The following is a 230,686-nucleotide window of genomic DNA, read 5'->3' on the forward strand; positions in this document are numbered from 1 at the left end:
CAACCCATCGTTCCGTCTGGATATCGGCTTCTCCGGCGGCATTGCCGATGAGGATACAGGACTTGTCCGGTTCAGCACTCGAGATTATGATACGTTATCGGGACGCTGGACGGCGCGCGACCAGATCTTCTACGAGAGCGGCCAGGCGAACATGTACGCCTACGTCAACAACAATCCTATTATTGTGCGCGATCCCTGCGGCCAGGCGTGTATCGGCGGCTCTCTCTACGAGGGCATCGGCGGAGGCGTCAAGCTCTGCTTCAGCGATGAAGGCGCAGCGATCTGCGGTGAGATTGGCGTGGGTGTAGGCGGCGGCATTGACATCAGTCCGTTCGAGGACCTGCCTTCCACACATGCGGCCTTCGAGATCGGCGTCAAGGTGAAGGCTGGCGCCGCTGCCCTCTCTGGCGGCTATGAGTGGAAGCAGGAGCAGGGCGCGCCATGCGTCCAAGGGGCGCCGAAGCTGTCGCTCGGCTTCGGCCCGCTGGAATACGACGCGATGACCTTTACGGAATCCAAGGCATCCGGCACGCCGGGGGATAGGGGCAAGAAGGTGAACGATCTGATCGGCAAGCAGTTCGAGGAGCATAACAACGACGGCTGGAATATGAAGAACGGCATCGAAGCGTCGGCGAAGCTGAAGGGCTGCAAGGCTAGAAAGTGGTAAGTGTCAAGCGTTAAGCGTCAAGGAGGAGAACCGCCCGGCCAACCGGGCGGTTTTTTCCGTTGTTGCGCCCAATAACGATCTGACGTGTGGCTATCGGGTTTTGGGAGAGCTGGTGCGGCTCTATAACGACACGTGGGATTGCTATTGCACCTCAATTGCAGCTAATTCGAGCAATAACGATCTGACGTGTGGTTATCGGGGGGCGGGAGGGCTGGTGCGGCTCTATAACGACACGTGGGATTGCTATTGCATCTCCATTGCAGCTCATTCGCGCAATAACGATCTGACGTGTGGCTATCGGGTGCTGGGAGGGTTGTTGCGGCTCTATAACGACACGTGGGATTGCTATTGCATCTCCATTGCAGCTCATTCGCGCAATAATGATCTGACGTGTGGCTATCGGGGGGCGGGAGGTGTCAGTTATTGTAGTCTACACTCATTAGAGATAAAGTGAGAAGAAGATAGAATAGACGAGACAAAGGAGGCGCCGCCATGAAGGACAACAATTATTACGGCACGTTTATTGAAGTGAGTGAGGACTGCCCCGTAGCGGAGGCCGAAATTCCGAAAGCGAGAGGCGATGCGAAGACCGTGCCGGTTCTGCAGTACGAGATGATCGCGAACCATCCTTACCGGTACACGCAGGAAGACGTGTTATTCGAGGTTTACGCCATTCGCAGCGGCATTGCCGAAGAGCAAAAGCCAGCTTCACGCGCGGCGTTTTTTTCCAAGGGACAGCCCTGTCTGCGCACATCATCGCTGGGCAAACGATATGGCTGGGGCTTGCATCATAATGCCTAAGGCAAAGTTGCTTTGTTCGCCGTTGAATCCGATGAATACAAGGCGTTCGCCAAGGACGAGAGCTTGAAGCGGGTCAAAGCGATGCGATCCAGCCGGGCGTAATTGGTATGATGCTCCGTTGAAGAGCGGCGGCTGTCCGCTTGCGGTCCAAAGCTTCGTTATAGAGCGGCGCCGGTAGTGTCATGCTGTTCTTGCTCCCTCTTCATATGCTTTAATGAGAGGAGTAAGGATTGGAGAGCATGTAGACAAGAATGACGGAAGTGAGACGCTATGAAAAGAATAACCATAGGCTTGTTCGCTCATGTCGATGCGGGCAAAACGACCCTTGCAGAACAGCTTTTGTACCATACCGAAAGTATTCGGACGAGGGGGCGGGTCGATCATAAGGACGCGTTCCTGGACAGCCATGACATCGAACGGGCCAGAGGCATAACCGTGTTCGCCGATCAGGCGATGATGGACTATGAAGGCGCCCGGTATTATTTGATCGATACGCCTGGTCATGTCGATTTTTCCCCGGAGATGGAACGGGCCGTCCAGGTCATTGATTACGCCATCATAATTGTAAGCGCGGTGGAAGGCGTTCAGGGCCATACCGAAACCGTCTGGCAGCTGCTGCGCAAGCAACAGGTGCCGACGTTCTTCTTCGTGAACAAGACCGACCGGGTTGGAGCGGACGCGGAGGGGGTTCTGCAGGACATACGGCGCCAGTTGACCGGTGATGTATGCTCCATGACGGAGTGCTTCGCCGGCGGCCTCATAGGGGAGGAGCTGCGCGAGTTTATGGCAGAGCGGGACGAGAAGCTGCTGGATGCCTATCTTGCAGGGCGGAGCGACTCGGATTTCTGGCTGGAAGCGCTGCGGAGAATGGTGAGCGACAGCCGTCTCTACTTATGTGCGCACGGCTCGGCGCTGCAGGACACGGGTGTGGCGTCATTTTTGGAGCAGCTGCATCTGGTATCCACTGCCCGCTTTGACGAGAACGGCTCGTTCGGAGGCCGCGTGTACAAAATCAAGCATGACGCGAGCGGCGTGAGACACACGTATATCAAAGCTTTAAGCGGCCGGCTGAAGGTGCGGGAGCAGCTCCAATATGACAGCGGCGGGATTCAATACGACGAGAAGCTGACCAGAATTTGGCTCGTCAATGGCGCCAGATCCCAGCAGGTGGAGCAGGTAACGGCAGGCGATTTGTTCGCGGTTGTGGGCTTGTCTGCGGCGGAAGCCGGACAAGGATTAGGTCTGGTCACGGACAGGCTTGCCTACGAAACGGAGCCGACACTGCAGTCGAAGGTACAGTTCGACACATCGCTGCATGTGCAGCAGGTGCTGGGGGCGTTCCGTATTCTGAATGCGGAGGATCCCTCTCTGAATGTCGTCTGGGAGGAGCAGCTGCAGGAGATACATATTCGGGTCATGGGCGTCATTCAGCTGGAGGTGCTGGAGCAGCTCGTGAAGGAGAGATTCCAGTTCCATATCTCCTTCAGCCAGCCGGAAATCTTGTACAAGGAAAGCATTCGCTCGGCGGTAACGGGTTATGGGCACTTCGAGCCGCTCCGGCACTATGCCGAGGTCCATCTCTTGCTGGAGCCGGGAGAGCGGGGCAGCGGGTTGCAATTCGAGAGCAGCTGCCATCCGGAGGTGCTTGGCTACAGCTATCAGAATCTGATCCGGACCCATCTCTACGAACGGGAGCATCACGGACTGCTGACAGGCAAGCCGATTACGGATGTGAAAATAACGCTGCTGCGAGGCGCCGCGCACAACGAGCATACGCATGGGGGAGATTTCCGCGAGGCGTCATTCCGCGCGCTGCGGCAAGGCTTGGAGAAGGCCGATAATCTGCTGCTGGAGCCTTATTACCATGTCAAAATCAAGGTAGGCATCGACGACATGGGTCGGGTGCTGTCGGATATACAGCGCGCCTCCGGCACGTTCGAGCCGCCGCAGACAATGGAAGGCAGCCATGCCATCATCACGGGAAGGGTGCCCGTGTCGACCTTCATGGATTACAGCACCGAGCTTGCCTCCTTCACGCATGGCCGAGGCAGCATCCGCTGCACCTTCAGCGGCTACGACCTTTGCCACAATGCGGAGGAGGTCATCGAGCGAATCGGCTATCGCAAGGAAGCCGACCCCCTCTACACCTCCTCCTCCATCTTCTGTGCCAAAGGCGCGGGCTACTCGGTGCCATGGGATGAGGCGGAGGCCAAGATGCACCTGCTGTAATCATGAGCACGTCAAACAGCCCGCTAGCTGACTAGCGGGCTGTTCGACGTGCTATGGCGCTCCTGTCTGTAGACAGCTTGTGCTGTACTACTCTTGAATGGAGATATGTTCGGCGTCGACGCTTACTGCCTCCGCCCGGAGGACGGTCTTGAAGAAGGAGACGGGTACATAGGTTACGCCGCCGGACAATACCGGAGCTGTGCCGAGCCGGAAAGGAGCCATCTTGGCGTACAGATATTCGTCTTCACCAATTTGCAGCGAGATGACGGGACCTACGCGAACCGTTCTTGTCTCGGCTTCCCACGTCAGCTCATAACCGAGAGCTTCGGCTGCTGCGCGGAGCGGCACCATAACCGTCCCGTTCTCGTGCAAGTAAGCGCTTGGCGCTGTGATGGCTTGACCATTAATCAGCAGCAGCTTCTCCTCCACGTTGCCGAGATCGGTAATGATCACGTCCTCCTCGGCGCTCACTCCTTGCTCGGGTTCATCCTTAACAGGAAGAACAGTCACTTGCTCCGGCGTCGTCTGAGCCGGAATGCTGCGCGTGACAGGTCCATAGACGACAACAAGATCACGGCCTGCAAGCTCGCCTTCATAAGCCGTTCCGTCCGTCTGAAGGATAGTTGTTTCCTCGGATAAGTTCAGCTTCAGCGATCCGTCAGCGCTGACCAGATTCTCGTCAAAAGAATCGACCTTCACGTTCCGTTTGTCGTCCGCAAGCGCAATGGCGACTGCTGTATACTGAGGCGGATAGATCATAATGACGGGCAGACTCGCGTCGTAGAAGGCGATAATACTGGAGCCGACGGCCAGCTCATCCAGCAAGTAGGTCTGCTCCGACATGATCAGATTCGTGATGCTGCCATCCTCTGCTTCCAGCGTTACCATCTCCATATCCTCATTCAGGCCATAAGGCTCGATGGCTTTAATGATGCCCGTTACGGACATATAATGTGAAGCCTGCTCCTGCTCTGTTTGCTCTTGCTCGACATTTGCCATGATCGGCTTAATGGACACCGGGTCGGTGCCTCCTCCGTTCGCGAAGACAGCGGCGCCGGTAGATATGGACAGTACGGCCACGGATAAGGTGCTTAGCAAGGTTTTTCCCATTTTGTTTGTCATCGTAATCTCTCCCTAGTCTGAATATGAGTTAGTAGCCTTCCTTCCTATTCTGACGAGGGAAGCTCACAAAAGGTTGCTGGGGAGATTAGAGTATGACGACAAAGGTTCGCCATTAGATCGTTCAGGCCGTCTTGCCTTACCGGAATACTAGAATTCCTCCACGCAAAAAACCCCCTAAGGGATGAGAGCCTTGTCCAAGGACAAGCTTCATTCCCTTAAGGGGATGGATTTACAGATGTGACTGTTCTGTGATATGCTTAAAAAATCTATATGTCGATATATTAGCTAAAGGCGAAGTTAGAACATTTTATTTACACTTTAATCTTACCATGAGATCTCGTGAGATGTCAAATTTAAATTTTTAACCCCAAAAGGAGTGTGCGCAGTCGATGATCGACGCTAACGAATGGAAGCGGGAGCAGGAGAGGCTGGAGCTGGTAACGGAGCTATTGAGGAAGCGGATAGCGGACTTGGAGCCGGAGGTTGCGGGTCTGAGGGAGCAAGTGACAGACATCCGCAAGCAGTTCTGGGAGGAGGTCACCGTTAACACGAGCACCAACGAGGATTTCGAGGAAACCTTCTACAGCATTAAACAGCAGGAGGCGCTGTTGTCGGAGCGGGAGCGAGGCCATCGGCTGCGAGTGCGGCAATATAACAATATGAATCGCCTGCTGCCATCGCCATACTTCGGGAGAATGGATGTGGAGGAGGAGGGCGCCGAAGGCAGGGAAGCCGTCTATATCGGTGTAGCGTCCTTTGTTGATGAGGAGGGTTTAAGCTTCCTCGTGTATGACTGGAGAACGCCGATTGCCAGTCTTTATTATGATCAATCGCCGGGAGCCGTCTCCTATCAGACGCCTGGAGGGACCATTCACGGCGTGATGCACTTGAAGCGACAATACCTGATACGCAACGGCCAACTTCGGCATGTATTCGATACTAGCGTCACGATTGGCGACGAGCTGCTTCAGCAGGCGCTTGGCCAGGGCGCCGACGCACAGATGAAGAGCATCGTGGCGACGATTCAGAAGGAGCAGAATGCCATTATTCGCGACGATCGTAGCCGCATGCTCATCGTTCAGGGAGCGGCAGGAAGCGGGAAGACGTCTGCTGCGCTGCAGCGGGTGGCGTACCTGCTGTATAAATACCGAGAGCGGCTGACAGCCGATCAGATTGTATTGTTTTCGCCGAATCCGATGTTCAACAGCTACGTGTCGACGGTGCTTCCTGAGCTTGGCGAGGAGAATATGCAGCAGACGACGATGCAGGAATATATGGCTAAGGGGCTGGGTCCCTCCCTGCGTCTAGAGGGACCGTTCGAGCAGCTTGAATATGTGCTGTCTGCGCAGGAGACGCCCCCGTATGCCGCCAGGCTGCAGGGCATTAAGTACAAGTCGTCGGAAGCGTTCCTCGAGGCGCTTCAAGGCTACGCGAACTGGCTTTGCCGGGAGGGTATGACCTTCAATGAGCTGCGGTTCAGGGATCGTGTGCTTATCTCGGCAGCGCGAATGTCCGCGCAGTTCTACAGCTACGACAGTTCGGTTAAGCTGGGCAATCGCGTCGCCATGCTGCGAGAGTGGCTGCTGGGTGAGCTGGCAGTGCTGGAGCGCCAGGAGCGGGGGGCCGACTGGGTGCAGGAGGAGCTGAGTTATCTCGATAACGAGCATTACAACGAAGCGTACCGTACATTGCTGAACAAGCATGAGCAATCGGAAGCCTTGTTCGACGATATCACGAAGCAGTATGTTGATGCATACGAGAGGCTCGAGGGTCCTAAGATCGGCGTGGAGAACGTCTACGATTTCGCTGATCAGGAGGAGGAGCTGCTGCGCCGGAGGATCGTGAAGGAGCAGTTCGGCCCGCTGAGACGGGATGTCAGACGGTATAAGTTTGTAGATAGTCTTGCATTGTACGGCCAGCTGTTCCAAGACGCGGATGCCTATCGAGTCATGACCGGCATGACAGACGTGCCGGAGCATTGGGAGGCGATTGGCCTGCAGACGCGTGAGAAGTTGGCTCGGCATGAGCTGTTCTATGAGGATGCCGCTCCGTTTCTCTTTGTCAGGGAGCTTGCGGAGGGCGTGAGAACCCATACTGAGGTGCGGCATGTGTTCGTCGATGAAGGCCAGGACTACTCGCCCTTCCAATATGCCTTCCTTCAACGGCTGTTCCCGCGCGCCCGTATGACAGTGCTTGGCGACTTTGGCCAAGCGATCTTCGCTCAAGCGACCCAGTTGCATCAGCATGACTCGCCGCTTGTCCGTCTCTACGGTGAAGAGGAGACGTCCTTCATTAGGCTCGTTCGCAGTTACCGCTCCACACGGGAAATTGTGGCGTTTACAGGAGCGATGCTGCCTGGAGGCGAAGACATTATACCGTTCGACAGGAGCGGAGGGAAGCCCCGCCTGTGTAAGCTCGAAGGAGCTGAAGAACGGGTGATGCGTGTCCGTGAGGATCTTGCGTTGCTGCAGGACGAAGGGTTTGTTTCCATTGCAGTGATTGCGAAGACGGCGGCGGAGAGCCGGGAAGCCTGTGAGGCGTTAATGGCCTGTGGCGTCCAAGGCGCACGCCTGATTACAGAGAAGACGCTCACGTTCACAAAGGGCATCGCGGTTATTCCCGCTTATCTGGCCAAGGGCGTCGAGTTCGACGCCGTGCTGATCTGGGACGCATCCTCCCGCAGCTATAACCGAGAGAGTGAGCGTAAGCTGTTCTATACAGCTTGTACGCGCGCCATGCACCGGCTTCTGCTCTACGGGACGGGAGTATGGACGCCCTTCGTGCAGGAGCTGGATCGCTCGCTGTATGACGAATGGGAATGGAGCTCTGGAGCTTGAAGCGGGATATGTCCTGATGCTATATACAGATAAACAAATTGTTCTTGACAGAGGGCGGGGAATGCCCTAATATATTCGATAGTTTGAATATCCGAGAGATGATCGGTATGGGCCCCAGCAGGCGGTTTCGTATGAGCAGCTGAATAATTGCGATTGTTCAGGTGAACATACAGAGGAGAGCGCGGGGATCAGATTGAAGCAAATCGGTATACGGCTTCCCTTGTCATGGGGGTGTGGCTGTATGCCGTTTTTTACCACAATAGAATTTATAAGTTTTCGAGCATTCGAAAACGGAAATTCTATTTGGCGATAAATCCTACATCTAAACACGGTCGCTCATCTCTGAAAGGCCTCGATAGAGGATTTCTCATTGGGGGTGAAGGAAGTGTCGAAGGGCCGGATGGAGTCGGATATCAGCAAGGCGCTGACCCAGTGGGAGAAGGATTATCTGGGACGCGGATCGGTTACCGTCAAGACAGACATCCTGCGGGATATGGTGATTGTCATGCTGAGAGGGGTCCTGTCCCCTGCGGAATATAAGCTCGCCGAGACGCGAGAGGGCCTGCTGACGGTGAAGAAGATGCGGTCTGAGCTGGTGGAATCGGGTGTCTCAGAGCTGGCAGGCATTATCACTCACTTGACGGGGCTTGAGGTGCTGTCGTTCCATACAGACTTAAGCGCCAAAACGGGCGAGCGCATGATGGTATTCAGGCTGTCGGAGGACGTGGAGAGAAGTCTGTCCTCGTAACGCAGTTCATATCGGGAGATGAACCAAACAACCGGAAGGCTCCGGTTCGTTGGACATAAACCGGCTGCTTCATGCAGAGCGACAAATAATCAGAACCGCTGATTATTGGATCGCGCTGCTGAAGTCAGCCGGTTTTTTTTGAGCCATTTTAGTGAGGAGAGTGTCAACGTGAAAGAGATTATTATGCAAAATATGTTGTCGCCGGTTGTCCTATTCTTCGCTCTGGGCCTGCTTGCGGCGCTTGTGAAGTCTGATCTGAAGATTCCGCCGGCGATAGGAGAAATCCTGAGCGTCTATCTGCTCATCGCGATAGGGCTTAAGGGCGGCATTGAGCTGTCCCATTATTCGCCGCTCCTGCTGGTGAAGCCGATGCTGGGCGTCTTGTTCCTGGGCACCATCATACCTATAGCGGCTCTGGTCGTCCTTCGGTGGCTGAAGCTGGACTTCCCGAATGCGATCGGCCTGGCTGCCGCTTACGGCTCCGTAAGCATTGTCACCTATGGCGCCGCGCTGTCATTCCTGGATCACTCGGGAGTCGCTTATGAGAGCTACATGAATGTGCTGATTGTGCTGATGGAGAGTCCGGCAATTATCCTCGCTCTCTTCCTGATGAAGTGGAGAGAGAAGAGCAGGGCAGTGGCTATGGCCACTCCTGCGGGAGCGATAGGCATAACGGCGGGATCATCTGGTCTCTTGAACGGATTGTTCGACAAAGAGGTGCTTCGGGAAAGCGTGTTTGGCAAAAGTGTGCTGCTCCTGCTGGGCAGTCTTCTCATCGGCTGGGCCAGCGGCGAAGCTGCGGTGCCGATCGTCAAGCCGCTGTTCATCGATATGTACAAGGGCGTGCTGATGATCTTCCTGCTGCAGATGGGGATCATCGCGGGACAGCGTCTGCCGGAGGTGAGGAAGCACGGCATGAAGCTCATCCTGTTCGGACTGCTGATGCCGCTGTTCTGCGGCGTGCTGGGCGTGCTCGTGGGCCATCAGGTCGGTCTGTCGCTGGGCGGCAGCGCCTTGATGGGCGTGATGGCGGGCAGCGCCTCCTACATTGCGGCCCCCGCGGCGCTCAAGACCTCTGTGCCGGAGGCGAACCCATCCATCTACCTGGGGCTGTCGCTCGGCATTACGTTCCCGATGAATCTTCTCATCGGCATTCCCTTCTACTACACGGTAGCGAGCTGGGTGCAGTAAGCGGTGATGCAGCAAACGTTGGGTTTATCGTGGGGTGGAAATTTATAAACTCAACGTCTGCAGCTTGAAATCGGCCAATAATGAAGAGAATATAGATTATTTTAATAGATATTTATAAAAGGCTGGAAATTCTCGAATGACAGAATAGATGTCACGAACCTCAAAAATAGTCGCATGGGCTGCATATACTTCCTTCATATTTAATTTTCTGAAGGCCAATTTCGTTCTTGATATATGAAAATACTGCGTAATAACCATAGCGGAATCCAGATCATTTTCATTCATAATTTTCCTGGTGTTCTGGGCGGTCATATAGGAGTTGTATCCATTACTATCCTCTATGATAAACGCCGCTGGTACTCCTGCATCAACTAAGTACGATTTCATAACCTTTGCCTCATCGTAACCTTCCTTACCCATTCCACCACTAACGATGATGAAAGGGAAGTAGCCCTCTTTATAGAGTTCTACGGATTTATCTAGTCTGGCTTTTAGACGATCGGAGGGCTGCCCATTAGTTTCTACTTTGTTTCCTAATACCACCGCTACGTCTACGGGTTCTATTTCATCATTTAATCCGTCGATGACTACAAAAACAGTGTGGATGATAAACCATGTAAAAAGAAAGCTTCCTGCCAATAGAATAAATCGCTTAATGATAGCTGAGTCCATATCCTCACCTCATTTTTTCCTAGTTCACTCTTCATTTAATAACACCGAGATTCAGTCAAAAAAAGATTACAAAAAGCATTCCAACACAGCTACAGCAGTGGATTGCCGGTTTGCCCAGCTATATCAAGTATTGACTTACTTCTAGACGTCATGAATAAGAAATTGTTGCAAATGAGAAATCCTCTATCGAGGCCTTTCAGAGATGAGCGACCGCGTTTAGATGTGGGATTTATCGCCAAATAGAATTTCCGTTTTTCGAATACTCAAAAACTTATAAATTCTATTGTGGTAAACAATACCCCTCATTGTGTAGTGAGGGGTATATAAATTTGAGCTTTACGGGGTGTAGAACAAGCCGGGCTTCCTGGGCATAGCCCCGGGAACCCGGCTTCTTCCGTCATGCAGCTTATTGCTCAGTCGTCGTATATCCGATGCTTCGCAGCAGGCGCGCCAGCATCGCAACGGCTTGCGCACGAGTGGCATGCTGGGCAGGCGCCAGCTGGCCGTTCGCCATGCCCTGCATGATGCCCCCTTCAATCGCGGCAGCTATGGCTTCTGCCGCCCATTCGCTGACAGAATCCTTGTCGGCGTACGGGGACAGAACATTTGCTGCCGGCGAATTTGTGCCAGCGGTTGCGGCTGCAGGCAGTATAGGCAGCAGCTCGGCTTGGCTGGACACCCACTGAAGAGCTCTGGCCAGCATAACTGCCATCTGCTCTCTCGTTATATGCTCCTCCGGGCGGAAGGTGCCATCTGCATAGCCGGTGACTAGACCGTGCTTTGCAGCTGCAGCCACCGCATTCGTGAACCATGCCTCCTTGGGCACATCCGGGAAGGCGCTGTCGCCCCCGGTGAGGCCAAGGCTGCGAGTCAGCATGGCTGCGAATTCCGCTCGGGTAACCTCCCTCTCCGGAGCAAATTGGCCAGCGGCAACTCCGTTCACGAGCAGCCTGGAGGCGAGTACCTCCGCATCGCTGCGCGCCCAGTGTCCGGCCATGTCGGCGAAGGATGCCTCTGCCTGAATCACCGTGTACCAGCTATTGCCAGTACGCAGCATATGAGCCGTCGTCCCCTCCTCATCCTGAACGAACAGGGTCGGCACGCCGACGAAGCTGCCTGTCGTCTCGTCATAGACAACGCCTGTTGCATGCGGTGAGGTCGCAGCCGAATGAGGCAGCCGGATGCTGCGAGCGGCGTAGCCATTCAACGCTGCGATAGGGTGCGCGTCCCCGCCGCTCCCCATAGCCAGCTCGAAGTCGATGGCCGGAGCAATCGTCCGAATGCCGGCCTGGGCTGCCCTTTCCTCCATGCGGAGGGCCTGCTCCTCGGTGGCTTGCGTCATCCGGAGAGTCAAGTAAGGCGCGGGAGCAGTCTGGTCGGCCTGCTGCTCTCCCAGCTCCGCGATGATTTCGGCATGAAGCGGCAGCTCGTAGCTGCCCAGCGCCGTCTGGAATTGCAGCACGATTGGCGGAACAGCCCTATCGACGCGAGACTGAACGATGTCCAGCAAGGTGTTCAGCGGCAGATCTAGCTCGGCCTGTTCCGCGCTGCCGTCAAGCGTCAGAGCGAGCAGGCTTCGGTCGTCCGACAGCTTCTTGGCTGCCTCTTGAAGGACGGCCCCGCTCAGCATGGCGCGCGTCAGCGTACGCCCATCGGAGGTTGTAGTCTTGTCGCCCGACAGCTTCATCTCCACACCAGCTGCCGTCACGCTGGAGGCTGGCGGAGGAAGAATGACAGGATAGACCGGCTCCGGCTCCGTCGAAGGAAGCGGCTTGCCATAGAGCTTGATGTTATCCAGGTAATACGTGTTCGCCGAGTTGTTGTTGGCGGTGAAGGTCTGGATCAGCGCGATATTCTCGGTCCGATTGAACAGACCGATTCCTTCGAGTGCCAGCTCGCCGTCGACATACACATCCGCCTTGCCGGTCTCCAGATTGGCGACCACCGCGATATGGTACCAGGTGCCGGCGCTGTAATTGGCCAGGAACGGCGTATAGCCGCTGGATGTGCGGAACGCCAGGTTGCCGCCGTTCGTCTCGATTGCGACGGCCGCGTAGCTATTGCTCGTGGAGCCTGCTCCATCATCGGAGCTTAGTCGCATCACTTTAATGGAATTGGCCTTGGCCTCGTGCATGAAGTCAAAGGAAACAGCCGCGATGTAAGACTGGCTCTCGAACGCGCGATCCGCCTGCACGACGTCGGAGCGGTCGTCGAACAGCCGCAGGCTCTTGTTGCCATTGCCTGGAACGTCAGCCACCTGCAGGGTGCCGCCGGCCTCGCGAACCGTATAGCCTGCCGGCTTTGCGCCCGTCTCTTCGCCGTCGAACGTATCCTCGGCGAGCAGGCGGAGCTCCTCGATTTGGATCAGGTCGACCAGCCTTGCGCTGAGGGCTGCCGTTGGCCCGCTCTGTCCAGCGCCGTTCGCCGCGATAACCCGGTACTCGTATGTGACGCCTGCCTCAGCAGAGGTGTCCTCATACGTGGACTCGAAGACTCGGCTCGCGATGACGCTGAACGAGCCCGTTCCCGCGGTCCGACGCTGCACGCTGTAATAATCGGCGCCGCTGCCGTTCCAATCCAAAATAATTTTGGTGCTGGCGCTGGTCGCCGCGAAGTCGGAAGGCGTCTCCGGCGCAACGAGCTGGAACGGGGTTGCGCTGACGGCTGCCGACAGCGGGCCCGCGCCATGCGCGTTCGCAGCCTCCACCTTGTAATAGTAGGCGGTTCTGTTCGCCAGGCCGGTATCCGTATAACGAGTGTGGCTTGTCGCCGTCGCGATGGCCTGGTACGTGCCGTCTGCCGCATCGCTGCGATAGAGCGTGTAGCTGGAAGCGGCTGCGACGCTGCCCCACCGGAGCGTAACGACGCCGTCGCCTGGCACAGCCAGCAGGCCAGATACGACGGTCGGCGCCGTATCCGGCTCGCTTCCATCGAAGCTGCCGGTATAGTTGCTTGTGCGGAGCCAGTTGACCGCTTCCCCGTACAGCTCTCCCGCTCCTGCTCCTGCCGAAGCGGAGCCGATCAGCGTATCCTCCAGAGCCGTCAGCTCATCCTTGGCGTAGAGATACGGAAGATTGCCCGAATCGGTATTCCAGCTGAACGCGACGGGTGTAGCCGGAACGGGAGCGAGCGGGCTGTCTGGCGAGTCGCTGTCGCCCGTATAGCTTTGGCCGTCCAGGTTGTATTGCACGTTGACGGCTTTTATTTTGCCCGTGAAGCTGGCTTGCAGATCCTCCTTCTGGTTATTGCGCAGCGGGTAGAGGACATTGCGGATGATGCTGTTCTCCAGGAGCAGCGCGCCGCCCTCGGTCGAGATGGAGCCGTTGCTCGTGACGCCGAAGTGATAGCCTGCGTCGGCTATGCTTGCTGCGATCTCCGGCGTGATCAGCGCGCTTGCGGAGCGCGAGCGGCTGTTGTCCACCACAATATTATAGACATGCGCATTCCCGCCTCTCAGCCTGGGAATCCGATCCATCATATCCTTGTAGTAGTTATGATGGAGCGTGAGCTCCAGCTGGGGGTTGTCGGACGCGAATTCGGACGAGCCGATTAGATGGCCCTTCTTCTGCCCGGCAGACACGGCGATAATATCCGCTTTGGTCAGTCCGGCGGACAGCAGGTGCGCGTACATAGGGTATTTGTCGGGCAGGCGATCGAGCGCCTCGATCTGCTCGGATACCCAGCTGCCCGCCGCCCCGCCATCGTCACCCAGGAAGCGGCTCCATGAGATCGTGATGCCGTTGCTGCCTCCCTTGGCGTCGACGATGCCGTCATAAGCCTTGCCGAACGTGCAATGATCGATCCATACCTTGCTTGTTCCATTCTCCAGCGATATATAATCCCAGTCGTTGCGATCGAAGTCGCCCCGGGTCGCCTCATCCCATTCCCACAGCTCGTCGAATGACAGGTTGCGGATGATGATATTGGAGCTCGCCCGGAATACAAGCGAAGCGTGCCGGAGCTCGGAGCCGTTGCGGGAGAAGAGGGTCAGGCCGTTCGCCCCGTCTACCGTTATTTTGCACACGCCGGTACGAAGCAGCACGGGATGCAGCAGCGGGTCGTTATGCTTGCTGAACGGCGCCGTGCGAGCCGCTTCCGGAATTTCCAGCCAGCCGAGATCCAGATCGTTCATAATCTCAATGACCTTCGCGCCGGAGCCCGGCTTCAGCGCCTCATGCAAATCCTGGGCGGTATAGACCTTGCGATAAGCGGGGTCATTCTCCGCCAGCAGCCCGCCGCCCGTATTGTAAGCGGAGAAGCCGCCCATCTCGTACAGGCCGGGAACGACCAGCCCTGATGGCGTCGCGGACACCTCTCCCGAGTAGGGGCTTGATCCGTTCGCGTTAACGGCTCTTACGACCCAATAATACGTCGTATCGTTCGTGAGACCGGACACAGTGGCGGTGAGGCCTGAGACCTCATCACCCATCAGCGTGTAGGGACCGCCGCTTGTCGTGCCTCCAAGCACTTGATAGGACGCCGCTCCGGCAGCGGCTTGCCAGGTCAGCTCCACCGCCTCGTGACGGGGGATGGCTGTCAGTCCATCGGGTGCGGACGGCGGATTCTCATCCACAGGCACCGTCTCCGAATCGAAGACAAGCGCGCCGTCGACCTCCAGCTTAATCTGATCGAATACGGCTGAGGCCGACGATACGGCAAAGCCGACATAGAGGGTAGACAGATTCAGGTGGGTGTAGTGATTGTTTTTGTTGTCATTGTAATTGGTGCGGGATTGGTACGTGCTGCCACCGTCCAGGGAGTACGTGAATTGCAGATCGTCCCCGGTGCGCGCCATTCGGACCGAAATAGGCCCCGTCGAGGCGCCAAGATTATCACTGCCTCCGCCGGTTCCGTCCAGTCGGCGATAGTCGCGGACACGGACATTGCCGCTGTTCAAGTCCAGCCCAGTCGCCACCATCTTGGAATCAGGCTCCAGGCCTCCCTTGGCCATCAGAAGAGCCCATGCGTTGGCGGGGTTAGGGCTGAAGCTGCTCAGGCGCGCGGTGAACACAAAATCCTTGTCGCCAGAGACGGGAAGATAAGCGAAGGCGACATGATCCCCAGCGGAATCGATCTTGCCGCCAGAGGCTTGCATCGTCAATGCCCTGTTCTGGAACGCCGCCGAGACGGCGCCTGGATTCACCTCATCGGAAGCATACAGCTTGCTCGCGCTCCAGCCCTCCGGAAGACCGGTGGCGGCTATGGCTTCCGTCGCCGCTGAGGCTGAGCCTGCTCCCCCGAGCATTCCGGCAAGCAACTGCAGGGCTACGGCCGAGGCCAGCAAGGAAGAGAGCCATTTTTTTCTAATCATCTGAATTGTTGCACCTCCGAACGATGTATTGATGTAAGCGCTTCCTGTACATGGACAGTATAGGCTTGGAGCGGAAGGTGCCTCAATAATCATTGCGCGTGGAATTGGGAAAAAGGGCCAGGCGGGCGACATAATCATTTTGCGAGGGAATGCTCATTAGAACGGATTTGAACGCTAAGGCAAGGGATGCGGGGGATCAGAGAGCCGTATATGGCGCAAGAGGCCTCATCACAGCAAGATATGGAAAGCCGCGTGAGGCCGATCCTGTTACATTGTCTGTAGGAGCAGGCGGGAGGGGGATCAGGTGAGAAGCGTCTCAGCATCCAGAGGAAGCTTCTGAATAGGGGCGTAGATATGATAGGCGGCGTCCAGCTGGTACGGACTATCGAACTGTTGAATGAGCTCGATGGGACAGTGCTCCCTCTCGAGCCTGGTTATTCTTAGAAAGCGGGCATAGTCCGTAATGAACACGTCTCCAATGTCGAGCAAGTCGCCCCTATATTGAAATCTGGCGCAGAAGAGCGGAGGGACCTGAACGGTAAAATAATTCGGCATACTGAGCTCAAGAGCATGCGGGATGCCGCAAAGCACCTTGAATCTGGTGGAGCCGGGCTGGCAATTGGAATAGATGACATAGCAGCCGCCTGTTAACGGCTCGCCCTCGGGAAGGGCATCCAGCAGTCTTCGGGCATGCGCCCGAATGACGAACTTGTAGTCATCCGTCGCCAGATCCACCTCGAAGGCAAGGCCGCTGACGCTGAGAGGGGCGAGCTCCGTTAAGGTGAAATGCGATACGACGTCGCCATGGATATGCTTGACCGCTCTCTGCACAACAGAAGGCAGGGGTGCCGCAGCGAGGGTGGAGTCCGCTCCTCTCAGCGAGCTGGGAGCCATGCCGTATTGGCGTCTGAAGGCTCGCGTGAACGAGGAAGGTGTGCCGAAGCCCAGGCGACAGGCAATGTCGGTTAGCGAAAGGCGGCCGTCCTGAATCAGCGACAGTGAGGCGTTCAGCCTTCTCGCCAGCACGTATTGCTTCAACGAGCAGCCCATCATGGCCGAGAAGAGGCGGTGAAAATAAAATTTGGACATATGGCTGGAATCGGCCACGGCATCCAGTGATAAGGGCTGCTCCAGGTTGTCCTCGATGTAGCGCAGCGCGCGTTCAATCACTTCATGATGCTCCATTGGGGGACTCCTTTGCTTATTAGTTGAAAAGTCAGGAATAAGGAGGAATAAGGTATGGATCGAGATCGGATGAATGGCATCCTATTAGGCTTGCTGTATATCGTCGCCGCCGCCGCTTCGATTATTGCGGTTGTTCTCTACGAACCGCTGCTATCGGAGCAATGGTATAGGACGGCGATCCAGGAAGGGGACACCAAGGTATTAATCGGCATAGGCCACGAGATGCTGCTCGTGCTGTCGGCGGTGGGAACGGCGGTGATGCTGTTTCCTTACGTTCGCCGCTGGAATGAGCATTTGGCGCTTGGCTATCTCTGTTTTCGCTTGCTGGAAGCGGTGTTTATTGCCATTGGAGTGGTCAGTCTATTCGGCTTGCTGCAGCTTAGCTTCTATTATGAAGCAAATGGGCCGGGAGTTGAAGAGCAGCTGCGCGCGGCGGGGGTCCTGCTGCAAGGCTTTCACCAATGGACAGCGATGCTGGGACCCAATTTCATGCTTGGCGTCAATACGCTGCTGTATAGCTACTTGCTTCTCCGAACGGGCCTAGTGCCGAGGCCGCTGGCGATATTCGGCATGCTTACTGCCGTGATGGTCTTCGTGGCTGGCATGCTGGAGATGTTCGGCGTAATGGAGCCGATGTCGGCAGCCAAGGGGCTGATCGCCCTCCCAGTAGGCGTATATGAGCTGAGCTTGGCGGTATGGCTGATCGTCAGAGGTTTTGCGAGGAAATGAATGCACGTTCAGATGGTTTCAAGTATAATGACAGGCAAACAGCTATAAGAGAGAGGATGTCAGGATATGTCAGTTGGTATATTAGCGCATTTGTTAGGAAAACAGCCCTATAAGGAGCTTGCGGCCAAGGTGGCCGAGCACGGCTTCCCCTATGTGCAGCTGGCGCTTGCCAAAGCGTTCACCGATATCGATTCCAGCCTAGGCAAGCTAAGCCCCGGCTTGGCGCAAGAGATTGGAGGCGCCTTCGCAGAGCGAGGCGTGCGTATCGCCGTTCTTGGCTGCTATGCGAGCCTGGTGGAGCTGGATGACGAGTCCTTCCGCTACAATGTAGACCGGTTCAAGGAGCATCTGCGGAACGCCCGCCACTTCGGGGCGCCGATCGTAGCGACGGAGGTCGGCAATATCCTCGGTCCGGACAGCCGTCCCCAGCATCTGGAACGATTGAACCTGGCGCTGGAGGAGCTGGTGGAGGAGGCCGAGCGCTGGGGCGTAACGATCGGGCTGGAGGCGGCGCAAGGGCATCTGATTGACTCGTCCGAGACGCTTGCGGAGACCATTGAGCGATTCCCGTCCTCCTGCGTCGGCGTTGTGCTGGACCCTTGCAATCTCATGAACCGCCAGCGGTTCGAGGTACAGGACGATACGATCCGGGAAGCGTTCCGGCTGCTCGGTCCACGGATCGTCAGCGCGCATGTGAAGGACCTGCAGCGCGCAGAGGACGGCTCGCTGAAGGGGACAGCAGCGGGGCTCGGCGAGCTGAACTACCCGCTGTTCTTCCAGCTGCTGGAGCAGCACAAGCCGCATGGCTTCGCAACGCTGGAGGATGTTACCGTCCCTCAGATGGCGGAGGCGGCGCGGTTCGTCCGGGAGGGGCGGGCTAACGCTCATTGACCGGTTACGCCAGTATTCGGGGCGGCAAGCCTAACTCGTCATGGGACAGCCCGGCGCCCCTTCATGGCCGAACGATCAAGGAAACACCGGTTTTTGCGCCAACGGGCCAAACCTGTCACGTCTGTGGGAGCAAGTAAGCAGAAGTGAAGGATTTGAGCGTACGAGGATGGACATGTTCATCTTGTCAAACGTCACATAACCGAGATTGGAATGCGGCACAAAACATAAAGGCTATGGCCCTGTAATGAATAATGTAAGAACTGTAGGAACCACAGGGGCCGCTTGGTGTACGATATTTCGAAAAAATATTACTACGACTTTGCTCCATGAGGAGCAACAACCCAAGAATGCTCCATCGCTTAGGTGGCGGGAGTGTTCAACATTCATCCCTGACTGTCAAACCAACGCCGTCATCCGCGCATATGCTGATAGCATATAGGGGAGAGGCGATGGTTTTTTCATTTTTTGAAGGGAAGGAATAAATTTTGTTCATGGCCCTGATTTTTATTTTTTATCGTGTTGTGTACGTTTTCTGAATTTTATCGCATTATGGGGCTGTCAGTGAAATTTACCGGTTTTTAAAAAGGGTCCAACTATCTTATAATAGTAGATATCTCAATCTATAAATAAGGACGGTTACAATGAGTCATAAGACGGAAACAGACGTAATCTTGATCGGCGCCGGTATTATGAGCGCGACCTTGGGTGCTCTGCTGAAGGAGCTGGCGCCGAACTGGAAGATCAAAGTGTTCGAGAAGCTGTCCAAGGCTGGCGAGGAAAGCTCGAACGAATGGAATAACGCGGGAACGGGACATGCTGCGTTATGCGAGCTGAACTATACAAGCCAGAAGCCGGATGGCTCGATTGACATCAGCAAGGCCATCAAGGTGAATGAAGAGTATCAGGTGTCCAAGCAGTTCTGGTCTTATCTGGTGGAGAGCAAGCTGATTCGCAATCCGCAGGAATTTATTATGCCATTGCCCCATATGAGCTTCGTGCACGGAGCGAGCAATGTGGCCTACCTCAAGAAGCGCTATGAAGCGATGTCGGCCAATCCGTTGTTCGATGGTATGGAGTTCTCCGACGACCCTGCAACCTTGAAGAAGTGGATTCCGCTTATGATGAACGAGCGTACGTCGAACGAGCCTATCGCGGCGACGAAGATCGACACGGGCACGGATGTGAACTTCGGCGCGCTTACGCGTATGCTGTTCGATCACTTGAAGGGCAAGAATGTCGAGATTCACTACAAGCACAGCGTGGACAATATGAGACGCGCAGGCGACGGCTCCTGGGACCTGAAGGTTCGGAATGTCGACAGCGGCATCGTGGAGCGCCACAAAGCCAAGTTCGTATTCATCGGCAGCGGCGGCGGCAGCCTGCATCTGCTGCAGAAGTCCGGCATTCCCGAAGGCAGAGGGATCGGCGGCTTCCCGGTCAGCGGACTGTTCATGGTGTGCACCAATCCGGAGGTCGCGGCTCAGCATCATGCCAAGGTGTACGGCAAGGCGCCGGTTGGAGCGCCGCCTATGTCCGTGCCGCATCTGGACACTCGGTATATCGATAACAAGAAGTCGCTGCTCTTCGGGCCGTTCGCAGGCTTCACGCCGAAGTTCCTGAAGACGGGCTCCATGTTCGATCTGATTACATCCGTGAAGCCTTATAACGTGGTGACGATGCTGTCGGCCGGCGTCAAGGAGCTGGGTCTGACCAAATATCTGATCGAGCAATTGATGCTGTCCAAGGAGAAGCGTATGGAAGCGCTGCGCGAATTTATCCCCAACGCCAAGAGCGAGGACTGGGATTTGGTCGTTGCAGGCCAGCGCGTGCAGGTGATCAAGGATACGCCTAACGGCAGAGGCACGCTCCAGTTCGGCACTGAGGTCATTAGCGCCGCCGACGGCTCCATTGCCGCGCTGCTTGGCGCGTCTCCGGGCGCCTCTACAGCGGTGTCCGTCATGCTGGAGGTCATCTCCCGCTGCTTCCCGCAGCATATCAAGGAATGGGAGCCGAAGCTGAAGCAGATGATCCCGTCATACGGCAAGAAGCTGCTGCAGAATCCGGAGCTGATTCAAGAGATTCATACGTCGACGGCCCGCACGCTTGGTTTGACAGGCGAGCTGCAGACGTCGAAATAGCAGGCGACGAAGGCGCGAAGGCCGTTCCGCGATGAGGCGGAACGGCCTTCGTGCGCGCTTGGCCGCACGTAAAAACGAGGGAACTCCCCGAGGTGAGGAACAGCGACACCTCGTGTCGCTGTTGCCCCTGCTGGTACAACATTTACTGCAAGACAGGTCTGCTCAACTGATCAACAAGGGCTGATCCAACTTATTTCCTTTAACCGGGATGTACGAGGAGTGAGGGATAGAACATGCATGCTGATCCTCTGAAATCGCAAGCCATGATAAAGGTTGCTTCATCGGTAAAAGCTAGCTTAGAGCTTGTGGTTATATTCGCCATGGCCGCTGTGTTTATTGTGCTGCAGCTTACGCATTGGGAGCCTCTAACGGCGGTGCTCGGCATCCTGGTGTTTGGCGCGATTGCTCTGTTCCTGCGTCATCTTCGAGGCATGACCCTGTGGCTGACTGTGGGGTTCATGTCCGTCGGCGTGCTGCTGCTCCTGGTTCAGAAGGCATCGGCGAGCTATTGGTTCCAAGCAGCAGGCGTCAATGTTACGCTTGTCACCTTGTTTGTATTCGCGCCGCTGTTCGGCATCCCGGTTCGGCTGCCCGCATATATAGCCGCGCTGAAGCGCTTCTACGAAACCAAGCTGCGCAGCCGATATATGTTATTCAGCGGCACCCAGCTGCTGACGCAAACGATGGCCGTATTCCTCAATGTTGGCTCGATTCCTGTTGTCTATCATATGGTGTTCGCCAAGACGCATCCCGGAATGGCTATGCCGCTGGCCAATGCGCTGAATCGCGGCTTTGCGGGAGCCATCCTGTGGTCGCCCTATTTCGCGGCAATGGCGGTTGTGCTCTCTTCCTTATCGGTAGAGTGGACGGCTATTCTGCTCCCTATGCTGGGGCTTGTGGCCATCAGTATGCTGGTTAGCATCGTGGTGGAATACAAGGCGTTGCGGAATGCTGGCGGCGATGAGCTGCTGGAGGAAGAGCAAGCGAAGGAGCAAACGAAGGAGAATGGGAAGGGGAAGCTGACCGATATGGGAAGGACTGAGCCTGCCGTGAGCGACGGCTCGTCTTCTTTTCCCGTGGGACTGGGTCTGTATCTTGTCTTGGCGATTGTCGCCATCCTATTGCTGGAGCAGTGGGTGGAGCTTCCCATGGTGCTCATCACATGCTTTGCCGCAGTCGTGTACCCGCTAATCTGGTGCCTGGGCAAAAGGGAGACGGCAACCTATCGGCAGGGTCTGAGCCATCATACCTCTGTGACGCTTCCTGCGCTCAAGAAGGAGATGACCTTGTTTCTCGCGGCGGGCTTCTTCAGTGGAGCCATCGGCATGATCGGATTCGGGGACTACGTTCCCGTCCTTCTGGAGAGTATCCCGCTGCCGGTATCCTTGTCTTACTCCATCCTGACCATTGTGTTGATCATGCTTACCTCCATGATGGGTCTGCATCCCATCGTGCTCGTCACCATTCTGGCGACAGGCATCGATCCCGCGGCTGTACAGATGAGCCCGAACGAAGCTGCGGTGCTGCTCCTCGGCAGCTGGTGCCTGTCCAATGGCATTTCGCCGTCCTCGGCCGTGAACAACCTGCTGGCGAGCTTGTTTCAGAAGTCGGTGTACGAGATAGCGAGGCCGAACTATAGGTTTGCCGTCTGGATGGGAGCTGCGCTGCTCCTGTATTTGGCCGTGATAACCGTCTAGAAGCCTGGCGTTATGTATGGTACGATGGAAGCCTATATGCAAAGAGGAAGTGAACCCTACTTATGATACTGATAACGATTCCAACGCCGGAAGTGACGATACACAAGCAGGAAAATCCGCAGCTTAGCCATATCTACGGCTTTACGGATTTCCATCTGATTACGCGCGAGCGCGGCGGCATCTTCATGTTCTACAATGACAAGGATGAGTTGCTGTTCGTGGGGAAAGCCCGCAAGCTGCGCCAGCGGATCAAAAAGCACTTTGAAGATACCGTCTCCCCTATGAAGAATCATCGGGACGAGGTGGCGAAGATCGAGGTGTGCCTCGTCGACGACCCTATGGAGCGGGAAATCTACGAAACGTATATCGCGAACAAGGGGAGAGCCAAGTACAATCCGGACAAGGTGTCCCAAGGCTAACGGCGGCCCATTTGACAAAAAGAGTTGTAGTAACTAAAATGGTTACAACGGTGGTGATGGCACATGAAGCAGATCAGCACACGTTTCTCGATTGCGGTGCATACCCTATGCCTTATTGCGGTTAGTCCGCAGGATTGCACGGGGGATTTCATCGCGGGCAGCGTGAATACGAACCCCGTTGTGATCCGCCGCATCATGGGCATGCTGAAAAAGGCGGGGCTGGTGGATGTGCGGGCCGGAGTCGGCGGCGCTTCCTTGCGGAAGGACCCGCACCGGATTACGCTTCTCGATATCTATCGAGCGGTGAACGTGGCGGAGGAGAACCAGTTGTTCCGTATTCACGAGGCGCCTAATATCCAGTGCTCCATCGGTCGCAGCATCGAGCAAGTGCTGCAGGCCGAGGTGAGCGAGGCTCAGGCGGCTATGGAGCGGAGGCTGGAGCAGACAACGCTTGCCGAGCTGATCGTGAAGTTTGAATAAAGCTCTGTTCGCATGCCGACCTGCTCCGTCAGGGGCGGGGAGGCGGCTGCTCGCAGAGCTTCTATTTCAATACCAGCGCGCAACGGATGCTGCCCCACTGCAGGACGACTCTGCCCATTACGCTAGTGACATGTGCCGCTGCCGATTATCACGGAAAGACTGCACGAGGGGATTTTTTTATGCGCGAGTTGTAACCAATATGGTTATAACTAGTGCGAATACAACATTTTTTGGAGGTATAACAATGAAAAAGCTATTAGTAACAGGCGCAACAGGCAAGCTGGGCTCTAAAGTGGTGGAGGCGCTGCTGAGAAGTGTGCCGGCGGGCAGTCTGGCCGTTAGCGTGCGGAATCCGGAGTCGGCGGCTAAGCTTCGCGCTTTGGGCGTAGACGTCCGCCATGGAGACTTCGACGAACCGGCAACGCTGGATGCCGCATTCGCGGGTATCGATCGGATGCTGATTATCTCCACGGATGGAGATACAGATACTCGAATTCGCCAGCATACGAACGCGGTCGAAGCGGCTGCTCGGGCGGGCGTCGGCTTTATCGCGTATACAAGTGTGGCGAATGCGGCAGACAGCAAGCTGTTCCTGGCGAAGCCGCATCAAGCAACGGAAGTGGCCATTCGCGCAACAGGCATTCCGTATTCCTTCCTGCGCAACAACTGGTACTTCGAGAATGAGCTATCCAGCATTCAAGGCGTGCAGGCGGGCGCTCCATGGGTGACCTCCGCCGGCACGGGCAAGGTGGGCTCGGCGCTTCGACAGGAATATGCGGAAGCGGCGGCAGTTGTTCTCGCAGGGGAGGGGCATGACCATACTACGTATGAGCTGTCTGGCAAGCTGCTCTCGCAGGAAGAGCTTGCAGCGGCAGTCAGCGTCGTATTAGGCAGGGAGGTGCCGGTCGTTCATGTGGACGATGACGCTTATGCGGACATCATGAAGAACGCCGGCGTGCCTGACTTCGTCATCCCGATTCTTGTCGGTATCCAGCAAGGCATCCGCGAAGGAAGCCTGGAGGTGGAGAGCGGCGACTTCGAGAAGCTGCTGGGACGTCCATTGGCGCCGATCCATGAGGCGCTGCGCCAGCTGGTGTAGGCGACCGTATGAGCTGTTGACACGAGAAGCAGCCCCATTCGTTCCGTTGCGGAGCCGAACGGGGTTGTTTTCTTTTGTGCAAATAATCATCCCATGCTGCATGCGCAAACATGTTATGCTAGAGTCATTCGGATACACCGAATCATGTTCAACTAGAATCTTGCAGAGGAATGATGTTGAGAATGGCAGGTTGCAAGGGATGTTGGACGGGCTCGCATACTTATGAAGTACGGATAGAGGGAAGTGTGAATGTAGAAGTCATGGGAGCTGTTGCCGGATTTCTTCGGTCAAGAGACGCGATGGTGGAGCTGGACAATGATCGGCTCTATTTCAAGGAGGAGAGCCTGGCAGACTTCTATGATTTCTGCCGGGATCATATGGATGTCGAGAGGATGGCGGTCAGGACGTCCGAGCAGGCGGAATGGAAGCCATTCGGCCTAGTTCCGGATATGCTGGGCGCAGAATGGGTGGATCGGCTGATCACGGAAAATCGCATTGAGCCATGGGCGCAGCCGATTATAGACCGGAACGGGGAGCTGTTCGCTCACGAGATGCTGGCGCGGTTCGTCCGGCCGGAGGGGGGCTTGCAGTCCCCATTCGAGGTGTTCGGTGCGGCCAAGCTGCGGGACAGGGTGTACGCGCTGGATCGCATGTGCCGGATGGCGGCTATTCGGAGCGCCGTGCATTTGCCGAAGAAGGTATTTATTAATTTTGTGCCTACTTCCATCTACTCGCCGGCGCATTGCCTGCAGTCCACAGTAGCTTTGGCGCAGGAGCTCGGCTTCCATTCCTCGAAGTTCGTCTTCGAGGTGGTGGAGAGCGAGGAGGTAGGGGATATCGCCCATCTCAAGTCCATACTGGAGTACTACAAGGCGGGCGGCTTTCAATATGCGCTGGACGATGTGGGCGAAGGCTTCAGCACCGCTCAGATGCTGCGCGATATTACGCCTCACTATATGAAGCTCGACAAGTCCTATGTTCAGGGCGTAGCGGGCGACCCGGACAAGCAGGAAATGGCGGCTCAGATGCTGACCATGGCTCTTGAGCTCGGCTCGGTGCCGCTTGCGGAAGGGATCGAGGCGGAGGAGGATTACGAATGGCTGAGAGAGCAAGGCTTCGAGCTGTTCCAGGGCTATTGGTTCGCCAGGCCTGCACCTATCGCGAGAGCGGTAAGACAATAAATGATGCGCAGCTCGGATGCGCAAGGCGTAACGGACATCAAACGCGCGTAGAGCTCGAAGTTGTCGCTTTTCAGCATGTAACGGTGTACGCTGGTCACTTATAAAATAACAATCGGTTTGCGGCGGAGTTGCGATAGCCGGTCGGCGTCAAGCCGGTCATCCCCTTGAACGTCCGCATGAAATGCTGGCTGTCGTGGAAGCCGAGCTGCAGCGCGATCTCGTTGATGGTCAGATTCGTGTCCGTCAGCAGGTAGGAGGCGGCTTCGAGCTTCTGCTGCATCAGGAATGGCTTGAGCGGCACACCTGCAATCTGGCTGAACAAATGGGACAAATATTTGGCGTTATAGCCGAAGTGGTCCGCTATTTGCGTAACCTGCAGCCGCTCGAACCGGTGCCACTTGATATAATCCACAACGTCGTTGTACAACTGCTTCTGCTTCAGCCGCTGCCCGGAGCCGGGGCTGTCTTGCTTCATTTGATTGTGAAGCTCACAGAGAATGCTAGTCGCCATATAATGGCCCAGTGTCGGGTCTTGATAGCTGCGAATGGCATCCTGCAGCTGCTTCATCATAACAATGAGCTTATCCCCGCCCCTCAGCGAGCCCTTGCCTGGAATCCGCAGGATGCTGGCAGGCTCCTCGCTATCGCCCGTATCGAATGGCGCTGCAGGCTGCTCCGACTCCATAACGTGTAGCCAATAAAAGCTGCAATCCGACGGCTGATACCCGTATTGACGGGTTCTTGGAGGCATTAGCAAATATTCGCCCTCACGCAAGGCGTGCTGCTCATGCTCGTCGGCGATATACAGCACGCCCCGGGTCGGGAGGAACAGCTCGTAGTCCATCAGGATCCGGTTCATATGCATCCAATCCGCTGATGGAGCCGTGAATTTACCTGTCATGACCAGTTGCAGTGGTCTTTCGACGTTCAAGAGAAACGTTGTCATCGCTGGATACCCCCCATCTAACCTTTTCACCCCATATCCATGCTATAACCATAACAAGCCGCACGAGAGCTGGCAATAGGGCTGGCGATGAAGACCAGCTTCTCTAGCCTGCCGCATGCATGCTGAGAACAGACTTTTTTACACCAATTCGAACGTTTCGCCACTTACGCAGCCTTGACCCTTGATAGTACGCTGAGGAAGAACAAACCAAGGCGAGAGGCGGATGTAACTTGAGAATGGGAGAAACGACGCGCAAGCAGCTGCAGCATTTTGGACTGGATCAGGTCAGACTGACTGAAGCTTACCATACGAACGCGGCCCAGAAGGAGCTTCAATATCTGTACAGTTATGAGCTGGACCGGCTGCTGGCTGGATTTCGGGAGACCAAGGGGCTTGAGCCGAAAGCTCCAAAGTACCCCGGCTGGGAGGACACTGAAATACGCGGGCATACGCTGGGCCATTACATGACGGCTTGTGCGCAGGCGTATGCCGCCTCCAAGGACCCGGTGATGCTGGACCGGCTTCAGTATTTGGTTGCTGAGCTGTCGCAGTGCCAGCTTGACAGCGGCTATCTGTCGGCTTATCCCGAGGTGCTGATCGACAACGTTGAGAACAGGCAGCCGGCATGGGTACCCTGGTATACGATGCACAAAATCATAGCGGGCCTCATCTCCATCTACCACGCGACAGGGTCGAAGGAGGCATTCGACGTGGTCTCCCGACTGGGAGACTGGGTCGCTTCCCGAACCTCGCGCTGGACCAAGGAGCTGCAGGCGACGGTGCTGGCGGTGGAGTACGGCGGCATGAACGACTGCCTCTACGATTTGTACCAGATAACCGGCCATAAGAGGCATCTTGACGCGGCCCATCAATTCGATGAGCTGCCGCTGTTCGAGGCCATCCACGCCGGTCACGATATTCTGAGGGGCAAGCATGCCAACACAGCCATTCCGAAATTTATCGGCGCCTTGAATCGTTATCTGACGCTGGGCGAGCGCGAGCGCTTCTACCTGGAGACAGCCGAGCGCTTCTGGGAGATGGTCGTGAACCATCACAGCTACATGACGGGCGGCAACAGCGAGTCCGAGCACTTCGGAGAACCGGATCTGCTGGACGCCAAGCGAACGGATATCACTTGCGAGACGTGCAACAGCTACAATATGCTGAAGCTGACCCGCGAGCTGTTCAAGCTGACGCGGGATCGCCGGTACGCGGATTTTTATGAGAGGACGTATATGAACGCCATCCTGTCCTCCCAGCATCCCGAGACGGGCATGACGATGTATTTCCAGCCGATGGCTACGGGTTATTTTAAAATATACAGCTCTCCGTTCCAGCATTTCTGGTGCTGTACAGGTACGGGCATGGAGAGCTTCACGAAGCTGAATGACAGCATCTACTTCCATGATTGGGATGCTCTGTACGTGACCCAATATATAGGCTCGATTCTGGATTGGTCCGAGCGGGGGCTCATGCTGGCAATGACGGCCGATCTGCCGGCGAATGAGCAGGTGGAGCTGCGGGTGAACGTCGCGAACGGCGAGCGCCGGGAGCTGGCCCTGCATCTGCGTGTGCCGTATTGGTCGGCTGGCGCTATGGGCGTGCGGGTTAACGGGGAGTCTGCGCTTGCTGACAATCGGGATGGCTATCTGGTGATTCGACGGACATGGGCGGACGGAGATATCGTCGAGCTGACGCTGCCGATGAACGTGATGGCTTCGCGTCTCCCCGACAATCCGCAGGCGGTTGGCTTCCAGTATGGTCCCGCCGTGCTCAGCGCGGCGCTCGGCTCTGAGGATATGACGCAGGCCCAGACAGGCATTATGGTTCGTGTGCCTACGAAGCGGATGCGGATGAAGGATTACCTCATTCCGCGGGGCATGAGTCCCGAGGAGTGGATCAGGGGCGTGGAGAAGCATCTGGTCAAGCAAGGCTCTGAGCTTGTATTTCAACTGCGGCAGACGGATGAGGACGATCGCCTGCTCTTCACGCCGCATTACCGGCAGCACACCGAACGATACGGCATCTACTGGCATGTCATTGCGGAGGACTCGGAGGAGCTGGAGCGGCATAAGCGGCAGGCTCGCATGGAGGAGCTCATTCGCGAGGCGACAATCGACAGCGTGCAGGTGGGCAATGATCAATACGAGCTGCAGCATGAGATTCAAGGCGAGAACACATTCGGCGGCGCTTGGGATGGACAGAATGGCCGGGCGGCCCATCCCGGAGGCTGGTTCAGCTATAAGCTGAGGGTGCTCCCGGGGGAGCAGAACAGCCTGCAATTCCTGTTCTTCGCCGTGCATCATGATCGCGTGCTGAACATCTACGCGGACGGTGAGCTGCTTGCCAGCTACAAGTCCGATCCGCAATGCAAGCGGGAATTCCTCCCCGTCACGCTCGACATTCCGGCCTCGATCACGAAGGACAAGGAGTGGCTGACGTTTACCTTCGTCCCGGAGGAGCGAATCAACGGGATCTACGGCATTCTCCGAACGATGAAGCCGATTGAGGCGAATTAAACAATGGACGCAATGCCAGGCTGGCGCTCGCTAGCTGGGCATTGCGTTTTTTTGGTGGAGAAGGCTGGATAGGTGCGGCGGGGTGTCGCTATTGCGCGGATTGAGGTCACGCGGCGGTCGATAGGCACACGAGAGATCGTTATTGCGCCGAATGAGGGGTTAGAAGGAGCAACAGCCACACGAGATATCGCTATTGCGCCGAAAACAGGGGCCCGTATGTCGCAGGCCCCCGGAGCCGCGCTATGCTGGCTTCAACCGGCTATGAAACTATCCGAAATGTTGCAATCGTGGCATGTTCAACCTAGCGGCCGGAACTTAGAATGAGGGTACAGCAATCCGAGCATGGCTGCTCAGCAGCTATGTGGAAACGCTTACTCTATTCTTTCGGTGGAGCAGGCTTACGGGTGACAATAGAGGAAGGTGGGGGACCGTATGAGGAAGAAATCCAGAATGCTGTCGGCGCTGCTTGCGATCACGCTGCTGATAAGCTCGTTGTCGGCGGGTGCAGGCAGAAGCTATGCCGACGACTTGCAGCCGGAGCCGGAGCTGCTAACGGACGGCGGGTTTGAGGGGGACCTGTGGGCCGACGGCAATTGGACAGTGACAGCAGGAGATTGGAATAGCGTCGATCTGCAGCATTTCGCTTATGCGAACGATTCGTATATCACGAAGCACCAAGGCGATTATGCCTTTAAGTATTGGATCAAAAACACGGCGACGCAGAATCAGACGTTCACCGTGAAGCAGACCCTTGCGGCATTGCCGGCAGGGAGCTATGAGCTGACGGTTGCCTCCATGGGCGGGAGCGGCGCGGAGGGCGGAGCGGTGAAGCTGTTCGCGGGAACCGAGACCATGAATACCGGCGTTGTCACAGCCGGCTACAACAATTGGGGCACGGTGAGCCTGAGGTTTATCGTCTCGCAGCCAATGGCGAATGTGGAGCTTGGCGTGACGGTGACGGCGGCCGCGAATGCTTACGGCTTCCTGGACAGCATGAGCTTGAAGCAGCTCAGCACAGATACAAGCCAGCCGGTTGAAGCCGACATCTTCGTCGAGAAGGTAGAGGGGCTGGCCGACGATTTCATCAAAGGTGTCGATATCTCCAGCATCCTTGCTTTGGAGAACAGCGGCGTGAAGTTCTATAACGAGGCTGGCTTGGAGCAGGATATATTTGCAACACTCAGCGAGTCTGGGGTCAACTACGTCCGCGTGCGCGTATGGAATGATCCATTCGATACGCACACACCGCGCAGGGGCTACGGCGGAGGCAACAATGACTTGGCCAGCGCGCTGGAGATCGGCGAGCGGGCCACGGCGAACGGCATGAAGCTGCTGGTGGACTTCCATTATTCGGACTTCTGGGCGGATCCCGGCAAGCAGCAGTCGCCCAAGGCTTGGAAGGATATGAATCTGGATGCGAAGAAGGCAGCGTTGTATGCCTTCACTTACGACAGTCTGGATGCCATGCTGGACAAGGGTATCGACATCGGCATGGTACAGGTGGGCAATGAAACGAATGGCGGCGTAGCCGGCGAGATAGGTTGGACCTCTATGAGCGCCTTGTTCAGCGAAGGCAGCCGAGCCGTCAGGGACATAGCGCAGGCGTATTCACAAGAAATCCTCGTTGCGCTGCACTTCACCAACCCGGAAACCTCAGGACGTTATGCGAGCTACGCGCAGACCTTGTTCGCCAACAACGTAGATTATGACGTCTTCGCGACCTCCTATTATCCGTTCTGGCACGGCACGCTCGGCAACCTGACAGCCGTTCTGAAGCATGTGGCTGACACCTACGGCAAGAAGGTTATGGTAGCGGAGACCTCCTACACGTATACAGCGGAGGATGGCGACGGACACGGCAATACTGCGCCCAAAAGCTCCGGTCAGACATTGGACTATCCCGTTACGGTGCAAGGGCAGGCCCGCGCGCTTCGTGACGTCATGGACGCGGTGGCGGACATTGGTCCCGCCGGGCTTGGCGTATTCTATTGGGAGCCAGCCTGGCTGCCGGTAGGACCAGCGAATGAGCTGGAGCAGAATAAGCAGAAATGGGAGCAGTTCGGCTCAGGCTGGGCTTCCAGCTACGCGGCGGAATATGATGCTCATGATGCAGGTGTATGGTACGGGGGCAGCGCGGTGGACAATCAGGCGTTGTTCGATTTTGCAGGCCATCCGCTTCCCTCGCTCAAGGTGTTCGAATATGTGAATACGGGGGCCGTGGCTGAGCTCAAGGTGGACGCCATCAACGATATTTCGCTGAGCGTGACGCAAGGCGATACCATTGCCCTTCCCGCCACCGTAGCGGTGACGTACAACGATGGTACGACAGGCACGGCGGCTGTTACATGGGATACAGGCGATCTGGAACAAGCGCAAAGCGGCGGAGTCGGCCGCTATGTCATCGACGGCACTGTGGATGGCGGAACGGTCAAGGCGGTTGTGCAAATTACGAAACAAAACCTGGTTCTCAATCCAAGCTTCGAGAACAGCGACCGGTCGATGTGGAGCATTACGCATTTGAACGGCGCCTCGGCTCATACCGACTATCAGAACAAGGTGTCCGATGCGAAGACAGGAAGCTACACGCTGCACTTCTATTCCGCCACGGGAGTAGATTTCACGGTGGAGCAGACGATCACCGGTCTTGAGCGGGGCTACTACAGCCTGTCCATGTTCCTGCAGGGCGGCGACGCTTCGAATCCGGAGATGTATCTGTATGCGAAGACGAGCGGCGGCAGTGAACGACAGGCGGAGACCGGCGTGAACGGCTGGGTCAGCTGGCAGAACCCGCAGCTGACGGATATTCTCGTGACGGACGGCACGCTTACCATTGGGGCCAGAATCAAAGCCGACGGCGGCGCTTGGGGCACGCTGGACGATTTCTACCTGTATAAGGACAGAGACTATGTCGCTGTGCCTCCTACGGTCCCAGTGCTTCCCGTGCCGCCTGCAGGCTCGTCCTCCGACGGACTGCAGGTGATAGTGGGCGGCAAGCCGCAGGGCGGGCTGGCCAAGGTAGTGCAGACGACCGAAGGAGGACGCAGTGTGCTGACGGCTTCACTGGATGGGGCTAAGCTTGCCGCTCTGCTGGAGCAGTCGACTGGCAAGCCTGCCATTGTCATTCCGGTCACGACGGCGGCGGATAAGGTGGCGGTCGGCCTGAGCGGCGATACGCTCAAGAGGCTGGAGGCCAAGCCATCCATTCTGGAGATCCAGACAGTGAACGGCTACTACAAGCTGCCTTCCTCCTACCTTTCGTTGGATCGCTTGTCCCAGGAGCTTGGCGGTCAGGTGGCGCCGTCCGATATTCAGCTCCAGATCAGCATTGCGAAGGGCGATGAGAACGCCATCGCCCGTACAGAGCTGGCGGCGGACAATGGCGGCTTCTCTATCGTCGTGCCGCCTGTCGAATTTGAGGTGACGGCGATGTATAACAATCAGGTAATCTCAATCGACAGATTCCCAGCTTATGTGGAGCGCGCCATTCCGATACCGGATGGTGTAGACCCAAGCAGCGTTGCGACGGCCATTGTTGTAGAATCGGACGGAGCCATACGTCAAGTTCCGACCCGCATAGCTTTTCAGGATGGCCAATATTTTGCGGTCATTAACAGCTTGACCAACAGCTTGTATGCGCTTGTCTCGAACGAAACGGCGTTCGGGGATATGGAGGGGCATTGGGCGCAGGACGATGTGGAGGCCATGGCGTCCAGGCTGATCTTGAGGGGTGTAAGCGCGGAGCGCTTCGAGCCTGAGCAATCCATCACTCGGGCGGCCTTCGCGGCCATCATCGTCCGCGCGTTGGGTCTTGGCGATAACGGCTCGACCCTCGCCTTCAGCGATGTAGAGGCGAATGCTTGGTACAACGGCGCGGTTGCCATGGCGGCGGAATACGGTCTGATTCAGGGCTATGAGGACGGTTTGTTCCGTCCATCCGCCACCATTATCCGAGAAGAAGCGATGCTGATTCTGTTCCGCGCGATGGGAATCGCGGGACTCCATGTGGAAGCAGCGGACGATATGCTCTCGCCATTCGAGGACGCTTCCGAGATCAGCGATTGGGCGCGGGAGGCGGTTGCGGCGGCGGTTGCCGGAGGACTGGCGCAGGGCAGCAACGGCCAGCTGAAGCCGCAAAGCGAGATTACGCGCGCAGAGACGGCGTCAATCGTTCGGCGCTTGCTGGCTATGGCGAATTGGATAGACGGCTAATCGTCGATATGAAGAAGGCTGACTCACCGGCAATCAAGCTGCCGGAGAAGTCAGCCTTTGCTGCATATTGTATCTTATAGGTAATGTGCGTTTTTTTTATAGGTTTGAGCTCTACCCAGATGGACGGGATGTCGATATAATGTTAGGAAAGCTAACATGAATATGGAGTTCAAAGCCGGAAGGGTGGTTACATGAATATTTGGGGGAAAATAGTATCTCCGGCGGCATACCTGATGTCGCGCCTTAGGTACGGCCACAAGTTTGTTCTTATAAGCGTACTCATTCTGATCCCATTCTTGCTGCTGCTGTGGCTGTGGGTGACTGCACTGCAGCAAGAGATTGACAGGGCACGGTCGGAGAGTCAAGGGGTGGCGTACATGGAAGCTCTGCTTCCCTTCATGCTGGAAATTCAGCAGCACCGCGGCCTGGCTAACGGCTATCTGAACGGAGACGCTGCCGGGGAAGCCGCAATGACCGAGCTTGAGGCGCGTATGGATAAGACGGCCAGGCATGCGGCCGAGATGGATGCCGCGTATGGCGGCGCTTGGCAGACTGGCGAGCGCTGGGCGGCTATGGCGAGCGCTTGGGAGGCGTTGCGAATCGAGACGCGCTCCTTAACCGCAGCTGAAAGCTTCGCGAGGCACTCAGAACTGATCGCGGCGCTCATCGATCACATGGTCTTTGTCTCTGATCAGTCTGGACTGACGCTGGACACCGAGCTGGACTCCTATTACATGATGGATCTGAGCGTCCATCATATTCCAGCATTAATCGAGCTGGTGGGACAGACCAGAGGGAAGCTTAACGGACTGCTGGCGGGAAATCAGTGGACGGAGAATGACAGAATGGCCCTGATGCTGGCGCGCAGCGAGATGGAGCGCGGCTTGGCTGGGATCGAGAAGGCGCTGTCCGTTACGTTCCAGTACAACGGCTCGCTGGAGGAGCGGGTCGGTGAGCCGGGCCAGGCTGCAGTGGCGTCCGTGCGCGGTTATTTGGACAGCGTGAACAGGCATTTTATTGAAGGTGATATGTCGGGCGTTGAGGCGAAGGCGTTTTTTGCAGAGGGCACCCGGACGATTGCAGACGCGGACGCCTTGTTCGATACGGCTCTGTCTGAGCTGAACAGGCTGCTGGGCGAACGTATGGAGGAGCTGACGCAAAGCCGGAATATGATGATTGCGGCGTTCGTTGCCGCGCTGCTGCTTGTCACGCTGTTCTATCTGGGCTTCTATTACAATACGATTTCAGCCATTCGCACCCTGCAGGCGCAATCCGCTCGCATGGCGGGAGGAGACTTGACGGTGCAGGTGGAACTGAACACGAAGGACGAGCTGCGTCTGGTTGGCGATGCCTTCAATCAGATGTCGGACGCCTTGAGCAGGCTGCTGCTGAACAATCAGCATATTTCGGAGCAGGTGGCGGAGTCCTCGCGGCAGCTGTCCCATGTAGCGGCGGATTCTGCGGTCATCATGCAGGATATCGCCCAGTCCGTCGGCGGAATCGCGGAAGTGGCGGAGGGCCAGCTCAAGACCTCTGACGACAACACGCATGCGTTGACGGAAATGGCAGAGGCGGTCAATCGTATTGCCTCAACCGCGTCGGAGGTCGCCGATTTCTCGAACAACGCCAGGGCAGGGGCGGACAGCGGAGCGGACAAGCTGCGGGAAGCCGTGGATCAGATGGAGAAAATCCGCCAAGCGGCTCAAGTCTCCCGTTCCTCGCTCTTGACGCTGGGGGAGCGCTCGCAGCGAATTGGAGAGATCAGCTCCGTCATTATGGAGATATCGGCGCAGACGCAGTTGCTGTCGCTTAACGCCAATATTGAGGCGGCCAGGGCGGGGGAATTCGGCCGAGGGTTTATGGTGGTGGCGGGCGAGGTCGCGAAGCTGGCGGAGCAGACCCGTCAGGCGGTGCAGACCATCGCAGTTGTTGTGGATGAGATTCGTACGCTTGTGGCGGAATCGAACCAGTCGGTTGCATCGACGTCGGCCGAGGCGGAGCAAGGCTTGACGACGATTGCAGCCGCGAATGAAGCGATCGGCTCAATCCGCGCGGTTATGAACGAAATGTCGAGTCAAATGCAGGAAGTATCGGCTGCGGCCGAACAGCTGTCCGCGGGAACGCAGCAGGTGACAGCGGCTTTCACCGATACAAGTGAGCAGACCAGAAGGACGACGAGGGAAACCGTCACGATGGCGGCCGCCTCGGAGGAGCAGCTGGCGTCGATACAGGAGGTGCAGGCTTCCGCGGAAACGCTAAGCAGCCTGGCCCAGAGGCTGCAGCAGGAGCTGGGGAAATTCAAGCTGGCGGACAATGCCGGAGGCGAAGGCGGCAGTATGGCATAAGATGTTTGTATGGATAAATGGGTCCAGAAGCCGGGAGCGATTAGACATGCTCTCGGCTTTTTCCTGTGCACTGCGAATTGGAGCTTTCGACATCATGAGGATGGTATTGGAGCTATTTGGATAGAATGCTAAGAGATATTGTCGAATGGAGGCGAAGCGTTGAGCTCATTATTTCGATCCATCCAGAAGATAATGGCCGGCGGCGGCTCTCCTAAGAGAGCGCAGCCATCCACGCCGCCCGCTAGGCAGGAGCTTCATGCCCGGCTAGCCGACAGCCTCCCCGTCATTCGAGAGCTGATCGGCAACAGCCCCGATATTATTATTCGCGTCATTTCGCTGCATCGTGGGAACGAGCGGGTGGAGGCCGCGCTGGTCTATACAGAAGGGCTGGCGAACATTACCGATATGCTGGAATCGCTGCTCGCGTCGGGCAAGGAGACGGAAGCGGAACCGGCAATGGAGGGAGAAGTCCCGGGGCAGGGGGCATATCTGCAGAAGCTGAAGCAGACCATTCTGACCGTTGGCGATATTAAGGACGTATCGGATTACGAAACGTTGATGCACGCTGTATTGTCCGGCGATACGGCGCTGCTCGTGGACGGCTGCGAAGAAGGCGTGCTCGCCAGCACAAGGGACTGGGAGGATCGAGGCGTCAACGAGCCTTCCAGCCAGCAGCTGATTCGCGGCCCGCGCGACGGCTTCTCCGAGACGCTGCGCACGAATACGGTGCTGCTTCGGCGGAAGATCAAGGATCCCAATCTGTGGATGGAGATGAAGCAGATTGGTCGCGTGACCAAAACCGACGTCGTGATGGTCTACATGAAGGGCATCGCAACCGACAAGGTGATCGATGAGGTGCGTTCCCGGCTGGATCGGATCGACATCGACGCCATTCTGGAGAGCGGCTATATCGAAGAGCTCATTCAGGATGAGACGTATACGCCGTTCCCTACAGTCTACAACACGGAACGACCGGATGAGGTGGCGGCGGGATTAATCGAAGGGCGCGTAGCTATTATCGTGGATGGCACGCCGTTCGTCCTGCTGGTGCCCGCCCTGTTCACCCACTTCCTGCAGTCCTCGGAGGATTATTATCAGCGCGCCGATATCGGCACCATCATTCGCTTGCTTCGGTATATCGCCCTGTTCATCTCGCTGCTGGCGCCAGCCGCGTATATTGCGGTCACCACCTTTCACCAGGAGATGATTCCGACCCCGCTGCTCATCAGGGTAGTGGCGCAGCGGGAGGGCATTCCGTTCCCGGCATTGGTCGAAGCTCTCCTCATGGAGGTTACCTTCGAAATATTGCGAGAGGCGGGCATTCGCATGCCGAGGGCAATCGGACAAGCCGTATCTATTGTTGGAGCGCTTGTCATTGGACAGTCAGCCGTTGAGGCGGGGCTTGTCGGTCCGGCAATGGTCATTATCGTGTCAATGACAGCCATATCTAATTTTGTTATCCCCTCCTTCAATATGGGCATCTCCATTCGGATGATTCGGTTCGTGCTGATGCTGCTGGCGGCGACGTTCGGATTATTCGGCATTATGGTGGGATTGATTGCTATGGTGCTGCACTTGTGCAGCCTGCGCTCGTTCGGGGTGCCTTACATGGCGCCATTCGCGCCGTTCATTATGGAGGATCAGAAGGATAACATTTGGCGGCTTCCTCACTGGATGCTGACGACTCGACCGAGATTAATTAGCCAGACGAACACTACGAGGCAGCAACGCAACAGGGAGAATAACCCTAATAACTAGCGGGAAGGCCGGGCAGGTGAACAAGATACGATACGTCAAGCTGTGTATAGCTCTTATGGCGATGCTTCTGCTGCTGACCAGCTGCTGGAACAGAAGAGAGCTGAACGATATGTCGATAGCGTCCGCACTCGGCTTCGATAAGAAGGGCGATGGCTATGAGGTGGCGGTTCAAATTATTAATGCAGGTGAAATTGCCAGCGGGAAGGGCGGGGGCGGGCAGCGCATGCCGGTTGTGACCCAGCAGCTGATCGGGGGGCACACGATCTTCGAATCGGTGCGGGCGATGACGACGATGACGCCTCGCAAAATTTACGCCTCACACATCCGTGTCCTTGTGATTGGCGAGCAGCTTGCCAAGGAAGGCATTGCCGATGTGCTGGATTTCCTGTCGCGGGATCATGAGTTTCGAACGGATTTCTATATTCTTGTTGCAAAAGGTGCTACAGCCGCCGATGTGCTGCAGGTGTTGACGCCGCTGGAGAAAATTCCGTCCAACAAGCTGTTCGAAGCGCTGGAAACCTCGGAGCAGAATTGGGGCGTGACATCAACCGTTGATCTGCACGAGCTGATCTTCGACATTGTAAGCAAAGGCAAGGAGCCCGCTCTGACCAGCATTCAGATCGTTGGCAACGCCGGAACGGCTAAGACCAAAAAAAACCTCGAGACGCTGACGCCTGCCGCGTTCCAGCGCTTTAACGGGCTGGCCGTCTTCCGGCAGGATAAGCTGGTGGGCTACTTAAGCACCAAGGAGAGCAAGGGCTACAGCTACGTCCTGGGCCATGTCAAAAATACAGTTGTACGAGCGTCTTGCCCTGACGGCGGCGACATTGCGATCGAGCTCAACCGCATCAAGCCCAAGGTGAGGGGCAGTGTGTCTGGGGGACAGCCTGCTGTTGAGGTTGCGGTGAAGCTTGAGGGCAATGTGGGGGAGGTTGTGTGCGGCATCGATCTGGAGAAGACGGACTCCATCGCTTGGCTGGAGGAAGCGGTGAACGAGGAGGTTCGGGGTACGATTGAAGCGTCCGTCAAGAAGGCCAAGGCCTTCCGATCGGATATATTCGGCTTCGGCAACGCGGTTCACCGGGCCGACTCTCGAGCGTGGAGGGAGCTGCAGAAGGATTGGGAGGATGAATTCCCCGATCTGAAGGTGGACGTCACCGTTGAGACGGAGCTTCGGCGAACGGGTACCGTCGTACAGTCCTTTATCAAGGAGCTGAAGGATTAACATGTGGACGATAGTTGTCATCATCGTTGGCTTGCTGATTGCCGCCCAGGAGCTGCCGGATCTGCTTCGCAATAAGCGGAGGGTGGATATAGGGTTGTTTTCCACGCTGCTCCTGATCGGCATCGCGCTTGGGGTCATGGAAAGTCTGGAGCTGGATATTCCGAACCCGCTCGACGCATTGACGGTCATATTCGGTCCAGTGAGCGAGCTTATGAAGAGTATATTCATCTAGTACTGCAGAGGAGGCGGGGGCCCATGCTGGAAAAAGGCAAAATCAGTCTCATCCAAATGACCATACTTGTGATGCTGTTCAGCCTGGGAAGCGCGATTCTGATTGTGCCTACCGCGCTCGCTTCCGTCGCCAAGCAGGACGGCTGGATATCGGCTATTATAGGAGCGGGACTGGGCTCCCTGGTTGTATGGCTCTATATCGCCATCGGCAAGCGGCATCCCGACAAGACGCTGATCGAATGCTGCGAGGAGGTGCTCGGCGTGTGGGCCGGCAAGCTGGTGGGACTGCTGTATGTTCAGTTTTTTTTCCTGCTGGCTACACTCGTCCTGCGCAACATTGGCGACTTTATTACGACGATTGTCATGCCGGATACGCCAATTCAAGCCATCCATATCCTGTTTCTTCTTATTATCATGATGGGAGCGAGACTGGGGCTTGAGGTGATCGGGCGCACCGCGGAGATTTTTTTGCCATGGATATGTGGCCTTATCCTGGTCCTGATGGTGTTCATTGTCCCGCAGATGGAGTCGTATCGCCTGGCGCCACTGTTCGAGAACGGGTTCAATAGGATTATCTACGGAAGCTTCTCCATACTGAGCATTCCGTATCTGGAGCTTGTGGTCTTCCTGATGATCCTTCCATACGTCAATCATAGGCATAAGGCGGGGAGCGCCTTGCTGGCGGGCAGCCTGCTTGGTGGAGGCATACTGATTCTAATTAGCGCCCTTAGCATCACGGTGCTGGGCTGGGAGTTTACCGCGAGGCATGCCTTCCCCAGCTACACCTTGGCCAAAAAAATTCAGCTTGGAGAGTTTCTGCAGCGGATTGAGGTCATGATGGCGATTATTTGGTTTATGACGATTTTTTTCAAGCTGACCGTGTGCTTCTACGCCTCCGCCTTGTCCATCGCCCAGGTGTTCAGGACAGCCAGCTACCGTCCGCTCGTGCTGCCGCTTGGCATGATTATGGTCATCTTATCGCTTGTTGTGTACCCCAATATCGTATATTTCAGAGAGTTCGCCTCGAAGATCTGGACATCCTACGCGATGGTGTTCGGCTTAGTGCTGCCGCTTGTGCTGCTTCTGGCGTCGCTGGCAGCCTCGCGCAGGCGTAACAAGGGCAGCGCCCAGGAGCAGGGGGCGGGATCGAATCAAGAGCAGGCGGAGGCCGGGAGCTGAGAGAGCTCCCGGTTTTTTGCAAGTTGCTGTAAGGGCGAAGGCTTTGCTCCAAAGGATAACGACGAGTCATTAGGACGAGGTAGATGGGGTTATTCTTGCTAGTAAGCCGTGCTACTAAGGTATACCATGCTCCCCCCTCCAAAGGTGAGTCCAAAATCACACTGATGACGGACGTCCCGGACTTCCGGGCGATATATAATTGCATTAACGAAGCAAGCGCACAGCACATTCGCAACGATAACCACCTGCTGAGCTCAGCATGAGAGAGCAGTACAAGCAGACCCCAATACAACCATTCAAAGGAGATCGAGAGAACATGAAGAAGGTAAAAGTGAAGGTAGCAGCAGGCGTAGTAGCAGTAGGTATGGTAGCATCCATGGGTACAGTATTCGCGGCGACAGACGCGGGCTCGCAGCTTCAGGGCTGGTATCTGAACGCATCCAATACGGTGAAGGAGATCATCTCCGGCGATTTCGCAAGCTACCAGGCTGAGAAGCAGGCTGATCACAAGAAGGCAGTGGAAGGCATCACCAAAAATGCTCGTGAGGACGTTAGAGACGCGGGCCGCGCGGAGCTGGCAAGCACCAATGAGTCCATTAACGCTCAGGTTGAGAAATACGTGGGTCAAATCAACAGCAAGCAAGCTGCCATTACTGGCGCTATGCCGGGTGAATACAACCGTTTCGTAAGTGAAACCAACGGGACAACGAACGGTGAAGTGGCCAAGACGGGCGCAGCGAACGAGACGTCGATCAACAACGCCATCCGTAACCACAACAACTGGTACCAAGGCCAGCTGACTACAGGCGTTAACGAAAATACGGCAACTCAGAAAGCCGTTCTGGAGCAAGAAATCGCAAGCACACAGGCTGAGCTGAAGGCTCTGCTGGCAGGCGAGCAGACAGAAGCAACAAACGAAGTGAAGGCTCACCTGGATTCCAAGCTGGCAGCTCTGCAGGCACAGCTGCAAACTCTGGCTAACAAGGGCGTAGCGCAAGCGGAGAAGGACATTAAACAAAAAGGCGACGAGCTGCTGAAGGCGAGCCTGAGCGAGCTGGACAGCATCGTTGACGGCATTGACGGTCTGGTTGTTGCCCCTAACTAATCGCTCCAAACCTATAACGATATATACCATAGTAGAGGTCCTCTTGCGGGACCTCTCTTATCGGTTTTAACAAGAGGATGGTGACAACGGAGAATGACAGAGCAAGCATCATCAACGGTCGTCAGGAAAAAAAGCGAGCTATGGGGATGGATTCGATTCCTGCTTGTGCTGGCCCTTGTCTATCTGATCGTCAATAACCTGACTGGGCTTATGCGCGTCTCGGGACAATCGATGGAGCCTACGCTTCAACACGGCGATATTCTGCTGATCAACAAAGCGTCGTTGTTCGTCGACAAGCCGAAGTACGGGGATGTTGTAGTGGTCGAGGAGGAGAGTCTTGGCTACAAGATTGTGAAGCGGGTCATTGCGGTCGAAGGGGATACGGTGGCTATTGTCGATGGCGTTACATTCGTGAACGGCGAGCAGCTGGTGGAGCTTTACACCTATGGCAAGTCCGAGGATATGGAGGAGCTGACTGTAGGAGCGGGTCAGTTGTTCGTTGTGGGTGACAATCGCACGTTAGGCGAGAGCCTCGACAGCCGCAGCCCTTCTCTCGGCCCTATCGCAATTGGCGACGTGAAGGGTTATGTGGCGGCTTCCCTGTGGCCCATGCATGGCATCGCCAAGCCTCTGGATTTGAATTAAATGATCGATGTGCAATCAGCAAGTGGCCCCGTCTTGTATGCCATACAAGACGGGGCCACTTGCTGTTCTCGTTCCTGGCGCTGCAAAAGGGTATAATAAACAAAAGGGCGCAAAAACTAACCAAGCTAACCGTCATGGATGATCATGGGAGTGGGAGGGAATAAGATGATAGATGAGAATATAAAGCTTGAGGCAGGGTGGAGGCTGGAGAGCAGCTATGGAAAGCTGCCTTCCCTGTTCTATTCCAAGCTGGGTCCGTCTCCAGTATCGGAGCCGGAGCTGGTGATCTTGAACGACAAGCTGGCGAGCGCTATGGGGCTGAACCCGGATGCGCTGCGCGGGCAGGAGGCGGTGGATGTCTTCGCGGGCAACCGCGTGCCGGGAGGAGCCGAGCCGCTGGCGCAAGCGTACGCGGGGCATCAATTCGGACACTTCACTATGCTGGGCGATGGCCGGGCGCTGCTGCTCGGCGAGCAGCTAACGCCGGATGGAGGGCGTCTCGACGTGCAGCTGAAGGGCTCCGGCAGAACGCCATATTCCCGAGGCGGAGACGGACGAGCGGCGCTTGGACCGATGCTGCGGGAATACATCATTAGCGAGGCGATGCACGGTCTCGGCATCCCCACCACGCGCAGCCTTGCTGTGGCCTCCACTGGCGAGCCCGTATACCGCGAGGATATGCTGCAAGGCGCTGTGCTGACGCGAGTGGCGGCCAGCCATCTGCGCGTTGGCACGTTCCAATATGCCGCTGGCGCAGGCACGGCTGAGGAGCTGCGATTGCTGGCGGAGTATGCCATCGAACGGCATTACGGAGGGCCCGGTCCTGGCCCGGAGGAGAACCGTTACGTCTATCTGCTTCGGGAAGTGCTGAAGCGCCAGGCGGCGCTCATCGCGAGGTGGCAGCTAGTGGGCTTCATCCATGGCGTCATGAACACGGATAATATGACGATCAGCGGCGAGACGATCGATTATGGTCCGTGCGCCTTCATGGATACGTATGACCCTGCGACGGTATTCAGCTCCATTGATGCGAACGGCCGATACGCGTATCGCAATCAGCCTCGTATCGGCGTATGGAATCTGGCGCGGCTCGCAGAGTCGCTGCTGCCGTTGCTTCACGAGGACGACGAGCAGGCGGTGAAGCTGGCGGAAGCGGTGCTGTCGGAGTTCAATGGCCACTTCCAGAGCCATTATCTCTCCGGTATGCGGGCCAAGCTCGGCCTCTTCGGCGAAGAACCGGAGGACGAAGCGCTGATTCAGGAGCTGCTGAAGCTGATGGAGGAGCATTGCGCGGATTATACGAATACGTTCCGAGCGTTGACGCTTGGCCAGCCCGCTGCGACGGGGATGGGAGAAGTACCGGCGTTCGGGCAGTGGCTGGAGAAGTGGCAGGGCAGGCTTAGCCGGCAGAAGGAGACGGAAGCCGCCTCCCGGGAGCTGATGAGGAGAAGCAATCCGGCCGTTATTCCGCGCAATCACCGCGTAGAGGAAGCGCTGGCGGCTGCGGCGGAACGCAGCGATTACGCCGTGATGGAGAGGCTGCTGAGCGTGCTTGCCGATCCCTACGCCTACTCTCCGGAGCAGGAGGCCTATGCCGAGCCCCCTGCAGCGAGCGACAGCCCGTATCAGACTTATTGCGGAACCTAGGACAAGAAGGTCCGATAACCCTTGCGAGCACTTAGAGGCTCACAAGGGTTTTTGGCTTTCTATGGCTCAGCTTAGATGCAGATAGAAGGTGGTCAGCTTGCCGGGCTCGCTCCTGGCATACAGCTTGCCGCCATGCTGCTCGACAATCGATTTGGCGATAGCCAGCCCCAGACCATGGCCGCCTTGTCCCCTGGAGCGCGATGGATCCGTCCGATAGAATCGGTCGAATATTCGGTGCAGATGCTCTGGCGCGATGCCATCTCCCGTATTGGCTACCGTGAGCACCACATCATGCTGCTGCTTCTTCAGAGCGATCTCAATCGACCCGTGAGGCTCCGTGTACTTGATGGCGTTGTCCAGCAGAATCATAATGACCTGCATCATCTGCTCGCTGCTGCCGTGCGCAGTCAGGCCGGGCTCGATGTCGTAGCTCAGGCGCAGCTCCTTCTCGTAGATGACGGCTTCCATCGTGAGCATGATCGTCTCGACAGCGTCGCTGAGGTCGAATTCGGCATACAGGACGGCGGACCGTGTATGCTCCATCTCGGTCAGATAGAGCAGATCTCCCGTGAGCTTAGCCATCCGGTTCGTCTCCTGCTTGATGACATGCAGCCACTTGGCTTGATTCGCAATCGTGTCCTCACGGTTCGCGAGCAGCACATCCGCGTTTGTCTGAATAATGGCGAGCGGCGTCTTCAGCTCATGCGAGGCGTCCGCTATGAACTGCTTCTGCTTCTCGAACGCCTCCTTGACCGGCGCGATATAACGGCTGGCGAAATAGCGGCTGATCAAATAAATCACGACAAGCATCGCCAGAGCAACAGCTCCGAATGTATAGATCAGGTTCGTCAGGATGCCTTGCTGGGCGGTGACGTCCACGAAGACGAGCAGGCTGCCCGCCGAGGTGGTCAACGCGGAGAATGCCCAGTCGTTGCCGTCCAGCTTGAGCTGGCCGGTGGACTTGCCCGCGTCCAGCGCCTTCTCCAGCGCTTCCAGGTAGAAGGCCTCCTCCATATTGAAGTGGGAATCGGTGCCGGTCAAGCGGCCCGAGCTGTCCGTCTTCAGCATGAAGGAGACGGAGCGCTCCGGCCTCCAGCCGTCTGCGCCCATATCGAGCGGCGGCTCTCCTGGCTCTGCCATCGGCTGGCCATCGTTCGGTCCGAAGCGTCTTGGTCCGTCGCCGCTTTGCTGCTTCCAATAAAAATCCTGAATTTGACGAAGCTCCATATGGATGTCGCGCTGGACGTCACGATAGGTAATGGCATAGATGGCCGCGAACGCCCCCAGCATCATGACGGTAATTGTGATCAGGTTCAGCAGCAGAAACCGGTGTTTCAATCGTTGGAACATGCTACTCCGTCACCTCCAGCACGTACCCCACGCCTCGTATTGTCGCAATTCTGACCGCAGATTGCAGGAAGGTCAGCTTTTTCCGCAGGAACGAGATGTACACCTCCACATTGTTATACTCCGCATTGGAATCGAAGCCCCATAGCTTCTCGATCATTTGCTCCTTGGACGTTACGGCGAGCTTGCGCGTGACAAGCAGCTCCAGCAGCTCGCATTCCTTCAGGTTCAGCTTCAGCTCCTTGCCCTTCACGGTCAGCTTGAGCTGCGTCGTGTTCAGCTCGATATCGCCGAACGATACGGCGTCCTCCGGCACAACCTCTCCCTTGCGCCTCAGCGCGGCCCGAATGCGGGCCAGCAGCTCCTCAACCTGGAAGGGCTTGGCGACATAGTCGTCCGCGCCGTAATCGAGTCCGGTTACCTTGTCCATCGTATCGCCCTTGGCCGTCAGCAGAATGACCGGCGTCGCGATCGCGTCGCCTCGCAGCTTGCGCAGGACGGCGAAGCCGTCCATCTCCGGCATCATGACGTCGAGCAGCAGCAGATCGTAGATGCCGCTGAGTGCGTAATCGTAAGCGGAGCGGCCGTCATGCACGACATCGACGGAGTAATGCTGCTTTTTCAACAATTGGGATAAGGCCTCGGCCAAATGTATTTCATCTTCCGCGATTAGGATTCGCATAAGGGATTCATCCTTTACTTTTTTGTAGCGTGCTCTGAGCTGGTCATGACTTCATTATAGCAATCGAACCTTTAACCAACCTTAACTTCATGAGCCGGGGAGGCGGCCATTTTGTTTTGAGAAATTGTAAATCCATTTAAGTGCGTGTTCAAAAAGTCCAGTTTTCAGCACCGAGAAGATCGGATGAAGCTAGGAAGTGAGGAGCGGAGCGTAGTGGAGCTACGTGAGCACCGGAAGTTCCGGCTGAATTCGATATTCGATGCCGAGTATGCTTCCTGATTGGCTTCGTGATCAAAAGTGGGCTTTTTGAACAACCTCTTTAAGATTCATTAAAGGTTGGGGGTCTAAGATACAGACATGGCAAGAGACGCGGCCACAGCGAACTACGGAAAGGGATGATGGAGAGATGGCAATTGAGGTGTTCAACCGGTACGAAAACAAATATTTGCTGGACCACGACGCTTACCTTCGATTCTACAGCGACCTGCTTGATTATATGGAGCTTGACGAGTACAACAAGCAGCATGAATTTTATACGATCAGCAACCTTTATTTCGATACGCCGAATGATTCGTTAATCCGTACAAGCCTGTCGAAGCCCAAGTACAAGGAGAAGCTGCGGCTGAGATCCTACGGCGTGCCGGGCGCTGATGCCAAGGTGTACCTGGAGATGAAGAAGAAGGTGTTCGGCCTGGTCAACAAACGGAGGACGGGTCTGAAGCTGCACGAGGCCTATGCGTTTGTAGGAAGCGGCGTTGAGCCGGCATTCCAGCCGTATATGAACAAGCAGGTGATGGAGGAGATCAAATATTTCCTCAGCCGCTACAAGCTTGAGCCGAAGGTATATCTCGCTTACGAGCGCAAGGCATTGTTCAGCAAGGAGAGCCGGGACCTGCGCATCACCTTCGATACGAACATCCGCCATCGCCGCCACGATCTGGGGCTGGAGCTTGGGGATCATGGCGAGCTGCTGGACCCCTCCAACAAGTGGCTGCTGGAAGTGAAGGCAGAGAACACTGTCCCGCTGTGGCTCTCGAGGCTGCTGTCGGAGCATGGCTTGTTTCGCACCAGCTTCTCCAAGTACGGCAATGAATTTAAGAAGACGGTCAGGCACGCCGGGATGTCCATACCATTTGCAGAAAGAGAGCGTGTAAGCTATGTTTGATTTCCAATCCCTATTCAATCCTTCGACCGCCGAGACGACCATGACGCTGAGCAGCGCGATTATGACCATCCTGATCGCTATTGCGCTGGGAGGCATTATTAGCTTCACTTATATGAAGACAAACCCGGCGGGCTATTCGCAAAATTTCACCTTAACCATGGTCATTCTGCCCACCATCGTCGCTATTATTATTCTCCTGATCGGCAGCAATATCGCCAGGGCGTTCAGCCTTGCGGGCGCCTTCTCCATCATCCGATTCCGAAGCGCGCCAGGCGATCCCAAGGATATCGCGTATGTGCTGTTCACGATGGCGGCCGGCTTGGCTTGCGGCGTCGGCGCCTTCGGCTATGCCGTGCTGTTCACCATTATTCTGTGTGCTCTGATGTTCATCCTGAGCAAAATGAATTTCGGCGCAAGAAAGTCTACGCAGAAGCTGCTGAAGGTGACAATTCCGGAAAGCCTGGGCTACGAGGAAGCGTTCGCAGAGGTGTTCGCGATCTTCGGCGTGGCGTACGAGCTCAAAAAAATTCGCACAACGGAGCTTGGCAGCTTGTACGAGCTGGTCTACACCGTTACGCTGGATCACAACACGAATCAGAAGGAGTTTCTTGACGCGATTCGATGCCGCAACGGCAACCTGGACCTGAGCCTGACCATGGTTCCTACCGCAGCGGCTGATTATTAGGACGAGCAGGGAGAGGCGTTCCCAGTAGAGGGGGCGTGCCTGGGGAAATGGTGAGAGGGACTGATGGGCCATCGTCAGTCTCTTCTCTCGTTATAACTTCAACTAGCTGATCTCTCGTGGGAATAACGATAACCGCCTCTGTGTTAAGGTAGTCCAATTGAACGATTATTCTCCAAAGCTCAATTGTCTCTTACATTCAGTTCTTTTTTAATAAAAGCTTCTACCTCGCTTAAATAAGGGGATTTATAGACGAGTCCATCCTTATTCATTAGGACATACATCGGGTATGTCGATATATCCAATATTTTTAATGTTTTACTCAGTTGTTTGTTGTAAGGGTGTCCATTCATTTCTGTGACATTATCCAGAATTACTTGGTTAGAATGTACGAAGGATTGTATTTCTTTCATCTCGGCACTAGGTGTATCGCCATTATGGTAAAACAAATGAAGCTTATAATTACTGTGTTGAGGTTTCAAATCCTCAATGGCCTCTTCGTACTTTGAACCATTGCATCCACTAAGAACAAAGATTACTAAAGAGCCCATAAACAAAAGCTTGAACAATCGTCCTGTTAGCTCCATATATCCACCTCCGTATATATAAATAAACGAGCATAAAGTTAAGATGTTTCGCTTTTCTGCCCGTTAGATTAATCTCCTTGCCCATTAACGCTTAGAAATGAGTCGCAGTACGACGAGCTGGCGCATCAGAGAGGAATAGTCAAATCGGCAGAAATCGAAGTTTATCATTTAGGACGTTTACGAGAACTAAAATATCCGCCTGCAATAATAATCACTGCAACAACAATAACCCACCAAACTAACCCCATGTAAACACCGCCTTTAAAAGAAATGTAACACAAGTCGAGATAGAGGTTAATGCGCAGTACGACGAGTTGTTGAAGGGCGAAGCGGCTCAATTGCTGCAACAGCGACATGCCGTGTCGTTGTTGCCTCAACTAGCTACTCTTTCGTGACCATAACGATCTGTCGTGTCGTTGTTGAAGGCAAAAGTGCCTCAGTTGCTGCAACAGCGACATGCCGTGTCGTTATAGCTCCAACTAGCTGCTCTTTCGTGGCCGTAACGATCTGTCGTGTCGCTGTTGAAGGCCAAAGTGTCTCCATTGCAGCAACAACGACATGTCGTATCGTTGTAGCTCTAACTAGCTACTCTTTCGTGACCATAACGATCTGTCGTGTCGCTGTTGAAGGCCAAAGTGGCTCTATTGCTGCAACAACGACATGTCGTATCGTTATAGCTCTAACTAGCTACTCTTTCGTGGGAATAACGATCTGTCGTGTCGCTGTTGAAGGCCGAAGTGGCTCCATTGCTGCAACAACGACATGTCGTGTCGTTATAGCTCTAACTAGCCACTCTTTCGTGGGAATAACGATCTGTCGTGTCGCTGTTGAATCTTATTGCGACAGAGCGAAGCAAGTATCTTATAAATCTGAAAAACCGTCTCTGTCTTAGGGCGAGTTAATTGAGTTATCGTTCTCCGTTACCTTATCGAAACTTCAAAAAGTCTGATGTACCTTAAACGCAACGTTAGCCATTTCTTTAAGTTTTTCTATGTCTAATCCTTCAATATCATAATCCTCAATGACATGCTCGAAGTAAGACCAATCGTCACTCTGTTCAATTAACTTGATTTCTTTTATTAGTTCTGAAAACGTGTCAAAACCTTCAATATCAATGTATAGTCTTGCTAGCTTTTCAAATCCAACTTCATCTGCAATTTGACCTGTTGTAGAAAAACTAACAATGTAGTGTTCAAAATAATTTTCAGGATACTTATTATTCTCCACTAATAACTCACCTCGGAAGTTTCGAGTTTCAGTTTGTAGAATTAAAGATCAGTTATATGAACTAACAAAAGCAGCTGAGCTGGCTGCCGTTAGGTCGTGGTACTATCATGCTCCGATAGTTGAACGTCATTGTCCCTCAGTTATCAACACAATCTCCTTTGCTGTAAGAATGAAAGGACCACTCTTACTCTGTTCATATTTTTTCCTGATGTCTACTGGTTTTTCTAAAATAACGCTAACGGTCGAACTAAGTGATATGTCATCTGCATGCAATGAGTTACCGTTGACTTCTCGAAAAATCGTCTCTTCAGTGTACTGAACATTACAAAGGTATCCGATAGCATTCAAATTACCTTTTATCCCTTTGGTCGCAGCGTCAGAGCAACCGATAAGAAAACCTTTATCTTGTATGGTATTGACTTCTCCTACAAATGAACGAACAGGGTTCCCGCAACTCACCAATATTATAGTGAGAAATATCAGTACCGCTAATAACCGTGCCATATCTCACCTCCATATAAGTGAAACGAAAATAATGCACGTATGGTTGCTGAAAGCTGCCCGTCAGCGCAACGCTAATACAGATGTTTCGCTTTTCTGCCCGTTAGATTAATCTCCTTGCCCATTAACGCTTAGAAATGAGTCGCAGTACGACGAGCTGGCGCATCAGAGAGGAATAGTCAAATCGGCAGAAATCGAAGTTTATCATTTAGGACGTTTACGAGAACTAAAATATCCGCCTGCAATAATAATCACTGCAACAACAATAACCCACCAAACTAACCCCATGTAAACACCGCCTTTGAAAGAAATTTAATACAAGTCGAGATAGAGGTTAATGCGCAGTGCGACGAGTTGTTGAAGGCAAAAGCGGTTCAGTGCTGCAACAGCGACATGCCGTATCGTTGTAGAATCATATTGCGACAGAGAGGAGCAGGTGTCTTATGAATTTTCACCAATAAGAAAACCGCCTATGAAGGCGGTCAATTGAGCTATAGTACTCGTTAGCTTAATAATTTATCTCTAATTCCAACAACATCATTAACAATAAAAGTTGGCTTAGATTGAATTATTTCGTCTAATGACCCATATCCATATGTTACTCCAATGGAACTAATACCTGTATTATCTGCTCCAACTATGTCATGTTTTCTATCGCCAATCATAATAAACTCTTCTCTTTCATGGTCATTGTACCTGTCCAAAATATACTGAATAATATCTGTCTTGGCAGTCATTGTTCCATCAAGATTACTACCTACAACAAGTTCAAAATATTGATCAATGCTAAAATATTGCAATATTTTTTCGGCGAAAACAGTAGGTTTAGATGTTGCTACTACCAACTTCTTTTGATGCTCTTTTAGTTGTATCAGAAGCTCGGCAATCCCAGGATATATTTCATTTTCAAACATTCCTTTTTCTTTAAATCTTTCCCTGTAATACTCAATCCTGAATCCGTGACAGCTTAGGTCCCCTACCTCCTAGGCAGTCCGTATTTTGGAAAACAGGCGTAGAAGATTGTGTATCTTACAACATTCCCATCTTCGGATTCAAACAAGAAGCGCTTTTCACAGGAAGCAAGGCATGCGAAATAAACCTCCTTTTTTACAGGGGGGAGGCGACTGGTGGCTGTGCTTGCGTTTCATTCACAATAATCAGGCAAATGCCTGGTAGATTCGACGAACGGTTTGGAACCATGGACTGTAACGGCCGAAATTGAAGGACGTTTGTCGGGCATGGCGGCTGACTCTAGCTGCGATGTAGATGATGTTCTGAATGACAGTTCGGATACGACGGCGCCCGACGCCTCCACGAATCGGTGCATCATCTTGACGTAAGCTTTCTTGTCCCATGATGCGAAGCAGGTTATAGGCGAATACGCCAGCGTGCAGGACTAGCTCATTCGTATCGAACTTGCCTGCCGGCAATCGCTCCAAATCTAGATCGGTCTTAAGCTCACTATGAAATTGCTCGCTTGTGCCATGATCGCGATAAAGCTCAATGACACGCCATGGCGAGCAAGTCAGAGATGTCCAGTAAACGTTCACTTCCACATCTGGAAACATGAGCACCTGCCCATCCCGATCGATCGTACGCACGATGACTTGGAACACTTGACGCAGGTTACAATCGAAGTCTTTCTGTGGAAATGTAATCGCGCCGATGTAGGTGGTCTTCCCAGGGCGTTGCTCACAAGATATCCCTTTGTCTTCGGCTACTCGCAGCCAGCTTTCTTTGGAAGCGCCGCGAAGATTGACTTTAATGATGTAGTCAACCTCTTTCTCCGCGTGGCAAACTTGCAAGTTTTCAAGACTATCGTGAGCAGAATCCATACGGACGAGTAGACGATCACTTGTAATGCGACGAGCGTAATGAATCGTTTCCCGAAGGAAATCAGCACCATCTTTCTGGCTGTGTGTACTACCTTCACGCAATTGAAGATTTACGCCATACCCTTCTCGGCCCAAATAGGCAAAGATGGGGGCATATCCAAATGTTCCTTTGTACGTGAGGGAGACACCTTCTTTTTTCGTGCCGGAGTTATCGAACGGCGAAACGTCAATGTCCAGCGGTATGACCGTATGCTCGCCTGCGTCAAGTCCAGTTACCGGGGCATTGAGGTTTCGGATGAGGTCGGCAGATTCCTGCAACAGAATGTCATTCCAATTGGCATCTATTGTTTGTGCAGCGGCATCCAGTCGCTGACGGAGCGTAGGGCTTGAAGGCACTTTGCGAATACCTAGGCATGTTTGAAACACCGTATCTTTGCGAAAAGGCTCGATGTGGTCGAAATCGCTTTTACCTTGGCAGAGCAGACCAAGATAGCTTTTCATGACTTCGCCGTTCCCGTGGATCGGATTCTCCATTCCTTTAACGGCTGAGCGATTAAGACGCTGAGACAACTGTGTATGGGAAAGCAGCGCACCGACCGCAGCCAAGCCTGCATGCGTTGTTAAGAGGATTTCCTTAGATTGGGTGAATTGGATCTTCATATTCAGCACCTCGTTGGTGAAAGTAGATAATAAGCGATTATCTTTAATTTTCGACTTCAGAGATGCATTTTCCTTTAAATATCTCGGTTTTTATAAACTTTGTATCACGGATTCAGGTCAATTGCAGACTTTGTTTGCTCCTCATCGAAAGAATATACAGTCGAAAATGTTTCTTGAAGCGGAGGACCAATAAAGGGTTCAAGCTCATCTAGCTCAGATACCAATATCCCCATTTTCTCCAGGGCATATTGTACGCATTTGGTAATACCAATTTTCGGGTCGGTCAATGTACCATCTAGGTCAAACAGAATTACTTTGTATTTATTCATAGTTACCCCTCTAATTTTCATTTTATACATTAATTCGACAGTCCATAATGAAGCTCCTCTATCGTGTTAAACTGCCAGTTAGTTTAAATTCCTTCTCCATTAACGCTTAGAAATGAGTCGCAGTACGACGAGAAAGTGCATAAGAATCTTATTGCGACAGAGAGAGACAAGCAGGTATCTAATAAATCTGAAAAACCGCCTCTGTGGCAGGGCGGTCACTTGAGCTATCGTTCTCCGATAGCTTAAATCATCTCTCTCGGGATCGTACTCCTCCTCAACAAGTGGAATAAATGATGACACTAAAGTATTCGATTCACGTGTTAACGTGCCGCGAGCAAACTTCCATATGACGAACTTGTTGCTATCATCAGTATATAAGGGCTGCGGAGGAGTCACACAACATTATCATTGCCTTAGGGAACTATAGTTCAGTTCCCAGTTAGTTTAATCTGATTTACGAAAGCGCGTAAAATCAAGCACTATTGACAGCATCATATGGGAACCATAATCATTGATGGAGAGGAGAAATCAACGACAGTGCTGGATGGTAAACGAACGATGAATGGGTCGTAGCATTGAAGCTTGAATCGGTCAAAAAATGCTATTAGTTAAAAGAAAAGACAGCGGATATTGATCCGCTGCCGACATAACTATATTCAGGGATTGTTCTCCGTTATTTGAATCAGAGAAAGTGTTCAAAGTCTCTGATTAACTACACGAAGCATCTCATCCATCTTCCCTGCGTGGAATGATTCATGAACAATGACAAACCCTGCACACTCGCCGTAGGTTGCGAAACCGAAGAACGGAGGATCCAGACGGACGTCGAACTGCTCGGTCGGAATGGCACGGAAGCGTTCTTGTTGAATCTTCAACAGCATAATAAGTTCTATCCAAGTAGGAGGCGTGTCAATCCAATCGCTTGGCTTCGATCCCGAATCGAACCACCCAGTGAATGAAGAAGGAAGCGATCCTGAAGGAAAAGGCACTTGAAACAACATTCGCTCCGCCACTGTGAGGATATGTCCAAGCTGCCAACGGATCGTGTTACTGAACTCCTGTAATTGAACATCAACAAGTTCTATGGGGCACGATTCAGCGACATCGAGGGACCAGCTCCGCGCCATGTCCAGTTGAAATCTTATTGGATGATTCATGAAATACCTCCTAAACTCCAATTATTTCACTTACAGCATTAATAGTAACAATTGTTTCCTATTGTAATTTCTCTTAAATTGCTCAGATTTGAGTTATCTGGGCCCTTTAGCTTAAAAGGCTGCGAAACATTCATTTGGAGCCTCAGCATTGTCTTAAAGTGGCTAATATCTCCCGTCAACGCTAATACAGATCAACCTATTCGTCCTTCACCTCAATAGTGATGGGGTTTTTACGGTCAGCGCTTAACAGGCTCACAAGCCATATGGAGGACTCGGCGTTATAGGCTGTATTTGTGACAATCGCAAACTGCTCCTCGGGCAGCTCGAATGTAGCGATCGCTTTGCGAATGGCCTCGTCTTCGTCTAGAGCGGCTCCTTTTGGCTTTTGGTGCAAATAAATGTCCATATGCTCCGCGTATGAATCCCGCAGCTGGTCAAATTGTACTTTCACCTTCATTCCAGCTTGGAGTGGCTGCGGCGGGTCATCGATGGTAAACCACACGGCGGCGTAGTAATCGGACAGGCCGCGATTTGAGCCCAACTCCTCTGGTTCCGAAGAGACAACCAGTATTCGATCTCCGTCCATTTTAGTCAAATAACCAATGAACCCTTCAGCCAGCGGCTCATCGTTCATTAAGGTAATCTCCTCAGCGATAAGCGGTTGACGCTCTTTGTCATTGACATAGTCTCTAAAACGAAGGGGCTCGTTGATGACAATCTGGACAGTGGAGTCCATCCACAGCTGCTTTACAGTTAAAGGGTCGCCGTTCTTATCCTGGATGATGGTATCATCTGTAAGCTCAACTCTGCAGATGTGCCCTACATCCTCGGCCGCGTGGGCGCCACGATTGACTTCCTCGGAGCAGCCTACAAGCAAGCCTTGATCTGTTAATCCCTCGATCCTGCCTTCAAACGTATCGGACTTCTTCTGGCACCCTGTTAGCATCATAACGGCGAAGAGCAGCAGCCCCATACATACGAGCTTCTTCATTGTACACCTCCATTATTTGGCGATAAATCCTACATCTAAACGCGGTCGCTCATCTTTGAATGGCCTCGATAGAGGATTGCTCACAATTCCTATATTATTACTAACGTCTGTTGCCTGATCGATGTTTCAACTGCTCCCCTACAACAGGAAGAATGGTATAATAGCGACAATGGAACTTGTACCTGCGGAGGAGCTGGCTGCGTATGAAGTCGAAAAAGGGATTGGACATGCTGGAGCGGGTGCGCGCCATCTGCGCGACGCTGCCAGAGGTGGAAGAGATCGTCGACGGGTTTGGCCAAGACGTGATGAAGGTTAGGGGAAAGACGTTCATTATGATGAGTGAAGGCAATAGCTTTGCTGGACTGCACATCAAGTCGGACAAGGAACAGCAGTATGTGCTGCTGCAGCAGGGCGGCTATGTGAAGACGCCCTATATCGGCCAGCATGGCTGGGTATCGCTCGATAACGACGCAGAACCGGACTGGGATGAAATAACGGATTTAGTCCGAACCGCCTATTTGCTCGCTGCGCCGAAGCGTTTGGTGAAGCAGATACTGGCGAGCGAGCAGGCAGGAGCAGGGGGATGAGCTGGCAGCCAGAAAGCTGATGCGTAATATGCATCCTTTCCCCTGCAAATGAAGTACGATAAGAACAGATATGGCTTAGGCGGAGGAGGTATGTGGCGGATATGAGCCTATTGTTGCGATTTAAGGAGATCATGTCGAGCAGCGTCCGGTCCATGCTGGAGAGGTCCGGCGATGCGGAGGAGGAGCTTGCGAATTATTTGCGCGGGCTGCGGGCCGATCTGAACCAGGTGAAGGCGGAGACGGCGAAGACGCTGGCGGACGAGAGCCGCGCCAAGCGGGCGCTTGACGCATGTACAGCGGAGGCTCGGAAGCTGCAGAGGTACGTGGTCAAGACGGCAGAGGCAGGCCGGATGGAGGAGTCGCTGTCCTTCCAGGCCATGCTGGAGCGGGAGACCGAACGGGAGGCTGGCCTGCGCCAGGCGTGGGAGAAGGCGGCGGAGGCCGCTTCGAGCTTGAAGGCGATGGAGAACAAGCTGGCCTCCGATCTAGCGGAGCTGGAAGCGAGGGCGGCGGTCGCGCGAGGCAAGCTTGCTGCAGCGGAGGCCAGCGGGAAGCTGGCGGAGGACGCCGCTTCGGCGGGTCATGGCGACTCTGTGCTGGAGAGGCTGGAGGAGAAGGCGGAGCGCGCATATGACGAAGCCGAAGCGCTGGTGGAGCTTCGAGGGCGCCGGGGCCCGAATATCGACGAGCTGTTCGAGTCGCGGGAGCGCCCCCATGGGGGAGCAAATTCGTCTCAGGGCAAAGCGGATGATGAACAATAACGACAGGCGGGTGAGCGCATGACGGTTATAGCCTTTCAATGTCCGAGCTGCGGCGGTTCCATGGGCTTCGACAGCGAGAGCGGCATGCTGGCTTGTCAAAGCTGCGGCAGGCGAGAAGAGATTGATCCCTTCAAGGATACACAGAAGCAGTCCGTGTTCACCGAAGGCGAGGCGGAGCAATATCATTGCAGCAATTGCGGAGCTGATATTATAACGGAGCCGGAGACGACGGCCACGAGCTGCGCCTTCTGCGGGTCTAACGTCGTGTTGGGGGACCGGCTGGCTGGCAAGCTGGCGCCGGTTCAGGTCATTCCGTTCGCAATCAGCAAGGAAGAAGCGCAGAGGGCGTTCAAGAAGTGGTGCAGGAACGGACTGATGACGCCTGGCGGATTTATGACAGCCAACCGAATCCAAAGCATACAGGGGATATATGTCCCGTTCTGGCTCTATGACCTGCATCATGATATTGAGGTCCGGGCTAATGCCACCCGGGTGAGAATGTACAGCGACGGGGATTACCAGTATACGGAGACGCAGCATTTTGACGTGTATCGCGGTATTGTGCTGGATTATCTCAAGGTGCCTGCGGACGCGTCGGAGAAGATGAATGACGAGCTGATGGATAAGCTGGAGCCGTATCCGTATGAGAAGCTGACGCCGTTCGCAACCCCTTATCTGGCAGGCTATCTGGCTGAAAAATACACCTATACCAACCGAGAGCTGCTGCCTCGGGCACAGGAGAAGATTGCGTCTTATGTCGAATCCTATATCCACTCCACGATGGACGGCTACCAGTCGGTGATGTACCGCAGCAAGGATGTGCTGGCTTCCGTGAAGCGGGCGGACTATACGCTGCTGCCGGTCTGGATGGTCAAATACGACTACAAGGGCAAAACCTATACATTCGCAATGAACGGCCAGACGGGGAAGGTGGTCGGCAAGCCGCCCCTCAGCCGAGGCAAGATGGCGTTATGGTTCGGAGGCGTGTTCCTCGCTGTGCTTCTGGGGATGAAGAGCATTTCGCTGTCGATGGGAGGTGGATTCTGGTGAGCTTGGCTAGCGGCAAACATAAGGCGGGGAGGGGTCGTCGCAGGGGGCTGGCTCTGGGCGTTATCGTTACGTTGCTTCTGTCGTTGCTATGGACAGGGACAGAGCAGGGCATCTCCTCCCTTCATGCAGCCGAGTCTGACTCCAGGTCCAAGCAGCTTGTCTTCGATCAAGCGGATTTGCTGGATGCGGAGCAGGAGAGCAGGCTGGAGGAGCAGGCGTCTCGATACGGCGCGGAACGGCAGACGGATATGGTCATCTATACGACCCTCAACGAGGCGGGGGCCGATGTGATGAAGCTAACGCAGGATTTCTACGACGAGCAAGGCTTTGGTTATGACAAGAGGCATGGCAATGCGGTTGTTGTGACGGTGGATATGTATCATCGAGAAGTGTATTTGGCGGGCTTCTACAAGGGGCAGGAATACCTCGACGACAACAGGCTCGACCGAATTCGGAGCCGGATGACGCCGAAGCTGACCGCCGGCGATTATGAAGGCGCATTTCTGGTCTATATCCAGACGGCGCACAGGTATATGGGCTACGAGCCGGGTGTGAATCCGGACAATATTGTGTTCAATGTCTGGTTCCAGGCTGCCGTGGCCGCTGTAATAGCGTGGCTCGTGGTCTGGCGATTGACGGCCAGCGCTGGGGGCAAGGTAACCGTTCACCGTCGCACGTACGAGAATGCGTCCACCTCGGGCGTGACCGGGAGGCAGGACATGTATGTGCGAACAACGGTGACGAAGCAGCGTATTCCACGCTCCAACGGCGGTGCGGGCGGCGGTGGACGCGGCGGAGGCGGAGGCATGACGTCAGGCGGCCATTCGCATAGCGGAAGCAGAGGATCATTTTGACAGGGGAGGCTGAGGGTTGATGGTATTCTTCAGGAATCAGTTCGCGAACGTAGTGGAGTGGGAGGAATTCCGCGACGATATGATCTTCTGGAAATGGGGCAATCGGGAGATCAAGAAGGGCAGCAAGCTGATCATCCGTCCCGGGCAAGATGCCATATTCGTCCATAACGGCAGAATCGAGGGGATTTTCCAGGACGAGGGCGAATACGCGGTGGATTCCGATATCGTACCGTTCCTGTCGACGCTGAAGGGGTTCAAGTTCGGCTTCAACAGCGGCATGCGCGTAGAGGTCGTGTTCGTCAATACGAAGGAGTTCACCGTGCGGTGGGGGACACAAAATCCGGTGCTCCTGCCAGCCCCGCAGCTGCCTGGCGGCCTGCCGATTCGCGCCAATGGCACGTTCGTCTTCAAGGTCAAGGACTATGTAGCATTCATCGACAAAATTGCGGGCGTCAGGGAGAGCTATCTGGTTGAGGATGTGAAGCTTCGGATTACATCGGTGCTGGATCAGCTGCTTATGAAGTGGATCAGTACGGAAGGCAAGGATATGTTCAATCTGCAAGCAAGCGCAGCGGATATCGCCCGAGGCATCCAGGAGGATCTGGACATGGAGCTGCTGGACAGCGGCATTACGATTACAGGCTTCCAGGTCATGAGCTTCAACTACCCGCCCGAAATTCAGCAGATGATTAACAAAACCGCATCCCATGGCATGATCGGAGATATGCAGCGATTCCGTGAAGCGTCCTTAATCGAAGGGATGGCCTCCGGCAATATGAAGGGCGGCGGAATGGCGGGGGATGCGGCAGGCATGATGATGGGGATGACCTTCGCCAAGGATATGATGGACCAGATGAGCCGCGACAAGCAAGCTGGAGCGGGAGCTAGCGGCGGAGGAGCAAGTGCAGGCGGCGGTGGAGCAGGGGCTGGTGGTGCAGGACCAAGTGCAAGCGCTGGGTCTGGTGGTTCAGGAGCGGGAACAGAGGCGGCGCCAGCGGGCCAGGGCTCCGGCGGTTCATCGTCCGGCGGCGGACGGCCCAACTTCTGTCCGAATTGCGGCGCCAAAAACGAAGGAAGCAAGTTCTGTCCGAATTGCGGCCATAAGCTAGGTGGATAGTAGGTTAGTTGGAGTAGCAAGGATGAAGAAGGCCGAGTGCGCGTCTCTGTAGCATGGACGGGCAATCGGCTTATTGGTGTTCAACTCGCCTAGCGCCGCCTAAGGCGGGGTAACAGCGACACGAGGAGTCGTTATAGCGCCGAAGAGGCGGTTAGCTTGTGCAACAGCGACACGAGGTGTCGTTATAGCACCGAAAGAGCGGTTAGCTTGTGCAACAGCGACACGAGGAGTCGTTATAGCGCCGAAGAGGCGGTTAGCTTGTGCAACAACGACACGAGGTGTCGTTAAAGCACCGAAAGAGCGGTTAGTTTGTGCAACAGCGACACGAGGAGTCGTTATAGCGCCGAAAGAGCGGTTAGTTTGTGCAACAGCGACACGAGGAGTCGTTATAGCACCGAAAGAGCGGTTAGCTTGTGCAACAGCGACACGAGGTGTCGTTATAGCACCGAAAGAGGCGGTTAGCTTGTGCAACAACGACACGAGGAGTCGCTTATGACTCTGCTGCACATATGCATGCCCGTCATTTCTCCTCGCCGTATTCAGGTACTATTGAAGATCCGGTTACAGGCACTGCCTCAGGTGTCATGGGAGCGTATTATGCCAGGTTTATTCAGCCATCACCACCTCAACTGAACTTGGTCATTGAGCAAGGGCAGGAGCTGGGGAGGGACGGCCGAGTGTACGTGAGAGTAACAAATGGGGACGAAATAGATGTGACAGGAACCGCTGTCTATGTAAAAGAGCTTGAAGTATCCATATAATTTGCACACTGACACACTGTTGTCAGCAGGCGGCATGTAGACTGGAGTCAATTATAAGGATGGGGGCTAGCGACACGATGGCGGAGAAGAGCAAGCTGGATTTGGCTAAAATGGACAAGGCGTATTATTCGGCGCCCGGCAAGCCGCAGGTAGTGGAGTTCCCGGAGCTGTCTTATCTCGCCGTTGAAGGGCAGGGCTCTCCGGACGGACAGGCATTCGCCAGCGCGACGGAAGCGCTGTATAAGGTGGCATACACCTTGAAGTTCCAGAGCAAGGGAGAAGGAGCCGACTTCACGGTGGCGAAGCTGGAGGGACAATGGTGGGTGGATTCGGAGGCGTATGGCCTGGATGTGCCCCGTGAAGAATGGCGGTGGAAGCTGCTTATTCGTCTGCCTGAGTTTGTGAGCGAAGCTGCAGTGGGACAAGCCAAGCTGAAGGCTGCTGAGAAGAAGAATGCCGCTGCGGGTATTCCCGGCGTCGAATTTCTGAGGCTGAGGGAAGGCTTATGTGTGCAGATGCTGCATACAGGCCCCTTCTCCAATGAGCCGGAGACGCTGGAGGTTATGCATGGCTTTATGGCAGAAGCCGGATATGTGCCAAGCGGGCGGCATCATGAAATTTATCTGTCCGACTTCCGCAGAACGGAGCCTTCCAGACTGAGGACGATTCTGCGTCAGCCCGTCCAGAGATTAGGAGAGAGCTAGCGGCTCCGGTCGATTGTGTTCCGCTAGTCCCCATGTTAAGGTAGACGAGAGTCCTTAACGAAATGCGGAGGTGGAGAAAGGGATGAAAGCGTTATTTATCGGAGGTACGGGCACGATTAGCTCGGCCATTACGAAGCAGCTGGCGGAGAATGGCTGTGAGCTGTACCTGCTGAATCGAGGCAGTCGGAATGAGGCTTTGCCGCCGAACGTCAAGATTATTCAAGCGGATATTGGAGACGAGGAGCAAGTGGCTGGTTTGCTTGAGGGGCTGACGTTCGACGTTGTCGCGGACTTTATCGCATTTGTGCCGTCTCAGCTGGAGAGGGATTACCGGCTGTTCAAGGACAAGACCAAGCAGTTCATGTTCATCAGCTCGGCGTCCGCCTACCAGACGCCTCTGTCGGACTACCGCATTACAGAAGGCACACCGCTGTCCAATCCATGCTGGGAATACTCCCGCAACAAAATCGCATGCGAAGAATATCTCATCCAGATGTATCGCGATCACGGCTTCCCTATTACGATTGTAAGGCCAAGCCACACCTATAGCGAACGCTCCATTCCGCTTGGCGTGCACGGCAACAGGGGCTCGTGGCAGGTTGCGAAGCGGATGCTGGAGAATAAGCCGGTTATTATTCACGGCGATGGCACCTCGCTCTGGACGATGACGCATAACAGCGACTTCGCCAAAGGCTTTATCGGCCTGATGGGCAATCTGCATGCCATTGGCGAAGCTGTACATATCACATCGGACGAGTCGCTGACGTGGAATCAAATTTATGAGGCGATCGCTTCGGCGCTGGGCGTCAAGCTGAACGCTGTCCATGTGGCGTCGTCCTTCCTGGACGCTTGCAGTCCCTATGATTTCAAGGGAGGCCTGCTCGGCGACAAAGCGAATACCGTCGTATTCGACAATTCGAAGCTGAAGCGGCTGGTCCCGGAGTTCGTGGCCACAACGCGATTCGATCAAGGCATCAAGCAGACCATCCAGCATGTGCTCGCCCATCCCGAGCTTCAGCAGGAGGACCCTGAATTCGACGCCTGGTGCGACAAGGTCATTGCAGCGATGGAGGCGGCCTCGGCAGCCATTCGAGGTTGACCAGGCATCACGACAGCAAAGACACCTTCGTCCCTAACGGAGGTGTCTTTGCTGTCAGGCCTTTGTGGTTTGTGGCAGGCTTATCTTCCTTAACCCGAACGAACCGCTCCGCTCTTCCATTAGTTGGCGTCTTGGTGCTGGCTGTCGGCTAGCGGGAGCAGCAGCGAGAAGGACGTACCTTCCTCTGTGCTGCTGTTAAAAACGAGATCGCCTTGCTGCGCCTTCGCCAGAAGCTTGCTGAATGCGAGCCCGAGCCCCAGGCCTCGTAGAGCAAGCTTCTTTTTCTCCCCACGGAAGAAGCGCTCGAAGATATGGCTTTGCTCTTGTACGGGAATGCCGCAGCCATTGTCGTTCACGACAATTTCGGCAGCTTCTGCGTGAACGCGCAGGGCGATATCGAGCTGCAGTGCCCGATCGGGATGCTTGGCCTGCAGGCTATTATTCAGCAGGTTGACCATAATCTGCTGAATGCGAAGCGAATCGCCTGCAATATACACCTGCTGTTCGGGAAGGCATAGCGAAGGCTCCTGAAGAAGCTCTCCCTGGAGCAGTCTCCACTGGTAGACGATCTCACCGATAAGCATGGACGCGTCCAGCCGATCTCGTTCCAGATGCACAATGCCTGCGGCTAATGCGTTATAGTCAAGCAGATCGGCGACCATTCGCTCCAGTCGGACGGACTCCTGCAATGCGATGTCGAGAAACTCGTCCGCTTCCTCCCCCTGTACAACCTTCTCTCTAACTGCAAAAATAAGGCCCTTCACCGACGTGACCGGCGTCTTCAGCTCATGCGTCAGCCCTGCTAGCATAAAGCTTCGGGAGTGCTCCAGCTGCTCCAGCCGACCCGCCATCTCCTTGAAGGAACGAATGAGCTCGCCGAGCTCGCGCTCCTTGGTCTGGGCATCGAGCGAGATGCCATAATGCCCTTGGCTAATTTCCCTAGCGGCAGAAGCGACCATCCGGATCGGCCGGGACAGCTTCTTGGAGAGCAGATAAATGGTTAGCCAGCCTAACGCCGTCAGGCATAGGAGCGCCAGCCCGAACGCCCACCATACGTCAGTCAGTCTCGTTAACGGCTTTGTCGGCTGCAGGATGGTAACCTGGCCAATCTTCTCTTCTTGATGCGTAATTGGCGCGGTAATGGCCTTCATGCCGGGCTCCCGGGCCTTGTCGAGGCTATCATTGAGCTTATAAGGGAGCTCCTCCTGCGTCACAGGGTCTGACGCGTACAGCAGCTTGCCAGACAAATCGGTTACAATTAAGCAGATCCCGGACCCCAGCTGAAAATAATGCGCTCTTTTCTCCAGAAGCTTGGTGAGATCGGGTGGTATGACAACATCGCCGGTCGGTCCGTCCAGGCGGTCGGCAATGTCCTGGGCGAGCACTTCGACGGTCTGCAGCCGGCTGTCCATCGTCTGCTGCTTGGTCCACCACACCGCTGCGACGGCGAACACAAGAAGTCCGATGCACAGAATAATAAAATATCGAGCTGTCCAATAGGACAGCATAGACGTTTGCTTCAAGCTTCGATCCACAGCTGATACCCCGTTCCCCTCAATGTTCGCAGCTCTCCTTCTTCCACCGGCCAATGGGACAACGCTTGCCGGATTCGCTTGATGGACAGATCGACCGCGCGGTCGCTTCCATCATAATCCGCTCCCCACACGTGCTCAAGCAGCTGGTCGCGTGTGAAGATGCGTTTAGGATGCTCTGCCAGGAAGAGCAGCAGAGCCAAGTCACGTGGCATAAGCGAGACCTGTACACCGTTCAGCGTGACGCTCTGTGCCTGGAAGTCGATGCCGAGCCGCCCGAACCGCCGCTGCCTGCTCCCGTCCGTCCACTGGGAGGGCCGTCGCAGAACGGCTTGCGCGCGCGCGACAACCTCCTCCGGCACGAATGGCTTCGGCATGTAATCATCCGCCCCTTGGTTAAGTCCGTTCAGCCTGTCCTCGATATCGCTTCGCGCCGTTAGCATAATGACCGGACAGCTGCTTGTTTCCCTAATACGCCGCAGCACCTCCCAGCCGTCGACATACGGCAGCATGACATCGAGCAGAACGAGCGCTGGCATCTCCTTCTCAAACAAGCCGAGCGCCTGCCGCCCGTCCGCGGCAATCGCGACACCGAAGCCCGCTTTGCGCAAATAAGCGGACAGTACGCGCGCAATTGCGGCCTCATCCTCCACGACGAGTATCGTTTTCATGCGGCAGACGCTCCCTCCCGGGTTCATATTGCTCCCATTGTAGCAACCTTGCAAGGCGGCTTGCAATGCTTGTCCAGGTTTATTTGCGCAGACTACCCGCCGACATCTGCCCGACACATAGGACGAGTATACTGGGGGCGGCGGATGCTTACGAAGCAGTTTTGCTCCATTGCATTTCGCAAAACTTTAGGAGGGCAATCATGAACAAAAAAGTGATGATAATATCGGCCGCGATCGCGGTCGTTGTGCTCGGCGGGGCAGGCGCTTATGCAGTTATGAATAATTATTTGGGCAATAATGTGGAGGTTGAGTCGGTAATGGCGACGCCTCAAGCGTCCGCTCCGGCGAACGAGCCGGGGGCGACGGAGGGCACCGCTAGCTCGGGGAATGCGGGGGCCGGAACGGTAGTCGGAGCGGATAAGCTAAACGGCGCATGGAATATCGCATCTGGCTCCAAGGTTTACTGGTCGGTCACGACGTCGAAGGCAACGGTCAACTTTGTCAACGAAGCGGTTACGGGCTCGTGGAACGTGGATCTAAACGACACGTCGGCCATGACCGGAGAGGGCGTGCTCGACATGACCGCACTGGATTCCGGCAACGGGCAGCGGGACGGCCATGTCAAAGGCGCGGATTTCCTGGCGGTGGACCAGTTCCCTCAAGCGACGTTCTCGGTCAAGTCGATCAGCGGCGCTCCGGCGGAGTGGACGGAAGGAATCGCGGTGCCGGTGACGATCGAAGGCACGATGACGGTGAAGGGTATCGACAAGGACGTCGCGTTCGACTCGACCGCGATGTACCAAGACGGCCAGCTGCTTCTATCCGGGACGACCGTGGTCACGTTCGCCGATTTCGGCATGACAAGCCCTCATACGATCGTTCTCGAAACAGAGAATGAGCTGTCCGTGCAGCTGGAGCTTATGCTCGCGAAAGCATAATCACCATATAATGAAGAGGGCTGCCTGCAATCATGTTAAGACGATCGCGGCAGCCTTCTTCTTGCGCCTCTTCCCTTAAGCGGCTGTCCGTCTGAACGCGCGCACGGCGAATAGATAGGCGATGACCCATATCCCCAGGCACCATGCGAGAGCGATCCAGATATCATGGCCTACCGGTTGGCCGGACAGGAGCGCGCGGATGGATTCGACGATTGAGGTGACCGGCTGATTTTCGGCGAAGGCGCGTACGACGGCGGGCATGGTGTCGGTCGGCACGAAGGCCGAGCTGATGAACGGCAGGAAGATAAGAGGGTAAGAGAACGCGCTGGCGCCTTCCACCGATTTGGCGGTCAGGCCGGCGATCGCGGCGACCCAGGTCAATGCAAGCGTGAAGAGGACGAGGATGCCGGCAACGGCAAGCCAGGACAGGATCCCCGCCGACGAGCGGAAGCCCATCAAGAGCGCAACGAGAATGATGACGACGACCGAAAGGGCATTGGATACGACCGAGGTCAACACATGTCCCCACAATACGGAAGAACGTGCGATCGGCATGGAGTGGAACCGCTCGATGATGCCCCGCTGCTTATCGAGGAAGAGGCGATAAGCCGTGTAGGAGATGCCGCTGGCGATCGCCATCAGCAGGATGCCGGGCAGCAGGTAGTTCACATAGTTTTCCGTACCGCTCTGGATCGCGCCGCCAAGCACGTAGACGAAGAGCAGTATCATCGCGATCGGCGTGATACACACCGTAAGAATCGTGTCCAGGCTTCGCATAATATGCTTCATGGAACGTCCAAGCATGACGCCGATGTCACTGAAAAAGTGTTCGTTCATGATTAAGTCAGCTCCTTTTTACCAATGATTTCGAGAAAGATTTCCTCAAGCGAAGGTTGTTTCTCGACATATTCGGTTTTTGCGGGCGGGAACAGCTTCTTCAGCTCCGCGAGCGTGCCGTCCGCAATGATTGTACCTTTGTGCAAAATGGCGATTCGATTGGCGAGCTGCTCGGCTTCCTCCAGATATTGAGTGGTCAGGAATACCGTCGTGCCGCCGTCCGCCAGCTTCTTGACGATCCTCCAAGCCTCCATGCGCGCCTCGGGATCGAGGCCCGTGGTCGGCTCGTCGAGGAAGATGATCTCCGGCTGTCCGATCAAGCTCATCGCGATGTCGAGCCTGCGGCGCATGCCGCCCGAGTACGTGGACACCTTGCGATTGCCGGCTTCGGTCAGGCTGAAGCGTTCCAGCAGCTCGTCGGCGACCTGGCGCGGACTCGCCAGATGGCGCAGCTTGGCGATCATGATCAGATTTTCCCGACCGGTCAATATTTCGTCCACGGCGGCAAATTGTCCGGTCAGGCTGATCGCTTTCCGCACATGATCGGGGTCGGACGCGACTTCGTAGCCGTTCACGACGGCGGTGCCGCCGTCCTGCTTTAGCAGCGTGGTCAGAATTCGGACAATCGTCGTCTTGCCGGCGCCGTTGGAGCCGAGCAGGGCGAAGATTTCTCCCCGCTTTACTTTGAAGTTGACGCCCTTCAGCACTTCCGCGTCCTTGTAGGACTTGCGCAAATCGTTTACTTCGATTGTATGCATCATCCTTTGAATCCCCCTCTACTTGAATTTGTCCGTGTACTTTTTCATTTCCTTGGCAACCTCTTGGTACGCCTGTTCTTGGAAGATGTCGGCGTACGTTTTTGAATCTTTAATGATATCGTCGCCGAAAGACGCAACGTCGGCGCCGGTCACTTCGAGCACGCCCTTGCCCGAGGCCGAGCCTTGTTCGAACAGGTCGACGATTCCGGACAGCAATCCCGTTCCTTCGGTAAGCTCGACCGGGCCGACCTTGAAGAGATACTTTTGAATTTCCTTATAAACGATTTGGTAATCGCGCGGGAGCGCTTTGACTCGGGCCACATGCGCCCGCCATTCTCTTTTGCCTTCGATGAGATCCCGGATTGTCATTTTGATTTCCTCCTATTTGCCTAATTTTTTGGCAATACTATGGTTCAGCTGGTCGCGCCATTTGTCGCGGTACGTTTTGGCGCCTTCTTCGCCGGCGAGAGCCGCGCAGAAGCCTTGGATATCGTCGCCGAGCACCTCTTGGGCGCTCTGGCCGTCGGCGGCCGTCTCCTCTAGCAGTCCCAGCACGCCGTCGAGAATCGGCATGAGATTGCGGCCGGTGAAATCCGAGTGCGGCCATAGATGGCCTTGGATGGATTTCCAGGCGGCTTGATATTCCGCGGGCAGCTTGCCGGCGCGCGCTTCGAAAGCTTTACATTCTCTTTTCATGTCGTTGCCGGTCATTTTATCCCAAACGTTCATTCGGCTCTCTCCTTCAGCTCATTCATTTTTGACGTTACGAAATGCCATTTCTCCCAAAACCTCTGCAGCTCCGCGCGTCCCGCGTCGTTAAGGGCGAAGAACTTGCGCGGCGGCCCCATGTCGGACGGCTTTTTGGTGACCTCCACCAGCTTGTTTTTTTCGAGCCGGATCAGAATGGTGTACACCGTTCCCTCCACGACATCCGAGAAGCCAAGCGCGTTCAGGCGCCGCGTGATCTCATAGCCGTACGTTTCTTGGCGGCTTATAATTTCGAGCACGCAGCCTTCGAGCACGCCTTTGAGCATTTCCGTTAAGTTTTCCATCGCCATCATCCTTCGCTATTCTGTATGACTGGTATCAAGTGTTACTTACTACCTCTACAAAGTAACACGTAGTAGTGGGTGGAGTCAATAGCGTTTGAGTTTTTTTTATTAAAAAAGGCAGCAGTCCATCCATAGGACGGGCTGCTGCCTGGTTGTTGGGGAGAAGCTAAGGTTAAGGCGACGCCGGCGCGTCTTCGGTCAAAGCGCCTGGCGCAGCCTGCTTCTTCGCCCCCGAAAACAGGGGCTGAATGCGGTAGCGGAAGAAGTAATACACAATGCCAATCGCAATCCATGTCATGCCGAGCCACAACGCCTGGCCGTCGAGCAGTGACAGCAGCCAGCCGATAAAGCAAGCGCCGATGAGCGGGCAGACGAGATAGAGGATGGTCTCCTTGAAGGAGCGCCGTTTCTCCTTGATATACAGCTTGAGGATAACGGACAAATTGACGAAGGTGAAGGCGGTTAATGCGCCGAAGCTGACGCATTTGACCGCGAAGTCGAGGCTGATGACCAGAGCCAGCATGGAGAATGCCGCGACAATTATAATATTGACAGCAGGCGTGCGGAATTTCGGATGAAGTGCGCCGAATACCTTCTTCGGCAACACGGCGTCCCGGCCGAACACATAGAGCAGCCTGGAGACGGTGGTGAACGAGGACAGGCCCTGCGTGAAGACCGCGAACACAACCACGGTCATGAACAGCGCGGATAGACCGGAGCCGCCGACAAGGCGAACGACCTCCATGCCTGCCGTATCGACGTTGTCGAACGCCATATTCGGATGCGCCAGCTGTGTCAGATAGGATGGTGTCAAGTAGAGCAGGCTAGCGAGCGTAATAATGATGAGAATGGCGCGCGGTATGGTGCGGCCGGAGTCAATCGTTTCCTCCGACATCGTCGTGACGGAGTCGAAGCCCAGGAAGCAGAAGCAGATCACGGACGCTCCCGCCAGAACAGCCGCGATGGGCACTTCGGTTTGGAAGAGCGGCTGAAGCGGGCTGGAGACGGCGGCTTCGGCACCAATTAGATTCCTGACCAGGAAGAAGCAGAACACGGCGATGAAGGCCATCTGAATCCAAACGAACCACTTGCTGAGCATCGCAGACACGCTGACGCCAATAATATTGATGACAGCCAGCACGGCGTTAAGCGAGACGACCCAGACCCACAGCGGAACAGACGGGAATTGCGCGTGAAGGAACAGTCCGAACGTCAGGCAGGCAATCAGCGGCGAGAACAGATAGTCCAGCAGAATGGCCCAGCCGACGAGATAGCCGAGATAAGGGTGCATGCTTTTGCCCACATAGGTATACGCCGAGCCTGAGGTCGGGAATGTCCGGGCCATGCTGCCATAGCTTAAAGCGGTGAAAAAAATCGCAATAAAAGCAAGGAAATATGCCTGTGTCAGCATTCCTCCCGCACTTTCGTAGGCCACGCCATACACGGTAAAATAAATCATCGGCGTCATCCAGGCCAGCCCCAAATATACGATATGCCGGGTCGACAAGGTTCTCTTTAATGTGGTTTCTGCAGTTGCGCTGCTCATTCCCATCATCCTCCATTCTTTCATCTCAAAAAAAAATAAAGCCCGGGAGGATATCGTGGATATCTCTCCCGGGCTTTTGTCCCTCCGTGGACACGGCCCTCAGGCCGTGCGTCTTCTCTCGGACCAGCCCGGCGCCTTACGCCGCGGAACCCTAGAAGACATCGTGTATTCGGTTTCGATGTAATGTAATATAACATGACATTTTGGATTTGAAAAGGGGTATGTCAGGAAAAATAACAAAAGTATTGACTATCCTTTGTTGTGGATGTTATCTTTAATCACATAAGAAACGAAGCTCGCCAGCGAGTTGGATAACTGAATACTTTAGTTGGCTAGGGTTCCGTCGGCTTATGCCGGGACTGGTCCGAGAGCCAACCGTTCCGGCAAGGCTGCGGAGCGACACGGAAGGATAAAAGCCTGGGAGATATCAACAAGACGTCATGTCTTGGGATATCTCCCTTTTTGTTTCCCCACAAACGCAGGATGAAGGAGCGATCGCTAATGGAAAAGGTTACATGGAGCATGACTCTCGCCCCGGGAGGCAAGTGGTCTGGTGTTGTAGGACGCGGCAGCAGCATGCGGTTGACAGCGCTGGAGGCAGGGGGGAATGTATCGATGCTGATCTTCAGCGCCGATGATTGCGCGGAGCGCTACAATATGCCCGACACGCTGAAGGCGCAGCACACCTCGCATCTGACCCGCGGCCATACGCTGATGAGCGATAACGGGAGGGTGCTCGCGGCGATCGTGGAGGACAGCCTTGGCTGGCATGATCCGCTCTCCGGCTTCACAACCAGGGAGGGTACGGATGCCAAGTATGGCATAACCCGTTATCAGGAGCTGCGGAATGAGTGGCTGCGCAGCGGGGAGGAGAATTTGACCGTCGAGCTGTTTCGCTCGGGTCTGAGACCGCGGGACCTGGGACCGGTTGTGAATCTGTTCTCGAAGGTGAGCTGCGACGAGAGCGGCGCGATGACATTCCATTCCGGTCATTGCAAGCGCGGGGCGGCCATTACGCTTCGCGCGGAGATGGATATCCTGCTGCTACTGTCCAATACACCGAACCCGCTTGATCCCAATAAGGACTATCCGTCGGTGCCGGTGCTGGTAGAGGTGGGGCAGACCGCAGGAGAGGTCGGCGAGGACGACTATTGCGTGCAATTCCGGCCTGAGAACCGACGTGCTTATGAGAATACATGGAGCTATTACGCGCTGCGCCGCAGCAGCCGATAGGAGGAGATTGCGAATGACGACTTTTAACCGAGTGGAGAGCGAGAGACTGGCGGAGACGGCCATCTACGATGCCATTATTCCGGCAGGTGACGGCTGGATGCATGAGCTGAAGCCGGGTCAGGTGCTGCGGATCGTCGATCTGGAGGGCAATCAGGCGGCGGATACGCTGTTCTATGACGCGGATAATCCGGAGGATCACTACAGCGCGACCCGCACGATAACGGGCCAAGGCAATATTTATTTGACGGCGGGAACAGTGCTTCGGGCAGAATCGGGCAAAAAACTGCTTACAATTTTAGCGGACACCTGCGGCAGGCATGATACGCTTGGCGGGTCCTGCTCGGCGCAGAGCAACACGGTTCGTTACGCTCATGAGAAGCTTCATATGCATAACTGCCGCGACACGTTCATGCTGGAGCTGGCGAAGCATCCTGAGGGAGAGCGCTATACGAAGCGGGATCTCGCCCCGAACATTAACTTTTTTATGAATGTGCCGGTTACGCCGGAGGGCGGACTGACATTCGCGGATGGCGTCTCCTCGCCAGGCGCATATGTCGAGCTTCGCTCGGAGTGCCGGACGATGGCTCTGATCAGCAACTGTCCGCAGCTTAACAATCCTTGCAACGCCTATAATCCGACCCCGGTGCGGGTCCTCATCTGGAATAACTAGAGATCGGGAGAGTGATAGCTTATGTTCGACAAAATATTAATCGCCAACCGAGGCGCTATTGCGGTTCGCATCGAGCGGACGCTTCGCCATATGGGCATCCAGTCTGTAGCCGTCTACACGAAGGCCGATCAAGACAGTCTCCATGTAGATCACGCCGATGAGGCGGTACTGATCGGGGACGGTCCCGCCAAGGAAAGCTACTTGGACGCGGAGCTTATTCTTCAGACAGCGCTCGATACGGGCGCGCAAGCCATTCATCCCGGCTATGGCTTCCTTAGTGAGAATGCCGCTTTCGCCAGGGCTTGCCGTGAGCGCGGCATCGTGTTTATTGGTCCGACGCCGGAGCAGATGGAGACGTTCGGACTGAAGCATTCCGCGCGGGAGGCGGCGGAGCGCGCTGGCGTGCCAATGCTGCCGGGCACGGGGCTGATCGAGCAGGCGGGCGAGGCCGCGGCGGAAGCCAGGCGTATCGGCTATCCCGTCATTCTGAAGAGCACGGCTGGCGGCGGCGGCATCGGCATGCGGGTGTGCGAGGACGAAGCGGCGCTGCTGGCGGCGTTCGAGGGGGTTCGGCATCTTGCGGAAACGAACTTCCGCAATGGCGGGTTATTTCTGGAGAAGTATATTGCGAAGGCTCGTCACGTCGAGGTGCAAATATTCGGCAACCGGTTCGGTGAGGTGGTTGCGTTAGGTGAACGGGACTGCTCCATTCAGCGCCGCAATCAGAAGGTTATTGAGGAGACGCCGGCGCCGAACCTGCCGCAGGAGGTGCGCGCCAGCATGCTGGAGTCCGCCCGCAGGCTGGCGGCCGAGACGGGCTACCGCAGCGCGGGTACGGTGGAATATTTGTACGACCCGTCAACCTGTGAATATTATTTCCTTGAGGTGAATACTCGGCTGCAGGTGGAGCATGGGGTTACGGAAGAGGTGCTCGGGGTCGATCTGGTGGAATGGATGGTGCGCGAGGCGGCGGATGAGCTGACGGGGCTGGACGCGCTTGTGCCGGTGCCGCAAGGACATAGCATTCAGGCGCGCATCTATGCCGAGGACTGCCTGCAGGACTTCCGTCCCAGCGCAGGGCAGTTGGATCAGGCGGTGTTCTCGCGGGAAGCCCGCAACGAGACGTGGGTGAAGGATGGATTGACGGTCACCACGCTATATGATCCCATGCTGGCGAAGGTTATTGTGCGCGGCGCGAATCGTGAGGAAGCCCTCCGCAAGCTGGCTTCGGCTTTGGCGGAGACGCGCTTCTACGGCTTAACAACGAACCTGCAGTACGTGGAGGAGCTGCTGGCGCACGAGGATTGTGTCTCGGGTCAAGTCTATACGCGCATGCTGGGGAGCTTCCAGCCGGAGGAGCGGGCCATTGAGGTGCTGGACGGCGGCGTGCAGACAACGGTGCAGGACTATCCCGGACGCGCCGGCTACTGGGATGTTGGCGTGCCGCCATGCGGGCCGATGGATACACTGTCGTTCCGCATTGGCAATAAGCTGCTGGGCAATCCCGATGACGCGCCGGGTCTGGAGCTGACCCTGCGCGGCGGCTCGTATCGTCTGCGCTGCGATATGACGTTATGTGTGACCGGCGCCGACATGGAGCCTGCGCTGGATGGAGAGTCTATCCCCATGTATAAGCCGGTAGCGGCTAAGCGCGGTCAAGTGCTGGAGTTCGGGGAAGCGAAGGTCGGCATGCGGGCTTATGTGCTGGTAGCGGGCGGACTGGATATGCCGCATATTCTGGGCAGCTCCTCGACGTTTACGCTGGGCGGCTTCGGCGGGCATGGCGGACGCGCCATCCGGACGGGCGATGTGCTGAGAGTGCGCAAGGCGCAAGCTGCTATTGAAGGGGCTGGCGCAGTGGATAGCGTGAGTGCAGAGCTGGACGTGACGCTGCGTCCCGCTATGACGCAGACATGGACCATTGGCGTTGTGCCGGGACCGCATTGCACGGAGGAGTTCCTGCTGCCGGGCTATCTGGATCAGCTGACAGAGACGGAATGGGAGGTGCACTTCAACAGCTCCCGGACGGGCGTTCGGCTGATTGGGCCTGCACCGCTATGGGCTAGAGAGGACGGCGGCGAGGCCGGGCTGCACCCGTCCAATCTGCACGATAACGCCTATGCCATCGGCACGCTGGATTTGACGGGCGATATGCCCATTCTGCTAGGACCGGACGGCCCGAGCTTGGGCGGCTTTGTCTGTCCGGCTACAACCGCCACGGCAGAGCTGTGGAAGCTTGGCCAGCTGCATCCCGGCGACAAGCTTCGCTTCCGTCTTCTGACGCTGGAGCAGGCCGACTCGCTAAGATCGGAGCTGGAGGACTGCCTGGACGCGATTGGACAGGGAGAGCGCAAGGGGCTGTCGCGATCGCCGCTGCCTGCATCGACCGCTGCGGAATTCTCTACAGATTATCCCGTGCTGGTCAGGGAGACGGAGGGGCGAGCGTTCCCCATGACCATCCGCTGCTGCGGGGATCAATATGTGCTGGTGGAGTACGGCCCCATGGAGCTGGATCTGAAGCTGCGCTTCCAAGCGCATGCCCTGATGCAGGCCATTCGGGATGACGGCAGTCTGCCGGTGCTGGATCTGACGCCGGGCATTCGCTCGCTGCAAATTCATATTGACCCGTCGCGGATGACGGTTCGCGATGCTTGCCTCCGTATTGCGGAGATTGATCGCGGTCTGCCGCCGCTGGAATCCATTCAGGTGCCGTCCCGTATTGTGAAGCTCCCGCTGTCCTGGGACGATCCCGCCACGCAGGAGGCGATTGACCGCTATCAGCAGAACGTCCGGCCGGATGCGCCTTGGTGTCCAAGCAATATTGAATTTATTCGACGCGTCAACGGGCTGGACAGCATGGATGACGTGAAGCGGATTGTGTTCGACGCCAACTACTTGGTGCTTGGTCTTGGGGACGTCTATCTCGGCGCGCCTGTCGCGACGCCGACCGACCCGCGCCACCGTCTGGTCACGACCAAATATAATCCGGCCCGCACCTGGACGCCGGAGAACGCGGTCGGTATTGGCGGAGCCTATATGTGCGTATACGGCATGGAAGGCCCCGGCGGCTACCAGTTTGTCGGACGCACCGTGCAGATGTGGAACAAGCTGCGGCCGACGGCCAGCTTTAAGCCGGGGCAGCCTTGGCTGCTTCGCTTCTTCGACCAGATTCGATTCTATCCGGTATCCCCCGAGGAGCTGCTGGTCATGCGGGAGGACTTCCTTCGCGGCCGGTTCGAAGCCGATATTGAGGAGACGACGTTCGATCTTGGTGAATATTTGCGCTTCCTCGAATCCATTGAAGACAGTGCGGCGGCATTCCGGGAGACGCAGCAGGCGGCCTTCCAGGCGGAGCGCGACAGCTGGAAGAAGCTTGGGCTTGCGGAATATGTGTCCGAGCAGGATACAGCCCCTCCAGCAGAGGAGGAGGCGCTGCCTGCAGACGCCATTGCTGTAAGAAGCAATATGCCGGGCAGTGTATGGAAGGTGGTCGCTTCTGCCGGACAGGCGGTGCGCAAGGGCGATACCCTGCTCATTCAAGAGAGCATGAAGATGGAATTTGCGCAGCAAGCGCCTTGTGACGGCGTAGTCGGCTCCATCTTTGTTGGTCCTGGCGAAGCTGTGCAGTCGGGACAATTGATTGTGAGTATTTTGAAGCAGACGGGATAGGGGGAGTAGCTATGCCAGCCGAAAAACAGCCAGCGGTGCTGACGGTAGAAGGATTGCGGGAGCTGTACCGAAGTGGGGGGACGACGCCAAGGGAGGTTGTGCTTGCCATTATACAACGGGCGGAAGCCGACGCCGGCATGAACATATGGATTACGCCGCCGGAGCTTGGTCGCGTGGAGCCCTATCTGCGGAATCTGGAGCATCTGCGTATGGACGACGCTCCGCTATGGGGCATTCCATTCGCCATTAAGGATAATATCGACTGGTCGGCTGCGCCGACGACGGCGGCTTGTCCCGCATTTGCTTATGAGCCGTCCCAGGACGCGGAGGTCGTCAAGCGGCTTGTCGCGGCAGGCGCCATCCCAATCGGCAAGACGAACATGGATCAGTTCGCAACGGGGCTGGTCGGCACCAGAAGTCCTTACGGCGAGACGCATAACGCGCTTCGTCCGGAGTTGATCAGCGGCGGCTCCAGCAGCGGCTCCGCTGTCGCTGTTGCGCGGGGGCATGCAGCGTTCGCACTCGGCACGGATACAGCGGGCTCGGGCCGTGTGCCCGCGCTGCTGAACCGTCTCGTCGGCTATAAGCCGAGCCTCGGCTCATGGCCGGTTCGCGGCGTGGTGCCCGCATGCGAAAGTCTCGACTGCGTGACGGTGTTCGCCTCGACGCTGGAGGACGCCTTGACGGTTGACCGCATTGCGCGTGGGTTCTGCGAGGAGGATGCGTGGTCGCGTGAGCTGCCCGCCTGTGCACAGGAGCTGCCGGAGCGCGTCTTGATTCCGCGTCTGGAGGAGCTCTCATGGCATGGTCCATTCGCGGATGCTTACCGGACCGCATGGGAGAGGGCGGTTCAGCGCTTGTGCTCCATGGGCCTTGCTGTAGAGACGATAGAGGTCTCTCTGTATACAGAGGCTGCTCTTCTTCTATATGAGGGACCTTATGCGGCGGAACGCTGGGCAGGCTTGGGTGAATTTGTCGAGTCGCACCCAGGGGAGACGTTCGAGGTCACCGAGCGCATTCTGCGTTCCGGTGCCCATGAGCGCCATACGGCTGCTTCGTTGTTCAGCGCCATTCACCGGCTGCAGCGTATGAAGCGGGCTGCCCATCGCCAGCTGAAGGGCGCGGTGCTGGCCATGCCGACAGCAGGCGGGACGTGGACGCGCGAGCAAGTGCTGGCCGATCCCATTGGAACCAACAGTGCCATGGGACGTTATACGAACCATTGCAACCTGCTGAATCTGTGCGGAGCAGCTGTGCCATCGGAGGATGCGGGAGATCGGCTGCCCTTCGGCATTACGCTGTTCTCTACCGCCGAGCAGGAAGCGCTGGTCCGGGGTGTCGCTCTTAGGTTTGTTAACGGCGCGGAGACAGGGACAATGCGGTCTGATGAGCTGGAAGCGATGAAGGAAGGGGTATGAACGCTAATGGATAAGGAAAAAGAAATGGAAAAGATCCGAATCGCGGTATGCGGTCTGCATATGAGGGGCTTTCCGCTGGAGGTCCAAATGCTGGCCCATGGGGCTGTCTTCCTCCGCGAAGCCGCCACCGCTGCGCGTTACCGCATGCTGAAGCTGCCGACCACTCCGGCCAAGCCGGGGCTTGTTAAGGGGCAGACTGGCGGCGGCTCCATAACGCTGGAGGTGTGGGAGATGCCGCTCGATCGGCTCGGCGCCTTCGTCGCCGGTATCCCGGCTCCGCTCGGCATCGGCAAGGTCGAGCTGGAGGACGGCGCCGAGGTTGTCGGCTTCATCTGCGAAGGCTACGCGGCCGAGCTGCCGGGCGCGCTGGACGTAACAGCAAGCGGCGGCTGGCGCGCCGTTGTGCAGTGACGTCGGCGCAGGGCCGAGGCGCTTACTGGTGGTCATTTCCGTGCGGAAATGACCTCGGCCGCCGCCGTGACGCGCTTCATTGCTCCCGACCGCCGTCCCCCGCATAACCCATCCCGCCCGCCCGATTAGACGTTTCTGGCACGTCTATTTGCTTCGAAACCACCGGTCTCCGCTCATTTAGTTGTTTCTGGCACGTCTATTTGCTCCAAACCACCGTTCCCCGCACATTTAGTTGTTTCTGGCACGTCTATTTGCTCCAAACCACCGTTCCCCGCACATTTAGACGTTTCTGACACGTCTATTTGCTCCAAACCACCCATCCCCTTCACAAATAAATGCCTCTAGCACGCAGGAGAGCGGATTCAACGTAATAGCTCCCAACAATCAGTTAAATGGAAGGTTGCAGGTTGTGTTGGGAATACCATCTGTTGCATGATGGAGTTGCACATACTTGCTCAGGATGGTTTCTGATTTGATCGTTTGTAGGACGAACCTATACAGTCGATAAGTCAATACAGGGAGTACCCTCTGAACGCCGGGCAGATGCAGCTTGCAAAGGAGAAGGAAACCAATGAATTTCAGAAAACTATCGTTTAAACAAAGAATCTGGTTTTCGTTTACAATCTTAACGACCTGTTCCATTGCCTTGACCGGCCTCGTTTCCTATTCGCTTGCTTCCTATGTCGTACAGAAGAACGCCATTGAGCTCCATCAGGACAATCTGGTCCGTTCTACCCAAAGCATTGATGAGAAGATCAGATTTTTTTTGACATCTGTTCTCACCATCATGATTCATGAGTCGTTCCAGAAAGCCATGAACGATGTGAGCAACAATGATGCGAGTCGCTTCTATTCCCATGCTGGGGCATTAGACACCGTATTTACACAAGCGAGGTTGAATGAACCGATGATTACGGACATTATGGTAGCCACCCCCATCGGTGATTTTCATCCCTTTACTTCCGCGCGCTCCAATGTCTCCTTCTACAAGACAGAACTGTATGAGAGAGTCAGTCAGGCTCAAGGCCCCTCCGTGTGGATTGAAGCGCATGAGGATGAGCTGTTCGAGGGGAACAAGAGGGTAGTGACCTATGTAATTGAAGTGTTGTCTAACAGCCAGGTCCCGGATTCCTATCTAGTGGTGAATGTGAGAGAAGGCAGCTTTTACGGCATGTTCGAACAGCAGTTTCGTCAGTTTAAGGGAGAGACCTTCCTGCTGAATGAAGCCAATATGTCTGTGCTTGGCGACAGAACCCCCTCATACGGAAGCAGTGAAGATCAGATGGTCACCTCGCAATCCTTAAAGACGGTGCCTGCATGGAAGCTTGTAAGGGTGCAGTCCAAGAAGGTCCTCCTTCAGGAAGTGCAGTGGATTAAATGGACGACGCTGCTGCTCATTACGGTTTGTGTGCTGCTGGCATTTTTATTATCCAATCTGCTTACCTCCTACTTGCTTAAGCCGCTAATCATGCTTCGAAACGTTATGAAGCAGGTAGGGCATAACAATCTATCCGTAAGATTTAAAGGCTATCATGATGATGAAATCTCTCAAGTGGGTCAACGCTTCAATACGATGCTGGATCAGATTCAGCAATTATTCACCGAGGTGAGAGAGGCAGAGCGGGAGAAGCGAAACTCAGAAATTAAAGCGCTTTCTGCTCAAATCGACCCTCATTTTCTATACAACACATTGAATGTGATGTACTGGAAGGCGAGGAGGGCTCGGATCGACGATGTGAAACAGATGATAACCTCATTATCCAGGCTGTTTCGATTGGGCTTAAACAACGGAGAGGAGATCACCACGCTCTCCAAGGAGTTGACCCATGTGACCGAATATATAACATTGCAAAGTTTTTGCTACGACGGGAAGTTCCGGCATGAGATAGTGATTGACGAGGAGGTTGATCCGGAGATTCCTATGCTTCGAGTGCTGTTACAGCCGGTCGTCGAGAATGCGATTCTACATGGTTTCTCTGACATCACGCAGGGCGGAGAGCTGGAAATCCATATAAAGACGACGGAAGAGGATCGAATCCAAATTTGCATTCAAGACAACGGGAAGGGCTTCGACCCCGAGGAGCAGTCAAGCGGATACGCGCTGCATAATATCAGTCAACGATTACGCCTATATTATGGGGGGGAGGCTTCTCTGATCATTCAAAGCAAGCCTGGAAGCGGAACAACTGTGACTTACGAGCTCCCTCGATCGATGGGAAGTGAGTAGAAATTGCCCCCGTAGACCGCAGGAATGGATCACACGGTAAGCCTTTTCATTCCTCTACAATGAAGGAGAACCATTTCATTTAATCCAAAGGGGAGTTGTATGCTGTGGTAAACAAAACATTTCTTCGTTTGCTCTGTGTAACGCTTATCATCGTCCTAGCCGCATGTTCTTCGAACAACAGCAGCAATACGGAAAGTCCAAAGACTGCACAGAAATCAGAGAATGGGCAAAAAGCAGAACCGCAAGAAAAGACCGTCATTAAATATTGGACGGATGATCGCCACGACGCAGAATATATCAAGCAAATCATTAGTGATTTCAACGCAACAAATGAAGACGGCATTGAGGTTGAACTGAATGTGTTGTCCGACAACTTCAAGCAAGCTGTCGATATTGCATATTCCACAGCGCAAGCGCCGGATGTATTGCGAATCAAGACAGGCGTAATAAGCGAGTTTGTAAAGAAAGGATATCTGGAGCCGATTGATTCCTATGTGACGCCGGAGATGCTGTCGCAGTATAAGCCTGTTGACGGGGCCAGCACATTTGACGGTAAGCTGTACAGCCTGCCGCACATCGGAACGACACAGCGTTTAATTTACAACAAAGACCTGTTCGCGAAGGCAGGAATCGAAGCGCCGCCTGAATCTCTTGCACAACTGGTGGAAGCTGCCAAAAAAATTACAGAGGTAGGGAAGGCTGAAGGGGCTTACGGTCTGGCCATGGACTTCAAGAATCCGTCGTCAGCCTTCAGTAGAGCGGGCAACCCGATCCTCTCGCTAAGCGGGTATGGGCATAAGGGATATGACATGAAAACAGGAGCATTCGATTTCACTGGGTATGGTGAGTTAGCCGAAGCGTTCCGTCAGATGAAGGTGGATGGAAGTTTGCTTCCCGGTTTCGAAGCGCTTGCTATTGACCCGCTGCGCGCGCAGTTCGCTCAAGGGAAGATCGGCATGTACCTGTCTTATTCTGTTGAGCCGGGCGTGTACAACACTCAATTCCCAACGGAAGTGAACTGGGGAGTTGCAATCGCGCCGACGCTTACCGGGGAGCGCAACGGAGCATCCGCCGTGGTGGGAACAGGAACGTTCCTAGGGTTGAGCAGCGAAAGCGAACATAAGGATGCGGCTTGGAAGTTTATTTCCCATATGTACAGCAAGGAAGTATTGCAGCCTTATCACGAGCAAGGTCTCGGAATCATCATTATTCCACATATTACGGACGGGGCAAAGAAGCCTGAAGCCAAAGGAATCGACGGATTCTTAATCACGGAGTTTGACGGTGTATGGCCGGAGATTCCTGCCGTTACACCAGACGGCTTGAACTATGCGGACGCTTTGTTCCGGTACATTATCGAAGGCGGGGACAAAGCGGCAATCATTGCCGATGTGAACGCAAGATACAACGCGGCGTTGGAGAAAGTGAAGGCAAGCGGTGAGGTATTCCCTGTAGATCCAAGCTTTGACCCAAAGAGCTTGCGCAGTAAGTAATAGGTGGCGAACGAGGGCCCGACAAGCCCTCGTTCTAATTCTAAGATGATAGAGAGATGGTGGATTACATGAGAGTCGCGAAACAATGGGGAGAAACCTGGTTATATTTGTTACCCAGTGTTGTGTTAACTCTGGCTCTTGGCATTTATCCCATTCTGTGGGCGATTCGTTACATGTTTTATGATTATCAAGGATACGGTACGCCTATCTTTATTGGACTTGAAAACTTTGTTCGGCTAGGGCAAGATCATCTGTTTTGGGAATCGGTGCAAAATACCTTCATTTATGCCGGCGGCAAGCTGATTTTCACCATTCCCATTTCGTTGGTTCTGGCGGTCATTTTAAATAGAGCGTTCTTAGGAAGAAATTTGCTCAAAGCGATTTATTTCATGCCGACGATCGTGAGTACCGCGGTCATCGCAATTGTGTTCTATGTCATCTTTAATTCCTACAATGGAATGCTGAACCAGCTATTGATGAGTCTCGGGATCATCTCGGAGCCCATTGGCTGGCTGGGTCCCAAATACGCGATGCTGACAACGATTATTGTGGCCATATGGGGAGCTGTCGGGAATTATATGCTGCTGTTTATCGCCGGACTTCAAAGCGTTCCGCAGGATGTGTATGAAAGTGCATCAATCGACGGAGCGAATGCGGTACAGAAGTTCTGGTTTATCACGATTCCGCTGCTGGGCCGCGTGATGCAGATGATCGTTATGCTAGCCATTATAACATCGCTCAAAGGGTACGAAAGCATTATGGTCTTAACAGAGGGCGGGCCGATCGGCAAAACAGAGGTTATGTTCTTGTATGTTTACAAGCTGCTGTTTCCGTTCGCCGGGGGCTCAGATGCAACGGTTCAGCAATTTGGGTACGGCAGCGCAGCCGCTTTCGTCACGGCCTTAATCGTAGGCGTGATTACGATCCTCTATTTTTATTTTTCGAAGCGAACGAGTCATGACTAACAGGGGGGATTAGCAGTGAGAGCGATATCTAGCCATCTTTCAGCAGTCATCAAGTGGTCATTCCTCCTGGTATTAGCCATTGTGACACTCTATCCGGTGCTTATGACGTTCCTGGGGTCCTTCAAATCCAATCTGGAATTAACGGCAGGATCGACCATCTTGCCAAGTGACTGGAGATTCGAAAACTATGTGACCGCATGGAAGCAGGCTAACTTTGCAAAGTTTACATGGAACAGCTTATATATCAGCAGTATGACAACGATTCTGACTTTAATTGTTTCATCAATGGCTGCTTATGTAGTGGATCGAAGAAATTTTATCGGGAAAAGGTTTGTTGTTGCGCTGCAAGCCTCCACCATGTTTATATCTGTCGGTGCCATTGTCATGCGTCCCCAGTTCGACCTCATGATTGCCCTAGGCTTGAATGACTCGCTTTGGGGGTTGATCATTGTATTAACCAGCTCGCATGCCGGCGCGTTCTTCATCCTGCTCGGCTTCTTGAAAGCCGTGCCGAGAGACTTGGATGAAGCGGCTTATATTGACGGAAGCGGGTTCCTCTCCGTATATTGGCGGATCGTATTACCTTTGTTAAAGCCGGGTTTGGGCGTAATTGCATTATTCGCTTTCCGCGGGGCGTGGAATGAGTACGTGCTTCCTCTCGTATTTACGATGAACTCGCCGAATCTTCAACCATTGACTGTAGGATTGGCGCAGCTTCGGTACGGGTATTCCGCCGCGGAACAAACCCACTTGATGATGGCCGGAGCTTGCTTGTCGATTCTTCCGATCTTGGTTGTATACATTTTTGCCAACAAATCGTTTATGCAAGTGACGGCAGGCTCTGTTAAGGGGTAGTAAGGCGGGGGGAGTGAACATTATGGCCGAAGACAAGCTCAAGAAGTCCTATAAGGTTTTCATTATCGATGACGTACCTACAGTGCTTGATGGGCTAACGGAAGAAATTCCTTGGAAAAGCATGGGGATGGAAGTCGTCGGCACTGCGATGACAGGCACAGAAGGCTTGGATAGTATTCTCGAGCTGTCTCCGGACTTGGTCATATCGGATATACGCCTCCCTCATATGGACGGCTTGGACCTGACGGAGCGAGTCATGAAGGCGCTGCCTGCTTGCAAGGTGATTTTGATGAGTGGATATAGCGATTTCGAATACGCGCAGAGGGCCATTCGCCTCGGCGCGTTCGATTATATTACCAAGCCCTTCACAGAAGACGAGATGATTGCGGTCGTGGAGAAAGCGAAGGAAGCAATCGAGGCAGAGCTAAGGGATGCAGAGCGTGTGCAAAGGATGGAACGACAGCTGGAGCAGCTCAAGCCGGTCATGATCCATGAGTATCTCTCCTTGTTGTTACAGTATAAAACCAGCTATCATCACGCGGAACGCAGGTGGGAATACCTGGATCTGCCGATAGACCCCTGCAATCTTCAAGTATTTCTCTTCGAGATTGACCAATTCTCGGAAAAGAGTATTGAAACCTCCGTCCAAGAGGTGGAGCTGCTGCAATTCTCCTTGCAGAATATTGTTGAGGAAACCATTGTAGAGTTCACAAAGGGGAAGGTCGTCCGAATCTCTCCGGGTCGATTCGCCGCGGTGGTGAATCTGACATCGACGATTACAGTGACCAAGCTGGCCGAGCTGTGCAGAGAGAATATCGGGACATACACCAAGTTTACAGTCTCGGTCGGCGTCGGCTTACCCGTTCCCGATGTCACTTCCTTGCGTCAATCGTACGTACAGGCGCTGCAGGCCTTATCCTATCACTTCTACACGGAAGGCAACGGGGTGTTCGATTATGGGGACATTCCAAAGCGCCAGCAGCAGCCGGGTCTGCCCCTTGGCGAAGTGGATAGCTGGCTGATGTCGATTCGATCCGGCAACAAAGAGAAATCAAGAGAATACTTGCAGCATATTCAAAGATTGTTAACAGACGTGGAAGGGCTGCCGGAACCTTCTTATATGTTGAGTGTTTATGATGAGCTATTCTCATCGGTGATCCGAGTGCTGCTGGAGAAGCTGCCGAAGGAGCAGATGGAGCTGCTGGAAGCGAGCGCGCGAGAGCGGCGTCAGGAGGATCGGGAGTCGCTAGCAGATTTGTTTCAGATCTTGCATGACATGTGTGAGCAGGGCTGTATGCTGATCAATGAGCAGCGTCGTTCGGAATCGGAAGAGCTCATCGACAAGGCTTGCGCCTTCATTAGAAGCCGTCTCCAAGAGGAATTAAAGGTAGCCGATATTGCGGAATATGTGCACTTAAGCAGCAGTTATTTCGCCAATCTCTTTAAAAAGGTGACCGGGACTACCGTTCTGCAGTTTATCACGCAGCATCGAATGAACGAAGCGAAGGCGATGCTGTTGGATGGCCAACAGGTACAAGAGGTATCGCTGACTCTTGGCTACGAGGATCGCCGTTCCTTCAGTGATACCTTCAAGAAGCACATCGGGATGACGCCTTCGGAATTCAGACAACAATATTTAAAGTAGGCAAGCGAGAGCTTGCTCGCAGGGGGAATCAATATGCTTACATCGAGGCTTGCAAGGCTTCGTTCCAACGCAAGCCGCCCGGAATTTCAGGGTGCTGTTGGTCATATTCGGGAACAAGCAAGAAGAGCGAAGGAAGTACGGCTTGAGCTGGAAGCGAAGCAAGCAGCGAATTGGGGGCATTACTATCATTGCCGGCAGGACGGTGCTCGTCTGCAATTCTCATGGAATCACCCAAAGACGCATAAGTGTCCCCACTGCGATCAGATCTGGATGGGTGAACCGTTTGACTCTGCCTGGGTCGGTCTTGCTCATCATCAGCTGGGACAGCTGCTGAAGCAGGGGAGTATTCTGTATGCCATCGAACAAGATGCCAGCTTGTTGGAGTGGATGAAGGAGACCTTTCTCCAATATGCGAGAGTATACGAAACGTATGTCGTCCATGGCGATATTCCATATAACGGGCCCGGCAAGCTATTTGCGCAAACGCTCGATGAAGCCCATTGGATACTGGATTTAGCCATGGGCTATCAATATCTGGAAGAGTGTTTCACCTCGAAGGAACGAGACTTCATCTTGGAAGGACTGTTTCGTCCCTGCGCGCTCTTCTTGATTCAGTACAAAGAGGAGCAGCTTCATAACCATGCCGTTCATATCACTTCGGCCATTGCGGTTCTTGGCTTTCTTTTACAAGATCAAGAGGTTCAAGCCGCAGGGCTGGAAGGGCCTTATGGACTTCATGACCAACTGAAGCGGGGGGTTCTTGCCGACGGGTTCTGGTATGAGGGCTCCTTTGGTTATCATTATTATGTCATAGGTGCCCTGATTCAATATGCTGTAACGGTAGAAGGAACAGCGTGGGATTGCCGCAATGACCCGGAGATCAACAGCATCTTCAAGAGCATGTTTGATCATCCGTTGCAATTGCTGTTGAATAACGGGAAATTCGCGAATGTGAACGATTGGAAGAGAGGGGATAGCATATACAACTATATTCCTTATTACGAAGTTGCGTTGGATTGGTACGGCGACGAAGCCTACCAAGGCCTGCTAAGGGAGTTATACAGTAGAGAAGGGACTTCGCGCGACTCCTACCTGGCTTTGTTGTTCGGGAAGGAGTTGATGACCTTAGAGCAGCCTGCGGCTGAGCGCAGGGAGCTGGAACGTCTCATTCAGTCCGATTGTTCATTAGCAGCGAGCGGCTACACAAAAATTAGTCGTCCAGACGGACCTTATTTGTTCGTAAAACACAGTCCGTTCGGCGGGGAGCATGACCATATGGATCGTCTGGGTATCTCCTATGGTATCGGCGATATCCCGTTGATTGATGATCCAGGGACGGTCGCTTATGCGGTTCCCATACACTATGCTTGGTTCAAGCATACGTATTCGCACAATACATTCTGTATAGACGGACACGACCAACCGCCTGCAGACGGGCGCCGAATAGCCTATGAGCAGGAAAGCTGGGGAAGCTGGGTTGTCTCCGATGTGAATTGGATGCAGGATGACTATCTTATGCAGGGGAAGATATTGCTGCCGACGGACATGTGCACCTGGAACGAGGAAGCCTACCGAGGCTGCAGCATTACACGGATAAACGCTGTAACAAGCAAGCTCTTCTTGGATGTATTCCGCGTGCAGGCGAGGGCGGAACAAGAAATTGACATCCTGTATCATGTGAAGGGCGAAGCCGCAGATACGAGCGGCTGGATGCCGACAAGCGACAAGCTGAGTCGGTTGTCAGAGACACTTTTCCGGGACAAACGGAAGAAAAACGTCGCAGGAAGCCAATCGATGGCTTGGAATGTGGAGAATGGTTATTTGGTTCAGGCGAGCTGGTGCTCCTCGTCAGGCGCTCATTATTTAACGTATACACCGGATAATCCGCCGGATCAGGAGCGGCATTCTCTCATCCAAAGGACCTGCATACCCCATTCCGGAGAAGTATGGTTTGTGAACGTATTCTACCATGCTTCTGCGTATACCCAAGCGTCAGTCCGTGCTTCCGCCTCGCCATGCAGCGATGCTAATGGTTCGGTAATCAGGGTAGAAGCGGCGTATGGAACGGAGCATGCCATATTTACGATTCATTGTTCGGAAGATAAAGCTCGCGTCGAATGGGGAGTTTGAGGGAATGCCTTGGCTTTTGTTTCATCTGAAGGAGGACCCGTATGAGCAGGTGAATGTAGCCCACAACGTGGTGTATGCCGCTAAACGCAAAGAGCTGAATGATCGATTAAAGCAATGGATTCATGAAACCGGCGACAGCTTTGCGTTACCGGAATTTTGATTATCAACGGCAAGGTCGGCCGGAGGATGCGCCGAGGCGCTCGGGTGGTCATTTCTATGCGGAAATGACCACGGCCTTCGTCGAGGCGCGCTTTGTCGCTCCCCACCGCCGTTCCCCGCACGAATAGATGTTCCAGATTCACCTACTACTCTCAATACACAATATAATTAATAATGCCAACCACAATGAGCACAACTACTCCAACAACCACAAATCCTAATAAACCATACTTTAAAGTGTCCATTAGCGGCTCGCGCGACCGATCACCGCAATGAGGGCAAAATGATGCGGTTGAAGATACGTTTTGATGGCAAACTCGGCATTTGATCAGCGTTCCCATACGGTTACCGGTTACCCCCTCTGGTTTGTATATTATTATGGTTTATCTGTTTGGTCGGTTTTTGAGCCTCGATTCGCAGCAAGGTCTTGTATAGAACCGTCCATATGAACAAATAAACGGCCAACGCTCCTGAGGCATTCAAAATGACATCGTCAACGTCAAAGCTGCCTAAGCCCATCATGTATTGACCAATCTCTATCGACAAATTAATGCCGAGGAGTAAAACGATAAAAATCCTAAGCTTTCTTAATTCACTGTATAGCATCGGCAATAATACGCCGAACGGCATTAGCATGATCAGATTTCCAACGAGATTCATAAACCAAATGTTGTTATTATATTTTTCTTTGTTGTTTAGATATTGTGAAATAGAATCAAATGGAATCAAATTATACGATCTATTTCCACCATAAAAGTGAAGTCTATCTAAAACCAAATATTTAAAGAGAACAAATAGGTATAGGATATATAAGATCCAGCAGCATAATTTGATTAGTCGTCTCAAGCCGATTATCCTTTCACTTTGCACTATATCCTTTGATCAATCCTATTCCCCAATTCCTTCTCCACGCCGCCAGAATCCAATCTAACACGAGATAGACGGAACGGTATCCGAATGAGCAGTAGCTCCGAGATCAGCATCGCAGCACCCAGCAGAATGAACGGAGTCATCAAGCTTTCGCTCCAATTGAATAGGAATGGATAAATAATAAGCTGTGCGGCGAACAGCGCCATGTATAGCCTCAGCCTAACGAATAGCGAGTACATTAGCTCTGCTGGGGCAAGCGGCTTGAAGTGTGCATATATCTCTCGGAAAATAAAATATAGAAGCAGCCCGTGCAGGACAGTCATCCCCTGTGTGTATAGGTGTACTTCCATTGGCGCGGCGCCGAGGTCATTCAGGTCCAGGTTTGTTTTGGTCACAAGCTGCGGCAGCGACAAGGGGATGAGGACGGCTGCAAGCCATCGGGCCGGCTTAAAGTTGCCTTCTCCGGCGCGAAGCTTATTCAGCGCGAGCAGAATTATCACATATCCAATGACGTCCGGGAGAATATCGAAGACCCCCAGATGAAAGTCAACTAGCGTAAATATAAGCCCCCAACCGAGCTCTCTTAATGATTTGGCAATGTCAGGCTTCATGATGGATCACCCCCGAGGCGGACCAGCTCTTTGATTTGTTTCTCATCTAAATAGTGATTGAAAGAAAGGGGGATCCGCTCATGCACCGTTCTCCCGTCCTCTGTCTGGAAGGTTAGCAGAATGGATGCCTTGTACACCTCAGAGGCCCCAGGCAGCTCCTCCGGCAGGCTCCACTTGTAATTGAATGTCAACGGATCTCCGGTATTCAAGCTCATAGGCAGCTGGGGATGGGGATCATCCGCGTCCTTACCCGTCATGGACAGCTCGAGAGAAGAGCCAAGCCTGTCGCTGAAGCTGACATCGACTTGCTCCAAGATAACGGGCTGTTGTACCGTTACGCTGTAGTGGCCTGTTCCGTCCGAGGAGCTGCCGCTTGAGGAAGATTGCAGTAAGCCCTCTTCTTTCTCCCACACCACGTTAATTTCACCAATGGGCACCTTTTCAGACGGTCCGTCATTATAAAAGACAGTAGCCTCTCGAATCGTGATCGGCACAGGCTCCATCTCTCCGAGGTCATCCTTTCTCCACTCGCCATAAGCCTTCTTCAGCACCTGGTGCTTATAATACGTATTAGGCTGGGGAGGGACCGTCAGCCGAAGCATGGGAAGCTCCTCCAGCAGAACGCCCGTAATTCTCCTGTCTCCCGTGTTGTTCTCCAGGTAGCTCAGCTCTATCCAATCGCTCTGATAGCCGTTAATCTCCATATAATGCTTCAATAAAATCGGCTTCTCCAGCTGCATCGCCTGATAATACCAGATGTTGCCGACCCAGCTGGCCATAATCATAAGTCCAATGATGACCCATAACGGCTTGTTTACAATCGTTAATTCCGAAGCTCTCTGCAAATCAGATTCCCCCTTTGTTTGGAAGGGTATGCCCATCTCTTACATTTAGACGTTGCCAAGGCGGTTGTGGTTGCCATTACTTTTTTCGATAACGGTCTAATATGTAGGAGTAGCTGGGATCAAGCAGCAGCATAGGCTCCGTCAGCTCTTCAATCACCAGTTCGGGGTGTGCGGCTTCGCTCTGCACTTCCTGGGCCATTCGTCTATAAATTTCGGCGGCGGCTTGTATTTGATCCGCCTCCTTGTCGTTGAGGGAGATATAGCCCTGCTCCAGAAATTTGGTCGTCATGCCGTTCAGCGCATTACCAACCCGAAGCAGGCTGACCTGAAGCAAGCTCCACTGGCGGCTGTGCTCCTCCATGTCGTGGACACGCCAAGTGCCAAGATGGAACTGGATGCTGCTCAGCTCTCCAGTCATGATTCTCCAGCTTTCCTTCAGCTGTTCTTGGGCTGCTGCATCTCGCTCTCTCCCTGCATGAAGAAGGAATGTCTCAGCGTGGTTGGCTATATTGTCCCCGCTCACGGCTATCGACCATAATTGTGTGCGATTCTGTTCTTGTATTTGGCGTTTGTTGAACTGCTTGTCGAATAGCAGATAGCCATTGGCGGCTATTGAAATAACCAGCAGAAGCATTAGAATGGGCATTCGCTTATTGGCGCTTACGGTGATCATCTCCTCAAGTTTGTCACAGAATTTAAGAGGTTACTTCGTTAGGTTACCATATCCATCCTAAAAATGGGTGAACAGGATAAAATAAAGAACAGCACCAGTTCGGCCCCTCTCTTCACCGTGGTATAATCTCTGTAAAGCAGACAGGATCGAACAAAGGAGAACAAGCCCTTGCGCAAATTCATTCTGGCCGTTCTTGGCCTTATTGGGATTACCTTATGTTATTTCACCCTCGTGTCCGCAGGGAAGGTCTTTCGGTCGGACTGGCAGCTTCCGGGGGCCGGCTATTCGGAGGGCGAGCAGCAGCAGCGGCTGGTGCTGATTACGCAGGAGCTGGAGACGCCGTTCTGGGATAAGGTGGGACAAGGCGCGCTCCGACAGGCGGAGGAGGAGGGGGTCAGCCTTGAGGTGTGGGGCAGCTACGGGATGAATCAGGAGGAATTCCTGAAGCGGATCGAGATTGCAATCGACTCCAAGGTGGACGGCATTATTGTTCAGGGCCTCGATTCCGATAATTTCAAAAGCTTAACGAAAATCAAGGCTGCCTTCTACGGCATTCCCGTCATAACAGTCGCTAACGATGTGCCGATGTCGGAGAGTCTGCGCCGAACCTATGTCGGCTCGGATTCTTATTTGGCCGGGCAGCTCATAGCGGTGCAGCTTGTTGCGGATATGGGGGAAGCTGGTGATGTTATTTTGCTAGGGGATACCATTCAGGAATATTATCAGAAGCAGCGGCTCGCCGGTTTGCAGGACGTTCTGCAGCGTTATCCCGATATCCGAATGGCTTATGCCGAGACGGGGGCGACGAGAGAACAGGTTATTGCGACGACCAAGGATCTCATGAATGGAGTGCCGGACGTGGACGCGTTTATCGCGGTGAATGCCAATATGGCGGAGGCGATGCTCTACGAGATCGGCAGACGCTCGCAGATCGAGCCGTATCATATCTATACCTTCGACGACGGCAAGGATTCAGAGGCGCTGTTCGCTCAGGGGAAGCTGGACGGTATGCTTGAGCAGTCGCCGGACCGAATGGGCGAGCTCAGCGTGCAGCTGATGATGGAGTGGCTGAGGGGTGAGACGGTGCCTCTTGATATGAACGGGTATCTCACCGATATTCGGATGGTGAAAGCGAAGGATGCGCCATGAACAATAGCATTCAGAAGAAGATATGGACACTCGCGGCGGTTGTGCTCTCTATTATGGTCATCATTTGGATAGCGCTTACTTATTATAATCAGAAAACACAGGATCAATATAACGACATCCTGCAGCGTTATCTGCGCATGAATGAAGTGACGACGGCCAGCGGGCAGATGATTGCTTCGCTGAACAATTACCTCAATACGCCAAGTCCTGACCATCTGGCGCAGCTGGATGCCAGCAGGGAGAGCATGATCAGGGCGAAGAACGAGGTGTATATGCTTCGCAATGCGGAGAATGCGTTCGCCTTGACCAGCTATATGAATCTGATCGATAGCCTGGTGGAGACGATGGATCGGTCGCTAGTCTTCCAGTCGGAGAAGGAGACGGAGGCCTCGTCGGAGGCGTTCACGGAGGCGACGCGTATATCCAAATACATATCCGAGATGACGCTGACGCTGATCGATACGGAGCTAAGGACGTATGACCGCTTCTACCGCGGCATCATTGAGCAGTCCCAGGAGCTGAACAGGCTGGGCATCTGGCTGCTTCTGCTCATCACCTTCCTACTCCTGGTGTTCACTTATTGGTTCTCGCTCAGTATAACGAGGCCGGTGCTGAAGCTGACCCAAGCGGCGAAGGAGCTGTCGAGGGGGCGGTTCGACCTGGAGGTGGAGGTGAAGTCCAACGACGAGATTTCCTTCCTGGCCAAAATGTTCGATCGCATGCGCATTAACATTAACAATCTGATCTCGGAGATTCAGCAGAAAGCCCAGCTGGAGAATGAGCTGCAGCAGAGCAAGCTTCTGCTTCAGGAGAGCCAGCTGCGCAGCCTGCAGAGCCAGATTAATCCTCACTTCCTGTTCAATACGCTGGACACGCTGTCGAAGAAGGCCTACCTGGAGGGCTCCGAGGAGACCAGCGATCTGCTTGTCAGCGTAGCGGGCTTGCTGCGCTACAATTTGAAGCGGCTGGATCGGTCCGTCACGCTGTATGAGGAAGTGAAGGTCATGGGGCAATATATCGATATTCAGAAAGCCCGGTTCACAGAGCGGCTTCGGCTGCATACAGACATGGACGAGTCTTGTCTGCACGTTCAGATTCCGGGCCTTACCCTGCAGCCGATTATCGAGAACGCCGTCATTCATGCGATAGAGCCCGAGGAGGAGGGCGGCAACATCTGGTTCCGCATCATCGACGGAGGCGAGCGGGTCATCATTGAGATTGAGGATGACGGGCCAGGTATGTCGGCGGACAAGATGCAGAGCATTCTGGAGGAGCATGCCGTAGAGTCGGAAGGGCATTCCACAGGCATTGGCTTCAGTAACGTGATTAAGCGGCTTCGTCTGTTCTACGGGCTGGAGGATGTCATCGACATTGAGAGCGGGAGCGGGAACGGGGACGGAATGGCGGGCGGACGCGGAACGATGGTACGGATGAAAATACCGAAAACAAGGGGAATCGAAGCCTATGATAAAGCTCCTGATCGTCGATGACGAGCGGATTGAGCGCGAGGGTCTGCAGGCCATATTGCGGAAGGGTTATCCCGACCTGGACATCGCGCTGGCCCAGAACGGGAAGATCGCTGTTCAGCTGGCGGACGAGCTTGAGCCGGATCTGATCCTCATGGATATTAAGATGCCGGGGATGAGCGGCCTGGAGGCCATTGAGCTGATTCAGGCTAAGCATCCACGGATCAAGTATGTGATGGTCACGGCATACGATGCGTTCGAATATGCGCGGCAGGCCATTAAGCTGGGCGTCAAGGATTATTTGCTGAAGCCGAGCAAGGCAAGCGAGATTATCGCCACGGTCGGCAAGGTCATACATGAAATTGAAGCGGAGCGTGCCCAGCAGGAGGCGAGCCAGTCGCAGCAAGCCGCGCTTCAGAAGGCGCTGCCGTTGATTGAGACGGATGTTGTGACGCAGCTGCTGTTCGATCATGTGCACGATGTGCATGTGGATGAGCTGGTTGGCCTTCTGGATATACAGGCTGCTGGCAGCGCGATGTTCGTTATGCTTGTGCTGCTGCCTGCGGGGTCGGAGGGGCTCTATTCCGCGGTGAAGGAGAAGGTCAGGCAGAGGGGCGCCGGCTTGGTCGGCGCGCTGTACGGGCGGCAGCTTCCTGTCATTGTGATCCGGGACCCGGAGAAGTCCTTCCGCACACAAGCTATCTCGCTTGCGCGCGAGCTGTTATCCCTTGCGAAGCCGGATGCGGGAGAGGGCTGGTTCGTCGGCATTGGCAGCGTGTGTGGAGCGCTGGGGGAAATCCGGCAGTCCTATCAGGAATCGCTGGTTGCCTCGATGGATACCACCTTGCCGGTCAAATACCGGTTCTATGAGGATGTTCCCGCTCTGGGAGCGGTGTATGACAGCCAGCTTGCCAAGCAGCGGGAGAAGCAGTTTTTTGACCAGGTTCGGCTTGGGCAGTGGGAGCAGGTTGAGGCGGGGCTGATGGATTATATTCAGCAGTACGAGAATCTGGGGGCTGAGCTGCTGCAGATGCAACAGCGTGTTCTGGAGCTTCTGTGGGTCGCCTCCCGTGTGCTGACCGAGATGGGCATAGAGGCGGACACGCCGCTGTTCTCCTTCCAGGCAGAGGATGTAAGGCAGCTCCGCACCGAGACGGGACGTCTGCTGGACCGCATGAGGCAGTCGTATGCCAAGCATTTTGAACGGGTGGAGCCGGATACGATTCAGCAGATTAAGCAGTTCATTATGGAGCATTCCCATGAGGATATATCGTTGGACGCGATTGGGAAGCGGGTAGGCTTAAGTCCATTTTATATTAGCAAAATGTTCAAGGATCAGCTCGGCATCAACTACATCGATTTCCTGACGGAATGCCGGATCGAGAAGGCGAAGAAGCTGATGGCCGATCCGGAGAAAAGTCTCAAGGCCATTACGTTCGAGGTCGGATACCATGACCCCAATTACTTCAGCAAGGTATTCAAGAAGATGTGCGACGTGACGCCGAAGGACTATCGCAAGACGCTGCTGGGCGGCAGGAAGCCGGAGGAGGAGGAAGGCTGATGGCGGGAGGTGAGAGAAGCTTGCAGCGAATAGGAGAACGGCTTCGTGCTATTGGGCTCGTGCTCCTTCTCCTGCTCGTGATGGCGGGCTGTGAGGGCGGCAGCGGCGACGGCGTTAATGGGGACAATGAGGTTAGTGGCGTCAATGGAGACAATGAAGGCGATGGAGGCAATGGTGTCGGGGGACCCCTCCATGGCGAGGGTGCCTTGCCGCAGGACGGGGGCGCCCATTCGCCAGCTGCCAGCCCACAGGGGAATAGCCATGGGGAAGACTTGGAGCGGCCTATTAAGATTGGCTTCTCGATGGATACGCTGCTGGAGGAGCGCTGGGCCAAGGACCGGGAGCTGTTCCGGCAGTCAGTCGAAGCGCTGGGCGCTGAGGTTGAGATCTACGCTTCCAATGGAGATGACGCCCTCCAGATTATGCAGGCCGAGACGATGATTAGCGGGGGCATTGATCTGCTGGTCATTGTGCCCCATAATGCGGAGGCCACAGCCGCCATTGTGAAGAAAGCCCATTCGTCGGGCGTGAAGGTTATTGCATACGACAGGCTGGTGAAAAACGCGGAGATTGATTTGTATGTATCCTTCGATAATGTACTGGTGGGAGAGCTGCAAGCGCAGGCTATTACGAAGCTTGTCCCGAGGGGCAAATATGTATATATTGGCGGCGCCGAGACCGACAACAACGCGCATCTGTTCAAGGAGGGTGTGTTTAACGTTTTGCAGCCGATGATTGACAGCGGCGAGATTAAGGTTGTCTACGACCAGTGGACCAAGGACTGGACTCCTGCGAATGCCAAGCTGAATATGGAGGCGGCGCTGAAGGCGAACCGGAATGATATTGATGCCGTCATTGCCGCCAATGACGGGACGGCCAGCGGTGTTATAGCTGCGCTGGAGGCGCATGGACTCGCCGGGAGCATCCCCGTTGCCGGACAGGATGCGGAATTGGCCGCTGCCCAGCGTATTGTAGGAGGCACGCAGACGATGACAGTCTACAAGCCGATCCACGAGCTGACGCTCAAGGCGGCTGAGTTGGCGGTCATGATGGCGAGGGGCGAGATGCCGGCTGCCGACCGCAAGGTGAACAACGGCAAGATTGAGGTGCCGTCCGTGCTGCTCGCGCCTATTGCGGTAGACAAGAGCAATATCGACGAGACGATCATTAAGGATGGGTTCCACACCAGGCAGGACGTATACCGGTATGCGCCGCCTGCGCGCTGATAGGCCTGTATGTTAAAATGCTCCGAACCGCCCGCCATAGCACGAGCTGCTAAGGGGGCGATTCGGAGCGTGGCAGCGACACGAGGTGTGGTTGTGGCGCCGCAGAGGCGGTTAGTTTGTGCAACAGCGACACGTGGTGTGGTTGTGGCGCCGCAGAGGCGGTTAGATTGTGCAACAGCGACACGTGGTGTGATTATAGCGCCGCAGTAGCGGTTGGTTTGTGCAACAACGACACGTGGTGTGGTTATAGCGCCGCAGAAGCGGTTAGTTTGTTCAATAGCGACACGTGATGTCGTTGTTGCGCCGAAGAGGCGGTTAGTTTGTTAAACAGCGACACGAGGTGTCGTTATAGCACCGCAGTAGCGGTTAGTTTGTGCAACAGCGACACGTGGTGTCGTTGTTGTGCCGCAGAGGCGGTTAGTTTGTTAAACAGCGACACGTGGTGTCGTTATAGCACCGCAGTAGCGGTTAGTTTGTGCAACAGCGACACGTGGTGTCGCTGTTGCTGGTTAGGCGGCAGTGCGGAGTGCGATACCGACACGAGGTATCGTTATAGCGCGCCGCAGGAGCCGCTATTTCAGCTGCCTGTCTACTGCAGCTTCACCCTGCACTCCTCGATAGAGGATCTGCGCTGGCCTCCCTGACGCGATTCGGCAGCTTCGATGACTGGGGCGCGCTCGCCGACCTCCACCATTCTGGCGATCAGCCGCTTCTTCAGGTCGTCGGCAATGCTCCGGTAGGCATCGAAGCCGGCCAGGTTTGTCAGCTCGTGCGGATCCGCCTCCAGGTCATACAGCAGCTCCTCGACGTACCGCTCGGAACCGGAATCGAATTTGGGATGCGCGTCATGCGCGGCAACGGCATATTTCCAGCGCTGCGTGCGGATGGCTCTGCCCACGTGGGATTCGCTGATCTGGACGAATACCTCCTCCGGCCATTCGACCGGCTGCTTGCGAACGAGCGGCAAGACGGAGCGCCCCTGCATGTCGCCTGGCACCTCGATGCCCGCCGCATCCAGCAGGGTAGGCGGCAGGTCAACCAGGCTGACAAGCTCGCGGAGCTGTCCGCCTTGCATGAAGCCGGGACCGTATACCGCGGTCGGCACGCGTATGGAGCTGTCATGGGCGCTGCGCTTGTATTCTTCGTTGCGCGTCTTGAAGTGGCAGCCATGATCGGAGGTGAACAGGATAATGGTATCCTGGGTCAGATCCAGGCTCTTCAACGCATCCCGAATCCTCCCCAGCCCCTCATCCAGCCGCTTCACCATACCGTAATAGCCCCCCAGGTGCTGCGGCGAGCTGCCGCCGAGCGCTCTGAGGTCAGGCGGTGTCCAACGGTCCGTATAAGTCTCTTCATAGCCGTCCGGCGCGGGGTAATTGTCAGAATGGTTCTGATGGTGAGGCTCAATGTAGGACAGGAACAGGAAAAACGGCCGGTCCTGATGCTCGTCAATATATCGAATGGCGGCATCCGTCTGGGCGTCCACCCGATAGCCGGGAAGCTTGACCTCCTTGCAGTCATTGTCGTACATCACGGTGTTGTAGGCATCCGAGGAGAACTCCAGCACATTGGATGCCAGCCAATGCTCGTAGCCTCCGCGCTGCTCCGCCGGTACGGGCTCTTGGCCCGCTAGATGCCACTTGCCGATATAGCCGGTGTCATAGCCGGCGTCCTTGAAGTAATGAGCCAGCGTACGGCGGTCCTGCGGCAGCGGAATTCCGTTCCGGTAGCAGCCCGAGGTAGTGGCGTATACACCCGTCTGCAGACAGGAGCGAGCCGGACCGCAAACAGGCTGGCACGTGAACATATTGTAGAGATGCGTGCCTTCTCTGGCCATGCGGTCGAAGTTAGGCGTCAGTCCAAGCGGGTTGCCGTGAACCCCTGTTGTATCCCATCGCTGTTGATCGGTAAAAAAAACGATGACGTTTGGTTGTTTTTTCATCACAACTCACTCCTTATTCATTTGCCATAATGTGTTATACTTACAGGACCAACCCGAGTGTGAGGAGCTGGCCATATGCCCAATCATGATGCCCATAGGGAACGACCGACGGAACGGCACTTCACCCCCGCCGCCAGCGATAAGCAAGGCGGAGTATGGATTATAAGGGGGGGCGTGGAGCTAGCCCGTCCCGGCTCACGGATGCTGGCTTATAGCAGCCTGCACTTCGTAATGGATGGCGCCGGCGTCTTCAAGTCGGGGTCAAGCCTGTTCCATTTGTCAAAAGGTGATGTATTTGCGATATTCCCTAATCTCATCCATAGCGTGGAGGCGGCACCTGGCTGTGAGCTGCGTACGGACTGGGTGGCGTTCCATGGACCGCAGGCTTCAAGCCTCATGCGGCAAATCGGGCTGACGGAGCATCACCCTCATCAATCGGCGGCCCTGTCCGAGCAGGTGGAGCGGCTTCTTCTGGCCATCGAGCAATGGATGAACGAGTCTGGAAGCCCTTCTCAGCTGGAGGCGCTGGGCATGTTCTACCTTCTTCTCGCGGAATTGAAGAAAGGGAATGACAACAGGTCCCGCCAGACGATAGGGGGCCATCATGATTGGCTGCAGAAGGCTCTGGACTATATTCACGCGAATTATGTCCACATTACCGTGCAAGAGGTTGCGGATTATGTCAACATGAGCCGGTATCATTTCTCCAATACGTTCAGCAAGGTGCTGTCCATCAGCCCCAAAAAATATGTGGATGCCGTCAAAATGAAAAAAGCCGCATCCCTGCTGACGGAGCATACGGACATGCCCGTATCGGATATTGCCCTGTTTTTCAAAAAGGATATATTCGCGTTCTCCAGAGCCTTCAAAAACTTCTATGGCGTGTCGCCCACAGAATACCGGGAGCAATTCGGCAGCCCCCACACCTCAAGCGGTGTGAAGCCTCTTCCGAAGATCGGCACGGTGGTCTGCGCCGATACCTTTGACGATCAGCCGGTCGGCGTCTCCCCTCGGGATTATGCCGTATTCGGCTCGACCGTGACGGTAGAGCGCGCGCCGGAGCTGATCGGGCATGCAATGTGTATCGCCAGCCAGGCCACAGGCTCCGTATTCGCTGAGCGCGAATTCCCTCCTGTATCGGACCGGCTGAGCTTGACGCTCCGCATTATGGTCCGCCAGACGACCTCGCCCATCGCGATTCATCTGTTCGACCAGAGCAACCGTCCCGTGATTCGCGTCAGCTTGAATCACTTCGGCATGCTTTCCTTCACACACGCCCAAACCTGGACACAGTCCGTCATGGAATACCATGAGCATGTGTGGCATCACCTCGAGATCATCGCCAATCTGGCTGACGGCACCTACGACTTCCACTTCAACAACCGCCCCGTCGCTATGCGGGCCAAGCTCGACCCTGCCAGCCGGGAGCTTGCCAAGCTTCGTCTCGGCATCCAGCAGAGAGGAAGCGTGTTCTTCGATGATGTATCGGTGATGCGTATGCTGGACTTCGGGTAACGTCTCGCTGCCCTTAGCATACCGAATCGCAGGGGCGCAGCCCATGACGGTTTGTGTAGAAAGCATTTGCCATTTTGTTCGGTTTGCTTAGTTGTACTCATTCCAGCAGCCGAAGGTGGTTCTGTACCTGCCCCTCCTTCGCCTCGCGATACGCAGTTGGCGTCATGCCTGTCATCTTATGGAACACCTTGCCGAAGTAGCTGACATTGCTGAAGCCGCACCGTGTCCCTATATCCGTAATCGACAAGGCCGTCGCTCGCAGCAGCTCGGCCGCTTGCTCGATCCGTCTGTTCCTCACATAGTCCATAGGAGATACGCCGTAGTAGCGGGAGAAGCTTTTGCTAAGATGAAATTTGCTCAGTCCCGCTGCATCAGCCAGCTGATCCAACGTCAGATCCTGGCCGTAGCTCTGTTCAATGAAGTCTGCCGCCTGGCGGTAGGCCAGTGGAATCTCACTCGCGGCATAAACGCCGCTGCTGGCCAAGCAGCGCTGCAAGGAGGCCACCCACTCGTAGATGCGTACGGACAAGTCGAATCGGTCCCCGATACGCTTGCCGGCAATATCCTCATACAGGCGCCAGAGCAGCTGAATCGGCAACAGCTCGGGGCCCAGCTCCACCACAGGACCTAGATGTCCCAGGCTGTCCGTGATCATGCCTATCTCCCCAAGAGCCTCGAACCGAATCCATAGAAATTCCCACTCCTCCGAGGATAGCTCGGCATCATAGCCATATTCATGGTCGCCGGGTATTTGCACAATAAACGCATGGCCCCTGGCAACCGTGTAGCTGTTCCCCCCGACGCGAAGCTTGCCAGCCCCCTTCAAGGTGTACTGGAAGATCAGCCCGCTGCCTTCCCGCTGAAGGCCGTTCCAGCAGTACGCCTCCTCATTCGCCGCGCCGTGACCGATGGACACGAGCTTATAGAGGGCTTGTCCCTCATCCGCTGTATATTTGAAGCCATAAGAGGTATGCACAATATTTTACCACCCATCATCAAAATATTACTGTTTTATTGGGATTTAATCACTCTTATAATCAAATTATATTAAAAATATTATACCACTAGGGAGTGTGTGCAGCTATGCCAAATACCATGTTTCCCATGTGCTTAGAAGACTGCTATGTTCAAATAGAGGGACATATCCTGCGGATCGGCAACGACAGGCTGGAGAGATGCTGGTCGTTCGCAAGCGGCCGGCCCGTCAATCTGTCGATTGTGGATAAGAAGAACAATAAGGAGTGGCTGCAAGCGGAGCCAGGGGCGGCTGCGTTTCAATTGCCGGGCCTGCCCCCGTCGGCAGTACCCGCTTCCATTACGGCTGCATCCTGTGTCGACGATGACTATGGCATAGGCAAGCCGCATCTGCGGACGGACATTGATATGGGGTTCAGCGGCATAGAGCGAGCCGTTCGCTTCACTGTTCGAGCGTATCCCGCGGGCTCCTTCATCCGGCACGAGCTTACGCTGCTTCCCGCCGGCTTCCAAGCGGAGCTTGAAGGCACGGCCATTCAAGCTCCTGTACGTGCGGGCGGGTCGGCTGAAGAGGCATCCCCTGCCTTCCAGCTGGATGACAATAATCATCAGCGCTCCGCAGTCCTGCACGATTATTGCGAGCATCTGTCGCTGCTGGAGCTGCATTGCCGCTGGGAAGCGGTCAGCTTCCGCGACCAGACGGATACAGCAAACAATCTGGTGAGCAAGGAATCCGGCTTGCTATATGTGAACGAGCGAAGAGGACTTCGCGGGAATGTGATGTTCCTTGCGAACAGCTTGCACCCAAGCGGGCTTATGGTCGTGAAGGAAGGCGCTACGCCGATGGGTCATCTGCAGGACCAAGGAATGGACTTTTATTTTCAAGGGAAGGGGCTTGCCGTAACGGGCTCGGGCATTGGAGAAGCGGACTGGGCGGACTCGCAGGCAATAACGGCTTATGGAGTCGCCATCGGCGTATACGATGGGGAAGCCTACAGCGGGCTTAAGCTGCTGCATGACTACCACAGAAGCATTCGCGTGCATAAGCCGGAGCGGGACAGCTTCATCATGAGCAATACATGGGGCGACCGCTCCAAGGACGGGCGAGTATGCGAGGCCTTCCTGCTCAAGGAGCTGGAGACCGCCGCCCAATTGGGTATAGACATTCTGCAGATTGACGATGGCTGGCAAAAAGGCGTAACCAGCAATTCCGTCCATGCCGCTGCGGCTGGCGGCCGTTGGAGCGACTACTACAGCGGGGGCGGCGATTTCTGGACCGTGCACCCGGAACGTTTCCCGCGCGGGCTGGCCCCTGTCGTGGAGCTGGCGGAGCAGCTGGGGATCAAGCTGGGCTTGTGGTACTCGCCGGATTCCTCAAGCGACTATGTGCATTGGGAGAAGGACGTGGAGACGCTGCTGCGGCTGCATCAGGAGTATGGCATACGCGCCTTCAAGCTGGATGGCATTGATATTCAGTCCAAGGCTGGTGAGGTTCGGCTGCTGGGATTAGTGAGACAAGTGCTTCAACATACGGGAGGAGAGGTGGATTTCAATCTCGATACCACCGCTCAGCAGCGGCTGGGCTATATGGGCAGCACGCAGTACGGCAATATTTTTCTGGAGAACCGCTATACCGATTGGAGCAATTATTACCCGCACTGGACCCTGCGCAATCTGTGGATGCTTGCGCCTTATGTGCCGGCTGCCAAGCTGCAGATGGAGTTCTTGAATGTGAATCGCAATCAGGAGCGCTATGGCGATGATCCGCTGGCTCCTGCAGCCTGCGGCCAGCTCTATGCATGTGCCGTTACCGCCTTCGCGAACCCGCTCGCCTGGATGGAGCTGTCGGGGCTGGATGCTGATCAAGCCGCCTCCCTGGGCGCTCTGCTGCGAGCCTTGAAGCCTCATCACGGGAGAATATTGGCCGGGCACGTGCTTCCAATTGGAGAAGAGCCATCCGGAACGGGCTGGACGGGCTTGCAGAGTATAGCAGGGGAGAAGGACGGATATTTGCTTGTGATTCGGGAGCGCCACGGGGCGTCCGCCTATCCGATGAAGCTATGGGGAGACGCATGCGGCGGCAAGTCCGCTCCAGCTCCAGCCTTGAAGGTCACCGAGCTGCTGCGGATGGATGAGAGAAATATCCTCGCCGCTTCTGCAAGCGATGAAGCCTTGGTGCTGGAGCCGGATGCAAGCGGGAGATACACCTTCATGCGCCCGGCGCCCTTTACCTTCGCAATCTACAGGTACGAGGTGTAGACCAAAAACCACTGTCACCGGCTATGCAGCGGTGTCAGTGGTTTTTCCTCTTATCTAACGATAAAAGCCTGGACGAGACGATGTCTTGGACGTAAGGTTCAGTCTAATACACCGTCTGGTATTTCTCTCTTCAAATAGCTGCCCAACAGCCACTACGCTAGTCCAAGTCGAACGAACTGCTCTGCGGGCGCCTCCTCGCGCTTCATTCGATCCACCAGCAGGTTCACCATCCGCTGCTCGACCTCAGGGTCTGTAATCGGAGAGAGCTGCTGGGGATCGTTCTGCAAGTCGAACAGCAACGTATCCAGCTCGATAATCTGCCTGCGACCGGTGGATGGAATCTGAAGCACCGGCACCTCCTTGGTGAACGCGAACGGCTCGTGCAGCTTCGCTGGCTTCAGCTCCGACACCGCGAAGCGCGACCGCATATGCGTCGGCATCAGCGTATAGTTGTACAGAGGCTGATTGTCCGAGGCTGCAGGCCCTCTCATATACACATAACGACCATCGGTACAATTGACATGCCCGCCGTGGATGCCGAAGATCGCAGCCTCCCGTACCGGTGTGTCGTCCGCTATGGTCTGCTGAAGGCAATGGCCGGTCATATCCTTGGGAATGTCCACGCCGAAGTAACGCAGCAGCGTAGGGGCGAGGTCTACATTTTGCACAAGACTGCTTCGACGTACGCCTCTCGCTTGTGTGCGCGGGTCCCAGATGAAGAGCGGCATATGGGCGATCTCATTGTAGAACGGCATGGCGCACTTGGCCCACCAGTCATGCTCCCCGAGCAGGAAGCCATGGTCCGTATTTACAATAAGCATCGTGTCCTTCCACAGGTCCAGCTCATCCATAACATCCAGCACCTTGCCCAGGTAGTCATCGCACATGCTCAGCAGCGCCGCATATTCCAGCCGCACGTGGTCGATCTCCTCCTGCGTCTCGGACACACGCTTGTACATCGGCCAGTCGAAATGCTTGCCTTCATAGGTATGCGCATACAGCTGACGGTATTTCTCAGGCGCATGGAAGGGCTCGTGGGGGTCAAATGTCTCCAGCTGTAGGAACCACCGGTCCTCCGTATGGTTATGACGGATAAATTCGATTCCGGACTGGAAGGTCTTGGCTTGCGGGAAATCCTGCTCGCTGCTAACATACTGGCGATTGATCCAATCCTGCCGGTATGGCCCCACTAGATCCCGCGTTCCGACGGACTCCGGTGTAGCAGGGTCCTTCACTTGTCCCTTCCATGGATCACCCTCCTGTCCGCGAATGAGCTCGCAGGTGTTGAAGCGCGTATGATAAGTGCCGCCGCCGTCCTCCCAATAATGCTGGTGATCTGTCACCATATGTGTGTAGACGCCGTGGCGCTTCAGCAGCTCAGGCATGGAGTCGTCGAATGGCTCCAGCGGGCCCCAGCTGCGGTGCAGGAAGTTATGCCGGCCCGTATGCAGCTCTCTGCGAGCGGGCATACAAGGCATGCTGCCGACATAAGCCTGATCGAACACGGCTGTGCGCTCCGCAAGACGTCGGAAATTAGGTGTATGTGTCCAGTCGCAGCCGTAGGCGGACAGCATGTGGCGATTGAGCGTATCGAACATAAGCATGATGGCTTTCATCTGACTCATCCCTCCAAAACGAATATGGTATAATCCTTCTATACACAAAGGTACTATAGAAGCGGTAAATGATGAAGAGTGATACCGATGGGAAAGTAGTCGAAAACGGTGATCATTATTTTTGCATATAGGCTTGAAGCGGAGGGGGAGGGGCATGAAGCAGCCCATTCGATTCGGAGATATACAGGAATGCCGGGGCAAGCTGCAGTTCGTCTATGAGTGGCATCGTACAGCGGAATGGAATTCGGCTGGCTTTTGCAATCCGTATCCCACCTGCTGGTTGATGCTGAGCGGGAGCCGGATCGTGCATACAAAGGGGAAGTCTGTGAGGATAAGACCGATGGAGCTGCTCGTCATACCTGCCAACCAGGTGTTCACGACCACTTATGTCGATCAGCAGCAGGTGCCTCTGCATTATCTGTCTATCAGCGCTTCTATTACCGTACACCACCGCGATTGGCTGGAGCTGTACGGTGTGCCGCAGATGACTCCGCTGCCGCTGCGAGGTGGGACGGGGACAGCGAGTGTGGAAGGGCTTATCAGGGACTGGCAGCGACTTGCTGCGCTGCACGGACAGCGGTCCTCGCAAGGGGAGGAGTCGGCTGGCCTTCACCCGACCCAGCTCGCCCGTGCACTGGAGCTGGACGCAGCCACCAATCAATGGACGGCTGCGTTACTGATAGCTGCGCAGCCGTTTATGGCAACCCCCGATCCCGTGCTGGACGAGCGGGTCAGGGAGGCGTGCCGATACATGGCTTCGGCCTACGCCGAGCCGCTTGTCATGGCTGAGCTCGCTCAGAAGCTTCATCTAAGCGAAGGGCATTTGCGTATGCTGTTCCGCCGCCAGCTTGGCGTGTCGCCTTACCAGTATCTTCTCACGCTGCGCCTCGACAAAGCCAAGGAGCTGATGCTGAGCAGCGAGCTGTCCTTGACCGATATTGCAGCAACAGCGGGCTTCGGCGACTATAACCATTTCCAGAAGCGCTTCCGCCTGTCCTACAAGCTGTCGCCCTCACAGTACCGGCATCAGATGTCGCAGTTTACTCGCGGGTAGGGGTGAAATATCTATATTTGTATACCACATGGAGAAACGCCAGGGATAACTCCCTGGCGTTTCATTGATCTTTGTATCCATGAGAATATACGGTTCTTGAGTCTCGATTAATACTCCAGCCAATTCACATTTGCAACAGCATTTGCGTCAGACTTTTTGAAGACCATGTATACCGTCTGCGTACCAGTTGCTCCAGTCAAGGGCATATTGATGGTTGTCCATGATGACCATCCCCCTGTAGAGCTAATAGTAGAGGATCCAATTAGGGCACCCGTCGTGCTGTTAAGTCGTAGTTCAATGGTGCCGCCAGAATTGTTGGAGGCAATCCTCAGCTTCATATTGGATGCACCTGTGCCAAAGTTTACATTATCGTATCGTGTATAATCGCCATTATTGGCTGAGCCGATATGCTGGCCTCCTTCTATATCCGTAGTTGGATTCACCAAGGAAACACCAGACATGGCATGATAGCTTTCCGCTTCTATACGGACTGGTATAGGGGGAGCGGTATCTAGATTCAGCTTGGCGCTAAACGTTTTCCCTTTGGCTCCACTAACGTTGACTGTCAACTTAATTGTAGGACTTAATTGATCTACGGTAATTCCGTCATCAGCAAACGCTATGGACGATGCTGACTTATGCATTTCGATTTCGATAGTACCCGTGTTAGCCATCGTCGGATCAGCTATGCTAATTTCCATTTGACTCGCGGTTTCCTTGGTCATGACCGATGCTTTTTTATTGCTTGTCAGATAATGACTCCCGTTTACCTGCAAGGTCTTGGTTGTATCGTTCCAGAAATTAGCCCCTAGGATATTCAATCCTTGCTCCCACACGGCATGGGCATCCGCCGACTCCTCAATCACCGTTATATGGGGAGCGGATGCGTAGCTGCTTACCTGGGAGCTCGTTTTGTTCGGAAGCAAGACATAGGCATAGGAAGCATTGACCGGATTGCTTCCATGATCCAGGTAAAGCGTCATGTAATTTCGTGTAATACTTGTGGAGGGGCTTGCGCTGCGGACTTGACTCCAAGAACCTGTGCGAGCCTCTCTCAACCCTTTTACACTTGTGCTGGATGGAAAATAATAACCAATATCCGCACCGGGAGCACTTCCCGCCAAATGCATCCAATTAACGCCTGTCATGGACTCGGACCATCCCAGCGATGTTGACTTAGCTGTGCCATTCACGACAAGAGCATTATTGCCGCTGCTATTCAGCTTACGATTCTCTACGATCGTCTCTGCTGCTTTATTGTCCGTGCTTGTAATGCCAGAGCCTACCGCGACAATTTCATCGTCGAACATAAACCATGATTTTTTGGCCTGTAAGGTGTAACCGTAAGGCTGCAACTCCATTCCACTGACACCATACGTTTGTTGAAGCTGTGTGCCGCCGACCCAATTTTTTGAGCTTGTTCTGCTTTGGGATACCGTTGAGTTCTGGTTAACGGTTGTGCCAGGCAAACGGTATGAATTGACGGTCGGCCAGAAGTCATTGCTGTAATGATCCTGATCGGCATTATACAAGTAGGTCATCCCATCTGCAGTATGCCAGCCCTTTATATTCTCACTGTTAATGGATTCGTAATTATACACTCTGCTGGAATGCATACTGATTCCAAAACCAAAGCCTGGCCGCAGATGAACCGCACGATCCATGTTGGGAAACTGCTTGTGCTTGACCAATTCCCCTCGACTGACTACAAGACTGTCACTCACAATGGCCTTGCCCAGTACAATGTAATGAATGCTGGATACCGTTGAATAAAAGTTTTGGAAGGTGTCCGCTTGAATCCAATATTTAATCATGCTCTTGAAGGCCGCTGCATCGGAGGGAGGGGCGATCTGGGACAATCGAATAATCCCCTGCATCACCTGATGGCCGACCGTATGATCTTGTCTGAATTCTCTGGAGATCTCCCGGCCGCGAGTCATATCCATCATTGCGCCATTGTAGAGCACGGGTTCAAAGGAATCGTACACCCATTGGTATACATTGCTTTTGCCGGAGTTTGTAACAGCCCAGGTGGAACCATTAAGCAAATACATAACATTGGCCAGATCGTTTAATAAATCCTTTCCATATCCACCCGTGTAGGGATGTTTGGTATGTTGAATAAAGGATCCATCCCTATAAAAACCGTCTCCGCTTGTAACATAACTGAAGACCGCTGTAAGAGCATCGCGGGAAGAATTGAGCTTTGTAGATGATTTCACAATAACCGCTCGAACAGCCACCACGGTCGACTTCCATACTCGATTCGCTCCCGTAGCTGTACTGCCACCATTGTATTTGGTCGGATCGGGAGAGAAATAATCGACCGCATTCATATAATTGGAGATCTGTGTGGCCGTCAGGTTCGCATACAAGAGAACAACAATATCATTTAATGCAAGGGGAGAGCCAATTTCCCAATCCCACCAGTTACCGTGCTTGGTTGCACCGGCATAATACCGATTGGCATGCATCCAATCAAGGGCACTGATCAAATCTGCCTTTAACGTGGTGTGATTGGCGAGTGATGAGCCAGCTGTAGCATAAGCCAATGCCATATCCTTTAATCTTCGGTAAGAGTCCCGAATATGAGTTGAATCAGTTGTACTGCTAAGATCACTCCAAAGATACGTACGTGAGGGTGCTTTATTCATGCTATCCCAATACGTTTGCGCAGTGTTGGTTATTTCTGTGATCTTTGCTGAAATATCTGTATCCAACGTATTGTAGCTGGATCCGCCATTCAGCATCTCCGTCCATTTGTCCCGCAATCCATCATATTCATCTGCAGCACTGACTACAGAAGCTCTGCCTCCCGAAATACCCAAAGATATAACCAACACCATGGAAAGTACGATAAAAAGCATCTTTCTCATCACAATTCCCCCTTCACATAACAGAGATATAGCCTGCGATCACGGGTCTGCTTACGAAGAAGAGCGTAACCAGCGTTACGCTCTTCTATGCTCAGCCGCGCTCCTGCAGCTTCTTGGCCGACACGGTATGCCTTTCTTTCATTGGCTGCCAGAATACCCGACCTTACTTATGTTTTCAGCTATATGGCATAACGATCAGCTACTTCGACGGGCGCACCGATTTCCTCTAACCAGTTGCGGAACAACACGGTAAGCTCCTTCACTTTTTCGGGATAATCTGCCGCAACGTTCTGCGTTTCTCTTGGGTCTGTTGAAATACGATAGAGTTCAAGCGCTAGACCGGCTGATGGGTACTCCATGGGATAACGCTGCTGCTTAGCATCGTAAGGTCCTCTCTTACCCGCAAAGGTACGCCCCGGTGCTCTTGTGCCATACCAATACAGCGGCTTATCCGGATTAGGAGAAATATACATGGCCCATTCTCCATCGCATATTCGTATAATATCGCCGAATTTCCCAGAGAATGCAGCCGGTCTAGTTGTCATATCCTCTCCCTTGAGCAAGGGAAGCAGACTCTTGCCGTGCAGTTTGGCCCTCTCGGGATGAATGCCTTCCCAGGCCTTCTTCTCATTCATTCCGATACACATCATCTCCGGATTCGGCACCGGTAACTCAATGCCCAAAGCATCCAGAATGGTCGGCATGATATCCACAGCCTGTACAATCTCCTTACGACGAAGACCGCTCTTGGCTTCAGGATGGTACATGAATAACGGAATGTGGCTCATCTCCCCATACAGCGGAACCAAGTTAGGTTTTCCAACCAAGTTATGCTCCCCGAGATAAAAGCCGTGATCAGTCACCGCAATAATCAGCGTGTCCTCATACAGACCAAGCTGCTCTACCTTCTGCATAAACGAACCAAACCAGCGATCTACAACTTTAAGTTCAGCCGCATACAGTGCTTGCATTTGCTTCAACTCTTCAGGGGTATATCGGTCGGCTGTCCCATAGGTAGGGCTATGGGGGCGCTTGCCTTGAAAGTCTGGGTCGAGCTCATCCACCATGTGCATTGGTGGATCCCAAGGCTCATGAGGATCAAAGCATTCAATCATAAGAAAGAACGGCCGCTTGCTGCGAATGCTTTTGGTGGCATTGCTCTCTAGCCAAGCGGAAGCCTTGCGAAATACTTGTGGAGCAAACAGCTCTTCTTCGGTACGAAACTTTTCCCTAATGTTATTGTTCTGCATGTACCAGAACTGATTGGTCAGATGATCGATTTGTTCATTGCCTTCGAACGGGTCCGTTCGATAGGGATCATGCTCCTGTCCACGGATCATCTCCCATCCATCAAAGCCGCCATGGTAATTCCCGGCATCTCGCTCAATGATATGATAATGATCGCTAATCATCTGCGTGAGAACCCCATGAGATTTCAACAAACTGACCATATCAAGGTCATAATCCTCCAAGGGACCCCAGCCGCGGAACGGAAACTCATATCGCCCCGTCCACATATCTCGACGTGCGGGCATACAAGGGAAGCTGCCGAGGTAGGCTTGTTCGAACAGAGCCCCTTTTTTGGCGAAGGCATCGAAAGCCTCTGTATAGACAGGCTTGCCGAAAGTTTCTTCTGTCTTGACTGGCCCGTAGCAGCTTAGGTGGTCCCTGCGCAACGTATCGATGATCATAAAGATGACATTCATAGTTGTTCTCTCCGTTCTCTCTTTATTCAGCATGAAGCAAGACCTAGCCTTTCACACCGCCCTCTGTTAAGCCTGAGATCAAATATTTCTGCAGCAGCAGGAAAATCACGACCACCGGCAACGTTACCGTAACGGCAGCGGCCATCATTTCATTCCAGTAGGTTGAGGTAGTGGATGCGTAATTCCGAAGCCCTACCGCAATCGTTCGTGTTTCGCTGTCTGTCAGAATACTGGCGAATAACACTTCCTCCCAGCCGAGAAGGAAGGAATAAATGACAACAGCAATGACACCTGGCAAGGAAACTGGAATAATAATACGGAAGATGATGCCAATTTGGCTGCAGCCATCAATATGAGCCGCTTCTTCCAGCTCCCTGGGAATCGATTCAAAATAACTTTTCATCATCCAGATCGAAAAAGGGAGCGCAAAAGTCATGTAGGTTAGGATGACACCTACGTGAGTACCTACTAACTGAATACCGAAATTCGTTTGCAAGAAGATAAACATGAGATAGATGGGCAGCAGAAATAACACCCCAGGAAACATTTGTGCAGTAATGAGAAAGTTGCCGAACAAACGTTTACCACGGAACACAAAACGCTGCAATGTATAACCGGCAAAAATGGATACAATGACAGACAAGAAAGTCGAGGTCAGAATAATGGTAAAACTGTTTATCATAGACACCGAGAATACCCCTACCTCTAAGCCACCTTACTCACGAAGTGAGAGCGTAGGCAGGGGATGAATCGGGAATTTGCTCATGGATAGACACGAACATTTGTGCTATAATTGGAATGAGTTAACATTCATCTCTTTTGCAGCGAGGTGACGAATCAGACGATGCTCCAGCATAAAGCCTTCAAATTTCGGATCTATCCTAGTCATGTACAAATCATGCAACTGCGCAAAACGTTGGGTTGCTGCCGTTTTGTGTTCAACCACTTCCTATCAAAATGGAGTCAGATCTATCAGGCTACAGGCAAAGGTTTGTCTTATAACGCCTGTGCATCTCAGCTTCCTGACATGAAGCGCGAGTGGTCTTGGTTGAAAGAAGTGGATAGCATTGCCCTGCAGTCAGCTGTGCGAAACTTGGCTGACGGATATCAGCGCCACTTCAACAAGCAAAATGAACGACCTCGCTTCAAGAGTCGCAAGCATCCCGTACAAAGCTATACGACGCGATATACGAACGGGAACATTGCCGTGAAGGGAAACCGTCTGCAACTTCCCAAGCTAGGCTGGGTACCCTATGCCAAGTCAAGAGAGATCGAAGGCCGGATCCTATCCGCTACCGTACGACTAGCCCCAAGCGGCAAATGGTTTGTATCGTTGGTATGCGAGGTTGACATCCAGCCTCTTCCTTTAACTGACCGCATACTCGGTATTGACGTGGGTATCAAGTATCTTGCCGTGCCTTCGGAAGGTCCTGCAATGGATAATCCAAGATATACATTGCGATATGAACGGCTGCTCACGAAATGGCAGCGCATCCTTGCAAGAAGGAAACAAGGCGGAAGTAACTGGTCTAAAGCGAAAAGAAAAGTCGCCCTCATCCATGAAAGGATTCGAAATAGCCGATTAGACGCGATGCATAAGCAGACTACGAAATGGATCCGTGAAAACCAAACGATCTGTCTCGAGGACTTACGTATTGCAAACATGATGAAACAACGACACCTCGCCAAACACATAGCAGATGCATCCTGGGGCGAAATGAGCCGTCAACTGCATTACAAAGCCCAGTGGTATGGGCGAACGATCAAGGAAACACCGGTATTTGCGCCAACGAGCCAAACCTGTCACGTCTGTGGGTACAAGCAAGCAGAAGTGAGGGATTTGAGCGTGCGGGGATGGACATGTGTATCTTGCCAAACGCCACATGACCGAGATTGGAATGCGGCACAAAACATAAAGGCTATGGCCCAGTAACGAACAAAATAGGAACTGTGGGAACCACAGGGATCGCTTGGTGTACGATATTTCAAAAAAATATCGCTACGACTTTGCTCCGTGAGGAGCAGCAACCCAAGAATCCTCCACCTCTTAGGTGGCGGGAGTGTTCAAGATATAATCCAGCAAGGGAACCGTCTTCCACATTCGGATATACGTTCCGAAGTCATACTGCTCCGGCAATAAGCTGTTTCCCGAAATTTGTATTTCTTCAAGCGGCTTAACAGATGCAATTAGCATATTTAAGATGGGAAGAAGAACATAGGTGGACAGGAACAAAAGGCCGAACCAGAAAAAAAGTTTTTCATACCAGCGTTCTTTTTTGTACATGCTGCGACTCACCCTCTCTTGTACATATTCGTCAGTTTCATAAGCAGGAATGCAAGAACCAGTATTACACCAAGCCAGATGAGTGCAATCGCTGAACCCAATCCGAAATTCCAGTTAACGAAAGCCTGGGTATACACGTGAAGACTGATGACATTGGCAGCTTCAGAAGGGCTCTCTCCAAGCATAACAAACGCCGTCTCAAATTCATTCAGAATGCGTAGTCCATTCACGACCAGAAGCGTGATAAGCACCGGTTTGATGGCTGGATAGGTAACTTGTGTGAATTTTGCCCACTTTCCGCCGCCATCGATATCAACCGCTTCATACAAATCTTTCTGAATGGTTTGCATGGCTGCAAGAATCATAATGAAATGAAATGACCAGCCTCGCCATACCTGTGCTGTAATAATGGCGTACAAGGAGTTGTCTCCCACCAGCCAAAACGGGCGTTCTTTCAGCAAATGCAGCTTATCCACAAGAATATAGTTAATTAACCCCCAGTCCTTTAAGAACATAAATCGCCAGGAAATAGCCGAGATAAAAGTAGGGATTGCATAGGGAATCAGAAAGATCACACGAAAAAACGTTCTTCCCTTTCCTGCGTACCAAGCGGAGCTGCCCAATACTTCAACGTAACGTTAGATTTCGGCGCTTCCTGACCAGAGCCTGCTGGACTGTTGGTAGCAGCCTCCTTCTGGGAACAGCCGGCAAGAACAGTCGCTGCTGCGATTGTAATCGTCAGCATGAGTTTGAACGTTTTCTTCATTTGTTAAGACCTCCCGTTGTATGTTGTTATCTATTCTAAAGTCGTAAGCGCTTTCTTTTTCGTCGAGCGCTGGCCTTTGGAACCAAGGTTCTAATAAGCCAGGGTGGAAAATTCAGAAAACAGATGTTCAAAAATCATGGCACCTGCTCCAATGGGTATCGTTCTTTCGGAATGCTTGCTTTTGACAAACGCGATTTCCCGTCCGCTCTTGTTCAGTATTTTATTTTGCGCAACATGAACGGCTATATTGAAGTACAGATTAGATTGGTCAATCACATTTCCTCCGAGTATGACCATTTGAGGATTTACAATGTTAATGAAGTTAGCCAATCCCGTGCCAAATATCGTAGCCGCCTCTGAGATGGTTTTGACACAGGCAATATCGCCTCTATCTGCAAAGGACGCGATCTCATTAAAAGTAACTTGATTCGAATCCAGTAAGGCAGAGCGAAGGAGCGACGGATGGTCTTGGGATAGCAATTGGAGGAAGGATTGTACAATTGCATTCTCACAAGTGAGCAGCTCGAGGCAGCCGAAGTTGCCACATTCACACTTCTCGCCTTTCAGATCAATAACCATATGGCCTAATGCATTCGCATCGTAATTGCTCATTCTCATCATTTGATTATGACTGACAACGCTGCAGCCGATGCCCCCGCTGATATTGATATAGACCAGATTGTCATACTCTTTCCCTACCCCATACCACTTTTCTCCTGTTGCTGCGGCTGTCGCTGCAAAATCAAGCTTGACTTCAACTCCTAAAGCCGCCTTTATTTTGTTGACAATCTCGACCTCGCCCCAGCCTGTCAATCTTACCGGGGATAATAAAGTTCCTGTATTTCGATCAAGCGGACCCGGGGCTCCAATTCCCACGCCCAGCAGCTCCTCTAAGGCTATATCTTGGTCAACGCAAATCTCTGCAATCTTCTGGCATATATGATCAATCATGACTTCCGGATCAGACAGCGTCTCCAGCACTCGATAGTCGTACACGTTCGCTCCTATATCCAGGAGTGCTACTTTTGTTATTTTTCGTGTTATTTCAATGCCAATGGCCTTATACCTGGCGTAATTTAATTCAAGAACAATTTGTTTACGCCCTCTCCCGGATCCCGTTGTACCACTTTCCTGCAGCAGCCCGTTCTCTGCCAATCCATCGATAATACGTGTCAGTGTAGACAGCGGAATATTGGTAATTTCGGCTAAATCAGCTCGTGTAACAGCCCCTTGGCGGCGAACGACATCGAGCACAATTTTATCTTGAATATTTTTTAGATAGGTTGAGCTTGATAAATTGACAATTCCCTTCATTCAGGGTCACCCTCCTTTTTTAAAAAGTTTATAACATTGTATATTAAAACTCAAATCGGGTTTAATTGACTTAATTAAATTCATTTTGGTTTTTATAATTGGATTATACACCATTTTGATTTTAAAGGTCAATTGATATTTTGAGTACTATCGGTTAGTATCGATCGCACCGCACCCACCTCCACAACACAAACAGGGAATCCCGCACTTCGGGATTCCCTGTTCGCTGTATTGCAGTATAGAAGCTACAAGCTTAGCACGCTTACCTCATCAAACCGGGTGTCTGCCCGGTGGGAGAATAGACCGATCATGCCTGTTGAGAAGGTGGAATCCGTGACGGTCAGCTCTTTGACGCCGTTCACCCAGAATTCCAGCGTATTCCCGCTCACTACCGCCTTGAAGGTGTACCAGGTCCCCGTATTGAACGTATAAGCCTTGGTCACCAGATCGGTAGAGGTTCCGCCTGCTGTCCGTTGGATCTTCAGAATATTTCCGTTGGTGGAGTAGGAGAAGGTGTATTTGTTCGACGCATCCTGATAACGGGCATCCAGCCCGATGCCGGCGTAAGCACTACCGAACGATTGCGCCTTCACTTGGGCAGACACCTCATAGTCCGTCCAGGCAGCGCTGCCGCTCACCGCCTTGGCATTCGGAACGGAGTTGTCGCTTTGCTGGTATACCTGCGTTCCATCCGTCATGACCGCCCATGTGCCGCTGGTTGTCGTCCAGCCCGCTGCGCTGCCAGACTCAAAGTTATCGCTTAATAACGTTGAACCTGCGGAAGAGAGGGTGCTGACCGTCACATCATCGAACCTTGTATCCGCCCGGTGGGAGAATAAGCCGATCATGCCTGTGGCATAGGTGGAATCAGTAGTAGTCAATTCCAGGACGCCGTTCACCCAGAACTCCAGCGTATTGCCGTTCATGACGGCTTTGAAGGTGTACCATGCGCCCGTATTGAACGTATAAGCCTTGGTCACCAGATCGGTAGAGGTTCCCCCTGCTGTCCGCTGGATCTTCAGAATATTCCCGTTGGTGGAATAGGAGAACGTATATTTGTTCGACGCATCCTGATAGCGGGCATCGATGCCGATGCCGGACAAGGAGCCTGCGAACGAAGCCGCCTTCACCTTGGCTGACACCTCATAGTCCGCCCATGAAGCGCTGCCGTTCACCGCCTTGGCATTCGCCACGGAGGTGTCGCTCTGCCGGTAAGCCATGGTGCCGTCTGTCATGACAGACCATGTCCCGCTCGTTGTCGTCCAGCCTGTCGCTGTACCGGATTCGAAGTCGTCGCTGAACAAAATAGTGCCTGGCGTTCCGCCTCCGCCTGAACCCGCACCCGTTGTGAACGTAATGGTGGTCTGCGCGGAGGAGCCTCCCGCCTCCGTGAAGGTGAGCACTTTACTGTAGCTTGTATTCGGAGCCAAGCCAGTAGGATCAATAGAGAAGTAGATTTCCCGTTCTCCTCTCAGATTGCCCGAGGCTTGCGTCAGGGACAGCCATCCGCCCTGTCCGGTTACGGACCAATTGGTGCTGAGTCCGCCGCCCTTGTTGATCAGCTTGATTTTGTGCATCTGACTGCTGTTGCCCGACGTTTTGGTGCCTACGTTAATGACAGGAGCGACATGGATTTTGGGCGCAGGAAGGCTGCCGATCGCCCCAAGCTGGTTCGTCTCCTCGAACTTGGTTGTTGCTCCCTTCTTGGCCGTCAGCTTCAACTGCAGCCAGCGCGAAGAAATGTCAGCCGGCACGGTAAAGCTGATCGTCTGCTCGGCTTTGTTGCCATACGGCACATTGATGTTGAAGGAGCCCGTCTGGAAGCTGGAGTAAGCGCCGGTCGCGGGGTTTGTGTAGCCTGCTTCCCATGAGACATCAATGCTTGTCCCATCCCTCTGCTCGTCATTGTACACAATAATCGTGCGGGTGGTGCTGCTGCCTGCTGTGAAAATGGGCGGATTGACGCCAATCCGGTTGTTCTTGTCCCCGTCCTTGTCGAAGGCTGCTACAGGGGAGAACGTATTCTTCGTATATTCGTAGGAATCCGACTTGATGAAAGCGGGATGCTCCGACGAGAATGCGTTGAACATCGGCCGATCAATGACGGTAGGCTTGATGCCTTTGGCTGTCAGATCGGACCAGGTTGGATAGATGGTATCCTCAATGACCTCATAGGCGTAGATCCAGTTATGATAATACCGGATATCTGCATAACCTGCGTAGCGGATGGCGCGAACCATACGGTCGGCGGCCCTGTGCCATACAGCTTGAGAGATCAGGTTGTCGTTCATATAATCCTTGGTGTTCGCGCTGGTATAAGCGCCGCTTGCATCCAGGATGGCCCAGCCTTGAGATGGGGTATAGGCTTCGCCTTCCCCTTTGGGCTTGCTGAAGTTGTTGCTGTACAAGCCATAAAGATTGCTATTGTTCATCCAGCTGTCGGGGTAACCTCCCGTATAATGATGGTTCTCCTGATCCGCCGTGGTCGCGTCATCCTGGATAATAGGACGGGTGCCGTCGACAGCCGTTATCGCATTAGTTGTCGTCGGGATAAGAATATTGGCATTATTCGCAATATGGTCGAAGTTCTCATTCCCGCCGCTCCAGATGACGATGCTAGGATGATTCCGGTTCGCGATTACCCATTGCTGGAGCCACTTGGTGACATGATCCATAGCAGCGGTGTTGAAGCTGTGGCTATTGTGATATTGCCAGATGGGGGACTCATCGATCAGCAATAGACCGATCTCGTCGGCATACTCATAGATTTCCTTAATGGCGCCGCCGATATGGGTTCTGGCCACATTGTAGATGGCCTTCCATTCGTCCATCTGCATTTTGACCTGGGCAATATTCGTATCCTTAAAGGATTCCTTGGCGGACAGCGCTGTGCCTGCTCCACTCTTCACATGCCAGTTGGACTGCAGAGAGTCTCCTCTCAGGTTCGTTTTGATCCCATTTAATTGATAATAATTGGTATGGACCGAGAATTGACGGAAGCCGAAGCGCGTTGTGTAGGCATCTATAGTTGTAGAGCTCTGAACCAGCGATGTGTTGAGGTTATACAGCTTGGGGTCATGCGTCCACCAGTACTTGGCATTGGTCCATGCCACATTGGACAGCGTTACGAGCTGGCTGCCCCCTGCCGGAATGGTCACCGTCTGGTCAGCGAAGGTTTTCTCCACGCTGCCTCCCGCTAACGAGGCATTGTTTTTCACCGTGACGGTCTGGCTCGAGGCGGTCTGATTCTTAACCGTGACCTGGACAGAGATGACATCATCAGCCGTATTGGTGTTATTCTTCAAGTCCGTGACGATATGTGCATCGGAGATATATACCTTGGGATAGGCGAGCAGCTCCACATCATCCGTGATGCCGCGTCCCTGGCCCCATGCCAGGTCATCTACTCCAAGGGGATACAGGGATTTGCCGCTGGCATCCTTGGCATCCGCAGGGAAGCTGTTATAGCTCCACACTCTCACTTCTATAGTATTGCTTCCGCCTATATTCGCTACCGAGGTAATATTGAGCTTATAGGGCAGACGGGTCATCAAATATCCATTGGTAGGGGTGGCGATGGGGGTTCCATTCACCAGCACCTTAGCCAGAGGAGCGACCTGCTCGAAGGATAAGAAAATTTCTTTCCCTGCCATAGAGGAAGGAATGGTGAAGCTCCTCTTGTAGACGCCGTGCTCCAGTGTTGCCCAGCTGGACGGGTATCCGGAATAGTCTGGACCATCCCAATAAGAGGGGACGACAATATCATGGCGCGTGGCGCCGCCATTGGGGTAGAAATCCCATATGCCGTTCATGGACATGCTCTCGCGGTCATAAGCAGCGGCGTGCACGGGCTTCGAGAACGATAGAACGGACAGCATGGCCAATACTAAGCACAACGAAAGCAGAAGGGAAAGCGGAGTTTGCAGCTTTAATCTCATCCTTTGTAACCTCCTTGTAGTGGGCATTCCAAGTGATCGCATTCATTCATGAGGATATCCGTACCGGCTATCCCATGCTCCTTGCAGATGACTCAGCAGGCATATGGCGTCATGAACCACCTCCTTTAAACGAGGCTGGGACAAAAAGGAAGCGCTTACATTATAGGCCGAAGGCAAGGGCTTGCGAGATGAATCTCCAAGCCCTTGCCTGCCGGTCTAATGGTATTATTTATTAATAGTCGCGTACCACTCGTTGGCTTCCTTCTCCAACTGCTCGCCGCCTGCCTTGCGCCACTTCTCTACGAACTCATCGAAGTAGCTGATTGGCTTATCGCCCGTAACGATCGTGATGTACGCCTCTTCCTGCAGCTTCTCAAGCTCTGCGCGGTACTTGCCTTCGGATTCCAGAGCTGTAAGCAGCTTGTTCTGAATGCCGTTCTCGTTCAGCTTGTTCGCTGCGCCAAACTCGTTTCTAAGCTTGTTGTCGATATTCTGATGCTCCAGCATCTGGAACGGATTAATAACCAAGTGGCCGCCGAGTTTCGCCATTTCTGCCGCCGTATGTGTTTTCGGATCGATCTGGGTCGCAGCCTTCTGGCCGTCCTCTTCCACATAGTGCCAATGTGTGCCTTCCAAGCCGTACCACATGATGCTTCTCTCATGATACGTTGCATTCATCGTCTCCAGCATTTCCAGCATGCGAATCAGCTTGCCAGGCTCGTTCTCAATATGCTTGCCGAAGCTGACGAAGCTGCCGCTCATCATGTTTTGCTGCCACATGCCCTGCTTGCCGTCCTTGCCGACTGGCGGCGTGCCCTGTATGATTGCTTCAGCAGCAGCGCTGTTCAGCTTGCCGAGCTCCGTAAAGTTCAGACCGGAGTTCTTGCTGCCGAGCTTCGGAATCCAGTGATAGAAGTAGCCTTGTCCCGATGTGCCGATACGTCCGTTAATGAACGCATGGGAGAGAGCCCAGTTGCCGCCTTGATTCTCGCCTGTAATAAATTCCGGATCGATTACGCCGTCCTTGAACCACTTGTTCAGCAGGGTCAAAGCTTCCTTCATTTCCGGCTGAATACCGGAGTAGACAAGCTGGCCGTCGCGCTCCTGCCAGATCAGCTGGTCATTGCCCTTGTCTCCGTTGAAGATGTCCGGCATATAGCCGAAGGCGCCGAACACGGCAGCCATTGCGGAGTAGGACAAGCCGTACGTGTCCTTCTTGCCGTTGCCATCTGGGTCCTCCAGGGCGAATTTGTACATGAGCGCTTCGAATTCCTCCAGCGTCTCCGGCGCTTTGTCGACGCCGACCTTCGCCATCCAATCGCCGCGGTATACGAGAGGCGCACGGTGCTCACCCTGCGGCACAACATATGGAATGCCATACAGCTTGCCATCGATCTTGGAGTATTTGAAGATGTCCGGGAAGCTTTTCTCCAGGCTTGCATACAACGTTGGCGCATGCTCCTTCAGCAGGTCCTCCGGAATCTCGGCGAGGACATCGGACTTGATGTATTTCTGCAGGGAGCCGAAGCTGCGAACCTGCATCCGATCCGGAATTTCGCCAGACGCGAACTTCAGGTTCAGAAGCTCCTCGTATTTGTTGTTCTCGATGTTCAGGATGTCGAGCTCAACGTTGTACTTGTCATTGACATACTGGACGAGAGCCCCGTCTTTGTCCGTTGGACTTAGATGGTAAGAGGCAATCGAGAGGGTATGCTTCTGGCTTTTGTCGTCCACTACAGGCTCGCTTGTGCTGGTGCTTGCAGGAGTGTTCGTGCTGGCCTGTCTGTCATTGGACGAGCCATTGTTGGAGCAGCCGGCAGCAACGAGGGAGAAGCTGAGCAGCAACGCGACAGAGCCGCGCAGCAATAGAGCAGAATTGTTTTTGTTTTTCATGAACATTGACCTCCCTGAATGGTAGATTACCCTTTTAATGAACCTACAAGAATGCCTTTAACAAAGTGCTTTTGCAAGAAGGGGTAGAACAGGATGATCGGAATCGTGGTGACCATAACCGTGGCGGCCTTGATCGTCTCCGGATTCAGATACGCTTCGGGATCGCTCATGTCCATCATCTGCTGAGTTCCCTCCAGAACGATCCGGCGCATAACAACCTGAAGCACCTGATTCGTTGGATCGGAGATGTAGATGAGAGAGTCGAACCATGCATTCCAGTGCCATACGGCCGTCCACAGCACGACTGTCGCCAGAATCGGCATCGAGAGTGGAATGACAATACGGTACAGGATAATAATCTCATTCGCCCCATCGATCTTCGCGGATTCCTCCAGGCTTTCTGGAAGTGACATGAAGAAGTTCCGGCAGATGATCATATGGAAGGTATGAATGAGTGTGGGCAGCACGAGCGCCCATGTCGTATTCATCATGCCAAGCGACTTGACGAGCAGGTAGAGCGGAATGAGTCCGCCGCTGAAGAACATCGTGAACACGACGAACATCGTCCAGAAGTTTCGGTTTGGAAAATATCGCTTGGCCAGCGGATATGCGGTGCATACCGTGACAATCAGGGTCAGCACCGTGCCGAGCGCCGTCCGGATGAACGTATTGGCGAAGCCCGACAGAATGAACTCGTTCGTTAATACCTTGACGTAATTGTTCACAGTCCACTTCTCAGGCAGCAGCCGTATCGTCGCGAACGACGATTCCGGCGAGCTGAAGGACATCGTGAACAGAAACAGGAACGGATACAGCATACTTAAACATAGCAGAATGAGCAACGTATGATTGAAGACGTCAAACGCAACACTCGAAAAGGACCATTTCTGCTTCATCGTACTTGCCTCCTACCACAAGCCGTAGTTGTTCACTCGCTTAACTATGGCGTTTGTAATAACAATCAGCGTAAAGGCCACGACATTCTTGAACAAGCCGACTGCCGTCGCAAAGCTGTATTCCATATCGACCAAGCCTCGTCGGTACGTGTATGTGCTGAGGACGTCGCCGACCTCATATACCGCTGAGTTGTACATATTGAATACTTGATCGAAGTCGTCATTAACCAGCTTGCCGATTGCAAAGATAAACATGATGGTAATAACCGGCACCATAGAAGGGAGCGTGATATAACGGATGTTATGGTAGCGGTTCGCTCCGTCTACCTTGGATGCCTCGTAAAGCTCGGGATTAATGCCTGTGAGCGCTGCCAGATAAATAATGGAGCTCCAGCCAATTTCCTTCCACATGTCCGTCAGTACCAGTACGGTGCGGAACCACTTGGGATCAGCCATGAAGTAGATCGGCTCGAAGCCCATCCATTTGATCACAGCGTTCAACGGTCCGATCGACGGCGACAGGAACTGAATGAACAAGGATGCGATAACGACCCACGACAGGAAGTGAGGCATGTAGCTCACCGTCTGAACAATACGCTTGAAGAACACCAGCCGTATTTCGTTCAGCAGAATCGCCAGCGCAATGGGAGCCGGGAATCCGAATATCAGCTTATACATACTAATAATGAGCGTATTGCGGAATACCTGCCAGAAGCTCTCCATCCCGAATATATCCCGGAAGTGCTGGAAGCCGACCCATTCGCTTCCCCATATTCCTTTACTGAATACGTAGTCCTTGAATGCGATCTGCATCCCGTAGATCGGTAGATAATGAAAGATAACATAATAGATGACCGCTGGGATAAATAGCAGAACCAAGTATTTGTGTCTCGCGTATGAACGCAGTACAGGCAGCTTCAGCAGATTCATTTGTTGTTCACCTCGTCTTTCATCGCGGTTTAGCGTTCAGCCCGCTTGCGTAGCTTTACTATACCCAGCGGTGCCTTATTCGGAAATCCTAAAGATCCGCAGGGATATAAAAATGCGTCATCTTGGCGGTATAAACATTTCCACACGATAATAAAAAACGACGCAAGCCCGTATTTCCATTGACTTTCGCCGTATTATTCCTACATTATAAGTGAATACATCTCGACGGGGAGGGAAGAGAAATGCTGGCTTTACTGCGACGCAAAAGCAACTTCTTCTTCCGGCTCATTCTTTCGTATATTTTATTGCTCGTGCTTGCCGTCGTGCTGGTCGGCTATGGCTCATACCTGCAATTCACCCAGCATTTCAATGAGCAGGTGCAGCAGGTTAACGAGCGAATATTGAGCCAATGGAGTTCGACCATCGATATGACAGTCGTTCAGAAGGCGGAATCCATCTATCTGGGGCTTGTCACTGACTCCTATCAGAATGCCGACCTGCTGGATTTGTTCAACGGTCCTGCCAGCGGGCAATATGTCAAAATCAAAAACGTCCAGGGCTTGCTGTCTACGGCTGTTGCGGCGGCGCCGGATATCGTGGAGTCGATCGACATGTATGTGATCGACTCCGGTCTCCGCATCTCATCGCTTCGCGGCGTGACCTTCGGGGATGACCCCGCGTCCGCCAGCATGGGGCAGCCCTACTGGATCAAAGCCGCCACCGCAACGGCCCCTACCTCATTGTGGCTGCTTACGGATGCGGAGACGCGGCTGGCGGAGCAGCATTCCGCCAAGCGGCTTACGCTGGTAAGGCCGTATCCGCTGACGGGCGATCGCTCCAAGCAGCGCGGCTTCGTGGCCATTCATATCCGGGCTCAGCTGATTGATCAGCTGATTGCGAACAAATCCTCCAGCGATCGGAGCATTACCGTTCTTGTGGATGCTTACGGGAATGTACTGGCCTCCAGTGTGTCGAGCTTGCCAAGCAAGGCGTGGTCGGAGCTGGTGGGACAGATTGCCCAGGCGCCCCAGACCAACCTGCACCAGGTTGTGGATATCGGGGATGAAGCCACGATCGCCGGCTATACGACGCTTCCCTCCTACGGGTGGAGGCTGATCAGCTTCACGCCCGTGGAGGAATTCTACAGCAAGGGCGCCCGCATTCGTAACAATGTCCTGTTCACCAGCATAGCGGTCATTGTGGTTGGCCTGCTGCTGGCGCATTTATTCGCCTCCCGCTTCTATCACCCCGTGCGGACGATCGTCAACTCCGCCAGAACGTGGCTGGGGCAAGGACACAGCGCGCTGCAGCAGAAGGAGGGGGCCTCCGCCAATGAATTTCTCATGATTAATGAGATGATCGGCGGCCTGTCGGTGCAGGTGAACGAGCTGCAGCATACGCTAAGCTCCAATATGCCTATTATGAAGCACAACTTCGTGTACGGCTTGCTGCTGCAAGGCTACAACTCCAACGAGGAGGTGCAAGCCCGGCTGAAGCTGCTCCGTGCGTCGTTCCCGTTCAATCGGTACGTCGCCATTCAGATCCAGCTGTCCCCGCAGCAGATGGCTGATATGGATACGGAAACGAGAGAATTTGTGAAATTTTACGTGATGGAGAAGGTGGAGGAGCAGCTGGCGGAGCATCCTATGCGCGTCTTTGCGGCGGATTTGTCCAATGATCGGATTGGCATCGTTGTGAATCTGGAGGTAGCGGAGATGAACCATCTGGCAGAGCGCTGCCGGGATGTCGTATCCGTCATCTATGCCAACTTCATGGTGGAGGCGACAATATTAATCGGCGGGACGGTGGAATCGCCGCTTGCGCTGCCCGACTCCTACAAGCAGACGGAGAAGCTGTCGAGCTATCTCTATTACTTGCCGAGGGTGCAGGCGGTCTATGAGGTGGAGCTGCTGCGCCGCGAGGAGAGCAAGGAGGAAATGCCGGAGGAGCTGGTGGACAGCTTCGCCAGAAGCCTGCGAGGCCGTCAGCCGGAGGCGACGGAGGAAGCGATGCTCCTCATTATCGAGCAGATGGGCAAGGGGAACTACTCGCTGCAGCATTGCGAACAGCGCTGGTCCGAGATGATGAACGCCTTCTACAGCTACCTGAAGGAGATGAACCTGCGCTCCAAGGATATCGTCTCCGCTTACGTGCAGGAGGAGCTCAAGGAAGTGAAGCATATCGTGGAGTTTCAGCAGCTGCTGTTCCGGATGGTCGTCAAGACGTGGGTGCTGATGGAAAGCAAGACCAATGACCGGACGTATGAAATCGTAGACCGGGTCAAGTCGTACATTCACGAGCAGTACCATATGCCGCTGTCGCTGGACTATCTGGCAGACCTTGTGCAGACGAGCCCCCGTTATTTGAGCAAAATATTCAAGGACGAGACCGGCATGAACTTCGTCGATTACCTGAACGCGATCCGTATGGAGCGGGCCAAGGAGCTGCTGCTGTCCACCGAGCTGACGGTAGAGGACATCGCCAGCAAGACCGGCTTCAACAGCTCCGCCTATTTCATCCGCAAGTTCCGGGAATCGCAGGGCACCACGCCGAAGATGTTCCGCCAGTTGCAGCAGTAGGCTCATTGAGCTTACTTTATGGAAGAGGCTGTCCCTAGGACGGCCTCTTTTCTATGTTTCGCGCGCCTAACTGCTCCAAAACCCCCGTCTCCGCCGAAATAGACGTTCATGGCACGTCTAAATGCTCCAAAACCCTCGTCACCGTCGAAATAGACGTTTCTGGCACGTCTAAAAGCCCCAAACCTCCCGTCACCACCGAAATAGACGTTCCTGGCACGTCTAAATGCCCCAAACTCCTCGCTCCCGCCGAAATGGACGTTCCTGGCACGTCTAAAAGCCCCAAACCCCTTGCTCCCGCCGAAATAGACGTTCCTGGCACGTCTAAATGCTCCAAAACCCCCGTCACCGTCGAAATAGACGTTCCTGACACATCTAAATGCCTCGAACTCAGCGCTCCCGCCGAAATAGACGTTTCTGGCACGTCTAAATGCTCCAAAACCCTCGTCACCGTCGAAATAGACGTTTCTGGCACGTCTAAAAGCCCCAAACCTGATGACGTACAATAAGTTGTGTACCAAGTTTTGGTCCTTTCCAAAACGAAAAAAAGTAGGGTATCCTCGGGATTGCTGAGATCACCAAGAGGAGGACCCTACTCGATGACTACTATACCCGAAAATCTGTTTAATGAGCTACTTGAAAATACTGTTACGAAGCTGTTGAAGGAGAAGCTGGAATTACTGCTCCGTGAAGAACTTAAAAATTACATGACGGTTGAACAGCCTCATGAGCGCAACAGCCGTAACGGCCACTATACGCGCGCTTTTCAAACTCGCTACGGGACGATCCACGATCTTCAAGTACCACGCGATCGTAAGGGCAAGTTCCAAACAAGTTTGTTTAAACCGTACCAACGCCGAGAAGGTTGGTTGGAAGAAGCAATCATACACATGTACAAAGGCGGTATGAGCACGCGTGAGGTGGCTAATTTCATTGAAAGCATGTTTGGCAGCCAGTACTCACCAGCGACCATCAGCAACATCACCAAAACCGTCATGGAGGACATTCATGAATGGAGGACACGCCAACTCGAACAGCGTTACTCTGTCATTTATCTCGATGGTCTGTACGTCAAATTGAAACGCAACACGGTAAGTAGTGAGGTCGTGTATTTAATTATGGGCATTGACGAAAAAGGTTACCGGCAGATCCTAGGCTTCGACGTTGGCGGCCATGAGAGCTCTAACGGCTGGATGGAGGTACTTAAAGATCTCAAAAACCGTGGCGCTACTGACGTGTTGTTAGGCGTGTTTGACGGACTGCCAGGGCTTGAAGAAGCGTTTCGCAAGATCTACCCCAAAGCCGATGTGCAGCATTGTGTCGTGCATAAGGTTCGTGCGACGTTTCCCAAGATCCGTGTTTCCGACAAAACTGAATTTCTAGATGATTTAAAGCAGGTGTATACCGCAGTTGATGGAGATGTCGCAAAAGCCGTATTTGACGGTTTTAAAGCAACGTGGGGCAAGCGCTATCCCCGCGAAGTAGCTTCCTGGGAAGAACAGCTCTCCACGCTGCTCACCTTCTACAAGTATCCACCGATGGTGCAGTATGCGGTCTATACCACGAATGCAATTGAGCGCATGAACAAGGAGCTACGCAAAAGGCTAAAGCCTATGAATAGCCTGACAAACATTGAATCCGCCGAGAAGATCATTTATCTGCAAGCGACAGGCTATAACGAGAAGTGGTTCGGCAGAGCCATCCGTGGATTTGCAGATCCGGAAACCAAGGCTGTCTTTGAAGAAATGTTTATGTCACGGTACGGCTCGTTGCGAACGAAGGAAGAAATGTAAGACGCTGACCGGTGGTTTGCTGGGGGGCGGAGCCCCCCAGCAAACCACCACCCATTAAAACAAAAACATATCCATCGTCCCGATGGAAAAACCTACTACACAATATTCTTGACGTTACCCCAAACCTCCCGTCACCACCGAAATAGACGTTCCTGGCACGTCTAAATGCCCCAAACTCCTCGCTCCCGCCGAAATAGACGTTCCTGGCACGTCTAAAAGCCCCAAACCCCTTGCTCCCGCCGAAATAGACGTTCCTGGCACGTCTAAATGCTCCAAAACCCCCGTCACCGTCGAAATAGACGTTCCTGACACATCTAAATGCCTCGAACTCAGCGCTCCCGCCGAAATAGACGTTTCTGGCACGTCTAAATGCTCCAAACCCCTCGCTCCCCAAACAATCCACATAAATTTTCCTCAATAGGAAACGTTAAGATTACCAACGGTTTCTCTTGGAGGAATAATATGGATACTTTATTTTCGCGGACCCAAATCGTGTTTCTCCTGCTTCTGGCTCTCGGCATCTCCAATCACGTGTTAATTCTTCCTCATCTGCTGCAGAAGGCGGGCAGGGACGCATGGCTTAGCGTAATTATCGGTTATGGCGTCTTGGTTCTCTGGAGTATGCTCCTCTACCGCGTGCTGAAGTCGATGAGGGGGCAAAGCTTGAAGAGCTGGCTGAACGGCCGGGGAGGGGCGATCTCTTATGGCTTAATCGGTGGGAGCGTCCTCCTGTATTTTCTGCTGGCTGGAGCTATTATCATCTACGATACGACCAAAAATGTGACAATCTATTTTCTCCCCCGAACACCGTCTACAATCACCATACTAAGCTTTGTTCTATTAACGTACTGGGCGGCCCAAGCGGGACTGAAGACGCTGGTGTACATGGCCGCGCTGCTGCTTCCTCTCGTGTGGCTGCTTGGTATGGGCGTGGCGATATTCACGATGGACAGCAAGGACTACGGGCTGCTCCAGCCGGTACTGGCGGAGGGTTGGTCAGCGCCAATGGCTGGCTCCATGATTGCTGTTGGCGGGAGCTTCGATCTGCTTGTACTGCTGCTGCTGCAGCACAGAATGAATAAGCCCATCCATTATGCCATGCTGCTCGTTGTCATCACCCTGCTTGCTGGATTAATTCTGGGTCCAACTGTAGGGGCGATTGCCGCATTTGGTCCCGTTCAGGCAGGCAACCTCAGATTTCCTCCCTTCGAGCAGTGGCGACTTGTCATGATTGGCCATTACATCTCTCATGTGGACTTTCTCGCTGCCTTCCAGTTAATGGCCGGGAGTGTGGTGCGAGCAGGGCTGTGCCTGCATGTGCTGGTGGAGGCGCTGGAGCTTCGCAAGCCAGCGATGAAGCAGGCTGTGTTAATTACAGTCCTATTCCTCATGGCGCTGCCAGCGCTACTGGAAGTCAGCGATATTACAATACAGAGCTGGCTCCACCAGTACTATTACAAGAGCTCCTTGATATGGGGCGCTGTTGTCACAGCAACATTGTTTGCGGCTAGTTATGTAAGAGGAAGGAGGGAGGTGAAGCGAGATGGGTGAGCAGGGGCAAAGCCTCGTTGATTTGTTTCAGGAGCTGGATGCTGAACTGCATTCGGGGCTGCTGAAGCGAGAGCGGCTGGAGGAGGTCTTCAGGCGGTACACAGACTTCCAGTTTCCGATGCCTCCTCCTTATCCTGGGGAGATGGAGCTGACCGCTGTATATTGCGAAGGTATGATCGACAAGGTGCAGCTGAATGAATATTTTGTAGGCTTATGCCAGTTCGTGCTTCAACCTTCAGATGCCGATGCCTCGCTGCCGTTCGAAATGCCGCTCATGCAGTGCGGCGAATCCATGGAAGAGATGCTGGAGGGGCTGCTGGGAGGCAGTCTGATCTTATATGTTGCTGGCGAGACGCGGTTCTGGATGGTTCATGTGGCCAAGGTGCCGCAGCGCTCCATGCAGGAATCCAATACAGAAATATCGATTAAAGGTCCGAGGGACGCCTTCACAGAAGAGCTTTTCACTAATATATCGCTTGTCCGCAAAAGGTTGAGAACGGCTCATCTGTACTGTGAGCAGTTTGTGGCGGGCAGCTTAACGAGCACCCGAATCGCCTTGCTGTACCTGGAACACAAAGCGGACCCCACGATGGTCAAGGAGGCGCGGAGTCGCCTGGAGAAGCTGCAGACGGAAGCGGTTGTGAGCAGCGGCCAGCTGGAGCAGTGGATTGCAGACAAGACGTTTGCGCTGTTCCCGCTCTTAGACTACATCGGCAGACCGGATTTTATTGTAGAGACACTCCTGAGGGGACGCTTCGCCATTATTGTCGATGGCTCTCCAATGGTATTGATTGGCCCCTCCAACTTCCTGGAGCTGCTCAAGACGCCGGAGGACGTTCATTATCCCTACTATCATGTCGCCGTCCAGCGATTTCTGCGGCTGATTGGCATGGTCATCAGCATAGCTCTGCCGGGATTTTGGTTGGCGATTGCCTCCGTTAATCTGGATCAGATCCCCTTCTCCCTGGTGTCGACTGTCGTCATCTCGCGCAATGGGGTCCCGCTGCCTATGTTCCTGGAGTCGCTGCTGCTTATCTTTTTGTTCGAGCTGCTACGGGAGGCCGGTGTTCGTCTGCCGAAGGCGGTAGGCCAGACAATCGGCATTGTCGGCGGGCTCATTATCGGAGATGCCTTAATACGGGCAGGCTTGGCATCGCCTACGCTGCTTGTTGTTATTGCAATTTCCTCTGTCGCAACGTATTCGCTCGTGAATCAGTCCCTGATCGGCAGCGTCAGCTTGTTCCGGACGGCGACTCTTCTTGCATCCGCCTACCTGGGCATATACGGATTTTTTCTCGCAATGTTCGGACTGCTTATCTATATGTGCCGGCTGGAATCGTTTGGCCTCGCTTATCTGGAGCCCATCGTATCGCTGCAGTTCAGAGACTGGCTGGCGGGAATAGCAAGCAATCCATTTAAGAGAAAGGAATTTACGGCGGAGATGATTGAGAACAAGAAGGAGAAGTGACCCATGCGGCTAACCTTAATGTTATTCATAGCTCTGGGCTGGGTTGTCCTGACTCTGTCAGGCTGCAGTACGGACGTCAAAAACATTGAAAGGCTCAACTATGCAACGGCAATTGGCGTAGACTACAAGGATGGAGAATATAGAGGCTTTGTTCAATTCGTCGATCTGCAGGCAGAGGCCAAAACGACGGAAGGCATTAATCAAGAGGCAAGGATATGGATTGGCGAAGGAAGAGGGGAAACATTCGAGGATTCTTTTTTCAATATCTACCGAACCGCTCAGGAGCGGATCTTCTGGGGGCATTTGACGGCAGTGGTCATAAGCGAGTCGGCTATGAAGAAGGGGCTGCCCTCCATTCTGGACAGTATAACGCGCTACAATGAATTTCGACTGACTCCGGTCGTATTCGGTACAAGGGGCTCGGTGAAGGAGATATTGAGCCAAGGCGGCTTCTATGGCCAATCGCCCCTTAGTACGATATTGCATGAGCCGGGCGGTATCTATCAGCAATCTTCGTTCATACACTCAGTCCAGATGCATCGGCTGATCAGCTATCTCAATGAGCCTGGCTATACGACGTGTATTCCGACTCTGGCGGTTAATAACCTGCAATGGACGGAGAAAAATAAACGCAAGAAGCTGCTTATGATCGACGGCGCGATTTTTGTAAAGGACCAGTCTTATCGGAGCTTCATTCCATTAAAGGAGCTGACTGGAATGAGGTGGATTCAGAAGGATACGCAGCGAGCGGGCGTCCCTGTACCGATTGATGGTGGGCCATCGGTTCAAGCTGTTATTAACAGGAGCAAACCTAAGCTGAAGCTTCTGCAGGGGGGCTACTCTCCGGAGTTCAAATTTCTGTACGAGGGGTCCGGCTATTTGGTCAACCGCGCCAATAACGAATGGAGCAAGACGGGGGAGCTTAACGAAGCGGTGGAGAAGGTCATTCGCAAGGAGGTAGAGGATTTGTTCCAGACCGGCCGGCGCAAGCATACCGATGTGATGAATCTCGAATACCATATGTTCCGCTACCATCATCGCTTGTGGAGCTCCCTTCCCTCGCCGGAGGCCACGATTATGAGTCCGGACACACTGTCGACAATTAACGTCCACGTGAATATTCGACATACGAGCACTGTGAAGAACAGGAACGTACTAACAAAGCCGCAGAAGGAGTAATGGTGGGTAACCACCACAAAAAAGTGCTATGCAAAACAAATAATTCTACCTAAATGGAAGCGTGGCGCTGAACAAACTCGTGTACGATGGGGGATGAATGGGAATGACTAGGGGGACTGAATAGATGGATAAAAGATGGATGAGACTGCTTCCGCGACGTATGGAGGGCATCGGCTGGCGGTCATTGCGGGTGAAGTGGATCGTGCTCATCTCGGCGGCCGTCCTGCTGTCGCAGATGGGCTCCAATGCCATGAGCTTCGGCATCATGCAGGCGACGCTGGGGGAGACCTTCGCGAATGAAAACGCGGTCCTTGTTGAAAGCGCTACCAGAGAACTGCGGATGTTCGCCGAGCAATATGAGAAGGCGGCAGAGCGCATGGCGGGCGAGATCGTCCGAATCGCGGAGCGGTCGGAGTCGTCAGAGCGGGATATAACGGTCATGCTTCAGGCTGTCAAAGAGCAGGATCCAGCGCTGCTGAGCGTGTTTTTTATCCCCGCCTCGACAGGGAGGCAGCTTGCGGCACACGAATTCGAGCCAACGGGAGATGCAAGAGAGCTGCCGCACTATAAGCTGGCTCTAGAGAAGAAGGATACGGCCTGGACGGACGTTCGAATGGACGACCTATCGGACAACATGACCGTGTCGATAGTCACACCTGTCGTTCTCGGAGAACAATGGCATGGCGTGGCCGGCTTTAATATCGACCTGAAGGGAATCGGCCTGCTGCGGGAGTCGAACGAGCGTTTCGGCGACAACAAGCTGGTCATCTATGATAATCAGGGCTTGATCATTTCATCGTTCATGCAAGGGCTGGACAGCACGAATATCGACCCGAATGCGAGCGGCGGAATGCCTGGCGTGACGAATGCTATTCCGGATGCGAATGATATGAAGCGAACGTTCGACTGGGTTGAAGCGGTAGCGGCTGGCAAGAGAAGCGGTCTGGATTTCGAATGGGACGGGGTTCGCTATAACGGCGAGGTCTCGTTTGTGTACTCCTTGGATTGGAGTGTTGTCTCCTTCGTGGAGCGTAGCGCGCTGACGGGGCGGCTGTTCCAATTCGCAGGCACCAGCGCGGCCGCTCTGGCGATTGGCGTCATCATCGGCGGATTGGCTGCGTATTACATCGCCACGGGATTGCTGAGCACTATCAATTCACTTCGAGCGACGATCGCGAGGACAGCAGAAGGAGACCTGGTCTCAGAATTCCGATATGGCAAGCAAGACGAGCTTGGAGAGCTGGCACGCAGCTACAACGCCATGCTGGGAAGCATGCGAGCGCTCATTCACAGAGTGGGACTCGGCGTGCAGGCGGTGGAGCAGACGGCCGGCGGGATGCAGAAGTCTGCTGCGGAGAATGCGGTGACCGGCAAGAGGGTTGCTCAATCATCGGAGGAAATTGCGAGGGGCGCCTCCCATACCTCGTCTGAGATTGAGAGGAGCTCGGATGCGGTCTTCGTGCTGGGGCGGGAGATTGAGCGGCTGACGGGCCAGTCGGAGGAGATGAAGCGCGTGCTCGCCGATGCCAGCCGGGATCTCGAAGGAGGCAACAGCCAGGTTGCGCAGTTGGAGCAATCTTACGCCCGTCTGGAGCGGGCCTTTGGCCAAGTATCGTCCATGGTGGACGAGCTCAGCCGTCATTCGCAATCCATTCATGCCGTAACGAAGGCGATCTTCGTGATTACGGAGCAGACTAACATCCTGTCCATCAACGCATCCATCGAAGCCGCAAGAGCTGGCGAGCACGGCAGAGGCTTCGCGGTCGTGGCGAGCGAGGTAAGGAAGCTGGCCCAGCAGGCGAAGCAGTCGGCAAACAGCATTCAGACCACAATTGGCGAGATGCTGGCGCAAACGGACAGCCTTGTAGCCGTCGTCGGTGAGACAAACCAAATGAACGAAGCGCAGCGTATGGCTGTGACGGAAGTCAGCCATGCCATAAGCAACATGAACGGCTCGTTAGGCCGGATAGGGGAGCATATGCAAAGCGAGCTCTCCATGATCGCGAGCATCGAAGCGCAAAAGGAGGCGGTGGTGGCCTCCATGGGGACGATTCTTGCGGTATCCCAGCAGACAACGGCGTCTGCGGGGCAGATCGCGTCATCCATGGACAGGCAGACCCAATCCATAGGCGAGGTGTCGATGAGCGCTGGCCATCTGGTGGAACTTGTGGCCGAGCTGAAAGAGGCCGTTGCCCGGTTCCGTACACAAGAAACCCAGGATGGACAGGGCGCACCTTAAAAAAGTATAGGTATTCATAAAAGAGTGCTATTGTATAGCGCTTTCATAGGCGCGATTCGATGCTATATTTAGACCTGTAAGAAACAAAAACTTGCAGCAGAACACATTTGAGAGGGGTAAAAAAATATGAAAAAGAGCTTCAAATCGATTTCTCTCTTGCTTGTTATGATGATGTTCGCAGCCGTAATGGCAGCGTGCAGCAGCAATGGAGGCGGCGAAGTCAGCGTCGGGATCGTATTGCCGACCAAAGACGAGCCAAGATGGGTACAGGATGAGCAACGCTTTAAGGATGCCCTGTCCGGCACAAAATATACAACGGAAATCCTGTTCAGCCAAGGCTCTTCGGCGAAGGAGAAGGAAAACGTCGAGACGCTGATCAACAAAGGCATCGATGTTCTGATCATCTGTCCTCATGACGGACCGGCAGCAGCCTCCGCTGTAGAAGCAGCCAAGAAGGAAGGCATCAAGGTTATCGCTTATGACCGCCTGATCACGGATACGGACGCGGTTGACTATTACGTAACCTTCGACAGCGAAGCGGTAGGCGCGGCGCAAGGCCAATACCTGATCGACAACGCGAAGGGCGCGGGCCAGCCTCTGTACCTGTATGCAGGCGCAGCCTCCGACAACAACGCATTCCTGTTCTTCAGCGGCGCATGGAAGGTGCTGCAGCCGAAGATTGCTGACGGCACGTTCGTCATCGCCAACTCCAGCGAAGCGATTGCTCTGAAAGACAAGGCGGAGCTGTCCCGCGACGAGCTGGGCAAGATCATCGGTCAGATCACAACGAACTGGGATCCGAACGAAGCGAAGAACAAGGCGCAGACACATCTTACATCCGCTTCTGCGGACATGAAGGGCGATGTCCTGATCCTGGCTCCGAATGACGGCACGGCTCGCAACATCGCGGACGTATTCGGCTCCGACAGCGCGGTATCGAGCTTCGTTGTAACGGGTCAAGACGCGGAGAAGGCTTCCATCCAATACATCATCGACGGCAAGCAATCCATGACGGTGTTCAAGGATGTTCGTACGCTGGTAACGGACGCTATGGGTATGGCTGTAGCCATCCTTGACGGCAAGACTCCAGAAACAACGGGTTCGTACAACAATGGCAAAGTCGACGTGGCGGCGAAGCAAACAGACGTCATTACGGTCAACCAAGGGAATGTGAAGGCTGAGCTGATCGATTCCGGCTACTACAAAGCGGAAGACTTCACGGGACTGAAATAAGATAAAAGCATAAGCAAGACGGATTAGTGATGGCTGGATGACTGCCGCGCTCAGCCCTCGTGACGGGGCGCGGCAGTCAACAAGAAGCTGTCACTTTCCGTTAGTTGTCACGGCTGCAAGGTTAAGGGGGCATAACGATGGGCGAATATATTTTGGAGATGAAGAGCATCACCAAGGAATTTCCGGGAGTCAAAGCGCTCACGGATGTCAGCTTCGAGGTGGGAAGGGGCGAGATTCACTGCCTCATCGGGGAGAACGGCGCTGGCAAATCCACGCTGATGAAGGTGCTGAGCGGGGTCTATCCTCACGGGACGTATACGGGAGACATCGTGTTCGAGGGCAGCGTACAGCAATTCGGCCGGATTAGCGACAGCGTGAAGGCGGGCATCGCCATTATTTATCAGGAGCTGGCGTTATTCCCGGATCTTACGGTATACGAGAATATCTATGCAGGCAATGAAGTGAAGCGCGGCGGCGTCATTGATTGGAACCAGACGATTGTTCAGGCCAATCAGATGCTGAAGAAGGTAGGACTCGACGTCAATCCAGAGATGTTGATTAAGGATCTTGGCGTAGGCAAGCAGCAGTTAGTTGAGATCGCGAAGGCGCTCAGCAAAAACGTCAAGCTGCTCATCCTCGACGAGCCAACGGCGGCGCTTAATGAGAACGACAGCGAAAATTTGCTGGAGCTGTTGCGGGAGCTGAAGAAGCAAGGCATTACGTGCATTATGATTTCCCATAAGCTGAAAGAGGTTATTTCCATTGCGGACCGGGCAACCGTCATCCGCGACGGCCGTACGATCTGCTCCCTGGACGCGTCCAAGGGCGAAATTACCGAAAACGCGATTATTAAAAATATGGTCGGCCGCGAAATCGACGACATCTATCCCAAGAGATTGAACAAGAAGTTTGGCGAAAAAATTCTGGAGCTGAACAATTGGTCCGCCTATGATCCGCAGCTGGGCCGCCATGTAGTCAAGAACGTTGATCTGCATGTCCAACAAGGCGAAATCGTCGGCATAGCCGGCTTGATGGGCTCGGGACGGACGGAGCTCGCGCTCAGCATCTTCGGCAATCCCAAGTCCTATAAATTACAGGGCGACCTGTTCGTGAACGGCATGCCCGCAAGGTTCAATCACACAAGCGACGCGATCAAGGCGGGCATCGCTTACGTGACGGAGGACCGCAAGGGGGACGGCCTGTTCCTTACTCAAGATATTAAGAGCAACGTGGTGGCGGCGAACCTGAAGGGCATCTCCAGCAGGGGCGTCATCAATGAGAATGAAGAGGTCATTATCGCGAACGAATACAAGGGCTCGATGCACGTGAAGGCTCCTTCCGTTGAGCAGATCGTTGGCAAGCTGAGCGGCGGCAATCAGCAGAAGGTGTCCATCGGCAAGTGGCTGTTCGTTGGACCGAAGCTGCTCATCCTGGATGAGCCGACGCGCGGCATCGACGTCGGAGCCAAGTTCGAGATTTACACGATCATGAACAAGCTGATCAGAGAAGGCATGAGCATCATCATGATCTCGTCGGAGCTCCCGGAAGTGCTCGGCATGAGCGACCGCGTGTACGTTATGGCCGAAGGCGCGTTGAGAGGCGAGTTGCCGATCGAAGAGGCTACCCAAGAAAACATTATGCAGCTTGCAACGCAATAGGAGGAAGACCGATGAATCTACTCAACGAAGCGAAATCGCTTGTTAAAGTGAATATCCGCGAATACGGCATGTATATCGCCCTGTTCGTTATTATGCTGACCTTCACTATCATGACGAACGGACTGTTCATGTCCTCCCGCAATATTAGTAACCTTCTTGACCAAACAGGCTATATCGCCGTGCTTGCCGTCGGCATGACGCTAGTTATCGTCATCCGCCAGATCGACCTGTCGGTTGGCTTCGCAGCCGGCTTCCTGGGCGCTATCGCCGCTATCCTGCTGTCGCAGGCCGGCGTGCCGTTCTATCTCACCATTCCCATCATTCTTGTGCTGGGCATCATCGTTGGTCTGTTCAACGGCGTGCTCGTCGCGAAGATCGGCATTCCATCCTTCGTCGCGTCCCTCGCGGGCATGCTGATCTTCCGCGGCGCGCTGCTGCAGGTAACGGAGAAGACGGGCACCATTATTGTCAGAGATGAGCACTTCAACGCGATCGGCAACGGGTTTATCCCCTCTATCGCCGTAGTGGGCGGTCTGCATCTGCTGTCCCTGCTGGTTGGTCTTGCGGCAATTGGGCTGTACATCTACAGCGAGATCAAGAAACGCAGGAACAAGCAGAAGTACCATTTCGAAGTGGTATCCTCGGGTATTTTCGCGCTGCAATTACTATTTGTATCGGGTATTATCGGCTATTTCACCTGGGTGCTGGCGGGCTACAACGGCTTCTCCTGGACGGTTGTCATTATGCTGGCGGTTGTCGCCATCTATCATTTCCTCTCCACGAAGACGGTGCTCGGCCGTCACATCTATGCGGTGGGCAGCAACCCGGAGGCGGCGCATCTGACAGGGATCAACGTGAAAAAGATTACGTACATCGTGTTCGGCTCCATGGGTATGCTCGCCGCCTTGTCCGGCATCCTGTACACCGCTCGCCTGCAATCGGCGACCACGACGGCAGGTACGCTGTTCGAGCTTGACGCGATTGCGGCCGCTTATGTCGGCGGCGTATCCTCCGCTGGCGGCGTCGGCAAAGTAACAGGCGCCATTATCGGCGCGATCGTCATGGCGTCGCTCACAAGCGGCATGAACCTGCTCGGCGTCGGCATCTCCTATCAGTACATGATTCGCGGCGGCGTTCTGGCCGCAGCGGTCATCTTCGACGTCATGACGCGCAAGAAGCGGGGCTAGTTGGTCCTCCGATAGCCTGCGTGCTTACCATATGAAATCCCCCTGCAACGCCAATCCATGACCGAGGTGGTCATACGGCGGAGCAGGGGGATTTTTTGACCACAATAGAATTTATAGGTTTTCGAGCATTCGAAAACGGAAATTCTATTTGGCGATAAATCCTACATCTAGACGCGGTCGCTCATCTTTGAAAGGCCTCGATAAAGGATTTCTCATCCCAGAATTTATAAAGTTTCGGGGTGAAGCGGGTTTTCGGTTCAGATGCGCAAGACGTAACGGACATAAAACGGACTTAGAGCTCCAATTTGATCTTTCTCAGAATGTAACGGACAAATTGGACGCTTAGCCGTACGAAACGGACGGAATCAACCTCAATCCCTGTCCTAACGTTCGAAAATGTCCGTTACAACTGCGGCTGGCCGCTGGGACGCGTATAAAGGTGTTTTTCGTCCGTTAGAAGCTCTGCCGAGAATGTTATTGCGCAGTGAGAATCTGCGGACCTTCAGAGGTAATGGCAATCGTATGCTCGTATTGTGCCGCGAGCTTGCCATCCCGTGTCCGTGCGGTCCAGCCATCCGCATCGATGGTCATCTGATAGGTGCCTTCCGTAATCATGGGCTCAATTGTAAACACCATACCCTCTTTGATGCGAAGGCCTTTGCCGGGATTGCCGACATGCTCGTAATTGGGATCCTCATGCAGGTCCCGTCCGATACCATGAGCGAGAAGGTCCCGCACGACGCCGAAGCCGTTCGATTCCGCGTGCCGCTGTATCGCGCTAGTGACGTCGCCTAGCCGATTGCCGGGCTGCGCCTGCGCAATGCCGAGCTCCAGGCATTCCTTCGTAATGCGCAGCAACTGATCGACCGTTGGGGAGATGTTCCCCACCGCATAGCTCCAGGCGGAATCCCCGAGCCAGCCGTCAAGCTCCGCCACCGTATCGATTGTTACGATATCGCCTTCCTTAAGCGGCGTATCGCTTGGGAAGCCATGCGCAATCACGTCGTTAATGGAGGCACAGGTCGCATAGGCATAGCCCTTATAGCCTTTCGTGTAGGGCTTGGCGCCGTGCTTCAGGATGATGTCTTCAAAGATCCGTTCAATCTCGTTGGTTGTGATGCCGGGCTGGATGAGCGGCGCAATCGTGCGATGGCATTCGGCCACCACTTGGCAGGCTTTACGGATAGACTCTATTTCATGTTTATTTTTTAAGATCACCATATTTGACTTAGGACTCCTTTGTAGTAGCTTGTGCGGCCAGCCAGGCGATTCGATCGACGTTCAGCTCAGAGGAGCCGCCATAGTAGCTCAGCCCGCAGCAGCCTACTAGAATGGCAAGCATCTGGTCGATGCTGTCGTCATCGTGCTGGATCATCGATTGAAGAGGCGCGTACAGCCGTTCCATGAATCGTCTCTTCGCTAGGGACCGGTCCTTCTCAGGTAAGCCCGCATAGAGCTCCGCCGCCATCTTATAGACGAGATATGCGCGAGCGTCCGACTTCCACAGCCTAAGTAACGCTTTGCAATATGCCATGACTTCCCCGTCATCCTGGCTAATGTCTCGAAGGTTAGTCCATTCATCAAGAGCAAGCTCACATCGTTCGAAGCCGCTCTCCAGCACATCTTGAATCAATAAAACCCGGTTCGGGTAATAATGGTACACTGTGCCGTATCCGAGCCCGGCTTCACTGGCCACATCACGAATATCAAAGCTGCCTCCGGTACGGAAGTAAGCTCGCGCGGCGGCGTATAAGATCTGTTCTCTACGCTGCGCGCGGATGAGCTCATTTTGTTCTTTGGTGCGGGGGCACATGAAGTCATAACCTCCTTGTATAGACCTGCATATTTGTCGATAGTAAAACGATAACCAATTGTCGAGACAAATGCAAGCTGGATTCACAAGCGTAAACGGCTGCGCCGTCCTTTGGCGGAGCAGCATACGTTTCGCGTTGTAATAGAAGCCCAGTAAAGAGAAATCTGCTTTCTTATATTTTGAGAAATCCTCTATCGAGGCCTATCAGAGATGAGCGACCGCGTTTAAATGTATCGCCAAATCGAATCCCCTTTTTTTGGATGATTAAAAACATATATTGTGGCAAAGAAATGCACCTGTATATCTGGCGTACATGATATACAGGTGCATGAATGGACCGCTATCCTACGACGTCGCCTCCTGCACCGGCAGTGCCTCGCGGGAGGCCTTCCTGCCGCGAAGCAGCGCCAGGCTCAGCAGGCTGACGGCGATCATGGCCGCTCCGGCGAACAGGGCTGGCACGACGTTGTCGCCGAAGTCGGCGGCCGAGCGGATGGCTCCTCCCGACTGGAAGACGAGACCGCCGATGGCGATGCCGAATACGCCGCCAAGCTCGCGCGTCGCGTTGCTGATGCCGCTTGCTTCGCCTTCCGCTGAAGTCGGCACGGATGATAGGATGCCATGCGAGATCGGCGTAAAGCTCAGCCCCATCCCAGCACCGGCCATTATCATAAAGGGCAGCATGTAGACGAAGGGAAAGGTCACGCCTTGGCTCATAATGAGCAGGCCGAAGCCCAGCAGACCGCCGAATTGCAGGAGCAGCCCGGTCGCCAAGACGTTGCGAGTGCCAAGTCTGCCGACAGCAAGACCGGCAAGCGGGGCGGCTATCATCGTGCAGCCGGTCCAGGCCATCTCGCGTACGCCGGCCTCCAGCGCGGAATAACCCTGCGCTTGCTGCAGGAATAACGTGAGCAGGAAGATCGCGCAGAAGATGCCTGCGTTCATCCAGAAGCCGATCAAGACCAGGCTGGTGTACTTCCCGCTGCGGAACAGCTCGAAGCGAACAAAGGGCTGCTTGCGGCGTCTCTCCCACAGGTAGAACAGCGCGAGCAGCAGGGCTCCTCCGAGCAGCAGCGACAATACAAACGCCGAACCCCAGCCGTCCTCATTGCCTCGTTCCAGCCCGAACACGATGCCGAACAGGCCGGCAGCGAGCAGCAGAATGCCAAGCGGGTCAATCGGCTTCCTCTCGCCGCGCGTCTCCGGCAGCCATCTCATGCCAAGCAGGAGCGCTAGAATGCCAACGGGAATATTGACCCAGAAGATGAGCTGCCAGGCTGCGCCTTCGATTATGAGCCCGCCCACCAGCGGACCAATGGACAAGCCGAGTCCCGAGATGCCGGACCAGATCCCAAGCGCCGCCGCCCGCTTATCGGGAGGGAACGCCGAGTTGACGAGTGTTAAGCTGAGCGGAACAATCGCTGCTCCTCCGACACCTTGCAGGGCGCGGGCAAGGATCAGCTCGATGGAGCTTCCGCTCATGCCCGACAGCGCGGAGCCCAGCGTGAACAGGACGACGCCGACGAGGAACATGCGCTTGCGTCCGAAGCGCTCGCCCAGCACGCTGAACGGGATGAGCAGCACGGAGAAGGCTAGGGTGTAGGCGTTCATGAACCATTCCAGGTCCGACATGCTGGCTTGGAACGATTCCTGGATGGACGGCAGCGCAACGCCGAGCACCAGATTGTCGAGCATCGCCATGAACAAGGCAGCGCAGGTGACGACAAGCAGCTTCACACGATCAGGGGTAAACATGGTGTTCTTCACTCCTCATTTTTAATTATTTATTAATCAATAAATGAAAAACCAAAAAAATAGCGGCCTCATGCAAGCGCGGATGCTTGCACAGTAGAATATGAGGTCGCAGGTGGTGTTGCCGCTTATTGTTCCTCCAGCGTCTCTCTCCAACGGCACAGATGAGGCAGGTCCAGCGTCTCCGACATGGCAATAATCAAGCCGTGGGCGATGAAGCTGCTGGCTTCGTTGTCGGCGTCTGGGATGCCCGCCGCTTGGAAGCGCGCCATGACCCGCTCATGAATCTTGGCCATCTCGCTGCGCGTATAGGCTCGAACCTCCTTCTCCGGCGTGGCGTAAGCCATCATAACCAGCAGGATCTCGTCGCGATGGCTTCCCAGCAGCTCGGTAAAGGCGCGGCCCATCGTGTCCTTCAGCTCCTCCGGCGGCGCTTCGACGGTGGAGAAGGCGTGCAGAATTCGCTTCCCTGCGCGTTCCAATACGGCGAGATAAAGCGATTCCTTAGTCTTGAAGAAGTGGAACACATAGGGCTGGGTCACCCCAACAGCTGCTGCAACGCCGGCTGTCGTCGTCTTGTAGTAGCCCTTCTCGGCGAACAATGAAGCGGCGGCATCCAATATTTGATCTTTGCGGTTAAGAGAGTCGTCCTTGGGTGTCATGGGTGCTGGAACTCCTTATGAGTTATTTATTGACTAATAAATAATTACCATGAATGGCTAGCTAATGTCAATCGTCTTGTGCAAAAAAAAGCTCTCAATCCTCAAAGAGGATGAGAGCTGTATTCCGGCGGTTCCGCTTCCATGCAATAAACGTCTCGTGTTTATTGCTTCGACAGCCAGTCCGCTGCCGCTTCAATCATTCGTTCCTTGGTCATACTGCCGGAATCGGATTCCACATGGTGGACAATAGTTTGGCTATCCTTTTCTTCGATCCACATGAGGTCTTGGAACACAGGGCTTTCACCAAGCAGCGACTGAACGTTTCTTGTGTAATGCGCCTGCTTTTCGTTCAGGTCGATCGCCTCATATGCCGTAGACGGTGGAGTAAGGCCGTCGAATGTGATGGAGACATTGTCGATAACCTCCATTGTCAGATAGAGGGTCTCGCCTTGATCATTGGTATACATGGTTGTGTATTGAGATACGGGCTGCTCGGCAGCAATATCAATAGAGCGCCACAGGAGACCTGAACTGCCGTCCCTCTGCCTATACTCCGCTTCCATTTCATCTATTAGTCCCGTAACATCCGCTCCCATAGAGGGGCGAAACGGGCTGTTTAATGCTCCTGCTTCGAAGTGAAAGGACCCTCCGAGCAAGGAGTCTGGGAGCACTTCCTGCACACCATGCTGATTAAGCACAGCATTCCACTGCTCAGCATCGGGGATAAGCTTCAAGCTTGAGATGCTTACCGGAAGAGCATCGGGGAATACGTCCGGCAGGTAGACAATGGCGGTCTGTCCCGGAGAAAGCTTGCTTTGCACCTCTTTCAAGGAGGCGCGAACAGCTTCCAACACATCCGGCTCGATGGTTAATGCATCGTTCGTCTGCATGCGGATCGAATAGGAGCCCTCCTTATCCGAGAACAGCAGATAATTGCCTGCGTAAGCGAAGCCGCATAACATAGCGGCGATTAAAGCGACAAAGGCCAATCTTGGCAAACGCCATTTTTTCCTCATATGCGAATAACCCCTTTTCTCCATCACCAACCTTCGGTAATCCGCCATGATTCGTTCATCCAGCGCAGGAGGAAGTTGGGACGCAGAATTACTGCGCTTGAACGCCTCGCTTAATTGCCGCTCAATAGACATAGCTGCTCCTCTCCTTCCCATCTGACGTCACGTTTAATAATCGGCGTAATTGCTTCAGGGCATGATGATGTCTGGATTTGACAGTGCCTAGCGGAATGCTCAGCAGACATGCGATCTCCTCCAAGGAACAGTCTTGATAGTAACGGAGTACAATGACTTCACGGGCTTTGTGTGGAAGCGAGCCCAAGAGAGGGAGAAGCTCCATTTCATGGCTTATAGCAGACAGCTGATCTTCCGCATGCCAGTCGGTCACTGCCCCTGCCGTCGACCTTGTTTTCTCCGCAATTCGAAAGAGTCGCCAGCCTTTCCGCTTCCAATTCCGCACCTGCCTTACAATTAATCCGTTAAACCATGCTGTAAAAGGCTGCTCCGGCCGGTAGTTGTCAGCGGATCGCAACAATTCGATGTACACCTCGCTCATAATATCGCAGGCGTCCTGCTTGCGCGGAGCAAGATAGGTTATCAGTTTGTAGGCGTGATCTCGCGTCGCATCATATACCGTTCGAAAAGCTTCCTCGTCGCCCCCGCTCATCCGGATAAGCGTGGCGCTCCAATCAATTTCCTGCATAGGACCGGCCTCCATTCAGGTGTTACATGAATTATTGGCTCGTTAACTGAAAAAGGTTCAATGAGTGCTCCAATAAATGAGAAAAGGGCCCCGCCAACACGGGAAGCCCTATAACCTATCTATGAGAGATAAATCGACAAGCCCTAGCTGAGAGCAGGCTGCTTCAGCTTCTTGTCCAGCATCGACTTAATGTCGCGCAAGAGCTGTACGGACGCTTCGATTTCGACCTTCCGGGTGGAGATGCTCTCCACGCTGCAGCCGACAGGAATGCCTTTGTCCATAGCAAATTCGAATATTTCCTGGAAGATGGACTTCGACAGCTGAATGGATTTGTCCAGCACATCGTGAGAATATTTCAGCTCGTTCTCCAGCCATTTCGGAATGCTGATGCCCAGCCATTTCATGAAAGCCAATGTTTTCTCCGAGCCGCAGGGGGCGAGGTTGAACAGGACGGGCACCATCTCCAGGCCATTTTCCTTAAAATAATAGCAGTAGTCCGACAGAAAGTTTTTGGACGCCTCCACGTTGTACGTGGCCTGCGATACAAAAAAGGCGCAGCCATTGTCTATCTTCTGCTTCACCCGCAGATGCTCGTCGTTCCGCTTCTGATGCCGCTCCGGAATGACGACGCCTCCGAACGTCAGGCTGCTGTTCAAGCTTTTGCTTATTCGCGAAGCCTCCGCCAGATCCAGCTGAACCTCCTGCGTGCTGGAGGATGCGCCCACGTATACGGAATATTGGTCGCGATTCGCGTTAGCGGTCACCCAATTGGCGAACTGCTCCTCACTGTAGCGGCCAACGCAGCGGTATATAATTTTGGGAACCTGCAGTCCTTTCAAATATTGCTCGCTATAGGTTGTAGGATCCAAGGTGGGCAGGTAAGGGAAGGGCCGGGTCTCATCCGTTCGATCGGCTTCATCCTGGACATCGTACAAGATTAACGCGTCGAGCTCGACGTCGAGCAGCCGCTCTACCTGCTTCTGCGCAATCTCAGCTATTTTCTCGGATGAATGCTCAATCTTCGGCGGCGTCATCCCGTAGGTTAGAATGCCGGCCTCTTTAGCCCATATTTTGTCTCTTAGCATATGCTCATGACCCTCCGGAAGCTGCAGCGCCGCTTCTCTTACTGTGGGAGTTGAGCGGTACTCGCTATGTATAATAAGCTTTATTTTAATATAAGAGGGTGGACAGTGGGTAACATTCATTATCTATACCCTGTTATAGCCTGAGGCTATAACAGGAAGCCATCATCGGAGTTGGCCATCGGCGGCGCAATGGGAGAGGCGTGCCTCACACTATGGGGATCGATTCTAAGCTTGAAGTCCCTTCTTGTGCGCAAACGTTGTCATCTTTCCTCGAAAGAGGGTGTTCCGCACCTCATTTTGCTAATTTTGGTTGACAGCGCTTTATATTTGATCGTAAAATGACAATTAGCAAACGCTTTCAAGTATAGTTTTCCTGCGAATAATGGTTGGGAAAGGGATGATTGAGTACGTATGCTTTTATTTTTGCCTAGAATGCAAACGATTGCGCAACACACCCTGCAATACCCGCAACAAAGATGGGAGAGAGGAAAGGAGCACTTATAATGGCACGAATCAGAAGATTCAAGCAGCGAATAGCTGTCGCGCTGATCATGGCGCTAACCTGGACGACGCTGGGCATTATGCCTGCATGGGCGGACGAAGGGCTGCCGGACAAGGTTACACTTGTCGGAAGTCTGCAGACGGAGCTTGGCGGAACAAGCGATTGGTCGCCGCCGGAGGCTGCAACGGAGATGACCAGCCTGGGGGGAGGGACGTATGCGTTAACGGGTACCCTGCCTCAAGGCACCTATGAGTACAAGGTCGCTCTGAACTGCACTTGGGATGAAAGCTATGGCTTCAGCAGCTATACCAAGCCAGGTGCGGAGAGCGGGAACGGCAACATCATATTGACGCTTGCGGAAGAGGCGACAGTCACGTTCTATTACAATCATGGGACGAAGAAGATCGCCGACTCCACCTACTACACGCCGCTGGAGGCGGCGAAGCAGCCCAGAGTGGCTGGGAATGTACAGTCTGCGGTAGGCGAAGCCGAGGACTGGAATCCCGGCGCGTCGACCTTGCTGTTGAAGGATGACGATTTCGACGGCGTATACAAGCTGACGACTGACATTCCGGAGGGCAGCTACGAGTATAAGATTGTGCTCGGCAGCAGCTGGGGGGAGCAGTATCCTGACCAGAACGCGGGATTCAGCCTGCCGCAGGAGCTTCCGGTGACATTCAGCTATGACGGGCTGACGAACGAGGTGAAGGCCGAGTTCATCGTGCCGGCCCCAGTTGACCCGGTGCCGGAAGGCCATCTCCGCATCCACTATAAGCGAACGGCAGGCGATTATGGCGCCTTCGGGCTGTGGCTGTGGGAGCATGTGGCGGCTCCATCAACGAATTGGCCGGGGGGCGCGACGCCGTTCCCGGAGGAGAAGCGTGACAGCTATGGCGCTTACGTCGATGTGCTGCTGGCGGAGGGCGCCTCGAAGGTCGGCTTCCTGGTGGTGGATCGCGGTACGGGGAATAAGGACGGAGGCGATAAGGCCGTAGTGCTGACCTCGCCAAGCATGAACGAGGTGTGGATCAAGCAGGGCGACGACAAGGTGTATGCTTCGGCGTCCGGTGAGGTGGCGAAGGCGCTGCTGTCGGCGGAGATCGTCTCGGATACGGGGCTGCTGCTTGGTTTTACGACGACGGAAGGGCTGAACGCGGACGTGCTGCTGGCAGACGTTGCCGTCGAAGACAGCGAAGGCGAAGCGCTTGCCATCCAGTCGGCGGCCGTCACATCCGGGACAAGCGTATCCTTGACCCTGGCAGCCAGCATTGACATGGAGCGAGTTCCTCTCTCCGTCCAATATAACGGACTGGCAATTTCAGCCAATGTCGGCTGGCGGCTGATCGACAGCAAATATGCGTATGACGGCAATGACTTGGGCGCGACCTACTGGAATGGAGGCGTGACGCTGAAGCTGTGGGCGCCGAAGGCAACTGGGGTGAAGGCGAACTTCTACGACAAGGACGAACCGACGAGCTTGGTTGGCAGCGTGGACCTCGTCCTTGGGGAGCACGGCGTCTGGGCGGCAACGGCAGGACCTGGGGACATGACGGTGGAGGGCATCCAAGACCTTCGCGGCTTCTATTACCAGTATGAGGTGACGAACGACGGCGTCACGAAGAAGGTGCTGGACCCGTACGCCAAGTCGATGGCGGAGTTCCGCGTCAATACGACAGGCGAGGCTGGTCCTGACGGGGATACGGTAGGCAAGGCGGCTATTGTCGACCTAAGCGGCACAGATCCGGAAGGTTTTGGTTATGCCGAGATTGATGGCTATGAGAAGCGCGAGGACGCGATGATCTGGGAAGCGCATATCCGCGACTTCACGTCTGACCCGTCTATCGCGGATGATCTGACAGAGCGGTTCGGCACATACAAAGCGTTCATCGACAAGCTGCCCTATATTCAATCGCTTGGGGTGACGCATGTTCAGCTGCTGCCGGTGATGGCTTGGTATTACGGCGATGAACTGGCCATGGACGAGCGCGAGCTGGAGTATTCCGCCAGCGGCAATGAATACAACTGGGGCTATGACCCGCACAGCTATTTTTCGCCGGATGGGGCGTATTCACAGGATGCAACGGATCCGGAGCTGCGCGTTCAGGAGCTGAAGGAGCTGATTGATGCCATCCATGACGCGGGTATGGGCGTTGTATTGGACGTCGTATACACACATATGGCGAAAGCTGATTTCCTGAACGACATCGTGCCGAATTATTACGCATTCCAGGACGCCAGCGGCAATTTCCTCGGCGACTTCGGCAACAATCTGGCGACGAACCGCGCCATGGCGGAGAAGCTGATGGTGGATTCGGTGGCCTATTGGTTCGACGAATACAAGATTGACGGCATGCGCTGGGATATGATGGGGGATGCGACTTACCCGGCTGTGCAGAAGGCTTACGACGCGGCAGCAGCTCTCAACCCGAACGCGCTGTTCATCGGTGAAGGCTGGCGCACGTTCAAGGGCAATCTGGCGGACCCGTCGCTTGCCGGCATGGGCGCGGATCAGGACTGGATGAACAGGACGGACAGCGTCGGCGTATTCTCAGACGAGATTCGCAACGAGCTGAAGTCCGGCTACGGCTCCGAGGGCGAGCCGCGCTTCATTACGGGCGGCGCAAGAAACATCGAGACTATCTTGAACAATATCAAGGGTCAGCCGGGCAATGTGAACGAGGATGATCCCGGCGATATCGTGCCTTATATTGAAGCGCATGACAACCTTCCGCTGTATGACGTCATCGCGCAGTCCATCAAGAAGGACCCAGCGATCCCTGCCAATGATCTGGAGATTCATCAGCGCATTCGTTTGGGCAATCTCATCGTATTGACGTCGCAGGGCACATCGTTCCTGCATGCGGGACAGGAATATGGGCGGACGAAGCAATGGCTTGCCGATGGCGTGCCGGAGCAGAAGTATCATGCGCTGGAGGACGAGGAAGGCGAGGTGTTTGGTTATTTTGTCCACGATTCCTACGACTCCTCTGACGCGATCAACAAATTCGATTGGGACAAAGCGACGAATGCGAACGCCTACCCGGTCAACCATATCACAAGTGAATATACGAAGGGCCTTATTGCGCTGCGCAAGTCGACGGACGCGTTCCGCCTTGGCGATCAGGATCTTGTGAACACGAATGTGGCCTTGCTGGATATTCCGGAGGTCGCCGATTCCGATCTCGTCATAGGCTACAGGAGCATGGCTATGGACGGAAGCGGCCACTATTATATATTCGTCAATGCGGATGAGGTCAGCCGCTCGTTGACTTTGCCTGTGGATTTGACGGACGGCACCGTTGTGGTCGACAACGATGAGGCTGGCGTGAATGAGGTGCAAGCGGAGTCGGGCTTCTCGCTGACAGCAGAATCCATCGTTATTGATCCGCTCAGCGCTGTGGTTATCCGAATGGAGGCTGCGGCTCCGGAGATGGTTGCGATTGGGACGGATGCCGCCGAGCGGGAGCTGTCTGTGGATGAATCAAGCCGAGTATCGGTCTATGCGCAATATGAAGGCGGCAGCCGCGAGAAGGTAAGAAGCGGAGCAAGCTTTGTGTCGAGCAATCCCAAGGTGGCTGCGGTGTCCGCAAGCGGAGTCATCACGGCAATGGGTGTAGGGCGAGCGCAGATTACAGTGATGTATGGGGGCTTCACTGCGATTGTGGAAGTCGACGTGCATGAAGCGAACGCCAGCCGAGTGCTGCAGTTCAACTACATTCGCCCGGACGGAAATTATACGAATTGGAATATATGGGTGTGGAATACCGGTGTAAAGGATGGACAGATCCTCTTCGATAAAGTGGAGAACGGTGTGGCCACGGCCATGATTGAGGTGCACGAAGACGCGACGGGAGTTGGCTTCGTCCTGCGCAAAGGCACGGATTGGAGCACGGCGAAGCAAGACATTGGTTATGACCGAATAATTCCACTAGCGGATGGAGATCGGTATACAAAGGTGAATGTCCGCAGCATGGTTGGCGAGCTCGATGTCTTCCCGACGATCGATGGTCCCCACCTGCATGACGGAGACATCACATTCCGCTATCGCGACGAGAGCCTGTTCAGGCAAGGGCTTATGCATACGATCTCCAGCGTTCAAGTGAAGGTCGGCGGCCGGTCCTATCCCATGGTGTACGATGCGGAGAAGGAATGGTACGAGTACACGCTGGCTGACGCGGAGCCTGGAAGCTACGTATACAGCTTCCTTGTCACAAGAGGCGGAGAGACGATGGAGCGCAATGATCCAGCAAATACGGTGGAGGGCCAATCCGTTATCGCGTATCGGGCGCCGGTGGTTACGCTCACAGGCAGCGTTCAGCCTGGAGCGATTCATTACGGAGAGAACGCGGTGCTTCGCGTAAGCGCGCAGACCTCTGAACCGCTGTCCTTCCGCGAAGGGTATATGGACCTGCGAGCATTAGGCGGAGCAGAGGACGCAGCCTTCAACGTGGAGCTGATGGCTCATGCCATTGCGGTGAAGGATACAGTCACGACGGGTGTCAAAAGTATTCCAGTCACGCTCATTGATCAATACGGCAACTTGCACCGGCAGACGCTGAACGTAACGGTCAAGCCGCGAACGTTCGCAGGCGAGCTGGACTTCGACTTCGATGAGTCCCGAATCTACTTCCTGCTCACCGACCGGTTCCATGACGGCGACGAGACGAATAACGAGAATGTCGACAAGTCCCATCCTGAGGCGTATCACGGCGGCGACTTCCGAGGCTTGATCGACAAGCTGGACTATCTGGACGAACTCGGCATTAACACGCTGTGGATTACGCCGATCGTCGATAATATTGATTTCAACAAAGGCGAGGACTTTAACGCCAAGCAATACGGCTATCATGGCTATTGGGCCAAGGACTTTACGCAGCTCGACGAGCATCTGGGCGATATGGATACGTTCAAGGAGCTGATCGAGAAGGCGCATGACCGCGGCATGAAGATTATGGTGGATGTGGTGCTGAACCATACAGGCTATGGCCTGAAGCCTGGGGATGACCGTGAAGGCATCACGGAAGAGGATAAAGCGCGGTTCGATGGCATGCTGCGTACAAACGGCTTGTCGGCGGACATTAACCCCATCAAGGGCGAGCTTGCGCAGCTGCCGGATTTCATGACGGAGGACGCGGAGGTGCGCGCGCGAGTCATCGCGTGGCAGACGGGCTGGCTGGAATGGGCCAAGACGGAGCGCGGGGACACGATTGACTACTTCCGCGTCGATACGGTCAAGCATGTGGAGACAACGACGTGGGTCGCATTCAAAAATGCGCTGACCGAGCTTGATCCGGGCTTTAAGCTGATTGGGGAATATTTTGGCGGTACGGTGGAGGGTGACGGAGGCATGCTGGACAGCGGCCAGATGGACGCGCTGCTGGACTTCGGCTTCAAGGAGCACGCCCGCGATTTCGCGAATGGAAGCATCGACGAGGTGGACGCTTACCTGCAGGACCGCGAATCGAAGCTGTCGAACACGAAGACGATGGGACAGTTCCTGAGCAGCCACGATGAGCACGGCTTCCTGTCCCACTACGTAGGCGGTGACAAGAGCAAGCTGATGATTGCCGCTGCGCTTCAAATGACGGCCAAGGGTATACCGGTTATTTATTACGGCGAGGAGCTGGCTCAATCCGGCGCGAATGCGGGAGATATGAGCAGGGGCGAATTCAGCGAAAACAGGGACGATATGCCTTGGGATCGGCTGACGGAGGAGGCGCAGCTGCACGAGCACTACAAGAAGCTGCTGAACATCCGGGCGAAATTCTCCAAGCCTTATGCCAAGGGCGAGCGGACGAAGCTGGCAGGCTCGGATGAGCTGGGTTATCTGGCGTTCAACAAATCGTACAAGGGCGAGCATATCGTAACAATCATCAATACCGAAGATGAAGCTGTAACGGTGACGCTGAACGTCCCATTTGCAGCCGGCACTACGGCGGTGGACGAATACAGCGGAGCCAGCTACACCGTGTCAGCGGCGCGTCAGCTTACGGTTCAAGTGCCTGCGCGGTCCCAAGGCGGCACCTCCATCCTCAGCGGGGTTGCTGCTGTCGATACTGGACCGATTGTGACCATTCCGCAAGCTCCGCAGTGGCCGGGTGCGAAGCAGGTTGCTCCAGGGGAACTGACTGCGGCCAAGGACGGCAAAGCGACCACGAAGCTGGCAGCCGGCACAACAGCGGCCGCGCTTCCGATGAACGCTGCTTCGCTGCTGGGAGGCAACAAACTGGAGATCGTGACGGACGATGCCAGCATCCTGCTGCCGCAGGAGGTTTTGGCCGCGGCGGCAAGCCTGCTGCCGGAGAATGAGCGGCAGTCGGACGCCTTCATCCTGTTCCAGGCGAAGCCGCTGACGGAGGAAGAGCTGTCATCGACGTGGGCTCGTTACAGGAGCCAAGGTATTATCGTCAAGCAAGGCGGTATGGTCTACGACTTCAAGATCGCCGTCATGAAGGGCGGCAAGGAGGTCGGAGAGGTGAGCCAATTCGACCAGCCGGTCATTGTATCGTTCGGGCTGAATGAAGGCCTGGACGAGGATACGACAGGCATCTATTACATGAGCGAGTCTGGCGAGCTGTACTACGTCGGCGGCGTGCTGAAGGACGGAGTGATGACGGCAGAGCTGGGCCACTTCAGCGCTTATGGTGTGCTGCAGGTGGACATCAGCTTCGCCGATGTGCCTGCCAGCCATTGGGCGGAGCGGGCCGTGAAGTCGCTGGCGGCCAAAGGCGTCGTTGTCGGCATGGACGGCGAGCGGTTTGTTCCGGATGGCGATGTGACGCGAGCCCAATTCGCCAAAATGCTGGTGGCCGCGCTGCTGCCGGGCGTCCAGCTCCCGAGCGCAGAGGGCATATTCACAGATGTGCCGCCTAACGCTTGGTTTGCTCCGTATGCGGAAGCGGCGTATGAGCTCGGCCTCGTGAACGGCCGTGGAGATGGCCGCTTCGATCCGGAAGCGCCGATTACCCGAGAGGAGATGGCGATTATGCTTCATCGCGCGTATCGTCTCGCATCGGGAGAAGGGGAAGCGGAAGATGTCGCCGAGCCAGACTTCAGAGATTTGGGCGCGATTAGCGAATGGGCCAAGCGTGACGTCTTTGCGGCTGCCGAGCATGGGCTGGTGAACGGACGCGCGAACGGAGACTTCGCTCCGGGCGAGCTTCTGAGCCGAGCGGAAGGGGCGCAGGCCGTCTACAATCTCCTCCAAGCACTGCGTTAAGGAAAAGGCAAGGAAAGCAAGAAGCCCCGAATGCTCTGTGGCGTTCGGGGCTTCTTCTTGCTTGCTGGGTCTGACCAGCCGACGGGCATCCTGGCATCCGGATTCAGACGAGCCGGAACAGAGGCTCATTCGCCACGAAGTGAACGGGCAGCTCCGGGAACTGCCGCTGCAGCCGCTCCGCCAGCAGTCTCATGCCGCAGACCTCGCTCTCCGCGTGTCCCAGCGCGATGGCCGCCTTCGCTCTGCCTTGCCAGGCGGCATCCCTCACGTATTCGGGCGTCTCCCACTCCGGCCCTTCGCCATACAGCACAAGATCGAGCTGCTGGCGCTCGATAAGCGGAATCGCATGAGCGCCTACACCTCGATAGCCGGCCATCAGGCCGATCCGCCGGCAGAGCGCCTCCGGCTCTCCGCTCATCCGCACATGGGACAGCTCCAGTCGCTCTTTGACATGAGCAGCTATCTGCATGGCCGTCATCGCCGGCACCTCGACAACGGAGTATGTGGGCTCCGTTGCCGTCACATAAGGCTGCCAGCCCAGTGTCTGCAGGAGTCCTTCGGTAATGCCGTCCGGCTCATAGCGGTGAATATAGTCATGAAGGCGGAACAGCGAGAGACCGGACTGCTCGATGAAGCTTGTTTTGGCGCTGTAGACAGGGTCCTCCTCCAAGGCGGCGGCGAACGTATCGTGATGGCTGTAGAAGGGTCCCTCATGGGCAATGATGAAGCTCGCTCCTAGTGCGGCAGCCCTCTCTATCGCCTGCTGAGTGGGCATAAAGACGACGGCGATGCCTCGCACCACGGCGTCCGGAGCGCCGAACAGCAGCTTGTCGACGGTGTGCTCCAAGGTTGTGGCGGGCGCTGTTAGTGCATCAATGATCTGTTGAACGGTTGTTTCCATAGCGGATAGGCTCTCCTTGTTTGGCGTTGTTTGACGGGATCATCGGTAGACTTTATTACTGACTCATAGAAGTTAGTGTGCAGCTAAGCTTCATACCGATCGCCGCGTGTTGTCGGGTGGGATATAACCAAAAAAGTTAAGCTTTCACTTGATACATTTTTCACTTGATGTGGTGCGCTAGGCGGCACTTCGAGTCCCTCATGAGGCTCTAATAGATGGATGTCACCGTTAAGCTCCATCTCCGCGATGCCGGCAAGCACAAAGAAAAATTGTCGTGACTGCTTATGATAATGGCGGACCTCTGAGGCTCCAGGAGGCATATGTTCAAGGATGACACTAAGCTCCTGCTGCTTGACTAGGTGCCAGCCGTCACAGCTTGCACCCCATTTATAGTGTTCTGAATTGCTGCTGCTCACCTTCATAGCGACTTCACCTCTTTTTTATCTTTTAGAATGAAGGTCTGATTATTCTTGATGATCATACATCTGACGTTCTGTACTTATGGTCATAGCGATAGTCCTCCCTCTTCCTCGAAAATATGACCGTAGTAGCCATGATAATCAGCAAGCTTCCCCATACTTGAGAAGACGTGAGTGCTTCCCCGAATAATACCATACCCAGCAGGACGGGGATTATCGGCTCTATAGTGCTGAACAAGGCCGCTTTCGTGCTTCCTAGCCATTTGACTCCCAGAGAAAAGCTCCATATCGCCAGCACTGTTGAGAAAAGGGCAACGGTCATAATCGGCAGCCATCCCTGCCATACAAAGCTAAAGCTCAGATCCTGATTAAACAATCCCATTGCGAATAGTCCCAAAGCTGCGAAGCTTACGATATAAGCAGAACTGACCAAAGGAGCAATATGAGCCAGCCCCTTTTCAGTAATGACAATATACAAAGCATAGACAAAAGCACTGCTAAGTGCGCAAACTACACCCATTGTGCTCCATCTCTGAAGACTCGCACCGAGCACCAAATATACTCCGTAGAGCGATACCGTAATCGGAATGATGCGGCGTAATGTAAGCTTCTCATAACGAAGCAGGTGTGAAACGGTGCAAACAAGAACCGGATAGATAAAAAATAGGGTTCCGGCAAGTGACACAGGCAGAAGAGCATACGAGGTGAATAGCAGCTTGGCCATAAGTGTATAACCGCCCGCCCCCATCAGCGCAAGCACTGCAAGCTGCTTACGACTTACAGCAAAGGGTATTCCCCTTAACCAGATCCATCCCCACAAACACAATCCAGCAATTGCGAATCGTGCCAATAGCAGCGTTCCGATACTGACTTGATACGTATAGGCAAATTTAGCAAATATGCCCATAAGCCCAAAGCCTGCTGCTGATATAAGCACCATGATAAACCCTAACCACTGCTTGTTCAATGCACTCGCCTCCCTATGTCAGGATGTACTCGCCATCCTCTGGAATCATGAGCGACAACCCATAATGATCTGAGGTGCGCCGAGCTGAAGACCGGCTCATCATGCAATGTCCCCAAGCCTCCATATGTACAACAATCAGCAGTGCCTCTGGAGCTTGCTCCCGAACCTTTCTAATATCCTCTAAGGACATGGTGACCGGACCGCCTTCCAGAAATTCTGCAGCGCCCCCGTTCACAACAATAATTTGTGGACGGTGAGCAGATATGGCTTGTGACACTTCTTCACACCACACAGTATCTCCAGCAAGGTATAGAGTCTCTTCATGATCTGCCTGCAAAATGTAACCGGAAACACTGCCCATTTTTTGAGCCATTGCTCCGGTACCGTGCTTTCCGCTTATCCTAGTAATCGTAATCCCCTTAAATGGATAGGTTCCCTCAATAGGAACAACAGAGGTGAAGCCGCGTTGGGCAATTCCAACTGCATCCTGGGGTTGGCAGAAAAATTTAACATCTTTATTCAACAGCTCAGCTGCTTTATCATCGAAATGATCGCGATGAGTATGAGTAAGCAACACCGCATTCGGCTGTAACAGCTCCTCTAAGGGAACTGTTAGGTCAACTAATGGGTTTCGCCTGTCGTCAGCAGAACCGGCAACAGGTTCCATGGTGCCAGATGAACTGAGCATAGGATCAATAAGGATCTGCTGTCCGCCAAATTTGATCGACAATGTCGCATGTCTAATAAATTGAATAATCACTATTGTACGCCTCCTGCTTCTGGTTTGAGTGTCCTTAGAATGACCGGCACTATAAGCGCAGATAAGCTGCACAGCAACCCCACATAAGCAAATCCCCCATATTGTAGGATGCCAGCGGCGACAGCGGTCGAAATGGTCATTCCTAAGTAGGTAACGGAGCTGTTTAATGCCATCAACGTTCCCCTTACTCGAGGATTCAGCTCAGCGATATATGTAGTTAAGGAAGATTGCCCCAGGCCAGTGGTAAATGCCCAGAGAAACTGAAGAACAACTACAGCAATCACCCAAGAATGAACAAGAGGAATCGCCATGATGAAGGCCGCAGAGCCAAAGCTTGCGATTCCAATCACGACTTTCCTTCCCATTCGATCCGATAACCGTCCCCCCATTCGATTGCCCAGCCAGTTGCCCAATCCTGCGATAGAGAAAATAAGGCCTAAAGCTGCTGTTGACAGCATGAAACGTGATGCATACAGGGTGCCCATATTGGCGAATAAGCCTTGAAAAGCGGCCCACCAGAAGAATGTGCACATTAACGCCATCATACTGAGTCGATGTGAAAAAGCTTGATAATAAGAGTGCAAAACAACCTTTTTGGAAAAAGCAGCTCCTTCTGCGGGATTCTCCTCAAGCAGCTTGTAAGCCGCCCATGCAAGCGCAGCAGCTGCGGCACCAACTAGAACGAAGGTCCATTTCCAAGACGAATAATGTGTTAACAATGCACCTATTGGTATGCCGAACATATTCGCCGCTCCCATAGCTCCTGTAATTCTCCCCATGACTCTGCCTCGATGCTCGGTATGCACAACATCACCTACCCAAGCAAATACACTGGGCATAACCATAGCGCCGCCGATACCGGCAATGCTTCGGTACAATAACAGCTGCCAAAGGCTTTGGCCAAATACAGTTAACGTGGTCCCGACCGAAAACAGGAAAAGACCCATAATAATCATTCTCTTGCGACCCCATCCATCGGATATAGGACCAAAAATGGGGGCGGATAAACCATAAAATAGTGCGTAAAAAGTGATTAAAAGACCTCCAGAATGAACGGGGAAGCCGATGCTTTCAGATATTTCGGGAATGAGCGGTGAGATAATTAAAGCATCTAGGCCGACCAAAAATGAACAAATTGTAAATAATAATAATACACGTCTATGAACCATTTGATATTCCTCCCATTGTATTCCCAGCTGCCCCAACTGACTTTTTTTCCGATAGCTCGGACATGTCATTTAGCAAAGATGCTAGAGCTTTCCTCTCGTATTAACCAGGAACACCCCAGCGCAGATCAATACACCGCCCAGGGCAATATGTGAATGTATCGCTTCTCCGAGCAGTAACCAGCTGGTAAGAACGCCGAATAACGGAGCTAGAAATAAAAACGAGCTTGTTCTCCCGGGGTCATTCTTCAGGAGCAGATTAAACCATACGGAGGTTTGAACGATAGTACACATGATGATAAGAAACAACATAATGACAATTGAGGACAGAGTCAGGATGAAATAAGGTTTTTCGGCGATCAAGCTCAAGGCAAGCAAGCCGATTCCGCCGGCGAGCATTTGGTACGCAGACAATACTTGTGGGTGAAAAGCATATCCCCAATGTTTGACAAGCAAGGTAGCGACCGCAAAACATATGGCGCCAAGGAGACCGATCCAAGTGCCTGGGTTAAGCTTCATATGAAAGCCAAAGGTAACGAAGACGCCTGCAAAGCCGACAGCAACGCCGATCCACACACGTGCTTGATATACAGCACCCGTAAATAGGCTCCCAAAGAGAATGACAAGCAAAGGACTGAGAAAGGTCAATACAGCGGACTCACTGGAGGAGAGCCACTGCATGCTGTAGTATACACAGCCCATTACTCCGGTGGACTGGATCAGTCCAATGATGGCAACTTGCGCCCATTGCTTTGCTCCGCTAGGAAGAGGTTTATGGATGCCCAGAAGAGCAAATAATCCGCCTGCTAGCAAATAACGGAGCCCCATTAAGAAGAAGGGGGGCGCAAATGCAAGACCCAGCTTCCCAACAGGAAACGCGACCCCCATGAGGAAGGTTGTCAACAAGACCAAGGTGATAAATGTACGTGTATCCATTGTTTCTGTCGCCCCCAAGGTCCCTCATTATAGTGTCTGACCGCTGTCCACGGTAATGATTTGGCCTGTCATCGACTCCTGCTCCAGGGTAGCACAGATCATCTGCGCAATATCTTCAGCTTCGGCAATACGACGAAGCAGCAATCGAGGGGCCAGTTGCTTCATTTGCTCTTCTTTTCCAGCCCACCATCTCGTGGCGACAGCTCCCGGCACAATACAATTAACGCGGATATAAGGAGCCAGCGCTCTCGCCAACGATTTTGTTAAACCATGCACCGCCGCCTTGGAGACGGCATAAGGCAGGGACGAACCAAGTCCTGTCAGTCCTGCGATACTGCCTAGATTGACAATGGCCCCTTGTCGATTCTCTTTCATATAGGGAGCTACGGCCCGCGCACAATAAAACATGCCTTTCACATTCACGTCGAACAGCGTATCCCACATATCCCCTGATATCGACTTTAAGTCCTCGATAGGGATATGGCTTGTTATACTTGCGTTATTCACGAGCAGATCCACCGTCCCATAGGCTTGAACAAGCAATTGAACCATAAATCGCATTTGTTCTTCTCTTGAAACATCTCCTTGCATGGCTATTGCTCTCCCTCCAGCGTTAAGAATCTGCTGAACGGTTTCCTCTGCCTCCACTTGGGAACGGGAATAATTCACGGCGACTATGGCTCCCCGCTTTGCCAGGGCTATACTCGTAGCCCTCCCTATGCCTGTTCCGCCTCCGGTTACAAGCGCTACTTTATTTTTTACATCCACAAAGATTCACTCCCCACTTCATTCATCTGTCAGAAGTTATTGTAATCCCCATCTTTCATTTTGTATAATTGAATTAAATGAATAGTAAGTTCAATATTTTTGATACAGGAGGTTCGAATTGGATTTTAAAACATTAAAGACATTCCACGCTATCGTGAAATACGGAAGCTTCCATAGGGCAGCCCAGGAAATGAATTATGTGCAGTCCACCGTTACAATGCAAATGCAGAAGCTTGAATCCGAATTGGGTGTCATCTTGATCGAGCGCGGCAAGGAGATGGCGCTCACTGAAGCTGGTCGAGTCTTTTACGAGGAGAGCTTGCGGATTGCCAAGAGCATGGAGCATCTTGAGCTAAGCATGACGAGCATTGGCTCGGGCGAAGCGGGTCATCTCCGACTCGGGACGACTGAACCGACGGCCAGTCACCGCCTTCCCCAAATATTGAAGGCCTTTATAGACGAGTACCCCCACATTCGGGTTTCGGTAGAGATCGCCAGCACTCTGACTCTCAGCGAACGAATTCGTAAGGGTGAACTTGATCTTGCGCTGGCCACGGCGCCTGGCATCGAATCTGACCTGTATTTTGAACCTCTTTTTCAGGAGAAATTCGTATTGTTATTGCCAGAGCATCATCCGCTAACTGACAAGGTTGCGCTTACACCCGACGATTTTGCTGGCCACCGTCTCTTAATCACATCGAGCACTTGTCCTTATAGGAAGAAGCTGGAGTATGTTCTGCAAGAGAAAGGAAATAGTATGCTGGAAACCATGGAGGTGGGCAGCATGACCGCCTTGAAGTACTATGTGCAACAGGGCTTAGGTATCGCATTAGTACCCGAAATTGTAGTGGAGCCCGCAACGATGGGTACGACGATCCGAGCCATGGAGGGTAGCTTGATCCATATGACGACTGGCTTACTGTGCAAAGAGTCCGCACGGCCGTTTCAACAGGCTTGTCTCAAATTATATGCTTGCCTGAAGAAGAGTTTGGCAGAGACACCTGTAGCATTAAAATATGATTAGGGAGGACGAGGGATTGCAGCCATTTACGAAGAGGGTCATTGCCATTATTCAAGCCATTCCCGAAGGGAGGGTCATGACGTACGGCCAGATTGCCGAGGCGGCGGGGAGTCCGCGCGGAGCGAGACAGGTCGTGCGTATTCTGCACGCCATGAGCAAGGAGCATGGGCTGCCCTGGCATCGGGTCGTCAATATTCGCGGCGAAATTGCCCTGCAGGAGGAAGAGGCGAGGTGGAGCCAGCAGGCAGCGCTCGAAAGCGAAGGCGTAGTGGTCGACGAGAGGGGCAGGCTTGACCTGGACCGATACCGGCATGTTCCGGGACCCGCTCGCACATAATTTTCCCTCCGCTGGAAATCATAGTGGTTGTCAGCATCAATGAAACATCAATGGAACATCAATGGAAAAGGAACATCCCCTATGAGCATGCCAGCCAAGCCGCGTCGCACGAGAGCGAACCTCAACCAGTTTTCCATCGGTCAGCTACATTTCCGCAATCCTTGGGTTGTGGCGTTTTTTTCCTTTGCCTATCCCGGGTTCGGCCATCTGATGCAGCATCGTTATGCGCCGGCGTTCATTCTGATCGGCTGGGAGCTCTTCATCAACAATATGGCGCAGCTCAATGTCGGCATCCTGTATTCCATGATCGGCGACTTCGACATGGCCAAGCAGGTGCTGTCTGATAAGTGGCTGATCCTGTATGTCGGCATCTATATGCTCAGCATATGGGACAGCTACCGGACGACGGTGGATTTGAACAAGCAGTATATATTGGCGGATCGGGAGGACGCGGAGATCAGCGGCTTCGTGATCGGCGCCTGGGACATTAACTATATGGACAAACGCAAGCCGTGGGTGGCGATGATGTGGTCCGTGCTTGTGCCGGGGCTCGGCCATCTCTACGTGCACAAGGTCATCATCGGATTTTTTATATTCGGCTATACGGTTCTGATCCTGAACGGAGCCAACATCCCGCTTGCGATCAAATATTCCATGCTTGGCGATTTCATGCAAGCCAAGGCGGTTATCCATATGCAATGGCTGATGTACTTGCCGTCGATCTATTTTTTTATTCTGTACGATGCTTATATCTCGTCGATAGAATATAACATTCTGTGCGAGAAGGAGCTGTCGAGATATTTGCGCCAAAATTATCAGCATCCACATTTCGAGCTGCCCGTATAAGCGCAAGGAGGTGCAGTGATGGGTCTCGTTATCGCAACGTTTGAAAATTCGGTGTTTCTGGAGCTGGCGATTTCGGCGCTGGAGCAGCAGGATATTCCCAGAATGCATATATTCGCCGCGCCGCTGGACAAGCGGAATGAGCCCAGAAGGCTGTTCGATACCATTCATAGCGCCGACGGCTACAGCATGTTCGACAGCGCGGCCATACTGGGCACCATATTTATGCTGCTGGGTGCCATCTACGGCTACGTGCTGGCGTGGGGACCGATCATCTGGGGCATTATTGGCGCGGTCTTCGGCATCGGGTCCGGTCTTCTCTTGAAGCTGCGTCTGGTGATGCGGGACAAGAGGGGCAACCGGAAGATTACTTCGGAGGTAGTGCTGATGATCCGGTGCGAGGACTCGCAGTGGCAGTCTATCCAGGGGTTGCTGTGGGAGCATCAGGCGCTGGGACTTACTCGCATCAAATCCGTATAAAGCGAATATTGAACATATAGATAGCTGTGTAAACCCTGGTTAAGCCAGGGTTTTTTGGCATTTCATCAAGGGCGGCCATCCATTGGCAGGGCTGAAAATTGCCGATTTGCGCAGGATTGGGGAGGCTTCGCGCCGAAGGTAGTTAGACGGAAGCTGGGGGAAAGGGGCATCATTGTGAAAAGATTATCGTTAAATGTATGGTATGAGCTTGTGCTGGCCGGTCTAGTCATTGTCTCCCTGACGCTGGATTTGGAGTCGACTGAGGGAGCGGTGCTGGACTGGACGGTATGGGCGATCTTCTTCGTTGATTATATGATCCGATTAATGGCAAGCGACAGGAAGTGGCGATACTTCAAGGAGCATCCGCTGGACTTCATCGCTATTCTGCCATTCGATCAATTGCTGCAGTCCGCCAGAATTGTCCGGCTGTTCCGGGTTCTGCGCTTAATTATGATACTGAATCGGCGATTTTCGTTTTTTGACCAGGTGCTGCGGAAGTATAAGATTGACTCGCTGGTTATGATGCTCGTAGCGCTGCTGTTCCTTATCGCGCTGCCGATGAAGATGATTGAGCCATCCTTCGAGACCTATGACGACGCGTTATGGTGGGCGATTGTGACGATGACGACCGTCGGGTACGGGGATTTGTCGCCGGAGACGCCGATTGGCCGAATTCTGGCAAGCGCGCTTATGCTGATGGGCATCGGCATGATCGGTGTCATTACCGGTACAGTGGCGGCGATCTTCACGCGGGAGAAGGACGAGAGCAGGCCGAAGGCATGGGTAGACCTTCAGCAGAAGCTGAATGAATATCCTCAGCTGGATGATGCGGACTATGCGTATATGCATCAGAAGCTGGAGCAGCTGCGTGAATCATCTCGCGAAGCGGGACCAACGAAGGAGGGGGCGCGTCATGACAGTCGAGACCATCAAGCTTAGAGGGCATCATTTGTTATGCTTGCTGGGATACAGGGGCAAGGGCTACTCGGAGGGCTTCTGCGCCAACATGACGGGCATCTATGAGACGCTTCGTCTTCGGCCGGAGACCAGAATCGAAGTGATGGAAGGGCCGGATTCGATCTGCGAGGCGTTCCCGAGCGACCAACCTTCCCATTGCCACAACGACAGCGTCTACGAGAAGGACGCGGAGGTCGTCGCGCGGCTTGGTCTGGAGGTTGGCGCAGCCGACAGCTGGCTCGGCATATGCGAGCGGGTGTCCAGCCATGTGAAGCCGGAGGATATCGGGAAGATCTGCTGGAATTGCAGATGGGAGCCCTACGGCATGTGCAGGGAGGGCGTAGCCCATATTCATGTGGATAGACAGCTGCGGCCGCTGCCATAAGAGCTTGCGAGTGGCGGGAGTGGAGCATTTCTTGTGGAAAATAATGCGACAAAAAAGCTGCCGGACCCCATAGTCCGGCAGCTTGTGTCTTGTTATAGCGCTTTGTCGTCTACGCTGTCCAGCCAGCTCTCGATGGAAGCGATGACGGATGTCACGCAGCCGTCCTCGAAGGGAGAGATGAGCCCTGCGGCGCTGACCAGCTCCGTGAAGGACCGGCTGCCGCCCAGCTTGCACAGGCTGACGTAAGCGTTCCAGGCCGCCTCGCGGTTCTCATGCATCCTCTTCCAGAACTGAAACGCGCAGATTTGAGCCAGCGTGTAGTCGATATAGTAGAACGGCGAAGAATAGATATGGCCCTGCTTATGCCAGAAGGCGCCTGCTTCCAAGTAGGCGTTGTCGGCGTAATTGCGGTGCGGCAGGTATTTTCTCTCGAGCTCGCGCCAGGCTTGCTTGCGCTCGGCCGGCGTCGCGTCGGGATTGGCGTAGACATAATGCTGGAATTCGTCCACGGTCACGCCGTAAGGGATGAAGATCAGCGCGCTCGCGAGATGGTCGAACCGGTATTTGTCCGCGTCCTCCTTGAAGAATAGATCCATCCAAGGCCATGTGAAAAACTCCATGCTCATGGAATGGATTTCGCAAGCCTCATAAGTCGGGAACGCGTATTCCGGCACCGCGTAGCTTCTGCTCTCGAACACCTGGAACGCGTGGCCGGCCTCGTGCGTCAGCACATCAATATCGCCGGAGGTTCCATTGAAGTTGGAGAAAATATAAGGCGCCTGGTGCTCGCTGATATACGTGCAATAGCCGCCGCCCTGCTTGCCCTTCTTCGCCACGAGGTCCATCAGCTCATTGTCCTGCATGAATCGGAAGAAGGCGTCCGTCTCGGGCGACAGCTCGGCGTACATCCGCTTGCCGTTCGCCACAATCCATTCCGGGTCGCCCTTCGGCGTGGCGTTACCCGTGAGGAAGGCGAGGTGTTCGTCGTAATAGAGCAGCTCCTGCACGCCGATGCGGCTGCGCTGGCGCTCCTTCAGCTTCGATGCCACCGGCACGATATGCTCCAGCACCTGCTCGCGGAACCTTGCGACCATCTCCGCGTTATAGTCGGTGCGGCTCATACGGGCATAGCCCAGCTCCACGAAGCTGGGGAAGCCAAGCTTCTTGGCGATGCGAGTCCGCGTGTGCACGAGCTCGTCATACAGGCGATCAAGCTCTGCTTCATTCTCCCGCATGAAGCCGGAGGAGGCCTCCGCCGCGCGCTTGCGCATATCGCGGTCGGTGGATTGCTGGAACGGCGTTAGCTGAGCAAGCGTGCGCTCTTCGCCCTCGAACGGAATTTTGGCGGAAGCCATAAGCTTGGAATAAGCTGTGGCCAGCTTGTTCTCCTGCTGCAGGTCCTCGATCACCTCCGGACTGAATGTCTTCAGCGACAGCTCCGCGAGCTGGAACAGCTGGCGTCCCCACTTGGCCTCAAGCGGCTCGCGGAAGGCCGACCCCACCAGGGCGCGATAGTAATCGGTTATGTATTCCTGCACGATGGGACCGTTCTCGTCGAAGAAGTCCTGCTCCGCCTTGTAGAATTCGTCAGTTGTATCGATGGAGTGGCGGATGCTTGCGATTTGCTGCATCGTATCGAATTCGCTGCGCAGCTTGTTCAGGCCCGTCATCGCGGCGTCCTGCTCCTCCCAGCTGCTCGACGCCGCAAATACGCTCAGCAGCTCCTTGAAGCTTGCTCCGAACGCTTGCACGTCGGGACGTTCATACGTGTATTCGCTAAATTTCATAGAGTGGCACCCGCTTTCTTGGCGATATAGGCAGAACACATCAATATTCTGCATAATGCCATTGTAAGCCATTCACGGCGGAATATAAATGAGCGGCTGGCTTCTGAGGCCAGCGAAGGCGCATGGAATAAAAACCGCGCAGGCTGCAACGAAAAACGTATGTAATTTGACAACATATGGGGTACAATGGTAATGCGATAGGGAAAGGGGCGTATTGAACGTGGCGAACGAAGAATTAATTATGACGCCGGAAGGCTTGAAGAAGATTGAAGACGAGCTGGAAGAGCTCAAGACTGTAAAGCGCAAGGAGCTGTCCGAGCGTCTGAAGGTTGCGATCAGCTATGGCGACTTAAAGGAGAACAGCGAATACCACTCCGCCAAGGATGATCAGGCCCATATGGAGACGCGAATTCTGCAGCTGGAGAGAATGCTGAAGATTGCGCGTGTGGTGGACACGGGCAGCATCAGCACGGGACAGGTCGTTGTCGGCTCTCTGGTGACGCTGAACGATATCGAATTTAATGAGAAGATCGAATACCGTGTGGTGGGACCGACTGAAGCGGATGTTGCGGACAACAAAATCTCCTACGAAAGCCCGCTGGGCAAAGAGCTGATGGGCAAGAAGGTCGGCGACAAGATTCAAGTCCATGCACCGGTCGGTATCATTGAGTACGAGCTCCTCCATATTGGGGTGTAGCGCAAGCGCATAACAGGTGTGTATAGGCGCATGAGTGTGCGAGTGTACATGCGAGCGTGCGTATAAAATGCAGGAGCGCGTAAGTGCATGGGTGCCAATCATGACCTGTGTGTATACGTGTATACATGCGTGGGTGTAGCGCAAGGACAGCAGCGCACAACGGCGCTGTCGCTGAAGCTGGCGGAGATTGAGCTGCAAGCATGCATACCTGCGAAAGTGCATACGTCAAAGGCTGTCTTCCTTGTTACAAGGGGACAGCCTTTTCTCCGTCTACGGTTTACGGGCGGGCTCCATAACTCCATAACTCTGCAATTTGAGCCAAGCACCCGTTATAGCCCAGTCGGTCGAGCATAGACTGAACGTCCTGGTACAAGCGGTTCGACTCCAACCCGAGCCACCATTTGACCCTCTCTCTGCCCACCCATTTCCTGCAATAGTGCAGCATTTTCTCACCAGGAAGGGGCCTCATCAAATTATGCTGCGAAAATACATGATTTTCACAACATCTCTGCTGTTTAGGGCTGATTACGAGGGAAATGATGCAGATTCGCATCAATTTCTACATATCGCAGTGTTTGCAGACGAAATTGATGTATGCTTGCATCATTTCCTTCCATTTCATCTCTTCCTTGTATCAAATCCTATATATCCATTACGTCAGCTTTCCACTAAAATACTTCAAAAGGCTGAGCCAAGCGGGCCGGCTATTGCAGCTTGGGCTCGACATGCTCCGTGTTCCCGTTCTGACGGACCTCCTGGAACAATGCGGCTTGCTGAGAGGACGCGAGCGGCAGCTTCAGCAGGCGCTCCAGATCCCCGATGGTGACGGGTCTGGCGTAAGGCATCAGCTCGTAGCCGATCTGGCCGTTCGACTCAAGCGTTGCCGTTTTTACATCCTGGATGCTGTTCACTTGATTTTGCCGGAGCCGCATCTCCAATTGATCTACGGTCATACGCATCGCGCGCAGATTTTGTTGATGAATAACGCCATTCTCGATGACAACCCGCGACTTGCCGCTCATAAGCTTCTCGAACCAGTTGAACTTCAGCTGCAAATATTCGATAGCGATCAGCGACGCGATAAAAATAGTCGCAGAGCCAATCGCCTTCCACAATTCGTTGTTCGCGATGGGCTGAACGATAGTTGTGCCAATCGAGATCATGATGACCGTGGTGGCGACGCTCATCTGAGAGATCGATTTCCTGCCTGCGACACGCAGCAAGACAATCCCGACAGCCACCAGCAGCACGGACTTCCACGTCCATTCCCATTCCTCCAGCATTCCATAACCCTCCCAGTTCAATGTCTCTTCCTTCCTTTAGACTGGTTAGAACGGGAGGGAATTATGCCGGAACGCTTCAGGGCAGAGGCTGCGCAATCATAGAGAAGGCAGCCCATCGTCGAACGCAGGTGGGCTGCCTCTCGCTTGTTTCTTCAATTAGCCAATCGTCACAGCCTCCAGGGCTACCTCGATCATATCGTTGAAGGTGGTCTGCCTCTCCAGCGATGTTGTTTCTTCACCCGTTATGATGTGGTCGCTGACCGTGAGCACACAGAGACCCTTCACCCCGAACTTATTGGTCAAATAGTACAGCACCGCCGCTTCCATCTCGATGGCGAGCACGCCGTGCCGGCCCAGCAGAGCGGTCGTCTCCTTGTCCTCGGAGTAGAACATATCCGACGACAGGACGTTGCCCACTCGCAGCTGCAGACCCTTCTTCTTGCCGGCTTCATAGGCTTTCAGAATCAGCTCGAAATCGCCGATCTGCGGGAAATCGTAGCCCGGGAAGCGATTGCGGATAATGGCGGAATTCGTAGCGGCAGCCTGTGCGATAATGACGTCGCGAACTCTAACATCCGGCTGGATGGCGCCGCATGTGCCGACGCGCACCAGGTTTTTGACGCCGTAGTCGTTGATGAGCTCGTGTATGTAGATCGCTGCTGACGGCATACCCATGCCCGTTCCCTGAACGGAGACGCGTTGCCCTCTGTACGTGCCGGTATAGCCCAGCATGCCGCGGACCTGGTTGTAGCAGACGGCATCCTCCAGGAACGTCTCGGCGATATATTTGGCCCGGAGCGGATCGCCCGGCAGCAGGATGGTTTCGGCGATTTCGCCTGGTTTGGCTTCAATGTGTACACTCATGTTCATAGCCTCCACAGCTTGAGTAATGGCAGATCAGTCCTAGCATAGCACACTTGAAGGGGCGTCTGCATACGCGTCATCACTCTGTATTTAGGCTTTCGGCGCGTTCCTCGCCAGCTCCTTGCGGACAATCGGGGCCACCTTGGTGCCTAACAGCTCGATGGAGCGCAGCACCTCGCGATGCGGCATAGAGCCGATATCGACATGATGAAAGAAGCGGGTAATGCCCAGATTGTTATGGAGCAGAACAATCTTCTCCGCTACATATTCAGGATCGCCGACATAAAGGGCGCCTCGCAGGCTGCGCGCGTTGTCGTAGGCGGCGCGATCATAATGCGGCCACCCGCGCTCCCGGCCGATGGTGTTCATCTGGGCTTGATTGTACGGGAAGAACAGCTCCGCCGCTTCCTCCGTCGTGTCGGCGAGGAAGCCGTGCGAATGGGTGGCGATCTGGAGCTTGGCGGGATCATGACCCGCTTGCGCCGCCGCTTGCTTGTACAAATTCACAAGCGGAGCGAACCGCTCCGGCATGCCGCCGATAATGGCGAATACGATCGGCAGGCCGAGCATTCCGGCGCGGAACGCCGACTCCGGATTGCCGCCGCTTGCGATCCATACCGGCAGCGGCTCCTGAACGGCGCGCGGGTAGACGCCGCGGCTCCGAATGGCCGGCCGATGGCCGCCTCGCCAGGTGACCAGCTCCGATTCTCGTATAGCGAGCAGCAGCTCCAGGTTTTGCTCGAACAGCTCATCGTAATCATCCAGTCTCTGCCCGAACAAAGGGAAGGATTCCGTGAAGGAGCCTCGTCCCGCCATAATCTCCGCTCTTCCGCTCGACAGACCGTCCACTGAAGCGAAGTCCTGATAGACTCGAACGGGGTCGGCTGAGGACAGCACCGTGACGGCGCTGCTCAGCCGAATCCGATTTGTTCTGGAAGCGGCGGCGGCCAGCACAATGGCCGGCGCACTGGCGGCGTAATCCGCGCGATGATGCTCCCCTACTCCGTATACGTCGAGACCGGCCTGCTCCGCTACGACGATCTCCTCCACCGCATTGCGCAGACGCTCCGCATGGCTGATGGCGGCTCCCGTCTTGGGATGCGGCGTCGTCTCCAGAAAGGTACTGATGCCAATTTCAATCATGTCGGTAGCCTCCTTTGTACGATACCACTCATTTTACTATAAAATATAATGTATATCAATAAAAGTTAGTTAATGAGGCATCGGCAAAAGCTCCGCCCAAACAACAACAGACAAGCGGCCTCAGAAGACCGCTTGTCTGTTAGATGGAGGATTCCTGGTATCGAGCCGATTCGGCCATCCGAGCCGCTTGGGACGCCGATACCGGAGAATGAATGGCAAGCGCCACCAGTGCCGCCGTTACCGAGAAGCCTGCAGGAGGATAGACGAGATAGACATCCTCCCAGTTCGGCTCGAATTTATTTTTGAACTCGTACAGTCCCTTGAAGTTATAGATCCGATTCCCGTACTTATAGAGCAGCCGGGCGACAAGCATGTCGTTGATGTTCGCGAGCGGCGCCATGCCGAGGCTGCAGCGGCCGTAGCCCTGTTCCTTGCCCCACAGGCAAAGCGATAGAATGAGATAGTCCATGGTGCCCTGCGGACAATCTGCGGAATAACGCATCAGGTCGACATTCAGCTGCGCCGTCTCTGTCGCTTCCTGGCATGCTCCCGCTACCGTCAGGAACGCTTCGATGCGGCCACCTTGGCCTGTCATGACCGCGATGGGAAAGCGGCTGACATAGTCGCGATGGAAGGCGCCGACGGAGAAGCTTTTCTCCTTGCGCTGCTGCAGCCATTCGTTAGAGATGGAAGCCAGACGGTCCATCAGCTGACAGGTATAGGGTGGCGTAAGCACCTCGAAGCTATACCCGCTCTTGCGGAATTTGCTCAGTCTGTTCCGTTGCTTGAGCCATGCTTTGCCGTTCATATGGAAGCCCGTCAGGTCGATGATGGCCTCCTCGCCGATCTTGGCGGCGCGCAGGCCGAGCTCCCGGTATACGGGCAGCATGTCCGACTTGGTCTGATAGAAGGCCGGAATGCAGCGGTCCTGCTTGCAGGTCTCTATGAATTGCTGAACGGCGCGTCTCATCGAGCGCGGATGGCCGGATGGATCGCCTAAGGCTATTCTTCGGTTACCTATAGATCGGTATGCGATAAGCGCCTCGCGCTTGGAGTCCCAGAACCATTCCTTATCGCCCAGGTAATACAGATGCGTGTGCGACCCTTGTCCACAGCGTTCGATCAGGCGATTCAGCCGAGTCTCCGTAATGCGATCCATGTTCAATCAACCCTCCGTGCAGATTATGCATGTTCTAAGATGAGATCCGATACGTTCACTTTCTACTACTATTATCGGCATATCTCTCGAACCATTATAGAGGGACATGTCCTGCTGGAGCAATGGTATTTGATACATTTTTTGACCACAAGTTTTCGAGCATTCGAAAAACGGAAATTAGATTTGGCGAAGTTTCGGGGTGAAGCGGGTTTTTGTTTCAGATGCGCAAGACGTAACGGACATCAAACGCACTTTGTGGTTATCGACCCCCGCGTGACCTCAATCCGCGCAATAACGACACCCCGTGTGGCTGTTGCTCCTTCTAACCGCTCATTCGGCGCAATAGCGATCACTCGTGTGGTTATCGACCGCCGCGTGACCTCAATCCGCGGAATAACGACACCTCGTGTGGCTGTTGCTGCTTCTAACCCCTCATTCGGCGCAAAAGCGATCTCTCGTGTGGTTATCGACCGCCGCGTGACCTCAATCCGCGCAATAACGACACCCCGTGTGGCTGTTGCTCCTTCTAACCCCTCATTCGGCGCAATAGCGATCTCTCGTGTGGTTATTGACTGCCGCGTGACCTCAATCCGCGCAATAACGACACCCCGTGTGGCTGTTGCTCCTTCTAACCGCTCATTCGGCGCAATAGCGATCTCTCGTGTGGTTATTGACTGCCGCGTGATCTCAATCCGCGCAATAACGACACCCCGTGTGGCTGTTGCTCCTTCTAACCCCTCATTCGGCGCGATAGCGATCTCTCGTGTGGTTATTGACTGCCGCGTGACCTCAATCCGCGCAATAACGACACCTCGTGTGGCTGTTGCTCCTTCTAACCGCTCATTCGGCGCAATAGCGATCTCTCGTGTGGTTATCGACCGCCGCGTGACCTCAATCCGCGGAATAACGACACCTCGTGTGGCTGTTGCTCCTTCTAACCCCTCATTCGGCGCAATAGCGATCTCTCGGGAGCTCCAATTTGACCCTTTCCAGCATGTAATGGTCAAATTGGACGCTTAGCCGTCCTACACGCACAGACTTTCCCTCAAGTGTCGTTCTAACGTTCGAGTGTCCCTTACCATTTGGGGCGACCCATTAGAAGGGTGTAAAGGTATAGTATTTTTTGTCCGTTAGAAGACTCATTGGTACGGTTGGCGTCGTCGAGACGATGGCATCCAATTGTCCGCATAAAAGCGACAGGAAATAGACATATAATAAAAGAGCTTGAATTGTGTTAAGGAGGCAGCCATGTCGGACATCAGTCATCCAAGAAGGCCTAGAGCGGTATTAAGCGGTTCCGGCATCACCCATATCCAGTGGCATAATCCATTCCTTATCGCATGGTGGTCTGCGTCGTTCCCCGGCTTCGGACATCTGATCCTGAATCAATACATACGCGGTACGCTGCTTACGCTGACCGAGGTAATTGTGAACACGCTCGCCCATATCAATGAGTCGATGATATACACCTTCTGTGGCAGGTTCGAGGCGGCGAGAGACATTCTGGATCCGCGCTGGGCATTCCCTTATTTGCTCATCTATATGCTGGCAATATGGGACAGCTATCGGTCGGCGCTTCAGAACAACAAGCATGTCCTGCTCGCGGAGCTGGAGAATGCCCGCTTGAAGCCATTTCTGCTGGGTCGTATGGAGGTGCATTATATGGAGAGAAAAAGTCCGATCAAGGCGGCATTGTTCTCCCTTGCCTTTCCCGGCTTCGGACAGCTGTACGTGCACCGCATTTTGTTGGGGTTCTATGCCATGGTGTGGTGGTTCATCTACCTGGGCTTATCCAATGTGTACATCGCGGGCTTGCGGCTGCTCTACGGGGAGACAGCAGCCTCAACGCTGATCCTGCATCCCCATTGGCTGTTGTTCATGCCGTCGGTTATCGGCGGCTCCATCTATCACGCCTTTGCTACAACCATCGAACATAATCGACTGTTCCGCATAGAGCAGACACAATATTTCCGCGAGAAATACGACGGCTCCAAGCTGCTCCTATTTCCGAGAATCGGGTGAAAGCATGCTGATCATTGGCTCCTTCATGCACGCCACAGAGCTGGAGATGGCACTCTCCATTCTGGAGCATAACGGCATACAGCCGAGCCGTATTCTGGTCGTTCCCATGAGCGGCAGCGAAAACGTCAAATCCGCTATACCCGCCCAGACGGGAACGCTTGTCGAGAAGGCGTTCGAGATCAGCGTTGCCACAGGGACCGCCCTCGGCGTCATCGGGACAAGCGTGGGCTTTGCGCTGCGGCTAGGTCCCCTTGCATGGGGGCTGATCTATACGATCGCGGGCATGGCGCTGACCTTTCTCGCCGCCTATCTGCTGCTGCGCAGGAAGCACAGCAGTCCTGGCAAACGGAGAAGGCAGCGCGCCGGCCGCCGTCCCGAGCTGACCGTTATGGTGGAATGCGAGGAGGAGCGCGCCGAATGGGTGAGCCAAATCTTATGGCGCCACGAAGCGATGTCCGTCGGCAGACACCCGTATGAGCCTTCATGAAAGTCATGATCCAAGAACCATTGAACCATTGAAACAAGCTCCCTCTATTTCCTGAGATGCCTCATGAAAGCTTCTTCGCCCCTCCTCCACTTCGTTACATAATTTGAAATGGAAATGCAACAAATTCGACACAATTGTTTGTAAATTTCAATCGAATCTATTTAATTTTATGGACATATTGCCGAAATAGAGAGAAAGTAGTAAACATGTGGCATAAGACACATGGAAAGGACGACTACAGGCAATGTTCGACAGAAAGCTTAGAAGCAATAGCGTGACACTGCAGCGGCGTTTCCTCGATTCAGCGGGCAACGAAGCAGAGCCTGCGAAGAGGGGAGATTCCAAATGAGTCATTCTATGGATCATCATTATATGCAAGGAACGTACGACTTTGCGCTGGTCGCGTTCTCTTATATTGTAGCGGTCGTGGCATCCTTCACCGTGCTGGATCTGGTAGACCGAATCAGCAGCTCGAGAGGGTGGCATCGCTGGGGCTGGCTGGCCTTTGGCTCAGCAGCGATGGGACTCGGCGTATGGTCGATGCATTTTGTCGGCATGCTCGCATTCTCGCTCCCTGTCCCGGTTGCCTATGACATGGTGACGGTAGTCCTGTCGGTGGTTGCCGTTGTGCTGGGGTCATTTATTGCGTTGTTTATTGTCGGCAAAAAGAAGATCGGCTGGAAGCAGCTGCTGTCGGGCGGTTTCCTGCTGGCCAGCGGCATTTCCGCCATGCACTATGTCGGTATGGATGCCATGCAAATTCATATTACGTATAAGCCTCTTTATTTTGCCATCTCCATACTGATTGCGGTTGTGGCATCTATCGTGGCTTTATGGCTGTCGTTATACTTCAGCAGCGGGAAGGATAGATGGAGAAGGTGGAAGAAGCTCGGCAGCGGTCTGGTCATGGGCGCAGCTGTTGTAGGCATGCACTACACGGGCATGTACGCCGCCGAATTCCATACCATCGGCATGGACGAATCCAGCGGCGCGATGCTGGACCAGAAGCTGCTGGCCTATGTCATTGCGGGTGTGACGCTGGTTACTCTGGGATTGTCCTTGGTCGGGATCTATATCTCCAATCGTTTCACGAGCAAGGAATCTGAGCTGGAGGTCAGCGAGAAGTGGTATAAATCGCTGTTCGAGAACAATCAGGACGGCATCATTGCCGTAGATCTCGATTACCGCATTATAGGCTTCAACGAAGCGGCGTGTGAGCTTGTGGGGGTGAAGGGAGACGCGCTGCATAATCAGAAGGTTGATTTCATCTTTCCCATGATTGTTGAAGAGGAACGGGAGTATACACAGCAGAAGTTTCTGGCGTCGCTAAGCGGCGTCCTGCAGCGCTACGAAACGGCCCTATATCATCAGGATGGCCGTCGTGTGGAGCTTAGCGTTATTAACGCGCCCGTTGAATTGAATGGCGAGGTTGTCGGCAATTATATTATCGCCCGGGACATTACCGAGGATAAACGCTCGAAGGAGAAAATTCAGCATCAGGCGCATCATGACGAGCTGACCGGCTTGCCTAACCGCCGGCGATTTAATCAAATTTTGGACGAGCAGATTCGGAGCAGCACCTCACCCTTCGCCATCATGGTACTCGACATCGACCGCTTTAAGATGATCAACGATTCTCTGGGGCATACATATGGGGATATCTTTCTTCAGGAAGTGAGCAGCCGGATCCAGAAGGTGGTGGAAGGCAGCAAGGTGACGCTGTCCCGCATGGGAGGCGACGAATTTACTTTGCTCTGCCACGACAGCTTTGATCAGCACAGCACCTCTGTCCTGGCAGAGAGCATCATTCGCCAGATCAGCCTGCCTTACCGGCTGAAGGACAACGACTTCTATGTGACAGCCAGCATCGGCATTGCCGTCTATCCCATCGACGGAGAGGATGCGGTCGAGCTGCTTCAGAATGCGGATACGGCGATGTACGAGGTGAAGAAGAACGGCAAGAACGGCTGCCGCTTCTACTCCAGAGAGCTGAATGAGCAGCTGCAGGAGAAGATTGGACTGGAGGCGGATCTGCGAAGAGCCATCGAGCAAGAGGAGCTGTTCCTCTATTATCAGCCGCAAATTCGATCCATCGACAGCAGAATGATCGGTGTGGAAGCGTTAGTGCGCTGGAACCATCCCGACAAGGGCGTAATCTCACCCGGTGTATTCATACCGATTGCAGAGGAGACAGGGCTGATCTATTCGCTTGGCTCCTGGGTGCTCCGCGAGGCCTGTCACCAGATGAAGGCGTGGCATGACGCGGGAGGACCGCTTATTCCGGTATCCGTCAATCTGTCCTCGCAGCAATTCCATCAGGAGAATCTGGCGGAATATATCATCGCCATTCTGGAGGAGACTGGTTTGGATGCGCAGTATCTGGAGCTGGAGATTACGGAGAGTATGATGATGGATCCCGTCGTCTCGAAGGACATTCTGGACAAGCTGACGGACCTCGGGGTACGAATCAGTCTGGACGACTTCGGAACGGGCTACAGCTCGCTGAGCTACTTGAAGCAGCTGCCGATTCATAAGCTCAAGATCGATCGCTCGTTTATTAGCGACATCGTGAAGAACACCAATGACAAGGCGATTGTGGCGACGATTATATCCATGGCCCAGCATTTGAACATGGATGTGGTCGCGGAGGGCATCGAAACGCAGGAGCAGCTGGATATATTGACGCACAATGACTGCCAGAAAATTCAGGGCTATTATTACAGCAAGCCGCTTCCGGCTGCTGATGTGGAGAACGCTTTTTTTGTCCCGCAGCGAAACCTGGGACGACTGGGCTGATAATGGGAATAGCGGTGCAAGGGGTGAGAGGGTCCCTGCACCGCTATTTTTTTGTAGGAGTGTGGCGGCTGCTCGTCTTCCGACGAATAGACGTTTGTGGCAGGCTTAGATGCTGCACATGCCAGCTACATGAGCTGCTCGATCAGCTCTGCCCGCAGATGATGCTTGGCGAAGACGCCCAGCATGGCGGCTTTGGCTTCAGCCTCATCGGGGCCATGGATGTAGAGTCGATAGGTTTGGTCGCGGTACAGCGTCATGCTGAGGCCAAGGATGCTCTTGGCGTCGACGAATTGATGGTCGCCGACGACAAGAACAATACTGGCGGTATAGGCGTTGGCTGTCCTATTAATGTCCACAATGGAGCGAATGCCGCTTTTCATAACTTGCGCGCCTCCTCTGCATGCTACCGGAATTCCCGCGGGATGCGGCGGGCTACGCCTGTGCGAATCGCCGCCTGGATGACAAGCTCACGGATGCCGCTGACAACCTGCTGATTGAACACGCTGGGAATAATGTAATGCTTGCCGCGCTCCTCATCGGTCACGACCCGGGCGATCGCTTCCGACGCCGCGAGCTTCATCTCCTCGTTGATGGTCGACGCTCTGCAGTCGAGCGCGCCTCGGAAGATGCCGGGGAAGCACAGCACGTTGTTGATCTGGTTGGGGTAGTCGGAGCGCCCCGTCGCGATAACGCCTACGATATCCTCTACCTCTTCGGGGAGGATCTCCGGTGTCGGGTTGGCCATCGCGAATACAATCGGAGAATCCGCCATAGCCAGCACATCCTCTCTCTTGAGAATGCCGCCCGCGGACAGCCCGATGAACACATCCGCCCCCGCCAGAACCTCTCGCAGCGAGCCGGCTCGCCGCTCCGGATTGGTGTGCTGCGCATACCATTGCCAGACGGGATTGTCATAGGTCTCATCCGCGGTCAGCGCGCCGGAGCGGTCGACGCCGATGATGCTGCCTACGCCTGCGGACATGAGGATTTTGCTGCAAGCAACACCCGCCGCGCCAATGCCGCAGACAACAACCTTCACTTCGTCAATCGACTTGCCGACCACCTTCAGCGCGTTCAGCAGCGCGGCGTACAAGACGACGGCCGTGCCATGCTGATCGTCGTGGAAGACCGGGACGTCCAGCTCCTCTCGCAGCCGCTCCTCAATCTCGAAGCAGCGCGGCGAGGAGATGTCCTCCAGATTAATGCCGCCGAACGCGGGAGCAATCGCTTTGATCGTTGCGATAATGGCTTCCGTATCCTGCGTATCGAGGCAGATGGGGAAGGAATCGACGTCGGCAAGCTGCTTGAACAGCATCGACTTGCCCTCCATGACAGGCATAGCGGCATAAGGCCCGATGTTGCCCAGTCCCAGCACGGCGCTGCCGTCGGAGATGACAGCGACCGTATTCCGCTTGACTGTCAGCGTATAGGCCTTGCGCGGCTCTTCGCTGATGGCTTTGCAGACGCGGGCGACGTCGGGGGTGTAGACCCTGGACAGGTCGTCGCGATTCTGAATCGGAGACTTCAGCTTGGTTTCGATCTTGCCGCCGAGATGGAGCAGGAATGTACGGTCCGAGAGATGAAGCAGCTGGATGCCGGGTATGCTCCTCATGCGGTCCGCGATGATGTCGATATGCGCCGATTCCACAACCGTAATCGTGACGTCTCGCACCGTAATTTGCTTGCCGGTCTGGATGACGTCAATGGCGACAATGTCGCCTCCGCCCTCAACGATTGCCGAAGCAACCTGGCCGAAATTGGCCTCGTTCGTATTCATCTCGATACGGGCAATAATGCTTTTGCCGCCTAGTGTATTGGTTTTCATATGGGCTGCCTCCTTCGTATGGGAACCATTAGCCTTCTTCGTTCACGACCACATCCTTGCCCCTCCGCTTCAGCAGAATCGGCACAACGAGCCACAATGCGGCTATGATCAGGAACACAAGCGACATCGGCTTCTGGACAAAAATAGCAAAGTCTCCATTCGACGTCGTCAGAGCGCGTCGCATATTGTTTTCGATCATGGGGCCCAGGACAAGGCCGAGCACCAGCGGGGCCAGCGGGAAGTCGTTGCGGGCCAGCAGGAAGCCGGCAACGCCGCAGACCAGCAGCAGGATCAGGTCGAAGATCTGCGCCTGAACGGCATACACCCCGAAGATCGAAATGGCAATAATAATCGGGATCAAATATTTGGGAGGCGTCTGAATGACCTTGGCGAACACCTTCACCAGGGGCATATTCAGCGCCAGCAGCAGCAGGTTGCCGATCAGCATGCTGGCGATGAGGCCCCATGCGACTTCGGGATGCTCCTCGAACAGAAGCGGGCCCGGCTGGATGTTATACATGATGAGCGCACCCATCAGAATCGCCGTTGTGCCGGAGCCGGGGATGCCGAGCGTCAGCAGCGGGATCATGGCGCCGCCGGAGGCCGCGTTGTTGGCGGATTCCGGCGCGGCTACCCCGGCGATGTTGCCTTTGCCGAAGGAGGAAGGGTTCTTGCTCAGCTTCTTCTCCACGATATAGCTGAAGAAGGAGGCGAGCGTGGCTCCCGCTCCAGGCAGAATGCCGATGAAGAAGCCGAGCACGGAGCCTCGGGCGATCGGCGCCGCGCTGTCCTTCAGATCCTTGCGGGTAGGCAGGATTCGGCCGATCTTCGACGTCGCGCTAGCGCCGTAGTCCTTCTCCAGAATGGTCTTGAACACTTCTCCCAGCGCGAACAGTCCGACAGCAATGGTCAGAAATTGAAGGCCGGAGTAGAGCAGCGGAATGCCGAACGTGAACCGGGCCACACCGGATACGGTATCCATCCCGATTGTCGCGAGCAGCAAGCCAAGCACGGTCATGATGAGCGCCTTGGTGATGGAGCGCCCCGCCAGTCCGCTTACCGCGCACAGCCCCAGCAGCATCAGGGAGAAGTAATCCGCGGGACCGAAGCGGATGGCGACATCCGACAGCGGCTGTGCCAGCGCAATCAGCGCGATCAACGAGAATACGCCGGCCGCGAAGGAGCCGATGGCGGAGATGGACAGCGCTGCGCCCGCGCGGCCCTGCCTCGCCATCTGGTAGCCGTCGAGCGTCGTCACAACCGATGACGACTCCCCTGGCGTATTCAGCAGGATCGACGTTGTCGAGCCGCCGTACATCGCGCCGTAATAGACGCCGGCGAGCAGGATGATAGAGCTTGTCGCCGCGGCCTCTGGCGGCAGTCCTCCGGTCATCGTGGCGGTCACCGGGATAAGCAACGCGACGCCGCTCATGGGTCCGATGCCGGGCAGAACGCCCACGGAGGTGCCGATCAGCACGCCGATCAGGGCGAACAGCAGGTTATGCCATTGCAAGGCGGTCGCAAAGCCGCTTGCGAGATAATCCAATATATTCATTTCTATTCCTCCCACACGCTCATGTTAGCCAGGACGGGAAACCCGGCATGGAGCCTTCGAGCAAGACGACGAACACGGCGTATACCCCGATCGAGAAGAGGGCGGCGATGATGATGGATTTCAGCCACCTGCCCCTCTCGATGGTCTGGAAAGCCGTCAGCAGGAAGGCGAAGGTGCCGATGACATAGCCTATCCATTCCAGGAAGAAGGCGTACAGGAACGCTGCTCCAAAAATAATGAAAAACCGTTTGTAATCCAGGCGCTCCTTGCCTCGTTCCGCAGCTTTGATTCTAAGCGCCTCATAGAACAGGCGGATGCTCAGCAGCACAAGTGCCAGCCCGAGGCCAAACGGGAATATGTTAGGGCCTACGGTGCTGCCGTAAGACGCCGCGCTGATGCCGGCGCTCTGCCACATGAAGCCGATGCCAAGCAGCAGGAAGACGACGCTGGCGTAGCGGTCGAATGTCTGGTTCATGAATGTCACCTCCGAATAGGAAAAGGGAGAGAGCCGCAGCGTTCCCTCCCCTCAGGTTCGTTACTGCTGCATGCCAAGCGCCGTCAGAAGCTCACGAATGACTTGCTCTTGCTGGCCCAGGAACGTCTTGAACTCGGCGGCGTTCTTGTATTCGCTCGCCCAGTCGTTCGCCTTCAGCTCCTGCTGCCAGGCCTCATTCTCGCTAAGCGCTTTCAGCTTGCCGTCCCAGAAGGCAACCTGCGATTCCGTCAGGCCCTTCGGTCCGAATACGCCGCGCCAGATCGTGAACTCGGCATCGAGTCCAAGCTCCTTCAGCGTCGGTACGTCCTTGAAATCGCCGCCGAGCCGTTCGGCGGAGGTTACGGCTAATATTTTGATTTTACCAGCCTTCAGATAGCTGCCCAGCGAGGAGACGTCCGTGCCGATCGCATCGGCGTTGTCGCCGAGGAGAGCCGCAATCGCTTCGCCGCCGCCGTCATAGGACAAGTATTTGACGGTCTTGGGATCGGCGCCGCCCTTGAACGCGGGCAGAATGCTGATCAGATGGTCCATGGAGCCAGGGGCCGAGCCGCCGGCCATCGTCACGGATGCCGGATCGGCTTTGATTGCTCCGATCAGCGCATGCAGATCGTTGAACGGAGAGTCGGCGGAGACGGCGATCGCGCCATAGTCCGTCGTCAGCTGCGCCAGCGGCGTCACGTCCTTGTAGCCGTAAGGGCTGTTCCCTTCTTTCTTCAGGTTGTTGATCAGGATGGGCGGGGAGTTGACGAACAGCTTATAGGGATCCTTCTGGTCCTTGGCTATATACTCGCCCAGGAATACCGTCCCGCCGCCGCCCGGCTTGTTCTCTACGGTCATGGTCTGCTCGATCAGCTTGGTTTCGCCGAGCACCTTCGTAAGAGAACGAGCCGTTTTGTCCCAGCCGCCGCCGGCTCCCGATGGAGCCGTCACTGTAATGGGCTTAACGGGATAATCGCTGTCCGTGGAGCTGCTGCCTGCCAAGCCGCAAGCCGTCAAGCTTAACGCAAACGCGAAGGTTGCTGCTATCATTTTGAAGCCGTTGCGGTTAACCATAAATAAATGCCTCCTTTTGTCCCTGCGGCAAGCGCTTTCTGTAAGCGCTTACGATTTGGGGTGACTTCATCCTATCATCGGACCGCTCCGCTTGAACAGCATAAGAACATAAGTTGAAAAAACGTCATTTCGGCAATTTTGTTCATAAAATTTACGGCCTCTTCGCGTGAAAATGCTGTTGCGTGGGAAGGCTGTAGCTTACAATGGTGAAAAGCGGAACGGAGGGACATGTATGCGGTTGCAAACAAGGCTGATTCTGCTTATCGGCGGACTGCTCTTCCTGCTTATATTCGCGCTTTCGTTCAGCTTCGAGCGGCTGCTCGTCAGCACTCTGGAGAGGAATATCGGAGCTTCGGCGCTCAAGCTGGCGAAGACGGTCGCCTTGATGGATACGATCCGTGACGCATTCGACGATGAGGACCCCTCGGCGACGATACAGCCGATTGTGGAGAAGATTCGGATGGAGACGGACGCTGAATATATTGTCATCGGCAACCGGGAGGAGATTCGTTACGCGCATCCTCTACCGGATCGGATCGGGAAGAAGATGATGGGAGGCGACAACGCTCCCGTGTTGAACGGGCAATCCATCGTGTCCAAAGCCGTCGGCTCCATGGGCCATTCCTTAAGGGGGAAGACGCCGATCTATGACGATACGGGACGCATTATCGGCATCGCCTCCGTAGGCATACTGATGAAGGATATCGAAGCGTCCGCGCAATCCTATCGCAATCGGGTGCTTATCTTCGCGGGTCTGGCCATCCTCATTGGCTGCTGCGCCGCCATCTGGATTGCCGCCAGCGTGAAGCGCTCCATTCACGGTCTGGAGCCGCAGGAGATCGGCTTGCTGTATCAGGAGAAGAAGGCTATTCTGGCCTCTATTCATGAAGGCATTATTGCCATTAATACAGAGGGCATTGTGACGCTGGCGAATCAAACGGCGACGGCGCTTATCGATCCCCAGGGGAGGACGGACGCGACGGGCAGGCATATTCGGGAGATTATCCCGGATTCCAGGCTGCTGGAGGTCATTCAGACCGGCGAAGCGGAGACGGACCGGGAGCTTGTCATCAATGACAGCGCGGTCGTCGTGAACCGCGTGCCGATCTTCGATCATGAGCACAGGATCGTGGGGGCGGTATCGAGCTTCCGGAACAAGTCGGAGCTGCTGCGTCTGACCGAGGAGCTGGCGCAGGTCAAGCGGTATACGGAGGCGCTGCGGGCGCAGACGCATGAATATTCCAACAAGCTGTACACGATATACGGCCTTATACAGCTGGAATCGTATCAGGAAGCGATGGATGTCATTACACATGAGACGAACGTGCATGATAGCTTGATTCATTTCTTGCTGCAGGAAATTCCGGATCCTATGATCGGAGGTATTCTGATCGGCAAATTCAATCGCGGCAGCGAGCTGAGGGTGCGGCTGGACATTGATCGAAGCAGCACCTTCAAGGATATTCCGGAGACAATCAGCCGGAACCAGCTGGTCGCCATTATCGGCAATCTGATTGACAACGCGATGGAGGCGGCGCTGGCCGCGGGCCATACCGAGAATGTGAGCCGCGGGGACAAGTGGGTGAAGGCGGCTTTCAGCGACGCAGGCGACGAGCTTCGGATCGAGGTGTCGGACAGCGGTGCCGGCATTGATGAGGCGGCTGCGAAGCGAATATTCGAGCTGGGCTACTCCACCAAGAAGGGCGCTGGCCGAGGGTTTGGTTTATCCATCCTGTACAAGGCGGTGCAGGAGCTGGGGGGAGACGTGCAATGCAGGAACGAGCCTGGGAGAGGGGCCGTATTCACGGTTCGTATACCGAAGAGCAAGGGAGGAGCGGGCAACACATGATTCGGGTCATCATCATAGAGGACGATGTGCGCATCGCAAGCATCAATCAGCGCTTTGTCGAGAAGGTCGGCGGCTTCAAGGTGGTCGGCATCGCGACGGACCGGGAGCAGGCGCTGGAGCAGCTGGACATCTTGCTGCCTGACCTGGTGCTGCTGGACTTATATTTTCCCGATATGTCGGGACTGGAGATGCTGCAGCACATACAGCGAAGCTATCCCCATACCGATGTCATTATCATTACCGCGGCCAAAGAGTTCGAGACGGTTCGCGAAGCCATTCGCGGCGGCGTATACGATTTCATGATCAAGCCGGTCGTGTTCGACCGATTCCAGGAGAAGCTGCGCGCGTATCAGAAATTTCATGAGCAGCTGCAGCTTCTCGGCGGCTCCAACAAGCAGGTCGATCAGCAGGGCGTCGACCAGCTTCTATGGGGAGCGGGGGACCGGGCGGACAAGGACGGCTATCTGCCCAAGGGCATAGACCGGATCACAAGCGAGAAGATTCTCGCGTTCGTGCAGGAGGGCCAGGAGCTGTGGACGGCCGAGGAGCTGGGCAAGCGCGGCGGCTTCAGCCGCACAACGGCTCGCCGGTACCTGGAATATTTTGTCGATAAAGGCTTGCTCGTCGCGGACACCTCCTACGGCACCGTGGGGCGCCCGGAGCGGGTGTATCGGAGGGCGAACGACGATCGCAGGAGCTGACGGGCCTGTAAGGCTTGGCGCTTATTGACTTGATCGCCTAAGCCTTCGCCTCGTACAGCCGCACGATCTCCACGATCGTCTTGACGGCCAGCTCCATATGATCGACGGATACGTATTCGTAGCGCCCATGGTAATTCATGCCGCCGGTAAAGATGTTCGGCGTGGGCAGTCCCTTGAACGACAGCTGGGAGCCGTCGGTGCCGCCGCGGATCGGCTCCACGATCGGCTTAATGCCGAGATTCGTCATGGCCTCGTGAGCGATGTCAACAACCTCCTTAACCGGTTCGATGCGCTCGCCCATGTTGTAATATTGATCCTTCATCTCAAGCTGGATGCGTTCGGCGCCGTACTTGGCCTGCAGCTTCTGAACGATGGCAGCCATAAGCTCCTTGCGTCCCTCGAATTTCTCGCGGTCGTGATCGCGGATCAGATAGCGCAGCTCCGCCCCCTCCACATCGCCTTCCAGCGATTGCAGATGGAAGAAGCCCTCATAGCCCTCCGTCAGCTCAGGCGCTTCGCCTGCGGGCAACTTGCCGTTCAGCTCCATCGCGAGCTTCAGCGCATTGATCATCTTGCCTTTGGCGGTGCCGGGATGCACGTTTTTGCCGCGAATCGCGATACGCGCGCCGGCGGCGTTGAAGCTCTCGAATTGCAGCTCCCCGAGCGGGCCGCCGTCCATCGTATACGCGTATTTCGCGCCGAACGCCTCGACGTTGAACTTGTGCGCGCCGCGCCCGATCTCCTCGTCCGGCGTGAAGGCGACACGAATCTTGCCGTGCTTGATCTCCGGATGGGCGATCAGATAAGCCATCGCCGTCATGATCTCCGTCATGCCGGCCTTATCGTCGGCGCCAAGCAGCGTCGTGCCGTCGGTGGTCACGAGCGTGTGGCCTTTGTAGCCCTGGAGCTCTGGGAATTCGGCTGGCGAGAGGACGATACGCTGCTCCTTGTTCAGCACGATGTCTCCGCCATCGTAGCTTTCGACAACCTGCGGATTGACGTTCGCGCCGGTCATGTCGGTCGCCGTGTCCAGATGCGCCATGAAGCCGATCGTTGGAACATCCTTGTCTGTGTTAGCCGACAGCGTAGCGAAGACGTAGCCGTGCTCGTCAATCGTAATGTCCGTCATGCCGATCTCCCTCAGCTCTTCGGCGAGCAATTTGCCGAGCGTAAGCTGGCCGGGCGTAGACGGGCAGCTCGGGTTATTTTCGTCGGATTGGGTATCGACCTTAACGTATGTGAAAAACCGCTTAATCAGCTCTTCTTTCATGGACATGACGGGATCAGCTCCTATAGGGGTGTACTTCTTAAAAAGTATAATATAAATAGCGCGTCAAAAGAAATGAACAGCATCACGCATCAGAGGCCTGCATCGATCGACGTCATTCTGCACCTCCCGCTCCGTCAAACTTATGGGGAAATTCCGGTTTCCCGCATTGTGACAGCCGATCATTTGGTATATGATATTAGGGTAATTCTGGGCTCATGAAGCCATAAATAAATACAGGACAGCGATATGGAGGATACGATGAATCCTAGAGATCTGAACTATAGAATGCCCGCCGAGTGGGCGGAGCATGAGAGAACCTTTATTTCCTGGCCGGTGCAGGCCTCGATGGTCCACCCCGACAATTATGAAGCCGTGACGGCTGCGTATGCAGAAATCATCACGGCTATGGCGGAATTCGAGCCGGTGACGGTTGTAGTCAACTCGGCGGACAAGGACGCTGTGGGCGCTCGCTTCGCAGCCTATGAGAATGTGGATCTGCTGCCGATTGAGCATAATGACGCTTGGCTGCGCGACAACGGTCCAACCTTCCTGCTGAACGAGCAGAACGAGCTGGCAGGCGTGAACTGGGGCTTCAATGCGTGGGGAGGCAAGTATTCGCCTTGGGATCTTGACGACGCGGTGGCGGGCCAGGTGCTGAAGCATGTCGGCGTCCGTGGCTTCGACGCTCCGCTTGTGATGGAGGGCGGCTCGATTCATGCGGACGGAGAAGGCACGCTGCTGACGACGGAGGAATGCTTGCTGAACGTGAACCGCAACCCGCAGCTGTCGCGGGAGCAGATTGAAGAGTATGTCAGGAGCTTCGTGAATGTGGATGCCATCATCTGGCTGAAGCGCGGACTAAGCGGCGACGAGACGGACGGGCATGTCGACAATATCGCATGCTTTGCCGCTCCGGGCAAGGTCATTCTGCAGGTGTGCGACGATCCATCCGACGACAACTATGAGATTACGCAGGAGAACCGCCGCATTCTTGCCGAGGCGGTCGACGCCCGAGGGCGGAAGCTGGAGGTTATCGAGATTCCTCAGCCGCCTTACCGCGAATACGAGGGCGACCGCCTGACGCTGAGCTATCTGAATTTCTACTTCGTCAACGGCGGCATCATTCTGCCCGTGTTCGGCGGCGAAGCGGAGGAGACGGATCGCCAGGCGGAGCAAATCCTGGCGGCGACATTCCCGGATCGCCGCATCCGCAAGGTGAACGGCATGGGCATTATCGCCGAGGGCGGCAACGTGCATTGCACAACACAGCAGATGCCTGCGGGCATACGATAGACAGGAGGTTACGAGCCTATGATAAGCAAACCAAGAATGGTGAAGGTTGCGGCTACCCAGATGAGCTGCTCCACGGATCGCGAGGATAATATCCGCAAGGCGGACAAGCTTGTGCGCGAAGCGGCGAAGCAGGGGGCGCAGATCATTTTGCTGCAGGAGCTGTTCGAGACGCCGTATTTCTGCCAGAAGGAGAAGTCCGACTATTACGTCTACGCGACGGAGCTGGAGGAGAACGCGGCGATCAACCACTTCCGCGAGGTGGCGAAGGAGCTGCAGGTGGTGCTTCCCATCAGCTTCTATGAGAAGAAGAACAATGCGCGCTACAACTCGCTTGCAGTTATCGACGCTGACGGCGAGGTGCTTGGCAAGTATCGCAAGAGCCATATTCCGGATGGTCCCGGCTATGAGGAGAAGTTTTATTTTAACCCTGGCGACACGGGCTTCAAGGTCTGGAATACGCGCTACGCGAAGATTGGCATCGGCGTCTGCTGGGATCAATGGTATCCGGAGGCTGCCCGCTGCATGGCGCTGATGGGCGCGGAGCTGCTGTTCTACCCGACCGCGATCGGCTCCGAGCCGCAGGACGGCTCCATCGACTCCAAGGATCATTGGCAGACGTGCATGCTGGGCCATGCCGCCGCGAACCTGGTGCCCGTTATTGCATCGAATCGCGTAGGCGCTGAGCTGGACGAGGAATCCAGCATTACGTTCTACGGCTCCTCCTTCATCGCGGGCAACGCCGGCAACAAAATTGTGGAAGCGGGACGTGACGAGGAGACGGTCCTTGTGGCGGAATTCGACCTCAATCTGCTGGAGACGCAGCGCATCGAGTGGGGCATCTTCCGCGACCGCCGTCCCGATCTGTACGGCATTATCGCATCGTATGACGGGGAGCTTCGCGTAAAGTAGACGAAGTAAATGAGATATGGTGTCTAGGAGGCTGTTCTGACGAACACTTATGGTCAGCAGCCTCTTTGACGCGCGCTTAAGCATAACGAGGGCAGAGGAGCATACGAAATGTCATTCATTTCATCGGCAGGAAAGAAGGGGCTTGAAGCTGGAATTGAGGGAAGGCGTTATGATATAGACTGGCTGCGCAATGGGGCCATTCTGCTATTATTCCCTTATCATACGTCGAGGGTGTTCGATTACTGGGACCCCTTCTATGCAAAAAGTGAGGAGCTAAGCTGGACGCTTAGCTACTTCATCGCAATCGCTTCTATATGGTTTATGCCCCTGTTGTTTTGGCTGGCGGGGTCATCCAGTTGGTTCGCGTTGGGAAGCAGGTCAGGCAAATCTTACATGAAGGAACGAGTGATGAGGCTGCTGGTGCCGCTGCTGACGGGGCTGCTGCTTATTATACCGCCTCAGGGCTATTATGCCATGCTGACGAGGGGAGAGTCGCCCGGCCCATATATAGCCTACTTAGGAGCCTTCTTCACTGATTTTAGCGACTTATCCGGTTATACGGGAGGCTTCACACCGGCACATTTATGGTTTTTGCTCTATCTCTTCGTGTTTTCTTTAGTGCTGCTGCCGCTGTTTCAGAGCTGGAGAACGGATAAGGCGGGGCTCGTGCTGGATAAGTTATCGGCCATCATGAGCCGCCCTCTGCCCTATCTGCTGCTCGCATTGCCGCTGTCGGCCCTGCAGCTGCTGCCTGCACCTGGGGGTCAGAATCCCTTTTATTACATGGCCATATTCACGATCGGTTTCTTGGCGGTGTCTCATCCCAGGTTCCAAATAATGTTTACTCGTTACAGGAAGCCGTACGGCTTGCTGGCAGTCCTTCTATCGGGCTTATGGACGGCCTCGTTTGCTAACGGATGGCTGCCGCATCCGATATTGGAGATGATCCGTAATGCTGCCATGCTGCTCGCACTGGCTTCCTTGCTTGGGGTTGGACATGCTCGATTGAATAAGAGAAATAAACTGCTGGCATATATGAACGAGGCTGCATTCCCTGTGTACGTTATTCATCAGACGGTCATTGTGGTGCTCAGCTATTATGCGGTGCAGTGGGGTTTTCCTCTCTATGTTTCGTTTGCACTAATTCTTATCTCTTCTCTAGTGTTGAGTGTTGCGATCTACGAGGTTGTGCTTCGCAAACTGGCAGTCACAAGACTCCTGTTTGGCATCAAGAAGAGACAATAATGGGAATCCAAATTTCGCTGCGATATTCATCCCCATAGGGGTCGCCCGGCAGGTACAGCTCGAACTCCGGTCCGCCTGCATGCTCGTAGCCTGTAGCTGGGAACCATTCGGAGAAAATACGATTGAACCCTTCCTGAATGGCACCAGGCATCGGTCCCACAATCGTGAAGATTGCCCATGTAGCGGCTGGCACCTCGCGCACCTCGAAGCCTTCCGCCAGGGCCTTCGTCTCGTCATCGACGATGCAGGCGATCATGTACGTGAACTCGGAGGACTCCTGGTTCTGATCCAGACACACGCCAAGAATCGTTGGGTTGTTGTCCTTGTCCGTCAAGCCTTCGATCCGCTCCACCGTTCCGTTGGCATGGCACTCTCCCCAGAATTTCGGGATTTCACGGGAGTTTTCACCATCCACGCAGGTTGTCCGCAGGCATACGCCCGCAATGTGAAACGCGCTCTTCTCTTCTACTCGATAATCCATATCCTTATCTCCCTTCAGTGATAGCTGGAACGAAATGCGGGGGAACGCCTTCAGGCTAATGCCCATGGTTCTTGCTTCGGATGGGGCGATGCCATGAATCCTGCGAAATGCCTTGGCGAACGATTCTGGCGAGTCGTAGCCGTATTTGAGCGCGACGTCGATGACCTTCGCGGAGGTGGAGGCCAGCTCCTGCGCGGCCAGCGTCAGCTTGCGCTTGCGGGCGTACTCCGCGACTGTCATGCCGGTCAGCATGTGGAACATGCGCTGGAAGTGGAACGGTGACATCAGCGCGATCCCTGCCAGCTCCTCGATATCCAGTCTGCCCTCCATCCGTTCCTCCATGTGATTGATTGCATTCCTTAAATGCAAGAGCATTTCCATGCCGCATTCCTTCCTTTCGTAGCTATCGTAACACCGCTTGAGAGCGGTCTCCTGTCATTCCGTGCTTTTTGCGGACAGATGCTGATTCGCTAATCATAGGATTCCATGCTTAAGGGCAAGTTTCCTGTCAGCGGGGTGGTAATCGAAGGGGAAATGACAGGATCAGCCGTACCGAAACGTTTGGTGAAGCCTGGCCGGCATGCTATACTCGAGTTATGACAATGAATCGTGACGATGCCGAATGGCAAGAGGAACAACTGAATCAGAAGCGCTGCTCGGTATGCGGCGATATGAAGCCGCTTGGCGAGTTTCTCCGGCGGACGGGGCGCCGCTCGGGCAGGCACGGCCGCCGAGGCACCTGCCGCAGCTGCCGGAGCAGAAGCGGCCAGCAGCCCATGGAGGGGGCGGCGCCTGAAGCGAAGCCGGCGGGAGCGCGTACGCTCGGGCCGGCGGCGGACTATGCGGACGCGCTGCTAGGCCGCGATGTTGTGGAGCAGCAGCGGCCGGGCGAGGCGTATGAAGGCGATGCTGCTGCGTTCAAGGCGGGGGATCGCCCCGGCCAGCCGCCGGAGCAGCCGCCGCAGGAGGCTGGAGCTGGCACGGCGGCGGCGGTCCCTCCCGCCAAGAAGCGGCCGCGCAAGCGCAGGAGAAGCGGCGGGGCGCTGAAACGGCAAGGAGCTCCGGCGGAGCCGCACCCGGCAGCGCACGCGCCGAAGCGGGAGAAGCAGCAGCCGCCGGACGTGTCGTATTTGCGCCCCACAAGTCTGGGCTTTATTCGCATGCGCGGCAAGACGGACAACGGCAGGCGCTGGTACCAGGAGGTGGAGCCTGAGCTGGCTTATGTTCTGGTTCGTGAAGGCGCGGCAGTTGTTGTGAACCGTCATACCATTCGCCGTCTTTACAGCAACAAAGAGTTCAGGCAAATGATTCTGACGCGTGACAGCTATACCTGCAGGTTCTGCGGTAATTACGGGGATACTATCGATCATGAGCTCCCCCGCGCCAAGGGCGGCCATACGACTCCTGTCAATTGCTATTGTGCCTGCTACGAATGCAATCAGCGCAAGGCCAGCCGCGACGTAGAGGAATTTATGCAGGCCGAGCTGTCGCTGCAGGCCGAGCGCGAGTCCCAGGGCGTGGAGCCGGGGCATGCGGAGCCAAACGATGACCAGGTGGGGCTCCAGTCGAGGGCAAACCAGGAGTCGAGTGGGCTCGACCTCGATCAAGGCGAGAAGCTGGAACAGCATGACTCTTGATGTGCCATAGAAGTGCCAGAAACGTCTAAATGAGCTGCGACGGGTGTTTTGGAGCAAATAGACGTGCCAGAAACGTCTAAATGAGCTGCGACGGCTGTTCTGGGGCAAATAGACGTGCCAGAAACGTCTAAATGAGCTGCGACGGGTGTTTTGGAGCAAATAGACGTGCCAGAAACGTCTAAATGAGCTGCGACGGGTGTTTTGGAGCAAATAGACGTGCCAGAAACGTCTAAATGAGCTGGGACGGGTGTTCTGGAGCAAATAGACGTGCCAGAAACGTCTAAATGAGCTGGGACGGGTGTTCTGGAGCAAATAGACGTGCCAGAAACGTCTAAATGAGCTGGGACGGGTGATCTGGAGCAAATAGACGTGCCAGAAACGTCTAAATGTACTGCGACGGGTGTTCTGGAGCAAATAGACGTACCAGAAACGTCTAAATGAGCTGCGACGGGTGTTCTGGAGCAAATAGACGTACCAGAAACGTCTAAATGAGCTGCGAAGGGTGTTCAAGGCTCGGTCAAAGGCTAATCGCCTGGGCCGGGCTTTTTTTTATATAAATTCGCGAGGTTAAAAGCGAGCCGTTTGTTATACCTTATAGTAGACAGCCTGCCTGCCTGCAGATACTTTTCAGACATCCTCCACAGACCGGCTGTCTGCAAACACCTTTCAGACCTCCTGCAGACACCTTGCAAACATCCTGTCAACATTGCTGATGACGAAACCTGCTTTTCATTCCGTTGAACTGTAAGCGCTTCCGACTTATCATTAAGCAAGAACGACTTGGCAGTCATAGTGCGTGAGCTCGCACCTTAGATAGTCAGGCCGGCAACTAACAGAGGAGGTTCACAAGATGAGTCAAGTGAATCATAAGCATAATGACTCCCAAGGCGGAGCAAAGGTGGCCATTCAGAAATTTGGACGCTTTCTGAGCGGCATGGTTATGCCGAATATCGGCGCATTTATCGCATGGGGGCTGATTACAGCCCTGTTTATTCCAACCGGCTGGTGGCCGAACGAAAGCTTTGCCGCGCTGGTAGGTCCTATGATTACGTATCTTCTTCCGCTTTTGATCGGCTTTACGGGAGGACAGATGATTCACGGCACGCGAGGCGGCGTCATCGGCGCGGTAGCGACGATGGGTGTTATTGTCGGCTCAGACATTCCGATGTTCCTGGGCGCAATGGTGATGGGGCCGTTCTCGGCCTGGGTGATCAAGAAATTCGATCAAGCGATCGACGGCCGAATTAAGTCTGGCTTCGAGATGCTTGTGAACAACTTCTCGGCAGGCATTATCGGCGGCGGTCTTGCGCTGCTGGCCTACAGGGGCATCGGGCCGGTTATCGAAGTGTTCAGTAAGGTGCTGGCGAATGGCGTAGACTTCCTGGTTAATCATAACCTGATCCCGCTTGCGAACCTTCTGATCGAGCCGGCGAGGTGTTGTTCCTGAATAACGCCATTAACCACGGCGTATTGGGTCCTATTGCTATGGATCAGGCCGTCAAGACAGGGCAGTCGCTTATCTTCATGCTGGAATCGAACCCGGGACCTGGTCTTGGCATTCTGCTCGCTTATATGTTCTTCGGGCGCGGCATGGCCAAGCAATCGGCGCCAGGTGCGGTCGTCATTCATTTCCTGGGCGGTATTCACGAAATCTACTTCCCGTACATCCTTATGCGCCCCGTCCTTCTGCTTGCGGTAATAGCGGGCGGTATTGCCGGAACCTTCACCTTCTCGATTCTGGGCGCTGGTCTTGTCGCAACGCCATCTCCGGGCAGTATCATCGCTTACTTCGCGATGACGCCAAAGGGCGGTTATCTCCCTATGCTGGCAGGTGTGCTGGTGGCGGCTCTTGTATCCTTTGTCGTAGCAGCAATCTTCTTGAAATCGGGCAAGCAGGTGTCTGAGGAGGATTTGGAGGCCGCAACGTCCAAGATGAAGCAGATGAAAGCTGACGCCAAGGGCGAGGCTGCACTAGCTGCAGCGGCTCCGGCATCAGCTGCAGCTGGTATAACGAAATCGCCGGAAGATGTCCGCAAGATTGTGTTCTCCTGCGACGCGGGTATGGGCTCCAGTGCCATGGGTGCGTCAATCTTGCGCAAGAAGATGAAGAATGCTGGCGTAGATGTGACCGTTACGAACACAGCAATCAGCGATATCCCTGGTGATGCAGACATTGTCATTACCCATAAAACCTTAACGGACAGGGCAAAATTAAAAGCGCCTGGGTCGGAGCATATTTCCATTGATGATTTTCTGAAAAGCGCGGAATACGATTTGCTGGTACAGCGATTGGGTAAATCTTAAGAAGAGAAGACGCTGACGAGAACCCGTCGGCGTTTGCTTCATTTTTCCGGAGAGGAGGAAGACGGGCTTGATTGTCTCTAATAGGCAGAGAAAAATTCTGGAAGTGTTGCTGGAGCGCAGAGAGGCTACGGCTAGCGAAATTGCAGATGAAGTTCAGATTAGCGCAAGATCGGTGCATCGTGACCTGCGGGAGATCAAATCTCTGCTGGCGGATTACGGGCTAGCCTTGACAACCAAATCGGGCAAAGGCATTTCTATTGAAGGCTCGGAGGAGAATACCGGGCAATTCCAGAGGCTGCTCGCCCATTTTGAGACAGTCGCCTACGCTTCCGAAGAGCGCAAGACGCTCATTCAATGCCGGCTGCTGGAGGAGAATGAACCGATCAAGCTGTTCGCGCTGGCTTATGAGCTGCACGCGGCGGTTCCCACGATTACGCGTGATCTTGACGAGATTGCGCCGCAGCTTGGCAAGTATGGGCTGGAGCTTGTACGCCGGAGAGGCTATGGGGTGGAGATTGGGGGCTCCGAGGCTGGCAAGCGAGCGCTTATTGAAGGGCTGGCCCAGCAATATCTGGATGAATCGGACTTATTCGGAACGGGATCAGAATCCCAGCATATGTGGCCCGTGACGCGCAAGCTCCTTCAGATGGTTGGCAAAGAGCATTTCTTGACGATTGAGCGTATCGTTTGGGGACTTGAGGAGAAATCGCCAAGCCGCCTGTCCGAGAGCGCCTACACTCGCCTGCTGCTTAAGCTGTCCATCGCTGTTGCCCGCATGAAGAGCGGGTATGGGCTGAAGCCGGAGTCTTTATCCCTCCAGCAAGGGACGGATACAGCAAGACTTGGGGGTGAGCTGGAGGCAGAGGAGCAGGATGAGGTCCAGCATCCCTATCTAGCTCCGTTCCTGAGCGCGTTCCCTTGGCACTGGCACTCCCTGGAGAGGATAGCGGTTATCGGCCTGCTGAACAGTGCCAGCGCGGAAGCAGAGCAGGAGCAGGAGAGGCTGCTTCATCAACACGGGGCTGCCGCTGCAGATCTGGCATGGAGGCTCATTCGTGCGGTTAGCAGAAGCATGCATGTACCCTTCGGAGAGGATCAGTCCCTCCTGGAGGATCTGGCTCATCATCTTGCTCCTGCGATGGAGAGACTGCAGCGGGGGAGACCATTCGCAATCCGCTGTTGCAGCAGATCAGAAGAGATTTGGCCGAGCTTTACGACGTTCTGCAGCAGGCCTCACAAGAGCTTATGGGAGAAGCGGGGATGTCAATCCCGGACGAGGAGGTTGGTTATTTGACCATCCATTTCGGAGCTTCTCTGGAACGGCTGAACATCTCCAGGCCGGTGAGGGCGATGATTGTGTGCACCAGCGGAATCGGCTCCTCCAAGCTGTTGTCGGTGCGGATTGAGAAGAAATTTCCCCAAGTGGAGTTCATCGGGCATTATTCCTGGTATGAAGCCTCTCGCGTGCCGAGGGACAGATATGATCTTATCATCTCTACCGTAGACCTGCCGATCGATGGGGACCGATACGTGAAGATTAGCCCGCTGCTGACACTGGAGGAGACGGAGAAGCTTCAGGGCTTTCTGAAGAGGCTGCCCGCCGCTCATGAGCTTGGGACTGAATCGGGACAGGAGTCGAGCCTGAAGGACACAAGCGGCTGGGAGAGGATGAAGCGCATCAGCGAATATTCCTCAGCTGTGGTGGAGGTGCTTGAACCATTTGCGGTACACCGCATAAGCGCAAATGCTGAGGGAGGGGAAGCGGCGGCAGCTCTCAGCCAGACCATCGACGCCATCATGAGGACGTTAGGTCTGGGAGCCGATATAGAGAGCTCTGTCAAAGCGCGGCTGCTTGAGAGAGAGAAGAGGGGCAGCCAAGCCATAGCAGGTACAAATCTGGCTTTATTCCATACAAGAAGCGAATATGTCGAGAAGCCCTTATTAAGGCTGTATCTTCTTGGCGAGCCGCTGCGTCTTGGCGATGACGGCGAGGCAAGTGTGGCACAGGTGCTGCTTATGCTGGCACCGGACAAGGTAAGCCGTCCTATGCTGGAAGTATTGAGCGAGATTAGCGCCATGCTGCTGCAGCAGCCGTTTGTGGAGCTCCTGGCAGAGGGGAATGGCGAAGCGATTAAGCTTTATTTATCACAGGAGCTGGAAGCTTTTATACAATCCAAGTGGAGAGGGAGAGAATCGATATGATGACAATTCTGACGAAAGACAAAGTGAAGCTGAACGTATCCGTGAAGGATAAGTTCGAAGCCGTCCGAATGGCGGGCGAGCTGCTGGTACAGGCGGGACATGTGCCGCAGGCTTATGTGGAGAAGATGGTGGAGCGTGAGCAGCTGTCCTCCACCTACCTGGGAGCGGGTCTTGCTATGCCGCATGGCACCAACGATTCCAAGCCGCTTATTCAGACAACGGGTATGTCGGTGCTTGTCGTGCCGGAAGGCGTTGACTTCGGAGGCGAGATCGCCAAGCTGATTATCGGCCTGGCTGCCGTGGGTGACGAGCATATGGAGGTGCTGTCAAGCGTCGCTGTACTCGTCTCCGAGGAGGAGGACATGGAGCGAATTCTCGCGTCCAAGACGGAGGAGGAGCTGATCGCGATCTTCGAGGAAGGGATGGACTTATGATAGCCGTACACTTCGGAGCAGGTAATATTGGTCTTGGCTTCATTGGTCTGCTGCTCTCGCAGTCCGGATATCGCATGAAGTTCATTGATGTGAATACGGAGCGGGTTGCAGCGATCAACGAGCGCGGCGAATACAAGGTGCAGCTGGCTAATGATACAAGTGATACATTCCTTGTTCATGGCGTGTCAGCCATTCATGGACGGGATGCTGGGCAGGTGGCGCAAGCGATAGCGGAAGCGGACATCGTCACCACGGCAGTAGGAGTCAGCGCGCTTCCTTATTTGGCGGAGAGCATCGCAGAGGGCATTAAGCTTCGTCTGGCAGCTGGAGCCCCCTCTCTTGCTATTATCGCCTGTGAGAATGCGATCGGCGGCAGTACGATCCTCAAGGGACATGTGATGGAGAAGCTGTCTCCTGACCTGCATGAGCCTGCAGCCGAAGCGGCGCTGTTCCCGGATGCGGCGGTGGATCGTATTGTGCCCGCTCAGCAGCACGAGGATCAGCTGCTGGTGACGGTTGAGCCATTCTTCGAATGGATTGTGGACCGGATGGCGCTGCCAGCGGACTTCCCCGCTCTGCTGGGTGTGCAATATGTGGATCAGCTTGAGCCATATATCGAGCGGAAGCTGTTCACGGTCAATACGGGCCATGCTTCAACGGCCTATGCGGGATACCTCAAGGGCTATGAGACGATACAAGAGGCGATGAAGGATGAAGCTGTCGTGGCTCACGTCCGCACCGTGCTGGCGGAGACAGGCGAGGTGCTCGTACGTCAGCATGGCTTCGATGGAACAGAGCATGAGCGGTATATCGACAAAATATTGAACCGGTTCCGCAATCCGTATCTGACAGATGAGATCGTGAGGGTTGGCCGTTCTCCGATACGCAAGCTGTCCCGGTATGACAGGCTGGTTCGTCCAGCTTTGTTGGCTCATGAGATGGGGGGCAAGACGCCAGGATTAATCCGGGCTATCGCAGAGGCGCTGTCCTTCGACAGTCCAGAGGATCAGGAAGCGATGGAGCTACAGGGCGAGCTGAAGCAGCATGGTCTATCCGCCGTCATTGCCAGGTATACCGGCATTGAGGGGGAGCATCCATTGCATGCTTCCATTGTTGCCGCCTATGAGAAGCTTCATTCAGGAAGGGAGGCATAAAGGATGAGTGCAAGCATGTCTGCAAAGCCCTATGAGGGCATCGCAGCGTCGCCTGGTATCGCGATTGCCCGCGCCGTCAAGCTTGAGTCGGATGCCTATACCCCGGAGAAGGTAGCAGTGGACCAGCCGCAGAGGGAGCAGGAGCGATTCCGCGCGGCTGTCGAGGAAGCGCGGGATCAGATTGAGACACTTCGGATGTCGACCGAGCAGAAGCTTGGCGCAGCGAAGGCGGAAATATTCGAGGGGCATCTCATGCTGCTTGAGGATCCGGAATTAATTGACGCTGTTCACGAAACCATCGGAGCAGATAGCGTGAATGCCGAATTTGCGCTCTATGAGGTGTTCCAGAGCTTTATTGATATGCTAAGCGAGCTGGAGGACGAGACGCTTCGCGAGCGTGCGGCGGATATTCGCGATATAAGGAGCCGTATTCTTAATCTGTTGCGGGGCGTGCCCGGGAACGATTTGACGCAGCTTCAAGAGGAATGTATTATTATCGCCCATGACCTGACGCCATCCGACACGGCTCAGCTGAATTTGGAGCTCGTACGAGGCTTTGTGACCGTTATCGGCAGCCGCACCTCGCATTCCGCCATCATGGCCCGCTCTCTGGACGTGCCCGCCATTGTTGGGGCTGGCGAAGACTTGTCGGAGATTGCAGCCGGAGATCTGCTGGTTATGGACGCGTCGGAAGGCAAGCTATGGGTAAATCCTGGCGCGGAGCTGCTGGAGCAATTCCGTGAGCAGAAAGCGGCTTATGACAAGCGCAGGGCTGAGCTTGCTGCCTGGGTCAAGGAGCCGTCCCTGACGAAGGATGGGCACCGCGTAGAGCTGGCGGCCAACATTGGCAAGCTGGAGGATGTGCAGAAGGCGCTCGACAACGGGGCGGAAGGCATCGGCCTGTTCCGTACAGAGTTCCTCTATATGGGACGCACCCATCTGCCCTCCGAGGAGGAGCAGTTCCAGAGCTATAAGTATGTGCTGGAGAAGCTGGAGGGCAAGCCGGTTGTCATCCGGACGCTTGATATTGGCGGAGACAAGGAGCTGCCTTATCTGGAGCTGCCCAAGGAGAGCAATCCGTTCCTGGGTCAGCGGGCCCTTCGGCTGTGCCTGGAGCGAGACGGCTTGTTCCGTACACAGCTTCGCGCGCTGCTAAGAGCGAGCCGCTTCGGCAACTTGAAGATCATGTTCCCGATGATTGCGGTTCGCGAGGAGCTGCTGGAGGCGAAGCGAATGCTGGAGGAGGAGCGTCAGGCGCTGCTGCAGGAGGGAGTAGAGCTTGCAGAGTCCATTGAGATCGGCATGATGATCGAGGTGCCGGCAGCGGCAATTGCGGCGGACTCTCTGGCGCCGGATGTTGATTTCTTCAGTATCGGGACGAATGACTTGATTCAATATACGATGGCCGCCGACCGAATGAACGAAACCGTCTCCTATCTGTACCAGCCCGTCCATCCCTCTATTCTGCGGCTGATTGGGATGGTCATCGATGCGGCGCGGCGGGAAGGCAAATGGGTAGGTCTGTGCGGCGAGATGGCGGGCGACTTGGCGGCAGTGCCGCTGCTGCTTGGTCTCGGTCTGCATGAATTCAGTATGAGCGCAGGCTCCATTCTTCAGACGAGAGAGCTGATTGGCAGCCTCAGCCATGCGGAGTGGCAGCAGCATGCACGGCATGCGATGACATTGCGTGGACAGCATGAGGTGCAGGCGTTCGTGCAGGAGCAGCAAGGCAAGCGGCGGGAGCGATAGGAAGAGCGGCAATTAGGACGCAAGCGATAAAATAAAACGGAGGTGTACGTTATGATTTCTCAGACCTATACAGTCATTAACCCAACAGGGCTGCACGTTCGGCCTATCAAAACACTTGTCCAGACGGCAAATGAGTTTCCTTGCAAAATCACGGTGCATGCTAATGGCAAGAAGGCCAATGGCAAAAGCTCGATCAGCCTGCTCACGCTTGGCATCAAGATGAACGATGAAGTAACGCTGGAAACCGACGGCGAGCGTGAAGAGGAAGCGCTGCAAGCGCTGGGCGCGCTGCTTGTACAGATTCACGAATAGGCTGTCTTCCTTGCTGGAGCATAAACTCGCCAACCGCTTACGCCGGATGATCCGGAGCTCTGGTTGACGAGTTTTTTGTCATAGAAGATAGTTCAAGGTGTATCTTGGGCATACCGCTCTTTGGCGCGACTAAGCGGGGACCGTTGTGAATGGCAGCGTCGTGACTGGTTCAGCCAGTAGTTTAAGCGAGAAACGCTGCCCCGCATATCGCGGAAAATAGCAAAATGAACACCGGGTGCATCCGGTAGCGAACGAGCATCATCCAACCTACGCCAACGATGCAAATGCCGACAAGCAGCTGGCCGTGGACCTGTGCATGCTCTAATGAGCCGAGTCCAAGCCTGTATACGGCGAACAGAATGAGTGCCGTCACGATGGGCTGCAGGCCATAGAAGATTCGGTCTATGAACGTTTTTTTGCGCAGGCGGAAGATAAGCACCAGCAGCAAGGCCGAGACGAGCATGGAAGGCAGTACGAGACCGATAAGCGCGGAGACCGCGCCGCCGATGCCGTACGTTTGATAGCCGATGATCGAGCTGAGGTTGACCGCCACTGGACCTGGTGACATACCAGCGACGCCGACGGCGTCCAGGAAGGCGCTATGAGTCATCCACTGCCGTCGTGCGGCCTCCTCTTGGATTAAGGGGATGAGTGCATAGCCTCCGCCGAAGGATAGGAAGCCCAACTTAAGGAAGAATAAAAACATAGACCACATGGTGTGACCTCCTTTCATAATCGGGGGAAGCCTGGCTTAAATCATATAAAGTACATATAGGCGGGGTCTTCGAGTCCAGCTGTGTTGGGCTGCATTGATGGAACCTCGTCCGCGGGATGCGATTTTTGGAAAAAGGTGAAGATCAAGCCTGCGGCAATGCCTAGTGCTATATCAAACAGGGGGGACATGCCCATGAATAAGCAGATAAGCGCGATAATCAGCAGGGATAGTGTCGTCTTATCCTTGATTGCCTTCTTGCCGATCCGGAGTGCGGAGAACAGGATGAGGGTGATGACTCCCCACGTAATACCGGCGAGAACAGCCCCTGTCTTCGGCGCATCGGCGATTCGTGAATAGCAGGCGAATAACGCGATAACGATGAAGAAGGACGGCAGAATAGAGCCGGCGGAAGCGGCCAGGGCGCCCGACCACTTATTCAGCCGGTAGCCGACAAGGATAGCGGCGTTCACGCCTGCGCCTCCCGGCGCAGCGGAAGCCAGTGACAGCGTATCGACCAGTGTCTCGGCATTCATCCATTGTCTTCTATTGACGATCTCCCGCTCAAGCGCGGGGAAGATTGCGTAGCCGCCGCCAAACGAGATGGGCGACAGCTTCAGGAACGTCCAGAACAGCATAAGAAGGGAGGGGGCGGAATAAGTTTGCATAAGCTAGATTCTCCTTCCTTGTAAGTCTTCTGCTTTTATCATATCGCAATGCGATTTCGTTGTCCGAAACAGTTTTTGATGGTTTGTATCATATTCGCTTATACCCTTTTATCCCAGTTGAATTAGATGGATGAGGTGAATAATGAGGTTTTATTTAGCATAAATTTCCCTTGGATTGCATTATCATGATGTATAAGCATGGATAATATGATACGATAATGTCAATCTATTAGAAGAGGTGATTTTTGCGTGTTTGGACGCAGCGGTAATCCAACCTTAAGAGACAACACATTCGAGCGGACAGGCCATTTCTCCGGCGGAGAGAGAATGACGATCGAAGGAACGGTGAACAAAACCTTTATCATGCTGGCCATTCTGCTTGGCGGCGCGTTTGTGTCGTGGGGCATGTATATGAATGGCAACGCGAACGTCACGGGCTTTATGATCGGCGGCGCCATTGCGGGTCTCGTCCTGGCTCTGATCATCAGCTTCAAGCCTACGACGGCTCCATTCCTCGTGCCAATCTATGCGGCTTGTGAAGGCCTGTTCCTGGGCGCCCTGTCGGCGAGATATGAGTCGCTGTATAACGGCATTACCTTGCAAGCGACGCTTCTGACCATGTGCGTGTTTGTTGCGCTTCTGGTCGCTTACCGCTTCCGCCTCATCCAGGCGACGAAGAACTTCCGTCTCGGCGTGTTCGCGGCTACAGCAGGCATTATGCTGATGTACCTGGCAAGCTTCGTGCTGGGCTTCTTCGGTATTGCGATTCCTTTCCTGCACGACAACAGTTTAATCGGCATCGGCATCTCGCTTGTCATCGTAGTGGTTGCGGCGCTGAACCTGGTGCTTGATTTCGACTTTATCGAATCCGGCGCAGATCAAGGTGCTCCGAAGTATATGGAATGGTACGGCGCGTTCGGCCTGATGGTCACGCTAATCTGGCTGTACATCGAGATGCTCCGCCTGCTCTCCAAGCTGGCGAGCCGCGATTAATAGCAGCGATAGCAACGACAAGATAGCAACAAGAAATGAACAAGAGCACGGAGCCTAAGCCCCGTGCTCTTTCTGTTGCCCTCTATAACCGAGGCTGCCTACTCCAGCAGACGCTTGACGGCCTGATCCGTCGCGCGGAGTCGATCGGTCATCTCGCCGTTCTTCACGAGGAGAGTCTCCACTGTAGCGGACAGCTCCTCCAGCGTCGCCATGGATTGCTCGCTGACGGCGGCGAAGCTCTGTGTTTCCTTCTCGATCTCGCTTGAGGAGCTGCGAATCGTCTGCATCATCTCGTCAATGCTGGATACGGTGCCGGACAGCTGCTCGACCGAAGAGCCGATGTTGGAGAACGCATCGCGAGTCTCTCGTGTCAGCTCCGTGCTCTCGCGCATGCGGGAGGCAATATCGCCCATCAGACCGGAGGTTGCGCCGGCTTGCTTCTCCATCGCGGACAGGTTGCCCGAGATTTGCTCAGCCGCCGAGCTGGACAGCTCAGCCAGCTTGCGGATTTCGCCTGCGACAACGGCGAAGCCCCGGCCGCTTTCGCCTGCTCTGGCGGCTTCAATACTGGCGTTCAGCGACAGCAGGTTCGTCTGCGCCGCGATCTCCTGAATAGATGTCGTGAATGCCGACGCTTCATGAATGGTCTCGTTCAGCTTCCGAATATCGGAGGCCATCGTCTCGATATTGCTCTGGAATAAGGTGATGGCTTCGTACAGCTGCTTCACCTTCTCGCTCCCCAGCGTCGAGTTGTCGTTGGCGCTTGCGGAATTCTGCAGAAGCGTCTCAAGCGATTGCATGAGACGGCTGATCATCTCGTTGGTTTCCTGCACGGCCCCTGTAATCTGCGTAGTGGAATCTACTTGGTCGCCGGCGCCGATGGCGATCTCGCGGAACGCCACATTCATCTGCTCGAACGAATGGCCGTTCTCCTCCCCGGCCTTGCTGATCAGCGACATATGCTCGGAGATTGTCGTCACCTCGTTCATGAGCTTCTGCTGCTGCTCCTTCACCTGGCTGTTGGCGGAAGCGGACTCATTGGCGGCTTTCTCGATATCTTTGAACAGATAGCTCGAGCTGCGCAACATGAAGAACAGCATGATGACAATGATGAGATAGTAGATAATGACTGTTTCATAGCTGTCCCCAGGCACCGTGACCTTATCCTTCAGGGCGAACAGGAGGATGTACATCTTGAATGAGGTCAGCGCCACGCCGAGTACAAATGGCCATAGCCGCATATAGACAACCGACAGGGCGAGCAAATAATAGATACTGAAAACATGGGTAAAGTCCGGCATGGCAAGCATCGTAAAAAATGTAGAGGCGAACGTTAACGAGATGGCGACATAAGGAATGGCCGCAGTCCAGATACGCCGGTAATGCATCAATCCAACCAGGGAGACGGTCAGAAATGATAGAATAAGGAGCACATAGTCTCGTGTTCCCATTTGTCCGGCGCTTAGACCAACGACAGAGATGGCTGCCAGCAGGCCGATAGCGGTGATCGCTTTGAACACGAGACCGTTTTTCCTGTGCAGATCTTGAAGCATGAATGAGTTGAGGGTGCTCATGGATGATCCTCCTGTACGTGATATATAGGACTTATATCGACATGCAAGGCTTGATTACCAAGAGCAAAAGGCAACGTTTACAATTTTTTTTGAGTTTGTGTCGAATGGGGAGGACTGCGTCATGACGAATATTGAGCTGGGGTCGCTTGTGCTGAATACGAAGCTGCTTGTCTGCCTGCTGGCGGGTGCGGCTGGCGTGCTCGCGGTATGGAGCGGGGGCGGAGCAAGGGAGCGGGAGCAACGGGAGCGTGATATAAATATAGCTTGGAGCGCGGGCTTTCTCTGGCTCGCCATATGGAAGGGCAGTCTGCTCCTTATCGACCTGGAGATGGTTCTGGCCAACCCCATGTCGCTGCTGTACTTCGATGGAGGCAGGGTGGGGTTCTGGCTGGCCTCCTTGGGGGCTGCAGGCTGGGCTGGCTTCCGCTTCATGAGACTTCCCGTAAAGAGGGTGCTTGCGTTTCGTCAGCTTGTGCTGCTGATTTCCGGCTGGAGCTCTGCCTATCTCTTGGCGGTGCTGCTGCTGGCCCCCGAGGCACTCTCGTACGGACAAATTTTGTTTGCCATTCTCGCCCTCGCAGCGTGGTGGCCTGCTGGAAGGATGGAGAGGCTGGCGGAGATCGGGTCTGCAGGAGCCCCCGGCAAGAGACGTCTAGCTGCTCAACTGGGTACGCTTGTGCTCATGGCCGGACTCGTCAGCGCGGTGCTGTATGATCAGGCGAGGGCGGGCTTCGGGGCGAAGGCTCCAGAAGGCGATGGGGGAGCCGCCGCAGCCGTGGGAGCAAGTGCGGGGAAGCGGGCGCCGGGCTTCGAGCTGGAGAGCCTGGGGGGCGAGCTTGTTGCGCTGGAGGATGTCCAAGGCAGCGTCGTATTGCTTAATTTCTGGACCACCTGGTGCAGGGTGTGCAAGACGGAGATGCCGCATGTTCAGAAGCTGTATGAGTATTATCAGAATGAAGGACAGCCGGTGGAGCTGTTATCCGTCAACGTGACGAGCCAAGAGGGCAGCATGGAGGATGTGAGGCGATATATGGAGGAGTATGGCTATACCTTCCCGCTCTTGCTGGACACAAAGGGTGCCGTCACGGAGCAATTGCGCGTGAGCGCATTCCCTTCGACCTTCATTCTGGACAGCGAGGGCGTCATTCGTGAGCGCTTTGTCGGCGCGATCAGCTTCGAGGATATGCTGACCCGCATCGAACGTGTTCGGAAGGCGGAGGAAGGGTAGACCCGGAGAGCGTCGCCCCTTGTATTCAAGCATTATTTTTGGGACAATAAGAAGCATATTGCTGACTGGCCGGATGAGGCGGGTCGGCGTTCAGAAAGAGGCACAAGCATGAACCAAACAACAGCATCCATTTATGGATTAACTTTAGAGCAATTAACGACATGGCTGGCGGAGAGAGGCCATCGGAAGGGCCGTGCTCAGCAGGTCTGGGATTACCTCTACCGGAAGCGTGTCGTCTCCTTCGCGGAGATGGCGGATGTGCATGAGACGTGCAGGGCGCTGCTGGAGGAGCATTTTGTATGCCAGACGATGGCCGAGCATGTGAAGCAGGAGTCGAAGGACGGCACAATCAAGTTTCTATTCAAGCTGTATGACGGCAATTTGATCGAAACGGTGCTGATGCGCCACAAGTTCGGCTTGTCCGTCTGCGTGACGACCCAGGTCGGCTGCAACATTGGCTGCAGCTTCTGCGCAAGCGGCCTGATCGCGAAGAGCCGCGATCTGTCTGCGGGCGAAATCGTGGAGCAGATTATGCGGGTACAGCTTCACCTGGACGCCGCAGGCGAAAGCGAAAGAGTTAGCCACATCGTTGTGATGGGTATCGGCGAGCCGTTCGATAACTTTGAACATATGAGCAATTTTATCCGGGTGGTCAAGGATCATAAGGGTCTGGCGATCGGGGCGCGGCATATTACGGTGTCCACTAGCGGTCTGGCCGGCAAAATCAAGGAATTTGCGGACAGCGATCTGAACGTGAATCTCGCCGTTTCGCTGCATGCGCCGAACAATGAGCTGCGCACACGCATTATGAAGATTAACAAAGCCATTCCGATCGAGAAGCTGATGGACGGCATCGATTATTATCTCCAGAAGACAAGAAGACGGATGACGATGGAATATATCCTGCTGCGGGATGTGAATGACGGCGTCGAGCAGGCGCTTGAGCTGGCGGAGCTGATGCGCTCGCGGAGCAAGCTGGTCAACGTGAACCTTATTCCATACAACCCTGTTGACGAGCATAGCCAGTATAAGCGCAGCGAGCAGGAGGCGATTCGAGCCTTCTACGACGTGCTCAAGAAGCAGGGCATCAGCGTCAGCGTTAGGCTGGAGCACGGCACCGACATCGACGCGGCGTGCGGCCAGCTGCGAAGCAAGCAGATGCGCGCGGCGAATGAATAGCGAAATGAGTGGGGAGCCCGGTTCCGGTGGAATCGGGCTTTCTCATTTCTTACGGGCGGGGCAGCCCTTCTTAAGGAAATCTTTAGCTCCCCTTTAGGCGCTTTTATGATTTTCCAGTTATAGTGGAGAAAGTAAGAGCAGAGAGAAGAAGGGTGTGGGGAGAATGATCGAGCTGGCGAATGTCAGTCATCAATTTCGGTTAGGCAAGCGCGGGAAGGAGCGGGTCGTGCCCGTTCTGCATGATATCAGCTTGAGGGTGGAGCAGGGTGAGATTGTCGCGATCGTAGGCAGGTCGGGCTCCGGCAAGTCGACGCTGCTGAATCTCATGTCAGGGTATATCCGTCCGTCATCGGGGGAGATAAGGGTCAGAGGCCAGGCGGTTACGAGGCTGGACGAGGGAGCTTGGGCAGATTTCCGGCTGGCGAATTACGGCTTCATCTTCCAGAGCTTCCAGCTCATCGGCAGCATGACGGCTTATGAGAATGTAGAGCTGCCTCTTGTCCTGAAGGGCGCAGGGAGCGGCGAGAGGCGTGCGAAGGTAATGAGGCTGCTGGAGCAGGTTGGTATTGCTGAATGCGCCCATCATTATCCCAGTGAGCTCTCTGGTGGACAGCAGCAGCGAGTATCGGTCGCCAGATCGCTGATTCTGGAGCCGCCCATTGTGCTTGCGGACGAGCCTTCAGGCAGTCTGGACAGCGAGAACGAGAAGACGCTGCTGACGATGATTCGCCAGCTGAACCATGAGCGGGGCATTACATTCGTGATCATCACGCACGACGATCAGGTTGCGTCCATCGCTCATCGCGCGATTCGGCTGCAGGATGGCAGAATAGGAGGGCTTGTCTAGATGAAATTCAGGGATCAGCTCCGGTTCGTCCGGCAAAATATGAAAAAAAACAAAACGCGCCTGTTCATGACGGTGCTTGCTACCGCAATGGGCTGTACGTTTCTTATTGTACTGGCCTCTGTAGGCTTCGGTCTCCAGCAGAGCATCGTCGACAGTATCGTGGGTGACCGGCTTGTCACGGGCATTGACATAGCGGGCAAAAATGCGGAGCAATTAGAGGATACCAATATCTATGAGGAGGATATGAAGTCATTCCGGGAGCTTCCTGGCGTGAAGGCCGTCACCTATCGCAATTACATCGGACAATGGCTGAATCCGCAGGTGGAGGGTGCAGCGGCGGGGAGTGATCGCACCATCCAGGTTGACTTCGCGGAGGAGGCGCGAGCAGGCTTCGACCTGAGTGCGGGAAGAATGCCGGAGGCGGAGCATGAGATTGTTATCGGCTATCATATTCGGGAGCAGATGAATGAGCAAGGCGGAATGCCCGATTATCTGGACGCGTCGGAATGGCTGAACAAAACAATGACGCTCCAGGTGGAATATTACGGGGCCGGCAAGAAGCTGACAGAGCCGTTGGAGGCTGTCATTGTAGGCGTGTCGGAGCAGCCGGCCAGGGAGTGGGACCGAGACAAGAGCTTGTACCTGGGCGCGGGTATGCTGGAGAAGATTGAAGGGATAACGGGCACTCGCAACGGGGATTTGCCGTATTTTGAAGGGGAAAGCCCAACGGCTGAGCAGATTGACGCCGCGCTCGCCAGCATGGCGAAGCCAAGCGAACGGAGGAGCTATGGGGGGGTGCAGGTGGTCGCCAGCCATGGGGACAAGGTGAAGGGACTGGTGGAGACGCTGAGGAGCCAAGGCTTCTATACGCATTCCATTGTGGATGAGCTGGAGCAGGTGAACCTGATGTTCGCGATTATGAAGATAGGTCTTGTCTTCGTAGGCACCATTGCGGTGCTGATTGCTTCCATCGGCATCTTCAATACGATGACGATGGCTGTCACAGAGCGGGCTCAGGATATTGGCATCATGAAAGCGATAGGTGCGCATCCATCTGCCATCCGCAAGCTGTTCCTGCTGGAGAGCGCCATCATCGGCCTGATGGGAGCAGCGTTCGGCACCCTTGTGGCTTATGCCATCTCCATGGCCGTTAACGCGGGGCTTCCGGTAATCATAATGAGGTTTATGGAGGAGGAGGTGCCCTCGGACTTCCTGTTCTCCGTTATTCCTCCGTATCTGACTGCGCTTGCCTGCGGCATTTCTCTTGGCGTGGCGATGCTGTCGGGCTATCGTCCGGCGCTGCGCGCGACCCGCATTGATGTGTTGAGCGCGCTTCGCAGAGATGTGTAAGCGTAAGCAGCTTTCCATGAACGTGTGCTGACGTGTATTGACCAACGTGGTCAACAGGTGTTAGAATAGCATTGACCACATTGGTCAATGCTATTCGGCGTTTCACCGCCGCTGTGCCGGCCACGGGGCGGAGCGCTGTTATGGGAGGCAGTATGAAGTGTTCGACAAGTTTCTGAGTATAGAAGAAGAGAAGCGTGAGCGTGTGATCAACGCAGCGCTGGAGGAGTTTGCGCAGAAGGGCTACCAAGCTGCGTCAACGAATGCAATCGCCAAGGCGGCGGGAATCTCAAAGGGCTTGCTGTTTCATTATTTTGTGAGCAAGAAGGACCTCTGTCTGTATCTCTACGATCATGCGGCCAAGCTGCTGTCTCAAGAGATTCGCGCCAAGGTGGACCCTGAGGAGCGGGATTTGTTCGTGAAGCTTCGGCAGGTATCGGCCGTTAAGCTGCATGTATTCAAGCTTCATCCCGACATGCTTCAGTTTCTGAAGATGGCGTTCTTCGAGGAGGCGGCCGACGTTAAGGCTGAGCTGGCGGAGCGCAACAAAAGCACAGCGGCGAACGAATATTACAGCTTGTTCGCGAATATCGACCGAACCCGGTTTAAGGAAGGCGTTGACCCGGAGCGGGCGATGAATGTGGTGCTGTGGTCCATGGAGGGGCTGGGGGAGCAGGAGCGGCAGAGGCATAAGCTGATGGGCGCCGAGCTCGACGTTGACCGGCTGATGGAGGAATTCGACCGCTATATGGAGCTGTTCAAGCGAAGTTTCTATAAGGAATGAACGGGAGGGCGAAACGTATGAACGTGATTGAGCTCAAGGGTCTGACCAAAACGTACGGCGGTGCGAGGGGTATTGCCGATCTAAGCTTTACCGTAGGGCAGGGCGAAATATTCGGCTTTATCGGACCGAACGGCGCGGGCAAATCCACCACGATTAGGACGATGCTGGGATTGATCTATCCCACAAGCGGCAGCGCCAGCATCTTCGGCAAGGACTGCTTGCAGCATGGACCGGAGATTCGCAAGGAGGTAGGCTATCTGCCCTCCGAGGTGTTCTATTACGATCATATGAAGGTGAAGGACCTGCTGAGCTACTCCGCCAGCTTCTACGGCAAAGACTGCAGGAAGCGGATGCTGGAGCTGGCGGAACGGATGGAGCTGGATTTGAGCAAAAAAATCGACGACCTGTCGCTGGGCAACAAGAAGAAGGTTGGCATCGTGCAGGGGCTGCTTCATGAGCCGAAGCTGATTATTCTGGATGAGCCGACGAGCGGATTGGACCCGCTGATGCAGCAGCGATTTTTTGATCTGTTGGAGGAAGAGAACAGGAAGGGCGTTACCATTCTGTTCTCCTCCCATATTCTGAGCGAGGTGCAGCGGCTGTGCGATCGTGTCGCCATCATTAAGGAAGGCCGGCTGATTGCGCTGGAGAGGGTCGCCGAGCTGAAGGGCAGCACCTACAAGAAGATCAAGCTGCAGAGCAAGCCTGGCGCAGAGCCCGTGCCGCCTGCGATTCCAGGGGTGACCGAGTGGAAGGCGGCCCCGAATGGCGAAGCCAGCTTCCTGTACCGAGGAGATATTAACGATATTTTGCGCTGGATTGCCGATCTTGAGCTGGTTAACCTGTGGGTGGAGGAGCCGGATCTGGAGGAAATATTTATGCATTACTACGTGTCGCGGGAAGGTGCGGGCGTATGAACATGTACCGACATGAGCTGAGGATGTATCGGAGCAACACCATCCTGTGGATGGTCGCCCTCGTGGGTATCGCAGGCGTATTCATGTCTTTCTATCCTATATTTGCCGCGGAGGCTGAGCCGTTCAAGGAGCTGCTCCGGTCGATGCCCCAGGAGGTGATGGCGGCATTCGGCCTGCAGATTGACAGCATCACCTCGCTGCTGGGCTTCTACTCCTACGTGTGCCTCTATATCTCGTTATTGGGCGCCATTCAGGCGATCCATCTGGGCGCGTCCATGATGTCTGCGGAGACGAGAGCGAAGACGGCGGATTTTCTGCTGACCAAGCCGGTGACGCGCGGAGCGGTGCTGCGGTCCAAAGCGTTGGCGGCCCTTACTCTGCTGTGTGTGACGCAGGCCGTATATTTTGCGGCATCTACAGCCTTGGCTTTCCTCGTCCAGCGTGAAGCGTTCAGCTACACCGCCTTCGCTTTGATTAATGCCTCGCTGCTATTGACGCAGCTGGTGTTCCTATCGCTCGGCTTTGCGGCGGCTCTTCTGCTTCCCAGGCTGAAGACCGTGCTGCCCTTGTCGCTCGGCGTGGTGTTTTCGTTATTTATGCTGTCGGCCGTCGGGGCTTCATCGGGCGACGGGGGGCTGAGATATTTGACGCCGTTCCAATATTTCGACAGGATGCACATCGTGTGGCATGAGAGGTATGAGCCGGAGTTTCTCGTCGCAGGTGCTGCTGTCATCGCGTTATGCGTATGGTTCAGCGTCCTGCGCTGCTTGAAGCGCGATGTTCATGCCAGTTAAGGAGGCGCATCATCTCATGAATATATGGCGAAGAGAAATGAAGGCGAGTCTGAAGCCGTTGCTGATCTGGATGGCTGGTATTGTGGCGATGGTGGGCAGCGGGATGGCCAAGTTCGCAGGAATGGCGGGCTCCGGGACGGCCATGAGCGAGCTGATGGGCGGTCTGCCGAAGCCGCTGCAGGCGGTATTCGGGCTGAATGGCCTGGACATATCCACCGTCATGGGGTATTACGGCATGCTGTATATGTATCTCCTCATCATGGCGGCGGTGCATGCCTCTATGCTGGGGGCGAATGTGCTGGCGAAGGAGGAGCGGGACAAAACGGCGGAGTTTCTGTTCGTGAAGCCGATCAGCAGAGCGCGAGTGCTGCTGGAGAAGCTGCTGGCCGTTGCCTTGCAGTCGGTGCTGTTTACTGCCGTGATGGCGGTCAGCTCAATTGCGTTTGTTGCGCCGCATGGGGATGGAGGCGCCGCGGCTGTCGCGGGAGATATATGGCCATTTATGGCGGGAATGCTGCTGACGCAGTCTATATTTGGGGCAGCGGGGCTGGCCATCGCCGCATCGTCAAGCCATCCGCAGCGGGCCGTCGGGGCGTCCGCAGGCGTCATGCTGCTGGCGTTTCTGCTGTCGGTCGTCATCGACATGAGCGGGAGACTGGAGGCGGCGGGCTATTTGACGCCATTCCAATATTTTGCGGCGGAACGGCTTCTGGGGGAAGGGCTTGAGCTGAGATTTATTGTCCTATCCCTGGGCATAGCGCTGGCGTCTATTACCGTGGCTTTCCTTCGTTACGGACGCAGGGATATGCGATTGTAAATTGGAAATGGAGAGGTCGCCGAATGGCGGCCTTTTTGGCGTAGGAATGGGGGTTTGGGGTTTTATAAAGCTGGAATGAATAACTTTTATTGGAAAATGGTATGTTATGAAAGCGGCGTGAGGAACGAAGCTCTTCATACCAAGGACGTTGCTCGTCCCCGGGCAAGCCAGGGGATATCGCCGCCAAAAGCTCGACAAGCAGAAGTGGGTGAAAGGGTAGGATGAGAACATGCAGCCGCGCAGAAGCGATTCTCTGGAGTATTGCGTTTCCCGGATTCGGCCAACTGTTGAATGGTCGTTACATTAAGGGATTGCTGCTCGTCGCATTGGAATTCGTCATTAATGATCAAGCTCGTCTCAATCAGCTTATTATGAATAGCTTTCATGGAGATATAACACGGGCGATTGCCGATACCGATTACCAATGGCTGTTGTTCTATCCCTGCATTTATATGTTCGCGATTTGGGATGCCTACAGGGATGCGGGAGGCGGACAGTCGCCGTATGCCGTTGTGCCCGTTGTGTTCGGAGCATACTTCGGGACGATCGGCGTCATCTACTCCAGCAACTGGGCAGGCGCCATGTTCCTGGGACTGGCCGGCATGCTGGTCGGCTTGGGCGTCGGCCAGGTGATCAAATGGCTTCTGACCCGCCGGAGCTTGGGGGATCTGACTCGATCTTAGGTGATTGGGGCGCCGAACGCCCTTCCCCAGACGAAGCTAGCTCGTGTGGAGTCGCGCGCCGGCGAGCCGTAGCCACTCCAGCAGGCGAAGATCCGTTCCCCGAGCCGCGATAAAGCTGAGCCCAATCGGCAGGCCGCCCTCGCCGACAAGCGGGAGCGTGGCTTGCGGCAGCCCGGCCAGCCCGGCGCCGCAGCATAGCTGCAGCGTCTGCATGCGCCGCTGCTCAACCTCCGCGCCGCTGCCGTTCAGCAGCGGCGCGATCGACGGCGCGGTAGGCGCGACGATGAGCGTCGACTCGTCTAATAACGCGTCCATACGGCTTGCGGCAGCTTGGCGTACGTGTGATGCAACAAGCTGCTCCTCGCTGCTAATGGCAGCAGCCCATTGGAAGCGCTCTGCGATGCCTGGTCCGAAGCGTGGCTGCACGGAGGTTACCCATTCGCCATGCTGCGACCATATTTCCGCTCCTTGCAGCGTGCGGAACGCGTTCATCCAGGTGCTTAGGCCCTCCGGTGCAAGGGTCAATTCAGCTCTGTTAGGCGCGAGCTCGCGGAGGATGGGCAAGCAGGCGGCTAACGTATCGCGAGTATGTCCATCCGCCAATGCCCACATATCCATAGGGAGCAGGAGCCGCTTGAACCCGAGCTCGCTGTCGGCGATTGGTCCATCCGCCCCCCTTAGCCGTTCTGAGGGGGATAGGGCCTCCGTCTCCGTCTCCGGCTTCGTCGCCGTCGTCGCTCCTGAACCAAGCAGCACACGGCCCACCCGCAGCATCGTTTCCGGCTCGCGCGCCATCCAGCCGACCGTGTCGAAGCTCGGCGCAAGGGGGATCAGTCCGTCGGTGCTGACCGCGCCATGCGTTGGGCGAATGCCGTATACGCCGCAATACGCGGCAGGCACGCGTACCGAGCCTCCCGTGTCCGTGCCGACGGCGAAGTCGGCGAGTCCGGCTGCCGCCACTACGGCAGAGCCGCTTGAGGAGCCGCCTGGAATTCGTCCCGGCGCGCTCGGATTGCGCGGCGTTCCATAATGGGCATTCTCCCCGTTAATGCTGTACATCAGCTCATCCGTCATTGTCGTTCCTCTCAAGCGCGCGCCGCTCTCTAGCAGCCGCTCGATGACAGCGGCATGACGGGAGGCGGGGCCATGCGTGCGCAGCCAATCTGGATTGCCTGCGCCCGCCGTCTTACCCGCGATGTGGAACACGTCTTTGACCGCGAAGGCGAGTCCGCTCAGAGGTCCTCTCGCGGCAGCCTCAATGATCAGGCTTTCGTTCACATAGGCGTTCCATACATCATTCATCCCTGTCGTCCTCCCTCGTTCCCATTCACCAGCCAATCGCTCCGCCGTCGCTGCGGGGGTCCGCTCCCCCTTGCAGGAACCCGTGCTCATCCCGGCGGATCGCGCAGGCATGCCCCATAATGCCGTCGAAGTCTGCAACCTGACGCACGGCATGGCCGGCTGCTGCCAGCCGTCGCGCCACGTCGGCGTCGATACGGCCCTCCAGCTTAAGCTCCTGCGTCGGCTCGCCCCATGTTCGTCCCCACACCCAGCGGGGCTCGTGGATGGCCTGCTGCGGATTCATGCCGTAATCCACCATCCGCGTGAAGAGGGCCGTCTGCGTCTGGGGCTGTCCTTCGCCGCCCTGCGTGCCATATAGAATCGAAGGCTTGCCATCCACGCATGACATCGCGGGCATAAGCGTATGGAAGGTCCGTTTGAACGGCTGGAGCCGGTTGACATGGCCGGGATTAAGCGAGAAGAAGGAGCCGCGGTTCTGCAGCAGAATGCCGGTATCGCCTGCCACGACGCCGGACCCGAATTCGAAGTACAGGCTCTGGATAAAAGAAACCGCATTCCCTTCCCCGTCCACAACGGCCGCGTAAGCTGTGTCGGTGCCGAGCGGCTTCGACGCGATCTCTGCCGCCCGGTCGAGGCGAATGGAGTCCGCCAGCTCGGCGGCGTAGCTCTTGGAGAGCAGGCGGCCCAGCGGAATATCGGCGAAATCCGGGTCCGTCAGATAGGCGTTGCGGTCGCGGAAGCTAAGCTTCAGCGCTTCTACGCACAGCTGATAATATTCGTATGAGCCGTGCTCCACCGTCGAGAGATCAACATGCTCCAGAATCTGCAGCGCCAGGATGCCGGAGAAGCCCTGCGAATTCGGCGGCATCTGGTACAGCGTATGCCCCCTGTAGGAGCCGGAGATGGGCTCGACCCAGTCCCCCTGATGATCGGCCAGATCGTCTAACGTCAGCAATCCGCCGTTCTTCAGCAGGAAGGATGCGATCTCCTTCGCGGTATCCCCTTTATAAAATTCATCCCGTCCATGCTCCGCAATTCGCTTAAGCGTCCGCGCCATCGCCAATTGCCTGAATCGTTCGCCCGGAGCGGGCGGCTTGCCGCCGGGCAGATAGATGGCCGCTGTCTCCGCCATTGCGCCCAGCACGCCCGCATGCTGCGAGGCGTTCGAGAATTGGTCGCGCGTCATGGCGAAGCCGTGCTGGGCGTAATGGATGGCGGGTGCGAGAAGCTCGCCCCAGCCGAGCTTCCCGTACCGGCTGTGAACGGCATGCCAGCCATCTACCATGCCCGGAACCGTCACGATGCTTCGAATGCCGCGCCTCGGAATTTCATTCACGTCAGCGTAAGCCTGCAGGCCCGCGGCATAACCCGAGCGGCCGCTGGCGTTGTAGCCCCGGACAGCGCCTTCGCCTTGATGATAGGTCAACCAGAAGGAGTCGCCGCCCATGCTTGTCATATGGGGATAGACGACGGCAAGGCAGGCGCTGATCGCTACGGCCGCGTCAAATGCATTGCCGCCCCTCTCCAGTATGCGCGCTCCCGCGGCGCTTGCCAGCACGTGAGGGCTGACGACCATGGTTTCGCCGCCGATGACCGGTTGGTTCATGTAGATCACTCCTATGTGAAGCGCGCGGCTTCTATATGTGGAAGGATAGATGACATTGAATCTTGGCTTTAACATAACACCTTCCTTGTGAAGTCGCAATACAAAAGTAAGAAAATATAACAGAAGTGATTGAAAACGTATGAATTCAAGTTTATGATATGACATATCGTAATCATATGATTTGTTTTATTTTCTAAATGACAGTTTGGTTGCAGTGTTGAGCGGAGGGGTCGGAGGGTGAAGGAACATATGGAGCATCTATCAAAGCCGATTGAAATTGATGAGGTGGATCGGAAAATTATTAAGGAATTGAATATGAACGGAAGAATTTCTTACACGGATTTGGCCAAGGAAATCGGCTTGTCGAGGGTGGCCGTTCAGGCGCGGGTGAACGCCTTGATGGAAGCGGGCGTCATCGAGCGATTCACGGCGGTCATCAACCCGGAGAAGATCGGCATCGCGGTGTCGGCTTTTTTCAATGTGGAGGTGGAGCCGAAGCATCTGCACGCGGTAGCGGACCGGCTGGCGGACGAACCGTACGTGACGAGCCTGTATCATATGACGGGTCCGAGCAAGCTGCATATGCATGGATTGTTCCGCGACAACGCGGAGATGGAGCGATTCATGCGAGAAACGTTGTACGTGCTGCCGGGCATTACGGATGTGGATTGTCAGCTGCTGATCAACCGGTATAAGAGCCGGATGGGAATGAGGTTGTAAGCGATGGGAGAGACGAGCTCGGGTAATGCCTACATGCAGCTGTCATGGGCGATGATGAAGACGGGGGTGCTGGGGTACGGCGGCGGTCCGTCGGTCATTCCGCTGATCCGCTACGAGGCGGTAACGCATTACAAGTGGCTGAATGACGAGGAATTCGGCGAAATATTGGCGCTGGCCAACGCACTGCCGGGCCCAATCGCGACCAAGATGGCGGCGTATCTCGGTTATCACAAGAAGGGCGTGCTGGGGGCGACGGTATCTGTGCTTGCTCATATTGTCCCGTCTGGCATTGCGATGATTGTGCTGCTGTCGGCGGTGCAATGGCTCAGCGGCTCGGCGATCGTGCAGGGCATGATCGGGGCGGTTATTCCCGTCATCGCGGTCATGCTGGGCGTGATGGCGTACGAATTTGGCGAAAAAGCGGTGAAAGGGCTAGGCCTCTATCTGGGGATCGGCTTCTTCGCCCTGGCGTTTGGCCTGTTGCAGCTCGTGCAGCTTCATCCGGCGATTGTCATCATAATGTTTCTGGGATATGGAGCCTTCCATATGCGCGCGTCGGCGGCCTGGAAGCGGAGGCGCGAGGAACGCCGAGAAGGGAATAATCCCTCTGAACGGGATAATCAGAGTGATCAGGATCATCGGAATGATACATCTGTAAGGGAGGAGGGGTGACGAATGGATGTGATGGAATGGCTGTGGCTGCTCATCGGCTTCTTCATCGCCAACGTGCTGGGGTACGGAGGCGGTCCCGCCTCGATTCCCCTTATGTACCGGGAGATCGTAACGAACCACGCTTGGGCGACGCCGGAGGAGTTCTCCAACATTCTGGCGCTCGGCAACGCGCTGCCCGGCCCCATCGCCACGAAGATCGCGGCGTTCGTCGGGTACGACGTCGGCGGCTGGATCGGCGCAATCGTCGCGCTGGCCGCTACGATCGTGCCGTCGGCTGCGGCGCTAATTATTCTGCTGAACATCCTGCAGAAGCATCGCCAGTCGCCGATCGTGAAGGGGATGACGCTGCTCGTGCAGCCGGTCATCGCCATTATGATGCTGGTGCTGACCTGGCAGATGGGCGAATCCGCCGTGGAGTCGATCGGCTGGCTGCAGTCGCTCATCATTGCTGCAATCGCCTTCTGGCTGATGCAATTCCGCAGGGTGCATCCCGCCATTGTGATCGTGGCAGCGTTCGCTTATGGCGGCATTGTTATTCCTGTGTTGCCGGCTTGAGCCCCTGGGATGGAGTTAGCCGGGGAGAAAACGCCGATAGCGCTCCTCGTCATACCCGGACGCTTCGGCTAGCAGCTGCTCCAGCGTCATTCCGCGAGCATGAAGCTCGTCGATGGCAAGATCCGCGCGGATGCGGCCGCCATGCATGACGATGGCTCGGTCGATGATATGCTCAATCTCGTCCGCCAGATGCGTTGAGATCAGAAAGGTCTCGTCCTCCTTCAGACTCGTGACCATCAGCTTCAGGAAGTCCCGCCTGGCGAACACGTCCTTTCCTTGGAACGGCTCATCCATCAGAATCAGCTTCGCGCCCTTGGAGAAGCCCGCGCATATCTCCAGCTTGGAGCGCTGGCCCCGGGACATCTTGCTAACCTTGATCCGGTCATTCAGCTCAAAGAAGTCAAGCAGTTGCTCATACCGCACTCGGTCGAATCGGGGGTAGAAGTCCGCGAGGAATTCGGCGAACTCGGCCGCATTCATGTCGGCGGGGATGCTGCCTTCTTCGGTGATGTAGGCGACTTCCGCATATTGCTCCCGGATTGGCCGGCCGTTCCAGGCTACGCTGCCCTGCTCCAGCTCCGTTAATCCCATGATGGCCTTAAGCAGTGTAGTCTTGCCGGCGCCATTGGGGCCGAGCAGGCCGACGATGGCTCCTCTCTGTACGGTTAAGGCTCCCACGGACATAGAAGCGTGTTTGTACATGATGAACAAGTCACTCAGCTCCAGCATCTCGCCTCTCCTCTCTCTAATCTGTTGATCGGAACAACACGTCTTCCATCTGGCGATAGCGGTACGGCTCGTATTGGAATTGGTAAGGCTCCGCCAAATGCTGCTCCTGCACGAGGTCGTCGTTCATGTCGGTCACAAGCTCTCCGCGATAGATTAGTTCCCCGGCTTCATAGGCTTCGATGAAGAAGGAACGTATCTTTAAGTCGTCATAACGGGTGAACAGATCCGGAGGCTGCGAGAGCATCCGCTTGAAGGCGTACAGCTTGCCGTCCCGGAAGCTGAACCTGCTGTACTCCTCGATTGGCTCCGCATCCCGGACGGGATGAACGAGAGACTGTTCATGAACAAGCTGGACTCCCTCCCGGAGGGACAAGCTTATGATGGCAAGATGATTCTCCAAGGACGTTGAATTTGTGCTCGTAAGCTTGAGGGTCAGGATGCCCGTGTCGTCGTCTGCATACGCATCGTAGTTTTCCCGGTAAGTCTCGCCATCCGGCCGCTGTCCGCCTTCTACAGTTGTGGTATGTACGAATGTGTCGAGCGCAGCCTCGCCAATGATCTCGCCACTGTCGGCATCGAAGCCTCTCACGACTATTCGTCCGTCGACAAGCGCGATGAGAGCCAGCTTGCCGTCCACGGCTTCCAGCCCGAGCACCTCGAGTCCTTGCAGCTCATCACGCGAATTTCCTTCCAAGTCGAGCTCCGCAATCCGCTTTGTTGCGGGCTGCTCCGAATCTTCTCCTTGCATCGTATTGCGCCCGGAGAAACGGATGACCTCATAGATTCCGCTGCTTCCCGTATAATCTCGGGTCGTTGTCGGCGCGTAGAAGACGCGGTCTCCGATAAAGGCGAGTCCCTTCTCTTGATAGTTCGTATGCGCTCGACTATTTGCGGCACTGTGATAGACAAGCGACGGATCGATGAATGCCATCCCGCCGAAGTCACCGCGAAAGCCGTCTATATTGTCGAAATACCGAACCTCGTAATCGTCATTGGATGTGAAGGACGGATAAATCTCGTAGAAACGGTCGCCGACAGGCAACGGCATGCCGGGTGCATAGTAAGTATTCAGATTGCGCGGCTCGTCATGCACTTTCGTTTGTTTCGTTATGCGCCCGTCCGCCCAGCGGAAGCGCATCTCGTGATAGCCGTCGCGAATCGCGCCTTCGACCGCGATGCCGTCAAGCGCGGAGCGGTCGCCGAGCAGGTCGACGAGCTCTATCGTTCCGTTGTTCCGCGAGGTGTCGATGACGAATAACGTGATAAGGATTATCCCGGCGCTAAGCGCGGCGAGTAATAGAGCGGCATGTCTTCTACCTATACGCATGAGCTTAAGTCCTCCCCTTTCTTATCCAATAGCGCCGCGCTTCACAAGCCGCATGCCATGCCAAGCAAACCATGCGGAGAAGGCCAGCAGAATGAGGCTGTTGGCTTGCAGGCTGAAGGTTTCGAATGGAGATGCGGGCATGTTCATTCGATAAGTCAGCGCTCGAATAAGGGTGTAGATTGCTGCGGCAAGCACGGCGAAGCCCCAGTATCGCTTGCTCCTCTCGCAGATGGCTGCGTAACAGAGGCCGGTCGCCAAAGCGGCGCCGATGCTGAGCGTGGAGAGCAGGGCTTGCGCGTTGGATGGCAGCGCGATGCTCAGAAAGCTCGACCGAATTGCGGCAAGGAATACTCCGTTGTGAGGAGCGGTCAGAAAGGTTGTTGCGCCGCTGATTTGCCCTTCTACCATCCCGAAGCCGATCCAGATACTGAGAGCGAGCGCCGCCCACAGCGTCATCAAGGAGATAATGAGCGCCAGCAGCTTGCTGAAGTAGAGAGCCTCCCTGCGGACGGGCAGCGCCAGCAGCGTATAGATGCTGCGGCTACTCGAATAATGGGAGTAGAACGATCTGAGGAACAAGCCCAGCATCGCCGCCAGATATACAAGGAATACCATCATGCAGCCAGACTCCGCATAAATCGTCTCGTATCGCTGATATATCGCAAAGCTGTGATTCATATGGATGGACAGGAACATAAGCGGAGAGATAACGGCGCCAAGCGATAGCAGCAGAACACCCCGCAGCATCGTGCCGAGCTCATAGTTCAGCAGTCGGTAGAAGCTTTTCATTTGCAATCCTCCTCATCGTTATTGCTGTGATTGATGTATTACTGAACTAATACATGCTGCTCATGAAAAAAACGGCGTCAAGGCCGCTCCCAATGCTCGCTCACCAGCTCGATGACCTTTTTGAACGACAGATTAATTTCCTTCGCCGATAAAATAAACGACACAACGAGCCCGCGCGTCAGTTCTTCCTCGATCCGTGCCAATAATTCCGCATCCGCATAGATGACGCTGCCCTGATTGCCGCTCGTATGAACGAAGCCTTCCTCCTCCATTAGCTTGAACGCTTTCTGGACCGTGTTGGGATTGACGTTCAGCTGCGCTGCAATATCCCTTCTGGAGGGAAGCCGGTCGCCCGAGGCCACGCGTCCGAGAAGAAGCTGGCGCTTGACGTAGCCGGCAATCTGCATATATACCGGCTCCTTGCCGTCTAATGCCAGCTCTTTGAAGTGAAGCACAATCGGTCACCATCCTCTTCTTACCATGTATTATATGGATAATACACTAGCGTTGTAAAGCGCCAGGCGAAGTTTTCTCTATACTGGGCTTATATTTCAACGCGGGAAGGTATGTTCCCCGCCAATGGGCGGGGCAGCCGTTGACGCTTGCGAGCGGCATAGCGCTCAAAGCTGTGACGTGCGAGCAATTGTGTAATATGCTCAAAACGGCTGTATTTTTTTGGGGGAGACGCACAATGACAATGAACGGGGAAGCGATTATGATGAAGGCATGAAATAGAATGATAACAATGCGGGGCCGCCTTCGGGCGGCCTTGTTAGCCACCATAGAAAGGCAGGCGAACGACATGATTCCGAGTGAAAAGTTCGATCTCGTCATCCGGGGCGGATCGGTTGTGCTGAAGGATGTCGTCGGCGTGATGGATATCGGCATTAAGGACGGACGAATTGTCGAGATTGGCGCTCTCGGCGACGTGCCGGACGCTATCGAATTCGATGCCACGGGCTTAACCGTAATGGCAGGCATGGTTGACGCGCACGTGCATCTGAACGAGCCGGGGCTGGGCGATTGGGAAGGCTTCCGAACAGGCACGGCGGCACTGGCGGCAGGCGGTGTTACGACGTATATCGATATGCCGCTGAACGGACTGCCGCCGACCGTGACGGTGGCGGCGTTGGAGCAGAAGCTTGCCGCTGCCCGCAGCAGCTCCTATGTGGACTTTGCGTTATGGGGCGGTCTTGTGCCAGGCAAGCTGGAGCATCTAGCGCCGCTGCGCGAGGCCGGCGTTGCCGGCTACAAGGCCTTCATGTCGACGGCCGGAGGTCCTGGCGAAGACGCCTTCCGCGAGGTTGACGATTATACGCTGCTGGAGGGCATGAAGCGAATCGCTGCGGAGGGCAAGGTGCTGGCGCTCCATGCGGAGAGTGAGCCGATCGTCTCCAAGCTGGCGGAGGAGATGCGGGTAGCAGGGCGCGTATCGGCGGGCGACTATACCGCTTCCCGGCCAATTATCGCCGAGCTGGAAGCGGTGAATCGGGCGTTATTTTATGCGGAACAGACGGGCTGTGCCCTTCATTTCGTCCATATAAGCAGCGAAGCGGGGGTGAGGGCGATTGAAAGCGCGAAGCGGCGCGGGCTCGATGTCACGCTGGAGACATGCCCGCATTACCTCAAGCTGACGGACGCATCGCTGGCGACGAAGGGAGCGGCTGCCAAGTGCGCGCCTCCGCTGCGAAGCGCCGAGGAGCAGGAGAAGCTTTGGCGGGCAGTAACTGAGGGCTGTGTCGATATGATCGCTTCCGACCATTCGCCCTGTCCGGAAGAGATGAAGGCGGGAGACGACATATTCGCGGCCTGGGGCGGCATTGCGGGCGCGCAAAGCTCGATGGAGCTGATGATTGGGGAGGGCCACGTGAAACGCGGCATACCGCTCACGAAGCTGACCCGCATGCTCAGCCTGGAGCCAGCCCGTCGGTTCGGGTTATCCAGCCGCAAGGGGGAGATCCGGATTGGAGCGGACGCTGATCTGGCGCTGCTCGATCTGAACGCCGGCTATGTGCTGGAGCGGGAGGGGCTGTACCACAAGCACAAGCATAGTCCGTACATCGGAGAGACGATGCATTGCGCCATTCAGGCGACAATATCGCGCGGGCGGGTGATCTATAACAGGCGGACGGGAATTGAGGGGGAGCCGGAAGGGGAATGGCTGCGCTGCAAGTAAGCTGGGCACAAGGGAGTTGACAATGATGGGACTGGACGCGCCGCTCTCAGAGCAAACAAAGGAAGAGCTGCTGCAGCGCCTGGAGATGCTGGTCATGAATCTCTTGGAGGAGCTCGCCCTTTACTCGTCAAGCGAAGGCTCGGGTGTGACTCGGCTGCTCTTCTCCAAGGAATGGCTGAAGGCCCAGCAGGCGCTGAAGGAGATTATGGGGAATAATGGGCTGGTTCCCTCGTTCGACGAGGCGGGCAACTTATATGGAACTTTACAGGGCAGCCAAGCTGAGCTGCCCGCTGTCATAACGGGCTCCCATATTGATACCGTCGTGAACGGGGGGCGATATGACGGAGCGTATGGGATCGCGGCGGCGCTTGCTGCGGTGCAATATTTGCGGGAGACATACGGTCCTCCGCTTCGCAGCATTGAGGTCGTGTCGCTCAGCGAAGAAGAAGGAAGCCGATTCCCTATGGCGTACTGGGGCTCCGGAAGCATAACGGGAGAGCGCGGGTTCGCGGACATCGCGAATCTGGAGGATGGCGACGGCGTCCCGTTCTTGCAAGCGATGAAGGCGTGCGGCTTCGGCGAAGGAAGTGCCCGAACGGCCCTCAGGGAGAAGGGCTCTATGGCGGCTTTTATTGAGCTGCATATTGAGCAAGGCGCCGTGCTGGAGCGTGAGGGCTTGTCCGTCGGCGTCGTGGATGCGATCGTCGGGCAGCGGCGATTCGTCGTAACGGTGACCGGGGAAGCCAATCATGCAGGCACGACGCCGATGCATATGCGCAAGGACGCGCTGGAAGGCGCGTGCGCAATGGTTATTTTGCTGCGGGAGGAGGCTGCGCGGCATGGGGAGCCGCTAGTCGCTACGGCCGGTCGAATGACCGTGCATCCTAACGTGCCGAATGTTGTGCCGGGGAAGGTGGAATTTACCGTTGACATCAGGCACTCCGATCCGGTGAGGCTGGAGGCGTTCTGCGGCTGGTTCTCCGAAGCCTTCCGCGAGGCAGCGAATCATAGAGGACTGGCTTTTGCCTGCGCCGAGTGGTTCAGGGAGGAGCCGACTCCAATGGACAGCCGGTTGAAGGGAATGCTGGACGCCGCGTGCGGGGGTCTTGGCGTATCCTATCGCCGCATGGTGAGCGGAGCAGGGCATGACGCGCAGATGTTCAGCCGCATTTGCCCTTCCGCCATGCTGTTTGTGCCGAGCCGGGGCGGTATCTCGCATTCGCCGGAGGAGTATACGGCTCCGAGTGAGCTTGCTGTCGGCGCACTTGTGCTGGCGAAGCTGTTGTACCGACTAGGTTATGAGGGGGAGCTTGCGTGATGAGAAGCTATATGGATTTGGCGCCGTCGCCGCGGACGATTATGACGCCGGGCCCGGTCGAGGTTGATCCTCGCGTTCTGCGGGCGATGTCGTATCCGATCCTGGGGCAGTTCGATCCCGAATTCACAGGGCTTATGAACGAGACGATGGAGATGCTGCGCGAGGTGTTTGTGACGGGCAACCAGTGGGCTTATCCCGTGGACGGCACGTCCCGCTCCGGCATTGAGGCGGTGCTCGTCAGCCTAATCGAGCCGGGAGACAAGGTGCTTGTGCCCATATACGGACGATTCGGGCACTTGCTTGTCGAGATTGCAAGGCGCTGCGGCGCCGACGTCGTAAGGCTGGAGAAGGAATGGGGGACGGTGTTCGCGGCCGAGGAGATCCTATCGGCGATTCGGACGCATCAGCCGCGCCTCGTGGCTGTGGTGCATGGCGAGACATCGACGGGCCGGCTGCAGCCGCTCGATGGGCTCGGGGATGCCTGCCGCGAGATCGACGCGCTGCTCGTTGTGGATGCGGTCGCCACGATTGGCGGCGTGAAGGTGGCGACGGACGAGTGGGGGATTGATGCGGTCATCGGCGGCACGCAGAAATGCCTGTCCGTTCCGTCGGGGCTTGCGCCCGTTACGTATAATAGCCGGGCAGAAGCAAAGCTGCTGAAGCGCAAGCGCATTGAACGCGGACTATTAATGAGTGACGAGGAGGCGCAGCACAATCTGGTGCCGCGGCCAATTCAGAGCAACTATCTCGACCTGAGCCAGCTGCAGGATTATTGGAGCCCCGCCCGGTTGAACCATCACACGGAGGCGACCACGATGCTGTACGCCCTGCGCGAAGGGCTGCGACTTGTTCTGCAAGAAGGACTGGAGGCGAGGTTTGCCCGCCATCGTGAGCAGGAAGCGGCGCTTGTGGCGGGCATTGAAGCGATGGGGCTGACGCTGTATGGCGATCCATCCTGCAAGATGCCGGTCGTCACCTGCATCGAAATTCCGGAAGGAATTGACGGCGAATCCGTCCGCTCGATGCTGCTCAGCGATTTCGGCATCGAGATCGCCAGCTCGTTCGGCCCGCTGAAGGGCCGAATCTGGCGGATCGGCACGATGGGCTACAGCTGCAGCAAGCGTAATGTGCTGCTGACGCTGGGCGCCTTCGAGGCCGTACTGCTGCGGCACGGCTGCAAGCTGGACGCGGGAGCCGGGCTGCAGGCGGCGATGGACGTTTATGGGATTGGGTAGTCTTTCAACGAATCGTTATTCAGTCCGAGCTATGGACATTCATTATAAGAGGCACCTGAATAGGTAATAAATGATATTTGTGCCAGATGAATAATGCTTAGATTTCCGGCGTGTATGCATACAGCAATTCGCTCTCGCTCTACCGAAAGCAGGACACCGCATACAGGCTCGGTCTCGTTCGCCAGATACACTTGCACGGAGCAGCCGATGAGGAGGAGCAGGAAGGAGCGGAGGGGAATGCCGAAGAAGAGATTCATCAGCTCGGCGCTTCTCCCGACAATTTCCCCAAAGCACAATGTAATGGCTCTACGCGTGCATTCGTCAAGATTTAAGAGACTGGGCTCATGCCCGTCCGCCTGATGCTGCATACTTGATTGGCTGCGAATCGATGACAGTCGAATGAACGGAATGAGCCGCTGCTCCTCCCTATTTGCCAATAGAATGAAATCCCCCCCTGCCGCAGCGAGCCAACCGGAAGCAGGCTCTGCCCCTTCTACAGACAACGAGGCGGTCACGCGCTGCCCCTTGAGGGCGTGCAGGTCCAGCTGCAGCTGCCGCTGGTTGCCGGGATTAATGGCGGGCGAATCCTGAGGATTGCCGAGTGTCCTCAGCGTTTGATTCATCTCAGCTATGCAAGCCCGCAGGTGGTGCAGCTTCTCTGGCGGCAACGGGCTGGTCGGCGAATGGAATCGGGGAGTCGGCACGCGCGGCGGGCAGGCGGGAGGGGAGCAGGGATCTACCGCGACTGCGGGCAGCAATTCCTGCTGCCCGCAGGGTAAGGCATCGTGATGGCAGAATGTATACGAATGGCTTGACTTGAAAAGGCTATTCCCGTTGAATGGATGGTGCATCCTGCAATCAACCTCCTTGGTTGCTTCGCAAGCGTAATTGTGTCTGCCGCAAAGGCAGCAGACAGGCGCAGGGTTCTCCCAGTACACGCATAATTCCCCATACTCCCAGCTCCAGGTCCCAACGAATCAATCCCGAGCGGTACATATAGTCTCCCGGCAGCTGGTAGTAGCCTCCTGCTCCGTAGAACAGGGGGAGGTCAGTGGCATGCCCGACTGTAATTTGTCCCTCCACGCCGACGTGACTAGAGTACACGTCATCGTCATCATCCAGCCATGAATGTCCATGGATGGTGAAGGAGTGTGCCCGGGCCCGATCCGCTGGGAATATGAATCGAATGACAACAGGGTCGCCTGGATAAGCCAGGAAGAGCGGCGTCGCAGGATCGCCGTGAATGCTGGAGCTGAATACCTGGGACACATCCGGATTGCAGATAAGGCGATTCCTGAAGCGTTCCGCCCGGTAATTAAAAGCGCGTGAGCCTTGATCCTCGAAATCCTCGAATTCCACATGGTCTCCATATACCGGCTGCGGGTCTACAATCAGATTACCTTCCTTGTCGAATAGCTTGACGCCGTCGTGCATAACTATTGCGAACTCGCGGAACTCCCCGAACGGGTTAGAGATGACGACCTGGCTTCCAGATTGAACAGCTGTCCGGGTAGCCGGATCCAGATAGATAGAGCCTCGCGGCTCGGTAATGAGCAAGCCGAAGGCGCCGTGATGGCGATGATGGCGAATATCCGCCATATCGACCAGGTTGGCGGAGCCGACAGGCAGATCGATATACCAGCGATAGGTGATGCACTCGCCCGGGCCAACAGTTGAATCGGGGTTGTAGCCCACTGCTGCTCCGTCGGATCCTCTTACATCATATTGAACCAGCTGGGCGTGCAGGGATATTCGTCTGGAAGGGCTGAAGGGCACTTCCACCGGAACGGCAGGATATCCATGCAATGGGTCTTTGTGACACAATGGGGCAAGCTGGTTATGCAGAAGAACCTCCACACATTCTCCGACATTTGCCCTTAGAATAAGCGGCTCTGGATTCAAGCTGCCTTGAAGGATTGCCGGCACATCCTCCGCTAGAGCGAAGATGATGCCGACAGGATCATGGTCTCCGTATGCGTTATAGACTATAGGCGTCTCTACTGCAACGACCTCATAGCGGCGCACAGGCGCTCCGGGCGGGCACGGGTTCCCCGGCGAGGGAGCCGGCGGCGGCGCTGCACCGGTAGGACAAGGCAGAGGCATTGTTCTTGGTGGAGGAGCCGGACGGTCAGGAAGCGGCAGCAGATGAGGTGTGGCTTCTCCGAAGCTTCGGATAATTCCCCAGTTCCCAAGCCATAGGTCGTCAACGGACCCGAAATGATAGAGTGTATCGAAATCTCCTTCTCCATCCATAAAAAATTCCATCGTGAACGATTCGGAAATGCCGATATGCTGCTGTTGTGTCAGCTCCGAATTCAGATCAGGTCGCTCCGCGTGCCAGCGCTGCCGGTGCAGATTGAAGCTGTGCGATTCCTCATGCGCTCCTTGGAGTAGACGGATTCGCACAGGGTCGCCGTTATAGGTTTCCAGCAGCGGCGTTACCGGGTCCCCATGCATCCAGGAGCTAAATACGTAAGCGGGGTCATGATGAGGCTCCGTCAACCGGAATTGCAGCGGCTCATTGCGGTAATTAACCGCCATTACCCCGGGGTCGTCCATCGAGCCCGGATATTTCGGTGGATTAAGCGGTCTGTTGTGCACGTCGAAGAGCATGGTGAAATCCTGGACGAGCAGCGTCAGCTCACGAAAATCCGGAATGAGCGGATTCGTAACCATAGCCTGTGTCCCTGACCGAAGCTCCTCCCCCGAATAGGGGTCATGGAAGGAGGAGAAACGGGGCTCAATATTAATACCTGCGAATACGCCATGCATCTGATGCTCGTTGGCGAACAGATGGTCATGCCAGAAGGTGGACTTAAGCTCAACATCGGCAAACCATTGGTACGTAATGGTGTCACCCGGCAGGACAGAGGAATCGTAGTTCCAGCCGACATTGGCTCCGTCTGCTACCAGCGGATCGAATTTCACAAAGTGCACATGCATGCCCGCTTCATAGGTTCGAGTCATCAGTTGAAAGGCGTTGCCGCCAAGCACCTCAGGAAGCTTATTCGTAAAGTGCAGCCGGATGCATTCCCCCGCGTTGGCACGAATAATCAGTGGCTCTGGAGCCTTCCTTCCGGATAACACCGCCTCTTCATCCTCGTCGAGCACATATAACCTCCCTTCCGGGTCATGCCAGCCCGCTTTGTTATACATGATGGGCATCTGGATCAAGGAGATATGAAATACCCGGACGGGCGCTTCTGGAGGACAAGGATTTACGAACACGGCCCCCGGTACTGCGTTTGGAGCGAAAGCATTGCGCTCAAGCACCGTGATTTCCCGATCTGTTGCAAAAGGCGGACGCGGTGCCTTGTATCCAACAATGCCGGGAACAAAATTCGGAAATCCTGGACATTCAGGTGTCGGCTCAGGCGGGCACGGTTGTGTCGGCAGCGGCTGCAAGGGCTCGATGGGAAGCCCGTTAGGATAACATTGCGATCCATCCTGCAGAGTGTTGAAAATTCGCTGAATGCCCCACATCCCTTCCCCGAAGTGCGGATACAAGTGGCAGTGAATAATGACGTCGCCATAAGCGCCCTGCAGGCTTCCAGCGCCATACAGGGGGGTAATCAAATAGTTGTTCTGCGGCGATATGGCTTGAGAGTCTACAATTTCCGAGTCGATGTCGGTCGGCTCCTGCAGCCACTGATGCACATGATAGTGGAAGACATGGGTTTCTTTGCTCCCGCCGTGCAGGAGCCGAATCTTGATGGGATCTCCGACATATGCGGGAAGAACAGGAGTAGCGGGATCGCCGAACACCCATGAATCGTGATGCACCTCCTCGCCCTCACAGTTTGGGCAGACGACGCCCTCATGGATGAGGAGCAGGCGGTTGCGCATCGGTTCGGAACGATAATTGACAACATGAGTGGATTCCGGCTGGAGCGTGTGCGGGCTAATGGGAGCTTCGCCATTCATAGCGTCTACCTCTGGTTCATCTTGGAAGAAAAAACCGAATTCCCGGTATGACGGAAGCAGCGGATTATGAACGTCGGCATACAGTCCGCTCTTCAGCGGCAGGCCTGTTACAGGATCAGTCCACCAGGAGCCTCGGGGCTCGACGAATAACGCACCGTATAACCCGTGGACATTGCTGCCCAGCTCTGAAGACAAGGGATTGCCGAGATCGGAGAAGAAATAAGCACCCTCCTCGAATACTTGCCAGCGATAAATAATCGTGCCGCCGGGTGGAACAGTGGTGTTCGGATTAAGACCGACAGAGGCGCCGTCGGATTGGACTACGCTGTATTCCGCCTTGGCAATATGCATGGATGTGCTGAATGTAAGCTTATTCTCGAATAGAACCTCAATACAATCTCCTGCATTTGCCCTGATGACAAGGGGCTCCACAAGCTTCACCGGCATGCACGGATTGCGGGCGACCTGCAGCTGTACTTGCTCTTCATTCTCCTTCAGCACATACATCATGCCGTTGGGATCATGATCTCCGAACCTGTTGAACACGATCCGAATCGGTATGGCAACGATATGGAATCGTCTGAGCAAGTCTATCCCTCCTCTAACAGGATTGCTCCCGGAATTCCGGAATGCGGCAGTTCCCATCTTCGATATAGAATACCGCAATTTGGTCAATATGCAGGCGGAACAGCTCATTATCGAGCTCCGCGATATTGGTTACCTCCGTCTCAATGAATACGAAATCAGAGTGGACCCGTACGATAGTGCCAATGATCATGAATGGATAAGCACTAATCAGAATGAATGCCCGTTGTCCGACATTCCTCTCAAACTCCTGACATAAGGCATACTGCCGAATGGCGTTAATATCCATCCCATATTTCTTGTCATGCTTGCCTTTCTTCATAAGGATGACCTCCGGCCGTTTATGTTAATGGTATGCGTCTATCGGAATCGAATGGGGTGAACCAGGCAATGCTTTCTAACGGAATGCTCAGGGGCGTAGGGAAATGATAGAAGGGTGCATTGGACATCTTGATGATAGCGGGGGACAGCGTCAGGAAGCCGTTGGTGACCTCGGTTACTGTCCCTGTGAATATCGGTCGGAATGTCTGTCCGAGTATATTCAGCTGGTTGTCGTTGGTGGCAAGCAAGATGTCCTTGCCCAGCATGTCTGCAAAAAGCTGGTTCTCTGGAAGAATGGGACTCTCCTTACCGCGGCTGGCACTCATACTTTAATCCTCCTCATTGTGCTGTTCATAAGAATAGCTGTGATAGAGCTAATCTATGATTGCCACCTGTTGAATGTATCAGCTATTGCAGGTAGTCATGCGCATAAATAGAGAGAGAGGGTAATAGTATCCCTGACAAGCTTGCGATGCTGGACATACAGTACAGAAGCGAGAATGAAGGGAGTGATTCTGTTTGGGAAAAGAGAAAAAATGTTGCAGGAAGAATACGGATGCTTGTTCGCACCGTGTTATGCATGTGGAGGCCGAGATGTACTGGGGAGAAAAGAACAAGCGGAGATGTGAAGCCATGTCCTGTGGTTGTCACAAGCATTCAGGCGTGAGGGCAGGCAATGACCGATTGCTGTGGGAGCATCATGAGGGAGCACGGGTGCCGAGGCACCGACCGTATAACGAGCATGGCCGCGAATGGATGCACGGCGGAGGCTGCGCGCCTCCATTGCCGTGCCGTTGCGGAAGCCATCACGGGAATGCGAGGGGCTGCGGTTGCCAGGGTCATTGGGTCGGAGCACATTGCAGCGCACCCTTTCTATTATCTTCCTGCTCTCTATGCGCGAATGATTTTCGTCTGAACTTCAATGGCTTGAACGGAAACCTGTCGTTCCAGTTGTTCCGGATGAAGGGCTGTAAGGTCAAGATCGTATACGAATGTGCGGGAGTCAAGGAAGAGGTAGAAGGCATTCTCTGTAATACGGGAACTAATTATGTAGATGTGAAGAAGAGCAATCAGATGGTCGAAACGGTGCTGCTGGATCGAATCTGCAATCTGCTCTGGGAGGATCGCTCCTGCAATCCATGCAAGTGCTGCCGTGGTTGTGAGGATCGCCATCCTTGCCCGCATTGCTCGGGCAGATCGGAATTGGAGGTGATTGAAGCAGGGCGGACAGACACAGGATTTGGAGAGGCTGGCTCATAAGCGATTTCAATAGACATTATGGAGTTCCGTAACTTGGCAGACGCCAGGTTTGATGAAAGGGGAACTGGAAAGCCAATAGAGGGCTTGCGTCCTCAGTTGAAATCCAGTTCTCTGCTCTCCTACATATAGAATAAAATTGCTCGTTGTGTGCAATAAGGAAATCATTCGAGAGGGAGTGGGATGGCCAAGCTGCTTAAAAGCACAAGCCCTGATCAGAGCTTCGCTATTGACATTCCCACTACTTAGTTATACCATGTAGTTGTAGTAAGTGATACTGCATACCATTGGTGCATAATAGTAAGGAGTGAGCGTGCTGGAGAATCTAACGGAAATGCTCAAGGGATCGCTTGAAGGCTGTGTTCTTGAGATTATTAGCCATGAAGAAACCTACGGGTACGAAATTACGCGGCGTTTGAACGCCCTCGGCTTCACGGATGTTGTGGAAGGAACGGTGTATACCATTTTGGTCCGGCTGGAGAGGAATAAGCTAGTGGAGACCACCAAGAAGCCCTCCGATATGGGGCCGCCGCGAAAGTTTTTTGCCATTAATGATGCGGGGCGAGAGGAATTGCGAAGGTTCTGGGAAAAGTGGGAGTTCGTCTCATCCAGAATAAATGAACTAAAGGGGAGAGGCCAATGAACTTCTGGGACAAAGTGACCGGCAGCGACATGACGAAACAAATGAAAAGCTTTGAAGCGCGAGCCCAAAGGCTGCCTGCTGATTATCAAGCGGCTTGGCAGGCTATCAACGTCAATCTCTTTCCGCATTCCAACTTCACCGGACGTAACCTCATGCCTATTCTTGACGGCGTGCTGGGCTTGCTGGAAGAATCCGCGGCGGAAGGACAGAGCGTTCAAGAGGTTCTGGGCAGCGATATCCCAGGCTTCTGCTCGGCTCTGGCAGGCGAAGAAGGGGCTAAGTCTTATCGAGACAAGTGGCGCCAGCAGCTCAACCAGAGTATAGCCAAAAAGTTAGGCCAATAGGAGGGGATTACATGAGCATCCGGGATATCATCGAAGGCAAAAAAGAGTGGCGAGCGCACGTTGCCCGCGTCAAAGCGCTCCCGAAGGATTACCAGATCGTATACAAGGAAATTCAAAAATATCTTTTTAAGGTCGGGCCTGTCGAGCTGTCGGAAGGGACGGGGCTGCTTTCAGGAATCGTCGATTTGTTCGAAGAAGGCGCGGCCTCGGGGAGGGGCGTGCTTGAGGTGACGGGACATGATGTAGCCGCGTTCTGCGACGAGCTTATCCAGGATTCCAACACGTATAGGGATATAGATGGCTTCTAAGACATACAGCAGCCCCGATTCTGGCCTTCGTTGACGAAGGGAATCGGGGCTGCATGGTTTTGTTTTATAGGCGATCCAGCTTAAACGACTAGTTACCCTGCGCCTGCTGCCGAGGCTGTCCGTCCATAGCCCCTCTGCCGCCTCCCATTGCGCCGCCCATGCCCCCAAGCCTGATGAGAGAGGCATCCTCCGAGCCTTCCACGAGCCAAATGGTCAAAATATCCCCTTCCTTCAAATCGGCAATGCCCATATCCGTCAGCGCGACGCCATTCTCCCCGAACGAGGAGCCTTGAATGGCAGTGGTATCGGTCACCGTAACATCGACGGTCTCCTCGGTGAACATGCTCATGCCGCCGACGGGGCGTCCTTGTCCGGCTTCGCCCGGCATCGCATCGCCCTCCTGAGCCGCTGGTGGAGTGCCGCCACCGCTCAGCGCCCCGTCCTGCCCGTTCTGTTCAGCGGTCTCGCCGCCCCCGATCTGTCCCTCGCCTTGCCCATCCTGACCAGTCGCCTGTCCGCCTTGTCTGCTGCCGCCGCCTTCGCGGCGCATGCCTCCCATTCCGCCGCCCATCGCTCCGGGCTCCAAGGCCGATTTGTACACGGTAACAACGTTGCCGTTTATGCTTTTCACTTGCCCGATGAGGCTCGCCACGTTGCCATGATCATCCGTCATGCCGAAGCCGCCTCCGCCTCCCATTCCCGGAGGCCCGCCTTCGCCGCCTGCTTGCTGCCTCGCTCCGCCGGTTTGCATTGGAGCTCCTCCCGCGCTGTTATCCGAGCTGCCTGTCTCGCCGGAGCAGCCTGCCAGCAAGGCAGTCGCCAGTAGTGCGGCTGCTAATATTCCGCATTTGCTCACGTTTTTATCCTCCCTGTAATCCTCTTGTAATCGCAATGTAGCACAGTCATATGAACGGGACATGAACGCCTCGTAAACAAAAAAGAAAACCGGACAACAAGTATTAAGATAATATTTTATTTCATAAAAATGACTATCGACGAAAAAATAATTCGCCTATAATCGCAAGGGCTAGCCCAAAAATCAAACAGGGAGGTACGAACACATGAAGGTTAGGCATCGCGCGGCCGGTCTGTTTCTTGCCATTATGATGATGTTTACATTGGTGGCGCCAGCGGCATATGCAGGGAGCATGGATCCACCGGCGGTTGCGTTCGGGGAGGTCATCGACAAGCGGCAGACCGAGCTTGCGCCGGGTGCGACGTACACATGGTATGACATGGAGACGAATAGGGGGGAGCAGAAAGTACATTTTGTTTCGTTCCATCCGGGCAGCTCGAATCTGGAGCTTATCGCGGGGACGAAATCCGGCAAGGTTCGCGGCATGGAAGGCGTAACGGAGATGGCGGCATACGCCGATGCGGCGGGCAGCAGGGTCATCGCTGGCATTAACGGCGACTTTTACGAGATCAGCGGCAACGCGACAGGCGTACCGAACGGCTTGTTCATCGGGGGCGGACGCATCTTGAACAGCGCTACGAGCGCTTATGCATTCGGCCTGCGTTCGGATGGCACATCGATCTACGGCAGTCCGATTCTGCTGAAAACCATCACCATAGACGGCTCCATCACGCCGATCACTCATGTGAATCGATTCCGAAGCGATAATCAGCTGGTTCTGTACAGCACGGATTATTACGCCTCGACAATGACCTCGAACGAAGGTGACGAGATCGTGCTGGATATTGTGTCGGGCGACGTGAAGCATGGCGAGCCCATGGTGCTGAAGGTCGCGGAGGTGCGCACTGGCCAGGGGAACGCGCCGCTGAATGCTGGACAAGTTGTGTTATCAGCATCGGGCAGCATGCGCTCCGCTCTTGCGGGTCTGGAAGTGGGCGACGAGCTGACGGCCGAGTTCACGCTCAGCGGCGGATGGGCTGATGTGCAGGTAGCGATCGGCGGTATGGGGCCGCTAATCCAGGACGGCGTCGTCCAGACGGGAGTCGGTCCGGCGGGCGTCCATCCAAGGACGGCTATTGGCACTAAGGCTGACGGCACGATCGTCATGTTCGAGATCGACGGCCGTCAGCCTGGCTTCAGCGAGGGAGTAGAGACGCATGAGCTCGCCGCGATTATGGCTGATCTTGGTGTCGTGAACGCCATGAACCTGGACGGCGGCGGGTCGTCGACGCTGGCGGCCAAGCTGCCGGGCGACATGGCGCTGCGCGTGATGAACAGCCCGTCGGACGGCGGAGAGCGCAAGACGGGCAACGGTCTGCTCTTGGTGAACAAAGCTCCCGAGCTCGGCACGGCCGCCAGTCTTGCGGTGCAGCCGAACGCAGAGCGCATCCTGACCGGCTCCACCATCCAATTCCAAGCCAAAGGCGTAGACGCGAACGGACATCCCGCCGCTATGAACGGGACGCCGGAATGGCAGGCGGACGCATCGCTTGGAACGGTGGATGGAAGCGGCATGTTCACGGCCGGCGCGCAGGCTGGCACGGGTGCCATATCCGTTCAAGCGGGAGGCGCGCAAGGCAACGCGGAAATCGAGGTTGTAGATGAGCTGACGGCCATCTCGTTCCCGGACGAAGCCAAGACGTACGAGTCCGGCATGCAGGACACGTTGTCGGTCGTCGCTACCCGGAACGGGCAGGTTGTTCGGGCCGGCAACTCGAGCTTCGAATGGCGCGTGGAAGGGGATATCGGCACCGTCGATGAGAACGGAGTATTCTCCGCGACGAACGAGAACGGCCAGAATGGTCGGATCGTGGTCCAATATGGCGAGCTGGAAGCGTCCATGAATGTCAGCGTTGGCATTCCGCCAGCGATGCTGGAGGATTTCGAATCGGGGCTTGCCAATTACACGCACGGAGGCGCTGCCTATAACACGGTGACGATCTCCGAGGAGACGAATCCGGATTATGTCCGTTCGGGCAGCGCTTCGCTGAAGCTGACCTACGATTTTATCGGCAAGACGGGTACATCGGGCGCCTATCTGCAGGCCAAGTCGACCGATACGAGGATTAATGTGCCTGGTTATCCGCAAAAGATCAGTATGTGGGTATACGGGGACGGCAAGAAGCATTGGCTGCGCATGCAAATGAAGGACGGCAACAACGCCTCGATTCCATTGGACTTCACCGACCAGGTGACGGGCGTGGCCTGGACGGGATGGCGCTATGTTGAAGCGACGGTTCCAAGCGGCAAGACGCCGCCATTCACGATTGACATGCCGGTCCGCTATATGGAGACGAGCAATACGAAGAAGGACGCGGGAGTCATCTATGTAGACGATATTCGCGCGTTGTATGGCACGGTAGAGGAGGATATCTCGCCTCCTGTCCTTCACAGCTTGCTGCCGGCTGCCAATCAGACGGTCAAAAACGCGCATCCGACGATCGGCGCAACAGCGGAGGACGATGGTTACGACCCGGCCCAGCATCCAGCAACAACGCTGATTGATCCGGCTTCCATCCGGCTCTACGTGGACGATCAGCAGGTGCAGCACGGGTTGTATCCGCCCAAAGGCACCATTACCTATTCGCCAACCGAGCCGCTAGCCGAAGGCAGGCATAAAGCGAAGCTGGCCGTCCGGGATTTAAGCGGCAACCAGACGATTAAGGAATGGTATTTCAACGTCAATCTGGGCTCCCCGCAATTTGTGTACGATACGGCATCGGAGCAGTTTGCTGGTGAAGCCTATGAGCTTCCGATCCGCGTGGAGTCCGTTGCCAAGCTGAAGAATGGGCATGCGGAATACCAGTTCGATCCTGCAGTAACAGGAAGCTACGAGGTGGTATTAGGCCCGAAGCTGTCAGACACCCAGCTGACTTCATTGGTGGATCAGGACCAGGGAACGGTAAGAGTGACATTCCAAGATCTGGATGGGACTTCGCTGACGGATGAAGATATATTGGCGACAATCCACTACACCGTGAAGAGCGACGTCATTGGACCAATCGGGCTAGAGCAATCCAAGGGCGAAGAGATGGTTCGTCCCCATACCATCGAGTTCAAGTCTGGCTCTATCATAATGGTGGAGGGCGACGGTACGCCGAAGCCGTTCTACGGGGCGCCGCTTGAGGCGACCGTCAAGAGCAAGCTGAAGCTGCTGTGGCAGCATGCGGACATTGCGCTGGGCCAACCTGCGAGCTTCGTGATTACCGAGGACGGCGTTCCCGTTCAAGGTGCGACGCTCCTGCTGAACGGTGTTGCCA

187 protein-coding genes, 5 pseudogenes and 2 riboswitches (2 of these 194 cut by a window edge) are annotated in these 230,686 nt (G+C 54.8%); of the genes and pseudogenes, 109 read left to right on the top strand and 83 right to left on the bottom strand.

The window, feature by feature from the left end; translation table 11 throughout:
• The 3 genes and pseudogenes from AB1S56_RS01600 to AB1S56_RS01610 form a co-directional block, all read left to right on the top strand.
• Positions 1–667, top strand: the 3' portion of a protein-coding gene (locus tag AB1S56_RS01600) for an RHS repeat-associated core domain-containing protein (protein ID WP_340871715.1). Its footprint begins 5,588 nt before the window's first position; 667 of the gene's 6,255 nt are visible here — the last part of the coding sequence; its start codon lies beyond the left edge, outside the window; the stop codon is at positions 665–667.
• A gap of 492 nt (positions 668–1,159) precedes the next feature.
• Positions 1,160–1,570: pseudogene (locus tag AB1S56_RS01605) on the top strand (DUF6157 family protein).
• 168 nt (positions 1,571–1,738) lie between these two features.
• On the top strand, positions 1,739–3,697 hold the full coding sequence (locus AB1S56_RS01610) for a translation factor GTPase family protein (protein ID WP_340871714.1): 1,959 nt from the start codon (positions 1,739–1,741) through the stop codon (positions 3,695–3,697).
• Between the two features lie 87 nt (positions 3,698–3,784).
• Here AB1S56_RS01610 and AB1S56_RS01615 read toward each other — a convergent pair whose 3' ends face one another.
• The gene (locus AB1S56_RS01615) at positions 3,785–4,819 is read right to left on the bottom strand and encodes a copper amine oxidase N-terminal domain-containing protein (RefSeq protein WP_340871713.1); all 1,035 of its coding nucleotides are present in this window, start codon (positions 4,817–4,819) and stop codon (positions 3,785–3,787) included.
• Positions 4,820–5,208: 389 nt separating this feature from the next.
• Here AB1S56_RS01615 and helD point away from each other — a divergent pair, with 389 nt between their 5' ends.
• The 3 genes from helD to AB1S56_RS01630 all read left to right on the top strand — a co-directional run bounded on the left by helD (position 5,209) and on the right by AB1S56_RS01630 (position 9,595).
• Positions 5,209–7,656, top strand: a complete 2,448-nt coding sequence (gene helD, locus AB1S56_RS01620) for an RNA polymerase recycling motor HelD (RefSeq protein ID WP_340871711.1) — start codon at positions 5,209–5,211, stop codon at positions 7,654–7,656.
• 370 nt (positions 7,657–8,026) lie between these two features.
• Positions 8,027–8,404: a DUF2294 domain-containing protein gene (locus AB1S56_RS01625; RefSeq protein WP_340871709.1), complete on the top strand. Its 378-nt coding sequence runs from the start codon at positions 8,027–8,029 to the stop codon at positions 8,402–8,404.
• Positions 8,405–8,572: 168 nt separating this feature from the next.
• Positions 8,573–9,595: a sodium-dependent bicarbonate transport family permease gene (locus AB1S56_RS01630; protein ID WP_340871708.1), complete on the top strand. Its 1,023-nt coding sequence runs from the start codon at positions 8,573–8,575 to the stop codon at positions 9,593–9,595.
• Positions 9,596–9,691: 96 nt separating this feature from the next.
• On the opposite strand, the gene AB1S56_RS01635 is transcribed toward AB1S56_RS01630, so the two are convergent.
• The 3 genes from AB1S56_RS01635 to AB1S56_RS01645 form a co-directional block, all read right to left on the bottom strand.
• Positions 9,692–10,267, bottom strand: coding sequence for a YdcF family protein (locus tag AB1S56_RS01635; protein WP_340871706.1), 576 nt, complete (start codon positions 10,265–10,267; stop codon positions 9,692–9,694).
• A gap of 406 nt (positions 10,268–10,673) precedes the next feature.
• Positions 10,674–15,578 (bottom strand): S-layer homology domain-containing protein, encoded by a 4,905-nt coding sequence (locus AB1S56_RS01640; RefSeq protein ID WP_340871704.1) that lies wholly within the window; start codon positions 15,576–15,578, stop codon positions 10,674–10,676.
• A 300-nt stretch (positions 15,579–15,878) separates the two neighbouring features.
• Positions 15,879–16,763: an AraC family transcriptional regulator gene (locus AB1S56_RS01645; RefSeq protein WP_340871702.1), complete on the bottom strand. Its 885-nt coding sequence runs from the start codon at positions 16,761–16,763 to the stop codon at positions 15,879–15,881.
• Between the two features lie 54 nt (positions 16,764–16,817).
• On the opposite strand from AB1S56_RS01645, the gene AB1S56_RS01650 reads away from it, so the two are divergent.
• The 9 genes from AB1S56_RS01650 to AB1S56_RS01690 all read left to right on the top strand — a co-directional run bounded on the left by AB1S56_RS01650 (position 16,818) and on the right by AB1S56_RS01690 (position 25,397).
• Positions 16,818–17,492 (top strand): DUF4386 domain-containing protein, encoded by a 675-nt coding sequence (locus AB1S56_RS01650; RefSeq protein ID WP_340871701.1) that lies wholly within the window; start codon positions 16,818–16,820, stop codon positions 17,490–17,492.
• 66 nt (positions 17,493–17,558) lie between these two features.
• Complete coding sequence (locus AB1S56_RS01655) at positions 17,559–18,383, top strand: sugar phosphate isomerase/epimerase (protein ID WP_340871699.1); 825 nt, start codon at positions 17,559–17,561, stop codon at positions 18,381–18,383.
• Positions 18,384–18,526: 143 nt separating this feature from the next.
• The gene (locus tag AB1S56_RS01660) at positions 18,527–18,628 is read left to right on the top strand and encodes a zinc ribbon domain-containing protein (RefSeq protein WP_340871698.1); all 102 of its coding nucleotides are present in this window, start codon (positions 18,527–18,529) and stop codon (positions 18,626–18,628) included.
• Positions 18,629–19,024: 396 nt separating this feature from the next.
• On the top strand, positions 19,025–20,521 hold the full coding sequence (locus AB1S56_RS01665) for a malate:quinone oxidoreductase (protein WP_340871697.1): 1,497 nt from the start codon (positions 19,025–19,027) through the stop codon (positions 20,519–20,521).
• A 233-nt stretch (positions 20,522–20,754) separates the two neighbouring features.
• Positions 20,755–22,218, top strand: a complete 1,464-nt coding sequence (locus AB1S56_RS01670; RefSeq protein WP_340871695.1) for a hypothetical protein — start codon at positions 20,755–20,757, stop codon at positions 22,216–22,218.
• 62 nt (positions 22,219–22,280) lie between these two features.
• Complete coding sequence (locus AB1S56_RS01675; RefSeq protein ID WP_340871694.1) at positions 22,281–22,637, top strand: nucleotide excision repair endonuclease; 357 nt, start codon at positions 22,281–22,283, stop codon at positions 22,635–22,637.
• Between the two features lie 63 nt (positions 22,638–22,700).
• A complete protein-coding gene (locus AB1S56_RS01680) occupies positions 22,701–23,117 on the top strand; it encodes an Rrf2 family transcriptional regulator (protein ID WP_340871692.1) in 417 nt (138 codons plus the stop codon).
• A 244-nt stretch (positions 23,118–23,361) separates the two neighbouring features.
• Positions 23,362–24,216: an SDR family oxidoreductase gene (locus AB1S56_RS01685; protein WP_340871689.1), complete on the top strand. Its 855-nt coding sequence runs from the start codon at positions 23,362–23,364 to the stop codon at positions 24,214–24,216.
• 245 nt (positions 24,217–24,461) lie between these two features.
• On the top strand, positions 24,462–25,397 hold the full coding sequence (locus AB1S56_RS01690; protein ID WP_340871688.1) for an EAL domain-containing protein: 936 nt from the start codon (positions 24,462–24,464) through the stop codon (positions 25,395–25,397).
• A 94-nt stretch (positions 25,398–25,491) separates the two neighbouring features.
• Here AB1S56_RS01690 and AB1S56_RS01695 read toward each other — a convergent pair whose 3' ends face one another.
• A complete protein-coding gene (locus AB1S56_RS01695) occupies positions 25,492–26,343 on the bottom strand; it encodes an AraC family transcriptional regulator (RefSeq protein WP_340871685.1) in 852 nt (283 codons plus the stop codon).
• Positions 26,344–26,579: 236 nt separating this feature from the next.
• On the opposite strand from AB1S56_RS01695, the gene AB1S56_RS01700 reads away from it, so the two are divergent.
• The 10 genes from AB1S56_RS01700 (at position 26,580) to AB1S56_RS01745 (ending at position 43,206) form a co-directional block, all read left to right on the top strand.
• The gene (locus tag AB1S56_RS01700) at positions 26,580–28,862 is read left to right on the top strand and encodes a beta-L-arabinofuranosidase domain-containing protein (protein WP_340871734.1); all 2,283 of its coding nucleotides are present in this window, start codon (positions 26,580–26,582) and stop codon (positions 28,860–28,862) included.
• A 432-nt stretch (positions 28,863–29,294) separates the two neighbouring features.
• Positions 29,295–33,071 (top strand): glycosyl hydrolase 53 family protein, encoded by a 3,777-nt coding sequence (locus AB1S56_RS01705; RefSeq protein WP_340871683.1) that lies wholly within the window; start codon positions 29,295–29,297, stop codon positions 33,069–33,071.
• 191 nt (positions 33,072–33,262) lie between these two features.
• Positions 33,263–35,416, top strand: coding sequence for a methyl-accepting chemotaxis protein (locus tag AB1S56_RS01710; protein WP_340871681.1), 2,154 nt, complete (start codon positions 33,263–33,265; stop codon positions 35,414–35,416).
• A 192-nt stretch (positions 35,417–35,608) separates the two neighbouring features.
• The gene (locus AB1S56_RS01715) at positions 35,609–37,174 is read left to right on the top strand and encodes a spore germination protein (RefSeq protein ID WP_340871733.1); all 1,566 of its coding nucleotides are present in this window, start codon (positions 35,609–35,611) and stop codon (positions 37,172–37,174) included.
• Positions 37,175–37,190: 16 nt separating this feature from the next.
• Positions 37,191–38,399 (top strand): Ger(x)C family spore germination protein, encoded by a 1,209-nt coding sequence (locus AB1S56_RS01720; RefSeq protein ID WP_340871679.1) that lies wholly within the window; start codon positions 37,191–37,193, stop codon positions 38,397–38,399.
• A 1-nt stretch (position 38,400) separates the two neighbouring features.
• Entirely contained in the window at positions 38,401–38,631 is a 231-nt protein-coding gene (locus AB1S56_RS01725) for a hypothetical protein (protein ID WP_340871678.1), read from the top strand.
• Between the two features lie 23 nt (positions 38,632–38,654).
• The gene (locus tag AB1S56_RS01730) at positions 38,655–39,809 is read left to right on the top strand and encodes an endospore germination permease (protein WP_340871676.1); all 1,155 of its coding nucleotides are present in this window, start codon (positions 38,655–38,657) and stop codon (positions 39,807–39,809) included.
• Between the two features lie 316 nt (positions 39,810–40,125).
• Positions 40,126–40,914 (top strand): hypothetical protein, encoded by a 789-nt coding sequence (locus tag AB1S56_RS01735; protein WP_340871674.1) that lies wholly within the window; start codon positions 40,126–40,128, stop codon positions 40,912–40,914.
• Positions 40,915–41,007: 93 nt separating this feature from the next.
• Positions 41,008–41,559: a signal peptidase I gene (gene lepB, locus AB1S56_RS01740; RefSeq protein ID WP_340871672.1), complete on the top strand. Its 552-nt coding sequence runs from the start codon at positions 41,008–41,010 to the stop codon at positions 41,557–41,559.
• A gap of 165 nt (positions 41,560–41,724) precedes the next feature.
• On the top strand, positions 41,725–43,206 hold the full coding sequence (locus AB1S56_RS01745) for a protein adenylyltransferase SelO family protein (RefSeq protein ID WP_340871671.1): 1,482 nt from the start codon (positions 41,725–41,727) through the stop codon (positions 43,204–43,206).
• A gap of 66 nt (positions 43,207–43,272) precedes the next feature.
• Here the strand turns inward: AB1S56_RS01745 and AB1S56_RS01750 are convergent, their stop codons facing one another.
• Positions 43,273–44,556, bottom strand: a complete 1,284-nt coding sequence (locus AB1S56_RS01750; RefSeq protein WP_340871670.1) for a HAMP domain-containing sensor histidine kinase — start codon at positions 44,554–44,556, stop codon at positions 43,273–43,275.
• Between the two features lies 1 nt (position 44,557).
• On the bottom strand, positions 44,558–45,235 hold the full coding sequence (locus AB1S56_RS01755) for a response regulator transcription factor (protein ID WP_340871668.1): 678 nt from the start codon (positions 45,233–45,235) through the stop codon (positions 44,558–44,560).
• Positions 45,236–45,641: 406 nt separating this feature from the next.
• On the opposite strand from AB1S56_RS01755, the gene AB1S56_RS01760 reads away from it, so the two are divergent.
• Together AB1S56_RS01760 and AB1S56_RS01765 are read left to right on the top strand one after the other, a co-directional pair.
• Positions 45,642–46,400 carry a polyphosphate polymerase domain-containing protein gene (locus AB1S56_RS01760; RefSeq protein WP_340871667.1) on the top strand — a complete coding sequence of 253 codons (759 nt, stop codon included), beginning with the start codon at positions 45,642–45,644 and terminating at the stop codon, positions 46,398–46,400.
• Positions 46,393–47,085, top strand: coding sequence for a DUF4956 domain-containing protein (locus tag AB1S56_RS01765; RefSeq protein ID WP_340871666.1), 693 nt, complete (start codon positions 46,393–46,395; stop codon positions 47,083–47,085). The genes AB1S56_RS01760 and AB1S56_RS01765 overlap by 8 nt, the downstream gene beginning before the upstream one ends.
• 179 nt (positions 47,086–47,264) lie before the next feature.
• On the opposite strand, the gene AB1S56_RS01770 is transcribed toward AB1S56_RS01765, so the two are convergent.
• The 9 genes and pseudogenes from AB1S56_RS01770 to AB1S56_RS01810 all read right to left on the bottom strand — a co-directional run bounded on the left by AB1S56_RS01770 (position 47,265) and on the right by AB1S56_RS01810 (position 54,369).
• Entirely contained in the window at positions 47,265–47,669 is a 405-nt protein-coding gene (locus AB1S56_RS01770; RefSeq protein WP_340871663.1) for a hypothetical protein, read from the bottom strand.
• A 164-nt stretch (positions 47,670–47,833) separates the two neighbouring features.
• Positions 47,834–48,046: a hypothetical protein gene (locus AB1S56_RS01775; RefSeq protein WP_340871662.1), complete on the bottom strand. Its 213-nt coding sequence runs from the start codon at positions 48,044–48,046 to the stop codon at positions 47,834–47,836.
• Positions 48,047–48,605: 559 nt separating this feature from the next.
• Entirely contained in the window at positions 48,606–48,896 is a 291-nt protein-coding gene (locus AB1S56_RS01780; RefSeq protein WP_340871659.1) for a hypothetical protein, read from the bottom strand.
• Between the two features lie 126 nt (positions 48,897–49,022).
• The gene (locus tag AB1S56_RS01785; protein WP_340871658.1) at positions 49,023–49,400 is read right to left on the bottom strand and encodes a hypothetical protein; all 378 of its coding nucleotides are present in this window, start codon (positions 49,398–49,400) and stop codon (positions 49,023–49,025) included.
• A 500-nt stretch (positions 49,401–49,900) separates the two neighbouring features.
• On the bottom strand, positions 49,901–50,347 hold the full coding sequence (locus AB1S56_RS01790) for an HAD-IA family hydrolase (RefSeq protein ID WP_340871732.1): 447 nt from the start codon (positions 50,345–50,347) through the stop codon (positions 49,901–49,903).
• Positions 50,348–50,554: 207 nt separating this feature from the next.
• Positions 50,555–51,892, bottom strand: a complete 1,338-nt coding sequence (locus AB1S56_RS01795) for an IS1380 family transposase (protein WP_367903407.1) — start codon at positions 51,890–51,892, stop codon at positions 50,555–50,557.
• A 134-nt stretch (positions 51,893–52,026) separates the two neighbouring features.
• Positions 52,027–52,221: pseudogene (locus AB1S56_RS01800) on the bottom strand (HAD hydrolase-like protein); the annotation flags it as partial.
• A 695-nt stretch (positions 52,222–52,916) separates the two neighbouring features.
• The gene (locus AB1S56_RS01805) at positions 52,917–53,378 is read right to left on the bottom strand and encodes a DinB family protein (protein WP_340872636.1); all 462 of its coding nucleotides are present in this window, start codon (positions 53,376–53,378) and stop codon (positions 52,917–52,919) included.
• A gap of 196 nt (positions 53,379–53,574) precedes the next feature.
• Positions 53,575–54,369: a DUF3221 domain-containing protein gene (locus tag AB1S56_RS01810; RefSeq protein WP_340872634.1), complete on the bottom strand. Its 795-nt coding sequence runs from the start codon at positions 54,367–54,369 to the stop codon at positions 53,575–53,577.
• Between the two features lie 203 nt (positions 54,370–54,572).
• Here AB1S56_RS01810 and AB1S56_RS01815 point away from each other — a divergent pair, with 203 nt between their 5' ends.
• From AB1S56_RS01815 to AB1S56_RS01850, 8 genes and pseudogenes are all read left to right on the top strand, one after another.
• Entirely contained in the window at positions 54,573–54,956 is a 384-nt protein-coding gene (locus AB1S56_RS01815; protein ID WP_340872633.1) for an MmcQ/YjbR family DNA-binding protein, read from the top strand.
• A gap of 101 nt (positions 54,957–55,057) precedes the next feature.
• Positions 55,058–55,717 carry a PspA/IM30 family protein gene (locus AB1S56_RS01820; RefSeq protein ID WP_340872632.1) on the top strand — a complete coding sequence of 220 codons (660 nt, stop codon included), beginning with the start codon at positions 55,058–55,060 and terminating at the stop codon, positions 55,715–55,717.
• An 18-nt stretch (positions 55,718–55,735) separates the two neighbouring features.
• Positions 55,736–56,767: a TFIIB-type zinc ribbon-containing protein gene (locus AB1S56_RS01825; RefSeq protein ID WP_340872631.1), complete on the top strand. Its 1,032-nt coding sequence runs from the start codon at positions 55,736–55,738 to the stop codon at positions 56,765–56,767.
• On the top strand, positions 56,764–57,621 hold the full coding sequence (locus AB1S56_RS01830) for a TPM domain-containing protein (RefSeq protein ID WP_340872629.1): 858 nt from the start codon (positions 56,764–56,766) through the stop codon (positions 57,619–57,621). Before AB1S56_RS01825 ends, AB1S56_RS01830 begins: the two co-directional genes overlap by 4 nt.
• 19 nt (positions 57,622–57,640) lie before the next feature.
• Positions 57,641–58,738 (top strand): SPFH domain-containing protein, encoded by a 1,098-nt coding sequence (locus AB1S56_RS01835; protein WP_340872640.1) that lies wholly within the window; start codon positions 57,641–57,643, stop codon positions 58,736–58,738.
• Positions 58,739–59,217: 479 nt separating this feature from the next.
• A pseudogene (locus tag AB1S56_RS01840) lies at positions 59,218–59,499 on the top strand (PhzF family phenazine biosynthesis protein); the annotation flags it as partial.
• A 59-nt stretch (positions 59,500–59,558) separates the two neighbouring features.
• Positions 59,559–60,203 carry a GyrI-like domain-containing protein gene (locus AB1S56_RS01845; RefSeq protein WP_340872627.1) on the top strand — a complete coding sequence of 215 codons (645 nt, stop codon included), beginning with the start codon at positions 59,559–59,561 and terminating at the stop codon, positions 60,201–60,203.
• An 82-nt stretch (positions 60,204–60,285) separates the two neighbouring features.
• Positions 60,286–61,302 carry an SDR family oxidoreductase gene (locus AB1S56_RS01850; protein WP_340872625.1) on the top strand — a complete coding sequence of 339 codons (1,017 nt, stop codon included), beginning with the start codon at positions 60,286–60,288 and terminating at the stop codon, positions 61,300–61,302.
• A gap of 119 nt (positions 61,303–61,421) precedes the next feature.
• Here AB1S56_RS01850 and AB1S56_RS01855 read toward each other — a convergent pair whose 3' ends face one another.
• A complete protein-coding gene (locus tag AB1S56_RS01855) occupies positions 61,422–62,837 on the bottom strand; it encodes a HAMP domain-containing sensor histidine kinase (protein WP_340872624.1) in 1,416 nt (471 codons plus the stop codon).
• Entirely contained in the window at positions 62,822–63,505 is a 684-nt protein-coding gene (locus tag AB1S56_RS01860; protein WP_340872622.1) for a response regulator transcription factor, read from the bottom strand. The genes AB1S56_RS01855 and AB1S56_RS01860 overlap by 16 nt, the downstream gene beginning before the upstream one ends.
• A 200-nt stretch (positions 63,506–63,705) precedes the next feature.
• On the opposite strand from AB1S56_RS01860, the gene AB1S56_RS01865 reads away from it, so the two are divergent.
• On the top strand, positions 63,706–64,443 hold the full coding sequence (locus tag AB1S56_RS01865; RefSeq protein ID WP_340872620.1) for a YceI family protein: 738 nt from the start codon (positions 63,706–63,708) through the stop codon (positions 64,441–64,443).
• 75 nt (positions 64,444–64,518) lie between these two features.
• Here AB1S56_RS01865 and AB1S56_RS01870 read toward each other — a convergent pair whose 3' ends face one another.
• From AB1S56_RS01870 to AB1S56_RS01895, 6 genes are all read right to left on the bottom strand, one after another.
• Entirely contained in the window at positions 64,519–65,280 is a 762-nt protein-coding gene (locus tag AB1S56_RS01870) for an ABC transporter permease (protein ID WP_340872619.1), read from the bottom strand.
• Between the two features lie 2 nt (positions 65,281–65,282).
• Entirely contained in the window at positions 65,283–66,041 is a 759-nt protein-coding gene (locus AB1S56_RS01875; RefSeq protein WP_340872618.1) for an ATP-binding cassette domain-containing protein, read from the bottom strand.
• 15 nt (positions 66,042–66,056) lie between these two features.
• A complete protein-coding gene (locus tag AB1S56_RS01880) occupies positions 66,057–66,407 on the bottom strand; it encodes a DUF1048 domain-containing protein (protein ID WP_340872617.1) in 351 nt (116 codons plus the stop codon).
• A gap of 12 nt (positions 66,408–66,419) precedes the next feature.
• The gene (locus tag AB1S56_RS01885; protein ID WP_340872616.1) at positions 66,420–66,767 is read right to left on the bottom strand and encodes a DUF1048 domain-containing protein; all 348 of its coding nucleotides are present in this window, start codon (positions 66,765–66,767) and stop codon (positions 66,420–66,422) included.
• On the bottom strand, positions 66,764–67,072 hold the full coding sequence (locus AB1S56_RS01890; RefSeq protein ID WP_340872639.1) for a PadR family transcriptional regulator: 309 nt from the start codon (positions 67,070–67,072) through the stop codon (positions 66,764–66,766). Before AB1S56_RS01890 ends, AB1S56_RS01885 begins: the two co-directional genes overlap by 4 nt.
• A 190-nt stretch (positions 67,073–67,262) precedes the next feature.
• Entirely contained in the window at positions 67,263–68,636 is a 1,374-nt protein-coding gene (locus AB1S56_RS01895; protein WP_340872614.1) for an APC family permease, read from the bottom strand.
• 63 nt (positions 68,637–68,699) lie between these two features.
• Positions 68,700–68,802, bottom strand: a riboswitch (guanidine-I (ykkC/yxkD leader).
• Between the two features lie 155 nt (positions 68,803–68,957).
• Positions 68,958–69,062, top strand: a riboswitch (guanidine-I (ykkC/yxkD leader).
• Positions 69,063–69,137: 75 nt separating this feature from the next.
• Here AB1S56_RS01895 and AB1S56_RS01900 point away from each other — a divergent pair.
• The 11 genes and pseudogenes from AB1S56_RS01900 to AB1S56_RS01950 all read left to right on the top strand — a co-directional run bounded on the left by AB1S56_RS01900 (position 69,138) and on the right by AB1S56_RS01950 (position 85,512).
• On the top strand, positions 69,138–69,869 hold the full coding sequence (locus AB1S56_RS01900) for an urea amidolyase associated protein UAAP1 (protein WP_340872613.1): 732 nt from the start codon (positions 69,138–69,140) through the stop codon (positions 69,867–69,869).
• Between the two features lie 13 nt (positions 69,870–69,882).
• On the top strand, positions 69,883–70,539 hold the full coding sequence (locus AB1S56_RS01905) for an urea amidolyase associated protein UAAP2 (protein ID WP_340872612.1): 657 nt from the start codon (positions 69,883–69,885) through the stop codon (positions 70,537–70,539).
• Positions 70,540–70,560: 21 nt separating this feature from the next.
• A complete protein-coding gene (uca, locus tag AB1S56_RS01910) occupies positions 70,561–74,208 on the top strand; it encodes an urea carboxylase (RefSeq protein WP_340872611.1) in 3,648 nt (1,215 codons plus the stop codon).
• An 11-nt stretch (positions 74,209–74,219) separates the two neighbouring features.
• Positions 74,220–76,037 (top strand): annotated as a pseudogene (gene atzF, locus AB1S56_RS01915) (allophanate hydrolase).
• A 571-nt stretch (positions 76,038–76,608) separates the two neighbouring features.
• A complete protein-coding gene (locus AB1S56_RS01920; RefSeq protein ID WP_340872609.1) occupies positions 76,609–78,264 on the top strand; it encodes a sensor histidine kinase in 1,656 nt (551 codons plus the stop codon).
• A 104-nt stretch (positions 78,265–78,368) separates the two neighbouring features.
• Positions 78,369–79,757, top strand: a complete 1,389-nt coding sequence (locus AB1S56_RS01925; RefSeq protein ID WP_340872608.1) for a sugar ABC transporter substrate-binding protein — start codon at positions 78,369–78,371, stop codon at positions 79,755–79,757.
• Positions 79,758–79,825: 68 nt separating this feature from the next.
• Positions 79,826–80,722 (top strand): sugar ABC transporter permease, encoded by an 897-nt coding sequence (locus AB1S56_RS01930; protein WP_340872606.1) that lies wholly within the window; start codon positions 79,826–79,828, stop codon positions 80,720–80,722.
• 15 nt (positions 80,723–80,737) lie between these two features.
• Positions 80,738–81,577: a carbohydrate ABC transporter permease gene (locus AB1S56_RS01935; RefSeq protein WP_340872604.1), complete on the top strand. Its 840-nt coding sequence runs from the start codon at positions 80,738–80,740 to the stop codon at positions 81,575–81,577.
• A 22-nt stretch (positions 81,578–81,599) separates the two neighbouring features.
• Positions 81,600–83,222 (top strand): response regulator, encoded by a 1,623-nt coding sequence (locus AB1S56_RS01940; protein ID WP_340872603.1) that lies wholly within the window; start codon positions 81,600–81,602, stop codon positions 83,220–83,222.
• A 33-nt stretch (positions 83,223–83,255) separates the two neighbouring features.
• On the top strand, positions 83,256–85,352 hold the full coding sequence (locus AB1S56_RS01945; RefSeq protein ID WP_340872602.1) for a heparinase II/III family protein: 2,097 nt from the start codon (positions 83,256–83,258) through the stop codon (positions 85,350–85,352).
• A 4-nt stretch (positions 85,353–85,356) separates the two neighbouring features.
• Positions 85,357–85,512, top strand: a complete 156-nt coding sequence (locus tag AB1S56_RS01950) for a hypothetical protein (protein WP_340872601.1) — start codon at positions 85,357–85,359, stop codon at positions 85,510–85,512.
• Positions 85,513–85,856: 344 nt separating this feature from the next.
• Here AB1S56_RS01950 and AB1S56_RS01955 read toward each other — a convergent pair whose 3' ends face one another.
• The 4 genes from AB1S56_RS01955 to AB1S56_RS01970 form a co-directional block, all read right to left on the bottom strand.
• Complete coding sequence (locus tag AB1S56_RS01955) at positions 85,857–86,381, bottom strand: VanZ family protein (protein ID WP_367903411.1); 525 nt, start codon at positions 86,379–86,381, stop codon at positions 85,857–85,859.
• Positions 86,381–86,992: a hypothetical protein gene (locus AB1S56_RS01960; protein WP_340872599.1), complete on the bottom strand. Its 612-nt coding sequence runs from the start codon at positions 86,990–86,992 to the stop codon at positions 86,381–86,383. Before AB1S56_RS01960 ends, AB1S56_RS01955 begins: the two co-directional genes overlap by 1 nt.
• Positions 86,989–87,837, bottom strand: coding sequence for a hypothetical protein (locus AB1S56_RS01965; protein ID WP_340872598.1), 849 nt, complete (start codon positions 87,835–87,837; stop codon positions 86,989–86,991). The genes AB1S56_RS01960 and AB1S56_RS01965 overlap by 4 nt, the downstream gene beginning before the upstream one ends.
• A 76-nt stretch (positions 87,838–87,913) precedes the next feature.
• On the bottom strand, positions 87,914–88,510 hold the full coding sequence (locus tag AB1S56_RS01970) for a hypothetical protein (RefSeq protein WP_367903412.1): 597 nt from the start codon (positions 88,508–88,510) through the stop codon (positions 87,914–87,916).
• Positions 88,511–88,678: 168 nt separating this feature from the next.
• On the opposite strand from AB1S56_RS01970, the gene AB1S56_RS01975 reads away from it, so the two are divergent.
• From AB1S56_RS01975 to xylF, 4 genes are read left to right on the top strand one after another with little or no spacing between them, the layout of a single operon-like run.
• The gene (locus AB1S56_RS01975) at positions 88,679–89,659 is read left to right on the top strand and encodes a substrate-binding domain-containing protein (protein ID WP_340872596.1); all 981 of its coding nucleotides are present in this window, start codon (positions 88,679–88,681) and stop codon (positions 89,657–89,659) included.
• Positions 89,656–91,149 carry a histidine kinase gene (locus AB1S56_RS01980; protein WP_340872594.1) on the top strand — a complete coding sequence of 498 codons (1,494 nt, stop codon included), beginning with the start codon at positions 89,656–89,658 and terminating at the stop codon, positions 91,147–91,149. The genes AB1S56_RS01975 and AB1S56_RS01980 overlap by 4 nt, the downstream gene beginning before the upstream one ends.
• On the top strand, positions 91,124–92,686 hold the full coding sequence (locus tag AB1S56_RS01985; protein WP_340872593.1) for a response regulator: 1,563 nt from the start codon (positions 91,124–91,126) through the stop codon (positions 92,684–92,686). Before AB1S56_RS01980 ends, AB1S56_RS01985 begins: the two co-directional genes overlap by 26 nt.
• The gene (gene xylF, locus AB1S56_RS01990) at positions 92,686–93,912 is read left to right on the top strand and encodes a D-xylose ABC transporter substrate-binding protein (protein ID WP_340872592.1); all 1,227 of its coding nucleotides are present in this window, start codon (positions 92,686–92,688) and stop codon (positions 93,910–93,912) included. The genes AB1S56_RS01985 and xylF overlap by 1 nt, the downstream gene beginning before the upstream one ends.
• Before the next feature lie 589 nt (positions 93,913–94,501).
• Here the strand turns inward: xylF and AB1S56_RS01995 are convergent.
• Positions 94,502–95,854: a sulfatase-like hydrolase/transferase gene (locus tag AB1S56_RS01995; protein ID WP_340872591.1), complete on the bottom strand. Its 1,353-nt coding sequence runs from the start codon at positions 95,852–95,854 to the stop codon at positions 94,502–94,504.
• A gap of 75 nt (positions 95,855–95,929) precedes the next feature.
• On the opposite strand from AB1S56_RS01995, the gene AB1S56_RS02000 reads away from it, so the two are divergent.
• Positions 95,930–97,369 carry an AraC family transcriptional regulator gene (locus AB1S56_RS02000; RefSeq protein ID WP_340872590.1) on the top strand — a complete coding sequence of 480 codons (1,440 nt, stop codon included), beginning with the start codon at positions 95,930–95,932 and terminating at the stop codon, positions 97,367–97,369.
• Between the two features lie 97 nt (positions 97,370–97,466).
• Here AB1S56_RS02000 and AB1S56_RS02005 read toward each other — a convergent pair whose 3' ends face one another.
• Positions 97,467–98,345 carry an AraC family transcriptional regulator gene (locus tag AB1S56_RS02005; RefSeq protein ID WP_340872589.1) on the bottom strand — a complete coding sequence of 293 codons (879 nt, stop codon included), beginning with the start codon at positions 98,343–98,345 and terminating at the stop codon, positions 97,467–97,469.
• A gap of 107 nt (positions 98,346–98,452) precedes the next feature.
• Here AB1S56_RS02005 and AB1S56_RS02010 point away from each other — a divergent pair, with 107 nt between their 5' ends.
• Positions 98,453–100,603: an alpha-galactosidase gene (locus tag AB1S56_RS02010; protein ID WP_340872587.1), complete on the top strand. Its 2,151-nt coding sequence runs from the start codon at positions 98,453–98,455 to the stop codon at positions 100,601–100,603.
• 152 nt (positions 100,604–100,755) lie between these two features.
• Here the strand turns inward: AB1S56_RS02010 and AB1S56_RS02015 are convergent, their stop codons facing one another.
• Positions 100,756–102,219 carry a sulfatase gene (locus AB1S56_RS02015; RefSeq protein ID WP_340872586.1) on the bottom strand — a complete coding sequence of 488 codons (1,464 nt, stop codon included), beginning with the start codon at positions 102,217–102,219 and terminating at the stop codon, positions 100,756–100,758.
• A 154-nt stretch (positions 102,220–102,373) separates the two neighbouring features.
• Here AB1S56_RS02015 and AB1S56_RS02020 point away from each other — a divergent pair, with 154 nt between their 5' ends.
• On the top strand, positions 102,374–103,273 hold the full coding sequence (locus AB1S56_RS02020; RefSeq protein ID WP_340872584.1) for an AraC family transcriptional regulator: 900 nt from the start codon (positions 102,374–102,376) through the stop codon (positions 103,271–103,273).
• 107 nt (positions 103,274–103,380) lie between these two features.
• Here the strand turns inward: AB1S56_RS02020 and AB1S56_RS02025 are convergent, their stop codons facing one another.
• From AB1S56_RS02025 to AB1S56_RS02035, 3 genes are all read right to left on the bottom strand, one after another.
• Positions 103,381–106,149, bottom strand: a complete 2,769-nt coding sequence (locus tag AB1S56_RS02025) for a polysaccharide lyase family 8 super-sandwich domain-containing protein (protein ID WP_340872583.1) — start codon at positions 106,147–106,149, stop codon at positions 103,381–103,383.
• Between the two features lie 179 nt (positions 106,150–106,328).
• A complete protein-coding gene (locus AB1S56_RS02030; RefSeq protein ID WP_367903413.1) occupies positions 106,329–107,855 on the bottom strand; it encodes a sulfatase in 1,527 nt (508 codons plus the stop codon).
• Positions 107,856–107,898: 43 nt separating this feature from the next.
• Complete coding sequence (locus tag AB1S56_RS02035; RefSeq protein WP_340872637.1) at positions 107,899–108,537, bottom strand: carbohydrate ABC transporter permease; 639 nt, start codon at positions 108,535–108,537, stop codon at positions 107,899–107,901.
• Between the two features lie 162 nt (positions 108,538–108,699).
• Between AB1S56_RS02035 and tnpB the strand changes: the two genes are divergently transcribed.
• Positions 108,700–109,788, top strand: a complete 1,089-nt coding sequence (gene tnpB, locus AB1S56_RS02040; RefSeq protein WP_367903414.1) for an IS200/IS605 family element RNA-guided endonuclease TnpB — start codon at positions 108,700–108,702, stop codon at positions 109,786–109,788.
• Between the two features lie 114 nt (positions 109,789–109,902).
• Here the strand turns inward: tnpB and AB1S56_RS02045 are convergent, their stop codons facing one another.
• The 8 genes from AB1S56_RS02045 to AB1S56_RS02080 all read right to left on the bottom strand — a co-directional run bounded on the left by AB1S56_RS02045 (position 109,903) and on the right by AB1S56_RS02080 (position 119,876).
• A complete protein-coding gene (locus AB1S56_RS02045) occupies positions 109,903–110,139 on the bottom strand; it encodes a hypothetical protein (RefSeq protein WP_340873638.1) in 237 nt (78 codons plus the stop codon).
• A gap of 8 nt (positions 110,140–110,147) precedes the next feature.
• A complete protein-coding gene (locus AB1S56_RS02050) occupies positions 110,148–110,714 on the bottom strand; it encodes a sugar ABC transporter permease (protein ID WP_340873636.1) in 567 nt (188 codons plus the stop codon).
• Positions 110,711–110,905 carry a hypothetical protein gene (locus AB1S56_RS02055; RefSeq protein ID WP_340873634.1) on the bottom strand — a complete coding sequence of 65 codons (195 nt, stop codon included), beginning with the start codon at positions 110,903–110,905 and terminating at the stop codon, positions 110,711–110,713. The genes AB1S56_RS02050 and AB1S56_RS02055 overlap by 4 nt, the downstream gene beginning before the upstream one ends.
• A 90-nt stretch (positions 110,906–110,995) precedes the next feature.
• Positions 110,996–112,219: an ROK family transcriptional regulator gene (locus AB1S56_RS02060; RefSeq protein ID WP_340873633.1), complete on the bottom strand. Its 1,224-nt coding sequence runs from the start codon at positions 112,217–112,219 to the stop codon at positions 110,996–110,998.
• Positions 112,220–112,464: 245 nt separating this feature from the next.
• Complete coding sequence (locus tag AB1S56_RS02065; RefSeq protein WP_340873632.1) at positions 112,465–116,157, bottom strand: family 16 glycoside hydrolase; 3,693 nt, start codon at positions 116,155–116,157, stop codon at positions 112,465–112,467.
• A 225-nt stretch (positions 116,158–116,382) separates the two neighbouring features.
• Positions 116,383–118,050 carry an extracellular solute-binding protein gene (locus tag AB1S56_RS02070; protein WP_340873631.1) on the bottom strand — a complete coding sequence of 556 codons (1,668 nt, stop codon included), beginning with the start codon at positions 118,048–118,050 and terminating at the stop codon, positions 116,383–116,385.
• Between the two features lie 26 nt (positions 118,051–118,076).
• Positions 118,077–118,946: a carbohydrate ABC transporter permease gene (locus tag AB1S56_RS02075; RefSeq protein WP_340873630.1), complete on the bottom strand. Its 870-nt coding sequence runs from the start codon at positions 118,944–118,946 to the stop codon at positions 118,077–118,079.
• 12 nt (positions 118,947–118,958) lie between these two features.
• Entirely contained in the window at positions 118,959–119,876 is a 918-nt protein-coding gene (locus AB1S56_RS02080; RefSeq protein WP_340873629.1) for an ABC transporter permease subunit, read from the bottom strand.
• 242 nt (positions 119,877–120,118) lie between these two features.
• Between AB1S56_RS02080 and AB1S56_RS02085 the strand changes: the two genes are divergently transcribed.
• Positions 120,119–122,455, top strand: coding sequence for an AraC family transcriptional regulator (locus AB1S56_RS02085; protein ID WP_340873628.1), 2,337 nt, complete (start codon positions 120,119–120,121; stop codon positions 122,453–122,455).
• An 11-nt stretch (positions 122,456–122,466) separates the two neighbouring features.
• Here AB1S56_RS02085 and AB1S56_RS02090 read toward each other — a convergent pair whose 3' ends face one another.
• Entirely contained in the window at positions 122,467–122,973 is a 507-nt protein-coding gene (locus tag AB1S56_RS02090; RefSeq protein WP_367903415.1) for a hypothetical protein, read from the bottom strand.
• 78 nt (positions 122,974–123,051) lie between these two features.
• On the opposite strand from AB1S56_RS02090, the gene AB1S56_RS02095 reads away from it, so the two are divergent.
• The 8 genes from AB1S56_RS02095 to AB1S56_RS02130 all read left to right on the top strand — a co-directional run bounded on the left by AB1S56_RS02095 (position 123,052) and on the right by AB1S56_RS02130 (position 134,760).
• The gene (locus tag AB1S56_RS02095; protein WP_367903416.1) at positions 123,052–124,245 is read left to right on the top strand and encodes an IS256 family transposase; all 1,194 of its coding nucleotides are present in this window, start codon (positions 123,052–123,054) and stop codon (positions 124,243–124,245) included.
• A 462-nt stretch (positions 124,246–124,707) separates the two neighbouring features.
• Positions 124,708–125,796: an endospore germination permease gene (locus tag AB1S56_RS02100; RefSeq protein WP_340870259.1), complete on the top strand. Its 1,089-nt coding sequence runs from the start codon at positions 124,708–124,710 to the stop codon at positions 125,794–125,796.
• Positions 125,789–127,264 carry a spore germination protein gene (locus tag AB1S56_RS02105; RefSeq protein WP_340870258.1) on the top strand — a complete coding sequence of 492 codons (1,476 nt, stop codon included), beginning with the start codon at positions 125,789–125,791 and terminating at the stop codon, positions 127,262–127,264. Before AB1S56_RS02100 ends, AB1S56_RS02105 begins: the two co-directional genes overlap by 8 nt.
• A 3-nt stretch (positions 127,265–127,267) precedes the next feature.
• Positions 127,268–128,443, top strand: coding sequence for a Ger(x)C family spore germination protein (locus AB1S56_RS02110; RefSeq protein WP_340870256.1), 1,176 nt, complete (start codon positions 127,268–127,270; stop codon positions 128,441–128,443).
• 124 nt (positions 128,444–128,567) lie between these two features.
• A complete protein-coding gene (locus AB1S56_RS02115; protein ID WP_340870255.1) occupies positions 128,568–130,682 on the top strand; it encodes a methyl-accepting chemotaxis protein in 2,115 nt (704 codons plus the stop codon).
• A 126-nt stretch (positions 130,683–130,808) separates the two neighbouring features.
• A complete protein-coding gene (locus AB1S56_RS02120) occupies positions 130,809–131,915 on the top strand; it encodes a sugar-binding protein (RefSeq protein ID WP_340870254.1) in 1,107 nt (368 codons plus the stop codon).
• Positions 131,916–132,052: 137 nt separating this feature from the next.
• A complete protein-coding gene (locus tag AB1S56_RS02125; RefSeq protein ID WP_340870253.1) occupies positions 132,053–133,573 on the top strand; it encodes a sugar ABC transporter ATP-binding protein in 1,521 nt (506 codons plus the stop codon).
• 11 nt (positions 133,574–133,584) lie between these two features.
• A complete protein-coding gene (locus AB1S56_RS02130; RefSeq protein ID WP_340870251.1) occupies positions 133,585–134,760 on the top strand; it encodes a sugar ABC transporter permease in 1,176 nt (391 codons plus the stop codon).
• Positions 134,761–135,234: 474 nt separating this feature from the next.
• On the opposite strand, the gene map is transcribed toward AB1S56_RS02130, so the two are convergent.
• The 7 genes from map to AB1S56_RS02165 all read right to left on the bottom strand — a co-directional run bounded on the left by map (position 135,235) and on the right by AB1S56_RS02165 (position 141,788).
• A complete protein-coding gene (gene map, locus AB1S56_RS02135) occupies positions 135,235–135,981 on the bottom strand; it encodes a type I methionyl aminopeptidase (RefSeq protein WP_340870248.1) in 747 nt (248 codons plus the stop codon).
• Positions 135,982–135,988: 7 nt separating this feature from the next.
• Positions 135,989–136,573, bottom strand: a complete 585-nt coding sequence (locus AB1S56_RS02140; RefSeq protein WP_340870246.1) for a TetR/AcrR family transcriptional regulator — start codon at positions 136,571–136,573, stop codon at positions 135,989–135,991.
• A gap of 345 nt (positions 136,574–136,918) precedes the next feature.
• Positions 136,919–138,328: an MFS transporter gene (locus AB1S56_RS02145; protein WP_340870245.1), complete on the bottom strand. Its 1,410-nt coding sequence runs from the start codon at positions 138,326–138,328 to the stop codon at positions 136,919–136,921.
• A 125-nt stretch (positions 138,329–138,453) separates the two neighbouring features.
• On the bottom strand, positions 138,454–138,987 hold the full coding sequence (locus tag AB1S56_RS02150; RefSeq protein ID WP_340870243.1) for a TetR/AcrR family transcriptional regulator: 534 nt from the start codon (positions 138,985–138,987) through the stop codon (positions 138,454–138,456).
• A gap of 161 nt (positions 138,988–139,148) precedes the next feature.
• On the bottom strand, positions 139,149–140,135 hold the full coding sequence (locus AB1S56_RS02155) for a hypothetical protein (protein WP_340870241.1): 987 nt from the start codon (positions 140,133–140,135) through the stop codon (positions 139,149–139,151).
• Positions 140,125–140,703 (bottom strand): sigma-70 family RNA polymerase sigma factor, encoded by a 579-nt coding sequence (locus AB1S56_RS02160; RefSeq protein ID WP_340870240.1) that lies wholly within the window; start codon positions 140,701–140,703, stop codon positions 140,125–140,127. Before AB1S56_RS02160 ends, AB1S56_RS02155 begins: the two co-directional genes overlap by 11 nt.
• Positions 140,704–140,846: 143 nt before the next feature.
• Positions 140,847–141,788 (bottom strand): methylenetetrahydrofolate reductase, encoded by a 942-nt coding sequence (locus AB1S56_RS02165; RefSeq protein ID WP_340870238.1) that lies wholly within the window; start codon positions 141,786–141,788, stop codon positions 140,847–140,849.
• Positions 141,789–142,291: 503 nt separating this feature from the next.
• Here AB1S56_RS02165 and AB1S56_RS02170 point away from each other — a divergent pair.
• Positions 142,292–149,509 carry an alpha-amylase family glycosyl hydrolase gene (locus AB1S56_RS02170; protein ID WP_340870237.1) on the top strand — a complete coding sequence of 2,406 codons (7,218 nt, stop codon included), beginning with the start codon at positions 142,292–142,294 and terminating at the stop codon, positions 149,507–149,509.
• 103 nt (positions 149,510–149,612) lie between these two features.
• Here the strand turns inward: AB1S56_RS02170 and AB1S56_RS02175 are convergent, their stop codons facing one another.
• The 7 genes from AB1S56_RS02175 to AB1S56_RS02205 all read right to left on the bottom strand — a co-directional run bounded on the left by AB1S56_RS02175 (position 149,613) and on the right by AB1S56_RS02205 (position 155,426).
• Positions 149,613–150,410 carry a Nif3-like dinuclear metal center hexameric protein gene (locus tag AB1S56_RS02175; protein ID WP_340870235.1) on the bottom strand — a complete coding sequence of 266 codons (798 nt, stop codon included), beginning with the start codon at positions 150,408–150,410 and terminating at the stop codon, positions 149,613–149,615.
• Between the two features lie 83 nt (positions 150,411–150,493).
• Entirely contained in the window at positions 150,494–150,832 is a 339-nt protein-coding gene (locus AB1S56_RS02180; protein WP_340870233.1) for a cupin domain-containing protein, read from the bottom strand.
• A 55-nt stretch (positions 150,833–150,887) separates the two neighbouring features.
• On the bottom strand, positions 150,888–151,796 hold the full coding sequence (locus AB1S56_RS02185; protein ID WP_340870231.1) for a DMT family transporter: 909 nt from the start codon (positions 151,794–151,796) through the stop codon (positions 150,888–150,890).
• Between the two features lie 13 nt (positions 151,797–151,809).
• Positions 151,810–152,556, bottom strand: coding sequence for an MBL fold metallo-hydrolase (locus AB1S56_RS02190; protein WP_340870229.1), 747 nt, complete (start codon positions 152,554–152,556; stop codon positions 151,810–151,812).
• Positions 152,556–153,725, bottom strand: a complete 1,170-nt coding sequence (locus AB1S56_RS02195) for an MFS transporter (RefSeq protein ID WP_340870227.1) — start codon at positions 153,723–153,725, stop codon at positions 152,556–152,558. The genes AB1S56_RS02190 and AB1S56_RS02195 overlap by 1 nt, the downstream gene beginning before the upstream one ends.
• A gap of 81 nt (positions 153,726–153,806) precedes the next feature.
• Positions 153,807–154,658: a DMT family transporter gene (locus AB1S56_RS02200; RefSeq protein WP_340870225.1), complete on the bottom strand. Its 852-nt coding sequence runs from the start codon at positions 154,656–154,658 to the stop codon at positions 153,807–153,809.
• 27 nt (positions 154,659–154,685) lie between these two features.
• Positions 154,686–155,426: an SDR family NAD(P)-dependent oxidoreductase gene (locus AB1S56_RS02205; RefSeq protein WP_340870223.1), complete on the bottom strand. Its 741-nt coding sequence runs from the start codon at positions 155,424–155,426 to the stop codon at positions 154,686–154,688.
• Between the two features lie 118 nt (positions 155,427–155,544).
• On the opposite strand from AB1S56_RS02205, the gene AB1S56_RS02210 reads away from it, so the two are divergent.
• From AB1S56_RS02210 to AB1S56_RS02235, 6 genes are all read left to right on the top strand, one after another.
• Positions 155,545–156,450, top strand: a complete 906-nt coding sequence (locus AB1S56_RS02210) for a LysR family transcriptional regulator (protein WP_340870222.1) — start codon at positions 155,545–155,547, stop codon at positions 156,448–156,450.
• A gap of 13 nt (positions 156,451–156,463) precedes the next feature.
• Positions 156,464–156,784, top strand: coding sequence for an MGMT family protein (locus AB1S56_RS02215; protein ID WP_340870220.1), 321 nt, complete (start codon positions 156,464–156,466; stop codon positions 156,782–156,784).
• A gap of 39 nt (positions 156,785–156,823) precedes the next feature.
• Positions 156,824–157,630, top strand: coding sequence for a hypothetical protein (locus AB1S56_RS02220; protein ID WP_367903417.1), 807 nt, complete (start codon positions 156,824–156,826; stop codon positions 157,628–157,630).
• Positions 157,631–157,648: 18 nt separating this feature from the next.
• Positions 157,649–158,107 (top strand): hypothetical protein, encoded by a 459-nt coding sequence (locus AB1S56_RS02225; protein WP_340870217.1) that lies wholly within the window; start codon positions 157,649–157,651, stop codon positions 158,105–158,107.
• 174 nt (positions 158,108–158,281) lie between these two features.
• A complete protein-coding gene (locus AB1S56_RS02230; RefSeq protein WP_340870216.1) occupies positions 158,282–159,046 on the top strand; it encodes a potassium channel family protein in 765 nt (254 codons plus the stop codon).
• The gene (locus tag AB1S56_RS02235; RefSeq protein WP_340870214.1) at positions 159,021–159,449 is read left to right on the top strand and encodes a DUF1284 domain-containing protein; all 429 of its coding nucleotides are present in this window, start codon (positions 159,021–159,023) and stop codon (positions 159,447–159,449) included. Before AB1S56_RS02230 ends, AB1S56_RS02235 begins: the two co-directional genes overlap by 26 nt.
• A gap of 92 nt (positions 159,450–159,541) precedes the next feature.
• Here the strand turns inward: AB1S56_RS02235 and AB1S56_RS02240 are convergent, their stop codons facing one another.
• A complete protein-coding gene (locus AB1S56_RS02240) occupies positions 159,542–161,236 on the bottom strand; it encodes a M3 family oligoendopeptidase (RefSeq protein ID WP_340870213.1) in 1,695 nt (564 codons plus the stop codon).
• Positions 161,237–161,456: 220 nt separating this feature from the next.
• On the opposite strand from AB1S56_RS02240, the gene greA reads away from it, so the two are divergent.
• Entirely contained in the window at positions 161,457–161,933 is a 477-nt protein-coding gene (gene greA, locus AB1S56_RS02245) for a transcription elongation factor GreA (protein WP_340870211.1), read from the top strand.
• 704 nt (positions 161,934–162,637) lie between these two features.
• On the opposite strand, the gene AB1S56_RS02250 is transcribed toward greA, so the two are convergent.
• From AB1S56_RS02250 to AB1S56_RS02265, 4 genes are all read right to left on the bottom strand, one after another.
• Positions 162,638–163,216 (bottom strand): DUF421 domain-containing protein, encoded by a 579-nt coding sequence (locus tag AB1S56_RS02250; protein ID WP_340870210.1) that lies wholly within the window; start codon positions 163,214–163,216, stop codon positions 162,638–162,640.
• A 156-nt stretch (positions 163,217–163,372) separates the two neighbouring features.
• A complete protein-coding gene (gene deoD, locus AB1S56_RS02255) occupies positions 163,373–164,080 on the bottom strand; it encodes a purine-nucleoside phosphorylase (RefSeq protein WP_340870208.1) in 708 nt (235 codons plus the stop codon).
• A 90-nt stretch (positions 164,081–164,170) separates the two neighbouring features.
• Positions 164,171–165,223: an LLM class flavin-dependent oxidoreductase gene (locus tag AB1S56_RS02260; RefSeq protein WP_340870207.1), complete on the bottom strand. Its 1,053-nt coding sequence runs from the start codon at positions 165,221–165,223 to the stop codon at positions 164,171–164,173.
• A gap of 139 nt (positions 165,224–165,362) precedes the next feature.
• Positions 165,363–166,382 (bottom strand): phosphatidylglycerol lysyltransferase domain-containing protein, encoded by a 1,020-nt coding sequence (locus AB1S56_RS02265; RefSeq protein WP_340870205.1) that lies wholly within the window; start codon positions 166,380–166,382, stop codon positions 165,363–165,365.
• Positions 166,383–167,630: 1,248 nt separating this feature from the next.
• Between AB1S56_RS02265 and AB1S56_RS02270 the strand changes: the two genes are divergently transcribed.
• The 3 genes from AB1S56_RS02270 to AB1S56_RS02280 all read left to right on the top strand — a co-directional run bounded on the left by AB1S56_RS02270 (position 167,631) and on the right by AB1S56_RS02280 (position 171,687).
• Positions 167,631–168,404 (top strand): hypothetical protein, encoded by a 774-nt coding sequence (locus AB1S56_RS02270; protein ID WP_340870203.1) that lies wholly within the window; start codon positions 167,631–167,633, stop codon positions 168,402–168,404.
• 4 nt (positions 168,405–168,408) lie between these two features.
• A complete protein-coding gene (locus AB1S56_RS02275; protein WP_340870201.1) occupies positions 168,409–168,891 on the top strand; it encodes a hypothetical protein in 483 nt (160 codons plus the stop codon).
• Positions 168,892–169,236: 345 nt separating this feature from the next.
• Positions 169,237–171,687, top strand: coding sequence for an EAL domain-containing protein (locus AB1S56_RS02280; RefSeq protein ID WP_340870200.1), 2,451 nt, complete (start codon positions 169,237–169,239; stop codon positions 171,685–171,687).
• 125 nt (positions 171,688–171,812) lie between these two features.
• Here the strand turns inward: AB1S56_RS02280 and AB1S56_RS02285 are convergent, their stop codons facing one another.
• From AB1S56_RS02285 to AB1S56_RS02305, 5 genes are read right to left on the bottom strand one after another with little or no spacing between them, the layout of a single operon-like run.
• Positions 171,813–172,067 (bottom strand): HPr family phosphocarrier protein, encoded by a 255-nt coding sequence (locus tag AB1S56_RS02285; RefSeq protein WP_340870199.1) that lies wholly within the window; start codon positions 172,065–172,067, stop codon positions 171,813–171,815.
• A 23-nt stretch (positions 172,068–172,090) separates the two neighbouring features.
• Positions 172,091–173,512 (bottom strand): NAD-dependent malic enzyme, encoded by a 1,422-nt coding sequence (locus tag AB1S56_RS02290; RefSeq protein WP_340870197.1) that lies wholly within the window; start codon positions 173,510–173,512, stop codon positions 172,091–172,093.
• 28 nt (positions 173,513–173,540) lie between these two features.
• On the bottom strand, positions 173,541–175,067 hold the full coding sequence (locus tag AB1S56_RS02295) for a tripartite tricarboxylate transporter permease (protein ID WP_340870196.1): 1,527 nt from the start codon (positions 175,065–175,067) through the stop codon (positions 173,541–173,543).
• 19 nt (positions 175,068–175,086) lie between these two features.
• The gene (locus AB1S56_RS02300) at positions 175,087–175,542 is read right to left on the bottom strand and encodes a tripartite tricarboxylate transporter TctB family protein (RefSeq protein WP_340870194.1); all 456 of its coding nucleotides are present in this window, start codon (positions 175,540–175,542) and stop codon (positions 175,087–175,089) included.
• A gap of 60 nt (positions 175,543–175,602) precedes the next feature.
• On the bottom strand, positions 175,603–176,592 hold the full coding sequence (locus tag AB1S56_RS02305) for a tripartite tricarboxylate transporter substrate-binding protein (protein WP_340870267.1): 990 nt from the start codon (positions 176,590–176,592) through the stop codon (positions 175,603–175,605).
• Positions 176,593–176,848: 256 nt separating this feature from the next.
• Between AB1S56_RS02305 and AB1S56_RS02310 the strand changes: the two genes are divergently transcribed.
• Both AB1S56_RS02310 and AB1S56_RS02315 read left to right on the top strand, forming a co-directional pair.
• Positions 176,849–178,465, top strand: coding sequence for a sensor histidine kinase (locus AB1S56_RS02310; RefSeq protein WP_340870193.1), 1,617 nt, complete (start codon positions 176,849–176,851; stop codon positions 178,463–178,465).
• A complete protein-coding gene (locus AB1S56_RS02315; RefSeq protein WP_340870192.1) occupies positions 178,462–179,166 on the top strand; it encodes a response regulator in 705 nt (234 codons plus the stop codon). Before AB1S56_RS02310 ends, AB1S56_RS02315 begins: the two co-directional genes overlap by 4 nt.
• A gap of 37 nt (positions 179,167–179,203) precedes the next feature.
• Here AB1S56_RS02315 and pepT read toward each other — a convergent pair whose 3' ends face one another.
• Positions 179,204–180,436, bottom strand: a complete 1,233-nt coding sequence (gene pepT / locus AB1S56_RS02320; protein WP_340870265.1) for a peptidase T — start codon at positions 180,434–180,436, stop codon at positions 179,204–179,206.
• Between the two features lie 258 nt (positions 180,437–180,694).
• Between pepT and AB1S56_RS02325 the strand changes: the two genes are divergently transcribed.
• The 3 genes from AB1S56_RS02325 (at position 180,695) to AB1S56_RS02335 (ending at position 183,883) form a co-directional block, all read left to right on the top strand.
• Positions 180,695–181,729, top strand: a complete 1,035-nt coding sequence (locus AB1S56_RS02325) for an agmatine deiminase family protein (protein ID WP_340870190.1) — start codon at positions 180,695–180,697, stop codon at positions 181,727–181,729.
• Between the two features lie 18 nt (positions 181,730–181,747).
• The gene (gene aguB / locus AB1S56_RS02330) at positions 181,748–182,638 is read left to right on the top strand and encodes an N-carbamoylputrescine amidase (RefSeq protein ID WP_340870189.1); all 891 of its coding nucleotides are present in this window, start codon (positions 181,748–181,750) and stop codon (positions 182,636–182,638) included.
• A gap of 108 nt (positions 182,639–182,746) precedes the next feature.
• The gene (locus tag AB1S56_RS02335) at positions 182,747–183,883 is read left to right on the top strand and encodes an acyltransferase (RefSeq protein WP_340870187.1); all 1,137 of its coding nucleotides are present in this window, start codon (positions 182,747–182,749) and stop codon (positions 183,881–183,883) included.
• On the opposite strand, the gene AB1S56_RS02340 is transcribed toward AB1S56_RS02335, so the two are convergent.
• Positions 183,867–184,745: a GyrI-like domain-containing protein gene (locus tag AB1S56_RS02340; protein ID WP_340870186.1), complete on the bottom strand. Its 879-nt coding sequence runs from the start codon at positions 184,743–184,745 to the stop codon at positions 183,867–183,869. The two genes, AB1S56_RS02335 and AB1S56_RS02340, sit on opposite strands and share 17 nt — an antisense overlap.
• A 221-nt stretch (positions 184,746–184,966) precedes the next feature.
• Between AB1S56_RS02340 and AB1S56_RS02345 the strand changes: the two genes are divergently transcribed.
• From AB1S56_RS02345 to AB1S56_RS02380, 8 genes and pseudogenes are all read left to right on the top strand, one after another.
• Complete coding sequence (locus tag AB1S56_RS02345; RefSeq protein WP_340870182.1) at positions 184,967–186,001, top strand: HNH endonuclease signature motif containing protein; 1,035 nt, start codon at positions 184,967–184,969, stop codon at positions 185,999–186,001.
• An 850-nt stretch (positions 186,002–186,851) separates the two neighbouring features.
• Positions 186,852–188,305: pseudogene (locus AB1S56_RS02350) on the top strand (PTS mannitol transporter subunit IICB).
• Between the two features lie 67 nt (positions 188,306–188,372).
• The gene (locus AB1S56_RS02355) at positions 188,373–189,599 is read left to right on the top strand and encodes a helix-turn-helix domain-containing protein (protein ID WP_340870181.1); all 1,227 of its coding nucleotides are present in this window, start codon (positions 188,373–188,375) and stop codon (positions 189,597–189,599) included.
• The gene (locus tag AB1S56_RS02360) at positions 189,506–190,507 is read left to right on the top strand and encodes a BglG family transcription antiterminator (RefSeq protein WP_367903418.1); all 1,002 of its coding nucleotides are present in this window, start codon (positions 189,506–189,508) and stop codon (positions 190,505–190,507) included. The genes AB1S56_RS02355 and AB1S56_RS02360 overlap by 94 nt, the downstream gene beginning before the upstream one ends.
• A complete protein-coding gene (locus AB1S56_RS02365) occupies positions 190,507–190,941 on the top strand; it encodes a PTS sugar transporter subunit IIA (protein ID WP_340870264.1) in 435 nt (144 codons plus the stop codon). The genes AB1S56_RS02360 and AB1S56_RS02365 overlap by 1 nt, the downstream gene beginning before the upstream one ends.
• A complete protein-coding gene (locus AB1S56_RS02370) occupies positions 190,938–192,095 on the top strand; it encodes a mannitol-1-phosphate 5-dehydrogenase (RefSeq protein ID WP_340870178.1) in 1,158 nt (385 codons plus the stop codon). Before AB1S56_RS02365 ends, AB1S56_RS02370 begins: the two co-directional genes overlap by 4 nt.
• Positions 192,096–192,098: 3 nt before the next feature.
• Positions 192,099–193,844 carry a phosphoenolpyruvate--protein phosphotransferase gene (gene ptsP, locus AB1S56_RS02375; protein ID WP_340870177.1) on the top strand — a complete coding sequence of 582 codons (1,746 nt, stop codon included), beginning with the start codon at positions 192,099–192,101 and terminating at the stop codon, positions 193,842–193,844.
• Between the two features lie 51 nt (positions 193,845–193,895).
• Positions 193,896–194,156 carry an HPr family phosphocarrier protein gene (locus AB1S56_RS02380; protein WP_340870175.1) on the top strand — a complete coding sequence of 87 codons (261 nt, stop codon included), beginning with the start codon at positions 193,896–193,898 and terminating at the stop codon, positions 194,154–194,156.
• A 181-nt stretch (positions 194,157–194,337) separates the two neighbouring features.
• On the opposite strand, the gene AB1S56_RS02385 is transcribed toward AB1S56_RS02380, so the two are convergent.
• Together AB1S56_RS02385 and AB1S56_RS02390 are read right to left on the bottom strand one after the other, a co-directional pair.
• A complete protein-coding gene (locus AB1S56_RS02385; RefSeq protein ID WP_340870174.1) occupies positions 194,338–194,871 on the bottom strand; it encodes a chromate transporter in 534 nt (177 codons plus the stop codon).
• Positions 194,872–194,912: 41 nt separating this feature from the next.
• Positions 194,913–195,536 carry a chromate transporter gene (locus tag AB1S56_RS02390; protein WP_340870172.1) on the bottom strand — a complete coding sequence of 208 codons (624 nt, stop codon included), beginning with the start codon at positions 195,534–195,536 and terminating at the stop codon, positions 194,913–194,915.
• Positions 195,537–195,785: 249 nt separating this feature from the next.
• On the opposite strand from AB1S56_RS02390, the gene AB1S56_RS02395 reads away from it, so the two are divergent.
• Positions 195,786–196,529: a Bax inhibitor-1/YccA family protein gene (locus tag AB1S56_RS02395; protein WP_340870170.1), complete on the top strand. Its 744-nt coding sequence runs from the start codon at positions 195,786–195,788 to the stop codon at positions 196,527–196,529.
• A gap of 98 nt (positions 196,530–196,627) precedes the next feature.
• Here the strand turns inward: AB1S56_RS02395 and AB1S56_RS02400 are convergent, their stop codons facing one another.
• On the bottom strand, positions 196,628–198,103 hold the full coding sequence (locus tag AB1S56_RS02400) for a methyl-accepting chemotaxis protein (protein ID WP_340870169.1): 1,476 nt from the start codon (positions 198,101–198,103) through the stop codon (positions 196,628–196,630).
• 121 nt (positions 198,104–198,224) lie between these two features.
• Here AB1S56_RS02400 and AB1S56_RS02405 point away from each other — a divergent pair, with 121 nt between their 5' ends.
• From AB1S56_RS02405 to AB1S56_RS02445, 9 genes are all read left to right on the top strand, one after another.
• Positions 198,225–199,331, top strand: a complete 1,107-nt coding sequence (locus tag AB1S56_RS02405; protein ID WP_340870168.1) for a TlpA disulfide reductase family protein — start codon at positions 198,225–198,227, stop codon at positions 199,329–199,331.
• Between the two features lie 108 nt (positions 199,332–199,439).
• Positions 199,440–200,510, top strand: coding sequence for a 23S rRNA (adenine(2503)-C(2))-methyltransferase RlmN (rlmN, locus tag AB1S56_RS02410; RefSeq protein ID WP_340870167.1), 1,071 nt, complete (start codon positions 199,440–199,442; stop codon positions 200,508–200,510).
• A gap of 163 nt (positions 200,511–200,673) precedes the next feature.
• Complete coding sequence (locus AB1S56_RS02415) at positions 200,674–201,357, top strand: ABC transporter ATP-binding protein (protein ID WP_340870263.1); 684 nt, start codon at positions 200,674–200,676, stop codon at positions 201,355–201,357.
• Positions 201,358–202,707: an FtsX-like permease family protein gene (locus tag AB1S56_RS02420; RefSeq protein ID WP_340870165.1), complete on the top strand. Its 1,350-nt coding sequence runs from the start codon at positions 201,358–201,360 to the stop codon at positions 202,705–202,707.
• A 157-nt stretch (positions 202,708–202,864) separates the two neighbouring features.
• Positions 202,865–203,488, top strand: coding sequence for a TetR/AcrR family transcriptional regulator (locus tag AB1S56_RS02425; RefSeq protein ID WP_340870163.1), 624 nt, complete (start codon positions 202,865–202,867; stop codon positions 203,486–203,488).
• A 17-nt stretch (positions 203,489–203,505) separates the two neighbouring features.
• Positions 203,506–204,405, top strand: a complete 900-nt coding sequence (locus tag AB1S56_RS02430) for an ABC transporter ATP-binding protein (protein ID WP_340870162.1) — start codon at positions 203,506–203,508, stop codon at positions 204,403–204,405.
• Entirely contained in the window at positions 204,402–205,199 is a 798-nt protein-coding gene (locus AB1S56_RS02435) for an ABC transporter permease (protein ID WP_340870161.1), read from the top strand. Before AB1S56_RS02430 ends, AB1S56_RS02435 begins: the two co-directional genes overlap by 4 nt.
• 16 nt (positions 205,200–205,215) lie before the next feature.
• Positions 205,216–206,016, top strand: a complete 801-nt coding sequence (locus AB1S56_RS02440) for an ABC transporter permease subunit (RefSeq protein WP_340870160.1) — start codon at positions 205,216–205,218, stop codon at positions 206,014–206,016.
• Between the two features lie 221 nt (positions 206,017–206,237).
• Positions 206,238–206,699 carry a hypothetical protein gene (locus tag AB1S56_RS02445; RefSeq protein ID WP_340870159.1) on the top strand — a complete coding sequence of 154 codons (462 nt, stop codon included), beginning with the start codon at positions 206,238–206,240 and terminating at the stop codon, positions 206,697–206,699.
• Between the two features lie 36 nt (positions 206,700–206,735).
• Here AB1S56_RS02445 and AB1S56_RS02450 read toward each other — a convergent pair whose 3' ends face one another.
• On the bottom strand, positions 206,736–208,001 hold the full coding sequence (locus AB1S56_RS02450) for an amidase family protein (protein ID WP_340870157.1): 1,266 nt from the start codon (positions 207,999–208,001) through the stop codon (positions 206,736–206,738).
• A 25-nt stretch (positions 208,002–208,026) separates the two neighbouring features.
• Positions 208,027–209,607, bottom strand: coding sequence for a gamma-glutamyltransferase (gene ggt, locus AB1S56_RS02455; protein WP_340870156.1), 1,581 nt, complete (start codon positions 209,605–209,607; stop codon positions 208,027–208,029).
• A 249-nt stretch (positions 209,608–209,856) separates the two neighbouring features.
• Here ggt and AB1S56_RS02460 point away from each other — a divergent pair, with 249 nt between their 5' ends.
• The 3 genes from AB1S56_RS02460 to AB1S56_RS02470 are packed head-to-tail and all read left to right on the top strand — an operon-like array spanning position 209,857 to position 211,554.
• Positions 209,857–210,327 carry an Lrp/AsnC family transcriptional regulator gene (locus AB1S56_RS02460; RefSeq protein WP_340870262.1) on the top strand — a complete coding sequence of 157 codons (471 nt, stop codon included), beginning with the start codon at positions 209,857–209,859 and terminating at the stop codon, positions 210,325–210,327.
• 3 nt (positions 210,328–210,330) lie between these two features.
• Complete coding sequence (locus AB1S56_RS02465) at positions 210,331–210,999, top strand: chromate transporter (RefSeq protein ID WP_340870155.1); 669 nt, start codon at positions 210,331–210,333, stop codon at positions 210,997–210,999.
• Between the two features lie 9 nt (positions 211,000–211,008).
• Positions 211,009–211,554, top strand: a complete 546-nt coding sequence (locus tag AB1S56_RS02470) for a chromate transporter (RefSeq protein ID WP_340870261.1) — start codon at positions 211,009–211,011, stop codon at positions 211,552–211,554.
• A 15-nt stretch (positions 211,555–211,569) separates the two neighbouring features.
• On the opposite strand, the gene AB1S56_RS02475 is transcribed toward AB1S56_RS02470, so the two are convergent.
• The 4 genes from AB1S56_RS02475 to AB1S56_RS02490 all read right to left on the bottom strand — a co-directional run bounded on the left by AB1S56_RS02475 (position 211,570) and on the right by AB1S56_RS02490 (position 214,854).
• Entirely contained in the window at positions 211,570–212,283 is a 714-nt protein-coding gene (locus AB1S56_RS02475) for an ABC transporter ATP-binding protein (protein WP_340870154.1), read from the bottom strand.
• A 16-nt stretch (positions 212,284–212,299) separates the two neighbouring features.
• On the bottom strand, positions 212,300–213,610 hold the full coding sequence (locus AB1S56_RS02480) for a hypothetical protein (RefSeq protein WP_340870151.1): 1,311 nt from the start codon (positions 213,608–213,610) through the stop codon (positions 212,300–212,302).
• 21 nt (positions 213,611–213,631) lie between these two features.
• A complete protein-coding gene (locus AB1S56_RS02485; RefSeq protein WP_340870150.1) occupies positions 213,632–214,399 on the bottom strand; it encodes a hypothetical protein in 768 nt (255 codons plus the stop codon).
• A gap of 77 nt (positions 214,400–214,476) precedes the next feature.
• On the bottom strand, positions 214,477–214,854 hold the full coding sequence (locus tag AB1S56_RS02490; RefSeq protein ID WP_340870149.1) for a GntR family transcriptional regulator: 378 nt from the start codon (positions 214,852–214,854) through the stop codon (positions 214,477–214,479).
• 347 nt (positions 214,855–215,201) lie between these two features.
• Here AB1S56_RS02490 and allB point away from each other — a divergent pair, with 347 nt between their 5' ends.
• Genes allB through AB1S56_RS02505 form a run of 3 tightly spaced genes read left to right on the top strand, consistent with a single transcriptional unit; the run spans position 215,202 to position 219,128 of the window.
• Positions 215,202–216,575 (top strand): allantoinase AllB, encoded by a 1,374-nt coding sequence (allB, locus tag AB1S56_RS02495; RefSeq protein WP_340870147.1) that lies wholly within the window; start codon positions 215,202–215,204, stop codon positions 216,573–216,575.
• Between the two features lie 22 nt (positions 216,576–216,597).
• Complete coding sequence (locus AB1S56_RS02500) at positions 216,598–217,893, top strand: M20 family metallo-hydrolase (protein ID WP_340870146.1); 1,296 nt, start codon at positions 216,598–216,600, stop codon at positions 217,891–217,893.
• Entirely contained in the window at positions 217,893–219,128 is a 1,236-nt protein-coding gene (locus AB1S56_RS02505) for an alanine--glyoxylate aminotransferase family protein (protein ID WP_340870260.1), read from the top strand. Before AB1S56_RS02500 ends, AB1S56_RS02505 begins: the two co-directional genes overlap by 1 nt.
• A gap of 29 nt (positions 219,129–219,157) precedes the next feature.
• Here the strand turns inward: AB1S56_RS02505 and AB1S56_RS02510 are convergent, their stop codons facing one another.
• Genes AB1S56_RS02510 through AB1S56_RS02525 form a run of 4 tightly spaced genes read right to left on the bottom strand, consistent with a single transcriptional unit; the run spans position 219,158 to position 224,284 of the window.
• Complete coding sequence (locus AB1S56_RS02510; protein WP_340870144.1) at positions 219,158–219,979, bottom strand: hypothetical protein; 822 nt, start codon at positions 219,977–219,979, stop codon at positions 219,158–219,160.
• Positions 219,980–219,986: 7 nt separating this feature from the next.
• Complete coding sequence (locus tag AB1S56_RS02515; RefSeq protein ID WP_340870142.1) at positions 219,987–223,640, bottom strand: multicopper oxidase domain-containing protein; 3,654 nt, start codon at positions 223,638–223,640, stop codon at positions 219,987–219,989.
• A 13-nt stretch (positions 223,641–223,653) separates the two neighbouring features.
• Positions 223,654–223,959 carry a hypothetical protein gene (locus tag AB1S56_RS02520; protein WP_340870141.1) on the bottom strand — a complete coding sequence of 102 codons (306 nt, stop codon included), beginning with the start codon at positions 223,957–223,959 and terminating at the stop codon, positions 223,654–223,656.
• Positions 223,960–223,978: 19 nt separating this feature from the next.
• The gene (locus AB1S56_RS02525; protein ID WP_340870140.1) at positions 223,979–224,284 is read right to left on the bottom strand and encodes a hypothetical protein; all 306 of its coding nucleotides are present in this window, start codon (positions 224,282–224,284) and stop codon (positions 223,979–223,981) included.
• A gap of 388 nt (positions 224,285–224,672) precedes the next feature.
• On the opposite strand from AB1S56_RS02525, the gene AB1S56_RS02530 reads away from it, so the two are divergent.
• The 4 genes from AB1S56_RS02530 (at position 224,673) to AB1S56_RS02545 (ending at position 226,510) form a co-directional block, all read left to right on the top strand.
• A complete protein-coding gene (locus AB1S56_RS02530) occupies positions 224,673–225,218 on the top strand; it encodes a hypothetical protein (protein ID WP_367903419.1) in 546 nt (181 codons plus the stop codon).
• 331 nt (positions 225,219–225,549) lie between these two features.
• On the top strand, positions 225,550–225,858 hold the full coding sequence (locus tag AB1S56_RS02535) for a PadR family transcriptional regulator (protein ID WP_340870137.1): 309 nt from the start codon (positions 225,550–225,552) through the stop codon (positions 225,856–225,858).
• Positions 225,855–226,202 (top strand): DUF1048 domain-containing protein, encoded by a 348-nt coding sequence (locus AB1S56_RS02540; RefSeq protein WP_340870136.1) that lies wholly within the window; start codon positions 225,855–225,857, stop codon positions 226,200–226,202. The genes AB1S56_RS02535 and AB1S56_RS02540 overlap by 4 nt, the downstream gene beginning before the upstream one ends.
• 11 nt (positions 226,203–226,213) lie before the next feature.
• Entirely contained in the window at positions 226,214–226,510 is a 297-nt protein-coding gene (locus tag AB1S56_RS02545; protein ID WP_340870135.1) for a DUF1048 domain-containing protein, read from the top strand.
• Positions 226,511–226,598: 88 nt separating this feature from the next.
• On the opposite strand, the gene AB1S56_RS02550 is transcribed toward AB1S56_RS02545, so the two are convergent.
• A complete protein-coding gene (locus AB1S56_RS02550; protein WP_340870134.1) occupies positions 226,599–227,366 on the bottom strand; it encodes a hypothetical protein in 768 nt (255 codons plus the stop codon).
• A 205-nt stretch (positions 227,367–227,571) separates the two neighbouring features.
• Between AB1S56_RS02550 and AB1S56_RS02555 the strand changes: the two genes are divergently transcribed.
• On the top strand, positions 227,572–230,686 hold the 5' portion of the coding sequence (locus tag AB1S56_RS02555) for a phosphodiester glycosidase family protein (protein ID WP_340870133.1). 2,447 nt of this gene lie beyond the right edge of the window; only the first 3,115 of its 5,562 coding nucleotides appear in the window; its start codon is at positions 227,572–227,574; its stop codon lies beyond the right edge, outside the window.

This window comes from Paenibacillus sp. PL2-23 (assembly GCF_040834005.1).
Lineage (GTDB): Bacteria > Bacillota > Bacilli > Paenibacillales > Paenibacillaceae > Pristimantibacillus.

What these genes read in the sequence shown, in the direction of transcription:
- AB1S56_RS01610 (WP_340871714.1), top strand. Translation starts at nt 1,739, where the DNA reads ATGAAAAGAATAACCATAGGCTTGTTCGCTCATGTCGATGCGGGCAAA.
- AB1S56_RS01615 (WP_340871713.1), bottom strand. Translation starts at nt 4,819, where the DNA reads ATGACAAACAAAATGGGAAAAACCTTGCTAAGCACCTTATCCGTGGCC.
- helD (WP_340871711.1), top strand. Translation starts at nt 5,209, where the DNA reads ATGATCGACGCTAACGAATGGAAGCGGGAGCAGGAGAGGCTGGAGCTG.
- AB1S56_RS01635 (WP_340871706.1), bottom strand. Translation starts at nt 10,267, where the DNA reads ATGGACTCAGCTATCATTAAGCGATTTATTCTATTGGCAGGAAGCTTT.
- AB1S56_RS01640 (WP_340871704.1), bottom strand. Translation starts at nt 15,578, where the DNA reads ATGATTAGAAAAAAATGGCTCTCTTCCTTGCTGGCCTCGGCCGTAGCC.
- AB1S56_RS01645 (WP_340871702.1), bottom strand. Translation starts at nt 16,763, where the DNA reads ATGGAGCATCATGAAGTGATTGAACGCGCGCTGCGCTACATCGAGGAC.
- AB1S56_RS01650 (WP_340871701.1), top strand. Translation starts at nt 16,818, where the DNA reads ATGGATCGAGATCGGATGAATGGCATCCTATTAGGCTTGCTGTATATC.
- AB1S56_RS01655 (WP_340871699.1), top strand. Translation starts at nt 17,559, where the DNA reads ATGTCAGTTGGTATATTAGCGCATTTGTTAGGAAAACAGCCCTATAAG.
- AB1S56_RS01665 (WP_340871697.1), top strand. Translation starts at nt 19,025, where the DNA reads ATGAGTCATAAGACGGAAACAGACGTAATCTTGATCGGCGCCGGTATT.
- AB1S56_RS01670 (WP_340871695.1), top strand. Translation starts at nt 20,755, where the DNA reads ATGCATGCTGATCCTCTGAAATCGCAAGCCATGATAAAGGTTGCTTCA.
- AB1S56_RS01675 (WP_340871694.1), top strand. Translation starts at nt 22,281, where the DNA reads ATGATACTGATAACGATTCCAACGCCGGAAGTGACGATACACAAGCAG.
- AB1S56_RS01680 (WP_340871692.1), top strand. Translation starts at nt 22,701, where the DNA reads ATGAAGCAGATCAGCACACGTTTCTCGATTGCGGTGCATACCCTATGC.
- AB1S56_RS01685 (WP_340871689.1), top strand. Translation starts at nt 23,362, where the DNA reads ATGAAAAAGCTATTAGTAACAGGCGCAACAGGCAAGCTGGGCTCTAAA.
- AB1S56_RS01695 (WP_340871685.1), bottom strand. Translation starts at nt 26,343, where the DNA reads ATGACAACGTTTCTCTTGAACGTCGAAAGACCACTGCAACTGGTCATG.
- AB1S56_RS01700 (WP_340871734.1), top strand. Translation starts at nt 26,580, where the DNA reads ATGGGAGAAACGACGCGCAAGCAGCTGCAGCATTTTGGACTGGATCAG.
- AB1S56_RS01705 (WP_340871683.1), top strand. Translation starts at nt 29,295, where the DNA reads ATGAGGAAGAAATCCAGAATGCTGTCGGCGCTGCTTGCGATCACGCTG.
- AB1S56_RS01710 (WP_340871681.1), top strand. Translation starts at nt 33,263, where the DNA reads ATGAATATTTGGGGGAAAATAGTATCTCCGGCGGCATACCTGATGTCG.
- AB1S56_RS01715 (WP_340871733.1), top strand. Translation starts at nt 35,609, where the DNA reads ATGGCCGGCGGCGGCTCTCCTAAGAGAGCGCAGCCATCCACGCCGCCC.
- AB1S56_RS01725 (WP_340871678.1), top strand. Translation starts at nt 38,401, where the DNA reads ATGTGGACGATAGTTGTCATCATCGTTGGCTTGCTGATTGCCGCCCAG.
- AB1S56_RS01730 (WP_340871676.1), top strand. Translation starts at nt 38,655, where the DNA reads ATGCTGGAAAAAGGCAAAATCAGTCTCATCCAAATGACCATACTTGTG.
- AB1S56_RS01735 (WP_340871674.1), top strand. Translation starts at nt 40,126, where the DNA reads ATGAAGAAGGTAAAAGTGAAGGTAGCAGCAGGCGTAGTAGCAGTAGGT.
- lepB (WP_340871672.1), top strand. Translation starts at nt 41,008, where the DNA reads ATGACAGAGCAAGCATCATCAACGGTCGTCAGGAAAAAAAGCGAGCTA.
- AB1S56_RS01745 (WP_340871671.1), top strand. Translation starts at nt 41,725, where the DNA reads ATGATAGATGAGAATATAAAGCTTGAGGCAGGGTGGAGGCTGGAGAGC.
- AB1S56_RS01750 (WP_340871670.1), bottom strand. Translation starts at nt 44,556, where the DNA reads ATGTTCCAACGATTGAAACACCGGTTTCTGCTGCTGAACCTGATCACA.
- AB1S56_RS01755 (WP_340871668.1), bottom strand. Translation starts at nt 45,235, where the DNA reads ATGCGAATCCTAATCGCGGAAGATGAAATACATTTGGCCGAGGCCTTA.
- AB1S56_RS01760 (WP_340871667.1), top strand. Translation starts at nt 45,642, where the DNA reads ATGGCAATTGAGGTGTTCAACCGGTACGAAAACAAATATTTGCTGGAC.
- AB1S56_RS01765 (WP_340871666.1), top strand. Translation starts at nt 46,393, where the DNA reads ATGTTTGATTTCCAATCCCTATTCAATCCTTCGACCGCCGAGACGACC.
- AB1S56_RS01770 (WP_340871663.1), bottom strand. Translation starts at nt 47,669, where the DNA reads ATGGAGCTAACAGGACGATTGTTCAAGCTTTTGTTTATGGGCTCTTTA.
- AB1S56_RS01785 (WP_340871658.1), bottom strand. Translation starts at nt 49,400, where the DNA reads ATGGCACGGTTATTAGCGGTACTGATATTTCTCACTATAATATTGGTG.
- AB1S56_RS01795 (WP_367903407.1), bottom strand. Translation starts at nt 51,892, where the DNA reads ATGAAGATCCAATTCACCCAATCTAAGGAAATCCTCTTAACAACGCAT.
- AB1S56_RS01805 (WP_340872636.1), bottom strand. Translation starts at nt 53,378, where the DNA reads ATGAATCATCCAATAAGATTTCAACTGGACATGGCGCGGAGCTGGTCC.
- AB1S56_RS01810 (WP_340872634.1), bottom strand. Translation starts at nt 54,369, where the DNA reads ATGAAGAAGCTCGTATGTATGGGGCTGCTGCTCTTCGCCGTTATGATG.
- AB1S56_RS01815 (WP_340872633.1), top strand. Translation starts at nt 54,573, where the DNA reads ATGAAGTCGAAAAAGGGATTGGACATGCTGGAGCGGGTGCGCGCCATC.
- AB1S56_RS01820 (WP_340872632.1), top strand. Translation starts at nt 55,058, where the DNA reads ATGAGCCTATTGTTGCGATTTAAGGAGATCATGTCGAGCAGCGTCCGG.
- AB1S56_RS01825 (WP_340872631.1), top strand. Translation starts at nt 55,736, where the DNA reads ATGACGGTTATAGCCTTTCAATGTCCGAGCTGCGGCGGTTCCATGGGC.
- AB1S56_RS01835 (WP_340872640.1), top strand. Translation starts at nt 57,641, where the DNA reads ATGGTATTCTTCAGGAATCAGTTCGCGAACGTAGTGGAGTGGGAGGAA.
- AB1S56_RS01845 (WP_340872627.1), top strand. Translation starts at nt 59,559, where the DNA reads ATGGGGGCTAGCGACACGATGGCGGAGAAGAGCAAGCTGGATTTGGCT.
- AB1S56_RS01850 (WP_340872625.1), top strand. Translation starts at nt 60,286, where the DNA reads ATGAAAGCGTTATTTATCGGAGGTACGGGCACGATTAGCTCGGCCATT.
- AB1S56_RS01860 (WP_340872622.1), bottom strand. Translation starts at nt 63,505, where the DNA reads ATGAAAACGATACTCGTCGTGGAGGATGAGGCCGCAATTGCGCGCGTA.
- AB1S56_RS01865 (WP_340872620.1), top strand. Translation starts at nt 63,706, where the DNA reads ATGAACAAAAAAGTGATGATAATATCGGCCGCGATCGCGGTCGTTGTG.
- AB1S56_RS01870 (WP_340872619.1), bottom strand. Translation starts at nt 65,280, where the DNA reads ATGAACGAACACTTTTTCAGTGACATCGGCGTCATGCTTGGACGTTCC.
- AB1S56_RS01875 (WP_340872618.1), bottom strand. Translation starts at nt 66,041, where the DNA reads ATGATGCATACAATCGAAGTAAACGATTTGCGCAAGTCCTACAAGGAC.
- AB1S56_RS01880 (WP_340872617.1), bottom strand. Translation starts at nt 66,407, where the DNA reads ATGACAATCCGGGATCTCATCGAAGGCAAAAGAGAATGGCGGGCGCAT.
- AB1S56_RS01885 (WP_340872616.1), bottom strand. Translation starts at nt 66,767, where the DNA reads ATGAACGTTTGGGATAAAATGACCGGCAACGACATGAAAAGAGAATGT.
- AB1S56_RS01890 (WP_340872639.1), bottom strand. Translation starts at nt 67,072, where the DNA reads ATGCTCAAAGGCGTGCTCGAAGGCTGCGTGCTCGAAATTATAAGCCGC.
- AB1S56_RS01895 (WP_340872614.1), bottom strand. Translation starts at nt 68,636, where the DNA reads ATGAGCAGCGCAACTGCAGAAACCACATTAAAGAGAACCTTGTCGACC.
- AB1S56_RS01900 (WP_340872613.1), top strand. Translation starts at nt 69,138, where the DNA reads ATGGAAAAGGTTACATGGAGCATGACTCTCGCCCCGGGAGGCAAGTGG.
- AB1S56_RS01905 (WP_340872612.1), top strand. Translation starts at nt 69,883, where the DNA reads ATGACGACTTTTAACCGAGTGGAGAGCGAGAGACTGGCGGAGACGGCC.
- uca (WP_340872611.1), top strand. Translation starts at nt 70,561, where the DNA reads ATGTTCGACAAAATATTAATCGCCAACCGAGGCGCTATTGCGGTTCGC.
- AB1S56_RS01920 (WP_340872609.1), top strand. Translation starts at nt 76,609, where the DNA reads ATGAATTTCAGAAAACTATCGTTTAAACAAAGAATCTGGTTTTCGTTT.
- AB1S56_RS01930 (WP_340872606.1), top strand. Translation starts at nt 79,826, where the DNA reads ATGAGAGTCGCGAAACAATGGGGAGAAACCTGGTTATATTTGTTACCC.
- AB1S56_RS01940 (WP_340872603.1), top strand. Translation starts at nt 81,600, where the DNA reads ATGGCCGAAGACAAGCTCAAGAAGTCCTATAAGGTTTTCATTATCGAT.
- AB1S56_RS01945 (WP_340872602.1), top strand. Translation starts at nt 83,256, where the DNA reads ATGCTTACATCGAGGCTTGCAAGGCTTCGTTCCAACGCAAGCCGCCCG.
- AB1S56_RS01950 (WP_340872601.1), top strand. Translation starts at nt 85,357, where the DNA reads ATGCCTTGGCTTTTGTTTCATCTGAAGGAGGACCCGTATGAGCAGGTG.
- AB1S56_RS01960 (WP_340872599.1), bottom strand. Translation starts at nt 86,992, where the DNA reads ATGAAGCCTGACATTGCCAAATCATTAAGAGAGCTCGGTTGGGGGCTT.
- AB1S56_RS01970 (WP_367903412.1), bottom strand. Translation starts at nt 88,510, where the DNA reads ATGATCACCGTAAGCGCCAATAAGCGAATGCCCATTCTAATGCTTCTG.
- AB1S56_RS01980 (WP_340872594.1), top strand. Translation starts at nt 89,656, where the DNA reads ATGAACAATAGCATTCAGAAGAAGATATGGACACTCGCGGCGGTTGTG.
- AB1S56_RS01985 (WP_340872593.1), top strand. Translation starts at nt 91,124, where the DNA reads ATGATAAAGCTCCTGATCGTCGATGACGAGCGGATTGAGCGCGAGGGT.
- xylF (WP_340872592.1), top strand. Translation starts at nt 92,686, where the DNA reads ATGGCGGGAGGTGAGAGAAGCTTGCAGCGAATAGGAGAACGGCTTCGT.
- AB1S56_RS01995 (WP_340872591.1), bottom strand. Translation starts at nt 95,854, where the DNA reads ATGAAAAAACAACCAAACGTCATCGTTTTTTTTACCGATCAACAGCGA.
- AB1S56_RS02000 (WP_340872590.1), top strand. Translation starts at nt 95,930, where the DNA reads ATGCCCAATCATGATGCCCATAGGGAACGACCGACGGAACGGCACTTC.
- AB1S56_RS02010 (WP_340872587.1), top strand. Translation starts at nt 98,453, where the DNA reads ATGCCAAATACCATGTTTCCCATGTGCTTAGAAGACTGCTATGTTCAA.
- AB1S56_RS02015 (WP_340872586.1), bottom strand. Translation starts at nt 102,219, where the DNA reads ATGAAAGCCATCATGCTTATGTTCGATACGCTCAATCGCCACATGCTG.
- AB1S56_RS02020 (WP_340872584.1), top strand. Translation starts at nt 102,374, where the DNA reads ATGAAGCAGCCCATTCGATTCGGAGATATACAGGAATGCCGGGGCAAG.
- AB1S56_RS02025 (WP_340872583.1), bottom strand. Translation starts at nt 106,149, where the DNA reads ATGAGAAAGATGCTTTTTATCGTACTTTCCATGGTGTTGGTTATATCT.
- AB1S56_RS02030 (WP_367903413.1), bottom strand. Translation starts at nt 107,855, where the DNA reads ATGAATGTCATCTTTATGATCATCGATACGTTGCGCAGGGACCACCTA.
- AB1S56_RS02035 (WP_340872637.1), bottom strand. Translation starts at nt 108,537, where the DNA reads ATGATAAACAGTTTTACCATTATTCTGACCTCGACTTTCTTGTCTGTC.
- tnpB (WP_367903414.1), top strand. Translation starts at nt 108,700, where the DNA reads ATGCTCCAGCATAAAGCCTTCAAATTTCGGATCTATCCTAGTCATGTA.
- AB1S56_RS02045 (WP_340873638.1), bottom strand. Translation starts at nt 110,139, where the DNA reads ATGTACAAAAAAGAACGCTGGTATGAAAAACTTTTTTTCTGGTTCGGC.
- AB1S56_RS02055 (WP_340873634.1), bottom strand. Translation starts at nt 110,905, where the DNA reads ATGAAGAAAACGTTCAAACTCATGCTGACGATTACAATCGCAGCAGCG.
- AB1S56_RS02060 (WP_340873633.1), bottom strand. Translation starts at nt 112,219, where the DNA reads ATGAAGGGAATTGTCAATTTATCAAGCTCAACCTATCTAAAAAATATT.
- AB1S56_RS02065 (WP_340873632.1), bottom strand. Translation starts at nt 116,157, where the DNA reads ATGAGATTAAAGCTGCAAACTCCGCTTTCCCTTCTGCTTTCGTTGTGC.
- AB1S56_RS02070 (WP_340873631.1), bottom strand. Translation starts at nt 118,050, where the DNA reads ATGAAAAACAAAAACAATTCTGCTCTATTGCTGCGCGGCTCTGTCGCG.
- AB1S56_RS02075 (WP_340873630.1), bottom strand. Translation starts at nt 118,946, where the DNA reads ATGAAGCAGAAATGGTCCTTTTCGAGTGTTGCGTTTGACGTCTTCAAT.
- AB1S56_RS02080 (WP_340873629.1), bottom strand. Translation starts at nt 119,876, where the DNA reads ATGAATCTGCTGAAGCTGCCTGTACTGCGTTCATACGCGAGACACAAA.
- AB1S56_RS02085 (WP_340873628.1), top strand. Translation starts at nt 120,119, where the DNA reads ATGCTGGCTTTACTGCGACGCAAAAGCAACTTCTTCTTCCGGCTCATT.
- AB1S56_RS02095 (WP_367903416.1), top strand. Translation starts at nt 123,052, where the DNA reads ATGACTACTATACCCGAAAATCTGTTTAATGAGCTACTTGAAAATACT.
- AB1S56_RS02100 (WP_340870259.1), top strand. Translation starts at nt 124,708, where the DNA reads ATGGATACTTTATTTTCGCGGACCCAAATCGTGTTTCTCCTGCTTCTG.
- AB1S56_RS02105 (WP_340870258.1), top strand. Translation starts at nt 125,789, where the DNA reads ATGGGTGAGCAGGGGCAAAGCCTCGTTGATTTGTTTCAGGAGCTGGAT.
- AB1S56_RS02110 (WP_340870256.1), top strand. Translation starts at nt 127,268, where the DNA reads ATGCGGCTAACCTTAATGTTATTCATAGCTCTGGGCTGGGTTGTCCTG.
- AB1S56_RS02115 (WP_340870255.1), top strand. Translation starts at nt 128,568, where the DNA reads ATGGATAAAAGATGGATGAGACTGCTTCCGCGACGTATGGAGGGCATC.
- AB1S56_RS02120 (WP_340870254.1), top strand. Translation starts at nt 130,809, where the DNA reads ATGAAAAAGAGCTTCAAATCGATTTCTCTCTTGCTTGTTATGATGATG.
- AB1S56_RS02125 (WP_340870253.1), top strand. Translation starts at nt 132,053, where the DNA reads ATGGGCGAATATATTTTGGAGATGAAGAGCATCACCAAGGAATTTCCG.
- AB1S56_RS02130 (WP_340870251.1), top strand. Translation starts at nt 133,585, where the DNA reads ATGAATCTACTCAACGAAGCGAAATCGCTTGTTAAAGTGAATATCCGC.
- map (WP_340870248.1), bottom strand. Translation starts at nt 135,981, where the DNA reads ATGGTGATCTTAAAAAATAAACATGAAATAGAGTCTATCCGTAAAGCC.
- AB1S56_RS02140 (WP_340870246.1), bottom strand. Translation starts at nt 136,573, where the DNA reads ATGTGCCCCCGCACCAAAGAACAAAATGAGCTCATCCGCGCGCAGCGT.
- AB1S56_RS02145 (WP_340870245.1), bottom strand. Translation starts at nt 138,328, where the DNA reads ATGTTTACCCCTGATCGTGTGAAGCTGCTTGTCGTCACCTGCGCTGCC.
- AB1S56_RS02150 (WP_340870243.1), bottom strand. Translation starts at nt 138,987, where the DNA reads ATGACACCCAAGGACGACTCTCTTAACCGCAAAGATCAAATATTGGAT.
- AB1S56_RS02155 (WP_340870241.1), bottom strand. Translation starts at nt 140,135, where the DNA reads ATGTCTATTGAGCGGCAATTAAGCGAGGCGTTCAAGCGCAGTAATTCT.
- AB1S56_RS02160 (WP_340870240.1), bottom strand. Translation starts at nt 140,703, where the DNA reads ATGCAGGAAATTGATTGGAGCGCCACGCTTATCCGGATGAGCGGGGGC.
- AB1S56_RS02165 (WP_340870238.1), bottom strand. Translation starts at nt 141,788, where the DNA reads ATGCTAAGAGACAAAATATGGGCTAAAGAGGCCGGCATTCTAACCTAC.
- AB1S56_RS02170 (WP_340870237.1), top strand. Translation starts at nt 142,292, where the DNA reads ATGGCACGAATCAGAAGATTCAAGCAGCGAATAGCTGTCGCGCTGATC.
- AB1S56_RS02175 (WP_340870235.1), bottom strand. Translation starts at nt 150,410, where the DNA reads ATGGAAACAACCGTTCAACAGATCATTGATGCACTAACAGCGCCCGCC.
- AB1S56_RS02180 (WP_340870233.1), bottom strand. Translation starts at nt 150,832, where the DNA reads ATGAAGGTGAGCAGCAGCAATTCAGAACACTATAAATGGGGTGCAAGC.
- AB1S56_RS02195 (WP_340870227.1), bottom strand. Translation starts at nt 153,725, where the DNA reads ATGGTTCATAGACGTGTATTATTATTATTTACAATTTGTTCATTTTTG.
- AB1S56_RS02200 (WP_340870225.1), bottom strand. Translation starts at nt 154,658, where the DNA reads ATGGATACACGTACATTTATCACCTTGGTCTTGTTGACAACCTTCCTC.
- AB1S56_RS02220 (WP_367903417.1), top strand. Translation starts at nt 156,824, where the DNA reads ATGAAACATCAATGGAACATCAATGGAAAAGGAACATCCCCTATGAGC.
- AB1S56_RS02225 (WP_340870217.1), top strand. Translation starts at nt 157,649, where the DNA reads ATGGGTCTCGTTATCGCAACGTTTGAAAATTCGGTGTTTCTGGAGCTG.
- AB1S56_RS02235 (WP_340870214.1), top strand. Translation starts at nt 159,021, where the DNA reads ATGACAGTCGAGACCATCAAGCTTAGAGGGCATCATTTGTTATGCTTG.
- AB1S56_RS02240 (WP_340870213.1), bottom strand. Translation starts at nt 161,236, where the DNA reads ATGAAATTTAGCGAATACACGTATGAACGTCCCGACGTGCAAGCGTTC.
- AB1S56_RS02250 (WP_340870210.1), bottom strand. Translation starts at nt 163,216, where the DNA reads ATGCTGGAGGAATGGGAATGGACGTGGAAGTCCGTGCTGCTGGTGGCT.
- deoD (WP_340870208.1), bottom strand. Translation starts at nt 164,080, where the DNA reads ATGAGTGTACACATTGAAGCCAAACCAGGCGAAATCGCCGAAACCATC.
- AB1S56_RS02260 (WP_340870207.1), bottom strand. Translation starts at nt 165,223, where the DNA reads ATGATTGAAATTGGCATCAGTACCTTTCTGGAGACGACGCCGCATCCC.
- AB1S56_RS02265 (WP_340870205.1), bottom strand. Translation starts at nt 166,382, where the DNA reads ATGGATCGCATTACGGAGACTCGGCTGAATCGCCTGATCGAACGCTGT.
- AB1S56_RS02270 (WP_340870203.1), top strand. Translation starts at nt 167,631, where the DNA reads ATGTCGGACATCAGTCATCCAAGAAGGCCTAGAGCGGTATTAAGCGGT.
- AB1S56_RS02275 (WP_340870201.1), top strand. Translation starts at nt 168,409, where the DNA reads ATGCTGATCATTGGCTCCTTCATGCACGCCACAGAGCTGGAGATGGCA.
- AB1S56_RS02280 (WP_340870200.1), top strand. Translation starts at nt 169,237, where the DNA reads ATGAGTCATTCTATGGATCATCATTATATGCAAGGAACGTACGACTTT.
- AB1S56_RS02285 (WP_340870199.1), bottom strand. Translation starts at nt 172,067, where the DNA reads ATGAAAAGCGGCATTCGCTCCATTGTGGACATTAATAGGACAGCCAAC.
- AB1S56_RS02290 (WP_340870197.1), bottom strand. Translation starts at nt 173,512, where the DNA reads ATGAAAACCAATACACTAGGCGGCAAAAGCATTATTGCCCGTATCGAG.
- AB1S56_RS02295 (WP_340870196.1), bottom strand. Translation starts at nt 175,067, where the DNA reads ATGAATATATTGGATTATCTCGCAAGCGGCTTTGCGACCGCCTTGCAA.
- AB1S56_RS02300 (WP_340870194.1), bottom strand. Translation starts at nt 175,542, where the DNA reads ATGAACCAGACATTCGACCGCTACGCCAGCGTCGTCTTCCTGCTGCTT.
- AB1S56_RS02305 (WP_340870267.1), bottom strand. Translation starts at nt 176,592, where the DNA reads ATGATAGCAGCAACCTTCGCGTTTGCGTTAAGCTTGACGGCTTGCGGC.
- AB1S56_RS02310 (WP_340870193.1), top strand. Translation starts at nt 176,849, where the DNA reads ATGCGGTTGCAAACAAGGCTGATTCTGCTTATCGGCGGACTGCTCTTC.
- AB1S56_RS02315 (WP_340870192.1), top strand. Translation starts at nt 178,462, where the DNA reads ATGATTCGGGTCATCATCATAGAGGACGATGTGCGCATCGCAAGCATC.
- pepT (WP_340870265.1), bottom strand. Translation starts at nt 180,436, where the DNA reads ATGAAAGAAGAGCTGATTAAGCGGTTTTTCACATACGTTAAGGTCGAT.
- AB1S56_RS02325 (WP_340870190.1), top strand. Translation starts at nt 180,695, where the DNA reads ATGAATCCTAGAGATCTGAACTATAGAATGCCCGCCGAGTGGGCGGAG.
- aguB (WP_340870189.1), top strand. Translation starts at nt 181,748, where the DNA reads ATGATAAGCAAACCAAGAATGGTGAAGGTTGCGGCTACCCAGATGAGC.
- AB1S56_RS02335 (WP_340870187.1), top strand. Translation starts at nt 182,747, where the DNA reads ATGTCATTCATTTCATCGGCAGGAAAGAAGGGGCTTGAAGCTGGAATT.
- AB1S56_RS02340 (WP_340870186.1), bottom strand. Translation starts at nt 184,745, where the DNA reads ATGGAAATGCTCTTGCATTTAAGGAATGCAATCAATCACATGGAGGAA.
- AB1S56_RS02345 (WP_340870182.1), top strand. Translation starts at nt 184,967, where the DNA reads ATGAATCGTGACGATGCCGAATGGCAAGAGGAACAACTGAATCAGAAG.
- AB1S56_RS02365 (WP_340870264.1), top strand. Translation starts at nt 190,507, where the DNA reads ATGACAATTCTGACGAAAGACAAAGTGAAGCTGAACGTATCCGTGAAG.
- AB1S56_RS02370 (WP_340870178.1), top strand. Translation starts at nt 190,938, where the DNA reads ATGATAGCCGTACACTTCGGAGCAGGTAATATTGGTCTTGGCTTCATT.
- ptsP (WP_340870177.1), top strand. Translation starts at nt 192,099, where the DNA reads ATGAGTGCAAGCATGTCTGCAAAGCCCTATGAGGGCATCGCAGCGTCG.
- AB1S56_RS02380 (WP_340870175.1), top strand. Translation starts at nt 193,896, where the DNA reads ATGATTTCTCAGACCTATACAGTCATTAACCCAACAGGGCTGCACGTT.
- AB1S56_RS02385 (WP_340870174.1), bottom strand. Translation starts at nt 194,871, where the DNA reads ATGTGGTCTATGTTTTTATTCTTCCTTAAGTTGGGCTTCCTATCCTTC.
- AB1S56_RS02390 (WP_340870172.1), bottom strand. Translation starts at nt 195,536, where the DNA reads ATGCAAACTTATTCCGCCCCCTCCCTTCTTATGCTGTTCTGGACGTTC.
- AB1S56_RS02400 (WP_340870169.1), bottom strand. Translation starts at nt 198,103, where the DNA reads ATGAGCACCCTCAACTCATTCATGCTTCAAGATCTGCACAGGAAAAAC.
- AB1S56_RS02405 (WP_340870168.1), top strand. Translation starts at nt 198,225, where the DNA reads ATGACGAATATTGAGCTGGGGTCGCTTGTGCTGAATACGAAGCTGCTT.
- rlmN (WP_340870167.1), top strand. Translation starts at nt 199,440, where the DNA reads ATGAACCAAACAACAGCATCCATTTATGGATTAACTTTAGAGCAATTA.
- AB1S56_RS02415 (WP_340870263.1), top strand. Translation starts at nt 200,674, where the DNA reads ATGATCGAGCTGGCGAATGTCAGTCATCAATTTCGGTTAGGCAAGCGC.
- AB1S56_RS02420 (WP_340870165.1), top strand. Translation starts at nt 201,358, where the DNA reads ATGAAATTCAGGGATCAGCTCCGGTTCGTCCGGCAAAATATGAAAAAA.
- AB1S56_RS02430 (WP_340870162.1), top strand. Translation starts at nt 203,506, where the DNA reads ATGAACGTGATTGAGCTCAAGGGTCTGACCAAAACGTACGGCGGTGCG.
- AB1S56_RS02435 (WP_340870161.1), top strand. Translation starts at nt 204,402, where the DNA reads ATGAACATGTACCGACATGAGCTGAGGATGTATCGGAGCAACACCATC.
- AB1S56_RS02440 (WP_340870160.1), top strand. Translation starts at nt 205,216, where the DNA reads ATGAATATATGGCGAAGAGAAATGAAGGCGAGTCTGAAGCCGTTGCTG.
- AB1S56_RS02445 (WP_340870159.1), top strand. Translation starts at nt 206,238, where the DNA reads ATGAGAACATGCAGCCGCGCAGAAGCGATTCTCTGGAGTATTGCGTTT.
- AB1S56_RS02450 (WP_340870157.1), bottom strand. Translation starts at nt 208,001, where the DNA reads ATGAATGATGTATGGAACGCCTATGTGAACGAAAGCCTGATCATTGAG.
- ggt (WP_340870156.1), bottom strand. Translation starts at nt 209,607, where the DNA reads ATGAACCAACCGGTCATCGGCGGCGAAACCATGGTCGTCAGCCCTCAC.
- AB1S56_RS02460 (WP_340870262.1), top strand. Translation starts at nt 209,857, where the DNA reads ATGGAGCATCTATCAAAGCCGATTGAAATTGATGAGGTGGATCGGAAA.
- AB1S56_RS02465 (WP_340870155.1), top strand. Translation starts at nt 210,331, where the DNA reads ATGGGAGAGACGAGCTCGGGTAATGCCTACATGCAGCTGTCATGGGCG.
- AB1S56_RS02475 (WP_340870154.1), bottom strand. Translation starts at nt 212,283, where the DNA reads ATGCTGGAGCTGAGTGACTTGTTCATCATGTACAAACACGCTTCTATG.
- AB1S56_RS02480 (WP_340870151.1), bottom strand. Translation starts at nt 213,610, where the DNA reads ATGCGTATAGGTAGAAGACATGCCGCTCTATTACTCGCCGCGCTTAGC.
- AB1S56_RS02485 (WP_340870150.1), bottom strand. Translation starts at nt 214,399, where the DNA reads ATGAAAAGCTTCTACCGACTGCTGAACTATGAGCTCGGCACGATGCTG.
- allB (WP_340870147.1), top strand. Translation starts at nt 215,202, where the DNA reads ATGATTCCGAGTGAAAAGTTCGATCTCGTCATCCGGGGCGGATCGGTT.
- AB1S56_RS02500 (WP_340870146.1), top strand. Translation starts at nt 216,598, where the DNA reads ATGATGGGACTGGACGCGCCGCTCTCAGAGCAAACAAAGGAAGAGCTG.
- AB1S56_RS02505 (WP_340870260.1), top strand. Translation starts at nt 217,893, where the DNA reads ATGAGAAGCTATATGGATTTGGCGCCGTCGCCGCGGACGATTATGACG.
- AB1S56_RS02510 (WP_340870144.1), bottom strand. Translation starts at nt 219,979, where the DNA reads ATGCACCATCCATTCAACGGGAATAGCCTTTTCAAGTCAAGCCATTCG.
- AB1S56_RS02520 (WP_340870141.1), bottom strand. Translation starts at nt 223,959, where the DNA reads ATGAAGAAAGGCAAGCATGACAAGAAATATGGGATGGATATTAACGCC.
- AB1S56_RS02525 (WP_340870140.1), bottom strand. Translation starts at nt 224,284, where the DNA reads ATGAGTGCCAGCCGCGGTAAGGAGAGTCCCATTCTTCCAGAGAACCAG.
- AB1S56_RS02535 (WP_340870137.1), top strand. Translation starts at nt 225,550, where the DNA reads ATGCTCAAGGGATCGCTTGAAGGCTGTGTTCTTGAGATTATTAGCCAT.
- AB1S56_RS02540 (WP_340870136.1), top strand. Translation starts at nt 225,855, where the DNA reads ATGAACTTCTGGGACAAAGTGACCGGCAGCGACATGACGAAACAAATG.
- AB1S56_RS02545 (WP_340870135.1), top strand. Translation starts at nt 226,214, where the DNA reads ATGAGCATCCGGGATATCATCGAAGGCAAAAAAGAGTGGCGAGCGCAC.